Raw genomic sequence first — 230,686 nt, 5'->3', positions numbered from 1 at the left:
CCTATATCGAAAGTTATGCTACAAGCGGTCTAGATCCTGCCCTCATGGGAATGGGACCAGTTACTGCAAGTAAAAAGGCGCTTCAAAAGATTGGCAAAACTGTAGAAGATATTGATTTATTTGAACTAAATGAGGCATTCGCAGCCCAATCCATTCCAGTTGTCGAACAATTAGGAGCTGACCCTTCCAAGGTCAATGTCAACGGCGGTGCCATCGCTTTGGGCCACCCGATTGGAGCTAGCGGCAGTCGAATCTTGGTTAGCCTCATCCATGAACTCAACAAACAAGATAAAAAGCTGGGCCTCTGTGCCCTCTGTATCGGAGGCGGTCAAGGAATAAGCCTCATTATTTCTCATGCATAAAACAAGGAATAGGTTGGAAGGAACACTTATGAACATCGGTATTGATAAAATCGGCTTTGCGGCGCCAGATTTTGTTTTAGATTTGGCTGATTTAGCCCTAGCCCGCAACATTGATCCCAATAAATATAAAATCGGACTTCTCCAGTCAGAGATGGCTGTTGCACCCGTCACGCAAGACATTGTCTCCCTCGGCGCTCAAGCTGCTGCAGCTATCTTGACAGAAGAAGACAAACAGACCATTGACATGGTCATCGTCGGAACTGAGTCAAGCGTAGACCAGAGTAAGGCCGCTGCTGTATCTATTCATGGTTTATTAGGCATCCAGCCCTTTGCTCGCTCCATCGAGATGAAGGAAGCCTGCTACGGAGCTACAGCTGGACTCAGTTTAGCCAAGAGCCACATCGCTCAATTTCCTGATTCAAAAGTCTTGGTGATTGCCAGTGATATCGCCAAGTATGGATTAGAGTCAGGTGGTGAGCCAACTCAAGGTGCTGGCGCAGTTGCCATGTTGGTCACTGCTAACCCACGCATCATGGTCCTCAATAATGACAATGTTTGCCAGACTCGCGACATTTATGACTTCTGGCGACCAAACTATGACAAGTACCCTCGCGTTGATGGTCGCTTCTCTACAATCCAATACACCGACTGCTTGACCACAACCTTTGATTATTACCAGAAAAAAACAGGTCAGTCGCTTGAAGATTTTGCAGCCATGTGCTTGCACATCCCCTTCTCCAAGCAAGGTCTCAAAGGTTTGCAAGCCATCGCTAAAAATGAAGAAACCCTCAACCGCTTGACAGAGCGCTTCCAAGAAGCCATCGTCTATAACAAGGTTGTCGGCAATATCTACACAGGCTCCATCTTCCTCTCTCTCCTTTCCCTTTTGGAAAATAGCAGAGCGCTCGAGGCAGGGGATCAAATCCTCTTTTATAGCTATGGTAGCGGTGCTGTCTGTGAAATCTTCAGCGGTTCCCTTGTTGAAGGATACCAGAAACAATTGGACCAAAATCGCTTAGAAAGCCTCAACCAACGGACCAAAATCAGTATGGAAGAATATGAACAAATCTTCTTCCAAGAAATCAACTTGGACGAGACAGGTACATCAGTTGACCTTCCAGAAGATCCAAAACCCTTTGCCCTCATTCAAGTAGACAAACACAAACGGATTTATCGTAAATAAAAGCCAAAACGGCGCCCTTTGGCTCTCACCAAGGGCGCTTTTCGTTAGAAATTAGAAAGAGGAAACCATGGCACACTTCTCAGGATTCTATAAAAAATCACGCCAAGAGCGCATTGACATCCTCCACCAAAACAAACCTCTGTCAGAAACGAGCTTGGACATTCTTCATCATGACACCAATCTTCCTGAATCCATTGCAGGTAAGATGGCGGAGAACCATCTGGGAACCTTTTCCCTGCCCTTCTCGGTTCTGCCTGAATTACTTGTCGATGACCAGGTTTTCTCTGTTCCTATGGTGACAGAAGAACCTTCTGTGGTTGCCGCTGCTTCTTTCGGCGCCAAAATCATCGCTCGTTCTGGCGGTTTTACCACCACCATCCACAACCGTATCATGATTGGACAGGTGGCACTCTTTGATGTTCCTGACCATAGCCGAGCAAGTCAGGCTATTCTCGACCAGAAAGCTACTATTTTAGAAGCTGCCAATCAAGCCCATCCATCTATTGTGAAACGCGGAGGGGGCGCTCGTGACCTGACTGTGGAAAGTAAGGATGAGTTTTTGATTGTCTATCTTCAGGTGGATGTCCAAGAAGCCATGGGTGCTAATATTCTTAATAACATGCTTGAAGCCATTAAGGATGATTTGGAAGAACTCAGTCAAGGACAAGCCTTGATGGGAATTTTGTCCAACTATGCAACCGAATCTCTAGTCACTGCCCAGTGTCGTCTTGCCATATCCAGTCTGTCTACTAGCTTCTCTATTGCCCAAGAAACGGCTCAAAAAATTGCCCTAGCTAGCAAGCTAGCCCAGGTGGACCCTTATCGGGCTGCCACTCATAACAAGGGGATTTTTAACGGTATCGATGCCGTGGTGCTTGCGACTGGAAATGACTGGCGGGCGGTTGAGGCCGGTGCTCATGCTTATGCCAGCCGTGATGGACAGTACAAGGGACTCTCTACTTGGTCTATTGATGGGGAGCACTTGGTCGGCTCCATCACCCTGCCCCTTCCGATTGCTTCGGTCGGTGGCTCGATTGGGCTCAATCCCAAGGTGGCTGTTGCTTTTGACCTGCTCAACCAGCCCAAGGCTCGCCAACTAGCCTCCATCATCGCTTCTGTCGGTCTCTGTCAAAACTTTGCGGCCCTGCGAGCCTTGGTCACTTCTGGTATTCAGGCAGGTCATATGAAACTCCATGCCAAATCCCTAGCCCTCCTTGCTGGTGCTGAGGAACAAGAAGTGGATCAACTGGCCCAACTCCTGCGCAAAGAAAAACACAGCAACCTAGAAACTGCACAGAAACTATTGGCAACTTTGAGACAACATAAAAAAGAGGGATAGCCTCTTTTTTTAGTCGATTATTTGCTCCATGCGGAACTTTTGCGGCTTCATACCCAAGCGTTCATAAAATCGAACGGCTCCCGAATTGTCAGCCCATACGTCCAATGTTAGGTTGTGACAACCTTGCTCCTTGGCATAGGAAAGGGCAAAGTCATAGAATTGCTCACCGATTTTTTGACCACGCGCAGCACTGGCCACACACAAATCATCTATGAAGAGGGTTTTGACTGGTTCCAAAACATCACCTGTCGCAGTCCTAAGCTCACAAAATAGATGGCCAACCACTTGACCGTCCACTTCATAAACAAAAATCGGCTTAGCTGGATTGTCCAAAAGCGCCTTTAAGTCATCCTCAGAAAATTTTTGCCCTGAGCTTCTAAAAATATCCGGCCGCTCCTGATGATGGACCTGTAAAATATCTTGCAAGAGATTGATTAATACTGGAATATCAGCTTGCCTAGCTAAACGAATCATGCCATTTCCTCCTAGTTGATAGTATAGCATTTTTTTCAAAATAGGTCTAAAGACCGATGAATATTCTGAAAATTCGGTTATACTGTAAGTATATCCTAAAATTTTTCATAAATCTCCTTAAAAATCAGCCCACCAAGGCTGGTTTTTTTGTTGTACGAATAATTCCTGATAAAACAAAAAAATCAATACTTTTTAGAGGATTTTGCATAATATATTATTCCATCTATTGAGTCACAATATTAATTGTACTCAATCATCCAAATCAATCAAAATTTATAAATCAGTTTATCTTTATTTTTCTTCTTGAATATGAAAACAACTAGATATAGTATAGAAATACTTTTGTAACACTATATATAGTGAACTTTGTTATAATATACCTATGACAATCAGGAAAATAAATCCAACTTTAACTACCAAATTAAGTGATTTTCTCCTGTGCGTCAAGTATTAAGGAAAGGAGAAAACGATATGAGTAAAAACCTAATCAAACCAGGAACTGACAATCAACCTGCAGGGACATATCAAGAAGTTGGTCCTCGTGGTGGACAAGTTTCTGGCGGACGTGTGGTACACATCGACAAAGGTGATCGTTTACCACCTACTCAAGAACCTGGTCGAAACTGGGTCAAACAATAGCTACAGAGCGTGTCAAATTTTGATACGCTTTTCTTGACTCTTTCGTGCAAAATGCTTTTGCTCTATTTCACTCCGCAGACTCTGGGAGCCCCAAAACACAGAAAAAAGCCTATTGCATAACGTAGAAACGTTGATGCAATAGGCTTTTTCACGTTATTCCTCGCTCTTTTATTTCTAGGCGAGGGATAAAACAGTCTATCCCCAGACTGTTTTATTTAACCGCATCCTTGAGTGCTTTACCAGCTTTGAATGCTGGAACTTTTGATGCTGCGATTGTGATTTCTTCACCAGATTGTGGGTTACGACCTTTACGAGCTGCGCGTTCGCGAACTTCAAAGTTACCGAAACCGATCAATTGTACTTTTTCACCAGCTGCAAGGTAGTCAGCTACTGCTGCAAATACTGCATCAACTGCTGCTGCTGAGTCTTTTTTAGTCAATGAAGTTGCTTCTGCAACTTTTGCAATCAAATCTTGTTTATTAGCCATTTGCTAAGTCCTCCAATAATTTTCTGAGTTATTACTCACCTTAATATAGTACCTAAAAATCTCGATTTGGTCAAGTTTTTAATGCCATTTCTAGCTTTTTCGATAGAGATCTAGTAGGATTTGATCATTATATAAATCAATGGTATTTACTCGGGCAAATAGCCCTAAATCATTTTCCAACTGATTCAATGCGATAACGAGTTGACTCTGATCCTTATCAATCTGAATAAAGGTTGGTAGCTTGTAATTCTTATCAATGTAGGTCAGAATTTCCTTTGTTGGAAGCGGAAGCGTGCCTGCTGAAATTTCCGAAACTTTTAATAAGATATCACCGTTTTCAAGTTTGGAAGGGATAAAATAAATAGACAGTGGAATGCTAGAGCCAAGGAATTGGTAGCTACCTTCAAAAAGGAGAAATTGAGAATTGAGATAGACTTGATAAGAAAAATCCTCTGTTTGGTATTCTTCCAAATAGCTATTCATCAGTTGATTGAGTTCTTCTTTCGAGGTGCTAAATTGCCCAACCTTTTCACCAGTTTGGCTAGAAACTATCTGGCTAGCTATTTCTTCACGTACAGTTGTTACTCGCTTCCAAATGACCAATGCAAAGGCCAGTTGAAAGGCTAATAAGAGTAAACAGGCCCATTTCCAAACATTAATCTTGCCATTGCTCTTTGCTTGCATCAATTTCCTCCATCATCACTTTTTTTATGACCTCATAGCCTGTATGACTAGGGTGGAAGTAATCTTCAGAGGTCAAAAGGTCTTCTAGACTCAACTCTTCGGTCTGGTCCTGGTCAATCTCGACCATATCCTGATAAATATCTATATAGTAAACAGCTTTCAGACTAGATAGGGTCTCCTGGGTGGCTTGATTCCACTCCCGAATCAACTGGTCCAATTGGTCCAAATCTGGGAAATTAACCAAAAAGGGGTTATAGAGCCCTAAAACATAAATGGGTAGGTCGGGATTGTCTTGACGTGCTGTCTCAATCAACTGCAGCAAGCGTTTCTGATAATCCCGAATCCCTTTTGCTACAACCTGATCACTCAAATCCGTTAAGTGCCCAACTAAGAGCTTCCGCAGGTCATTACCACCGACAGTCAGGGTTAGTAAGTCCGCTGCTGCCAATTGTTTGGCCAGATCCGCTTCTTCCATTCGTTTCAAGATTTGCGAGCTTGTATTGCCTGAAACACCTTGATTGTAGCTGGTGACCTCATAGCCATAGCGATTGGTCAATTCTTGGGCTAAGAGCGGCACAAAGCCCCCCTGTCCAGTTTCATCCCCCACTCCTTCGGTCAGCGAATCCCCCAAAGCCAGGTAGGTCAAACTGGGCGGCGCCAGTTTTTCCTGCCCCTTGGACAAAATCGGAGCCTGGTTCGGAATCATTAAGTTCAATAATAGCAGAAAACCTAGAAGACTAAGGAAAAAGACTACTAGGTTTTCGATTATTTTCCGGCTATTCATAGCGCACTAAAATAGCCCAGGCATCCTCGCCTGTGTGAGTTTGAATGATGGAACCTGTTTCCAAGACCGAAATCGGACTAGAAACTTTATCTGCCAGTTTTTCCTTGATTTCCTGGGCGAATTGAGGTGATCCTGAATAGGAAACACCAATCTCAGCAACTGACTTTTGGGACAGGCTCTGGCTAAATTCATCCAGCCATTTCTTGAAGGTTTTGGCTCCGCGACCTTTGACAACTGGATTCAATTGATGGTCGGTCATCTCCATAATGACACGGATATTGAGCAGGGAGCTGAGTAAACCAGTAACTCGACCGATACGTCCCCCCTTGACTAGGTTTTCCAAGGTTGAAACCCCAATAAACAATTGGGTTTTTTCTTTGATTTCTTCTAGCTTAGCCAAGATTTCTTCCTTGCTCGCTCCAGCCTGTGCCATTTTTGCGGCTGCTACTACCTGGAATTTGGCTGCCTGGTCTGTAAAGCCTGAATCTATAACCGTTACATCTGCACCTGAAAGACTAGCCCCTTGGCGAGCGGCTTCAACAGTTCCAGAAAGGGCGTGAGAAAGATGGATAGCGATGATTTGACTGCCATCCTTCGCTAAGTCTGAAAAAGTCTCTGCAAACAAGCCAACAGGAGGTTGACTTGTTTTTGGTAAATGCTTGCTTTGACGCATCAATTGAAGAAACTGGCCTTCTGACAAATCCGCATCGGAATACACCACACCATCCACCATAACTGATAAAGGAACACGGGTGATGTCCAATTCTGCCAACAGACTTTCTTCCATTGTCGTGCTTGAATCCGTTACAATTTTAACTCGTGACATACATCTTCCTACTTTTCTTTTCAATGAATACCACTATTATATCAAATTTGGGCCAATTTTTGGAAATTTTACAATAATAACCTAAAAGAAAAAGGATAGAGTCCCTACCCTTTTTCGACTAATTCTCTGGCTTGTGCGCGTGCTGCAGCAGATACAGTGTCGCCGGCAAGCATTTTCGCAATTTCTTCGATGCGCTCTTCCATTTCCAACAAGCGGACCCGTGAAATTGTCTTTTCTTGATCTGAAACCTTTTCAATAAAGAACTGGTGATCCGCTATAGCGATTACCTGAGGCAGGTGGGAAATCGCCAAAACTTGGCCAAATTGCCCAATCTTGTAAATCTTTTGAGCGATGGCCTGAGCAACTCGACCGGATACCCCCGTGTCAACTTCGTCGAACACAATTGCGGTCTTGCCTTCCTTGCGAGCCAAAGCGGATTTAATGGCCAACATCAGGCGGGATAATTCTCCTCCAGAAGCTACTTTTACCAAGGGTTTCAAGTCTTCACCAGGGTTGGTTGCGATGTAGAATTCTACTGTTTGGTTACCTTCTCGGTTAAACTTACCCTTGAAAAATTGCACTTGAAAGCGAGCTTTTTCCATATACAGGTCTTTCAACTCTTGTGCAATATCTGCTTCCAATTCCTTAGCCAAGCCTTGTCTAGCTACTAGCAACTGATCTGCCAAGGAAACCAATTGTTTTTCCAAATGTTTTAATTGGCCTTCAAAATCTTGCTCTCCTTGATTTCGACCAGTTAAGAGATTGTATTCTTCTGTAATCTTGTCCAAATAGTCCAAGACATGAGCCAGGTCGCCTCCATATTTCTTGGTCATGGAGTGAATCACATCCAAACGTTGTTCCAGTTGCAGTAAACGATTGCCATCAAAATCCAGATCGTCGATGATGTCTCCCAAACGCTTAGTCACTTCTTCAACGACATAGTAAGACTCTGTCAAATTTGTGGACAGTTCTTTATAGTCTGGGTCAAATTCTTCCAAACTTTGTAAATCATTCATGGCAGATCGAAGATTGGATAGGCTGGAAAAATCTTCATTGTCCAGTAGAACAAAGGCGTTGGTCAATGTATCTGCAATCTGCTTATGATTCAAAAGACGGTCACGTTCTTGTTGGAGCTGGCGATCTTCACCCGCCTTGAGTTCTGCCGCCTCAATCTCAGCAATCTGGTACTCCAGCATCTCGATGCGGGCCTTATGCTCTAATTCATTGCGCTGTTTTTCAAGAACTAGCTTGCGCATGGTACGATAGGACTCAAAGGCCTCTTGGTAAGCTGTTTTCAAGTCCCAAAAAGCTTGGTCGCCAAAACTATCCAATAAACGGATATGGTGCTGGGCTTTCATCAATTCTTCTTGGTCATGTTGGCCATGAATATCTACTAAGAATTGGCCGACTTGTTTGAGGACAGACAAATTAACCAATTGACCGTTGATTCGGCTGACAGATCGGCCATTTTGTAGGATTTCCCGACGGATAATCAGCTCATCGGTCACCTCAATCCCCTGCTCTTCCAATACTTGCTCCAGGGCTCTGCTTTGTTCCAAGGAAAAAAGACCCTCAATCTCAGCTTTGGGACAGCCGTGGCGGATAACATCTGTCGTCGCGCGTGCTCCCAGCATCAGGTTCATGGCGTCGATGATGATCGATTTTCCGGCGCCTGTCTCCCCTGTTAAGACGGTCATACCTTTGTCAAAGGTCAAGGAGACTTCTTCAATAATGGCAAAGTTCTTGATCGAAATATCTAGTAACATCCTACCACATCCTTATTGTCTGCTGGATTTGCGGAAGATAATCTTCATCTTTCACAATCAGCAAAATGCTATCATCATCCGCGATGACGCTGAAGACTTGGTCCCCAAACTGCTCCAAAATTTGGCGCTTAATCACCAAGGCGGAACCTGGAACCAGGTCAATATGGATCATCTTGTCCATGCTTCTCAAGTGTAGGATTGACTTGGTTTCTGGCGATTTCTGCTTGGGCTTTGGCAAACCGTAAATGTAGGTGTTATCGGCCGTTGGAACCTTGATAATCCCCAATTCTTTAATATCACGCGAAACAGTCGCCTGTGTTGCCTGAACCCCAAAGTCTTTCAGGCGCTCTACAATCTCATCTTGGGTATCGATTGGATAGCGGACTACCAGGTCCTGTATTAATTCTAAACGTTCTTTTTTATTCATCCTTCTGAAATTCCTCATGTGCCAATTGAACCAACTGAGAAAGGTTGATTGTGGTCTCAAACTGGGCTGATTCTGATTTTTCAAGCAGGGCTAAAAATTCAATATTACCATGTCCGCCTTGGACTGGAGAAAAGGTCAAGCCCTTGACAGAAAAACCTGTTGCAATAGCCATTGCAGTTACTTGCTCTAAAACTTTGAGATGGACAGCCTTGTCCTTGACAATGCCATTTTTCCCAATCTGTTCCCGTCCGGCTTCAAATTGTGGTTTAACCAAGGCAACCACCTGGCCCTTGTCTGCCAAAATGCCATGTAGAGCTGGCAAAATCAAGCTCAGGGAGATGAAGCTGACATCAATAGAGGCAAAGGTCGGTTGCCCTGCTTCAAAATCAGCTAACTCAGCATAGCGGAAATTATACTGCTCCATGCTGATAACCCGCTCATCCTGACGCAATTTCCACGCCAGCTGATTGGTACCAACATCCACTGCATAGACCTGCTGGGCACCAGCCTGCAACATAACATCCGTAAATCCACCTGTCGAAGCTCCAATATCAATCGTTGTCTGCCCTTCAACTGATAATTCGAAAAACTCCATGGCTTTCTCTAATTTGAGACCACCTCGGCTGACATACTTGAGTTTTTCCCCCTTGAGCTTGAGTTCAATTCCCTCGTCAATTTTCTCGCCGGGTTTATCATAGCGTTCGCCATTGATGACGGAGACAACTAAGCCAGCCATAACTCCACGCTTAGCCTGCTCCCGCGTCTCGAAAAGCCCCTGTTTATAAGCTAATACATCTACTCTTTCCTTAGCCATTGATTCGTAAACTTTCTATCAATTGATACACGTCTTGCCCCTTAAAGCCATTGTGTTCTTCTAATTCCTTAAAAATAGCCACAGCCTTATTCAATGAATCTTGAACAATGAATTTGGACTCCTCCAATCCTAACAAACTTGGATAAGTAGCTTTTTCAGCCGCCAAATCTTTCTGAGGCGTTTTACCCAATTCATCAAAATCTGCCGTTACATCTAAAATGTCATCTCGAACCTGAAAGGCATGACCAATCAACATCCCAGCTTGCCACAAGGAACTGACAACGGAACTAGGCTGTTGCGTAATAATCCCTGCTGCATGAAATGGGAATGTCAATAATCGACCTGTCTTATTGCTATGGATATTTATCAGGTCAAAAATTTCCAATTTTTTTCCTTCACCTAGCATGTCCAGCATTTGACCACCGACCATCCCAAAAGTTCCAGATGCTAATGACATAAGCTGTACCAAATCAAGTAAAACTTGATTTGGCAAATCAGCCAGAGACAAGAGACCAAAAGCGTCTAAAAAGAGGCTATCGCCTGCTAAAATAGCTGTCGCTTCGTCAAATTTCTTATGGTTAGTAAGTCGACCTCTACGATAATCATCATTATCCATAGCTGGCAAATCATCATGAATCAGACTTCCCGTGTGAATCATTTCCAAGGCAGCGGCCACTTGGTAGTGGGCTTGCTGCAGTTCAACCCCAAATCCTTCCACGATTTGAAGTAATAAGATCGGTCTAATCCGCTTTCCACCACCATCAATCGAATACAAAATCGCATCAATCAATTCTTCCGAAACAATGGTTCCACGTTTGTAATAAAAATCGCGAATTTCCTGATCAATCCGTCTCACATCAACCATTAGTTCATCTCCGCTTCACTGCCATCTGCCTGCATGACCTTGACCAAGGTCTTTTCAGCTTCCGCAAGTGTCTTTTGCAGGTCTTTCGATAGGATCATTCCTTTTTGAAACTCGGCAAGTGCCTCTTCCAAGGCCACATCACCCTGTTCCAACTTGGTCACGATTCCTTCTAATTCAGCTAAGTTTTCTTCAAATGTTTTCGTCTTTTTGGACATGATTTACCTCCACTTGTAGGTGACCGTCTCGCATGCGAACTGTCAACCGATCATTCTCTTCAATTACTGTGACACTATCTGCCACTCGTCCTTCTTTTTCCACTAGAGCATAACCACGGGCTACAATGCGACTGGTATCCAGCATGGTCAAGGCTTCCATAAGTTTATCTGCTTTTGCTACCTTATTATCATAGATATTTGCCATATTGCTCTTCAGTAGGCGTTGTTGCTGACCAACTTTTTCAATTAATCCTTCCAATCTTCGTTCAAGCTGGATGCCCTGCAGGCGCTGATCAAGCAAAAGACTAGCCTGTTTTTGTTGCCCATAGACTTCTCTCATTCGTACTTGAAGTTGATGAGTTAGTCTATCTAATTTTTGCACATAGCCATCATAGAGGCGCTCGGGTTGACGAAAGAGGACGGATTGGCTAATTTTTTCAACCTGTCCACGCAAGTATTTCAACCGATTGGTCATGGCCTGAAAAGCTCGGGTTTCCTGCTGGTTCAAATAACCCAACAAATCAGCCTTGGTGACTGGGGTAGCTAGTTCTGCTGCTGCAGTTGGTGTTGCCGCCCGCCTATCTGCTACAAAATCTGCCAAGGTCGTATCAGTTTCATGCCCCACGCTGGAAATGATAGGAATGCGAGATTCAAAAATCGCTCGCACTACTCGCTCTTCATTAAAAGCCCAGAGGTCTTCGATGGACCCGCCACCACGACCGACGATGAGAACATCTAAATCTTCACGCTGGTTGGCACGTTGAATATTGGTCGCAACTTCCTCAGCCGCCCCATCTCCTTGAACCTTTGTCGGATAGAGGACAATTTCCACTCCAGGAAAGCGGCGGCTAACCGTTGTAATAATATCCTGAATAACCGCTCCGCTTGGACTAGTAATCACGCCGATTTTTTTCGTAAAACGTGGCAAGACTTGCTTGAATTCTGGTTTAAACAGTCCTTCGTCTGCCAAAGTTTTCTTCAACTGCTCAAACTTGATTGCCAAGGCACCAATCCCATCCGGCTCTGCTTTTTCAATGACGATGGAATAGGACCCACTTGGTTCATAGAGCTGAACACGGCCGACGGCATTGATCTTCATCCCCTCTTCCAATTCAAAGCCTAGCTGTTTATAGACCCCTGCCCACATGGTCGCCTGAATGACAGCCTTATCGTCTTTCAAGGAAAAATACTGATGACTTGGTCGCTTACGGAAGTTGGACACTTGACCAGTCAGGTAAACACGTTCCAAATAGGGATCTCGATCAAACTTTAATTTTAAATACTTGGTTAGATGGCTAACCGACAAATATTCAACCATGCCCACTCCTTCTCTACTGTATCTCTACTATTATATCAAAAATTCCCTCTAATTTCCTCTTTGAAAAAACGGCTTTTTCTGATTAAAATTACTGTAAATTTTTCCAATTTACTATATAATATTATCAAGAACTTCAAGGAGAAAAATATGAAATTAGATGATCTGAGACAAAGTAAAAACATAGAAGATCGCCGAGGGCAACCCAGTTCTGGTATAAACTATCGACAGGCAAGTGGCGGTAGCAACCTTCTCTTTAGCCTCCTCTTTTCAAGACTGGGTTGGAAGGGTAAATTGGTCTTGATTCTGGTCTTTCTACTTTTTGGCGGAATGTCTGGCTTGGGAAATCTCTTGCCAGGATCGACCTCCTATAACCAATACCAGTCCAGTCAGGTAACGACCTCTGGCACCAATATCTCCGACCAAGATGCCATTTTCATGAGTAAGGTCCTAGGCTCAACAGAAGACTTTTGGACACAAGAATTTGCCAACAATGGCTACACATATGACGCTCCAACCCTGGTCTTCTACTCCGATCAGACCCAAACTGGATGCGGAATCGGATCTTCTCAAGCAGGTCCCTTCTACTGTTCTGCAGATCAAAAAATCTATATTGATACGACCTTCTATCAGGAATTGTCCAACCGCTACAATGCCGCAGGCGACTTTGCTATGGCATACGTTATTGCTCACGAAGTTGGACACCATGTTCAAAACGAATTGGGAATCCTTGGTGCCTATCATCAAAAACGCGCTAAGTTATCTGATAAAGAAGGTAATGCCCTCAACGTTCGTTTGGAGCTACAAGCGGACTACTACGCTGGAGCATGGGCCAAATACGTGGAAGGTCAGGGTCTCCTGGAGGTTGGAGACATCGAAGAGGCCATGAATGCAGCTCATGCTGTTGGTGATGATACCCTCCAACAAGAAGCCTATGGCCGTACCGTTCCTGATAGTTTCACACATGGGACCTCTGCCCAACGTAAAAAATGGTTTGACCTCGGTTATACTCACGGTGACTTAGCGCACGGGGATACTTTCTCTGTTGCCAATCCTTAAAAATGCAATCCCTAGTCAAAAGTGTACTGAGCCCAAAAAGTTAGATAAAAAATATTAGTGAAAGGATTTAGTTCTGTACTGAACAGGACTAAGTCCTTTTAGTTTTGCTTTAATGCGTTTATTGTTGTAGTAAAAAATATAATCAGTGATAGCTTGCTCTAGTTGATCGAGAGACTTGAAAGTCTTCTCAAATCCGTAAAACATTTCTGTTTTCAATATGCCAAAGAAGGACTCCATCATACCATTATCCGTGCTAGTTCCCTTGCGAGACATGGAAGGACGTATAACTTTACTGTCAAGAAAATGATGGTAGGCTTCGTGTTGGTATTGCCAACCTTGGTCACTATGGAGAATGGTATTTGGGTAAGTTTCCTCAGGAAAGGCCTTCTCAAGCATGGACTTAACTTGCATGAGATTAGGTGAGCGGGACAAGGTAAAATCAATAATTTCGCTATTATAGCCATCCAGAACAGGTGACAGATAGAGTTTTTCAGAACAATTTGGCAGAGCGAACTCCGTCACATCTGTATAGCACTTCTCAAAAGGCTTAGTCCCTTCAAAGGCTCTCTCAATGAGATTAGGAGCTTTCTTGCCCACATCCCCCTTGTAAGACTTGTATTTCTTACATCGGCGAATACGAGCTGATAAGCCTAGTTCTTTCATCAGCCGTTGTACTTTCTTATGATTGATAGAAAATCCACGATTTCTTAACTCAAGGTGAATGCGACGGTAACCATAGTTTCTCTTATGTTCATCATAAATAGCTTGAATTTCAGCTTTTAAGTCCTTGTCTTTATCCGGTTTGTCCATTTGTTTGACTTGATAGTAATAGGTAGAAGGAACTAATTGGGAAATAGTCAGAAGGATGTCTAGTCGGAATCCTTCTTCGACCATCTCTCTAATTGTTTGAGTCTTTCTTGCTCTCTGGCTTCGTCCCTTAAACGAAGCTCCCTCAACTTTTTTAGGTAAGCTACCTCAGTGCGTAATCGTTCATTTTCCTCCTGAAGTCTCTCCAACTCCGTCATCTCTTCCCAGGTTTTCTTTGATTTACGCCCCATTTTTGGTGGCCTCCCTCTTGTTTTCTCAACAATAGTATACCCGTTTTTCTTGTATTGTGCTATCCAGTTTGAAAGGGTTCCACGATTTGGCAAGGCATAATCAAGTGAGACGGAGAGAGCTGACTGCTTATTAAGAAGTACTTTGTCAATCATTTCTTGCTTTAATTCTGGGGAATAGTAGTTATTGTTCTCTTTTTTAACAATACTTAAGCCATATCTCTCAATCAATCGAATCATATATTTAATACCAGATTGAGCAATACCGAACTGTTTTGACAAGGAATTGAGGGAGTTACCATTTTGACGTAACTCATAAATTTGGACTTTGTCTTCATAACTTAATTTCATAAAAATAGCACCCCATAAGTTAGATTTTTTCATTCTAACTTTTGGGGTGCGGTTCAAAATACCTATGGGATTTTCTTATATAAAAAACGAGGTCAGCTCTTGCCAACCTCATCTATTTTTTCTATTTCCCACTTCTGACACATGCTTCATAAGTTTGCTCCATAAGCATGGTAATGGTCATAGGCCCAACTCCTCCTGGAACTGGGGTGATGTGGCTGGCTAGATCTGCCACTTCATCATACTTGACATCCCCAATCAGTTTGCCATTTTCATCCCGGTTCATGCCCACATCAATCACGACTGCACCTGGCTTTATGAAATCCTTGGTCACAAAATGTCCACGGCCAATGGCAACAACTAAAATATCCGCTTGACGAGCCAATTCTGGTAAATTTTTAGTCCGAGAATGGGCAATGGTTACTGTCGCATTAGCATCCAGCAGAAGCTGGGCCATGGGTTTTCCCACAATATTGGAACGACCGATGACAAGGGCTGACTTGCCTTCTAGTTCAATCTGGTATTCCTTGAACATCTCTATAATCCCTGCTGGAGTTGATGGAATCATGACAGGATGACCTGACCAGAATTTACCCATATTGGTTGGATGGAAACCGTCCACATCCTTGTCTGGATTAATAGCCAACAAAACTTTTTCTTCGCTGATGTGGGCAGGTAGAGGTAACTGTACCAAAATACCATGCCATTCATCAGCTTGATTGTAGCCTTCGATTAATTCCAACAATTCAGCTTCTGAAATAGTATCCGGTACTCTCACCACCTCGCTCTTAAATCCTGCTGCAAGGGCTGAACGCTCTTTGTTGCGAACATAGACCTGACTAGCAGGATCTTCACCCACCAAAATAACAACAAGACCTGGCACCAGGCCTTTTTCCTCTTTTAATTGAGCTGTTTTTTCTGCCAAGGCAGCCTGCATTTTTGCTGCCAAAGCCTTTCCATCAATCACGACCATCTCTTGAATTCTCCTCACTTTTTTCTTCATTATACCTTATTTTTCAACCTTTTGACTCACTTACTTCCCAAAATCATCAAAAAATATAAAAAACTCCGAACAATGTCGGAGTTAATCTTACAAGACTTTAGATAAGAAATCCTTGGTCCGTTCTTCTTTGGTGTGTTCGAAAACTTCTTCTGGTGTGCCATCTTCAACAATGACACCTCCATCCATGAAGATAACACGGTCAGCCACCTCACGCGCAAATCCCATCTCATGGGTCACGATGACCATGGTCATCCCAGACTTAGCCAGGTCCTGCATAACCGCAAGGACCTCACCGACCATCTCAGGGTCAAGAGCAGAGGTCGGCTCATCAAAGAGCAAGACATCTGGATCCATAGCCAAACCACGTGCAATGGCAATCCGCTGCTGCTGACCACCTGAAAGGCTTTGTGGATAGGCTTGTGCCTTATCTGGCAGACCAACCTTTTCAAGCAACTCCTTGGCCTTGGCTTCAGCTTCTGCCTTTGCAATGCCTTTTGTCTTAATTGGAGACAGGGTAATATTTTCCAAGACGGTCATATTTGGGAAAAGATTAAACTGCTGGAAAACCATCCCCATCTTTTCACGCATCTTGAAAATATCATTTGATTTATCTGTAATATCAACCCCTTCAAAAGTCACCGTTCCCTTGGTCGGAACTTCCAAGAGATTCATGGTCCGCAAGAAAGTTGATTTTCCTGATCCAGAAGGTCCGATAATGACAACCACCTGGCCTTGTTGGATATCCAAGTCAATGCCTTTTAAGACTTCATTTTTTCCGAAATACTTATGCAAATTTCTGATTGAGATAATGGCATTAGTCATGGCCCTGACCTCCCTTGTTTAATTTCTTCTCAAAGCGCGTGATGGCAAACGTCAAAATACTGGTCATCATCAAATAATAAGCGGCTGCTACAAAGTACGGCTCTCTAGTCAGATAAGTCATGGTTGCAACAGAACCTGCACCATTCCACAACTCAATTACACCAATGGTTGCCAACAATGAACTGTCCTTGACAATGGTCACAAATTCATTTCCCAAAGCAGGCAGGATGTTTTTAATAGCCTGGGGCATAATGACATAGCGCATAGCCTGAACCGGACGAATCCCTAGCGAGTAGGCTGCTTCTAGCTGACCTTTTGGAACAGCATTGATTCCTGCACGGATAGTCTCTGAGACATAGGCGCCAGAGTTCATCGAAAGAATGACAATTCCTGGAATCAATCGTGTCAAATCCACTGACAACACTCCCAATTGAAAAGTTGGTGCAGACAGGTGCATCATCGAAAAAGCAATCATAATCTGCACTAACATGGGTGTTCCACGGAAAATCCATACATACAGATTTGCAAACCAAACCAAGACCTTCCACTTACTGCGTTGAGCCAAAGCCAAAAGAAGACCTAAAATACTTCCGAAAAAGACAACAAAGAAGGCGATAATAATGGTTACCAAGGCTCCGTAATTAAAATAGCCTATATATTTTGAAAGAAAAGAAAAATCCATTTACATACTCCTAATCAACGATTTTCATAATTATACCACAATGTGCATAAAAATTCAAATATTACAAAAAAATATTCAGAAGAAAAAGCGCTTCGTCAGCGCCTTCTTCGTCTCTTCTAGTAAAGAAGCTCGTAAATTTCCATTGCAATCAAATCAATGCTGTCAAAAGTATAGGTTTCTCTTGCAGCAACGTCTCTCAATGTAAAGACTGCACCATTGACTTCATCATTACTATAAGCAACCTCTGCCACAACGACACCCTCACGTTCAAAGTTTCGTTTCAAGGTTCCGCCATCACTGGCCATAGCCTGCAAACGGCTAATGATTCTCACCAAATGTGATTCCATAAAATGTCTCCTAATTCTTAGTATAGGTATATTTTACCACACTTTTGATAATTTGTAAGTATTTTAGCTGGATAATCCCCTATTTTCCTTCCTTTTCTATTGGTTAATTTCATGGTAAAATACAAGAAGAAAGGGGTTTCATCTATAAATACTCACAAATTCATCTTTATGCAATCACATCCCTTCAAAAACGGGACAGATTTTGTTCCAAAAACGAAACTACTGAAAACGAGAAAGGAAGATAGCAGATTCTTGCATTTTAATGGAAACTTGATATAATTGACTTATATTTGACCTTTATTGACTAATAGTTTTTGGTCAGAAAATAGAAAAGAGGGAACGATATGCTTTGCCATAACTGTAAAATCAATGACGCAACCATCCATCTCTATACCAACCTAAACGGAAAACAACAACAGGTTGACCTCTGCCACAACTGCTATCAAATCATGAAAACTGATCCTAATAATGCCATTTTGAAAGGGCTCGGTGATTTAGCCAATCCCAACAATATGGATCCCTTCAGCGAATTTTTCAATCATCTAGGTAGCTATCCAGGTCATACACCAGCAGGAAAGGCACGAAACCAAACACCACCTACACAGTCAGGTGGAGGCAGCAATGGCAATGGTGGTCATCAGCAGCCACCACAAAAGCCAAACGGTTTATTAGAAGAGTTTGGTATCAATGTCACAGAAATTGCCCGTCGTGGCGATATTGATCCTGTCATTGGTCGCGATCAAGAAATCCGACGAGTGATTGAAATTCTCAACCGCCGTACTAAGAACAACCCAGTTCTCATTGGCGAGCCAGGTGTTGGTAAAACCGCTGTCGTTGAAGGCCTGGCCCAAAAAATTGTGGATGGCGATGTACCACAAAAATTGCAAGGTAAGGAAGTCATCCGCCTTGATGTTGTTAGCCTTGTTCAAGGAACTGGTATCCGAGGTCAGTTTGAAGAACGCATGCAAAAACTCATGGAAGAAATCCGGAACCGTCGCGAGATTATCCTCTTTATTGACGAAATCCATGAGATAGTTGGTGCAGGTTCAGCAGGCGATGGCAATATGGATGCAGGCAATATCCTCAAACCGGCCCTAGCACGTGGAGAAATGCAACTGGTTGGAGCAACTACGCTAAATGAGTACCGTATTATCGAAAAAGATGCAGCCTTAGAACGCCGGATGCAGCCTGTAAAGGTTGATGAGCCGAGTGTGGAGGAAACTATTACCATTCTCAAGGGTATTCAGAGCAAGTACCAGGACTACCATCATGTCAAATATACGGATGCAGCAATCGCGGCCGCTGCAGTTCTCTCTAACCGTTACATTCAGGATCGCTTCTTACCAGATAAAGCCATTGACCTTTTGGATGAGGCAGGCTCTAAGATGAACTTGACCCTCAACTTTGTAGATCCCAAAGAAATTGATCAACGCTTGATCGAAGCTGAAAATCGTAAAGCACAAGCTACCCGCGACGAAGATTACGAAAAAGCAGCCTACTACCGTGACCAAATCGCCAAATACAAGGAAATGCAAAAGGCAACCTTGAGCGAAGAAGACACACCACTCATTACTGAAAAAGAAATCGAAGCCATTGTCGAACAAAAAACCAATATCCCCGTTGGTGACCTCAAAGAAAAAGAGCAATCTCAACTCATCAACCTAGCCAGCGACCTCAAAGCCCACGTCATTGGACAAGATGACGCAGTGGATAAGATTGCCAAGGCCATTCGCCGCAACCGTGTTGGCCTAGGAGCGCCGAATCGTCCAATCGGCTCCTTCCTCTTTGTCGGACCAACAGGTGTCGGAAAAACCGAACTGTCCAAACAATTAGCCATTGAACTCTTTGGTTCAGCAGACAGTATGATCCGCTTCGATATGTCTGAATATATGGAGAAACATGCTGTAGCCAAGCTAGTTGGTGCTCCTCCAGGATATGTGGGCTATGAAGAAGCCGGTCAACTAACTGAAAAAGTACGCCGTAATCCTTACTCCCTCATCTTGCTCGATGAGGTTGAAAAAGCCCACCCTGATGTTATGCATATGTTCCTTCAGGTTCTAGACGATGGGCGCTTGACAGATGGACAAGGTCGAACTGTCAGCTTTAAGGATACTATCATTATCATGACATCAAATGCTGGTACTGGGAAAGTGGAAGCCAGCGTCGGATTCGGTGCAGCAATGGAAGGCAGAACCCACTCTGTTCTGAACCAACTCGGTAACTTCTTTAGTCCAGAATTTATGAACCGCTTTGACGGTATCATCGAATTTCAGCCACTCAGCAAGGAAAACCTTCTCGAAATTGTCAGCCTCATGTTAGAAGATGTTAACAAGCGCCTTTCTAACAATGGTATCAATCTCCATGTTACTGAAAAGGTCAAGGAAAAACTGGTTGACTTGGGTTACGATCCAAAAATGGGAGCTCGTCCACTCCGCAGAACCATTCAGGATCAGATTGAGGATGCCATTACGGATTTCTATCTGGAGCATCCGCAAGAAAAAGACTTGCGTGCCATCATGAATCCTAAGGGCGACATCATCATCAAAGCCAATCAGAAAAAAGTAAATCACCCCACTGAATAAGCCTAAAAATAGCACCCTGCATCTAGCTGGGTGCTATTTTTGTAAGAGGTTATCCTTTTGAGATACAGTTTTGCAATTTTTTGAAATAGAGAACTCCCTTGTTCAGGGTCATGGACAAATGACCAGATTCAACCAAGTAATCTAAGTGGGCCATAGTTTCCCCACTAGCAAACCATTTCTGTGGTTTCGGAAATTGGTCCCAAGAATCTGCCTTAATGCGCCATTTGATACGAGCCGACACATCCCGTACAGTCACTTTTTCATCAATTCCAATCGCATCCAATATCTCCTGCATCCGTTCAAAATGATGGTCAATTAACTGGTCAATGCGACTGACATGGTCATCAATGACCTTACGGTGACCAGGGAATAAGGTAATCTTCGGCATCTTACGTAAGCGACCTAGAGTCTCCATATAGGTCTTCAGGATATTTGGGTACTCCCAGCCCCAGAAGGTAATATTGGGCGTAATTGGATCCAAAACCGTATCAGCACTAAATAAAATTTGTTTGTCCCTATCATACAAACCAATATGACCCGGAGTATGTCCAATTAAATCCAAAATTTCAAAATCAAAGTTCCCGAATTGGAAATGACTACCAATCTCTAGAACCTGAAATGGAACCGCTCGATCCAAGCAGAAACGATAGCCTGGATTGTCTTCAATTGCCATCTCCTGGTCCGAAATGCCATAAAGAGTTTTAAAACTTTCCAACATCTTCCAGTACTCTCCACTTGCCATAGCATTAAAGAGATCACCATCCACCTTCCCAGCAAAAATTCTTGCCCCACGATCATAAAAATAAGTCGCTAAACCAGAATGATCCGCATGAAGATGAGTAATAACTAAATCCACCGATTGGATTGAAATACCGAGGACAGCTAAGCCAGCTTCCATATCCGCCAAGGATTCAGGATGGTTGTAGCCTGTGTCAATAACCAAGCTCCGCTCTTCCCCTCGGATAATATAGGAGTGGATTTCCCGCAAGGGACTATTGGGCAAACAAATAGGAAAGGTATAGATGCCAGGGTAAACTTCTCTCATGCTTGATTCCTCCTTGACAGGTCTTTCATATTTCTAGTATAACATAGGATTCCAGGCGAAAAAACTTACAATCCCTAATGCTTTCCATAAGGAAAATTCATAAAAACATGGTATAATGACAGAACAAAGTAGGAAAAATTTAGAAAATTGTGACAGATGGAGGAAATAGAGATGGACCACGCAACATTCGGAGTCAAAGAAGAAAATGTAACCTATACCAACCGATATGGAGTGTACGCTGTCATTTCTAACCCTGAAAAGACGCATATTATCCTGGTCCAAGCCCCAAATGGCGCCTGGTTTTTGCCTGGCGGCGAGATTGAAGAAGGGGAAAATCACCTGACCGCATTGGAAAGAGAACTGATAGAAGAGCTTGGCTTCACCGCAACAATCGGCCAGTATTACGGCCAAGCTGACGAATATTTTTATTCTAGTCACCGCGATACCTACTACTACAATCCAGCCTATATCTACCAAGTCTTGGATTACCAAGAAGTCGGCAAGCCCTTAGAAGATTTCAATCATCTTGCTTGGTTTCCAGTGGAAGAAGCCATCCAACTGCTCAAACGCGGCAGTCATAAATGGGGAATCGAGCAATGGAAAATCGACCAATCCGCAAAGAAAGACTAGAAAATTCACATCAAGAATGCTATAATAAAGCAAAAGGATAGGAGGTCATGCATGAAAATTATCAATACGACCAATAGTCACGCCCAACTGGTACAAAGTCAACTCGCCAATACCGATGCCTTCCTAGTTGAAACCTATTCAGCTGGAAATACGGATGTGATTTTTACACAGGCACCCCGCCACTATGAATTGCTGATTAGCAACAAATACCGTGCTGTCCAACAATCTGAGATTGAGAAGATTCGTGATTTCTTCCTCCATCGCAAAATTGACGAACGGACCATCAACAAGGCGGCTATCCGTACGATTCACACCGATAGATTGATTGAAATGTCTATCCCTATTGTCACTGAATAAACAACTAAAAAGGAAGCTAGGCTTCCTTTTTTCATACAGAAAAATCCTAACCTCATTATGAACCGCACCCCAAAAGTTAGAATGAAAAAATCTAACTTATGGGGTGCTATTTTTATGAAATTAAGTTATGAAGACAAAGTCCAAATTTATGAGTTACGTCAAAATGGTAACTCCCTCAATTCCTTGTCAAAACAGTTCGGTATTGCTCAATCTGGTATTAAATATATGATTCGATTGATTGAGAGATATGGCTTAAGTATTGTTAAAAAAGAGAACAATAACTACTATTCCCCAGAATTAAAGCAAGAAATGATTGACAAAGTACTTCTTAATAAGCAGTCAGCTCTCTCCGTCTCACTTGATTATGCCTTGCCAAATCGTGGAACCCTTTCAAACTGGATAGCACAATACAAGAAAAACGGGTATACTATTGTTGAGAAAACAAGAGGGAGGCCACCAAAAATGGGGCGTAAATCAAAGAAAACCTGGGAAGAGATGACGGAGTTGGAGAGACTTCAGGAGGAAAATGAACGCTTACGCACTGAGGTAGCTTACCTAAAAAAGTTGAGGGAGCTTCGTTTAAGGGACGAAGCCAGAGAGCAAGAAAGACTCAAACAGTTAGAGAGATGGTCGAAGAAGGATTCCGACTAGACATCCTTCTGACTATTTCCCAATTAGTTCCTTCTACCTATTACTATCACGTCAAACAAATGGACAAACCGGATAAAGACAAGGACTTAAAAGTTGAAATTCAAGCTATTTATGATGAACATAAGGGAAACTATGGTTACCGTCGCATTCACCTTGAGTTAAGAAATCGTGGATTTTCTATCAATCATAAGAAAGTACAACGGCTGATGAAAGAACTAGGCTTATCAGCTCGTATTCGCCGATGTAAGAAATACAAGTCTTACAAGGGGGATGTGGGCAAGAAAGCTCCTAATCTCATTGAGAGAGCCTTTGAAGGGACTAAGCCTTTTGAGAAGTGCTATACAGATGTGACGGAGTTCGCTCTGCCAAATTGTTCTGAAAAACTCTATCTGTCACCTGTTCTGGATGGCTATAATAGCGAAATTATTGATTTTACCTTGTCCCGCTCACCTAATCTCATGCAAGTTAAGTCCATGCTTGAGAAGGCCTTTCCTGAGGAAACTTACCCAAATACCATTCTCCATAGTGACCAAGGTTGGCAATACCAACACGAAGCCTACCATCATTTTCTTGACAGTAAAGTTATACGTCCTTCCATGTCTCGCAAGGGAACTAGCACGGATAATGGTATGATGGAGTCCTTCTTTGGCATATTGAAAACAGAAATGTTTTACGGATTTGAGAAGACTTTCAAGTCTCTCGATCAACTAGAGCAAGCTATCACTGATTATATTTTTTACTACAACAATAAACGCATTAAAGCAAAACTAAAAGGACTTAGTCCTGTTCAGTACAGAACTAAATCCTTTCACTAATATTTTTTATCTAACTTTTTGGGGTCAGTACATTAAGAAGTTAGGATATTTTTTTACATGTCGTAGAGCGGAGATTCCACACCTTTACTTGGCTTCAAAACCTTGAGCCACTGCTTCTGGGAAGTTCTCTTCCACTACGCTTGCACAGTGGTCACAGATTGTTGCTCCATAACTGCGTTCTACAACACTAGTATCAATACGGCGGCAACGATCACACACTTCACCTGCTGCACGTTCTACTGCAAAGGCAACTTCATCCACCACAAGTGCACTTTCAGGAGCTGCTTCCGTGGTTACTGTCAAGTTTGAAACAATGAGCAACTGAGCAAGATCTGCATTCAAGCTCTCCAAGAAGGACTTGGTTTCAGCTGAGACATAGGCAGTCAAATGAGCTTCAAGTGACTTACCGATGACTTTGGCATTACGCGCTTCTTCCAAGGCTTTTTGTGCCTGAGTTCGGAAGTTCATAAAGTTTTCCCAATCAGCCAAAAGCTGCGCTTCATTGGCAAAGGTTTCCACCTCTGGCATTTCCGCCAATTGTACAAACTCTTCTGCTTCGTGTTCCAAGTATGACCAAATTTCTTCTGCTGTGTGTGGCAAGATTGGGGTCAAGAGCTTGGTAATTTTCACCAAGATGTCATAGAAAACTGTCTGCATCTGACGACGAGAAAGGGATTTTGCACCATCAATGTAGACAACGTCTTTGGCAAAATCGAGGTAAAAGGCTGACAAGTCAAGTGTGACAAAGTTAACCACAGACTTGTAGATAGCCATGAAGTCATAGTTGTCATATGCTTCGCGGATTTGAGCTACCAATTTGTTAAATTTCACCAAGAGGTACTGGTCAACAGAACGAAGCTCTTGGTAAGCCACTGCATCACTTGCAGGATTGAAATCAGAAGTGTTGGCAATCAAGAAGCGAAGGGTATTACGGATTTTACGGTAGGTTTCAGATACCTGTCCAAGAATATCCATAGACACACGTACGTCGTTTGAAGTATCAACGGATGTCACCCACAAACGCAAGATTTCTGCACCAAATTGTTTCTCAACATCACTTGGTAGAATGGTATTTCCAAGAGATTTAGACATCTTCATACCTTTGCCATCTAAGACAAAACCTTGTGACAAGACAGCCTTGTATGGCGCATGACCATTTACGGCTACAGAGGTAATCAAGGATGAGTTAAACCAACCACGGTATTGGTCAGAACCTTCTAGGTAGAGGTCTGCTGGGTAGGCAAGATTTTCACGTGCGTTCATGACACCATTCCAAGATGAACCAGAGTCAAACCATACGTCCATGATGTCTGTTTCTTTGGTAAATTCGCCATTTGGTGAACCTGGATGAGTGAAACCAGCTGGCAAAAGATCTTTTGCTTCTGATTTCCACCAGATGATAGAACCATGCTCTTCAAAGAGAGCTGCAACATGGTCCGTCACTTCCTTAGACATGATTGCTGTACCATCTTCTGCATAGAAGATAGGAAGTGGCACACCCCAAGCCCGCTGACGTGAGATGACCCAATCACCACGGTCACGGATCATGTTGTAAAGACGTGTTTTACCCCAAGCAGGAATAAAGGTCGTTGCTTCGATTTGGTCCAAGATTTCCTGACGGAATTTAGAAACAGAGGCAAACCATTGCGGCACTGCACGCCAGATGATTGGCTTCTTGGTTCTCCAGTCAAATGGGTATGAGTGATTGATCACTTCACTAGCAAGGAGTAAGTCGCCTAATTTTTCCTTAACCGTTGGTACAACCTTATCATAGAATTGCCCTTCAAAATCAGGACCCGCAGCTTCATTCATCAAGCCACGTTCGTTGACAGTTACCGCAACCTCCAAGTCATATTTGACACCGACATTGTAGTCATCCTCACCAAAACCTGGAGCCGTATGGACGATACCAGTACCCGAGTCCGTTGTGACATGGTCACCTAAGATAACCAATTCATCAACTTCTCTATCCCATGGGTGTTCGGTCACGATGTATTCAAACTCAGCACCCTTGTGTTTTGAAATCACTTCGAATGATTCCCAACCGAATTTGGCTGCCAAGCTATCAACCAAGGCTTCTGCCAAGACATACTTACGGTTAGAACCAGCTGGTTGAACTAAGACATAGTCAATGTCTGCTCCCATTGTCAAACCGCGAGAAGCCGTTACTGTAAATGGAGTCGTTGTCCAGACAACGATGTAGCTGTCTGTATCCAAGAGTCCCTTGCCATCTTTGACCTTGTTGGCATAGTAAAGAGATGTGGAGTCGATGTCATGGTATTCGATTTCAGCTTCTGCAAGGGCAGATTCAGATGACCATGACCAGTAGACAGGCTTGGCACCACGGTAAATATAGCCCTTGTTTGCCATAGCACCGAAGACACGGATTTGAGCAGCTTCATAGTCTTTCGTCAAGGTGATGTATGGATTTTCCCAGTCTGCAGAAACACCCAAGCGTTTGAAATCATCACGTTGTTTGTCAACTTGGCTAAGAGCGTAGTCACGGCACATTTCAAGGTATTCTACCAAGTCCATTTCCTTGCGCTTAACCCCTTGTTTTGCCAAGACTTGCTCAATAGGAAGACCATGCGTATCCCAACCCGGTACAAATGGTGCACGGAAGCCAGACATTGACTTTGAGCGAACGATAATATCTTTAGAAATCTTGTTCAAGGCGTGTCCAACGTGGATATTTCCGTTAGCGTATGGAGGGCCATCATGAAGGTGGAAGGCAGGTTTGCCTTCATTGAGTTCTTGGCGACGAGCATACAAGTTTGCTTCATCCCAAGCCTTTTGCCATTCTGGCTCACGTGTTGGTAAGCCTGCACGCATTGGGAAGGCAGTTTGACCTAGGTTAAGGGTTTCTTTTAATTTCATTTTATCTCCTTTTTAGTTGATATTCCATTTTTATTTCATTTCCATCCAAGCCTAGTGAAATAAAGCCTAGACTAGACAAGATAGACCTCATTTTATGATTTCCAACAACATAACTAGCTTGAATCGATTTACAATCAGTATCTGCTATTGCTCGCCTCATAATCTGGCGCAAGGCTTCCTTACCGTAGCCTTTTCCTTGCTGATGGTGATCAATCATTAGACGCCAGATTAGCCAATTCTCTCCCTCTTTTGACAAGAGGAGAAAGCCTACAACCTTATCTGCTGCCCAGATGGCAAGCGCTTCGAGTTGATTCCGCTCCCTGTAGAGCCAGGTTGGCGCCAGAGAATAAAGATTAGGAGCAACCTTGCGTTGATCCTTCTCGTCAAGCGAAAGAGCAATCACCGCTTCAAAACTTTCATGATCTACTAGTTGTAATTTTATCATAAGCATATAAAAAAACTCCCGTCAATAAGGACGAAAGTTCGTGGTACCACCTTAGTTCAGACAGAGTTTCCCCTGTCCCTCAATGCCCGTAACGTGAGCCCACGTTGGTTCTTACTTGATTCAGACCCAATTTTCTCAAGATGATACACTAATTGAAAGGGAATGCAGGGCTTCCACCATCTCCTGCTCGCTTAACTTATTTCAATCAGGCTTGTTCTTGAACTTTTTTAGTTATAATCAATTTCAATTTTATCTGCCGCCGCAGCTTCTTCAGCTTCTAAAGCAGCTGCTTGACGTTTCAACTCAGCTACTTCTTCCGGAGACAATTGACGGGTTACATCTAAACCATCTTCTTCTTGGATTTCTACTTTTTCTTCCAAGGCAGATTCCAATACTTCACGGAAAGCTTCGTCACTTGTTTGCAAGTAAGTTGCAGTTGGACGCAAGATTTCTTCCCAATCAGATGAGTTGATAATAGACAATTGGCTCTCAACTGTAGATTTCAAACGTTGGTGGAAGATCCGAGTTTTGTTTTTCAACTCCTCTGTTTCCACCGCAACTTTTTTGGCATTATCAGTTGCTGTACGCAAGATTTCATTTGCCTTGTCCTTTGCTTCGTTGAGCAAGGCTTGGGCATCGTAATCTGCTTGTTTGATAATATTTGCAGCGCGATCTTCTGCAGCTACTTTTACCTTATCTGCAGTATCTTGTGCCAAAAGAACGGATTGGCTAAGTGACTCCTTCATTTGATCAAAGTAAGCCAAACGCTCTTTCAAAGACTTGATTTCAGATTCTTGTTCATGCTTGGTACGAACCAAATCTTCGTAGTCAACAGTGACCATATCCAAAAATTCATCAACTTCTTCTTGGTTGTAGCCACGGAACTTGGTTCCAAAGGTTTTGTCTTTTAATTCTAATGATGTTAATGCCATAACTTCCCCTATTTCTTGAATAATTCAATTTCTAATTTTATTTTACCTTGTTTTGAATATCCTAAAAGATTCCGAACTTCCATTCTCCCAAATGACCGAACGCTTATTAATTGACCCTCATGAATAGTTCGCGAAGCTTGTTCCATTGGAACATAGTCCACTTTTACCTTTCCGGTATCAATTAGATTGGTAGCGATCTGACGAGACAAGTTAAAACTCGCTGCGACTACCTTATCCAACCGCATACTGCTCACCAAGATTGTCTTGGTTTGGCCCTTTGGTTTCTCCACTCGATCTAAATCTGACCAGGTTAATTCTTTCCAATGTACCTTGGCCCTTGCGATTTTCTGCACTTCTGCCTCAATGGTAGAAACGAAACGTTTATCCACTAGGATAACCGCTCTTCCTTCTTCCACAAAAATATCACCAAGTAACTCCCGCTTGATTCCTAAGCGATTCAAGAGTGTCCCTAGAATCTGTGCATGTGTCAATTGATGAAATTTTTCTGCATAGCTTAACTCCAAGATACTCATCTCAAAGTCTGCTGTCTCCAACTGATAATATTCTGGAGCAACTATGCAACGACCATACTCTGTTCCTAGCATTTCTCTAGAAGAATAGACCGCCAATCCATGATGATTGGCAACATCGCGGATTATTTTTTCTTGTCGTGAATGGACAAATTCTGTCAATCGAAATTGATAAAAATCTTCCACCCACTGAGCAAGGCTACCTATCTTGTCCAAATACGCCCACTCATCTTTGTTGTAATGTTGATAGACTTGATGACGAGCTGAGGTCATAGGACAATCAACCAATAATATAGGAAACGATATGCCAGATTCAATACAATCATCACAATGAATACTGTCCAATCCAAGCCCATAAACTGCAGACGCAGATTTCGAAATGGAAGGAGAATTGGTCGAACCAGCCAAATCACCAATCGGCCAACAAAGGTATCATACAAGCCAGGGATCCAAGACATAAAGGCATAGGCCAATAAAATGTAGGAATAGATTTCCAAAGCCTTTAAGAGGATAATAATGATAAAATCCATGGCTTACCTTCTCATATCAAAATCATATTCCAAATCTGATTGACCAGACTGTTGGTTTGCATTTCGAATTTCTTCTATATTGACGGTCACATTTACTGGAGTCAATAACCACATTGAATTTGATACTTTTTTAAGATTTCCAGCCAAGACAGAACGGGCACCGTCCAAGTAATCTAAACAACGACGAGCCTGTGGATCAGACATGTATTGGAAATCAATTAAGATACTGGCATTCTCCAACAACAAGTTAACAATCTCAGGTGCATCCTCATAGCGTTTTGGATACTTGATGTCAATGGTTGTCTTCACCTCTTCTGAATGACTATTGGATTTTAACTCCATTTGTCGTTCGTTCAAACGTTGAATATTGGTTTCCGCTTTACGAGAAACTGGTTGTTCAACTGGACGTTGTAGTTCTTTTTTTTCTGTCACAGCCGAACGGGATGGTTGACTAGATGGGGCAACACGCATTGTTGGAGCAGGTTTCACTTCTTGTTGAATTCCTTCCTCCTGATATGCATCGCTGTCATCCATTTCAAAATAATTAAAAAAGTTTTTGAAGGTATCTTTTAATGCCACTTTTATCTTCTCCTATCTAAAAAATGCTGAACCGATCCGAACAAAAGTAGCTCCATTTTGAATGGCTTGCTCAAAATCACCGCTCATTCCCATGCTTAATTCTGTAAACGGCATATTGGGAATGTGCTTAGCAGCTAAAGTCTGACATATTTCAGAAGCCTTAGCAAACAAGGCATCCAACTCTTCTGCATTCGCATCAATAGGTGCCATTGTCATGAGCCCAACCAAGCGAATATGTTCAAATGACTGAAGATTTTCAATCACGTCATCCAATTCTTCCGGAGCAAATCCATGTTTGCTTTCTTCCCCTGAAATATTCACCTGCAAAAAACAGTTGATTGTTTTTGTCGCACGTTTTTCAATCTCAGCAGCCAAAGACAGTGAATCCAAGGCATGGAAGTAATCAACATAATTAATGACATCCTTAACCTTGCGTCGCTGTAAACTGCCAATCAAGTGCCAAACCAGTCCATTGTCTTGCAAAGACTTGTATTTATCCAGAAATTTATCCACTCGATTCTCACCGATATGGTGAATTCCAGCATCAACGAGTTCTTTAGCAATAGAGCTGTCCACATATTTTGTGACAGCTATTACATTTACAGAATCTTTTGTGCGATGGGCATGATGGCAAGCCTCTTCAATGCTTGCCATCACTTCATCATAATTTCGTTTAATCGACATCTTAACGGTTACGGAAGAATGGTGGTGTGTCCAATTCATCCTCTACATCGTCTGCTTTGAATTTTTCAACAGACAATTTAGAAGACTCTACTTCCGTTGGGCGAAGAAGATTTTCTCTTCTCAAATCCCATTCACCAAAAGCTGTGCTTGCCGCCGATTCCACACGCTGTGGAGCGGCTTGAGGCGTTGGAGCCTGAGGCGTTGCATAGTCAAAGCGTTGAGTAGGACGGCTCGCTGTCACGACTTCTGGACGGCTTGGTCGAGTTACACGCTCAACTGCATCTTGACGAACACCTGTTGCAACAACTGTCACACGAATTTCGTCTTTCATTGTATCATCAATCGATGTACCCAACCAAATATTCACACCTTGGCCAGCTGCTTGATGCACAATTTCTGAAGCTTCTTCTGCTTCCGTCAAGGTCATATCATAACCACCCGTTACGTTGACAATCACATCGTTTGCACCATCAATTGTTGTTTCCAACAATGGTGAGTAGATGGCCTTGCGAGCCGCTTCGATGACACGATCTTCACCTGTACCGATACCGATACCCATAAGCGCATTGCCTTTGTTCTCCATAACAGTCTTAACGTCTGCAAAGTCCAAGTTAATGAGGCCTGGGTTGGTAATCAAATCAGTGATACCTTGTACACCTTGACGAAGAACGTTATCTGCCTCACTCAAAGCTTCCAAAAGAGGCGTTTTCTTGTCAACAATTTCCAATAAGTTGTTGTTTGAAATGATCAACAATGTGTCAACGTATTCACGCAGAGATTCAATACCTTCAACCGCAAAGGCACCACGTTTGTTTCCTTCAAAACCAAATGGACGAGTAACAACTGCGACTGTCAAGGCACCCAAGTTTTTCGCAATGCGTGCGATAACTGGGGCAGCACCAGTACCTGAGCCACCGCCCATACCAGCAGTGATGAAAACCATATCCGCGCCTGTCAAGACACTAGTCAATGCCTCTTCACTTTCTTCAGCTGCCTTACGACCAACTTCAGGTTGACCTCCAGCACCCAAACCACGCGTCAATTTTGGACCCAACTGGATTACAGTTTCTGCTTTTGAGCTGCTCAAGGCTTGAACATCTGTATTTGCTGCGATAAATTCAACACCAGCAAGACCTTCTTCAATCATGCGGTTGATGGCATTACCGCCACCACCACCAACACCAATTACTTTAATGACAGCTCCGTGACGGGCAGCTGCTTCAAATGATAATGTCATAGTTTATTCACCTTTTCTTTTATTCAAACATGCTTCCAAACAAGCCACGGATACGATCCGAGATTTTTACGCGATTGTCATCTTCCTGATGCTCTTCAACAGCAAAGTCATTGTAGTCATTGTCTGCTGTATCAGAATGCAGTTCAGACACCAAGTCATTTGGTACAGAAACTGGAGTTGGGCGATGTACTGGAAGATCGATTGGAACTTCCACTGGACGCTGACGAAGACTTGCTTCCCCATTTACCGCACGCTGAGCAATCTTCTCAACATCGCTAGCTGCTCCAACGTACTCAACAATGCTAATCACATGAGCAAAGGCTGGATTGCGGATACCAATTTGGTTTGGAATATAGAGTTTGGTATTGGCACCGAGCACCTCTTGAGCCAACTCTGTAATTCCTGGAAGAATCGCACCACCACCAACGAGAACAACGCCTCCTGGTAATTCCAAGGCACGTGTCCGCTCCAAATCTTGTTTCACTTTCGTGAAGATTTGACGAAGACGAGCTGCGATGACTTCTGAAAGGTATCGTTCGGTTACTTCAACTGGAGTGCTTTCACCGATTACTTCAACTGAGAATTTCTCTTTTTCAGTTGCTTCTTGCGGATAAGCGATACCGTAGTTGTACTTCAAGTTTTCTGCAATACTTTGAGAAGTTGTCAAAACTTTTGAAATATCTTTGGTGATGTAGTCTCCACCTTCTTGATAGATATTGGTGTATTGCAACTCTTGCCCACGCATTACAGCGACTGTGGTTTGACCACCACCCAAGTCGATAACTGTTGCACCAAATTCACGTTCCCCTTCGTTCAAGACAGAACGAGTCAAGGCCAATGGTGAAATCACAACATTTTCCACTTGAACTCCTGCACGTTCAACCGTCTTACGAAGATTGTGCAAGATAGTTCGAGGACCTGTATAGAGCAAGCCACGCATTTCCAAACGGATTCCCATCATACCACGAGGATCTTTAATGCCAGTGAAACCATCCACTACAAATTCTTCTGGAACGAAGGAAATCACTTCGCGTTCTGGAGTCATGCTCTTAGTCAAGGCAGATTTCACAACGTTTTCGACATCCGCATCTGTAATCTCTTGGGAATCAGTTGTTACTGGAATCATACCCTGAGTTGGCTCAATCTGCAAAAGATTAGCTGGAAGACCAACATTGACACGGTCAATGCGAATTCCTGCTTTTTCTTCAGCCTGTGCCAAGGCTTTCTTGATAGCGCCTGCCGCCACCTCAATGTTAATAATTATTCCATCCTTAACGCCTGCACTTTTCACATTGCTGACGCCGATGACATTCATTTCATTATCAATATACTCTGCAACCAAGACTTTAACGGAGCTTGTACCGATATCTAATCCCGTAAAAAAGCCATTTCTAGCCATTCGATCAGTCCTCTCTTACTTTCAACTTTAACAAATTTACATTCTAACAAATTTGGTAGAATTATTCATTTTTCATTATACCATATAATATCTGAAAATGGGCATTTTATTAGCTTATTTCTTGATTTCTTCTGATTTTTTTTACTGACTAAGAGCATAGCTAAAGACTCCCACTTCCATATCGACCACACTTGCTACTGACAGTTGCGGTGCGATGGTCAAATAATAAGACAATTTCGTATCAATTTGTGAAAGTGGTATGAGAATTTTGTTGCCATCATACATGGTCAATGTTAGCAAATCCGCTGTGGCAGTCGTCGGAGTCAAATCAACTTGCTGGATATTGGTCAAGATTTTCTGGTCAATCTGATCCAATTGTAAAGCAAGTTCCTTAATCATTTCTTTATCCGTCAAATTCATCAAGGTATAATCTACCCCTAGGTTTTCTTCTGCAGTTTCAATTTCCGCAATTTTTCCGCTTGAAAGGACCGAATAGTAAGCATCGTTTTGCTTGATATAGCCAACTTCCTTGTATTCTTCAATAGCAATCGTGAACTGGTTGGGAAATTGGTAAGAAATGCTTGCCGTTTTGACAAGGTTACTGGATTTTTTCACATTGGCTGCATAAGCATCTTTATGCAAAAGGGTTGTCAAACTATAGTCTTGGTCTGAAATCAAACTATACTGCCTGACCATTTCTGCCGTCAGCAAGTTTTGACCTGTCACTTTTAGCTGCTTTTGCTTACTCCAAGGACTGATAAAATAGGCCGCTAACAATACCACACTAACAGCTACCAAGTAGATCGGAACGGCTTTTGCCCACGCTTTTCTAGGAATACTTACTTGGTCTTCTTTAAGCTTTTTTTCTCTCTTAAAAAACGAAGACCTTTTTTTACTCTGACCTTGGTCAGGATCCTTTTCCACTTCTTCTCTAACTACTTGCAACGATTGAGCCTGGCTGGCCAAATAGGCTTCATGCTTTTCCCGCCACGACTTAAGAAATTGACTAGCTTCCTCCTGGCGCTCGTCCTCATCCTCTATCTTTTCTTCAGCCTCATCAGACCAATCAGCTCCATCATCAGCCTCTGTACTTTCAGAATGTTCAACTGCTTCAGATGCTTGATCAACTGACTCTGTTTGCACCTCTTCTTCAAAAAGCATATGTTCTTGCTCTTCTCTTACCAACTGCTCTTCTCTATCCTTCATTCCTTGACCTTCTTCCGATATCTGATTTCAAGCGCTCATAAAAGGCCTCCAAGGATTGAATGTCGGTTGACTCTTCCATATTTTTCAGGTAGTGATCTTTTTGTTGGAAAATTTCCTCTACCAAGCCTGGAAAACGTTCCATGGTCAAGTCTTCTTCTGACCATTGTTTGGCATAACCTTTTTCTTCAAAATAGGCTGCATTTTCCAACTGGTCACCCCGACTAGCTTGTTTTCCTAGAGGAACAATGGCATGCAGTTTTTGCCCCGCAACCAATTCAAAGAGGGTATTGGAACCACCTCTTGTCACCACCAAATCAGCTTGAGCCAACAAGGGAAAATAGAGGTCTGTCACATAGTCAACCCTATATAGATTATCGGACAGTTCATTCAAGTCCGAATGACCAGTAATGTTGATAATATTATAGAGTTGCGTCAAGGCTTTCTTTTCTGAACTGATAAAGTCATTAAAGACCTTGGCACCACCTGACCCACCGATTAATAGCAGAACAGGTTTTTCTTCATCAAAATGACGCAAGATATCTGGCAACTGGATTGGTGTCACCTTGTTTGACTGAGCAACCTTTGTAACAGCCCCAACATGGACAACCTTTTCAAGACCAGCAGTTTGCTCAAAAGTAGAATACATGGTCGTTGCAAATTTATAGGCAATCTTATTGGCCAAGCCCATGCTCAAATCCGATTCGTGAATAAAAACAGGAATCCCCAATGCACGCGCTGCAATGACAGGTGGAACAGAGACAAAGCCGCCTTTAGAGAAGAGAGCTTGCGGACGAACTTTTGCCATCACAAAGAGAGATTGGAGGATACCCCATCCAACCTTAAAAATATCCAGGGCATTTTGCCATGAAAAATACCGACGGAGCTTCCCGGTTGCAATCGGATGGAACTGGATATCCAAACCCGATTTGATGATTTGCTGGTATTCGATCCCTGCCGCATCACCAATATAATGTACCTGCCAGCCATCTTCTAAAAATTTTGGAATCAGGAGGAGATTAAGGGTCACATGGCCAACTGTTCCTCCTCCTGTAAAGATGATTTTCTTCATATTATCCCTTCAATTCTTCTACTGCCTTGAGGAAGACCTCCCCACGCACCTCAAAGTTATCATACATATCCCAACTTGCATTGGCAGGGCTTAAAAGGACTGTGTCACCTTGACTCGCCAAGGCAAATGCCTTACGAGTTGCATCTGCAACATCATTTGCATCTGTATAGGCTACACCTGCCTTATCTGCCGCCCGTTTCACCCGTTCAGCCGACTGTCCAAGCACTACCATGTGCTTCAAGCCACGAATATCTGGCACCAAGTCATCAAATTCATTGCCACGGTCTAAACCTCCAGCAATCAAGATGACCTGCGCATTATCAAAACCAGACAAGGCCATCTGAGTTGCCAAGATGTTGGTCGATTTACTATCATTATAGAAAGAGACACCAGCGATTTCATCAACAAACTGCAGGCGGTGTTTGACACCACCAAAAGCAGCCAAACTATCACGAATGGCTTGATTGTCAACTCCAAGAGACTTGGCTACCGCAATCGTTGCCAAGGCATTTTCAATATTGTGTGAACCAGGCACACCGATCTGATCGGCATCCATGATCCATTCTCCCTTGAAGTAGAGCTTGCCATCCAAAAGATAGGCACCCTCCACCACTTCTTGGGTCGAAAACGGTAAGACTGTTGCCTTTGTTTCATGTGCCAATGCACGCGCCTCTTCCTGGTTAAAGTTCAACACCAAGGTATCTTCCTCAGTCATCTGACGCTGAATCATCCATTTGGCTGCCACATATTGGTCAAAACTGCCGTGGTAATCCAAGTGGCTTGCGATTAAATTTGTGATGACTGCAATCTTAGGGAGGAATGACTCCGTTCCCATTAATTGGAAAGAAGACAGCTCCATCACCAGACAATCCGTGTCACGCGCCTCTTGAACCACTTCTGAAGCAGGATAGCCAATATTGCCACACAATTTCGCAGATTGACCACCCGCGTTAAGAACTTCTGCAATCATGGTCGTTGTTGTTGTTTTCCCATTTGACCCTGTGATGCCCACAATCGGCGCCTCAGAAACAAGATAAGCCAATTCAACCTCGGTCCAAACAGGTATCCCCTTGTCCAGGGCCTTCACCACCATAGGATTATCATAGCGGATACCAGGATTTTTCACTAACAAGGCAAATTCTTCATCCAATAATTCCAAGGGATGGCTACCACAGATGACCCGAATCCCATCTTCCAATAAGGTCTGAGCCATCGGATTGTCTTCAAAAGGCTTACCGTCATTGACAGTTACGATTGCACCAAGGCGGTCTAACAACCGAGCCGCAGCCTCGCCAGACTTGGCCAAGCCCAATACCAAAACTTTTTTATTCTTAAAATCTTCAATCATTTTCATCAATAGATACCATTCTTTCTAACTTACTATTTTACATGGAAAATCCCCCATTTTCAAGCCAGAGCGGTCACTTTCAAACTTCTTAAACAGTTTTTTTAGAATTATTACAAAATGGAGTCGTCTTCTTTGCTATTCTATTATAAACATGTTAGACTACGAGTGAAAAATATTTAAAGGAGTGTCATTATGACAAGTATTCTTGAAACCCTATTCTTGCCACTTGTTTCTGCCTTGCCAGGATTCGTGAGCATGTTGATTCTCTTGGTGATTGCCTTTGTGCTCGCTAGCTTCTTGCGCAAGCTCACACTCACTGGCCTCAACAAAATCCAGTTTGCTGACAAACTGCACAAATGGGGCATTATCAAACAAGAAGACGACGGTAAAGGAGTCATTAAAAACCTCGGTCAGCTGGTTTACTTCCTGGTCATCCTCTTCTTCCTACCATCCATACTTTCTGGTTTGAATATCAGCTCAACAGTTGATCCAATTGCCAGCATGTTCCAAAAATTCTTTGCCTTCATTCCAAACTTGATTGCAGCAGGCTTGATCCTCTTCGTCGGAACCTTCTTCTGCAACTTTATCAAGAGCCTCCTGGTTGCTTTCTTGGAACGCTTGGATATCGATACTTGGTATGCAAAAGTTACTGGACAAGAGAAACTTCCTATTGATACCAAACAACTAATTTCCGTTTTGGCAACCGTTGTTTATGTCTTGGTCTTCATCCCAATCTTGACCTTGGCTTTGGAAACACTTGGTATTACCAGCATCTCTCAACCAATCGTTACAATTTTAAACCAAGTAATCGGTGCGCTTCCAAGTGTCTTGGTTGCACTTGTCTTGATTGCACTTGGTAGCTTTATCGCTAAATTAATCGGCAACCTCTTGGAAAATCTCCTTGAAACTGCTGGCATCAATACTTACTCTAAATACCTAACAAACAAAGAAGATGCCAACTTCCAACTTTCAGCAGTCATTGCACAAGTAGTACGTGCCATTATCATCATCTTCTTCTTTGTACAAGCGATCCAAGTCTTGAACCTTCAAGTCTTCAACTCAGTTGGTACTGCTATTCTTGCTTACCTTCCATCTCTAATCAGCGCTATCGCTATCGTTGTCTTGGCAGTAATTGGTGGAAACATCTTGTCAAGCTTCCTAAACAAGGTAACAAACAACGCCTTCTTAGCAGGATTGGTCCGTTACGGCATCCTTGTCTTGGCTGTCTTTATGGCACTTGACCAATTGAAATTTGCACAAAATATCGTGCAATCAACCTTTACAATTGTTCTTGGAGCATTTGCAGTAGCCTTCGCCCTTGCATTTGGTCTTGGCGGACGGGACTTCGCTGCAAAACAATTGGAAAAATTGGACAAAAAAATCGATAAAGAATAAATCCAAAGTCGATTCACAAAAGCCCAAACCTAGTAGGGTAAATCCAAAAGAGTCTGGATTCAATCTCCAGACTCTTTTTCTGATTATTCGCCAAATGAAAAAGAGCCAACTGGCTCTTTATTTTTTTTGTAATCGCCGAATGGCTTGGCGCTTTTTAGGTCTATCCAAATGATTGATATCCCGCATAGCAAACAGGCCTAAAATCACCATGGCTATCCCTAACCAGACTTCTAGGGAGACCTCCATAATCTTTAGAAAGCCTAGAAGGAGGGCGGCGAACAAAATGACAATGAGGAAGACCGCTATCACCACATTCATGGTCCCCTTGATATTATTCGGTGCTACAAATAGATAGAAGAGTACCAAGATAATGGCAATAATCAAGTAAAACATGATTCCTCCTTGTGTGCGTCAACTTATTCTTCCGTTGCTAATTTTTTCTTCTTAGCAGCCTTGTCACGCTCTGCCTTGTTCAAGATTTGCTTACGAAGACGGATTGACTCAGGTGTAACTTCCATGTACTCGTCATCGTTCAAGAATTCAAGGGATTCTTCAAGGGTCAAGATACGTGGAGTCTTGATTACAGATGTTTGGTCCTTGGTTGCTGAACGGACGTTGGTCATTTGCTTAGCAGTTGTGATGTTAACTGTCAAGTCGTTATCACGCGAGTTTTCACCGATGATCATACCTTCGTACACCTCAGTACCTGGGTTGACAAAGATTGTTCCACGCTCTTCGATACGCATGATAGAGTAAGTCGTTGCCTTACCTTGGTCAATAGAGACAAGGGCACCACGGTGACGACCTCCGATTTCACCTTGAACAACAGGTAAGTATTGGTCGAAAGTATGGTTCATGATACCGTAACCACGTGTCATTGAAAGGAATTCTGTAGAGTAACCAATCAAACCACGAGCTGGAACGAGGAAGACCAAACGAGTTTGACCGTTACCAGTTGAAATCATATCCAACATATCGCCCTTACGCTCTGAAAGGGACTGGATAACTGAACCTTGGTACTCTTCTGGTGTATCGATTTGCACACGCTCGAACGGCTCCATTTTCACACCGTCGATTTCCTTGATGATAACCTCTGGACGTGATACTTGAAGCTCATAGCCCTCTCGACGCATGGTTTCAATTAAGATAGACAAGTGCAATTCACCACGACCTGAAACAGTCCATTTATCTGGAGAATCCGTCGCATCAACACGAAGAGATACGTCTGTCTGCAATTCTGCCAAAAGACGTTCTTCAATCTTACGAGAAGTTACCCACTTGCCTTCACGACCTGCAAATGGTGAGTTGTTAACCAAGAAGGTCATTTGAAGAGTTGGCTCATCAATACGAAGAACTGGAAGTGGCTCAACCGCATCCGTCGGTGTTACGGTTTCGCCAACGAAGATGTCTTCCATACCTGAAACGGCAATCAAGTCACCAGCTTTTGCTTCTTGGATTTCCTTACGCTCAAGACCGAAGAAACCAAAGAGCTTGGTAACGCGGAAGTTTTTAGTAGTGCCGTCTAGTTTTGAAAGGGTAACTTGGTCACCAACTTTAACAGTACCACGGAAGACACGACCGATACCGATACGACCTACGAAGTCATTGTAGTCCAAAAGGGATACTTGGAACTGCAAAGGCTCATCTGAGTTATCCACTGGTGCAGGGATATGTTCGATGATGGTATCGAAAATTGGTGCCATTGTTTCTTCTTGGTCTGCTGGATTGTCAGACAAAGATGAAGTCCCGTTGATAGCTGATGCGTAAACCACTGGGAATTCCAACTGGTCATCATCTGCACCCAATTCGATGAAGAGTTCAAGTACTTCGTCCACAACTTCTTCTGGACGAGCAGACGGTTTGTCAATCTTGTTGACAACGACGATTGGTGTCAAGTTTTGTTCAAGAGCTTTTTTCAATACGAAACGAGTCTGTGGCATAGTACCCTCGTAGGCATCTACGACAAGCACAACACCGTCCACCATTTTCATGATCCGCTCAACCTCACCACCGAAGTCCGCGTGTCCTGGTGTGTCCATGATGTTGATACGTGTTCCGTTGTAAGCTACGGCAGTGTTTTTGGCAAGAATGGTGATACCACGCTCTTTTTCAATATCGTTTGAGTCCATGGCACGCTCATCCAACTGCGTACGCTCATCAAGGGTTTGTGACTGCTTCAAAAGCTCATCAACGAGGGTTGTTTTTCCGTGGTCAACGTGGGCAATAATGGCTACGTTACGGATGTCATTTCTAAGTTTTGTCATAATATCCTCTATATCATTTAATGTAACTAAAAAAGTATATCATAGATTGACTGAAAAATCACAGATAATCACATTGTAAATGTTTTCAGTTTGTTTGATAAACAAGAAAGAAAAGAGATTGAAAACCAATCTCTTCTTTTTTTACAAAATATTCTCGAAGTTGTCTCGCACTTCTTGTGGCCACACGCTAGACTGCACTTCACCGATATGTTTCTTACGAAGCAAGAACATGGCCAAACGCGATTGCCCAATACCACCACCGATAGACAGCGGAAGCAAACCACTCAAGAGTGCCTTGTGCCAGTCAAATTCCAAGCGCTCTTCATCTCCTGTAATAGCTACTTGGCGACGAAGGGCTGCCTCATCAACCCGAATCCCCATTGAGGATAATTCGAAGGCTGAACCCAAGACCTCGTTCCAAACCAAGATATCCCCATTTAGTCCCTTGTAGCCTGGCTCAGATGGACTGGTCCAGTCATCGTAGTCTGGTGCACGGCCGTCATGTGGCTTACCGTCAGCCAACTCTCCACCAATACCAATCAGAAAGACTGCCCCGTACTCCTTGGCCACCACATTTTCACGCTCTTTTGGCGTCAAATCAGGGAAATTTTTCACCAAGTCTTCCGTATGGATAAAGGTGATTTTCTTCGGCAAAACAGACTCAATGTCATAACGAGCTTCAACGGCCAATTCGGTCAGACGGATAGCTTTGTAAATCTGCTCCACCGTTTCCTTCAAATATGCCAAGTTACGACGACCTGCTGGAATCACCTTTTCCCAGTCCCACTGGTCCACATAGACTGAGTGGATTTCATCTAAGGAATCTTCATCTGGACGAAGGGCCTTCATATGCACAAAGAGACCTTCACCTTCATTAAAACCGAAACGAGCCAAGGTATGACGCTTCCATTTTGCAAGAGAGTGAACCACCTCATAGGTCGCATTGGGAATCAATTTCACATTCACCGATACTGCATTCTCCACGCCGGACAAATTATCTTGGATACCATCCCCGACACGACTCAAAATCGGTCCTTGCACTTCTACGATTTCTAACTTGTCTTTCAAATACTGGGTGAATGTATTTTTGACGAAAGAAATCTCCTCTTGCTGATGAATGAAGCTTTTCTTCATACCTTACCTCCTTAAAATTTATACACCTTATTATACTCTTTTTTACCCACTTGTAAAGTCTTTTTATTAAATATTCTGATAATTTAATGGAGGTTTTTTCACTTCGGCTGACAGCACTTCTATCACGCCCTCTGTCAAGCGTCTAGGACCACGCACCGCCCTGACACCCAAGTCCATCATGCGCGCTCTAGGAAGTACATCATCGGACAGCTGAGCAAGCAGTTCCACCTGCATGACTTTCTTATCTGTAGGAATGTCTGATTGTCCGTGATTTTCTAGATTCGCCCCCAAGACATGACAAACATACCGAATAGCCTGTACTGGTGCCGTCACATAGATGGCTACGATGTCCCCAGCTTGAATGGTTGATTTTTGTGGCCAATAGACTACCTTATTTTCCGCAAACTCGGTATCAATATCATAGACCTTTGGATTGGCTGGAATAACCCAGTAATCAGGCCCTTGCTCCGCCTTGTAGGATTTTGGTCCTACCAGATAACGGCTCTTCTCAAGGAAGGCAAAAACCATCTGGTCCTCCACAGTCTCATCCAGCAAGACCGACACCCAGGTCTTCTTTGACATATGGTAGGCAGGAAAGATGCCCGACTGGCTCAGCAGCTCTGCTATTTCCCGACCGTCAACCTTGAGATTGACAATCTCCACCAGCTCTTGATCAGCGCTCCCATCCAGCTGTCCCCGCTTGACCTGAGTCACCAAAGCGTACCACTTACTATTGGCAGGATGGCGAAAAGCACCTGTCTCGGGCGACTTGGCAAAGGGATAATCAGGTAGGTCACCCCACTTCTCCTTGATGAGCTGGGCTATGCGGTTGCTTTGGTCTTTGGAAAATGGCAGAGCGATACAACAAGCCTCCTCTACCCGAGCCAAAATAGACTGATAGCTTTCTCTCACCTGCCCCACAAAAGCCCCAGCTGGCGCAGTCACCAGATGGGCGGTATAGACCTCCTCCATCTCACAATCCCAGACATAGGACGACAACTGGCCAGCCTCATCCACCTCCACCACCGCCTCAAACTGCCCCTCCATGAAGACTTCACGGTAGGTGTAACGACCATCGGAGAAGATAAAACCGAAAGGGATGAGAGAGGGGAGGTGTGCAATTTGTCTAGACATTTTGAATCCTTTAAAGTAATATATATACAAAGTATAACAAAATCTGTTAAAGAGTTTATTGTGGAGGTCAAATCTTGTCAAAAAAAATTATTAATGTCGTAGCAGCGGTAATCGAAAAAGATGGAAAAATCTTTTGTGCCCAGCGTCCTGAAGGAAAGAGCCTAGGGGGCTATTGGGAATTTCCTGGAGGAAAGCTTGAGCAAGGTGAGACTCCTGAAGAGGCTTTAGTTCGCGAAATCAAAGAAGAATTTGATTCTGAAATAGAAATTATTTCTTTCCTAAATGAAGCATCCTACGAATATGACTTTGGCATTGTTACAATGAAAACCTACCGTTCAAAATTAGTCGCTGGAAATTTAACATTATTAGAACACCAGGATTCTAAATGGCTTCCAATCGAACAATTAGATGACTTAGAATGGGCACCAGTAGATATTCCAGCTGTCAAATGTTTGCAACAAAAATAGAGATTCCAGCGAATCTCTATTTTTTATTTATCAGTCAGGTATTTATACAAGTTTGTCTCCACTGGTGAATTCAACTTAAATAACATTTGAACAACTGAATCTCCATTTTTCATCACTTCACCTGCACTATTTTCAACGTATCTTAGTGGACCAAGATAATAAAATTCTCCACCTTCTGAATCATCTTTTATGACAAAAAGTTCTAACCTCAATTCATTTTCATTAGAGTTGATGATCGTCGATACATCATTAGAATCTAATGTACGTTTGTTCTTTGAAAACCACTTCAAAGTTGACTCATTCAGAAGTTCGTCCTCGTATTTGATGGTATCACTAATATCATCACTTTTATGGTAAGTGATGAAAATCGGACAAGAATTGGTTTCCTTATCAATTTTGTATCCACCAATATTTAAAGGTGGTTCGTCTTTTGCAACATTCATTAATTTAAGCACTTCACGTCGAGTGTATTTCTGACCCAGTGTGAAAATTTCAGGATACTCTTTTGATTTTAATATCCCAGTTTTAATTGTATCAATAAAAAGTTGAGCAAAAATACTGTTATTTTCTAGTGATTGATAGACCGCATTATTCAATCTATACATATCCCCATCAAAATCAACTAACGGATCACTACCATATTTCTTTTGCTCCTGGGCTTTTAGAAATGATAGGTCCAACACTCTTGTTACCGAGTCCAAAACATCTGTTTGAAAATCTAAATCATGCTCAATAATACATTCAAACCATTTATCTGACGAAACTAGTCCTTTATGTTCGACAAGTAATTTCAACAAATACAGTTCATGTTTTCGTTTACCATTCAAGATTTCAAATGTAATAAAATTCAAAAATCGCTTTTCAACTTCTGATAGAAGGATTGTTTCTTCTGAAAACTTATTGATGACATCTCCATAATTTTGAAAACTGGAGTTTTCAAAAAAGACAAGCGGATTGAACTGCACCCCAAAAGTTAGACACAAAATCTAACGATTGGGGTGTTTTTCTTATGAAATTAAGTTATGAAGATAAACTAGAAATATATGAGCTGAGAAAGAGTGGCGTGTCGTGGGTCAACCTTAGCCAGATATACAAGGTCACTATTGCCAATCTCACATACATGATAAAACTCATGGATCGATATGGCGTGGAAAGCGTTGAAAAAGGTAAAAATAGGTATTATTCACCTGAATTAAAGCAAGAAATAATGGATAAGGTCTTGATTCATGGGTGCTCTCAACTCTCAGTTTCCCTTGATTATGCCTTGCCAAATCGAGGAATGCTTCCCAATTGGATAGCACAATACAAGAAAAACGGGTATACTATTCTTGAAAAACCAAGAGGGAGACCGAGCAAGATGGGACGTAAACGCAAGAAAACCTGGGAAGAGATGACGGAATTAGAGCGCCTTCAAGAGGAAAATGAACGTCTTCGAACTGAGGTGGCCTTCCTAAAAAAGTTGAGAGAACTTCGCTTGAGGGACGAAACACTAGTGCGCGAACAGCAGAAACAATTAGAGATATGGTCCAAGGAGGATTCCGACTAGACCTCCTACTTGCGACAGCTAAAATGCCTCGCTCAACTTATTATTATCAAGTCAAGCAACTGGAGAAACCCGACAAGAACAAAGCCATTAAGGCTGAAATTCAAGCCATTTATGATGACCATAAAGGTAATTACGGCTATCGTCGGATTTATTTAGAACTCAGAAATCGAGGTTTCTTCATCAACCACAAAAAGGTGCAGCGCTTGATGACAGTCATGGGCTTAGCGGCTCGTATTCGTCGTAAGCGCAAGTATGCTTCTTACAAAGGTGAGGTGGGTAAGAAGGCTGATAATCTGATTAAACGTCAGTTTGAGGGATCTAAGCCTTATGAAAAATGTTATACCGATGTGACGGAGTTTGCTTTGCCTGAAGGGAAACTCTACTTATCGCCTGTTCTTGACGGCTATAATAGTGAGATTATTGATTTTACCCTGTCTCGGTCACCTGACTTGAAACAGGTTCAAACCATGCTTGCGAAGGCTTTTCCAGCAGATTTATACAGTGGGACTATTCTCCACAGCGATCAAGGTTGGCAATACCAGCACCAGTCTTACCATTACTTTTTGGAAACCAAAGGCATTCGACCATCCATGTCCCGCAAAGGGAATAGCCCAGATAATGGGATGATGGAGTCTTTCTTTGGCATTCTCAAATCTGAAATGTTTTATGGACTCGAGACATCTTATCAATCACTTGATGAGCTTGAAGAAGCTATTACAGATTATATTTTTTACTACAACAACAAACGAATAAAAGCAAAATTAAAAGGACTTAGTCCTGTCCAATACAGAACTAAATCCTTTCAATAATTATTTGTCCAACTTTTTGGGGGCAGTTCAGATCAATGCTGTTTAATTTTACGAAATCTGATAGATACGGAACCCTACCCAACTTATTCTCTAAGTCTTTAAAAGCATCTCGTAAAATTTTAATTGATGAAAGTGTCGTATTTGTGATAGAAGAAAAAATTTGTTCTTTGGCAACCTTCTCAAAGTTAATTGTCGTCAATCCTTTTAAGATGTTGGGCTCTCTGACCTCACGACGATAATTGTCTTTGTTCATAGACTGATCACCAAAGAGTGCTACTGGAATTAGATAGTTGTTTTGATAGTTTCCAATGAAATCAATAATCGTAACATATTCTTTGGAATCGTGCTTTCGCAAGCCTCGTCCTAATTGTTGAATAAAAATGATACTCGATTGGGTATTGCGAAGCATGACAACCTGGTTGACACTCGGAATATCAATTCCCTCATTAAAAATATCAACCGTCAGAATATAGTCTAAGTTTCCATTTTCTAAGTCTTGAACAACTCGCTGTCGCTCTTCTTGACTATGTTCCCCAGAAAGAGCGCGTGTACGGAGTCCTCTTGCATTAAACTGCCCCTCTAGCTCTTTTGCTTCATTTAGTGAAGAACAGAAAATCAACCCTTTTACCGCCTCACCACTTACTCCATAGTAAGCAATTTTTTCTAAAATATGATTGACACGTTGTTCAGAAACTAAATTTGAAAAAGTGGCTTTTTCATCAATTAATTGGCCATCAATCTTAATGTCTGAAACACCGTAGTATATAAATGGACAAAGCATATCATTATCAAGTGCCTCTTGTAAACGGATCTCATAGGCAATATTATAGTCAAAAAGCTCATAAATATTTTGTCCATCTGTTCGCTCCGGTGTCGCTGTCATCCCTAAATAAAAATCTGGCTGAAAATAATTCATCACTTTTTTATAGGTGTCTGCACCAGCTTTATGAACCTCATCAATCAAAATATAGTTAAAGAAAGTTGGATCAAAAGATTGGAGGTTGCCTTCTCTCGATATTGTTTGAATGGTTGCAAAGATATACCTCTTCTGTGATATATCCATCCCACTCTTATAAATGCACCCTTCATCATCTTCAAATCCTAATACCTTTTGAAAATCTTTTAATGATTTTTGTAGGATTTGCTCTCGGTGAACTATAAATAACATTCGATCTGGATTGTATTGTTTGACATCAAAGGCAGAAAGATAGGTTTTACCTGTTCCAGTTGCACTAATGACCAGAGCTTTTTGTGCACCATTTTTCCTAACGGTTGCGAGACCTTCTAGAGCTTGCTCTTGCATCTTGTTGGGACGAATGGTTTCTTGGTAAGATGCTATTGACTCGTCCTGAATCGTCGCTGTTTTTATCACCGTCTTCCTACGAGCTGAATATGCATTGATTGCTTCTAGGTCTAAAACGATTGATTTTTCCCAAATACGCTCAAACTCTTCTTCTGCATTCTGGATAAAATCACCGTTATGTGTAGATGTCAACATCACATTCCACTCATAGTTCACTTTTAAAGCCGTATGCGTTAAATTGGAACTACCTGAAATGATAACTTGTTTATCTTTTTGCTCAAATAGATAGAACTTAGCATGCATTTGCAAATTGACTGGTGTTATCCGAACTTGGACATTTTTCAGTTTAAGCAATTCTTTCATCGCAATAGGATCGTTGAAATCCAGATAGGGAGAAATTAATATTCTCCCTTGAACCCCCTCATCCGCCAAATCTGATAATTGACTTTTAATTAGGGCTAGTCCAGACTGAGTAATGAAAGCCACACTGAAAGCAAAGGATTTAGCCTTGCTTAATTCTTCTTGAATATCATTTAAAACATAACGATGAGTCTCTGTATCATTAATTAAAATTTTAGGCGAATAAACCCCTTCTTGAAAAATCTCTCTATCGATAAAACCATATTGTAAGGAGTGAAGAAGGTGGTCTTGGAATAAGTTGTTGTTGGACATGATATTTTCCTGTGTTCGTTTATTGCAATAAATAACTTGAATCTAATTTGGGATTTCAAAAGTACCAGTATAAAATTCAATTATCAGTAGTCAATCTATCTCTAGAAATTTGAAAATAAATCTTTCTGAAAATACTTTATTACATCATTCCACTTTTACTCCCAACTCCTCGTACATCCTCTCACTTGATAAATCATTCTGACCGTTCAAGAGGAGATTTTCAAAAAAGGCGGTTAAAAAGTCTGAGCGTTTATTTACTAACTTAGCATTGTCAAGTACAAGGGCATCTCGGAAGTATTTGGCATGTTTTTGAAAAGGTTCGTTGTCAGTTTCGAAACCAAGTGAGCGAAGGTATTTGATGAGAAATACGGTGATTGTTCGAGTGTTCCCTTCTCGAAATGGATGGATTTGCCAAACACCTGAAATAAATGATTGGATATGGGCAACAATGGCTTTTTTATCTAAGCCAGCATAAGAAAAATCTCTCTCCTGCTGGAAATCGTAATCTAAAGTTGCGACAATCAATGGAAAATCCGAATAGATTACAGTATCACCCATTAAGACTGGCTCATTTTTTGTAATGTTAACCGTTCGATATTCACCTACTGGAATACCGCTGTCAAAAACACCTTGAAAGAGCTCTTTATGGATATGTAAGAGAGTAGTTGGTCGCAAGCTAAAACCATTTTGAGAGAGCATTTCAACAATTCGGAGAGAGACAAGGTCTGCCTCTTGTGTACTGGCATCAGTTGACTGGTGGTATTTTGTAATTTCCTCATACACCTGTTCATAGGTGTATTCTCCACGAGCTTGCCTATCAGCCAACTCCTCCATATAAACAGATGGAGTCAACCCATCCACTTTTTGAAGACCAAAACCAGTTTCCCAGAGCTCCTGCTTGGCTTCATAGGAAAGATTGGGATTATCGATGTTGTAGGTTGGTTGCATAGACTCCTCCTGTTTGAATTTCTAGCCTTATTATACCACAAAACCCAGCCTTTTTAGGCTGGGCATTTGTTTAATCTAGTATGGCTAAAATCAGAGTTCTACAAGACTGTAGTGGGATAAAACCACTGTGGAGATTATGTAGCCTTTTAGAATGTCAAATAATGACTTCTATGCGTAACTATATAAAAAGTGCTTCATTTATACCATTAAATAAAGTCATATAGGATAAATCCAAAATAAAAATAATTAATCTTGATTCCTAAGAACAGAAATAAGAAAGCGGAGTTCAGATTTCACCCCCCCTGCTGGTGTGAACTTACAGAATTTGTCATGTATGCACCTGTTTTATAAAAAATATAAAACTAAAGATTACTCTAATAGATTTTTATTAATCTTGATTATCTTATCTGGTGAATATAGAGGGTACTCAAAAATCGAAGCGATAATTATCTGATTATCCACAAAATCTTCATTAAGAATTTTAAACATATCTTCAATATTTTTCTGATCCACTTCTCGTCCACTAGGTGAATCTAAGACAATCGGCAACCTAAAGCCTAAGTATTTTTGAAGCTCGACAATATATGCTAACTTAAAGCAAAATACTAGCTTGTGTAAAATAGTCCCGCTATAAGACTTCAAATCAGAAGTTAATATAAAGTCTTTTTCATGCTCTAAATACTCTGCTACATCTAATTTTTTCGCAAAATACATGATGTTCTCGTAAATTTTCTGCATCAATTCACTTGATAAGTAGTTTAAACGTATCGACTCTAATTCTTTTTTTCTATTTTTCAACCGTGATAATTCTGAATCAATTGTCTCTTTGGGTACAACCAAGAGATTTAATCTATTCTCAAATAACTCTATTGTATTCTCAGTATTAAAGAATTTTTCTGAATCCCTAATCTCTATCCTTATTTTTTCCTCTTTTTTTCTTAATTCCTTAATTTTACGTTCTAAATTATAAATTTTTAACTCAATAATTTTCTGATAGGCTCCAAAACCTTTGACAAATTCTTTTTTTAATAGAAATTCCTCCCCTGATTCAGGTGCTTTAATAAATAAATGTAAGTTCTCTAAATACGCTAGATACTCTTCATTTTTTTCAAGAGTTACCCTCAAGGTATCTTTTTCTGATTCTAAGCTACTTATTTTTCCCATTATCATAGACAGATTTTTTTCTAAATCCAATAATTTAGTCGATTCAAAATTTGATTCCTTGATAATTGTAGTATTTTCGTGTTGGTAATCAACTATTTTCTTCAGTTGTTTTAATCTAGAAATCCCTTCAACTACCTCCTCTAATTCGACATTTAAAGCCTGAAGAGGTTCTATATTTAACATACCTTGAATTAGTTGATCAATTTTAAATTTAATTCCTCCAATAACAGTTCCTCGATTTAATAATGTCCATCCTTTATCTTGATCTAAATATATTGCCCCAATAATATTCAGTAAAACATCTGAATTTCTTATATTAAAAATTTTTTGAAGAATAAACTCTAAATCTTTAGGTAACCTTAATTTCCAAGTTTCAGAGTCTATACATTTTAGAACAATATCTTTATCTTTTCTATAAATTTCACAAATTCCTTCTACTGTTTCTAAATATAATATTGTTTCTAATTTATCAAACCTTATTTTTTTCGTAGAGGGAATACTGTAACCTATCGAATAAAATAAGAGACGAAGTAACGTCGACTTCCCTACGCTATTAATGTGGCTATAAATAGCTGTCTTATCTCCGAAATCAAAGTTTTTTGAAAAAAAACCTTCCTTTATTGTTAGATTAATAAATCTCATTTAAAGCCATCCCTTCTGTGATAGTCTCTATGCCAACTCTATTTATTAAAATTCGATATATAGTAACTTTTATAATGCAATCTATAAGTTCCTGATTAACATTAGTTGTTTTTTGTAAAAAATAATCAGAATAATTACTAAAAGTATCATTAACAAAGTGCTGAATCTTTTGAGATGAAGGTATATATGGTGTTGTCATACTATACTTTTTATAATCTCCAACAAGTTGACTAATAAATTGAAAATCAAGCTGTTTTTCTAAGATGTAATTAGAAAATTCTGCTTTAATTCGAGATATAAGTTCTTCTGGAATATCTAAATTATTAAAACTCCAATTTTCTTCATCTTCAAAACTAAATAAAATTATAGTTAATCCAAGATCTTCAATACTATACTCAACACGCTTTGAAGCATTTTGAATAAATTCCTTTTGAAAATAGTAAAATATTCTATTACACTTATATTGTTCTATTCCTAATGAACGTAACTTAGATGTAACTTTTTCTTGAACTACTTTATATCTTGTTTCATTATCCTGGCCATAAAAAGAAATTTTTAAAATTGAAAACCTTTCTTTAAACGACATCAATTCTTCACTTGTTATTTCTGAAACATCAACAATTCCATCTATTTTTGTTTGAAATTGTTCCGGCAACTCTTTATAGTACAACTTTATCCTATTTCCTTCAAAAAGCTTCTGTTTAACTCGAGCTCTTATCGGAATTTCAATATTCGTGCCATATATTAACTCACTATATTCACCTGAAACTTTTGTGACAACTTGCAGGAGAGAAGACAATGCATTACTCAAATGTTTCGAAGTCGTTCCATCAGATATAGGATTTTCCTGTGACTTTGCTTGGATAAACTTTGGTTTTCTCTCCGTTGTATCTCTATAGTAAATTTCAATATCTTCTGTTTCTCCCTCAATCTTAAATTTCTTAATTTGTTTTAAATCTTCATCCATTATTAAATATAGTCCTAGATTTGCTTGAAAATCCCAACCAAATGCTGATGGCGTCGCATTAGAACTAGTCATTTATTTACCTCTCGATTTCCAACTTCTTACCTTATTATACCACAAAACCCAGCCTTTTTAGGCTGGGCATTTATTGTATTCTACCTACTTAACAAGTTTTTTCATCTCTTCAATCCGCGCTACTGTCACATCATATTTTGCTTGGTAGTCGGCTTGTTTTTCTTTTTCTTTTTCAACGACTTCTGGTTTGGCGTTGGCGATGAAGCGTTCGTTGCTGAGTTTTTTGCCGACCATGTCTAGTTCTTTTTGCCACTTGGCAAGCTCTTTGTATAGACGAGCCAACTCTTCTTCGACGTTGAGGAGGTCGGCTAGTGGTAAGAAGATTTCAGCACCGGTGATAACGGCTGACATGGCTAATTCTGGTACAGCAATATTTGAGCTAATTTCCAACTGTTCTGGATTTGTAAAGCGGCGGATGTAGTTTTCATTTGCCTTGAAGAAGGTTTCAAGCTCAGCATCCGCTGTCTTAATCAAGATGGTAATCGGCTTAGAAGGGGCAACGTTCACTTCTGCTCTGCTATTTCGCACCGAACGAATCAAATCCTTAAGGCTTTCAACTCCCTTGTGAGCTTCAGCGTTTTCAAAGGCTGGGTTGGCCACAGGGTAGGCTGCCACTACGATAGATCCCTCTGCATACTGGGCGAAGATTTCTTCCGTCACAAACGGCATGATTGGATGGAGGAGGCGAAGGATTTGGTCCAGTGTGTAGAGAAGGACTGAGCGGGTAATGACTTTCTCGGCCTCGTTGTCGCTGTAAAGCACTTCCTTGGTCAGCTCCACATACCAGTTGGCGAACTCTTCCCAGATGAAGTTGTAGAGGATGTGACCAGCCACACCAAACTCGAACTTGTCGAAGTTTTCAGTGACCTTGGTAATGGTTTCGTTGAGGTTGTGGAGAATCCAGCGGTCCGTCACGTTACCAGCCTCACCAGCTGCAACTTTGGCAACATTCTCACGCGCCGCATCCAAGGTCAACCCTTCATTGTTCATGAGGATATAGCGAGAAATGTTCCAAATCTTGTTGATGAAGTTCCAAGAAGCGTCCATCTTCTCATAAGAGAAGCGAACATCTTGACCAGGAGCAGAGCCATTTGACAGGAACCAACGCAAAGCGTCCGCACCGTATTTCTCAATGACATCCATTGGGTCGATACCGTTTCCGAGCGACTTGGACATCTTGCGACCTTCTTCATCACGGATCAAACCGTGGATCAGCACGTTCTTGAATGGCTGACGGCCTGTGAACTCAAGCGATTGGAAAATCATCCGCGACACCCAGAAGAAGATGATATCGTAGCCCGTTACCAATGTTGAAGTTGGGAAGTAACGCTGGAAGTCCGCTGCGTTTTCGTCAGGCCAGCCCATGGTTGAGAATGGCCAAAGGGCAGAGCTGAACCAGGTGTCTAGGACATCCTCATCCTGTACCCAACCGTCACCTGTTGGAGCCTCTTCTCCGACGTACATTTCGCCAGATTCGTTATACCATGCTGGAATCTGATGCCCCCACCAAAGCTGACGAGAGATAACCCAGTCGTGTACATTTTCCATCCATTGTAGGAAGGTATCGTTGAAACGTGGTGGGTAAAATTCTACCTTGTCAGCGGTGTCTTGGTTGGCAATTGCATTCTTAGCCAGTTGGTCCATTTTGACAAACCACTGTGTTGACAAACGTGGCTCGACCACCACACCTGTACGTTCAGAGTGACCGACAGAATGCACACGGTTTTCGATTTCGACAAGGGCACCCAGTTCTTGCAACTTAGCAACCGTTGCCTTACGAGCTTCAAAGCGGTCCATGCCTGCAAATTCACCCGCCAACTCGTTCATAGTACCATCGTCGTTCATAACATTGACTTGTGGCAGATTGTGGCGTTGACCTACGAGGAAGTCATTTGGATCGTGGGCAGGAGTGATTTTCACAACCCCCGTACCGAATTCTGGGTCTGCGTGTTCATCCGCAACGATTGGGATTGGCTTGTTGACGATTGGCAGGATAACGTTTTTGCCAATCAAGTCCTTGTAACGTGGGTCTTCTGGGTTAACCGCAACCGCAACGTCACCGAACATGGTTTCAGGACGAGTTGTCGCAACTTGAAGGGCACGAGAACCATCTTCCAACATGTAATTCATGTGGTAGAAGGCACCTTCTACGTCCTTGTGGATAACTTCAATATCTGAAAGGGCTGTGCGAGCTGCTGGGTCCCAGTTGATGATAAATTCGCCACGGTAGATCCAGCCTTTTTTGTAGAGTTCTACAAAGACCTTGCGAACAGCTTTTGACAAGCCTTCGTCCAGCGTGAAGCGATCACGTTGGTAGTCCAAAGACAGACCCAACTTGCCCCATTGCTCACGAATGGTCGCTGCGTACTCATCCTTCCATTCCCAAACTTTATCGAGGAATTTTTCACGGCCCAAGTCATAACGGGTCACACCTTGCTCACGCAAGCGCTCCTCAACCTTAGCCTGAGTCGCAATCCCCGCGTGGTCCATACCTGGCAACCAGAGGGTGTCAAAGCCCTGCATACGTTTCTGGCGGATGATAATATCTTGCAAAGTTGTATCCCAAGCGTGTCCCAAGTGCAACTTACCAGTTACGTTTGGCGGCGGAATGACGATAGAATAAGGCTTATCCTCAGCATCGCCTGACGGCTTAAAGACATCTTGGTCCAACCAAGTTTGGTAACGACCAGCCTCAACCTCGGCTGGATTATATTTTGGTGATAATTCTTTTGACATTATTTTTTCTCCTTTAGTATTCTTTAAGAAAATTGGCTTATACTATCCTCAAGCTAGAAATAGCCCAATTCTTTTTCATATAATCTCCTAGAAATAGTCAGTCCCTTGGGCTGGCTATTTCGTTTGCTCTAGCTCAAGCTCTTCCATTTTTTGGATAATCAGTTGAGCAACTTCATTAGCAGTAAGGTGGGTATTATTAATTTTGAGATAATGCTGAATGCCCTCTGGAATGCCTAATGAGGTATATTGACATGTATCAGCTGTAGAAAGAATCTCAGCCTCTGAAACTTCAATGTTTCGTTTCAAAGGTTTATGGGTCAGTCTATTTTCTGTCCGATTACGTCGCAGACGTTCTTCTAAAGCAGTTTCCAATTCAACAAATAAAATTTCCTGACCATGATGATGAAAAATCGTCTGAACTGTTGTAAGAAATTGAACATCTATGAGATTTTTAAAATTAATCAAGGCAGTTCCAATTAGTGGGCGGTTTGACCTAGCAAATACATCATAAACAGCAAATGTAATACGTGTATTGAGGTCAAACATATCCTCAGAAAATTCAGGGATAAATCGTAGGCTAAAATCAATCGAATCGTGATTATGAAAGAGGGTCATCCCTGTCAATTTCGCAACTTCCTGCCCAACGGTCATCTTGCCAGAAGCTTGTGCTCCAATAATAATTAGATTCATCCTTCCTCCCCCACCAACTCTATCTTTATCCCATCTGGGTCTTCTAGATAGAGGGCATAGTGGTTTGGTCCTCCTGCATGGGGATAGCGGTCGTCGTAGAGCAATTTGACTCGTCTGGTCAAAAATTCCTTCCGCCATTGGTCAATCTCATCAGGTGTGCCCGCATGAAAGGCTAGATGATTGAGACCTGTTCGGCACCGGTGATAACCTGCCTCTAAGAAGTCCTTTGGCGTTTGGACAAAGACCAGGTACTGCTCTGCTTTTTTATAAGACAGCCCGTCCTCCCACTCCTGATAGAGCGAGTAGCCCAGCTTGGTCAGGAGAACGTCGTAAAATGCACGTGAGGTTTCCAAGTCTGAAACATATATTTCAACATGATGTAACATATCTTCTCCTTTCCAAATGAAAATCCCTGCCTAGACTTGCTAGACAGGGACGAAGTTATTCCGCGGTACCACCCTTGTTCAGATAAGTTATCTGCACTTTGCTTATTCGATTCACATCATCAGCAACCAGTTTTGACATTTGTGCGGATTTCTCAGTACCACCGCTTCCTGTGACAAATGGGGCTCAAAACACCTCTGAATGGCTTTATTGTAACAAATTGTACCTTGAAAAGCAAGGGATTTAGGCTTTCAAGTCAATCCCTTTTTCTTTCAACTGCTTGATGGTTGCAGGACCGATGCCTTTAAGAGCCAAGAGCTCTTTTTCTGTATGGTTTGCAAAATCAGCCACAGATTGAATGCCTGCTTCGTAGAAGTTTTCCAAACGTGCTGCCGCAATGCCTTCCAACTCAGGAAGTGCCAAAAAGTCTTCCAATGAAGTTGCTGAAGAAGTCACCTCTGCTACAACTTCTTTCACTTGCTCCGCAGCATGCTCTACTGCAGCCTCAGCCTTATGAGCAACTGTCTCTACTACCTCTGCAGCTCTTTCAAGACCTACACGACCTGCACGTTTCAAGTCTGCTAATTGTTTTTTCAAAACTTTTTTACGATTTACTTTCTTTTTTCCCATTTTTCATCTCTCCCGTCTGATTAATAATGCCGCTGACCAAATAAACCATCTGGTAGGTCGTGGAAGTCTTTTCCTGCCGCGTAGTTTTCAAATTTTCCTTTGATGAAGCGATAAGCATCTAATTTACTCTCATAGCGAATATAGGCATCCGCTGCCCGCTCATCCTTGTCTTCTTCAACAGCTCGACGACTCTCAGTCATAGCCATCTCATTGATCACCAACTGGCTATCAACCCAAGCCTCAAATTCTTTTAAAAATTGTTCTTCTCTCGACATCTTCTCACCTTCTCTCATCAAGCATTCTGAAACATTATACCATAAATCAGACCTCTTGCCTATAAGAAAAGTAGAGGAGTAACCCCTCTACCATTTCAAACGATAGCGTGTCTGGGAAGAGAATTCTTCTCCCGCTGCTAAAAAGATAGACCCAAAACCTTCTAAATTACAAGCATTGGGAAATCCTTGGCACTCCATACTAAAGACACCATGATAGGCTGCCAGTTTTTCCTGTGGAAAATTATAGGTATAAATCACCGCAGCTGGTTGATCGGTTGAAACCTCTAATCCAACCTTCTTATCTGGACTCCACACCTCTACAGCTGTCTCTTGACGCGAAAGTTTCCAAGGATGGTCATAGCCCTTGACCAAGTTTGTCTGCTCATGGTCCGATGAAAAGCCTGTTTCAAACAGCGCAAACTCTCTAAAATCAAACGGTGTTCCATCAACCGCTGCAAACTCTCCGAGTGGAAGATTGTCTTCTCCTAAAGGTACATAATAATCCGCAGCAATCTTCAGCTGGTGTTGACCAATACTCTCGAAAAATTGCCCAGACAAGTTGAAATAGACATGGTTAGTTGGATTAAAAATCGTATCCTTGTCTGATCTTGCAAAATAATCAACATGAACATCATTGCTTGCTGATAAACAATAGCGAACTCCAACCTCAATCCGGCCTGGAAAACCATTAAAACCATCTTCTAAAACGGTTGTAAAGAGGACTTCTTCTTTGCCATTACACTCCCATTCCCAGTTTCGCAAGTTTGCCGTATTAACGCCACCATGTAAGGTTCGACCAGGCTCGTTTTCAGTCAAGGCATATTCCTTACCTGAAATCTCAACACGCGCATCTGAAATCCGCCCTGCCACAGGAACAATAGAGGCACCTACATAGGGATCCAATTCCAAGTAGTCCTCGACTGAAGAACAAGCCAATGAAACGTTGCGATAGTCTCCATCTTGCTCGGCTGGAACTTCTATCTTGACGATACGTGCTCCAAAGTTTGTCACAGAAACCCGCAAGCCATTGTCATTTTTCAGAATAAATAATTTGGCTTCTCGACCAAAATCTTCAATTTGCATAGCATACCTCCAAAAAATAAGGGAACCTAGTGACTAGGTCCCCTTAGGATACTTAAAGCCAATTTATACAGCGACTGCCTTAGCATTACTAGGCCGTGCTATAACTCTCCTTAGAAGATCCCGTTCCTCTTTGTTTCAAGGATCGAGCTGAAAAACTCCACTGGAGTTCCCTCCCTTTCCAGTTTTAAGGCTCGGGCTGAAACAGTTCACTGAACTGTTTCACTCATCTTCGTCGTCTGAACTAATCAACAAGTCATTGACATGCTGGATATTGGTTGCACCAAATTCAACATAGTCAACTTCCTCGCCGAGCAGGACACCATTTAGGTAACCGATAATCATTGGCATGTTCATACCAGCATAGAGATGGAATGATTGACCTTCAATGATTTTTCGTGAAACCACATTGGCAGGTGTTCCGCCGAGCAGGTCAGCAAAGACTACGAAGTCATCTAAGTGAGCAATTGTCTCTTCAAATTTTCGTTGAAAATCTTCTGGACCTTCTTCTGGTAAGAGTGCAACTGTATGGATATCCTCTTGAGGCCCCATAATCATCTCAGTTGATTTTTTCAACTCTTCACAGAAGAGACCATGACTAACCAAAATTAAACTTTTTACCATTAAGCCATACCAAATACGAAGTGACCGATTGCAGAAAGTCCAACTGCAAGTGCGATGATAATCAAGATAGCTTTAGTAGAAGTCATGCCTTTACGGCCAAGCAACCAGAATACAAATCCTGTGAAGATTGCTGGAACCAAACGTGGGAAGATTGTGTTCAACAAGTCTTGAACGTCAATCACTTTTTCACCAACAGTTGGAGCCCAAGAAACTTCAAAGTTGATCATTGTTGCAATCAAAGCACCCAACATGAACACACCGAGTACAGAAGCTGCATCAACAAGAGCAGTCAAACGGTCGCGCATTGTTGTGATCAGTTTAGTACCTTCTTTGTAAGCAATTTCCAATTGTTTCCAACGGAAGATGTCATAAACAACTGCCACAGCCACCCAGAGGAAGATACCAACTGGTGAACCTTGGCTAGCCATAGTCGCTGCAACAGTACCCATGATTGCTGGAACCAATGAACCAAAGATTGAGTCACCGATTGGTGCAAATGGACCCATCAAACCAGTCTTGATACCGTTAACCGCATCTTTAGAAGCAACACCGTCGCTTTCTTCCAAAGCCAAGTCAATACCTGTGATGATGGTATGGAAGAATGGTGAAGTATTGAAGAATTGCGTATGCAATTTCATCATTTCTTTCAATTCAGGTGTGCCGTCTCCGTACATTTTACGAAGCTGTGGCAAGATCATGTAAAGGTAACCTGAACCTTGCATGCGCTCATAGTTCCAACCAAGTTGGTAAGTGAACAAGCTACGTTTGTTGATTTGATTAAAATCTTCTTTTGTTAATTTGTAATTAGATTTCGTCATCGTCAATTTCCCCACTTTCTGAATTTGATGGAGCAACTACTGCTACTTTTTGGCCGTTGATATAGTGTAAAACTGAAAGGAAGATACCAACAATTGCGATACCAATCATTGACAAGCCTTTGAAGTTGTTTACAAATGCTACACCAGAATCTTCTGGAAGAGTACCAACGATGCCAGCCACAGCGCCACCCAATGCAGATACGTTACCGTAAAGAACAGTCAACATAGCTGTAAGGGCAAAACCAACTGCCAAGTAGTGAAGGTTGCGTTTAAGTGGAAGGTAGTGAAGAAGGATAGCGAAACCAAGACCTGGAAGCATACGAGCAGCCAATGTCAAACCGTTTGCAACCCATTGATATTGTTGGATAGCTTGTACCATTGCATCTACGAATTCACCACCGAATGCAAGAGCAAGGAATACAGGGAGTGCACGAGAGAGTGCCCATGGGATAGCACCGAGAAGGTAGTTACGTTCGATTGCTGCGTAGTCAAATTTTTCAACCGCTGCATCCACACGGTGTGCGAAGTAAGTAGTTGAGAAACGACCGGCGATATCTGTATAGACAAGGAGTGCAGCTACTGGTACCGCGATTGTTGCTACTGCCAACTCTGGATCAATACCTTGTGATACTGAGAAGGCTGTTGCAAGAACTGCACCAGAAGTTGCGTCGATACGAGATGCACCACCGAAAGTACCCACACCGAGTACCATCAATTGAAGAGACGCTCCGATTGTCAAACCAGTTGCCAAATCACCCATGATCAAACCAGAGATGAAACCTGCAAATACAGGTGAACCAGCTGACGATACAATTGTCAACTCATCACAGATCTGATAAGCAGAGTAGAGCGTTAGAAGTAATATTTGCCACCATTGCATAATAGTGATCCTCCTTTAAAATTTTTCAAAAATATCCGTAAATTATCTTACTTTATCCAACAATGGCATAAAGTCTTTTGGTGTGTCACCTGGCACCATTTGGGCAATCAATTTCACACCTTTTGCAACCAAAGCATCGAAGTCAGCGATGTCTTTATCAACAACGTTGATGGAGCGAGTCACTGAACGAGTTTCAGGGCTTTGAGACATATTTCCAACGTTTAGTTCAGGAAGGTCAACTCCGTACTCAACCAAGCGAAGGAAGTTCTCTGGACGACGTGCCACGATCAAGAGACGTTGGCTGTCATATTTGCCTTCTTTGATATTGTTTGCTGCTTTTTCAATTGGCAAGATTGACAACTTCACTCCTGGTGGAACAGCAAGTTTCAAACCTTGTTTTTCAATATCATTTTGGGCAACTGCATCATCGATAACCATGATGCGTCCAATGTTTAATTTTGTTGTCCAAAGATTGGCAACCTGACCATGTATCAAGCGTCCATCAATACGCGCAGCTACAATTGTCATAAATTTCTCCTTTTCATCATAAATCTTTATAAACGGGTTTCTGTGAAAAACGAATCTTATCGCTATACTTGCCTTCTGTTTCGAAGACGACTATTTCGTTTTCTCCTTTCTTTAAGTATCCTTTTGGTATATAGAGATAAAGGATCGGGCCTTTTTCCCAGAAACGACCAATATTGACATTATTAACGAATACAACGCCCTTACCAAAGCCTGTCATATCCAAATAGGTATCCGCCAGCTCTTCTATCTGACAAGTAAATCGGTAGAAGGCTGGTTGCCCTTCTGTCCAGGTACGGCTGTAATCAAGCTGACTAACATCTTTCAGCGGCAATGGGTAGATGTCCCAATTTCCGATATAGTGAAGATCTGCCATGGCTCCTCGACCTAGCCCCTTGGATTGGGTTGGTGCAGTAAGCTTGTGACCGTAGTTAACACGGCCCATATTTTCTACCAGAATGGTTAACTCCACTTGTTTCTCCGGCATATGGAGTTCAATATCGTCCCCAATCTCTGTTTGGTATTGGGTAGTCACCAACTGACCATCTGCGTAAACCTGAATCCGGTCACGACCATCAATCACCCTAAAGCGTTCTGGTTCTTCCTTATCTCTCTCAATCTCAGTTCGATAAAGGATGTAACCAGTAGATTGTCCAAGAGCCTCCATATTCTTCGGATAAAAGGATTGGTGTTTGCTTGATAGGATATCCAGATTCTCAAAGAGACCAGTTTTTTCAGCCAATGCTACTTCTGGGAAGGCTTTGGCTTCTTTAATCAATGGTTCTGCAATCTCGATGTCTGGATAAGCTGCCTTCAAGCGAGACTGAATTTCATAGAACTTCCGAGTTGGATTACCCGCTTCATCCAAGATGGCATCATAATCATAAGAGGTCACCTGTGGTAGATCAATTTGGCCTCGAGCAGAACATCCGTTCATGAAACCAAAGTTAGTTCCGCCATGGAACATATAGAGGTTAATAGAACCTAGTTCAATACATTCCATCACTGCTTCTGCCAACTCAACAGGGTCTCTACGAATAATTTCGTCACCCCAGCGGTTAAACCAACCATCCCAAAATTCCATACACATGAGCGGCCATTTCTTACCATACTCATCGAAGAAATCTTGCATCTGCTTGAAGTTCTCTTTCGCCCGTGAGCCAAAGTTTCCTGTCACCAGGATATCATCTGCAATGAGCGTCCCTGCTCTCAAGGTTCCACGCCATGGACCATCTGATGTAAAGAATGGAGCAGTCAAACCATGTTTTCTCATCAACCGGCCAACAGCTCTCAGGTATTCCTTCTCTTCACCGTAGGAACCATATTCATTCTCAACCTGGAACATGAGGATTGTGCCTTGGTGGGAGAGTTGGCGCTTGACTAACTTAGGAAGCAGAAAAGCGTAATAATCGTCTAAATGCTTCAAGTAGGTTGCATCGCTGGAACGAACCTGAAGATCTTCCGTCATTAGCCAAGCTGGTAAGCCACCCCACTCCCACTCTGCACAAATATAGGGGGAAGGACGAACAATGCTGTAAAGCCCAAGTTCTTGGGCCAAATCCAAGAAGGCCTCTAAATCAAGAATCCCACTAAAATCAAATTGACCTTTTTGCGGTTCATGTAGATTCCAGGGAACATAGGTTTCAACTGTATTGAAGCCCATAGCCTTTAGATTATACAAAGAATGGTACCAATCGTCTGGATGGACTCTGAAGTAATGAATAGCTCCAGATAAAATTTTAAAAGGTTTTCCATCTAAATAGAAGTCATCTTTTATTTGAAAATCCTTCATTTTCAACCTCCGCTGTAACCGTTTTCTTTTTCTATCAATATATTAACACGAATAACTGGTTATGTCCAGTATTTTTTTGAAAAAAATTATTTATTTTATATTTTTCTTTTTTCAAACTATTTAGTATAATAAGGTAGAAGGGAAAAGATTAGGAATAGAAAGGAAACAAACTATGAAAGTACCTAAGTATCAGCTGGTCCAAAACGACCTGCGCCAACAGATTATTTCTGGAAAATTTGAAAATGGGGACAAATTCTACACCGAATCAGAATTGACCAAAATTTTCAACGTTAGTTCTATTACAGTTATCCGTGCCGTGAATGAACTGGTTAAGGATGGCTATTTGATCCGTCAGCAAGGAAAGGGAACCTTTGTCTCTCGTTCTCGTAAAGGAAAACTCGTAGAGTTTTCTGATATTGAGATTTTCCCACTTGAAACTGAAACCGTTGCAGTGATTTCTTGTGAAAAAGGCAATGACCCACAGATCCTTGAAAAATTGGAGCTTGACAAGTCTGACTTTTACTATAAAATCGTCCGCGTCCGCACTGCTGGAGATACACCGTATATCTACCAACAGTCACACATTCCTGCTCGCTACATCCAGCAACCAAATGCTGACTTGCAACACTTCCAGTCACTCTACCAACGCTTTAAACTCGATTTCAATATCCACATGTCTGAAGAACCCTTTGTTGAAATCAACGAAGTTGTTCCAGTTCCAGCATTTGCAGCTGACCACTTGAAGCTAACTGCTGGCGAACTAGCTGTTTTCCAAACAAAAGTAACTCAAAAGAGTGGCAGCAACGAAGTGCTTGAGTATGTTGAAACATACAAACATTGGAAATACTTCAAGATTGAAATCGCAGCTAACAAACGCTAAAAAAGAATTAGGTTTTTCCTAATTCTTTTTTTATTCACTTCTCACATGGCTGATTTTATAGCGGAACAAGTCTGCCCTAGCAATACTGAAAGTATATTCAATCATCCGATTTTTATTATTAAAGGTCTTTCGAATCAAGTGCAAGACCGGGCTACCATTTTTTATCTCCAGGAGCTTGGCTTCATTTTCAAGGGCAATGCTAGCGTAAAACTCTTCTTCTGCCAGTCGAACCGTTTGTCCGAACTCTTCTGAAAATAACTCATAGAGGGGCTTGCGCTCCAAAGCAGCAACCGTTAGGCTTTCAAACAAATGATGGGGTAAATAGGTCCGCTCCAACATCATGGCAATTCCATCAGCCAAGCGTAAACGCTCCAATTCGATAATAGCTGAACCAATTTCCACCTGCAGTTGATTTGAAAGAAAGTCTGAAGCTTCGATAGTTCGAAAGGACAAAATCTTAGTCTGAGGCTGTTTGCCCATTTTCCGCATCTGATCGGTAAAGCTATAAGCAGTTGACAAATCAACAGCTGGCTCTAAAATCTCAGAAACATAGGTCCCTTTTCCATGCTTTTTATAGACAAAACCTCGTTTTTCTAACTCCTGAAGGGCTAAACGTACCGTTATTCGACTGACACCATATACTTGAGTCAATTCTCTTTCCGAAAAGAGCTTCTCATTGGGCTTCATGGTCTCTCGAATTTTCAACTCTAGCACATCTACCAATTGAAGATAGAGGGGCTTATCACTGGTACTGTCAAACATAGAAGAGCCTCCTTTATTGGTTATAACCACTTTTAGTATATGTTATTCTAAAAAGAAAATCAAGAAAATATATAGGTTTTTACAAAAAAATAAAAAGAGCAGTACACCGAAGCCCCATCAGGCAGCAACGCATTCTAACCCGACAAGTTTCTCAAGCTACTACTCTCTAAAAACATCACACACTATCTCTACGCGTCAGTTTCACAACCGCCTCAGTTCGAGCAGTATGAGGAAACATATCAACAGATTGGATGTATTCAACCTTGTAGGCCCGGCTGAGCGCTACTAAATCTCGTGCCAAGGTCGAAACATTACAGGAAACATAGACCATTTTTTCAGGTCGGAAGTCCAAAATGGTTTCCAATAACTTGTCGTCCAAGCCCGTCCGAGGAGGATCCACTACCAAAGCATCTGCCCGATAGCCTTCCTGGTACCATTTAGGAATAATCTCCTCCGCCTTTCCTGCCTCATAATGGGTATTGGTCAGTCCCATCCTAGCTGCATTCTTCTTCGCATCTTCGATAGCTTCAGGGATTATATCCATTCCCCGCAGTGACTGCACCTTCCTCGCGAAAGCAAAACCGATAGTCCCTACACCACAGTAAGCATCAATCAAGTGCTCATCGCCCCTTAAGTCCAAGGCCTTAACAGCTTCTCCATAAAGAACCTCTGTCTGTTGCGGGTTCAGTTGGTAAAATGCCCGAGGTGACAAGGAAAATTCAAAGTCCAAAACAGCTTCAGAAATGGCTTCTTGTCCCCACAGAATATCCGTTCGCTCCCCATAAATATCACTGGATTTCTGCTTATTCCAATTGAGCGCAACCGTCACGATCTCAGGAAAGGTTTCAACTAAATCTTGGATCAACTTGGACAAATTCACCTGACAGGAGGTCACAAAAATCAATTGGACCTGTCCTGTTTGTCGTGCACGACGCACCATAACCGTCCGAATCCCTTGAATTTTCCGCTCATCATAGATAGGAATTCGATGTTTGGTCAATAAATCTGCTACCACATTAATAATTCGCTGGGTCGTCTGATCCTGGACCAAACAATCTTGAATTGGAATCAAACGATGTGAATTTTCAGCATAGAGACCCGCATGAACCTTACCCTTAAACGAACGAGTCTGAAATTGCAGCTTAGCCCGATAGTGGCTAGGTTGGTCCATCCCAATTGTCTCCAATATCGGATAGTCTTCATAGCCACTCGGTTGAAATTTCTTCAAGGCTTGCTTCAATAAATCCGCTTTAAAATCCAATTGCTTGTCATAACGAAGGTGCATAATCTGGCAGCCACCACAAGCCTGGTAAATCTCACAGGCAGGCTCCACTCGAAACTTTGAAGCCTTGTTCACCTTCAGCAACCTAGCTTCCACAAAATTTCGTTTGACAGCAGTGATTTGACAATAAACCTCTTCACCTTTTAAAGCACCAGGCACAAACACAAGGGTCTTTTGGTAGAAACCAATTCCTTCTCCATTGATGCCCATTCGCTTGATTTTCAGCGGAATCCGCTGTTTGACTTCTAATCTCATACTACTATTTTACCTAAATTTCCTGTATAATGAAAGAATGAGAATCACAAAGTTAGAAAAGAAAAAACGTCTCTACCTCTTGGAGACAGACCAGGACAATCAAGTCTATATTACTGAAGATACCATTGTGCGATTTTTCCTCACCAAAGGAAAAAAAATCAACGAAAATGAATTGAAAGAAGTGATACAGTTCGCACAATTCTCCAATGGAAAAAACATAGCTCTCTACTACCTATCTTTTAAAAAGAGAACGAAAAAAGAAGTCGAAACCTATCTTGAAAAACATAACATCGATCCCCTCACCATCTCTGAAATCTTACACAAACTCCAGGAAGAAAAATGGATAGACGACCAGGACTATGTCCAACAAGTTCTCTTTCAAAATGCACTTTCTGGAGACAAAGGTCCACAAGCACTAAGACAAAAACTGTATCAAAAGGGAATTTCTAAGCATATCATTGATGCTTGTTTTGAATTAGAAGAGTTTGAAGAGATTGCCGAAAAAGTAGCACAAAAACTACACAAGAAATACCTAGGCAAGTATTCTGATCGAGCCTTAAAAGAGAAAGTTAAACAAGGACTTTTATTAAAAGGATTCGACTATAAAGATGCTGATAAGGCGCTCGAAAAATTAGAATGGGTGCAAGATGAGCAAGAACAGGAAACCTTGCTAAACAAGGAATTAGACAAGGCCTACAGAAAATATAGCCGGACGGATACTGATTATTCCTTAGAACAAAAAATCATTCGCTTTCTTCTGAGAAAAGGATTTGATTACGATAAAATAAAAAGAGCATTAAGAGAATATTTGTAAAATCTACCACCGAGGACAAAAATATGATATAATGGTGGAGATTAAATTGAAATTGTAGAAAGTTGGTAGCCAAGTGAAATTACCAAAAGAAGGCGACTTTATTACAATTCAAAGTTATAAACATGATGGCGAACTCCACCGCTCGTGGAGAGACACCATGGTACTAAAAACAACAGAAAATGCTATTATTGGTGTGAACAATCATACATTGGTCACAGAAAATGATGGCAGACGCTGGGTTACCCGAGAACCTGCAATTGTCTATTTTCATAAAAAATACTGGTTCAATATCATTGCAATGATTCGAGACAATGGCGTTTCCTATTATTGCAACTTAGCTAGTCCCTACATCCTGGACAATGAAGCCTTAAAATACATCGATTATGATTTAGATGTGAAAGTCTTCGCTGATGGAGAAAAAAGACTACTTGATGTTGATGAATATGAAAAACATCGAAAACTCATGCAGTACCCTGAGGACATTGATTTTATTCTAAAAGAAAATGTCAAAATCCTCGTTGATTGGATTAATAATCAAAAAGGGCCATTCTCACCAGCTTATGTCAATATTTGGTACAAACGATATTTAGAACTGCGAAGTAGATAAAGTCAAAACCTGTTTAACAGGTTTTTTCTATAGAAAGGAAATTATGGGATTTTCAACAACCAAAGGCCGATATGCTAGTTTTGGCATTGTTACTACATTACCAGGCCAACTCATTGACCAAGTTTGGTATCTGATAGACAACTACTTAAAAGGAGTCTTCCCTTTACCTAACCTCTTAAAAATACAACTCATCAATAAAAACGGAAAGATTCAGTTTTGCTTTAAACACCAGAGTCTACCCATTTCCATTCTAATTGATAGTAAAGAGCGTTTCGATCCCTTCTACCCAACAAAAGTCATTGTAATAGACAAAGATGGAATTCAAACCATTTTGCTCCCAGATGAAGTTCATTTTCACGATTAAATCCCCAAGACTTCTTGGGGATTTTAATGAACACATTTCTACCAAATTTTGGAAAAACAAAAAAGGAGCTAACGCTCCAACTACAGTCCGTACGGGATTCGAACCCGTGTTACCGCCGTGAAAAGGCGGTGTCTTAACCCCTTGACCAACGGACCATGAACTAAAGATTTCTCTTTACTCCGCCAACAGGGCTCGAACCTGTGACATCATGATTAACAGTCATGCGCTCTACCAACTGAGCTATGGCGGAATATGCTAAGCGACTACCGTATCTCACAGGGGGCAACCCCCAACTACTTCAGGCGTTCTAGGGCTTAACTGCTGTGTTCGGCATGGGAACAGGTGTATCTCCTAGGCTATCGTCACTTAACTACTGAGTCTTGTCAACTCAAAATTGAATATCTATATTCTAACAAGTTTTACCAACGCTGTCAATATTGACTCTAGTTTATTTTTTGGATAAGTCCTCGAGCGATTAGTATTGGTCCGCTACATGTGTCGCCACACTTCCACTTCCAACCTATCTACCTGATCATCTCTCAGGGCTCTTACTAACATAAAGTTATGGGAAATCTCATCTTGAGGTGGGTTTCACACTTAGATGCTTTCAGCGTTTATCCCTTCCCTACATAGCTACCCAGCGATGCCTTTGGCAAGACAACTGGTACACCAGCGGTAAGTCCACTCTGGTCCTCTCGTACTAGGAGCAGATCCTCTCAAATTTCCTACGCCCGCGACGGATAGGGACCGAACTGTCTCACGACGTTCTGAACCCAGCTCGCGTGCCGCTTTAATGGGCGAACAGCCCAACCCTTGGGACCGACTACAGCCCCAGGATGCGACGAGCCGACATCGAGGTGCCAAACCTCCCCGTCGATGTGAACTCTTGGGGGAGATAAGCCTGTTATCCCCAGGGTAGCTTTTATCCGTTGAGCGATGGCCCTTCCATACGGAACCACCGGATCACTAAGCCCGACTTTCGTCCCTGCTCGAGTTGTAGCTCTCGCAGTCAAGCTCCCTTATACCTTTACACTCTGCGAATGATTTCCAACCATTCTGAGGGAACCTTTGGGCGCCTCCGTTACCTTTTAGGAGGCGACCGCCCCAGTCAAACTGCCCGTCAGACACTGTCTCCGATAGGGATAACCTATCCGGGTTAGAGTAGCCATAACACAAGGGTAGTATCCCAACAGCGCCTCTGTCGAAACTGGCGTCCCGACTTCATAGGCTCCTACCTATCCTGTACATGTGGTACAGATACTCAATATCAAACTGCAGTAAAGCTCCATGGGGTCTTTCCGTCCTGTCGCGGGTAACCTGCATCTTCACAGGTACTAAAATTTCACCGAGTCTCTCGTTGAGACAGTGCCCAAATCATTACGCCTTTCGTGCGGGTCGGAACTTACCCGACAAGGAATTTCGCTACCTTAGGACCGTTATAGTTACGGCCGCCGTTTACTGGGGCTTCAATTCAGATCTTCGCTTACGCTAAACCCTCCTCTTAACCTTCCAGCACCGGGCAGGCGTCACCCCCTATACATCATCTTACGATTTAGCAGAGAGCTGTGTTTTTGATAAACAGTTGCTTGGGCCTATTCACTGCGGCTCAGTTTAACTGAGCACCCCTTCTCCCGAAGTTACGGGGTCATTTTGCCGAGTTCCTTAACGAGAGTTCTCTCGCTCACCTGAGGCTACTCGCCTCGACTACCTGTGTCGGTTTGCGGTACGGGTAGAGTATGATACAACGCTAGAAGATTTTCTCGGCAGTGTGACGTCACTAACTTCGCTACTAAACTTCGCTCCCCATCACAGCTCAATGTTATAGATACAAGCATTTGACTCATATCACACCTCACTGATTAGACGGGCACTTCCAATCGCCCGCTTTAGTTAGCCTACTGCGTCCCTCCATCACTTCATACTCTAGTACAGGAATATCAACCTGTTGTCCATCGGATACACCCTTCGGTCTCTCCTTAGGTCCCGACTAACCCAGGGCGGACGAGCCTTCCCCTGGAAACCTTAGTCTTACGGTGGATGGGATTCTCACCCATCTTGCGCTACTCATACCGGCATTCTCACTTCTATGCGTTCCAGCACTCCTCACGGTATACCTTCTTCACACATAGAACGCTCTCCTACCATAACACCTAAGTGTTATCCACAGCTTCGGTAAATTGTTTTAGCCCCGGTACATTTTCGGCGCAGGGTCACTCGACTAGTGAGCTATTACGCACTCTTTGAATGAATAGCTGCTTCTAAGCTAACATCCTAGTTGTCTGTGCAACCCCACATCCTTTTCCACTTAACAATTATTTTGGGACCTTAGCTGGTGGTCTGGGCTGTTTCCCTTTCGACTACGGATCTTAGCACTCGCAGTCTGACTGCCGACCATAAATCTTTGGCATTCGGAGTTTATCTGAAATCAGTAAACCGAGATGGCCCCCTCATCCAAACAGTGCTCTACCTCCAAGATTCTTAATGTCGACGCTAGCCCTAAAGCTATTTCGGAGAGAACCAGCTATCTCCAAGTTCGTTTGGAATTTCTCCGCTACCCACAAGTCATCCAAGCACTTTTCAACGTGCCCTGGTTCGGTCCTCCAGTGCGTCTTACCGCACCTTCAACCTGCTCATGGGTAGGTCACATGGTTTCGGGTCTACGACATAATACTAAGGCGCCCTATTCAGACTCGGTTTCCCTACGGCTCCGTCTCTTCAACTTAACCTCGCATCATATCGTAACTCGCCGGTTCATTCTACAAAAGGCACGCTCTCACCCATTAACGGGCTCGAACTTGTTGTAGGCACACGGTTTCAGGTTCTATTTCACTCCCCTTCCGGGGTACTTTTCACCTTTCCCTCACGGTACTGGTTCACTATCGGTCACTAGAGAGTATTTAGGGTTGGGAGATGGTCCTCCCGGATTCCGACGAGATTTCGCGTGTCTCGCCGTACTCAGGATACTGCTAGGTATAAAGACTATTTCGAATACGAGGCTATTACTCTCTTTGGCCTACCTTCCCAGGTAGTTCTTCTATAATCTTTAAGTCCACATTGCAGTCCTACAACCCCGAGGAGTAAACTCCTCGGTTTGCCCTCCTGCCGTTTCGCTCGCCGCTACTAAGGCAATCGCTTTTGCTTTCTCTTCCTGCAGCTACTTAGATGTTTCAGTTCACTGCGTCTTCCTCTACACTACCTTAACAGTAGTGAGTGACAGGCATCAACCTGCCGGGTTCCCCCATTCGGACATCTCTGGATCTTCGCTCACTTACAACTCCCCAAAGCATTTCGTCGTTTGTCACGTCCTTCATCGGCTTCTAGTGCCAAGGCATCCACCGTGCGCCCTTATTAACTTAACCTTATTAACCTAACTTTTTTTCAAAAATTAGAAAACTCATTAAATATTCACAGCGTTTTCGGTTTATTTTCTTGTTACTATTTCTTAATGTATCTTAATCGATACATCAGGAATGTTTGATAGATATTCAATTTTCAATGGACAAAACTTTAACAACTTCCGTTGTTAATGGAGCCTAGCGGGATCGAACCGCTGACCTCCTGCGTGCAAAGCAGGCGCTCTCCCAGCTGAGCTAAGGCCCCACAAGACCTCTCAAAATTAAAGAAGACTAACGTACAGGTTCCATTTCCTTAGAAAGGAGGTGATCCAGCCGCACCTTCCGATACGGCTACCTTGTTACGACTTCACCCCAATCATCTATCCCACCTTAGGCGGCTGGCTCCTAAAAGGTTACCTCACCGACTTCGGGTGTTACAAACTCTCGTGGTGTGACGGGCGGTGTGTACAAGGCCCGGGAACGTATTCACCGCGGCGTGCTGATCCGCGATTACTAGCGATTCCGACTTCATGTAGGCGAGTTGCAGCCTACAATCCGAACTGAGACTGGCTTTAAGAGATTAGCTTGCCGTCACCGACTTGCGACTCGTTGTACCAGCCATTGTAGCACGTGTGTAGCCCAGGTCATAAGGGGCATGATGATTTGACGTCATCCCCACCTTCCTCCGGTTTATTACCGGCAGTCTCGCTAGAGTGCCCAACTGAATGATGGCAACTAACAATAGGGGTTGCGCTCGTTGCGGGACTTAACCCAACATCTCACGACACGAGCTGACGACAACCATGCACCACCTGTCACCAGTGTTCCGAAGAAAAATCCTATCTCTAGGACGGTCACTGGGATGTCAAGACCTGGTAAGGTTCTTCGCGTTGCTTCGAATTAAACCACATGCTCCACCGCTTGTGCGGGCCCCCGTCAATTCCTTTGAGTTTCAACCTTGCGGTCGTACTCCCCAGGCGGAGTGCTTAATGCGTTAGCTGCGGCACTGAGTCCCGGAAAGGACCCAACACCTAGCACTCATCGTTTACGGCGTGGACTACCAGGGTATCTAATCCTGTTCGCTCCCCACGCTTTCGAGCCTCAGCGTCAGTTACAGACCAGAGAGCCGCTTTCGCCACCGGTGTTCCTCCATATATCTACGCATTTCACCGCTACACATGGAATTCCACTCTCCCCTTCTGCACTCAAGTTTGACAGTTTCCAAAGCGTACTATGGTTAAGCCACAGCCTTTTACTTCAGACTTATCAAACCGCCTGCGCTCGCTTTACGCCCAATAAATCCGGACAACGCTCGGGACCTACGTATTACCGCGGCTGCTGGCACGTAGTTAGCCGTCCCTTTCTGGTAAGATACCGTCACAGAGTAGATTTTCCACTCCTACTCCCGTTCTTCTCTTACAACAGAGCTTTACGATCCGAAAACCTTCTTCACTCACGCGGCGTTGCTCGGTCAGGGTTGCCCCCATTGCCGAAGATTCCCTACTGCTGCCTCCCGTAGGAGTCTGGGCCGTGTCTCAGTCCCAGTGTGGCCGATCACCCTCTCAGGTCGGCTATGTATCGAAGCCTTGGTGAGCCGTTACCCCACCAACTAGCTAATACAACGCAGGTCCATCTCATAGTGAAGCAGTTGCTCCTTTCAAGCATCTACCATGCGGTAAATACTGTTATGCGGTATTAGCTATCGTTTCCAATAGTTATCCCCCGCTATGAGGCAGGTTACCTACGCGTTACTCACCCGTTCGCGACTCACTTATCTCGGTGGAGCAAGCTCCGGTGATATAAGTGCGTTCCACTTGCATGTATTAGGCACGCCGCCAGCGTTCGTCCTGAGCCAGGATCAAACTCTCATAAAAAGTTTTGATTCAAACTCAAGCTATCACTAGCTTTCCGTTTTATTGTTTTTTCGTTATTGACGATTTATCCTTAGATAAACCACCCTGCACGTTTGGTTCGTCTTCTTTAATTTTCAAAGGCCTTGTTCGTTATCGCTCTCTCGCGACAACTATCTTAGTTTATCATTTCTTGCGAAACTTGTCAACACTTTTTTGAAACTTTTTTTATTTCGTTTCTTCACTGTTAACTGATCGCTCGAGACAACTCCATTATTCTATCACCTTAACCTACCTTTGTCAATAGCTTTTTGAAACTTTTTTCAAAAAAATTGAGACAGGTATGAAACCTGTCTCATCGGCTTTATTTTACTTCAAGCAATCCTAGGTCACCATCTTCTCTTTTATATAGAAGATTTGTAGTGCCGTCATTTGCATCTGTGTAGATAAAGAAATCATGCCCAAGTAATTCTAACTGTAAAATTGCTTCTTCCAAATCCATTGGCTTCAAGTCAATTTGCTTGGTACGTACTACTTTTACTTCTTCTACTTCTTGGTCTGTAAATTCATCTGAGAAGACTTGGCTTGTTGAAATCTTTTGACGATGTTTGCGCTCAATTTTTGTCTTGTTGCGACGGATTTGGCGTTCAATCTTATCAACAACTAGGTCAATCGAGCCATACATTTCTTGAGATACGTCTTCCGCACGCAATGTAATGCTGCCTAATAGAATAGTAACTTCTACTTTTGCACGCTTGTCACGGTATACTTTCAAGTTGACTTTCGCATCTAGTTCTTGGTCTTCATTGAAATATTTTTCAATTTTTGCGACTTTGTCTTCTACGTAGTCTTTCAAGGCATCTGTAACTTCAAGGTTTTCTCCACGAATACTATATTTAATCATATTGTACCTCTTTCTAGGCTATTGCCTTTCTTCACTATTATTATATCATTTTTTTCTAAAAATGCAAGCGTTTCCTAACGAGCGATTGAAAAACTCTTGACTGTTTTCGCTCCTGCTTTCAAAAGTATTTTCCTAGCGTGTTGAATGGTCTGCCCTGTCGTATAGATATCATCAATTAAAAGAATCTTTTCTGCTGGCACTGTTTCTGAGATTAAGCAAAACGGTTGTTGCGTTTCGAGTCGTTCCTTTCGACTGAGACTGGATTGTTTGACCGTCTCCTTCTTTTCTAATAAGTTGTAATAGGATAAACCGGCTTCCTCTAGCAAGGCCTCGACTTGATTAAATCCCCTTTCTTCAAGACTTTTTTGACTGAGGGGAATGGGGACCAACTGCCAATCCTTCCATTCCTTACCCATTAGTTTAAGTTCTGAAGCAAAAACTTTTCTTAAAGCATAATCACCAAAAAACTTGTAGCGTGAAAAATAGCTGGCCATTGCTTGGTTGTACTGAAAAAGTGCCAAATGATCCGCGGGCAAACCTTGCTTTCGCCAATGTAAACAATCTTCGCATTCTTTATCCTCATCGTATTTGTAACAACTTGGACAATGCTTCTGCCCAATTTTCTCAAATTGCGCCTTGCATACTTGACAAGTTCTTGCCTGGCTCTTGGAAAAACTAAAGATGTTTGAAAAACTTTCTTTTGTCGAAATAGGTTGATCACAGAGAAGGCAGTTGATCATCTTTTGCCTCCTTATTCATTTCTCGAATCTCTTTTATTGCTGATTGCATGGCCTTTGTTTTTCCATTGTGAAAAAAGTACAATAGTCCATCTGCCCTATCCATACTACGCCCAACTCTTCCTGAAATTTGGACGAGACTGGATTTTGTAAACAACTGATGATGGGATTCTAATACGAAAACATCTACCCCTGGAAAGGTGACTCCTCTTTCGAGAATGGTTGTAGAGATAAGAATAGTAATCTTTCCCTCTCGAAAGGCTTGGACTTGGTCTAGCCGGTCACTGGTTTGACTAGAAACACAGCCTACACTCCCTTTTCCAAACTCCTTCTCAAGGATTTCCTGAACCTGTCGGCCTCTTTCAATCTCAGCAACAAACAATAGCAAAGGAAATCCTGTCGCCTGTTGCATCAAGATGGCTTTCATCAGTTTAGTTGGTAGGCAAGTCTTTTTAATAGAAGCTTCAAGGCTACCGAGCCAAATCGGTGTCGGGATAACCAAGGGATTCCCATGAAATCTTCTTGGCAAACTAAGCCGTTCCAGTTGGCCATTTCTGACCATCTTGTCAAGCCGATCTGTTGCAGTTGCCGTCAAAAATACTCTTACCCCATTTTCTTTGAGCGCATTGTCAACCGCCTGGTAAAGAATGGGGTTATCTACATAGGGAAAGGCATCAACTTCATCGATTATCAATAAATCAAAAGCCTGGTAAAATTTTAGCAATTGATGTGTGGTAGCGATGACCAAGGGTGTTCGAAAATAATCTGCTGATTCTCCATGCAAAAGGCTAATCGGACAAGTAAAGTCTTTTTGAAGCCGTTGGTAAAGTTCGATGCAAACATCCACGCGCGGGCTGGCTAAACAAACCGCCCCACCCTGTTTCAGAATAGTGTCGATGGTTTGGTAAATCATCTCTGTCTTTCCTGCTCCTGTAACGGCATGGACAAGACTTGGTCGTCCATTTTCAACTTGTTTTTGAAGGGCGGTTGAAATCTTTTCCTGCCAAGTCGACAATTGTCCTTGCCATTTTAAATAGGATTGTTCAGGAAATCTTTTTTGCGGAAAATAATACAAGGCTTGATCAGAACGTAGCCTTCCCAACAAGATGCATGCTCTACAATAATAGGTCTGATTCGGCAATCTACCTATCTCTTCATAGTCGGCTCCACATCGCAGACATGTCTTTGGACCAGTATTTTGCTCTAGTTTTCTTGCTAGGGCGATTTCTTCTCTTGTTAATTGATCTTGCGTGAACCATTTTCCGTACTTGTTTTCATCTCTCATACTTATTGATTCGTAATCCATCTTGTCAAGAGAGAAAAAAAATCGTACAATTTTTGTATGAAAGAATTTAAAACTATCAAGGACGACGGAATTGTCGACGAGGAAATTAAAAAATCTCGCTTTATTTGTTTTATGAAACGTGTCACTAGTGAAGAAGAGGCGAGAGAGTTTATCAATGCCATAAAAAAGGAACATTACAAGGCTAACCATAACTGCTCTGCTTTTGTCTTAGGGGAAAATATGACCATCAAGCGGACCTCAGATGATGGTGAACCATCCGGTACCGCTGGCGTTCCGATGCTGACGGTTTTAGAAAACCACCAGCTGACCAATGTGGTGGCGGTGGTGACCCGCTATTTTGGTGGTATCAAACTGGGAGCAGGAGGTCTTATTCGTGCATACGCTGGCGCTGTGGCAAAGGCGGTCAAAGAAATCGGGATGGTTGAGGTCAAGGAGCAGGAAGGAATTGCTATTTCTTTAACCTATGCTCAATACCAAGAATTTGCTAACTGGCGAGCGGAATGGCAACTAGAAGAGTTCGATACCCAATTTAATACAGGTGTAGACACCCTCATCTTCGTTGATAAGCAAGCAGTTGAGCCTGTTCTTGCTAGCTTGACCGAATTTTATCATGGTAAAGTTACTGGTCAAGTAGCTGAGTCTAGGGTGGTTGAAATTCCGATTCATTAAAAAAAGCTATCAAAGTGATAGCTTTTTTATATTTTACATGAGCTAAATTTCTTCTTATAATAGAAGCAAATTCAAGCGGAGGTGCTCTATGCCCATTTATCAATCAATTACCCAATTAGTTGGAAACACCCCAATCATCAAACTCAACTCCCTAGTGCCTGAAGGCGCTGCTGAGGTCTATGTAAAGCTGGAAGCATTCAACCCTGGCTCATCAGTTAAAGACCGTATCGCTTTAGCTATGATTGAAGATGCTGAAAAAGCTAGGATCATCAAACCTGGTGACACCATCGTGGAACCTACCAGCGGCAATACTGGTATCGGTTTGGCTTGGGTAGGGGCTGCCAAAGGTTACAAGGTAATCATCGTCATGCCTGAAACCATGAGTGTGGAACGTCGTAAAATCATCCAAGCCTACGGTGCGGAGTTGGTTCTTACACCAGGGAGCGAAGGGATGAAGGGAGCTATTGCGAAAGCAAAAGAGATTGCTGAAGAACAAAATGGCTGGGTGCCCTTCCAATTCGCTAATCCATCCAATCCAAAAGTTCACGAAGATACAACAGGTCAAGAAATTTTGAAGGACTTTGGTCCAACTGGCCTAGATGCTTTCGTTTCTGGTGTTGGTACTGGTGGAACTGTCTCTGGCGTTTCCCATGTTTTGAAGGCAGCAAATCCAGATATTGCAATCTACGCAGTTGAAGCGGATGAATCTGCCGTACTCTCTGGGGAAGCGCCTGGACCACACAAAATCCAAGGAATTTCAGCCGGCTTTATCCCGGATACCTTAGACACAACCGCTTACGATGGCATCATTCGCGTCAAGTCTGACGATGCACTTGCAACAGGACGTGCAATCGGTGGCCAGGAAGGGTTCTTGGTAGGTATTTCTTCAGGTGCAGCCATCCATGCAGCAATTGAAGTCGCAAAAGAATTGGGTGCAGGCAAAAAAGTATTAGCTATTTTGGCTGATAACGGTGAGCGCTATCTTTCAACAGCACTCTATGATTTCGAAGCATAAAAAAAGAAGGTCATGCCTTCTTTTTTTCTTTTAAAAATGCAACTGATTCTTTGACCCAGCCAGGCAGGGCTTGCCCCAAGGGAGCAAAACCTGTCTTATGGCGGTCACTGGTGAACCGATGATGGCGTGGTATTTTCTGTTTTTCCTCTTCCAGTGTTCGGATGGAAAGACTTGCCTTACCCGTGTACTCATCTAAGTCCACTACCTGTACCAATACTTCTTGACCCAAGGAGACTTGTTCATAGATATTATCGACAAACCCAGTCTTAATTTCTGAAATGTGGATCAAACCGCTTGTCCCATCTTCTAATTCGACAAAGGCGCCATAGGGTTGAATGCCTGTCACCTTGCCTGCTATTTTGTCTCCGATTTTCATATTAGTCCTCGATTTCAACTCCAAGAATGACTACATCTTCCACTGGTTTATCCATCGAACCAGTTTCTACACTTGCAATTGCATCCAAAACCTCAAATGATGCTTGGTCAACAAGGTGGCCAAAAACAGTATGGCGTTGGTCCAAATGCGGAGTCCCGCCCTGTTCGGCATAGGCTGCTGCAATTTCCGCAGGCCAACCACCACGTTCTAATTCTTTTTTGGCGTATGGTACTTTGTCAGCTTGTACAATAAAGAATTGGCTGCCGTTTGTATTTGGTCCAGCATTTGCCATGGATAGGGCTCCACGGAGGTTGTAGACTTCCATTGAAAATTCATCTTCAAATGATTCCCCGTAGATAGACTCACCACCCATACCTGTTCCGGTTGGGTCACCTCCTTGAATCATGAAATCTTGGATGATACGGTGGAAGATGACTCCATCATAGTATCCATCCTTGGCAAGGGCTACAAAGTTTGCAACTGTCTTAGGTGCTTGTTCTGGGAAGAGCTGAATTCGCAAGTCACCATGATTGGTATGAATCGTTGCAACCGGTCCTTCTACTGATTCCAAATTTAATTGGGGATATGTTCTTTCTTTCTCAACCATTCCTAATTTCTCCAAGGCATCAAAGATACCATCTTCTTCTACTTTTTTTGTGATATAATCTGCTTTTTTCTGCAACTCAGGATGCGAATGTCCCATTGCAATACTGATACCTGCATAATCAAAGACTTCCAAATCGTTTAGCCCATCACCGAAAACAAGGACATTTTCTGGTTTCAAGCCTAATTTTTCAACAACAGCTGCAACGCCTGCCGCTTTTGAAGCTGACTGCAAGACGATATCAGATGAAATCTCATGCCAACGCACACTACGCAAACGGTCTTGTAAGTTCTCAGGCAATTGAACTTCCTTACCAGTTTGTTCAAAGGTAATCAGTTGATAGACATCCTCTTCCTTGTAAAAATCAGGATCCGTTGGGAGGTTTTCATAAATTGGATCAATGGCAGCGCTAATTCGCTGATCCCGTGTAGAAATGGCAGCTGACTCGCCACCCATCATACCGTAATCGACTCCTTGACTTGCCATCCAATCCAAGGCTTCTTGAATCAGTTCTTTGGACATGACTGCCTTACGAAGAAAATTCCCTTTGGCATCTACAACGTAGGAACCATTGATCATAGCAAAATAATCAGGTTCCAAGGCCTTAATTTCAGGAACCAGCCCGTAAATGGCACGACCAGAAGCAATTCCGGTCAGAATCCCCTTTTTCTTCAAAGAAGCAAACACCTGTCGAATCGACTCAGGCATGTAGCCTGTATCTTTGATGCGCAAGGTATCGTCAATATCGAAGAAAACAATTTTAATCTTTTTTGCTCTGTATTTTAATTTTGCATCCATCTGTTTCCGTCCTTTCAAGGGTCTATATTTGACCAAAAAATGGGAAAATTATCATATTTTCCCATTATACCACTATTCTGCGTCTTGCGCTACTAGGCCATGTTGAAAGGCATAAACTACTGCTTGCGTCCGGTCACTAACTTCCAATTTAGAAAGGATATTGGAAACATGGGTTTTAACGGTTTTGAGGGAGATAAAGGATTCATCGGCTATGCGCTGATTATCGTAACCCTTGGCTAATAAAGAAAGAATTTCCCGTTCACGCGCAGTCAGATCATCATGGAGATTTGGATGGCGTTTTTGATCTTCAACTTTCTTCTCTACTTCCGTTTCAATTGCAAATTGACCGTCTGCTACTTTTTCAATCGCCCGCAATATCTCATCTGCACTCGATGTTTTCAACATGTAGCCTCTTGCCCCAGCTTCTAGGACTGGATAGATCTTGGCGTTGTCTAGGTAAGACGTCAGGATTACAATTTTGGCTTCCTTCCACTGAGAAAGAATCTCAAGTGTCGCTTCCACTCCAGTCATCTTGGGCATGACCAAATCCATCAAAATAACATCTGGACGAAGACTCAGGGCTTTTTCCAGTCCTTCTTGTCCATCTTCAGCTTCTGCAATCACTTCCACATTGGCTTGCAGATTGAGATAACTTTTCAATCCCAGTCTAACCATCTGGTGGTCATCAACTAAGAGCACACTAATCTTCTTCATGTTCTTTTCCTTTCAATAAGGGAATACGGATATCAATGGAGACACCTTTTTGAGGCGCTGTCCGTATTTTGATAGTTCCTGCCATATCTTCTACTCGTTCCTGAATATTTTTCAGCCCGTAGCTGACCTCTTCTTCTTGCTCTACCTGCATTCCGATGCCATCATCTGTAATTTTCAGTTGTAGCTCTGCTTCCTTCTGAATAAGAAACACATCCAAATGCTGGGCCTTGGCATGACGAAGGGCGTTGCTGATAATTTCTTGGGCAATGCGGAAGAGGTGGTCTTCAATCGCCTTAGGTAATTGGTCCACCTGGTGCTGAAAATGGACTTGAATCGAACTCTTATCTTCAACTTCGCGTAATATCAGTTCAAATCCGTCTACCAGATTACGACCGTCCAACTCACTTGGGCGTAAATGGAGAAGTAAAATACGCAAATCTTTCTGAGCTGATTCCAGCATTTCCTTGACCGAGAGTAGCTGGGTCTGCAGGGTTGCTGCATCTATACTGGTCAAATTTCCTGCAATCCCTGATAGTATCATGGAGCTCGCAAATAATTCTTGACTGACTGTATCATGCAATTCTCGGGCAATCCGTTTACGTTCCCCTTCAACAATCTCCTCTCGTTTCACCAAATCCAAATTATCAACTAGCTGTACTTGACGAGTCAACATGCGGACCTTTTTAGACAGGGCTACCAATTCCTCCTCTTCTTCCGCCTGTGAAAAAACGGGTTTGTTTTGCAAAATCAACTTCATTTTTTGGCGCATGGAGCGGGTTGCAAGCAAGACCGACGATTGAACAAAAATCCAAAGAAAGATTGACAGGACGATGATGAGGATGACAATGGTGAAAACAAGTTGATCTGTTTCAACCCAAAAAGTGACATCCATGAGAGGGTGTTCTAGAAGGGGGAAGATAGCTGCCAATACAACAAGAACCAAGAGGATAGCATACCAAACGTAGAGGAGGAGACGACCTGCTTTCATCATACGCTTACCACCTCCACATCACCCAAAATCGAATTGACAACGATTTTTATCCGCTTATGCGATTGCAAATAATTGGGACTGGATAAGGAAACATTTTCATTTCGCAAATCTAGCTGAGGTTGTCCCATAAATCGAACACTGCCATAGATACTGGATGCCGACAGGGAAACTTCCACATCGATTGGTACGATAATCTTGGTTTTTCCAAAAGTTTTTCGAACAACAAAAATATTGTCTCGCCCTGTCAAGATGGTTTCATCCAAATCAATCACATCATTTCCAAAGAGTCGGATCATGTTAATATCTTCGTAACCGAATTGATCATAGTGATGATCTTGGTTTCCAAACCAGTGATTTTTATCCCGTTTGACTGCCAAAGCCGTATCTTCAAATACCAAGTGGGTGTACTGGTTTTGTTTTTGGTAACGGGAGAAAAAATTGAAAAAAATGTAAACAATAAGTAGAATAATCCCAAATATAAAGAAGGGATTGAGCAGAAAGACCAGAAAAATCAAGTAAATACCTGTTAAGAGGAGGAGATTTCCTTGCCGACGCCCCAAAAGATACCACAAGCCCAAGATAACAAATGCTATAAAAAGCAAACTGCGGGCTTGTTGACTAGCCAATACGTCAAAAAAGGCTAGGGTAAAGATGATCGATTCTACCAATAGAAAAAATTGAACTTTGCGCATAGTTTTCCCTTTCCTTCTTATTGTACCAAAAATCGACTGAATGTCATCCATCCTGAGATGGAATTGCTGAATGTTAGAGCTTGGTGTTGCCCATTCGAAAGGACAGCCTATATAAAAAGTGAGGCTGGGTTTGCCCCAACCTCATGTATATTTTATTGGCTACTTGAAGTAGATGTCGAACTCGAACTACTTGTGGTAGTTGTTGTTCCAGTAGAGCTTGTTGATGAACTACTTGACGAAGCAACTGTGACATAGAGCGTTACAGTCCCTGTGATGGACTCTCCTGCTCCCGGAGATTGTCCGACAACCAAATCTCCTGTCGTAGAAGTATAGGCATTGTCAACAAATTTTTCAATAGTTGTAACATCAACTCCCAGGGCTTGTAGTTGCCTTCTGGCCTCTGCATAGCTAACTTGTAAAACCCCAAAGTCTGGCATCACCGCTGCTTGACCTTTCGACACAACCAAGTTAACGGCCGTGCCTTTTTCTAGGGTGGTTGTTGCAACTGGATCCGAGCTGATCACATAGCCTGACTCCACTTGAACACTAAATTCTTCTGTCGTCGTTCCGACAATCAAACCTGCGGATTTGAGCATTTGTGTCGCTTCTGATAGCGATTTTCCTGTTACATCTGGAACTTCGACTGGTTCTACCCCTTTAGAAACAGTCACAGTTACTGTGGTTCCTTTTTGATGAGAGGTATTGGCATTTGGGCTGGTTTTGATAACCTTACCTGCCGAAACAGTATCACTGTAATCTTCTTTCAGGACAACTTCAAAACCTAGGTTCTCTAGTTCGGCCTGGGCAGTCTCTGCATCTTTTCCAACCAAATCCGGAATATTGATCGCCTCTTCAACCGCCACAACAATATCAACTGTCGACCCTTCTCGCTTGGAGCTTTTTGCCGCCGGATTGGTACGAATCACTGAGCCTTCTGGAATTTCCGTCGACGCCTCACTGGTTACATTTCCAACCAAGAGACCTGCAGTTTCAATTTTTTCTTTCGCAACTTCCAAGGTCTGACCTGTAACGTCTGGGACTTGGACTGTTGCCGGTGTGTTGTAGAGGATGGCAACAAATCCTGCTAGCATCAAAAAGATGGAACCAAGTAAGACCTTGTAACGGGTACGCATACCACGACGTTTTTTCTGCGCTTTTGGAAGCGGAGCAGGTTTTGGCTTGTTTTTGGCTGCAACTTTTTCTTTCTTAGCTTCTTGTTTAGCCTGTTTTTTACTCGGCGTTGTTGCTTCTGGATTGACTTGAGCCAGTTTTGGTAGGGTTTTTGTATCAACCTTATTATCATCCAAAATCACTTTGGCTTCATTTCGGCGTTCATAAGAAAGGGCTGAAGCCAAGTCTGCATACATCTCTGCCACAGACTTATAACGAGCGGATAGTTTTTTCGCTGTTGCCTTCATCACAACATTTTCCAAAGCCTGTGGTACAGCTGGATTTTCTTCCCGAACAGATGGCAGCGGCTTTTGGAAATGCTGGAGGGCAATCGTAACCGCACTATCTCCATCATAAGGAATCCGACCAGTCAACATCTCAAAGAGGATAATTCCCATGGCATAGATGTCACTTTGAACGGTTGCTTTCGAACCTCTAGCCTGTTCAGGAGAAAGGTAGTGAACTGAGCCCAACATGGAGTTGGTCTGGGTCAAGCTGGTTTCCGCGAAGGCAACTGCAATCCCAAAATCCGTTACCTTAGCGGTTCCGTCTTCGGTCAACAAGACGTTTTGGGGCTTCAAGTCACGATGGACAATACCCCGGGTATGTGCCATACGCATAGCAAGTAGAATCTGGCCCATAATTCGAACCGCATCATCATTAGACAAAGGAGCAAAATCCTTGATGTACTTTTTCAAATCCAGTCCATTGACATATTCCATTGCTAGGTATTGTTGCCCATCTTCTTCACCAATGTCAGTAATACGGACAATATTGGGATGATCCAGTTCAGCCATAGAACGTGCTTCCCGCTGGAAACGTTGGATAGCAATCTGATCTGTCTGGTAGTTGGTACGAAGAACCTTTACAGCAACTTCTTCCCCATCCAAGATCAAATCTCGTGCCATATAGACATCTGCCATTCCTCCTCGGCCAATCTGCTTGACAATACGATACCGCCCAGCATAGATTTTACCAATTTGAATCATTACCAACTACCCTCCGTAATCTGAAGAAGAGCTACGGTGATATTGTCTAAACCTCCTGCATTATTTGCAAAACGAATCAGTGTCTCCGCCTTGCTCTCTAATGAAACGTCGCTAAGTACAATGTCTCGAATATCTTCTGTTGAAACCATATTGGTCAAGCCGTCACTGTTAATGACAACATAGTCACCAATTTCCAAGGTCTTGAGTCCAATATCTGGCTCAACTGGTTCTTGTTGCCCAATCGATTGGGTCACAAAGTTTTTCTGAGGATGGCGTTGTGCCTCTTCTTCAGTAATTTGACCAGCGCGTACCAAGGCACCTACAAGAGAATGGTCATTTGTCAGGCGTTGGTACTCTTCTCCACGGACAAGTCCAATACGTGAATCGCCAATATGGGCATAAATCATCTGATTTTCAATAACAACTACCGCTTCTAAGGTTGTTCCCATTCCTTTGTACTCTTCTTGCAAGCCTAACTGGTGAATCTTTTGGTTTTCCTCTTCCAAAACTTGGACAAACCATTCTCTCACATCATTTAAGTGATTGATATGGGAATCGACCCAAAGAGTTCCAAGGTCTGTAACCGTCATTTCGCTAGCAATATGCCCAGCGCGGTGACCACCCATCCCATCTGCAAGGAGGATCAAGTCAACTCCAGCTCGGTTAGTATAACGGTTGACGTAATCTTGGTTGTTGGATCTTTTTTGACCAACATCTGTTAACAAACTAATCTTCATATATCTTTTCTGCTGTTGTACAGCAACCTCCTCATATTAGGATATTCTTTTCACTTGACCGATGAAAAAGCCATCTGTCAAAAATTGTTCAGGGGTTATCAAGAGGCATCCGTCCACCATCAATTCCTTTTGAGAATGATGAAGCGGTACCTGCTCAAAATTAGGATGAGTCTCTAAAAATGCTCGAAGCACTTCCTGATTTTCCTTGGCTATAATAGTACAGGTGCTATAGGTCATTATACCACCTTTTTTAAGACTTTGGCAAACGCTATCCAGAATCTGCAACTGAACTGCCTGTAGGGATGCAAAATCTTGCGTTTCTTTATTATAACGGATATCTGGTTTCCGACGAATCAAACCAATACCAGAACAAGGTGCATCAACTAGGATTTTGTCGAAGCGATCTGGACCAAATGTTTCAGCAACTTGCATGGCATCGAGCTTCTGCGTGCGGACACGGTCAGTAAGACCAAGTCGCTGAGCATTTTCTTCAATTAACCTTAATTTATGGTCATACAGGTCCAGGGCTGTCACTTGGCCACTGGTTAGATAAGAAGCCATATGACAGGTTTTTCCACCAGGCGCTGCACAAGCATCTAGGACCTGCTCATCTCCCTGTAAATCAAGTGTCGGTGCAACCAGCTGACTGGATTCATCTTGGATGGTCAGCAATCCTTGTTGAAAATAATCCGTCCCAGCAAAATGTCCATGGTCCTTGACCAGGCCGACTGGTGAAATCGCAGAGGGTTTTGCATCCAAGGAAACTTGTAGGTTTTCAAAATAACTGGAATCCGTCACACGGACGCTGGCCTTATTGCGGACAAGTAAGCTAGCAAATATTGCCTCCGCGCGTTCTTCGCCATACTCTTCAATCAATCTCGTCACCAACCATACAGGCAGGGAATAGAGGACTGAATAGCGCTTGTTCTTACGCTTGATGGTATCAGGATTTGGCAAATCCGTAGCCAGAATTTTTCGCAGGAGCGCATTGACAAACTTATCCGTTCCCTTGCCTCTTTTGGCTAACTCGACGGCTTCGTTGACGACTGCATGGTTAGGAATTTTGTCCAAATAACACATTTGGTAGAGACTCAGCATGAGTAGATAATAAACCCAGCTATCCAACTTTTCTCTGTCTTCGATAAAATGAGCCAAGTACCATTCGAGGGTAATTTTTCGAGACAAACTTCCGTAAACCAGCTCCGTCACCAGGCCCTTGTCCTTGTCTGATAACTCAGCTTGAGACAGAGCTTGCTGAAGGGCAATATTGGAATAGGCTCCCTTATCAAAGACTTCTACCAAAACCGATAAAGCAAGGCTTCTAGCCGATTCTTTCTTACTCACCAAAACGATCTCCTACTGCTAGGTCGCGCCCTGCACCATTGAGAAAATCTGCAACAGTCATCTTAGGCTTGCCTGCGGGTTGAACAGTCAAGAGTGACAGAGCACCCTGACCAGTTGCTACGATTAACTCCTTTTTGTTGCGGCTGATAACCTGACCTGCAGGCCCTTCACCTTCCACAGCGACTGCTTCTTGGATTTTAAAACGCTCACCCTTCCAGTAAGTATGGGCAACCGGCCATGGATACATACCACGAACTTGATTGAAGAGCTGACGAGCTGTCTTGGACCAATCCAAAACCTCTTCTTCCGGCTGGATATTCGGCGAGAAGGTGACTTGACTTGGATCTTGAGCGACTGGTCTCAGGTTCCCTGCAAGATAGGCTGGCAGACTGGAAAGCAATAAATCACGACCAACTACCGCTAGTTTCTCAAAAAGAGTGCCGACATTATCCGTCTCTTCGATGGCGATGCTATCAGCTGCAATCATATCGCCTGCATCCATCTCTTTGACCATTTCCATAATAGTGACACCTGCTCGTTCATCACCATTTATAAGGGCATAATGAATCGGTGCACCACCACGATATTTAGGTAGGAGCGAAGCATGAACGTTGACTGCAAAATCAACTGAATGAAGCAATCTTGTAGGCAAGAATTGTCCAAAAGCAGCTGTAACAATGCCATCCGCTCCTAGACTCATAATCGCTTCCATCTCTGAACTGCCTGATAATTTCTCCGGTTGATAAACTGGTAAATCATAGGCTAATGCAACCTCTTTCACAGGGGTCGTTTGAATTACTTTTTTTCGACCAACTGCACGATCTGGCTGAGTCACCACAGCTAACACCTCATAGTGACTATCAGCTAAAATTCCTTTCAATACGGTCGCAGCAAAGGCTGGCGTTCCCATAAAAATAATTTTTGTCATCCTATTCATTCTCCTCTTACTATCCTTTAATTATACCATTTTTGCTTATTTTTTCCTTAATCCAAGCCCTATTCACGATAAAAAGAGGCTGTTTTTCAGCCTCCTATTAACTTACATCATGTTCTGCGGTTCATTATCAATGACCATCCGCAAATCCTTCATTTCCTTTTCCTGGGTCTTGTCCAGGATATGGTTGAGAACTGCTTCCAGATTTTCTTCCTTGCGGTACTTGAGGATAATTTGATAATGATAGAGGTTATGGGTGCGGGCAATGGGTTTGGGAGTTGGCCCCAAGATGCGAATGCTATCGCTAAGATTTTCCCGTAAGAAGCTGACCACCTCAAAAGCCTTTTGCACCACAAAATCTTCCGACTTGTGCGACAGGGTCAATCCAACCGTGAAATAATAGGGAGGATAACCCAGATTGCGACGAATGTTCATCTCATATTGGTAGAAGCCTTCGTAATCCTGATTCTTGGCAAAGGCAATGGCGTAATGGTTGGGGTTGTAGGTCTGAATCAAAACCTCCCCTTCCTTGTCAGCTCGACCAGCACGACCAGCCACCTGAGTTAAAAGTTGGAAAGTCCGCTCAGAAGAACGGAAATCAGGCAGATTCAGAGCTGTATCCGCATTGAGAACGCCGACCAGGGTTACGTTTGGAAAATCCAGTCCTTTGGCAATCATCTGGGTGCCCAACAAGATATCGGCTTCTCCCCGACCAAAGCGGTCCAACAAGCCCTCGTGAGCTCCCTTTTTCCGTGTGGTATCCACATCCATTCGCAAAATCCGTGCCTCTGGTAGCAGTTCCTGCAATTCATCATAAGCCTTCTGGGTCCCCGTACCGTAGTAGCGAATGGACCGCGACTGGCAATTGGGACAGATCTGGGGAATAGCCTTCTGAAAACCACAATAGTGGCAGTTCATGGACCGACTATCCATGTGCAAGGTCAGGGAAATATCACAGTTGGGACACTGGTCAACCGTCCCACAATCCCGGCACATGACAAAGGAAGAATAGCCCCTGCGGTTGAGCATGAGGACCACCTGCTCCTTTTTCTCTAATTTCTCACGGATTTTATCCAAGAGGATCGGGGTAAAATTGCCAGCTTCCTGCTGACCGATATAATCGCGAAAATCCACTACCTGCACCTCTGGAATTTTGGCCAGCGGATTGGCCCGTTGATTAAGCCTTAGAAGACCGTACAAGCCACGACTGGCACGAGCCCTAGTTTCCAAACTAGGCGTTGCAGAACCGAGCACCAAGACTGCCTGGTTGTAATCTGCTCGCAACTTGGCCACTTCACGTGCATGGTAGCGGGGATTGCTGTCTTGTTTATAGGTGGCCTCGTGCTCCTCATCGATGATAATGACCCCCAGATTTTTCAAGGGAGCAAAGACTGCCGACCGAGCACCGACCACGACCTGAGCCTGCCCCTGCTCAATCTTCCGCCACTCATCATACTTCTCACCGTCCGACAGGCCTGAGTGCAATATAGCCACCTGCTGACCAAACCGAGCGATAAAACGATTGGTCACCTGTGGCGTCAGAGAAATTTCTGGCACCAGCATAATAGCCGTTTTTCCCTGAGCCAAGACCCGCTCAATCACCTGCAGATAGACCTCCGTCTTACCAGACCCCGTCACGCCTTGCAGCAGATAGGTCTGGCTCTCCTGACCAACGGTCGAGACAATCTGCTCCACCGCAATAGCTTGCTCAGGATTTAAGGTCAGGGCCTGGCTAGCCTCCACCTTGTCAAAGTAAGCTTGACTGCGACTGACCTCCTCCTCCCAGACCTCGATTAGTCCTTGTTCCTCAAAAAAGTCGAGGATCTCTTTGGAATAGTTCTTTCGCAGACTTGCTAGGGGCGCAGGCTCTGCCTGCTGCAAGAGCAGATCTTTAAGCTCTTGGCGTTTCTTGGCACGCTTGCTAATGTCAAAGTCTGCTAGCTTGTCCTGATAGACCCGGTACCATTTTTCCCGTTTGATGTGTTTTTTATCCATGGCAACATAATCCACCTCAATCTTGCCAGCCTGGGCCAATCGCATGACACGTGCCTGATGCTCGACATCCAAATCCGAAAATCGAATCTCCTCACGCCCTCCAAACAAGCTTTCCTGCTCTGCTTTTTCCAAAGAAACCTTGGGACGTAAAACCTTATCGTAGCTGGAGTTTAGGAGGTTGGGCAACATAGCTTTGAGGAGGCTGATTTTGTAAGAAAAGACAGTCTTTCGCAATTGTTCCGCCAACCAGAGTTGCTCCGTAGTCAAAACGGGACGGAAATCCAAGATTTCCGCTATGTCCTTGGTATCCTCCGACGCTGGCTCATCCAATAATCCCACAATAATCCCTTGGATCAAACGATTTCCCTTGCCAAAGGGGACATGGACTCTCACACCGATTTGCACCATCCCCTCCCACTGGGATGGGATACGATAAGAATAGGGCTTGTCCGTCTGCATAAGGGGAACATCCACGATAATCTCCGCTAACATAGAACCTCCTTTCTAAAATCAAAAGAAACTCAGCTGGAAGCCAACTGAGTTTAGGTGTCTAGATTTTTTCGCCATCTTCTTTCTCTTTGGCAATTTGAGCCTTGATTTTACGCTCTTCTTCTTCTGCTAAACGTTTCGCCTCTTCTGCACGACGACGAACAGCTTCACGTTTGGCTTCTGGATCTGGGTGAATCACTACGTTGCCAGCCTCGATTTCTTCCAAGGCACGCAAGGTGGATTTAACAGAAGTAAATTCTTGGGTTGGTTTTGCTCCCGCTTCCAATTCATGGGCACGCTTGGCTTCCAAAATCACCAAAGAATACTTTGATGGCACCTTATCCAATAAGGTATCAATCGAAGGTTTTAACATCATAATCGTTTACTCTTTTCTATCTACTTTTCTTATCTATGAGCTGTTTCACTAATCATCTCATCGTAGCGACCAATGACACGATCTACTCGGAAATGCTCCGCTTCAATAATTCGTTTGACACGTTCAGCCGCCAAAGGCACTTGGTCATTGACAACTGCATAATCGTATTCGCGCATGAGGGCAATTTCTTCTTTAGCACGCTCGATCCGTTGCTCAATCACTTCCTGGCTATCTGTTCCACGCCCAACCAAGCGATCCTGCAATTCTTCCAAGTCAGGTGGGGTCAAGAAAATAAAGACTCCATCTGGCACTTTTTGTTTTACCTGCAGCGCTCCTTGAACTTCAATTTCAAGAAAGACATCGATCCCCTTGTCAAGTGTTTCATTGACATATGTCAAGGGCGTCCCGTAGTAGTTTCCAACATATTCTGCGTATTCCAACATCTGACCCTGACGAATCAAATCTTCGAATTCTTCTCTTGAACGGAAGAAGTAATCTACTCCGTCCACTTCACCAGGTCGCTGAGGACGCGTCGTCATGGAAACTGAATATTCAAATTTATTATCAGAACTATCAAAGATTTCCTTTCGAACAGTTCCTTTTCCAACCCCGGAAGGACCAGAAAATACAATTAGCAAGCCACGTTCGGTCATGACATCTCCTTTTCATCTTTCAATCTAGTGTAACAAAAATCTGACTAGATTTCAACACCTTGATGAAGGGATTGAAAAAAGCAACCTGTCGGTTGCTTCTTATTTTGCAATATCTGTTGCTCTAGTTTCTCGAATAACCGTAACCTTGATATTTCCAGGATAATCCAAGTTGTTCTCGATTTTTTCACGCACATCATGTGCCAAGATAGTGATCTGATCGTCCGAAATTTTGTTTGGATGAACGATAATCCGCACTTCACGACCTGCTTGAATCGCATAGGATTGCTTAATACCATCAAAGCTATTCGCAATTTCTTCCAAGTCTTGTAGACGCTTGATATAAGCTTCCATGGATTCACGACGTGAACCTGGGCGAGCTGCACTCAAGGCATCCGCTGCGGCAACAATCACAGCAATAGTGCTGGTTGCTTCAACATCCCCATGGTGACTGGCAATAGCGTTGACAACGATTGGATTTTCTTTGTACTTACGGGCCAATTCTGTACCGATTTCAACGTGACTTCCATCCACTTCACGGTCGATGGCTTTCCCAATATCATGCAAGAAACCTGCACGACGGGCTAGATTGACATTTTCACCCAACTCAGCGGCCAAGACTCCAGCCAATTTTGCCACTTCAATCGAATGACGGAGGACATTTTGACCATAAGATGTACGGAAATGCAAGCGCCCCATAATCTTAATCAAATCAGGGTGAAGATTTGGTGCCCCAATTTCATAAGCTGCAGCTTCACCATATTCGCGGATGCGGTTGTCCATCTCCAAGCGATGCTTGTCAACTAACTCTTCGATGCGAGCTGGATGAATCCGTCCGTCTTGCAACAGGGCTTCCATGGTCATGCGGGCAATTTCACGACGAATAGGATCAAAGCCAGACAAGACAACCACTTCTGGCGTATCATCAATAATAACATCAATCCCCGTCAAGCTTTCGAAGGTACGAATGTTACGGCCTTCACGACCAATGATTCTTCCCTTCATGGCATCGTCTGGCAAGTGAACGGATGTGATGGTCTGCTCTGCCACATACTCACCTGAGATCCGTTGCATAGCTTGTGCCAACAAATCTTTCGCGGTTTTATCCGCACGTTCTTTCACCTCACGCTCAGCATCCTTGATGCGGGTCGCAATTTCATGGGTCAGCTTGTCCCGTGTCTCTGTCAAGATTTGCTCCCGAGCCTGGTCCTGGGTCAGAGAAGCAATTTTCTCCAATTCCAACGCCTTTTCTTCTTCCAATTTTTGGACAGCTTGCTCGCGCTCATCAATGTGTTTAGATTTATCAGTTAGGCTTTGTTCCTTTTGCTCTAAAGCCTTTTCTTTGTTCGTTAAATTATCGTCCTTGCGGTCTAAGCTGCTGGCCCGCTCCGTTAAGCGAAGCTCAGTCTGCTTCAGTTCTTGTCTTTCAGACTTAAACTCTTCTGCAACTTCCTCCCGATATTTTCGTGCCTCTTCTTTCGCTTCCAAGAGCAACTCTTTTTTGAGGGTCTGGCGGTCACGTTCTGCAGTTGCAAGAATTGCTTCTGCTTCGTGCTCTGCCTTACCTCTCATGTTGCTGGCTTCTTGTTCAGCAGATAAAAGTGTCAGTTCTGCAGTTTCTTTTGCAGATTTCATTTTCAAAGAAATGGCTAGATAACCAATGACTAAACCGATGAGAGCAGAAACAAGTGTCACTACAAGTGTAACAAATTCCATTTTTCTACCTCTTTTTTCGATTAGATTTTCACAAAAATCTTCTTTTATTCTATCATAATTGAAACGATTTCACAATTCAAAAAATTAAAATATGATATAATGATTTGGAAGGAATTTTAGAAAGTGAGAAACATATGCCTAAAGACGTCATTGTAGAAAGTTTTGAATTGGACCACACCATTGTAAAAGCACCCTATATCCGACTGATTTCAGAAGAAAAAGGCCCTAAGGGAGATGTGATTACCAACTTTGATATTCGCCTGGTTCAACCCAACGAAAATGCCATGGATACTGCTGGCCTCCATACCATCGAGCACCTCTTAGCAAAATTAATCCGCCAACGCATCGATGGCTTGATTGACTGCTCACCTTTTGGTTGCCGCACTGGCTTCCACATGATTATGTGGGGAAAACAAGATCCTGAAGAAATTGCAAAAGTTATCAAGGCTTCTCTTGAAGAAATCGCTACTGCCATTACTTGGGAAGACGTTCCTGGCACAACCATTGAATCCTGTGGCAATTACAAAGACCATAGCCTCCACTCTGCTAAAGAATGGGCGAAATTGATTTTAGAACAAGGTATTTCATCTGACGCCTTTGACCGTAAACCAATCTAAAAAGAACAGCAGATTATCTGCTGTTCTTTTGTTTAGTAATCCAATGCATCTGAGTGGCCAGAGCCATTTCCAACAAAGTAACCTGTCTTACAGTTGATTGAGAAGAGGTAGGTACCGTCTGGCTTGAACAGGTTGTAATAGCCATTTCCATTAATAATATTGACTTTTTCAAGAATATAGTTGTTTCCAGAAATATAGCCACGTTGTTGTGAGATGGCAATGATGTTTTCAAGGATGCCTGGGTTAAAGTTCCACGCTTCGTTGTTGACATCATCAATCTTAGCCTGATCATATGGCACACGGCTGAGGTTGCGTTGCAAGGTCACTCCTTCTGGTACAGCAATACCGTAAAGGACGCTAACAGAATTGGTTACTGCAGCGCTTGTCGTCGCCTGACTGGTGCTACTTGCCGTTGTACTTGCTGTTGTATTGGCAGCTGCTTGACTGCTTGAACTTGCTACCGTTGCTGCATTTTCTAGTTGTGATTGTCCAAAGTTGATAGCTGCTGTCAAGGTAGCATCTACGCTAGAGATTCCTGTTGCAGTCGCTGTAAATCTTGCGCCAGAATTGGCTGTTGCCGTCGTATCCAACTCACCATCCACAATCAAGGCCTTATCAAACTGGCTGTTGATAGCTTGAGTAGCTGCGATGGCTTTTTCAAGGCTATCGTACTTAGCTTTTGCTTCCTTGTAGGCATCTGAAGAACTATCCATCTTGTCCAAAATCGCCTTCAAATCTGATAGGCTATCAAAAGCGCTATTTTTCAATTTTGACAGGCTTGAGTCAGTAAAGAAACTTGCGTAAAGTTCGTTAACTGCAGTTAAGTTCGCATCTTCTGAACTTGAACTAGTTGCCGAACTAGTTTGGCTTGTCGAGCTTGAAGAAGACGAACTTGTATTTGAAGACGAAGAGCGGTTCAACCAGATAAAAGCAGACACCAAGGTTGCTAGAAAGGCTAGACCCAAGCTCGCCCAAATCCAGAGTTTCTTCTTCTGAGCCGAGGTCCCCTCAACAGGACCGAGAACAAAATCATCTTCCTCTTCTTCCGCTAAACTATCTACTACTGGTAGCGGGTCGATGGTTGCAGCTGATTCCTTAGGAAGATCAAACTGCTTTGTCTCTTGTTCAACCGTTTCTTTCGCTGTCTCTACAGCAGTTGCCACAGGAGCTGCAACTTCTTCTTTTGCCCATGCTTTTTTGGATTCAATTTCTGCACGGTGTTGCTTGATGTAACGGTCCAAAAGACCATCTTCTTCTGTCACCCCCGCAACAATCTCCTTGTGTTTTTTGACGGCCTCACCGACCGTCAAATCCTTGGCTATTTCAAAATCCAGCACCTTTTCTTCTTGACCATCTACGAATTGTTTGTTCTTATCTACCACTTGTCATCCTACCTTTTCTGTATTTCGCTTGACACGTTGACCAAAAAATTGGTAGAGGTCAACCTTCAAAGTTCCGTTATAAAGTTTGCGTTTCTTATCCGCCAGTCGGCCAAAACGTTGTTCAAATAATTCATCGCTTGTCAAAATAAACTGAGACCAGGTTTTTAGGGGAGCAAAGGTCTGTCCCATTTCACGGTATAGGTCAATCAAGTCTTTATCTTCCAGCAAGCGTTCACCATAGGGAGGATTGGAAATAATGACACCGTTGATTTTGTCCGTCCGTAAATCCTGTAATCGCATCTGTTTGAAGACAATATCATCTGCAACTCCAGCGGCCACGGCGTTCTTTTTCGCTATTTCCACCATACGGCCATCGATGTCCGAACCCGCAATATCCAATACTAGGTCTTGTCGGATAGCAGCCTGAGCTTCTTTACGAAGACGCAAAACTAAGTCTCGATCTACCCAATTCCATTCTTCAAAAGCAAAGGAACGCTTCAAACCAGGCGCAATATTTCTAGCCAGCATAGCTGCCTCGATGCAGAAAGTCCCTGAGCCACAGGTTGGATCAATCAAGGGCTTATCTGGATACCAGTTGGACAACTGCAAAATCGCAGCTGCCATATTTTCCTTGATAGGTGCTCCGCCTTTTTCCGCCCGATAACCCCGTTTAAAAAGACTAGATCCTGTTGTATCAATCAGAACCGTCGCATGGTCCTTCAAAATGGAGACCTCAATTTTGAACTCTGCCCCAACTTCTTGCAAAGGAACGCCTTCTGGTCGAGAATAGTGCTTCTGCAATTTTTTTACGACTGCTTTTTTCGAAATAGCTTGTACACTTGGTTCGTTATGCAGTTTGGACTTGACACATTTTGCCTTGGAAATAGGGAACTTACAGCCCAAGGGCAGGTAATTTTCCCAATCCAAGCCAAACACACCTTGAAACAGTTCTTCAAAGGTTCTAGCCGGAAATTGCCCTACTACAATTTTGATACGGTCAGCCGAACGCAACCAAAGATTGCTTTCAATAATTTCTTTGACCCCACCTGTAAACCGAACTCGCCCGTTTTCCACTTGGCAGCTGTAACCCAAATCTTTTAATTCTCTTCCAACAACTGCTTCCAGTCCCGCTGCCGCTGTTGCAATCAGCTCAAATTGTTTTTTCATGTATTTCCTCTATAATAAAAGCTAGCAAAGCTAGCTACCTATTTATGCAATTTTCTATAAGCCATGTTTTGTTCCAGTGGTACTAGGCCTACCACCTTCGATAATCATCTGTCTACTGTTCTAAACAGTCAGGATTTCTGTTCGTTTCCATCCATCCCATGCCCCGACCAAAGTTTGGGTTGCTAGCTTGAGGGGTTTACCGCGTTCCATTTTTTACGTTTCCATAAAAACTTCGTCACTGTGGCACTTTCAGACCTACTTTGGCATATCCGAAGACGTAGCCATTTTAGTCGCCGTAACGTCAAAGACGTCCCTAGGCTTATGCATTCGCCTAGCACAAACACTACCGGCATCACAGCCAGTGCTAGCATGGACTTTCCTCATGGTAGATAGCTACCACGCGATTATCCAAAAATTGCACACACTTCACAAATGCTCTATTCTTGAACGATTTGCTTTCCAAATACTTCTTTTTCCAAGCGATTGAGACGGCGAAGAATATCAAAGTTTGTTGCTGATGTCATTCGTTCCGTACGGATTGTCGTTGTTTCTTCAACTGGTGCAACTGGCTTATTACCATTAGCTGCTTGTGCTTTCAAGCGTGCAATCTCACCCTTCAACTCCTTGATAATCGCTTCATAGGCGTCATAGTCCTTCATGATTTCATCTAAAAAATCATTGACTTCATCCTGATCATACCCACGAAAACCAATCTTAAAATCTTGTTCAAAAATATCTTTAGTTGTAAATTTAATACTTGCCATGTCTCTCTCCCTAATCTAAACGTCACTAATTCTATTATATTAAAAAAAATAGGGAAAAATCAAGTCAAATCACTCAAATTTTTCAAAATTTTCCGCCACCTCATTTAGACGTTCAAAGGTAAGCGTTTTAACAGTATAAGCCTCTTTTGTTAGCAGCAGATTGTAAAGGTATTTCAATTGTGTTTCATTTTCAGGTTCATAAAATACATAGGCCTGATTGGTCTTATCTAGAAGAAATTGATTAAACTCCCGAAATTGGGATGGATTTTCATACCGTTCAAAGGCAATTTTCACAAAATCCTGTTGCCGAAAGAGGGCCAATTTTTCCTGTTGATGTTCCTGCCAATTCTCTCCATGATTAGCAAATAAAAAAATCGTGGCAATCTGGCATTCATACCCCTCTTTTTTCAAGTCCAATAAGGTCTCCAAACACCAGTATTCAAACCCCAGTTGTCCTGTGAAGACAAACCAGTTCGCCCCCTCTTCTAGTAAGGAAATCAGATCCTTACGAATAGCCTCTTTGATAATCGCCAATCGTGGATCTTTCTGACCAAATATCCCCAGCTCATGAGCTCGGTAGCCTTGGATCAATACGGTTTTAGAAGTCATTATTTGTTGAAAATCCCCTCTTTATGGTATAATATGCTGATACTATTTTATCAAGAAGAGGAACTATGGTCAAATACCCTCACCAAATTGGGAGAAAAGTAGTGCCGCGGGGAAAACCGCGACCAGACGAAAAAATTTCCTTTGCCAACCGCGGAATGACCTTCGAAGCGGCCATTAACGACAGCAATCAATACTATCTAAGTAGAAACCTTGCGGTAATCCACAAGAAACCCACTCCTGTTCAGATTGTAAAAGTTGATTATCCTCAGCGGAGTCGGGCCAAGATTGTTGAAGCCTACTTTAGACAAGCCTCAACAACGGATTACTCCGGTGTCTTCAAGGGTCGCTACATAGATTTCGAAGCCAAGGAAACCAGACAAAAGACATCCATGCCGATGAAGAACTTCCACCAGCACCAGCTGGAACATATGCGGATGGTACTCCAACAGGGTGGCATTGCCTTTGTCTTACTCCACTTTTCAACCATTGGAGAGACCTATCTCTTGCCTGCCTCCTCTTTGCTTCATTACTATGACCTTGATAATGGTAGCAAATCTCTGCCACTTTCTTATATCCAAGAAAATGGCTATGAAATCAAAATGGGTGGCTATCCAAGCCTTCCCTATCTAACAATTGTTGAAGAAAAATTTTTAGGTGGTGACTCCATTGAATAATCCAAATACCAAACGCATCTTGATGCTTGGTGCCAATATCCTAATGGGACTCTTTCTTTTTGTCTTTCTTGCAGGAGCCTGCTTAGCAGGTTATTACATCGCTACTGCTCCTGAATTGACTGAGGAAACATTGACAGCAACGGTTTCAAGTAAAATTTATGACAAGGACGGCACGCTCATTGCTGACCTAGGAGCAGAAAAACGCTCAAATGCAGATGCATCTGAAATCCCTACGGATTTGGTCAACGCTATTGTCGCCATTGAAGATCAGCGTTACTTTAATCACCGCGGTGTCGATGTAATTCGTATCGCTGGTTCCTTGCTCAACAACCTGAGCGGTGGAAATCTGCAAGGTGGATCAACCTTGGACCAACAGCTGATTAAATTAACTTACTTCTCGACTTCGACAGAGGACCAAAACATCAAGCGTAAGATCCAAGAAGCTTGGCTTGCCCTCAAACTGGAGCGTATGAAAACCAAACAAGACATCTTGACTTACTATGTAAACAAGGTCTATATGTCCAACGGAAACTACGGGATGAAGACAGCTGCCCAAGCATTTTACGGCAAAGAACTGAAAGACCTGACCCTACCCCAGCTAGCCCTTTTGGCTGGTATGCCACAAGCCCCAAACCAGTACGATCCGTATACTCAGCCTGAAGTTGCCAAGAACCGCCGTGATTTAGTCCTTTCTCAGATGTTGAAGCTGGATTACATCACTATGGAACAATATGAACAAGCGGTCGTGACACCTATTACAGATGGCCTACAACCCTTAACTAGCACTTCAGCCTATCCAGCATATATGGACAACTACCTCAAGGAAGTCATTGCTGAAGTAGAAGAAAAAACAGGTTACAACCTCTTGACGACTGGTATGGATGTGTATACAAACGTCGATACTGCAGCACAACAACAGCTCTGGAATATCTATAACACAGACCTATATATCACCTATCCAGACACTACTTTCCAAGTAGCCTCAACAGTCGTCGATGTCAGCAATGGTAAGGTTGTTGCTCAACTTGGCGGGCGAAATCAATCAAGTAGCGTATCGTTTGGTACCAACCAGGCAGTTGAAACCAATCGCGACTTCGGCTCAACCATGAAACCCATTACCGACTATGCCCCAGCGATTGAAAATGGTATCTATAATTCAACTGCAGATACCATTCTAGACGGCCCTTATTACTACCCTGGAACAACTACTCCAGTTTACAACTGGGATAGAAGTTACTACGGCACAATTTCTGTCAAGACAGCCCTCCAGTATTCACGAAACGTACCCGCTGTAAAAGCACTTGAGGAAACTGGTTTGGACAAGGCCCTCAGCTTCTTGAACAGCGTCGGCATCAATTACCCACAACTCCTCTATTCAAACGCTATCTCAAGTAATACAACTGAGTCTAGTAGTGAATATGGAGCAAGTAGCGAGAAGATGGCAGCTGCCTATGCAGCATTTGCCAACGGCGGTACCTACTACAAACCGCAATATGTCAATAAGGTCGTCTTTACGGACGGAACCAAACAAGAGTTCCAACCAGAAGGCAATCGTGTCATGACAGCTGAAACAGCCTACATGATGACAGATATGCTGAAGAGCGTTATGACATTGGGAACTGGGTTAAATGGTGCTGTAACAGGTGTCCCAATGGCTGGTAAAACCGGTACCTCAAACTACACGGATAGTGAGTACACAGAAATTCTTGCCAACAATGAAGCAGCTAATTACAGCATGATGGTCGTCCCCGATGAAAACTTTGTTGGTTATTCGACCAAATATGCTATGGCTGTCTGGTCAGGTTACACTAATAGAAAGACACCTGTCTTGGATAGCGGTATGAAGATTGCAACAGATGTCTTCCGCAACATGATGGCCTACCTCAACCCAGTTGAGACAGCTGTCGATTGGGAAATGCCTGAGGGACTCTACCAATACGGTAGTAACCTCTACTTGAAAGGCAGCGACAGTTACAACAACATCCTCTACAATAGTTACAACTATCGTAATTCTTATAATAACAATTATAATTCCCAATCTTCAACCACTTCATCTACTGCTGTTGAGACTGAATCCACAACGACTGAATCTAGTCAAACAATTACTGAAACCAGTCAAACAACATCTGAAACGACAACAACAGATACAAATCAAAATCAATCCAATAATAACGACTAATAAAAGAACCCAACCCTTTGAACTGCAAACCAACAAGTGAAAACTTTGGTGGTCGCGACAAGGGGCTGGGTTTTTCTTTTTTTGTGGAATGTGATAAGATAGAGGTATGAAACCAGAAGAATTTTATCTAACACTTGCTCAGAAGGGCATAGTCTTAACAGACAAACAGAAACAGCAATTCCAACGCTACTTCCAACTCTTGGTAGAGTGGAATGAAAAAATCAATCTAACGGCTATCACAGAAGAAGAGGAGGTCTATCTCAAACACTTCTTTGATTCCCTTGCTCCAATTTTACAGGGGTATATTACCAACCAAAATTTCAAGCTATTAGACATCGGGGCTGGAGCTGGCTTTCCAAGCTTACCAATGAAGATTGTATTTCCAGAGCTTGAGGTGACGATTATCGACTCTCTCAACAAGCGCATCACCTTTTTGAACCATTTGGCTGAAGAACTGAAATTGGAAAAAGTACATTTTTACCATGGTCGTGCAGAGGACTTTGCCCATGACAAGAATTTTCGGGCGCAATTTCAGTTGGTCACTGCACGTGCGGTTGCCCGCATGCAGGTCTTATCAGAGCTAACCATTCCTTTTTTAGCTCTCAATGGTCGCTTGATAGCCCTCAAGGCTTCTGATGCTGAAAACGAACTGGAAGCTGCAAAGAACGCCCTCAACCTACTCTTTGCCAAGGTCATTGAAAACCAGGATTACCAATTGCCGAATGGCGACCCCCGTACCCTGACAGTTGTTGAAAAGAAAAAAGAAACCCCAAACAAGTACCCACGTAAGGCGGGTATCCCAGCAAAACGGCCACTTTAAAAGGAGTTCCAACTGGAACTCCTTTTCGTTATTTCCAAGGATTATAAAATCGCCCTTGATTGAGAATAAATAGTGCAATGGCTGTACAAGCAAAGAGGGCAATCACTAGAAAAACAAGGTAGTCCTGCTTTTGCAAAGCTTGGTGAGTAAACCAGGTCCGCTTCGAATTTTTTCCAAAGCGGCGCAATTCCATGGCAGTTGAAATGGTATCAATTCGTCCCAAAGAACTGAAAATCAAGGGAACAACTAAGGAAAGGTTGCCCTTAATACGATCCATCAATTTCCCTTTTTTAGACAACTCTAAACCACGTGCCTCTTGAGACATTCGAATTGTGAAAAATTCTTCCTGGATATCTGGAATGTAGCGCATGGTGAGACTGACTGCATAAGCAATCTTATAGGGAACGCCAATCTGATTCAGACTAGAGGCAAATTGACTGGGATGGGTTGTCATCAGAAAGACTACCGCCAGAGGAACAGTACAAAAATACTTGAGCACCATGTTAAGCATGTAAAACAGTTGCTGACTGGTCACTGTATAAATGCCCAGACCTTCCCATAAAACAGTCTTAGCGCCATAGAGGCTGACTCCGTATTGCGGAGCAAACAGATAGACCATCAAGGCATTGAGAAGGGCAAAAATCGTTGTAAATACAAGGACAAAAGACACGTCCTTGAGTCGAATTTTTGACAAACGAAAGAGACTGAGTGAAAAAACCGCAATGACCAGAATCAATCGTGTATCATAAGTGACCATGGCGATAATGGAGATCAAAAGGAAAAAGAGCATCTTTGTAACTGCTGACAGCTGGTAGATGAATCCTTTGCCAGGTTGATAGCCGATTAAGTGTTGACTCATGTTTCTCTCCTTTCTGTTTTCATGTATAAATTGGTCAAATCCAGAGGATCCAAGCCCATCTTCTCTGCCAGATGAAAAATGCTGGTTTCCTTGAGATTGGCCTGCTCAATCACTGGTCGCTTGACCAAGAGTTCAGCTGGGTGTCCCTGATAGACAATCTGTCCATCTACGACAACCAAGGCCCTGTCACAATAATCCAACATCAGCTGCATGTCATGAGTAATCATCACAATCGTTTGCCCTTGTGCATTTAGTTGATTCAGAAAGTCCATCATTTCACGGTAATGACGTTGGTCCTGTCCGGCTGTTGGCTCATCCAAGAGGATAATATCAGGCTCCAGAACCAAAATAGAAGCGACGGTCACGCGCTTTTTCTGCCCATACGAAAGGGCTGAAATGGGCCACTTCCGAAATGGATAGAGTCCGCACACTTCCAAGACTGACTCGACCTTGCCTTGAATCTGGTCTTCTGCCACTCCTCTGAGGCGCAATCCCAAGGCAACTTCATCAAAAATCATAGTCTGACTGATCATTTGGTTGGGATTTTGTAAAACATAGCCAATCCGCTGGGCTCTTTCTTTGACAGAGTCATCCGCTATGGATTGACCCTGCCACAAAAACTGACCTTGAACAGGCAGAAAACCACAGAGGGCCTTTGCCAAGGTCGATTTTCCTGCACCATTTTTTCCGACGATAGCCAGGCGTTCTCCCTGGTAAATCGTCAGATCCATATCAGGAATCACTTGATGATCTCCGTAAGCGACTTGCAACTGAGAAATCTCTAGCAGGGGGTTGCGATCCTTCTGAGCTCGTTCAATATGCGGTAAATCTGGAATAGCTCGGTCTATCAAATCTATTTTTTCCAATGAAGATGGATGAGAAATATCCGCCAATTGATAACCGAGGGCACGTAAAGTTGCTAGATAGAGCGGCTCTCGAATACCATTTTCTTGCAGCAAATCCGATTGTAAGAGTTGGTCAGGATGACCATTAAAGACCAGACGCCCACCATTGATCAAGACAATTCGGTCCACCTGGCGGTAAAGCACATCTTCCAAGCGGTGCTCGATAATAATGGTCGTTGTTCCTTCTTCATTATGAATCCGGTCAATCAAATCAATGGTATCCTGTCCAGATTTTGGATCCAAATTGGCCAAAGGTTCATCAAACAACAAAATCGGACTTTCATCGATCAAGACTCCTGCTAGGCTAACCCGTTGCTTCTGACCTCCCGAGAGATCCTGGGGACGATGGTCCAACAGTTCTTTTAAGTCTAAGCGTTCTGCCCAGTCATGAACTCGCTCCTTCATAGTCGCCAAGGTTTCCATGTCATTTTCCAAGGCAAAGGCCAAATCTTCTGCTACAGAAAGCCCAATAAACTGACCATCCGTATCTTGCAAAACGGTGCTGACCATAAGAGATTTTTGGTAAATAGACTGGTCAAAGGCAGGGATCCCCATCAGTTCAAAATCCCCTGTATGGGTTCCCTTATGAATGGCAGGGATAATCCCATTCAAGACCTGACCGAGAGTGGACTTGCCTGAACCAGATGGTCCAATAATCAGCACCTTTTCTCCTTCATAAATGGTCAAATCAATACCATGTAAAGTCGCATCCGTCTGCGCATTGTATTTAAAGGAAAAATTCTTGAATTCGATGACTTTTTTCATAATTCCTATTATATCAAAATCCAGCATGAAAAAAAGGAAGAATCCTCAGATTCTCCCAATCCATAAGCTATGACGAACGATTTTCTTATTTAAACTTTAAAAATAAATCGTTATTGAAAAAACAAGAGCATCTTACATAACAATCACGTTGAAATGATGTCCATCCAAATCTGTAAAGCTGGCACCATAAAAGCCATAGGCATCTGTCGGACGACCTGTAATTTGTCCACCATTGACTTCTACACGCTCAATAAGGCTGTCCACTTCTTCTTTAGTTGCTACATTAAGTGAAATCAAGACTTCATTGCCACTAGTTGCTAGCTGAAATGGTACGCGTTGGGCAAAAGTATCTGCCTACATCAAAATCAAGTTACCACCTTCTGGCAAGGTTGCTGACTTGGTATCTCCAAAAGTCGCCACAGAAAAACCAACCGCTTCATAAAACTGACCAGCTTTTTCAAGGTCTGCTACTGCTAAGTTCATCCAAAATGATTTCATCTTCTTCTCTTTTCTAGTTGATAGGTTTAGTATAGTTGATTTTTCTTAGGGAAACAATTATTTTGCCCCCATAACCTCAGAGATTTCTCCCCTAGACTTGGATAGAAGCGACTGTAGAAAGACCTGCTCATTTCTTTCTATTTGCTGGCAAAACTCATCAAAAGATGCTACTCCTTGAGGGATCGCCAAGCCCAGTTTTTCAACCACAACTGGTTCATTTCTTCTTTGGCATTTCCCCTCCAACAATTCATACTGCTTACTCTCTTCAGTTTTCCCAGAATGAGGAAATAAATAAAAGCCATTCCGAGCATCAAATCGGTACATATAGGCTACTATCTGCAAGTAGTCTCTTCCTTTGATATTGTCGATTGGTTTGTACTTGGCATCCGCAACAACCTTTTTCGAAAGGGAAACAAAATCAGGATAAATGCGCCCATTACCACCTTGAAACATGGAAAAACTGTCGCTCTTCGCCTTATTTCGCGGATGGTGAAACTCTTCCCCTAACAGTTGTGCTAGATATTCTTCCCATAGCCAAGCCACATCAAACAGAATACCTTGAATTTTCTGCTGCTGCCTCTCCCCAACACCATGCCTTGTTCCTTTCAGAATCAACAAACAAAGTTTTTGCAAGGTCCCATATTCATGATAATAAGCATGACGAACAGGTGCAACTTGGTTTTGGTAGATGATTTTTGTTCTATCTGCTAATTGGTAGCGAGGAGTCGCTTGAATGATCGTTTCTATATTCTCCCTATCCTTGTCTTGAAATAGCAGGGACGTACGTGAAAGTTGGTGCCCCTTGATATACTCGATAGTATGTCGGACCAGTTGCATCAGATTATTATCAAAAGAAAACTCTCTGGTGCTATAAGCCATCTTCCCTTCAAATGGTGTGCTAGTTTTCAATTGCCGAGCGATATCCAAGGCTCCCTTCAAATTCGCATCATGATGATGAAAACGGCGATATTCTTTGTAGAGTCCCTTTCGCAAAGCAGCCTGAAGAAATGATGGAAAAAGGCAAATAAACAGCTGATAGAATTGCTGCTCGAGTGAAAATGAGGTTTCTAGATTGGTGACATTGAGATGAAGCACCTTCTGTAACATGTAATGCAGAAAATAATCTTCCTTATCACTTTGAGCAAAGCGGGAATGAATCGTCAACTGGTCATTCTGATATCCGATAAAGCCAATGACATTTCCAGTCCGTAAGGAATGATCGACAGTCTCAAACAGCTTTTCTGATTTGTCGAGATCAGGAATTTCTTGCCAGCTCGTCGGAAACAGGAATAAACCCTGTTCTTTGGCCAAAGACTCCAAACTCCTATCAAGCAAGTGATCCGCCAAAAAAGGATACCGCTCTTTAAAAACTGATTTCGAAATCCCTTGCTGATTGTCTCTAATCCACATCGTCCATTTCCTCAAGCTTATCAAATGCAGCCTTCAATTCCTCTAACTGTTCCGCCTCTTGATAGCTACCTCGAAGATATTCTTCCAACAAGGGCTGAATATAATCTTGCCATAGCCGTTCATAATCGTAATCCAGTTGCGGAAGAGCTAAAAAGTAGGATGGTCCGATATGGTAGTTTCGATTGAGATCCGCTATTTTTTCAATTGCCTGATTAAGATGTCTCAGTCGAATGGTCGCTTCTAGAATCTTACTGTCGTCTAGCTGATTCTTCCACATCCCTAAACAATCTTCAGCTTTTATCTCAACAAAACGAAAACGACGTCGCATGGCAAAATCAAAACTATCTACCGAACGGTCAATATCATTCATGGTACCAATGATATAAACATTTTCCGGAATATAGAACTTTTCTTCCCCTTCATGCATATTGGCATACTGAGTCGAAATTGCTCCCTTTTTGCCCCGATAACCAGGATCAATAGCATAGAACAACTCACCAAAAATCTTGGAAATCTCCCCACGGTTGATTTCATCGATGATAAAGACGAATTTTTTGTCAGATTGAATATCTTCAGGAGCATGATAGGGTTTTAGATCGAATTTTTCTGCCATTTCTTTAATAATCGCTTTGCGATAGGTATCAAAGCCACCTTTTGGCGTTCCTGGTAGGCCACGGTAAACATTATAACATTGGTTACGGTTATAGAATCGACTATCCGATTCTTTCTCTGTTACGCCAGTCATATCCCCTTTCTCATAGGCCACTAAATTCATCGGCTTACCTTTAAGTGTTTTCATCTTATAGCCGTCGGGCTCATCAGAAACAGCCTCCCAAAACTTTTCCCAAGCCTCGTCAAAATTGTCCTGCCCTCCTGATTTTGAGGATTTAATAGCTCTTTGACAAAACTCTTTGAAAATTCCGGGCTTGATGTCAAACTTGATTTCTCCAGAATCATCTTTTACAGGTCGCAAGCCTTCCACAAAATCCGTGTAATCATAGGAAGGATGAAATTGAACAAAACCGATTTGTTCTGGATGTCCATCTGTCAATTCCTCTGCAATTTGCTTGGCAAGATAAGTTTTTCCTGTACCAGGTGCCCCACGGAGAATGAGGTTGTAGGAAGTAATTAAGCTAGTTTTTAATGTCGATTTCATTTTGTCCCTTTCTTTGATTACTTGTTCATTTACCTCAGCAAATGGTTTTTCACTAAGTCTAACCCCCTCGTAGGATTTCCGAATGAAAGGCAAGACCCTATCGATATCCTCTTCCGACTGTATATAGCAATTAGCATCAATAGCCCAGCCATGTTGCTTGGGTGCAATGGTAAACAAGGTCTTCTCCTGACTGGATAAGAAACGAGAAAGAATGGCTACCTTTATCCCAACTCTACTCTTGGATATCTCTATAAAATTTCTTTTTTTATCTTTCTTATTTTCTACGCTAAAGGCAGTATAACTATTCGTTTCATGTTGAACAGCATTCGGAAATGCTTCTTTTACCTTTCTCAATACAAGTTCCTTATCCACTTCTGCTATTCCTTTCACCTGATTGACATAAAAAATCCCTACTATGTCATTATATCATAGTAGGGAACTGATTTCCTAATTCAATTTATACCAATGCTGGCAATTCTTCACCAATCGCTTCCAAGCGTTCTGCCCATTCTTGACGGGTCAAGCCGTTTTCAGTGATGTAACGGTTGCGCTCGTGAGCACGGCATTCTGCTGAGCAACCACGAACATACTTGTGCTCGTTTTCTTCTGACATAAGGGTGCGGCGGTTACAGAATGGATTGCCACAGTTGACATAGCGTTCACATGGTGTACCATCGAACCAGTCCTTACCAACAACAACTGGATCTACATGGTTGACATCAACCGCGATACGCTCGTCAAAGACATACATCTTACCATCCCATAGTTCACCACGAACTTCTGGATCTTTACCATAGGTTGCGATACCACCGTGGAGCTGGCCGACATCCTTGTAACCTTCACGAACCATCCAGCCTGAGAATTTCTCACAGCGAACACCACCAGTACAGTAAACAACCACGCGCTTATCCATGAATTTTTCTTTGTTATCACGAACCCATTGTGGCAACTCACGGAAGTTGCGGATGTCTGGGCGGATGGCACCGCGGAAGTGACCAAGGTCGTACTCGTAGTCATTACGGGTATCCAAAACAACTGTATCTTCATCCAAGAGAGCTTCTTTGAACTCTTTTGGTGACAGGTAGGCACCTGTCGTTACAAGTGGGTCAATGTCGCTGTCGAAGTCGTTGTCTTCCAAACCAAGGTGAACAATTTCTTTTTTATAACGAACAAACATCTTCTTGAAAGCTTGCTCATTTTCTTCGTCAATCTTAAACCACAAATCGCTGAACAATGGGTTAGCATGAACATAGTCCATGTATTTTTGGGTTGTTTCGTAGTCACCAGAAACAGTACCATTGATACCTTCATCGGCAATCAAGATACGGCCTTTGAGTCCGATAGACTTACAGAAAGCCAAGTGCTCAGCAGCATATTCTTTGGCATTTTCAATTGGAACATACTTGTAATAGAGTAGAACGCGAATATCTTTTGACATAGTGTCTCCTTTTCAATCTTTGCAATAGATTTTAAAGCTATACGATAGTGCATAGTCCCCTCAATTATACTCTTTTCATTCTGGTTTTCAAAATGATTTGCTTCCAAGTTTGCCTGCTTATTCTGGTAAATTTTGCTTTAAATTTTTTAATTGCTTTAGGGTGCTACTTGGTAAAATTTGCTTCACTTTCGAACAATGGCGCTTCTCTACATGTCCTTTCCAAGCTTCCTTAATCGGGTCTGGTTGGGCATTCTTTCGACAACAACTTGGTTGTTTTTCTACTGGTTGCGGAGCTTGCTCCAATGGTGTCACTTGCTGACAATCTGCGGTCGACTTCTCTTTGGACGATGCTCTACCTGCAAAATACTTTCGCCATAAACCTTGAACAAAACTGGATACCTTCCGCCACCAAGCAAAGAAGCCCTGCTTTTCCCCAAGAGAAACTGGCGTAGCAACTAAGGACTCTTCCTTGACCAAGGTTAAGAGCTGTTTCCGAACCTTCCAGCGTAGAGTTTGTGGGGCTGGCTTTTGATTAAAGGCTTGGACCTCCTTGAGCCGTTCTAGATAGGGCGCAATAAAAGGTGTTGGGTAAAAGCGAAAGCTAGAGGAATTTCCCATCGAAGTAGATATCAATAAGCCGGTCACCAATAACTCTTTGATTAACTTCACCTGTTTTTCTTGAAAGCGATAGAGGTAACGAGTCTCCCCTTCCACCTCTTCAAGATACACTTCTAGCTTTCCTTTGCGCCGTCGCCCATAGACTTTGGCCCCCATCCTCTCTGCCTTTAGCATAAAGCGGAGCAGGAAAAAAGTGCCTTCCTTTAACCGCCTCCAGTCGTGATCTTGGTACAAGAAGCTCCGAATTTTCCCCCGCATATAGAAATCCCCATGATCGACATGAAAAGTTGGTTGTTGGTAATGCGAGCGGCTAGGATGGTTGCTAATCCGAAACACTTTGTAATAGACATGGTCACAGCTGACACAGGAATAGATGGATTGGCTGGTTTTGGATTGGTAGAGATAGATCAATTCTTCTCCAGGGTTTAGGATAGACTCAATCACCGCACCAACCTTTTCAACGGTCCAAGTCATACGACACCTCACTAAATGAATAGTTTCACAAATGTTAATATATTAATTTTACCATAATTACAGCAAAAAAACCACCTAGAAATAGGTGATTCCTGGATTAGTCTTTTGAAAGACTGTTTGAACGTGTTTGTGTTTTAGCATAGATAGACAGTAAAATGGTTCCTGCCACAGCAACTGTCACACTATTGACAATACCAGCAACCAAACCTTGGGCAAAGACCTTATTAGCTGGCTCGCTGTAAATAACAATATCCAAAAGTGGTGCAATCAAGCCCCAGGCTACGATGTTGGCAACCACCTGTGTCACGTTGAAAAAGACGATGTCTTTCTTCTCAAAGATTCCTTCATCAAGACGAAGGCTTCGTTTGGCAACACCCAAGACTAGACCAAAGACTCCTGATGCCAAGACCCACGACCACCATGGTGAGCCATACTGGAGCGAGTCTTTAAAGGCATGGCCGATAAAACCAACTAAAAAGCCAACAATCGGTCCAAAAACGGTCGCCAAAAGAGATTGAACAGCGTACTGAAGCTGGATAGATGTATTGGGAACAACAAGGGTTGGAATACTAATCAGAATCCCGATAACCACAAAGAGGGCAGCACCGATACCGGTTGCGACAACAGTTCTAATCGAATTATTTTTCATAATAGTCTCCTAACTAATTTTTAATTTACAATGCGTTTGATTTCAATATGCCAATTCTGTCCGACACCAACGTTATAAGCCTTGGCAAAGGAACCTTGGTTAATTGCCAACCCGACTCGATAAAGGGAGTTGATATAAAGAAGCGGTTGTCCAATTCGAACATCTGCAAAGGATTTGCCATAGGTCACCTGGTTTTGATAGACCAACATGTCATTATTGTAGATCGTCACTTCAAATCGGTCGTTAAAGGCGGGATTGAGGTTATAAAACTCTTCGCGCGTGATGGAGGTCCAAAGTGAGCCAAATCGAACATCCAGGATATCGATTGCCCCTTTGACAAAGTCTGCCCCCACTTCTGTCGGAACAGTTGGAATCTCAACAATATCTGCAACCTGCAACTCTGGTCCAACTTCTTCAAAGCTGATGTGCCCTGATGCTAGCTTAGCACCTGTGTAGGCGTAAACATCTCGACCGTGGAAGGTATAGGAATGTTCCGTATTGGCACGGCGATTGGCTACTTCTGAGATTTCTCGTACAGCCTTGATACCGACGTGTTGCTTGATAAAAGAAAGGGTTCCGTTATCAGGGGTCACAATATAGTGGTTTTGTTCTGTCAAGGCAACCACACTTTTCCGTTTTGAGCCAACACCTGGATCCACAACAGATACAAATGTCGTTCCTTCTGGCCAATATTCAACCGTTTGGAAAAGACGGTAGGAGCCTTCAAAAATATTATAAGGGGTGATATCGTGTGTTAGATTGTGGACAACCAAGTCTTTCGATTCTTGCAAGGCCACACCGATCATAGCAGATACAGCACCGTCCACAAGTCCAAAGTCTGACTGGAGGACCAAGAGATTATTTGACATACTTTCTCCTTCAAATTGGTTCTCTACCATCATATCAGATTTTCAAAGCACTTTCAAATTGCTTTTGCAAGGGAACTAGTTATAGCGAGAAACTATATTCTCCTTCGATTAGCAAAAGAAAAGACGAGAAAATCTCGTCTTTTCCTTAAGCTACAATCGCTTTTGCTACTTCTTCTGTTGTCATACGTGAGAAGTAGTGAGTGGTGTCAATTTCTTGTAATTTCGCTAGGACATCTGCGTACTCGTAGCGAGTGCCAACCAGCAAATCTTCAATATCCGATACATCACCGATACCGAAGAAGTCTCCGTAAATCTTGATGGATTCGATAACAGATTTTTCAGCCTTGATGTAGGTTGTGATTTTACCTGCTGGGTAACGAACGCTACGCTCCACTGTGTATTCTGGTGTTTGACCGTAGGTCCAATCCCAAGTCGCAAACTGGGTATCACGGATTTCTTGGATACGAGCCAAGTCATCTTCTGACAAGACATACTCGTCCATATCTGGATATTCTTGCTTCATCTGGTTGAGGATAGCATCTTTGAACTCCAAGACGGTCATCTTCTCTGGTAATTCGTTGTTGATGTTGGTCACACGGGCACGGACTGACTTGACACCCTTGGACTCAATCTTGTCCTTGCTGACCTTGAGGGCGCTAGCTAGGACTGACATATCCACATCAAAGAGCAGGCAACCGTGGTGCATCATGCGACCTTTGGCATAGGCTTGGGCATTGCCACAGATTTTCTTGCCATCGATTTCTAGGTCATTACGACCAGTAAAGTTGGCTTCTACACCTAGGGTTGCCAGAGTATCGATAACTGGCTTGGAGAAGGTTTTGAAATCAAAAGCTCCCTCGTCTGCCTTATTTGAAATAATAGTATAGTTGAGGTTGTTGAGGTCATGATAGACAGCGCCACCACCTGACAGACGGCGAACAACATGGATGCCATTTTCGTCTGTGAATTCCTTGTTGATTTCTTCAATAGCATTCTGGTGCTTACCGATAATGATGGCAGGCTCATTGATCCAGAGAATAAAAATTTCGTCAATATCTGTTAATTCCTTGAAAGCGTAGGCTTCAAGGGCAATGTTATAGGCTGGGTCATTGCTGTTGTTTACGATGTATTTCATGCGAAACTCCTTTATTGTTAACTAATTTTTATTATAGTGGAAACGATAACAAAAGGCAAGTATTGAAACTCTTCTTGTCCATTCTTGAATTTTCTGAAAAATGATGGTAGGCTATAAAAGGAGGTTTTCATGAGCAAACACTTAAAATCATTTTTGATCTTTTATCTAGCCGCAAGTATCTTTCTTCCTTTTATGTGGTTTATCAATGCTCCACTTATCTGCTTTGTCCTTCCCCTTTATCTGACCTGGCAAAACATCCGCCATTTTATAGCCCTTTTGAAAAACCAGTTAAAAGAGTATAGTTTTTGGATTAACGATGGTTTGATTTTCTTTTTAGGAACAGGGCTAAGTTGGTTGGCTCTTGAAACGGCTCAAGTTGTTTACGTCGATTGGCCAGAAACCTTGGTTAATAGCCAGATTCACAGTCCCATTCAAACAGAAGCCTGGTCGGGACAGTTCTTCCTGCTTCTTTTTGGGGTTTTAGCTTATTTGGTGCTGAACATCTACCAAACCAAACTCCTCCCCCCTCTCTTAACAGTCCTCCTCATCAGCTGCCTGTATCCAAGTTTTGTATTTGCAATTTTTTGGACTATTCAACTTTCTAGCTTAATCGAAACAGATTTCTTCACCTATTGCTACCTGTGCTTGGTTCCCCTCAACGTCTGTCTCATCTACAGTCGAACCATTTTACAGACCATAAAATTATGGCAGGCAGAACTTGCAAAGCAGAGCAACCCACGCTTTCCTAGACTTTCTGCTCTCCTGCAAAGAAGCCTTTCTCTGCCCATCTGGCTCCTCTTCTTCAGTCTTCCCTATCTGAGCACATTAGCTTCTTACTTGATTCTATTTGGCCAAAAACCTGACCAGCTGCTTCAGATATGGACAGAAACTAGTGACTGGGCCTTATCAGAAAAAATCTCCCCACCAAATGCCTTCTATGATGAACACTATCTTTGTACAGTGGGGGCTGCTGGACACCGCAATTTGGTCAAACCTATTCGCATGGGAGAGCGCCATGGACATCGTGTGGTAGTCAACCGTCAGCTGCAAATTGCCAATGCCTTTGAACAAATTTTAGAAGAAAGATGTCCACGCCTGCATCGCTTCATTCGTTCCAACTACGACCGGTATGGCTACCCCATTTCCAAACATATTCGCACGGCCTGGCAGGCGGATCTAATCTACCTGATCATGAAACCAGCCGAATGGCTCTTCCTCATCGTCATCTATCTGCACGATCGTCAGCCAGAAAATCGAATTGCACGCCAGTATCTGCCACTTTCAAACAATCTATTACCACAAGAAAATACTAGCAATTCGTAACATATCACGAAAAAAGAAAGCCACACGGGCTTTCTTTTTGCTTATCTGATTATTTCCGTTTTGGTGGGTTATGAATCGCAACACCAAGAACATCAAGGAAGGCTTCGTACATCACTTCTGAGAAGGTTGGGTGACCGTGGATGGATGCTGCCACGTCGTCAACTGTCAATTCAGATTCCATGATGGTTGCTGCTTCGTTGATCATTTCAGCTGCAACTGGACCGATGATGTGAACACCAAGGATTTCATGGTATTTCTTCTCAGCGATAACTTTTACAAAACCATGTGCTTCGTTAGAAGCGATGGCACGACCGTTACCAGTGAAGCTGTTGCGACCGATAAGGATGTTTTCTTTACCGTATTTCTCGATAGCTTGGTCTTCTGTCAAACCAACCATAGCGATTTCTGGGTGTGTGTAAACCGCTGCTGGTGTGAAGTCCAATTTAGCTTTGTGGTGGTTGCCGTGGATTGCGTTTTCAGCTGCCACTTCACCCATACGGTAAGCAGCGTGCGCCAACATCTTCGTACCATTAACATCACCTGGTGCGTAGATACCAGGGATAGAAGTTTCTTGGTATTCGTTAACCTTGATACGACCGCGGTCCAATTCAAGGTTAAGATTTTCAAGACCAGCCAATTGTGGTACACGACCGATTGAAAGAAGGGCTTTTTCAGAAACGATTTCTGAACCGTCGTTCAACTTGATAGTCAATTGGTTGTTGGCTTCAACGATTTCAGATACACCAACGGAAGTCAAGAATTTCATACCTTTCTTAGAAAGGACTTTTTGCAATTCTACAGACACTTCGCGGTCCATACCCGGAATGATACGGTCAGCCATTTCAACAACTGTTACTTCTGTACCGTATGATGCGTAAACCAAACCAAGTTCCACACCAACTACGCCACCACCCATAACAGTGAGTGACTTAGGAATTTCACGCAAGTCAAGGATATCGTCAGAAGTCAATACCAACTTAGAATCAATACCTGGGATGTTGATGCGTGATACTTTCGAACCTGTCGCAAGGATGATGCTGCGACCTTTGATGACCTTGTCGCCGATGACAACAGTCTTGTCAGGATTTACTTGACCAAGACCGTTGAAGATTGTTACCTTGTTAGCTTTCAAGAGACCAGCTACACCACCTGTCAAGGTCTTGACAACCTTGTTCTTGAAGTCAACTGTCTTATCCATGTCTACGGTGTAGTTAGTTGAAGCAAGATTAATACCACGCTCAGCCGCAATCTTCAAGCCATCAAGGATTTCAGCGTTTTTAAGGTAGGTCTTAGTTGGGATACATCCCTTGTTCAAGCAGGTACCACCAAATTCTGATTTCTCAACGATAGCGATTTTACCGCCCAATTGAGCACCACGAATAGCAGCGTAGTAACCAGCAGGACCACCACCGACAACAACCATGTCGTACTCGTCAGCTGCCAATTCAGCCTTAGGAGCTTGTGGAGCTGCTGCAGGAGCTGCAGGTACTTCCAAACCAGCTGCTTTCAAGTCAGCAGTTGCTTGAGCAACCTCAGCTGGAGCAGGTGCAGCACCCACTTCAACTGTTTCACCTTCTGCACCAAGGTAAGCAATGACCTCAGTTACAGGAACTGTTGCACCGTTTCCATGAACGATTTTCAAAAGAACACCTGATTCTTCCGCTTCCAATTCCATGCTTGTCTTGTCTGACATCATCTCCAAGATAACATCACCTTCGTTAACAAAATCACCCTCTTGTTTTTTCCACTCGATGATTTCGCCTTCTTGCATATCTACACCAAGTTTCGGCATAATAATTTCAATTGCCATAGTTATGATACAAAGAACGTCAAATGCGATAGAATTTTAGGAGTCCAACGAAGGATGCTTGCATCCAAGGCGGACTATCTAAATTCCGAAGCATTTAGTTCGTGTTCAAATGTCACGAACTCGTTCTACATCCTTTCTTTATTTTCTATTCAGAAATCTATATTCCTTTATTTTCGACCAATAAAAACCTTATCAGATTAATAATTCTAATGGGTTTTCCAGCAAGTTCTTCAAGTCAACCATGAACTTAGCACCATTCATACCGTCAACGATACGGTGGTCAATGGTCAAGCAGAGTGCCATGATTGGACGAATTTTGATTTCGCCGTCGATGACAACTGGTGTTTGAACAGTTGCCGCAACACCAAGGATTGCTGAGTTTGGTTGGTTGATGATTGGGTTAAAGGTTTTAGTACCAAACATACCCAAGTTGGTGATAGAGAAGGTTGAACCTGACATTTCAGCACCCTTCAACTTACCAGATTGAGCCTTCTTGATGACATCTTTCGAAGCCACCACGAAGTCAGACAAGCTCATCTTATCTGCACCGTGAACAACTGGCACCACCAATCCTTCATCCAAACCTACCGCGATACCAAGGTTGACAAACTTGTGCAACTCGATTTCCTGTGCATCGTTAATCAAAGATGCATTGAGGTAGCGGTGCTCTTCTTTCATCAGCGTACGAGTTACCGCAAGACCGATCAAATCTGTAAAGGTTACTTTCAACCCAGTCTTGTTCATGATAGGCTCAAGGACTTGCTTACGAAGTGCAATGAGGTTAGTCATGTCGATATCGTAGTTAAGCGTAAAGGTTGGAGCTGTCAAGTAAGAGTTGACCATACCTTTTGAAATTGCCTTACGCATTGGGCTCATCTTGATGATTTCAACACCTTCTGGCAATTCTTTAGCTGGTTTCTCTTCAGCTTTTGGTGCTGGTGCAACAGCTTCTACAGCTGCAGGAGCAAGTACTGCAAGAACGTCGTCCTTGACAATCTTACCATTGACACCTGAACCTGTAAGGGTTGACAAGTCAACACCTTGGTCTGCTGCGATACGGGCTGCAAGCGGAGTTGCTTTTGGAGCTGCTCCCTTGAAGTCTTCAACGTCAACCTTGTGGACACGGCCGTTAGCACCTGTTCCTGGAACAAGACCCAAGTCAATTCCAAGCTCACGCGCCAATTTACGTGCTGCAGGAGTCGCACGAACCTTGCCACCACCTTGAGGTTTGGCAGCCGCTGCAGGAGCAACGATTACAGGTGTACGACCTGCAGGCACTTCTTCGATTGCTGCAGCAGGAGCAACTGGAGCAGATGAAGCTCCTGCTTCAACTGTCTCACCTTCAGCACCCAAGTAGGCAATAACTTCTGTTACGGGAACAGTAGCACCGTTTCCATGAACAATTTTCAATAGGACGCCTGACTCTTCTGCTTCCAGCTCCATGCTGGTCTTGTCAGACATCATTTCCAAGATGACGTCGCCTTCATTGACGAAATCGCCCTCTTGTTTTTTCCACTCGATGATTTCACCTTCTTGCATGTCCACACCGAGCTTAGGCATAATGATTTCAATAGCCATAATTATGATACAAAGAACGTCCAAATGCGACCGAATTTTAGGAGTCCAACGCAGGATGTTTCACATCCAAGGCGGACTATCTAAATTCCGAGCATTTAGTTCGTGTTCTAATCCTTTCTTTCAGTTTCTTACCTTGTCAAGAACCAAACCAGACTTCGATAAGCGAAGTGGCTCAATTCTTTTCCAAGCATTCTTAGTCATGCTAGAACATTTTATTTCTAGCATAGCAGGGTTAGCGTCTTTCCGATTGCTTTTCTGCCAAGGCGATTTAGTGCAGGCATAACCGATCTTAGGCAAGCCAAATCAACACAGCCAGAAAAGATAAGCGGATGACGATAATATTAGCCCTTGTTTACTTGCTTGTAGATTGCCGCTTTGATTTTCTCTACGTTTGGCAATACTGCGTTTTCAAGAATGTTTGCGTAAGGAACTGGTACATCGTCTGAAGCGATACGGATGATTGGTGCATCCAAGTAGTCAAAGGCTTCGCTTTCTGTGATGATCGATGCGATTTCACCGATGAAACCACCTGTTTTATAAGCATCGTTGACCAAGATAACCTTACCAGTTTTCTTCACAGATTCGATGATCAATTCTTTATCCAATGGGATAAGGGTACGTGGGTCAACCACTTCTACGCTGATACCCTCAGCAGCCACTTCTTCAGCAGCTTTCAAGGCACGTTCCAACATACGACCGTATGAAATAATGGTTACATCAGTACCCTCACGTTTGATTTCACCTTTACCAAGTGGAATGTAGAAATCTGGATCCAAGTTGACTTCTTCTTTTTTACCGTAAAGAGCTTTTGGCTCCAAGAAGATAACTGGGTTGTTATCAAGGATAGATGATTTCAAAAGACCTTTTGCATCGTTAGCTGTACCAGGTGCGACAACCTTGATACCTGGGATGTGAGTCAACCAAGCTTCAAGAGATTGTGAGTGCTGGGCAGCAGAACCGATACCTGAACCTGAAGCCACACGGAAGGTTACAGGTGTTTTCAAACCACCACCAAACATGTAGTTGGTTTTCGCAGCTTGGTTAACAATCGCATCAAGGGCAATTGTTACGAAGTCCATGAAGGTCAAGTCAACAATTGGACGAAGACCAGTTTGAGCCGCACCAACTGCAGAACCAGCGATTGCTGCCTCAGAGATAGGCGTATCGCGAACGCGTTTTGGACCGAATTCGTCCAACATACCAACAGATGTACCGAAGTCACCGCCGTAGATACCGACGTCTTCACCCATCAAGAATACTTTTTCATCCTTACGCATTTCTTCGCTTTGAGCCAAGTTAATCGCTTCACGCAAGGCCATTACTTTTGTTTCAGCCATTTTAAAATTTCTCCTACTAATATCAAAAATTTTCTTCAATCTGGACAGTAGACTAGTCTACGAATACATCTTCGTAAGCTACTGAGATGTCTGGATCTGGGCTTTCTTGTGCGAATTTCACAGATGCTTCTACTTGTTCTGCAACTTGTGCTTCGATTGCATCCAATTCTTCGTCTGTCGCAATCTTGTTTTCTGTCAAGTATTTGCGGTATTTCTTAAGTGGGTCTTTTGCTTTCCACTCGTTGACTTCTTCTTTTGTACGGTAAACACCTGCGTCGGCAGTTGAGTGACCAAACCAGCGGTATGACTCAACCTCAACCATTGCTGGTCCGTTACCTGCACGAACGTACTCGATGACTTCTTGCATTTTCTCATAAACGGCAATGACATCGTTACCATCTTCAACATAGTGACCAGGCATACCGTATGCAGCAGCACGTTGGTAAAGGTGAGGAATCTTAGTCGAATAAGAAATATCTGTTGAGATACCGTAACGGTTGTTTGTAATGAAGAAGATAACTGGCAAGTTCCAAACAGCTGCCAAGTTCATTGACTCGTGGAATGAGCCTTCGTTAGTAGCTGAGTCACCTGAGAATGCAATAACAATGTTATCTGTACCAAGATATTGTTGCGTAAGGGCTGCACCTACTGCAAGGGCATAACCACCACCTACGATACCGTTTGAACCAAAGTTTCCTTTTTCAACGTTGGCCAAGTGCATAGAACCACCACGGCCTTTTGACGTACCAGTTGCCTTACCAGCAAGCTCAGCCATCATACCGTTGATGTCAATACCTTTTGCAATAACGTGACCGTGACCACGGTGGTGTGAGAAGATGATGTCTTGTTCTGTCAAACCAGCGATTGGGCCAACAGCCGCAGCTTCTTCACCAACTGAGAAATGAGTCATACCTTGTACGAAGCCACGACGCACCAATTTATTCAATTTCATGTCAACATCACGGATTTGTTGCATTTTTAGAAACATGTCCAAATGTTGTTCTTTTGAGATAGATACCATAATTTCCTCCAAAGGTTTTCTCTTACCTTTCTATGATAGACTAATCTTTCACAAATGGCAAATTTTTGAACCGTTTTCTTAAAGTGAAAAAAAGTCTAAAAACTCTTGTTTCGTGCAGTTTTTCACAATGTCCGAGTTGTTAACTTGAAATGAAAACAGAGTCACTTTTCACAAACTTTTCATCTTGCTTCCGCTACCCAAATGTGCTACTATGAAAAAGGAGGATTCTATGGATTTTGAGACATTTTTGCTGGTTTCCAACTATGTTGGTACCATTGCCTTTGCCGTCTCTGGGGTGGTCAAAGGCTTTAAGAAAAAACTAGATATTTTTGGCATTACCTTGTTAGCCATTGTGACTGCTGTCGGAGGAGGAATGATTCGAGACAGTTTGGTCGGGCGCATTCCTGCTGCTTTGGTTGAGCCATCACCGATTTACTTATCCATCGCTGTCTCTCTCATTATGTATGTAGTAGTTTCCAATGCCAAAAGTGAGCATCCCTTAGATCGAAAATTCTATCTCTATTTGGCGCGCATCAACTTGCTCTTTGATGCTATTGGACTAGTAATTTTTGCCCTCTTGGGTGCTAGCACTGGGATTGAAGCCAATCTTAATCCAATGGCAACTGGGATTTTGGCCAGTTTGACTGGTGTCGGCGGTGGGATTATTCGTGATTTATTGGTAAATGAAACTCCCTCTGTTCTCAAGGAAGATGTCTATGCCTTACTGGCATTTTTCACCGGATTGTCTTACCACCTTCTCGTTGTCGAACTAGGTTTCTCACGTATACCAACCTTCTCCTGTCTCTTTTTAATCTTCTTCATCCTCCGCCTGCTCATTATCAAATACCAAATCAATCTCCCCAATATGGAATCGTCAAAAAAACCATGAGTCTTCTTTTGAAACTCATGGTTTTTCTATTTTTACCAGCCACCGTGACCACCAGCGCCTGGTCCTGTTGCTGTGATTTGCGTAATCTGTTCTCCGTTGACAGTGACTGTTCCACCGGTCAATTCTGCCGTGCCATCAAAGTCGAAGGCTGATGTTGGTGCGGTTACATCGATGGTACCACCAGAGATGTAGATGTCACCGTTAGCATCGAAGGCATCTGTATCTCCACTTCCTACTGCAACTTTCAAGTCTCCGCCTGTTACCTTGATAAAGATATCCGTAGAAATCGTGCTCGCTGCATTGATGGCATCATCTGCACCATACACATCCAATGTACCACCGTTAATCGTAATATTGGTACCTTCAAGAGCCTCGAGGGATTCTGACACAGTAATATCTCCACCATCGATGGTCAAGGCCATTTCTGCTTTAATCCCGTCATCACCAGCAGCCACTGTAATCGTACCGCCTGTGATAGTTGTATAGCCTTTGGTTGTGTCTGAGTCATTAGTTGACTTGATACCATCACCACCAACTGTTACATCAATCGTTCCACCATTGATTGTCATAGAATCCTTACCACGAATACCGTCATCTGCTGCAGTAACCTTGATATTACCTGCATTGATAACCATGTCATCTGTTGATACGATACCGTCTTGGAAGTTCCCTTCTACAGTCAGGCTACCATTACCTGTAATAGTCAAATCTGCTTCTACATGAATTGCCCCTTCGATATTGGTATCAGAGTGAGTACTTGAATCCTTAACAGTATTTTCTGTACCGTCTTGCAACTCAATCTCAACATTGTCTGCCGAAATAACGTTGATAGCCGCTGTATCTGAACTTGAAATCGTTGCCCCAGCCAAGATGATACGAACATTTGCATCTGTTTCAACCGTCACACCGCCTGTTGTAGAACCTGTCAAGACATAGGTTCCGCCTTCTGTGATAGTTAAACCTTCATCAGTCAAGCTAACTTCTGTCATTGGAAGTGCTGACCAGTCAATACTTGAAGTTGACTCTGAACTAGATGAAGATGCTGAACTTGACGAGCTCGCAGTTGTCACCTGACTAGAAGATGAGCTTGAAGTTGTCGAGCTCGTTGTTGATGAGCAAGCAGCCAATACTCCGACACTCATAATCGTTACAGCAGAGTAAATCCATTTTTTAAGCGATTGTTGTTTCATTATTTCTACCTCTTTTTCTATCAAGTGGACCATACGCCCTCCCTTGTATGCTCTTAGTTTACAGGTCCTTCCTAAAAGAAAGATTAAAGATAACCAAAAGAAACCTTAAAATAAAAAAACTGCCCTCAGACAGTTTTTAGAGATTCGATAGCGATGATTTTATCACAGACCATCGCCAAGAGCTCCTCATCGTGCGAGATAAGAAGGACCAGCTTCTTTTCTTTCTTTAAAAATGCCAGAGCCTTAGCCAGTTCCTTCATTTGAGCCAGATCCAATCCGCTAGAAGGCTCGTCAAAGATGAGGATATCCTTATCCGCCAATAAGCTTGCTACAATCATCAAGCGTTGCTGCTCACCGCCTGACAAGCCTACTGGGTGCCTGTCCAACAAGTCTTCCAAACGAAAACGGCTAATCAGCGCTTTATCAAGCTGCTTGCCTTTTTGCCCCAGGGTGAGTTCTCTACGAACTGTTTCAGCAAAGAGTTGCAAGTGGACATCCTGCATAACAAAGCTGGTTTTTTCTAGACTTTGTCGAGGAGATAAGGCTTTGCCTTGCCAGGTAATCTGACTGGCCTTGTCCACTTCTAAGCCAACTAGGTAACGAGCCAGACTGGTCTTGCCAGACCCATTTGGTCCGACAAGACCGACTACCTGACCAGGTTTCAGACAAAGCTGCTCTATCTTATAAAGAAGCTGGCCAGCTTGGCTGACGGACAAGTTGCCAATGGACAAGCCTTCTTGGTCAGACTTAAACTGGCTGGCCTGCTCTGCTATTGCCCGCCGATAAGGCTCCGCATCGTAGCACCGCAAGCCCATATCCTGACGGCACTTTTCTGTCCGATGCAGGAAGTCACCGGCCGGATAGTCTGCCACCAACTGCCCCTCCTGAAAATAGAGGTAGCGGTCAGCCAGATCCGTCAGGTAGGCCAAGAGATGCTCAGCGATGATAATAGTCTTGCCTTCTTGCTTGAGCTTGCGCAGGACTCCCTGGACCTTGTGAACAGCCTCCTGGTACAGATTGGCTGTCGGCTCATCCAAAAGCAAAATGGGACTGCCCTGCATGGTGGCCGTTGCCAAAGCAATCAACTGCTTCTGCCCACCTGACAGCTGAAAGATTGGCTTGTCATAGAAGGTTTCCAGCTGAAAGAGATGATTGACCTCCTCCAAGCGAACTGCAATCTCCTCCGCTGAAAGCCCCTGATTTTCACAGGGAAAGACCAGCTCATGCAGGACTTGGGTATGGAAAAACTGGGTGGCAGGATTCTGAAAGACCGAAGCCACATGGTAGGATAGGTCTTCTACGCTAGCTTGTCTCAGGTCTAACTGACCTAGAAAAACCTGTCCAGTCACCTGAGCTGGATAGTATTCTGGGATAAGACCATTGAGCAACTTGAGCAGACTTGATTTGCCAGAGCCACTGGGTCCGCAAAGGACCACGCACTGCCCAGCTGGAATAGTCAAATCCTCAATTTGAAGGGCTGGTTTGTCCGCAGCTGCGTAAGTCACCTGAAGATTGTTTATCTTGATAGTCGTGTCAATAGAAGAAAGATTAGACAACATAGGCAAAGACTCCAATCTAGCCAAGTCCAGCCTGACTTGACAAATTCACTAGGACGACCGCTCAGAGCAATCCCCTTGGTCAAGGTCGCCACCGTCAAATCTTGGGCAGTTGCCAAAAGAGAGAGCATGAGGGGGACCAAAAAATATTCCATATAACGTAGCGGTTGGACAAATAGAGCCCACTTGCTGAGAAAGATTCCCCTGACCTTCAGAGAAGCCTGGATATGCCGGGCGTCCGACTTAATGGCTGGCAAAAAGCGAAACATGACACCCAAGGTCAAGAGGAAGGCTTCGGGCAATCGCCATTTCCGCAAGCCATGAATGAGCTCATAACTGCTAGTGGTCATGAGGAGCAAGTGCCCTGCCAAGAGCGGCGGCCAGATGTAGGTCATAAGAACAACCAAGTGGAGCAAGAGGCCAGGTAGAACTGTCCAATAAGAAAGTCCGAGGAAAAGACCATAGCCCAGCAGGCCGACCAAGGCCATTTTAGGCTTGCCAGAAAACCAGAAAAGCAGGCTCAGTCCACAGACCAAGACTGCATTTTCCAGGCCGCTCAGCCGCATTCCGTAGGTCAAACTGGTGAACATGACCAAAAGAATTTTACTGCGTGCATCGAGTTTCATCCGACCAAACCTGAACGATCAAAATAGCGTTTGACCATGTATTGTCCAAAGAGGCCGCTCAGACTAGCTGCCAAGATAATGGTAAAAGATAACCAAAGGACATTTCCCGGTGTAAAGTCCAGTATGACATGGGCTACATATTCAGCCGACTTACCACGGGCCAAAAGATTAGCTTCATAGGCATCCCGCATGAGCCACATGAGAATAATGGGTCCCAGATTGCCAAAAGAGAAGACCGCAAAGCTCAGGAGGTTGCTCCATTTATTCTTATAAGCACCGAGCTTGGCTACCCAATCTCCTAGCAAGCCAAAGGTTAAACTAGGCAGAAAGGCCGCTGTCATATAGCCTGACAGGAAAAAGAAACAGGCCATGACCGCACCGACCAAACTGATAGAGCCAAACTTGCCAACCTTGGCAATCAAGAGCATATAAACCGGACCAGCCAAGAGTGCCGCAAAAGCCGGAGCGTACATCATATTGCCTGACCGGTCAAAAAAGACACCAATCAAGGTCCCCAGACCCACACACAGAAAATACAACCCAGCAAAAGCCCCCGTCACCATGAGGTCCTTCATTTTTAATTGTTTCATTTATTTTTCCTTTACTAATTGTCCGTCTTCCAAGCGGAAAATGGTATCTGCACAAGCCATGGTTGAGCTTCTATGGGAAATCAAGAAGACCATGCCCTGACAGTGTGCCTTGACCAGCTGGATAAAGCGAGCTTCATTGAGCGAATCCAGGTTACTGGTCGGCTCATCAAAGATATAGCAGTCCGCATTTTTGAGCAGGGCCCGCATGAGTTCCAGGCGTTGTCCTTCTCCTGCTGAAAAGTCACTGGCTTCCACAATCGTATCCAAACCCTGCGGTGCTGCCAAAATCCGTTCTTTCATGTGGCATTTTTCTGCCAAGTCCATGATAGTTTCGTCTGACACATCCGTCCGACCCAAGACAAGATTTTCCCGAATGGTCTGGCGGAAGATTTGCGGTACCTGAGGCACATAGGTAAAGGACCTCTGCAAATGAGCCTTGTCCACCTTCCGACTATCCAAGCCAGACAGACGGATTTGACCTTGCTGCCAGTCATACCACCGCATGATCAGTTTCATCAAGGTGGACTTTCCTGCACCAGACTCACCGACCAGACCAATGATGCCACCCTGTTCAAACTGAACAGACAGATTACGATAGAGCCCTGTTTCACGATCATCATAGTCGAAGTCAACTTGCTCAATAGCAATATCTGTCACGCTGACCTCAACCAAGCCACCTGTTCGCTCTGCTTCTTTTTCGTCCAAAAGAGCATAGATGTTCCGACCAGCATTCATAGCCCGCTTGAAACCAAGAGGCAGACGGCTGAGTTCCAAGAAGGGAGCAAAGGAACTGGTAAAGGACACCAGAAGGGCTACTCCCGTCGCTAAGTCCAAGCTCTGACTGCCGACCAAGTCAAAAGTCAGCCAGGCAAAGCCCATGATAGACAGGCCTACCACCAAAAAGGAAACAGCATACTGCATAAAGTTGGTCTGGGCAACCTTTCGCTCCTGACCATTGACCTCTTGACTTTTCTGTGTCAGATTGGCAAACCGAGCATCTGTCTGCTGGAATTGCATGAGATCCTTCATGCTCTTCAGACTTTCGATAAAGTAGGAAACATAGCCCTTGCGACTGGCATTTTGCTCCTTGAGCAAGGGTTGTAACTGCTGGGCAAATCGATTTGGAATCGCAATCGCTAAAAGGGCGTAGGTTACCAAAGCTATAAGGGACAAGCCCCAGCTGGATAGACCAAAATAAACCGTCAAGCCAAGAGCCACCAAAATCCCTGTACAAATCGGGGCAATGGTATGGGCAAAGAAAACCTCCAAGGCCTCGATGTCCTCCCCAATCATCTTGAGCAGGCTACCACTGTCCTGCCGGTCCAATTTCCCAGGAGCCAAGGCCCGCAATTTTGCAAAAATCAGACGGCGGTAGGCCGCCAAGGTATGAAAGGCCACATAATGACCAAAGTAGTGCTCGCCATAGCGGAAGGCACCACGCAGAAGAGCTAGAATGACTAGAGTTCCCAAGGTCCATAGCGGAGCAGGATTGCCAGCAAGGGCATCAAAAGCCAGATAGACCAGGGTTACTGGAATAGCAATGGTCACCACCTGTCCCAAGACCGCAAAGCAAACCGCCACCGCAATCCGTGGCAAGAGATGCTTCATCGAGCCCAAGAGTCTTGGAATCAGCACCCGTGTCGGCATTTCTTTCTTATCCATAAACGGCTTCCTCCAATTCTCTTTGTTGATCGACCAGCTGACGATAGGCCGAGCTAGACTGATAAAGTGTGGTATGACTGCCTGTCACAGCTCCCTCCGAAGACAAGAAGAGAATGTCATCTGCCTGCTCCACCTGCTTCATCTTATGAGTAATAATAATGACAACCGCATCTTTTGCAACCAGGTTAATCAAATCGTAAATCAGACCTTCATTGTCCTGATCGACGCTAGACGTCACCTCGTCAAAGATATAGAGCGAGCGTTTGGCCAAGACCGCACGGGCACAGATGACCTGCTGGCGTTGACCTGGTGACAAGAAAGCACCGTCATCGCCCACAATCGTGTCTAGACCGTCTGGCAGATTCTTAACAAACTGCAAGACCCCATGCTGATCTGCCCAAGCCAAGATGTCCTCCTTGGTCCAATCACCAGCCATGCGTAAATTCTCATAGATTGACTGGTTGAGCAAGGCTGACTGGCCCGACACATAGAGGACTTGTTCATTCAGAGACACCTGACTGACAGTAGAAATTTCCTGCTCACCCAAGTAAATCGCCCCCTTATCCGCCCGCAAGCGTCGCAAGAGCAGCTGGGCCAAGGTCGTTTTCCCCTTCCCTGACTCACCGGCCAAGGCATAGACCTTGCCAGCCGTCATGGTCATGGAAATATCTTCTAGGACTGGCTTTTCTCCGTAGGCAAAGGCCAGATTTTCCAGTTTCAGACTGTCAAAAGCAGGCACATGGGCAGCATCGATTTCCTGCTCCGCTGTCATGCTGTCCAAGAAACCAAAAATGCGATCCGCCATCTTGGTATTCATCATGACCAAGTGCATACCGTAGCCCTGCTCCCGTATTGGTGCAAAAAACTCCGTCGCAATGAGGACAAAGAAAAGCATACTAAAGAGGGAAAGATTGCCTGTCGCTAGGCTATTGACCGCCACAAAACCAGACAGACCAATCCCCAGATACATGACCGCATCCATGTAACCTACCGCTTGCAGTTGGAAACTGAGCAACTCCATGGTCGCATCGCGGAAGTCCTCCGCCTGCTCATTGAAGGTCTTTTCATAAGCTGCGTCTGCCTGATAGGAATAGAGGGTGTTGAGCCCCTTGAGGTCGTCCAAGAAAAGATTGCCCACATCCATGTAGGAGCCCCAGTAGCGATTCATGATCCGCTTGGACCGCTTCTGCATAGCGATAATGGAAATGGGAATCAAAGGCAAGGCCAAGATGAAAATGACCGCACCCAACGGGAAAATCAGAAAGACTAGCAAGAGCACAGTCGCACAGTTGAACTGGGTCCGCAAGGAAGATGCCATGTAGTAGGAATAGTAGGTATCCAGGCTGTCAATCCCTTGCGAAGCGATGTTAAAGACATCTGCTGCTGTCGCTTTTGACTCAAACTGACCGTCCTTGACCAAGAGGGCCTCAAAGAAAGACTGTTTGAGCGAATCCCGAGCAAACTGGGAGCCCAAGCCCTGCAAACGCTTGGCAATCAGGGCTACACCATATCCAAAGGCATTAAGCTCTAGCAAGATGAGGACAAACCCTACTAAATCAACCTGCCCACCCTCATAGTAGGTCACAAAGCCCTTAGCAATCAAATAGAAGGAAATAATCCGCATCAAAAATTGCACCCAGGATAGAAAGGCTGCCAAATAGACCAGCTTCATCTTGGGCTTGATATGTTCTTTGAGCCGCTTCAAGAGGGCTTTTTTCTTTTCTCTGGAGATTTTCTCCTGCTCTTGTGCCATAGTTCACCTCACTCAAACATATTCCCATATAGTATATCATTCTTTGAATTGTCTGTAAATTTTAATTAAAAAGAAAAAGCTGGTTTGTCCAGCTTTTCTATTTTTGTTCTAGGTCACGCAACATTTGGTCAATCTTGTTGCCGTACTCAATTGATTGGTCTTTTTCAAAGACCAAGTCAGGGATTTTATAAAGAGTCAGCTTGCGGCCTAATTCTCTCTTTATGGTTCCCGTTGCTTTTTCCAGACCTGTTTGGGCTTTTTGATTGTCAGAAGCTAGGTTACTCATAATAGTATAGTAAACCTTTGCCAGCGACAAATCCCCAACCATCTGGACATCGGTGATAGTCACACCTTGTACACGAGGATCGCGGACTTTCTTTTGCAAAATCTCATTGACTTCACGCTTAATCTCCATCCCTACACGGTCTGTACGAAAATGGTTTGCCATATTTTTTCCTTTCTTACATGATAGAAAAGCTGAGTTTCCTCAGCTTGAAAAATCCTAGTAAGTTTGAAGGCTATTGCCTCAAACCTACTATCTTCTATAACTAATGGTCAGCTTCTCAAACGATTACTCTATAAGATAGTTCATTCTTGAGAAAAGATTATTTCTTAATTTCTTCCATGATGTAGGCTTCGATGGTATCGTCTACACGGATGTCGTTGTAGTTTTCAATCATCAAACCACCTTCTTGGGCATTACCGACTTCTTTCACATCGTCTTTGTAACGCTTCAAGCTCGCCAATTTACCGTCAAAGATAACAACACCATCACGGATGACACGGACACTTGAATCACGGGTAACCTTACCACGTACAACCATGAAACCACCGATTGTGCCGACTTTAGACACTTTAAAGGTTTCACGGATGATCGCTTCACCGATGATTTTTTCTTCGTACTCAGGATCCAACATACCTTTCATGGCATCTTCCATCTCTTCAATTACCTTGTAGATGATACTGTGGAGACGTACTTCTACATCATCCGCTTCCGCTTGGTTGCGGGCTTCGGCAGTTGGACGAACGTTGAAACCGATAACGAGTGCGTTCGATGCTTCCGCAAGGGTGATGTCTGATTCGTTGATGGCACCAACTGCTGAGTGAACGATATTGACACGCACACCTTCCACTTCGATTTTCTGAAGGGACGAAGCAAGAGCTTCAACAGATCCTTGTACATCGGCCTTGATGATCACATTAACAGACTTAACTTCACCAGCTTTAAGGGTATCAAAGAGGTTTTCAAGACTGACACGTTGCGTTGCTTGACGTTGTTTAAGAAGAGCACGTTTAGCACGTTCTTCACCTGCTGCACGCGCAGATTTTTCATCCTCATAAACCGCGAAATGATCACCAGCCATCGGTGCTTCATTGAGACCTGTAATAGATACTGGTGTAGAAGGTCCTGCAACTTTGACACGACGACCAAGGTCATTTGTCATGGCACGAACACGACCAAAGGTATTTCCGACAACGATTGGATCTTGCACATTGAGCGTACCTTGTTGAACAAGGAGGGTTGCAACGGCACCTTTTCCTTTATCCAAATGCGCTTCGATAACCGTACCGATTGCACGCACAGTAGGATCTGCCTTGAGTTCTTGGATTTCAGCTACAAGAAGAACCGTTTCCAACAATTCATCAATGTTTTGGTTGAATTTAGCAGAAATTTCTACGAATTCAGACTCACCGCCCCAGGCAGTTGAGATAACACCGTGTTCAGCCAATTCACCGATGACACGCTCTGGGTTTGCACCTGGCTTGTCAATCTTGTTGATAGCTACAATGATTGGTACATTAGCTGCTTTTGAGTGGTTGATAGCCTCGATTGTCTGTGGCATAACACCATCATCTGCCGCAACGACCAAGATTGTCAAGTCGGTAACAGATGCACCACGAGCACGCATAGACGTAAAGGCCGCGTGTCCAGGCGTATCCAAGAAGGTAATCTTCTTACCAGCTTCCTCAATTTGGTAGGCACCGATATGCTGTGTGATACCACCAGCTTCTCCAGTAGCAACACGAGAATTACGTAGGGTATCCAACAAGGTTGTTTTACCATGGTCAACGTGTCCCATGATGGTCACAACTGGTGGACGCTCTGTCATCTCTTCTTCATTGAGATAGCCTTCTTCGACGAAGAAACGCTCGATGTCTGCATTGTCCACTTCTACTTTTTCTTTGGCTTCGATGCCGTAATCAACCATAAGGAGTTCAATGGTATCGCCGTCCAGAGATTGGTTCTGTGTTGCCATGACACCCATGAGGAAGAGTTTCTTCACGATTTCGGCAGGTTCGCGTTTGATCCGTTTTGCAATTTCTGCGACGGTCATACCAGCTGTGTATTCAAATTCACTTGGCAATTCGTGGAACTTGCGCTCTGTGACAGGCTTAACAGGTTGGTTGCTCTTGCCTTTTTTGTTTTTCTTGTTGTTATTCCAGTTACTATTTCTTTGATTTCTCACTTGATTTTGACTATTTCGATTTCTTTGTTGTTTCCGTGGACCATCTTCTTCGTCACTATTAAAGTCACGCTTCTTGTCTGGTCGAGCTTGTTTCTTACGACGAGTATCAGCGTTTGCTGTTTCAATTGGAGTAGCCTCTGGTTTGACAAATGGTTTTGTCTCCACAACTGGCTCTTCAAATTTGATTTCTTTTTGTTTCACGACTTTTTTCTTAGCTTCTTGTGCCTGTCTGAAACGTTCTTCGCTGCTGCGAGCATATTCTGCATTTTGCTCAGCTTTTAATGCTGCTGCTCTAGCTTTGAAATCAATTTTCGGTGCTGCCGGTTCAACAGGGCGCTGATTGGTCTGACGACCAAAACCTGGCTTGTCACCTTGTGGACGACGATCGCGTCCCTGATCTTGGCGACGGTCTCTGCCTTGATCTTGACGGCGTTCACGTCCTTGAAACTCACGACGTTCCCCTGTCCCTTGATCTCGACGGTCCTTGCGACCTTGTTGGTCACGACGGTCTTGTCCACCTCGTCTATCCTGCTGTCCTTGATGGGCAGATCGTCCTTGTTGGCGACGTTCAGCCTGTTCTTTTGCCCTTGCCTCCCGTTCAGCCTTAAAGTTACGACTTTTCGGTCTTTGTACAGCTTGTACAGGTGCCGCTTCTTTCGAAACTACGGCAACTTTTTCTTCTGAAACCCTAGGCGCTACAGTAGCGATTGGAGCTGGTTCTGCTGCCTTTTTCTCCGGTGTCGCGCCACTTGCTTTTGTAGCTGAGAAGCTGGCAACAATTTTTTGAGCAATATCAGCTTCAACACTTGAAGAATGACTTTTTACATCCGCCCCAAGTTCCTTAGCCTTGGCGACGATTTCTTTACTTTCTTTGCCAAGTTCTTTGGCAATTTCGTACAATCTCTTCTTAGACAATACCTTGTCCTCCTGTTCTATTCCATAATAGACCTCATCTTCTTAGTAAATCCAGCGTCTGTCACAGCAAGAACTTTACGGCTCTTTCCGACAGCGGCGCTTAATTCCAGCGTTGAAAACGCGGTTACAACTTCTACTTGATAAGTCTGACTTTTGTCAGTAATTTTTTTTCTTAGATTGGGACCAGCATCCTCGGCTAAAAAGACGAGTTTGGCCTGTTTTTTCTGAATGGCTTCCACAACCAATTCTTCGCCTGAAATCAAACGACCTGCTCGCTGGGCTAAGCCCAGTAGGTTGAGGATTTTCTGTGTCTTATTCGAGTCCAAGCTCTCTCCTTTTGACCTTGTGGTCAACGTAGGCAATCAATTCATCGTAAAATTCAGGAGTTACTTCCATGCTAAAAGCACGGTTGAAAACCTGTTTCTTCTTGGCTAGGGCAGCTTCGTCATTATCCAACTTGATGTAGGCTCCGCGACCATTTGCCTTGCCTGTTGGGTCAATAAAGACCTGACCTTCCTTGTTTTTAACGATGCGGAGTAAATCACGTTTGTCAATGATTTCTCCTGATACAACTGATTTTCGTAAAGGTATCTTTCTAGCTTTTGCCATGGCTACCTCCTACTCAGACTATTCTGCTGCGTCAGCTTCTTCAATTTCAGCCGGCTCTGCCTCTTCATACATGGCAGCTTCAAGCGCTTCATACTCAGTCGCTGACTTGATGTCGATACGGAAACCTGTCAAGTGCGCCGCAAGGCGAACGTTTTGTCCACGACGACCAATAGCAAGCGATAGTTTGTCGTCCGGAACTACTACTGTGGCATGTTTGCCATCTTCTGTGTCGAAGATAACCTGATCCACTTCTGCTGGTGCCAAAGCGTTGTAAATGAACTCAGCTTCGTCTGCTACCCACTCGATAACATCGATGTTTTCCTCAGTTGGAACCATACGATCGTTCTTAGCATCGTAGCGAGCTGGATGGAACTTGCTAGTGATTTTCTTGATGTTAGCACCGCCACGGCCGACGATGGTACCGATGGCATCAACGTTTGGATTGTGGCTTCGTACAGCGACCTTGGTGCGGTCACCTGCCTCACGCGAAACACTCATGATTTCAACCGTTCCATCATAGACTTCTGGAATTTCTTGTTCCATGAGACGCTTGATCATCTCTGGATGGCTACGGCTTACGAAGACATTCACACCACGACCATTGTCCTCTACTTTATAAACATAAACTTCGATACGGTCATGAGATTGGAAAACTTCGCCTGGAATTTGATCTTGTTTGGACAATTGTGCTTCGATCGTCCCCAAATTTACGTAAATGAAGCGATTGTCAAAACGTTCTACGGTTCCAGACATGATTTCACTTTCGTGTGCCTTATAAGTATTGTAAGTAATGGCACGTTTTTGCTTGCGCATTTTTTCCATAATGGTCTGTTTGGCAGACTGGGCTGCAACACGACCAAATTCAGCTGGAGATTCCGCAAATTTGATTTTATCTCCCAATTCATAGGCTGATGAAATCGCTAGGGCATCTTTCAAACTGATTTCCAAGCGGCTATCAAATACTTCATCAACAACTTCACGAACTGTATAGACTTGGAAGTCTCCTTTTTTCTCATCAAACTCGATGGCTGCTGATTCAGACTGACCATAACGGCGTTTGTAAGCAGAACGCAAAGACTCCATAACAGCTTCGACAATGTCTGCTTTGTTAATACCCATGTCTTCCTCGAGAACGCGGAAGGCTTCTAGCATTTCTTTACTCATGATGATTTCCTTTTGTAACAAAAGGTCCTTTCTTACTTAAAATTTTACGGCTAAACGAGCCTTAGCAACAGTTGAATACGGGATGGTCACTTGTTTCTTACGAGTCTTATCTAGGTACTCTAACTCTAGCTGCTCGCCATCAAATGACAGGAGTGTTCCTTCAAAAATCTTAACCTTGTCAATAGCCTGATAAAGTTTGACATGAATATACTTCCCAACAGCCTGCTCAAGAGCAGCAGCTGTTTTTAAGGGACGTTCCAAACCTGGACTGGTCACCTCCAACATATACTGATCAGGGAAGGGATCTGGTTGGATGGTATCCAAGAGGGGACTAATCAACTCTGATAAATCCGCCGTGTCCTGCAAACTAATGCCACCTTCCTTGTCTATAAAGATGGATAGCACATAGTCCCCACCCATCTTACCGTACTCAACATCCACTAGTTCATAGGGCGCCTGAATCACTGGCTCGATGGTTTGGGTAACGATTTCTACAATACTGGTCATCTTTACCTCCTTTTTCTTAACACATAAAGGGCTGACTGACGTCAACCCCTTTCCACTTTATTTCTATCCTAAATTTTACCACAAAAGCGACAAACTGTAAAGGAAAACGATAAATCACCAACCTGTAAACGTTTTTGCTTGGAATTTTTATTTGCTTATCTAACCAAACTTCCACCCCAAGATGCCCTGCTTTCATTTCCATTCCAAACAGTCCCTCTTTCCGTTTTCCTCATCCAGCAATAAAAAAAATAAAAGGCTGGGCAAAAAGCCCAGCTCCACTACTCAGAGTTCGTGTCAACATCTCAGCGCAGTGGTTGATTGGCAGATTTGTTCGTGTTTTACACTCCAAATCTGACCTAATCAACTGTGCGGGGGTGGGAAGACGAACTCTTTTTTAGACCAGTCGAGTTCTTTCCCACTCCCTTATTGAAATTGCGCTTCAACGCGGTAGATGACCTGACCTTTTTTCGAGAATTTCTCTTCGTACTCCGTCATGACATTACCTTCAAAATCACTGGCGTGCAAATCCAACCAAACTTGATTGAGGATCATGCCGTATTGTGAGAAACTTGCTAAACTGTATTCAAACAAGCCTCGGTTATCTGTTTTAAAATGAATTTCACCCTTATCAGGCAAGATTTCCTTATAGGTATCCAAGAAAGACTTATAAGTCAAACGACGCTTTTCATGGCGTTTCTTGGGCCATGGATCTGAGAAATTCAGATAAAGACAGTCAATCTCTGCAGGATTAAAGTAATTGGTCAAACTTGATCCATCCACCTGTAAGAGTTTGATATTGGGCAAACCTGCTTCTACGACACGGTCCAAGGCATAGGACAAGACCGTCAACTGAATATCAATCCCAATATAGTTGATATCTGGATTTTGAGCAGCCATCCCCGTAATGAAGCGCCCCTTTCCTGAGCCAACTTCAATATGAATCGGATGATCATTTCCAAAAATGTCAGCCCATTTTCCCTTGCAATCCTCTGGATTTAAAATAACATACTGGGGATACTGGGCCAATAATTCCGGTGCCCCTTTGCGGTTTCTAACTCTCATCTTCTATGACATACCCTTCTTTAAACATACGAAGCGCATAGATTTCCTTGTTGGCCGCTTCCATATTATAACTTTCTACGTGTTTGGTGATTTGATTGAGATAGCCCAACTGACCATACCAATACACCTTTGCCAAAACGGTCTTGTTGTATTTATAACCGTAGGACTTCAACCATTCTTTCCAAGCCTGACGTGGCACATAATGGGTCAAGAGATAGGCCACATCCATCATGCGGTCAGTGACACAGGCTGTCTCCCAGTCTGTCAAATAGACCAAGCCACTCGTGGTCTCAACCCAGTTCTTATGATGGAGATCTCCATGAACAAAGGTTGCCACTTCCTGATGGAAGGCTGGTAGATTTGCCAAGAGTTCACGGCAGATAGACTGCAAGTAGGTGTTCTTAGACAGACGGGCTGGCGCCTCCTTCTGCCATTTTTCCACCAAATCTCTCGGACTTTGGTAGCTGTAATTGAGCTGCAAGGCTTGGTTGAGCAAAATGCGTGAATAATGCAAGCGCACCAAAATCTGCCGAACCTGCTTGCTAGACATATCCTGTCTTTCAAGGGTGCGGCCTGTCAACCATTCTTGCTCCACTCGATTCCCAAATCCAACCTCCCGATTGGTCGAAATAACGGGCGGAGTAATCTGCTCTCTCGCTAAGGCAGTCACAATGGGAGGCATTTCGTATTTTACAAATACAGGCGTTCCGTCTGACCGAAGGCCCTTAAATGCTTTACCACTATTGCCTGCAATAGATTGTAGTTGAAGACCACTCGTATCAAACTGCATGCCATTCCTCCTTCAAAAATTCTTTACTATTTTACTAGTTTTCATGCTGTTAGTCAATCAATTTCTTCGTTTTTATCGTCAGATAGAAATAGTTTAGGAACAATCCCCCCAAGAGTAAGACAGCAAACATGGTCCAATCTCTTTGTACAAGCAGAAAGACCAAACAATTGATCCCCAGCAAGACATTCAAAACCAAACTCACTAATTGTCGAAAAGCACCAGCTTTTTGGCTATGGTCCAAGGGAAAAAGACTGGTTAAGGGGTGGTAATCGTAACTGTGATAAAGGGCTAGCAGTTGGAACAAAAGGAGATAGTGAAAGAGCAAGGCTAGTCCAACCGCCAACCAAGAAGGACTGACAAAGACCAAAGCCAATACCCCTAGCAAGACTAAGCGCAAGCTAATCACCAGAAAATCACCCTGGCGAACAAAAGCTCTCAAAAAGAGAAAGCCCCAACCTGACTGATCTAGACCCGTCCATTTTTTGAGCCAAGTCACCAGTATTTTCCGCGGTTTTACAGAAGATATCAGGCCTTTTACATGGGTAAAGTTTGAGAAAAATGCTAGAACTGCTTGTTTTCTCCCTCTTTCACTGGAGATCGTCGCTGTCCAATCCAAGCCCTGACCTTGCAGCAACCGACTAGCTTGCCAATTGTGATAGCCAACCTTTGCCCCTAAAAAGAAAAGAATCCAAAGCACTACAGCCCAGATTGGCCAAGAAATTTTCAATAACAAGGGAACAAGCAACAACTGACCCAGGACAAATACACTTCCCCAAACCAAACTCGCTCGCCGACTTGCTTCTCTGACTTCTTGAACCAAGGTCTCCTCTTCAACCAAGAGATAGTGTCGGTCTGCCGCTTCAATGTAGCTTGCGATTCTACCTGAAAAGAGCAACAAGAGACTGATTCCCAAAATCCCTAAAAAAATCCACAAAGCTGGAACAGCTTCAGACAGCATCAGGCTACGATACTGAAGAGAGGCAAAACCGAGTAAAAACAGTAGAGCTAATACAAAGTGATCATTGAGCACATAAGGGATGTAAGAAGAAATTTGCTTCCAAAATTTCCTCCGTCTCCCAGCAAAGACTTGCTTCATCCTGTCACCCCACTCGCTGTAATGGTCAAATAAATGTCATTCAAGCTAGCGTCTGGCATGTCAAATTGCTGCCGCAGGCTACCCAAATCCCCATCTGCAATTACTTGCCCACTATGGAGCACAACAAATCGATCACACAATCTCTCAGCAGAGTCAAGGACGTGGGTTGACATTAAAATCGACCGCCCTAGCGCCTTCTCTTTTTCCAACAAGCTGACCAAGTCCGAAATCGCCAACGGATCCAAACCTAAAAACGGCTCATCCACAATTAGGAGAGAAGCTTCTAGCAAGAGCGCACAGATAATCATCACCTTCTGCATCATCCCTTTTGAAAAGGTAGATGGGAACCAGTCCAACTTATCCTGCAATCGAAAGAGTTGCAACAAACCATCCGCTTTTTGCCACATAGCTTCTTTATCTAATTCGTAAGCCAAAGCCAGCAGTTCAATATGCTCCCGCAAGGTCAACTCCTCATACAAAATCGGACTCTCTGGTATATAGGCAATTTGCTTGCGATAGGCTTTTAAATCTGATGACAATTCCAAGTCATTGACCTTGATGGTGCCACCATAGGGTTGCAAGAGGCCTATAATTTCCTTGATCGTCGTTGATTTCCCCGCACCATTTAAGCCAATCAAGCCAACCAATTCACCGTCCCCTACCTGAAAACTAACATCTTTTAAGACTGGAATATTGGCGTAACCGCCCGTGAGATTTTTTACTTCTAACATACATTTCTTCCCGTAATTTGATATAATTATTATACCAAAAATTCCTGAAAGAGGTTTGTTTATGTCAGATTGTATTTTTTGTAAGATTGTTGCTGGAGAGATTCCAGCTGCCAAAGTCTACGAAGACCAAGAGGTACTTGCTTTCTTGGACATCACCCAAGTCACTCCTGGCCATACCCTGGTTATTCCTAAAAAACATTTCCGCAATCTCTTGGACCTGGATGGCCAAACCAGCACAGCCATTTTCAGCAAAATACCTCTCATCGCCAATCAATTGAAGGACAAACTTGGCGCCAATGGCATCAACCTCCTCAATAATAGCGAAGAAGCTGCGGGACAAACCGTCTTCCACACCCATTTCCATCTTCTGCCACGGTTTGATGACCAAGATGGCCTGGCAATCACATTTGCAACCAATCAACCTGATTTCGATGAACTAGGTCGCTTGTCCCAACTCTTACAGATTGGAGAGTAATATGAAACTATCTCACCTTATCGCAGGAATCGGCGCTGCAAGCATCGCCTTCCAAGTTGTGTCCAACCGCAAAAAAATCCAGGCTGAAGCAAAAGAAACCTTGGATTTGGTTACCGAGTTGACACAAGAAAAAGAAGCCATCCAGCAGCACCTAAACACCATTTTATCCTACCGCCAACCCTTGCAAGACATGTCCCAGGACTTAACCTACAAGTTACGGACCTATCAGCAAAGCATTGCCGGAAACCTGGAAGAAATCAAAAAACATCTCCCCGCAACAAGCGAAAACCAAGAAAACCTTGTCCAATGACAAGGTTTTTCTTATTCTGAACTTGATTCTGTCGTCTCTTCGCTACTGCTGGTTTCTGAACCACTTGTCGAGCTAGCTTCCGTCTCAGCAGGAAGTCCGTAGCCCTCCAAGACGATTTCATTGGTATAGGCATCCAGTACAGTTACTGGACTTGGCAACCAATTCATCTCTTCATAGACCTGAATATTGGTCACAACTTCTGTCACCGTTGCAAGCCCCAGTGATTTTTTCAGGATATTTTGCATTTCATAGACATGCTCACTGGTTGGGATTTGGTAAGAAACACCATCGATCATCGCATCTTGCCCCGTCAACTGGTAGGACTCAATGGTTGTCAGCGAATCCCGGTAACCTAAGAGACTTGGGATGGTCGCAGTGGAGATTTCAATATCCGTCCGCATGTTGTTGGAAATCGCATCCAAAATCTTCTTATACTGGGTAAAACCTTCCAGCTTAAGTAATTTTTTTACGATTGCCATGATAACTTCCCGCTGGCGTTTCTGCCGACCATAATCGCCCTCTGGATCATCATAACGCATTCGAGCATAGACTAAGGCCTGGTCACCATTTACTAACTGAACACCAGGTGCAACTGTCGCAGTATAAGCAGGCTCATACTCATCAATTGAGATGGTAAAACCCAGGGTATTGTTAACTGTGATACCACCAACTGCATCGACTAACTCCACCAAGCCGTCCATATTGATTTCCACGTAGCGATTGATGTTGATGTCCATCATTTTTTCGATGGTCGCCACAGCCATCTCTGCCTGACCATAGCTATACGAATGGTTGAGTTTTTCAATCGCTCCGCTTGATGTTCCATCACCATTTGCAATTTCAACCATGATATCGCGTGTCAAACTCATCATAGTCGTTGTTTTGGTCTGGGGATTAACTGTCAAGAGAATCATGGAATCACTACGCCCCTCTTCCCAGTTGCCTCCTCGAGTGGCCTGGTCCATGTCGACCCCCATCAAGAGAATGGTCAATGGTTCAGTCGCTTCAATCACATCATACTCTTCATCTGAGTTATTGAGGGTTTTAAATGTTTTTGAAATGGCATCCGTAGAGTAATTTAACAAGGTGGTCCCATAAAGGGCACCTGCTCCAACTGTCAGGGCAATGATCAAGCCCAACATTCCAGCAATTTTGAATCCAATTTTCTTCATAAAGATTTATATGAGCTTGCCCATGTAATAGAGGTCAAGCCATTCTCCTTCATCAGTTCTGGCACCCCGTTTTTGAGTGCCTTCAATTTCAAAGCCAAATTTTTGATACAAATGGACAGCTGCCTGGTTTCTGACCTGAACGGTCAACTCCAACCGACTCAACAAGCCCACTTCTTTGGCCCAGTGACTAACTTCTTCTAGGAGTATGGAACCAATGCCATGACCCCAATACTCTTTTTTTATCGCAATAAAAATCGTCCCGATATGGCTGATCCGAAACTGACGAAAGGATTTGACAGAAATGGCCCCAATCACTTCTGAGCCAACCTTTGCCAAGAGACATAGCTCTCGAGGATTTTCAATCCCAGCCTCAAAAATAGTCTCCATCTGCTCTTGACTAAAGCCAAAGCCCGTCTCATCCATCACCAAGAAATCTGTTTCAAGAGCCACCTGATTCATAAAGTCAATAAAGGCTGCTGCATCTGACGGTTCCGCCTCGCTAAAATAGATTTCTTTCTTAATCATACTGAACCGCCTCTGCTAGACGCTCACTCTTTGGACCATGTGGTTGGAAGGTTAAACGACGACCGTTCCCTTCTTTCTCGATTCGAATGAAGAGGTAGTCATCCAATAAGCTAGAATCAAGCAAATCCCCCCACTCAATGACCGTCACGCCATTTCCATAGAGAAAGTCATCCAAATCGATTGAATCAGGATCATCACCAATGCGGTAAACATCTAGGTGATAGAGAGGTAGGCGCCCCTCGTACTCCCTCACGATGGTATAGGTTGGACTTTTAATCATCTGTTTGATATCAAGCCCTAGGGCTAACCCCTTGGTAAAGGTTGTTTTTCCAGCCCCCAATTCACCAGATAAAACCAAAACCTGATTAGGCTGAAGGACTCTACCGAGCTTCTCTCCAATTGCCACTAATGTCGCTTCATTTTGACTATACATACCCATCATTATATCATAAGAGGACCTTTTTGTCATTTTCTTCCCAAAAGAAAAACTGGGACAAGCCCAGTTTGTCAAGAATATTGCTTACAAAATTGCAAGGATGATAAAGTTGAGGATAAAGAGACCAGTTGCTCCCCAAAGGATTGGGTGAATTTCTTTAGCTTTACCTGTTGATACTTTCACCAAGCAATAGAAGATAAAGGCTGCTGCAATACCGTATGAGATAGAGAAGCAAAGTGCCATGAAGAAGGCTGCGAAGAAGGCTGGAAGGGCATCTTCAAAGTGGCTCCAGTCAACATCCAAGAAGGATGAAACCATCATCACACCAACGATAATCAAGGCAGGAGAGGTTGCCGCAGCTGGCACAATACCGATAAATGGCAAGATGAGGATAGAAAGCAAGAAGAGCACCGCTGTCGTAACAGCTGTCAAACCAGTACGACCTCCCGCAGAGATACCTGCAGCTGACTCCACATAGGTTGTTGTATTTGATGTACCGAAGAGGGCACCGATTGAAGTACCAATCGCATCTGCAAAGAGCGCCTTGTCCATTTTAGAGTTAAAGCCTGTACCATTTTCAAGGGCTTTCTCATCTTCTTCTGAGAAAATACCAGTCTTACGACCTGTGCCGATAAAGGTACCAAGCGTATCAAAGGTATCTGACAAGCTGAATGCAAAGATAGTCATCAAAACAAGTGGTAGACGACTTGAATCAGCAAAGAGCGAAGATAGACCACCAAAAGCTGCTAAGAAAGTCGTACCAAGCTCCGCAAAGGCTGTACCGATATTGTTATTTGCAAAATCAATGGTAGAAAGGTCTACAACACCCGCTGGAATACCAGCCAAAGTTGTTGCGACGATTCCAATCAAAATTGCACCACGTACGTTCTTAATAACCAAAACAGCTGTCAAGAGGAGACCGAACACTGTCAAGAGAACACTTGGATCTGTAAAGGTCGAAATCCCTGGTACAACACCACCGCCTGCAAATACTGAAAAGACCCCGTTTGAGAAGGTTTCAGCAGTTGCATCCGCAGGAGCAACTCCGTTAACTGTAATAATGTCAGAACCAGATGTCAAGAAGGTAATCAAGTTTGAATTTTTAAAACCAAGATAGGCAACAAATACCCCGATACCACCACCAATTGCATGTTGCAAACTAACTGGAATCGCCTTGATAATGCTCTTACGAACCTTTGTAACAGTAATAAAAACATTAAACAGACCGCAAAGGAAAACCATTGCTAAAGCTTCTTGCCAAGTAAAACCAAGACCAATAACCACTGTATAGGTAAAGAAGGCGTTTAGCCCCATCCCTGGTGCCAATGCATAAGGAACATTAGCGAATAGCCCCATAACTAGTGTAGAAACCGCACTGGCAATAATTGTTGCCAAGAAAACAGCTTGAGATGGCATCCCTGCAACACTTAAGATGCTTGGGTTGACAAACAAGATATATGACATAGCGAAGAAAGTCGTAAGACCCGCCATGATTTCAGTCGAAACGGTCGTACCGTGTTCTTTTAACTTAAAAAATGAATCCATTTTTCAATTTTCTCCTTTAATTTACGAACGATACTTGTATTATAAACAAAAAACGATAGCCTTTCAAGCGGTTTGTTCATGAAAACGTTTGATTTTTATAAAAAATAAGAAAAAAACGTTTTTTGATTAGCAAAAACCGAACGTTGTTCAACAAAACTGAGATTAAACTGCCAACTTTTGCCCCTAATCTTAAATTTTGATATACTGTTAGGAATGATTTAGAAAGGCAAGCCATATGAAACAGAAACTAATTGCCCTCGATTTAGACGGTACCCTTCTTAACAAAGACAGCCAGTTATCCGATTACACCATTTCTACTATTAAAAAGGTAAAAAAAGCAGGACATAAAGTCCTCATCGCCACAGGTCGTCCCTACCGCATGGCAGTTCACTACTACCAGCAATTGGAATTGGACACACCCATGATTAATTTCAATGGTTCCCTGACCCATCTTCCTCAGCAAAAATGGCAGTGGGAAAAAAATATCCTCATCGACAAGTCCTACCTCTTAACCTTTCTGAAAGAAGAGGAACGGTTCCAAGCAGATTTCATCGCTGGTGAATACAAGAATAAATTTTTTATCACTCAAAGCCACTTGGACAAGATTGATCCAGGACTTCTGGGTGTGGACCAAATCACACCTGAGACCCTTATCAAACCTGAACTCGTCACAGAAGACCCTCATTCTATCCTGATGCAGACCCATGCCGAGGATAAATTTGCCCTAGCTGAAGAGATGAAGGCCTTCTTCAACAACGAACTAGAAATCAATACCTGGGGCGGTCCGCTCAATATCCTTGAAACCTGCGCCAAGGGCGTCAGTAAGGCAACTGCTTTGTCCTACCTGCTCGACCTCTATCAAATGGATCCCAAGGATCTAGTTGCATTCGGAGACGAACACAATGATGTTCAAATGCTCCAGCTAGCTGGTAGGGGCTATGCCATGAAAAATTGTAGTCAGACCTTACTTCCTCATGCAGATTATCAAACCAGCTTCACCAACGACCAAGACGGTGTCGCAAGAGAATTGGAAGCTCTATTCCTATAATATAGAAAAAGCAGCTCAGTCACACTCTTGATTCTTTCAAGAATAGGCTGATAGCTGCTTTTTTTATTATTCAGTTGTCAAACCTGCAGTCGCTGTAAGGGATTGATCATCAACAAAAACGGTATAAGTTTGCCCCTCTTCCATATCTGCCAAGCTAACTAAGATACTATCGAAGGCTTGGCTGGCTGTATAAGCCGCCAACTGATTGCCTTCACTATCTAGAACACGAATGTTTGAACCTGCAGTACCGCTCAGCTCTTTCACCAAAAGTGATGCCTGACTAGAATCACTGCCAAACCCTTGTGCCATACCGGACCAGCCGACGATGATCGCATCTCCCCCTGTAATAGCCGCATGGCCTTCATAGTCCAAGGCACCATCACCAGGATTCGGTGCTCCACTTACGAAAATCTGCCCGCCATTTATAAGAAGATTACCATTTGAATCTAAGCCATCTCCTACTGCTTGTACGTTCAACTCCCCTCCATCTATGGTCAAGGAAATTCCTGCTTAGGCTGAGGCGTTGGCTGCGTTGATGGCATCATCACTGGCTACAAGATTCAAGCTACCTTCCATGATATGAATAGTTTTTCCTTCCATAGCTTCGGTTGATTGGGTAATCGTAATTTCTCCGCCGTTCACAATCAGGGCATTGGAAGCATGAATTCCATCATCTCCTACTTGTGCGGTCAACTGAGACTGGTCCACATAGAGATTACCCAAGTTAACATCCTCTGCATTATCCGAATGCAAACCATCATGACCTGCTGCAATCGTTACGGTTGCATCTTTGATGTTTAGTGCATCATTTGCATTGATTCCATCGCCAACCGCCTCTAACTCCAGATGACTTCCATAGATACGGACATCATCATTGCCCTCGATAGCATTATTATAACGACCATTGACAATCAAACTGCCGCTACCATTGATGGTCAAATCACTTTTAGAAAAAATAGCCGCATCCAATTCCGTATTGCTGTTTGTCGCAGCATCCAAAATTGTGTTGGTCGTTCCATCTGCTAAGGTGAGAAGCACCTTATCCGCTTCTTCAACATAGATCGGAGCTGTTTCAGCACTCATCTCGACACCATTTAAGACAAGCTGTACTTGGGCCGCATCGGCTGCTTTAACACTGATCCTAATAGAATCCGAACTCCCTGAAATCAAATAGGTACCTGCTGCCGAAATGGTCAGTTCTTGTCCGTTCAAACTAGCCCCTGTCCCCGAAATCGTCGCTGTTTCCCCTGCCAAGTCAATCTTAGTTGCCTGATCACTATCGTAACTGACATCAAGATCCCTACCTGAAAAATACTGGCTAAGATTGGTCGTCGATGAAGCTATTGAATCGCTTCCGCTTGATGACTCTTGACAGGCAGTTAGTAAAAAACCTGAAACTATCAAACTGATCAAACCATGCATTTTTTTCATTTTCATTCTCTTTCCTCAACATCCAAAAAAATTCCCTCAAATACTACTATTTTCAGCTTAAAACAAGATAAAATTGCACATTTCTAGCGCAACATTTCAGAAAATTTTCCCTCGGATGTCACAAAATTGCTTGACAAATTCATTGAAAACGTTTTATAATGTTACAGTTCGAACATGAAAGCCCCTTCAAGGCTTTTTACATGAACAAGAAAAATTTAGGAGGAACAATAATGAGTATTGGAATCATTATTGCAAGTCATGGCGAATTTGCTGCTGGTATCCATCAGTCAGGTTCAATGATCTTTGGCGAACAAGATAAAGTACAGGTTGTTACTTTCATGCCAAGCGAAGGACCAGATGATTTATACGCTAAGCTCAATGCTGCTGTTGACGCATTCGATGCCGATGATGAAGTTTTGGTGTTAGCTGACCTTTGGAGTGGGTCACCATTTAACCAAGCAAGCCGCGTAGCTGGTGAAAACCCAGACCGTAAATTTGCCATCATCACTGGTCTCAACTTGCCAATGCTAATCCAAGCCTACACAGAGCGTATGATTAACGCTGAAGCTGGCGTGGAAGAAGTTGCGGCAAACATTATTAAAGAAGCCAAGGATGGTGTGAAGGTTCTTCCAGAAGAACTTCAACCCGCAGAAGCTGCTCCAGTAGCTGACGTAGCACCAGTTGCTCCACAAGGCGCAATCCCTCCAGGGACTGTTATCGGAGATGGTAAGTTGAAAATCAACTTGGCTCGTATTGACACTCGCCTCTTGCATGGACAAGTTGCGACTGGTTGGACTCCTGCTTCTAAGGCAGATCGTATCATCGTTGCTTCGGACACAGTTGCGAAAGATGAATTGCGTAAACAACTCATCAAACAAGCTGCACCTGGTAACGTGAAAGCAAACGTTGTCCCAATCAAGAAATTGATTGAGGTTTCTAAAGACCCTCGTTTTGGTAACACACACGCTTTGATTCTCTTCGAAACACCTCAAGAAGCACTTGAAGCAATCGAAGGTGGCGTTGAAATCAAAGAATTGAACGTTGGTTCAATGGCTCACTCAACTGGTAAAACAATGGTCAACAACGTATTGTCAATGGACAAAGATGACGTTGCAACCTTTGAAAAATTGCGTGACCTTGGCGTTGAATTTGATGTACGTAAAGTACCAAACGATTCTAAGAAAGACTTGTTTGAATTAATCAACAAGGCAAACGTTCAATAAAGCGATTTGTTAGTATAGAAAGGATTACAACATGTCAGATATTACACTTATTTCTGCAATTCTCGTTGTCATCGTTGCCTTCTTTGCTGGTCTTGAAGGTATCCTTGACGAATTTCAATTCCATCAACCATTGGTAGCTTGTACCCTTATCGGTCTTGTGACTGGTAACTTGGCTGCAGGCATTATGCTTGGTGGTTCACTACAAATGATTGCTCTTGGATGGGCAAACATCGGTGCGGCTGTTGCACCAGACGCTGCTCTTGCCTCTGTTGCTGCTGCAATCATCATGATTAAAGGTGGCGACTTCTCAACAGAAGGTATTGCCGTTGCTACTACAACTGCTATTCCTCTTGCCATTGCCGGTCTCTTCCTTACAATGATCGTTCGTACAATCTCAGTCGGTCTTGTACACGGTGCTGATAATGCTGCTAAAGATGCTAATTTTGCTGCAGTAGAACGTTATCACTTATTTGCTCTTCTCCTTCAAGGCTTGCGTATTGCAGTTCCTGCTGCACTTCTTCTAGCAATTCCTGCTGAAGCAGTTCAATCAGTTCTTGAATCTATGCCAGCTTGGTTGTCAGGTGGTATGGCCGTTGGTGGTGGTATGGTTGTTGCCGTAGGTTACGCTATGGTTATCAACATGATGGCAACACGTGAAGTATGGCCATTCTTCGCTCTTGGTTTTGCATTTGCTGCCCTTAGCGAATTGACACTTATCGCTCTTGGTGTTATCGGTGTTGCAATTGCTCTTATCTACCTCAACTTGTCTAAACAAGGTGGTTCAGGTAACGGTGGTGCTTCATCAAACGACCCAATCGGCGACATCCTTGAAGACTACTAAGAGAAGGGAGATTTAACCATGTCAGAAAAAATTCAACTTTCCGTAAGCGATCGTAAAAAAGTTTGGTGGCGTTCAACCTTCCTTCAAGGTTCATGGAACTACGAACGTATGCAAAACTTAGGTTGGGCATATGCAGTGATCCCTGCTATCAAAAAACTCTACACGAAAAAAGAAGACCAAGCAGCTGCTCTTGAGCGTCACTTGGAATTCTTCAACACTCACCCATACGTTGCTTCACCAATCCTTGGTGTAACGCTTGCCCTTGAAGAAGAACGCGCAAACGGTGCTGCCATCGATGACACAGCTATCCAAGGTGTGAAAATCGGTATGATGGGACCTCTTGCTGGTATCGGTGATCCAGTTTTCTGGTTTACTGTTCGTCCAATTCTTGGCGCTCTTGGTGCTTCACTTGCTATGAGTGGCAATATCATGGGACCAATCATCTTCTTCTTTGGTTGGAACGCAATCCGTATGGCCTTCCTATGGTACACTCAAGAATTTGGTTACAAAGCTGGTAGTGAGATTACCAAAGATATGTCAGGTGGTATCCTTCAAGACATCACAAAAGGCGCTTCAATCCTTGGTATGTTCATCCTTGCCGTTCTTGTTCAACGTTGGGTATCTATCAACTTCACCGTTGACCTTCCTGCAAAACAGTTATCAGAAGGTGCTTACATCGTCTTCCCAGAAGGCACTGTAACAGGTACTGAACTTCAAGGTATCTTGGGTGACGCCCTCAGCGGACTTAGCCTCTACCCAACTCAAGCACAAACATTGCAAGGCCAGTTGAACAGCTTGATTCCTGGTTTGATGGGACTTCTCCTTACTTTCCTCTGCATGCACTTGCTTAAGAAGAAAGTAACGCCAATCACTATGATTATTGGTCTCTTCATCGTAGGTATTCTCGCTCGTTTCTTCGGAATTATGTAATCTATTGCCCCGCACTTGCGGGGTTTTATGGTATAATAAAGCCTAGAAAAGAGAGAAAACACTATGGCACAATCCTTAAATTCACAAGTAGAAGTTCAAGCAACCGGTGTTTCCTATATGGGATTCGGTGGTAAGGTTGGAAAATTCTTAGTCGGAGACAAGGCAATCGAATTTTATCCCGATAGCAATGTCGAGCGTTACATTCAAATTCCCTGGGATTCGATTCAATCCATCGGAGCCAATGTACACCACAATAAAATCAGTCGACACTTTGAAATTTATACCGAAAAAAGTCGATTCTTGTTTGCTTCATCTGACTCAGGAAAAATTTTAAAAGCTGCCCGTCAGCACATTGGTAATGACCGTGTGATCAAACTACCAACCCTAGTCCAGCTCATCAGACAAAAACTGGCTTCTATTTTCAAAAAATAAAAGAAGAATCAAGTTGATTCTTCTTTTATTTTGTATTATTCTTCTTTCCGATGTCGAAGGGCTACTGCTGCTCCAAGTGTCATCAACCCCATACCTGTCAACAATAGACTCTCTACACCTGCTGTATTTGGCAGTACCTTTGCAGCTGATTTTTCCATGTCAGTTTTCTCTGTCGTTTTCGTACTCGGTACTGGCTTCAGACTAGCAGGATTCATACTTGGAAGGTGATGATTTGGTGCATAATTCGGTACCAATCCGCCATCAAAAGCCGGAACTTGATGTGTCAAGCTTTCATTGAGCGTCAAACCACCCTCAAAGCTTGGAACCTCATGTATCAGGTTTTCGTTTAGACTCACTCCCCCATCGAAGGCTGGAAGTTCATGGGTCAGGTTCTCGTTGAGGGTCAAACCACCGTCAAAGGCTTTCGGACCTTCATTAAGGAGCCCCTTCCCTTTTTCTGTCACTTCAGCTGACTGGTTGCCTTGCTCTGCTTCTGCAAATACACCTCGAAGCAATTCAATCAATTCTTCGCCTTCTGCTAGATGAGATGCCAACTGAGTTGGTGTTCCTGATACCATAACGCGGTTTGCTTGGTCACGGAATTGATTCAGATAGGCAGGCCATTCTTCCCCAGCCAGTCGCGGAATATAGCCCTCTAACTCACTTAAAATGTCACGCAAACGAGCTACTGAGACTGCATCTAGACTTGGTTGTTCAGTTACAGTTCCAGAAGCATTGTCACTCGTTTGATTACCTGTGCCTTCATTTTCACCTGAACCTGTTTGGCTGCCTGTGCCCCCACTTGCACCAGAATCTGTTTGACTGCCTGTGCCTTCATTTTCACCTGAACCTGTTTGGCTGCTTGTCCCCTCACTTGCGCCTGAATCTGCCGGTCCCTCTGAGGTGGTTAAACCTGATAACCATTCTTCAAACAGGGCAACCACTTCATCTACTTGTTCTTGGCTCCCCGCTGTCCGAGTAGCCGCTGCTGTTTCGAGTAATTCAGCCAGTTGTCCAGCTTGTACTTCAGATAGTTTTTCCTCCTCCAAGGCTAGGGCAATTGCTAGAACTTCTTCCAAAGCTGCTAGGTCTAATCCAACACCTTGTCCTTCTTGTTCTGAATTGCTGTCACCTGAGCCAGCGTCACTGCCATCTGTAGGAGTTGGAGTATTGCTGTCACCTGAGCCGGAGTCACCGCCTTCTGCAGGGGCGGGAGTGCTGCTGTCACCTGAGCCAGTGTCACCGCCTTCTGTTGGGGCGGGAGTGCTGCTGTCACCTGAGCCAGTGTCACTGCCTTCTGTTGGAGTTGGAGTATTGCTCTCACCTGAGCCAGTGTCACTGCCTTCTGTTGGAGTTGGAGTATTGCTCTCACCTGAGCCAGTGTCACCGCCTTCTGTTGGAGTTGGAGTGTTGGTGTCGCCTGAGCCAGAGTCACCACCTTCACTTGGCTGATCTGCGGTACCGCTACCCCAATTTCGAAACATCTCTACATTGGCTTTGGCTTCTTTATATTGCTCGAGAATATCTTGGTCATTATCATTTGCAGCTAATAAGTCACGTGAAATACCATTAAAGTCGAGTAAATAATCAATCCAATCTTGACTAGTTTCGTCTAATAATGCCAAATATCCTTCCAGCTCCTCGGTGTATTCTGCCAAGAGCCTTCTAGCTTCCTCAACAGAAATTGCCTCCTCACTAGCATCGCCCACTGGCGCTGGATCTTCTAGCGTTTTTTCCACAATCAAAGCTGACATATCAGCCAAGGCTTGCTTAATAGCAGGTATAGATGGCACCGCTTTAGCTAACTCTGTTTCAAACGCTGTTTGCTTAGAGGCAAAGGCTTCTGCATCACTCACTTTTGTGCTATCAGTAGCAAGTCCCACCAGGCGCTCTTTTTCAATTACAAGATCTCTAAAATACTCATCCTTGGTCAAGACACGCGCATTTTCGCCAAACAATTCAAAAACATCTAAAAAGAGTTGTTTATTCGCATTGGCAGGATCCACCGACAGGGTTAAGGCGTGCTTGCCTGCTCTTAACTGATCTAGGGTAAAAATGCGCTCCTGTCTTTGTCTGGTTTGATCTGCTGGGATAAAGAGACTGAATTTGCCTTCGCGACCAAGACCGAGCTTCTCATTATAGGTGATCACTTCACCATCCAATTCCACCAGAAAATCGGCATGGGCGTTATGGCGCTCCGAATACATATCCACGCCAGTTCCTTCAAAATATAGGGTTACAGATCGATCGTTTGTACCAGAGGTATAACGACCAGTATTTCCAAATTTCCCTTGACCTGTTTCGGAAGTCCAAGAACCTGTAAATACCAGACTTGTATGGTTATCATCCACAGAAACCTTATCCAAACGTGGTAAGACACCTGCTAAATGAACCGTTCCCGCGCTTGAGTTGAAGAGAAGATGCTCTCCCTCCTTCTCTCTTAATCCTGTAATTTTTTGCCCGTAGTCCGCATCCTTGATCTGATAGATCGCTGAGTTGTGGCTGGTCTGTGAAATAAACTTAGCATAGCTACCATTTTCCAAAGCTAAATCTGGCTGACCAATTACAGCAACCGCGCGGTTAAAGAAGACCTCAACAAAATTATCCTTGGATTCACCTGCATGTGCCACTCGAGCAATGGTCAGTGGCTGCACAGCTTGTGTTGGATAATTTTTGAAGTAACGAGTTGAAAGCGGATTATCTGTCACACCAGAATTATCCGACACAACATTTGGATTGTTGTAAACAGCCAGATCACCCAGAGTCACTCGTCCCTTGCTGCTATCCCTAGTTCCGAATAACACGCTAGATTGGTCCGAAACCAAAATCAACTTATCAACATTCTGTTGGATGTTCCGAGTTGTAGAGTTTCGCCCATTGACAAAGAAGCGGGTGCGATTGCCCGTTTTCAAATAAGTCAGCGAGGACCATTCCCCTAACTGAGGTTTCAAAACCGTTGTCATATAGGCTGCATCAAGGTAAGGGCTTCCGTCTTTTTTCCCCTCCATGCCAAAATGCATCTGTTCTCCATTCATGAAGGCAAAGATACGGTAAAAGTTATTATCATCTGTGTAGACCTTAAAAACATCCACTTGCTGACCAGCTTCAATCTGGTCAACCTTGACATCGAAGTGGAGAACACCTTGTCCCAGATTTTTCAGAGTAGCAATCTCTTCAGCAGTAAAATCATAGGCGCCAGACTCTGAATAATCCTGAGCCATTTTATGGATGACCCGACGATCAGCTAGCGCCTGCTCATCTCGGTCCACCAAGTAGACTTCGGGAACTGGTAAAGCTGCAAATTCATCGCTTGTTGCGGCTTCTTTGGGTGTTGCTTCCTCCACTGGACCTTCTGCGCCTTCACTGCCTGCACCCTCTCCTATAGTTCCCTCTCCTTCTTCCGGAGAAACTAGCGCCGCTTCCCCAATTTCAGTATTGGATAGAGGTGGTTGGGTATCCACGATTTGTCTAGTACGAGAAATGACCGTTGGCAGATGATTCAAATAGGCATTGATGACTGCATCCTGCCCCGTTTCTAAGGCGCCTTGGGCATTCGCAATTTCATTTTCAACTGCCGTACGTTCTGCCGTATCGCGAATTTGATCCTTCAAATTTCGTAATTCTGCGATTTTTTCTCTCAGGCTCCGACTTGCTTCACTTTCTGAGACAATACCCGATTCTCCAGTAGCTGCATTAGTTTCAGATGCCAAAACAGCTGGTGCCTGTAGCAAACCGGCCAACAAGACTCCGACAACTACTGAGCCTACGCCAAGCCTTGTCTTCCGTAGAGCATATTGATGATTTCGATTGGTGCGATTCATTTTTTCCTCCTTTTATTTTCTATGAATAGCAATCGACAGGATAACCTCCTTTTGTTTTTACTCGCTCAACAATATATTAACATATGCGCAAGCCCTTTACAAGAAATTATACTCAAATGGATTTGTCTTTTTTATTAAAAACAACACAAAAAAAGGAGCAACACATTGTGCTCCTTTTCTTTGGCAAATTTCTACAAAACTCGCTTATTTTTCTTCTTTTCTACGAAGACGGGCTGCAGCTGCTAGACTAAGAACTCCTAGACTTGGAAGAAGGAATTCTGCCCCTGTACCAGTATTTGGCAAGGTCTTCTCAGCTTTTTTCTCTGCTAAACCACCTAAAGCAGAAAGAGGAGTGAGCGGCTTCTTGGATTCATCAGTAACTTTCATTTCTCCAGCTCTTGCCTCTGCAACTGTTATTGCATCTTTATAGACAATGCCGTATTCACTAAAGTGTTCTGCAACAAATTCAACTTCTCTATTAACAGAACCGTCTTCATTTCTAGTTTCAACTACTGTAAAGTCTAAAACTTCTTCTGATTCTGTATTTGGAAGATAAACCACTCGATCAACTTCTTTACCTTCATCAATCGGTAAGCGAACACGCGTCGGAAGAGTATTGTCAACGACTTCACCTGCTCCATTCACCAACTCGATATCAAATAGATCATAGTCAACCTTAGTAAGAACAACTGGGGTTGTAACAGCATCTGTCTCCTTGTGGCTAATGCGCAATGCTACAATGCCATCTACTTCTCCATCAGCAAGCTGAACGCTTACTTTTGTAGAAGGGTCAACCAAGACAACTGCTCGTGTAATGACATTTGTATCCCCCTTCGGTCCTTGAGCTCCTGTGTCTCCCTTGTCACCTTTTGGTCCCTGTGGGCCGACTGGGCCAGTATCACCTTGTGGACCTTGAGCTCCTGTATCACCTTTGTCACCTTTTGGTCCTTGGGGGCCAACTGGACCGGCCTCACCTTGGGGGCCTTGAGCTCCTGTATCGCCTTTGTCACCTTTTGGGCCTTGGGGGCCGGCTGGACCGACTTCACCTTGGGGGCCTTTGGCACCTGTATCGCCCTTGTCACCTTTTGGACCTTGAGCACCGGTGTCACCTTTGCTTCCTTTCGGTCCTTGTGGACCACGGGGACCTCTTGGACCGGCTGGACCTTGGTCTCCCTTATCGCCTTTCGGACCGGCTTCACCTTGGGGGCCGGTTGGACCGACTTCACCTTGGGGGCCGGCTGGGCCAACTTCACCTTGGGGGCCGGCTGGGCCAACTTCACCTTGGGGGCCGGCTGGGCCAACTTCACCTTGGGGGCCGGCTGGACCGACTTCGCCTTGGGAGCCGGCTGGGCCGACTTCGCCTTGGGGGCCGGCTGGGCCAACTTCACCTTGGGGGCCGGCTGGGCCAACTTCACCTTGTGGACCGGCTGGGCCAACTTCACCTTGTGGACCGGCTGGACCGACTTCGCCTTGTGGGCCGGCTGGACCGACTTCGCCTTGTGGGCCGGCTGGGCCAACCTCACCTTGTGGGCCGGCTGGGCCAACTTCACCTTGTGGGCCGGCCGGGCCGACTTCGCCTTGTGGGCCGGCTGGGCCGGCTGGACCGACTTCACCTTGTGGACCACGCGGACCGACTGGACCTTCATCTCCAGGATCGCCTTTTGGTCCTTGTGGACCAACTTCGCCTCGCTCACCTTGAGCACCTGCTTGACCTGGGTCTCCTTTATCTCCTTTCGGACCTTGCGGGCCAACTTCGCCTCGTTCGCCTTGGACACCTGCTTGACCTGGGTCTCCTTTGTCCCCTTTCGGCCCTTGTGGGCCGGCTTCGCCTCGCTCACCTTGGGCACCCGCTTGACCTGGGTCTCCTTTATCTCCTTTCGGTCCTTGTAGGCCAACCTCACCGCGTTCGCCCTGATCACCTTTTGGTCCTTTCAACCAAGATTGGACATCATTTTCATCAACATCGTCGTCGCTATCTTGGTCACCAATTGTCGTTACGAACCAATCGTAGAATCCACCAGGTATCACGTCGCCATGGACAGTTGTGTAAAGAACTGCGTAATGACTGAAGTGAGTAGCTTCAAATGTGACATAGCTTGTATCAGTTTCTTCTTCATACACCTGTTCGAATTCAACAGCTTCCAGTTCTCCACCCTCAGGTATGAAGACAACACGTGAAACGAGTTTATTAACATCTACTGGCAATTTGACAAGCGCAGAAAATTCACCATCAATGTGTTGTCCGTCCTCATCAATCAACTCAATGTCATAGACAACTGCATCTTTCCCATCCACAGCTTCTGGCAAGTCTTCCATCTGAGAAACCTGAATACCAACAGCTGCATCGGCACCAGTATTTACTGTTACAGAAATATTGGTTGTGTCATCCGTGAAGATTCGAGGGGAATCAGTAACTGGATCTTCAGTGATTGGTTCATCTGTAACCGGATTTTCAGTAACTGGATCTTCGGTGACCGGATCTTCAGTAACTGGGGCTTCGATAACTGGATCCTCTGTAACCGGATCTTCAGTAACTGGGGCTTCGATGACTGGATCTTCAGTAACTGGATTTTCAGTGACTGGTTCCTCTGTAACTGGATCCTCTGTAACCGGATCTTCAGTAACTGGATCCTCTGTAACTGGGTCTTCAGTGACTGGGTCTTCGGTAACCGGATCTTCAGTGACTGGATCCTCTGTAACCGGATCTTCGGTGACTGGTTCCTCAGCGACCGGATTTTCAGTGATCGGATCCTCTGTAACTGGATCTTCGGTGATCGGATCTTCAGTGATTGGTTCCTCTGTAACCGGATCTTCAGTAACTGGATCCTCTGTAACTGGGTCTTCAGTGATTGGTTCCTCTGTAACCGGATCTTCGGTGACTGGATCCTCTGTAACTGGATCTTCGGTGATTGGATCTTCAGTAACCGGATCTTCAGTAACCGGATCTTCAGTAATTGGATCTTCAGTAATTGGATCTTCGGTGACTGGGTCTTCGGTGACTGGATCTTCGGTGATTGGATCTTCAGCAACTGGATCTTCAGTAACCGGATCTTCAGTAACCGGATCTTCAGTAATTGGATCTTCGGTGACTGGGTCCTCAGCAACTGGATCTTCGGTAACAGGTTTTTCTAGTGGCGCCGCTTGATAAAACTTAACTTCTCGAACTGTTAGGAATTGATTCGTTCTATTCCCAGCATTATCTAACGCTTCGATAAATGTCAATTCAACACTATCAACCTGGCTGCCATTTAATTCCAAATTACTCAGAGTTGCTGAACGATGAATCGATGAAACGATTTCTTCTTGTACAACTTGACCCTGGAATTTCGTTACAACTTTATACTCTGCAATTGAGCCTTGACGATCTGGACGAGTATAAACTGTAATTCCACTTAAAGCCTTGGGTTCCGTTAAAGTAAAGGTCACTTTTTGTCCCAATCGTTTTTGATGCGAACCTGGACCCCACTTCAATTCAGTTCCGTTTGAATAGCTTCCATCAATCACTCTCTCAACACCGTAGCCAGACTGGAAAGCTGTTGGATCTTCTGCTTGTACTTGAATGTGAGAACGTTCAACTTGAGTTCCACGAATACCTGAATCTTTCTTGAAGAAACTTATACCTTTTACGGTCAAGTCACCCGGTGTCACTTGACCACTTGCATTGACTGCTTGTTTAAAGGTTACTGTAACTTTTTTAATACCACTGAAGCTTCCTAAAGAATATGATGCAGTTGGAGTTTCTTTCGCAACTGTAACATCTTGCTTTTCTCCAATTACCTGGTCATTCTCACCGTATACAGTAACTGAAAATTGGGTCAAAGTACCGTTGTTATTGAGACGTTTGTAAATTTCCAGTTTTTCAAGATCTTGAAGTTCTGTAAACGTAAAATGAACGGATTGAGGCATCCGTTTACTGCCTCCCCAGAGCATTTCTGTCAAAACCGTATTATCTGCACCAGATGATCCGTCTCCAATATCTCTATTCGTTAAATTCTGAACTCCACGAGGCCAATCATTCGTATTTTGCCATGCAGTTGAATCTCCCGCTGTCACTTGGATAAACTCTTTAGACAATTCAATTAAGGCATGTTCACCTAATACGTACAACGGATCTTCGGTAACTGAGTTTTCAGTAATTGGGGCTTCGGTAACAGGTCCTTCAGTGATTGGATCTTCAGTGACTGGATCCTCTGTAACTGGATCCTCTGTAACTGGAGCTTCGGTGATTGGAGACTCAATCTTAGTACCTGTTAGGTAAACTTCTGCAATCGCTACGATTTTATTATAATTTGCAGTTCCATTCCAATGGTAAGTATTTGTTGCAACAATTCTAAACTTTTGCGCTTCTACAGGTGTAAATGTAACTGTTTTAGTATCATGTGAGCCTCCGAATACAAATTCATTCTGTGGGGTTCCTCCGACAATAGAAACTCTAGTCCAATTCCCTTCTGAATTTAGATACTCAATATACCCACTAATCAAATCTCCCGTATAATGAACTCGGTAATTGTCTCCATCCTGACGTGGTGTAATATCAATACTGTTAACACGCGCCACTTCAGTCAGACCAACTGTTAAAGCTTGAGGAGCAGTTCTATTCCAATACTCAGATGTATCTGCACTTGCCCAAAGCGTTCTTTTATCACCGTCAGTTGCAAATGAAGCATTGCGGCCTCCGCCATCCGTCGCATTATATGATGGCGCCTCTGTCAAAGACGGATCCAAATAAACTACACTTTCCTGAGGAACTTGTTTCTCGGCATATGGCATGAACTCAGCAGCTGAAACTACCTTATTTTCTTGAGCAGGATCCAAATGTTTCGTCTCTAATGCAACTAGTCGCACATAGAGAGCTTCCACGGGTTCAATCTCAATATACTTCGGTAATCTATTCACATCCAACGTGAATGTATGGGCTGCTCCATCAACTCGACCACTCGTCAGGCCATCTCTAATCCGAGTAACACCAGTTGGAATTGCATCCTCCCAGCGCTCTTTGTCTAGGCTATATTGAATTTTTCCTTTTACAACGTTACCAACCGCAGTATCACTTTCAGATCTTGGTGAATATAAGACTTTACTAATCGTTCCAGGTTCAAGCAATTTCACAGTCAACATTTGTCGTGCAGACTCTTGATTAATTTGTGAATGGTTTGAACTCCAAAATGTTGAAGAATTATTATCAATAACATTTGAAGCATTCACTCCAGACTCACTCGTTTGAGTCGAAGTTACCTCAACAAATGATTGATCCACTGCAACCCTTACTCGCACCATCGGTTGAGTTATTTCTGTGAGGTCACTAGCCTCCTCCCCTCTCACTTATCCCCCTACTTGAGGTGTTACTTGTGGTGCAGCTTGCTCTTCTTCGCCCAGGTCAATTTCTGTTTCATGGTGGTCAGCTTGATTGGTTGGAGATGGAGTTGGGGTTAAGGCAGGCACTATCGGTTGTGTTGTTGAAGGAGCTACTGCTAAAGGCTCTTCTTCCCCATCAATAACAATTCCATCTTCTGCAGTTGGCTGCACCTAAACGGTGTTTGGTCCTGCCTCCGCTACTTCTGAGTTTGCCAAAACTGTTGGAGCTTGTAGCATACCTGCTAGGAAGACACCAACAACTACTGAACCAACGCCCCAATTTCGCTTACGTATCGAATAATGATACAGTTTTTGATAATTTTTATCTTGTCTATTCATATGTTCCTCCGTTTTCATTTCAAAGATAAAAGTTATTACCAATTGTTATAGTTGTTTTAACCTCCTCTTCTACGTTATTTACATATCTTTCTATGATAATTTCAACAATATATTAACATATAATGATAGCGCTTGTAAGAGGGATTTTTTATAGTTTTAAAAAATTTTTTACTTTCGTTTACAAGTCAGTACATTTAGGGTATAATCTAAGAAACGGATAAGTAATATCAGGCGTTTTTCAGAAAGTCTGCGGTCGCTGTGAGCAGATAAACAAGGGATATGAAATTCTACCGTTGTATATAAAAATGACATACTTAAAGTGCACAGAATGTGAAGCTGGATGGAACCGCGGTAAATATCGCTCCAGCATCTCTCATTCTGTATTTTTTTATTCTAAAGGAGACATCTATGCTAGATATCAAACGTATTCGTACAGATTTTGACGGAGTGGCTGCCAAATTAGCTACTCGTGGTGTGGCTGCCGAAACATTGGCAAACATCAAGGAATTGGATGCAAAACGCCGTGAAATCTTGGTTACTGTAGAAGAATTAAAAGCAGAGCGCAACACCGTTTCTGCGGAGATTGCCCAAGCAAAACGCAACAAGGAAAATGCGGACGACAAGATTGCTGCCATGCAAAAATTGTCTGCCGATGTAAAAAACTTGGATGCTGAACTCTTGGAAATTGATGAAAAACTAAATGCCATCCTTGCAGTTCTTCCAAATACGCCGCACGATTCTGTCCCTGTTGGTGCAGATGAAGAAGAAAACGTGGAGGTTCGTCGTTGGGGAACACCTCGTGAATTCACTTTCGAGCCAAAAGCTCACTGGGATTTGGGCGAAGACCTCGATATTCTGGACTGGGAACGTGGCGCAAAAGTAACTGGTGCCCGCTTCCTCTTCTACAAGAACTTGGGTGCCCGCTTAGAACGCGCCCTCTACAACTTCATGTTGGACGAGCATATCGCAGAAGGCTACCAAGAAATCATCACACCTTACATGGTCAACCATGACTCTATGTTCGGTACTGGTCAATATCCTAAGTTCAAGGAAGATACTTTTGAGTTGGCAGATACCAACTTCGTCCTCATCCCAACTGCGGAAGTCCCATTGACTAACTACTACCGCAACGAGATTTTGGAAGAAAAAGACCTGCCAATCTACTTCACAGCCATGAGCCCATCTTTCCGTTCTGAAGCTGGTTCTGCTGGTCGTGACACCCGTGGTCTGATCCGCCTTCACCAATTCCACAAGGTTGAAATGGTCAAATTTGCCACACCAGAACAATCTTATGATGAATTGGAAAAAATGACAGCAAACGCAGAGAATATTCTCCAAAAACTAGGCTTGCCTTACCGCGTTTTGGCCCTCTGTACAGGCGATACGGGCTTCTCAGCTGCTAAGACCTATGACTTGGAAGTCTGGATTCCTGCCCAAAATGCCTACCGTGAAATCTCAAGCTGTTCAAACACAGAAGATTTCCAAGCCCGTCGTGCCCAAATCCGCTACCGCGATGCTGCTGACGGCAAGGTTAAATTGCTCCATACCCTCAACGGTTCAGGTCTAGCTGTTGGTCGTACCGTGGCAGCCATTCTTGAAAACTACCAAAATGAAGACGGCTCTGTCACTATCCCAGAAGTTCTCCGTCCATACATGGGTGGGGCGGAAGTTATCAAACCTTAGCATTAGGAGGACAAGAGTATGAAAAAGAAATTGTACAAAGATAAAAGTCGCAAGGAACTTTCTGGTGTCATCGCTGGCCTTTATGATTATTTTGATCTCTATGGAAACTATGGCTGGAAGCTGGAAAATGTTCGATGGGTTATTGTCATCTTAGCAATTGTGACCAATTTACCCTTTTTAACCACCTATATCATCTTAGCCCTACTCTTACCCGACAAATCCGAAATCAGCTAAAACATGCAAAAAGCGACTCCTTCTAGGAGTCGCTTTTTTATAGATAATAGAAAATAGTTGCGATTAGATTGTTTACCAAGTGCACTGCAATCGGGTAAATCAAATAGCCTGTTTTATGATAGAGAGTTGACAAAATAATACCACTCCCCGCATAAATCAACCATGAACCGATATCCGTTGGTCCATGAAGCAATCCAAAAAGAAGGCTTGAGGCGATAATACCAAACACAACATAGGAACCAAATAACTTTTTGAAAAAATATCCCCGCAAGATGACTTCTTCTCCAACTGCCGGTAGTAGAGCAGTGGTCAGGGTTGCTAGCCAAAACGGGACCCCTTTCAAGGATTCCATAATCAAGGTCTCATTGGCAGTTGTTTCTGCTCCTTGTAGCTCCAATAAAAACAAACCAAACATATCCATCAACTGCATAACTGCAAAGGCTAGGATGACGAGGGCAAGTCCATCCCAAGAAAGAATCTTGGAATCCCAGACGGGAAGGCTATTTTTTTCAGCTCGCCACCAGAAAAAGACCACAATTCCCACTGTCGCAAGCCCTGTAAGCAGCAGAAAAACCTGCGATTTGGATTGCTCCAGGATCAAATCTGGGATGACAAAAATCAATAAAAAACCAAAAGCTCTCAAGATAACCCAAATCTTTCTGCCTATCCATTCCATACCTTGACTTATTTTTTTCACTCTTTTCTCCTATTCTTTTTCATATGGTTTAAGCCCCGTCCTCTCCTTCAGGCTTTTTTGTTTTCTTTATGACCAACTCGCCTAATCTCTTACCTATTTCGAGTACCACCTTGCTCCGCTAATTCCGTCTAAAAATAGTAAAATGCCACCACCGACCAGGCATTATTGATAAAATGCACTGCTATAGGATAGATGAGGTAATCTGTCTTGTAGTAGAGATAAGCCATTAAAAATCCTGGGCTGGCATAAATGATCCAAGATCCCAAATCTGTCGGTCCATGTAAGAAGGCAAAAATCAAACCAGATACTACAATTCCTAACATCTTGTGCTTTTCAAATAACTTTTTGAACAGATAGCCTCTGACAATGATCTCCTCGGTAATGGCTGCCTGACAGGCTATTCTGACAAAGGCTAACCAAAAAGGAATCGTTTGTAACAGCTTTTCAATGCCAATCTGATTACCGGTATCTTCAATCCCTTGAAGGTCCATGATAGTATGCCCTAAGGCAGTAGAAAGACTGGTGAACAGTAAGGTCAGTGCAACCAGTCCAAGTCCCTTCCAATTCAGGAATTTTCTATCCCAAATGGCTAGCCCTTTCCTTTCTGCCAACCAACACATAAAGACCATAATAGCAATAGAAAATAGGCCGGCAGTCCATTGAGCGACTGACGAGGTGGATTTTTGCAATATGAAAGTTGGAATGAGTTCAAGAAGCAATAATAGAAAGGCCTGCAATAAAATCCAGATTTTCCTACAAATCCATTCCAATCGTTGACTGAATGTTTCTAACATTTCCAACCTCCTATCCTAGCCACTTCTCCATATAGACCATATCCATGCCTTCTTGTTCAGGTTCGGTTTTGATAGCCTTGTAACCGAGTTTTTCGTAGAAAGCAACTAATCTGGGTTCCTGTAAGACGGTACAGAGTACCAAACGCTTAACCGTTGGATAAAGTTGTTCTAACTCTAACATGGCCTTGTGACCAAAGCCTTTTCCTCTGTGGTCTGGATCAATGCCAATCAGACCCAGCCAGCCCTGGTCTGCATCTTCAGCGACCGTTGTTCGTACCAGTCCGACTGTATGACCCTCTTCGACAATCTTATAGTAGCTGCAATTTGGTCGTACAAAGCGTGATTGGAAATAGTCCATGCTTTCAATGGCAGGGTTGTATTGGTCCTGATAGGTTTCATATAAAGCTGCAAAGGCTCGGTGTTGAATAGGCAATAATTCTTCTGCGTTTGATAGTTCTGCTTTTACTAACATGGAAAAACTCCTGAAAACTATTTTATCCATTGTATCAAATCTAGCGAAAAAATACTAGGTCTTCCTAGTATTTTCTAAAGCGTTGATAGCGGTTTTCGAGTAACTCATCAAGTGGCAAGGCTTGTAATTGAGCCAACTGGCTGACCAGGTTTTCCTTGAGGTCAGCCAAGACTTCCTTAGTCGCTCTGCCATTTTCCAAAACAACCCGATCGACCACTTGGAGCTTCTCCAACTCGTAAGAAGTGATCTTCATGAGTTCTGCCGCTTCCATGGCCCGACTGCCGTCTTTCCAGAGGATAGAGGCGAAACCTTCAGGGCTGAGGACGGCGTACATGGAGTTTTCCAGCATCCAGACCTGATCTGCGACTGCTAGGGCAAGGGCTCCACCAGAACCTCCCTCGCCGATGATAATGGCGATAATAGGCACCTTGAGGTCGCTCATCTCCATGAGGTTGCGGGCAATGGCCTCGCCCTGTCCACGCTCCTCTGCACCGACGCCTGGATAAGCTCCTGCAGTATTAATAAATGTGACAACTGGGCGACCAAACTTCTCCGCCTGCTTCATGAGGCGAAGGGCCTTGCGGTAGCCTTCTGGGTGAGGCTGACCAAAGTTGCGTTTAAGGTTGTCCTGAAGATTCTTCCCTTTTTGGATACCGATAACTGTCACTGGCTGACCTGCTAGAAAGCCGATACCACCCACAACTGCTCCGTCATCGCGGAAATTCCGATCGCCGTGCAATTCGATAAAGTCATCAAAAATCTGTGTGGCATAGTCCAAGGTCGTCAGGCGAGCCTGGTCACGTGCCAAACGGATCATACGTGCTACATCACTGGTCATCTGACACCTCCATGCATTCTCAACAAGCGACTAATGGTCGTTGGCAAGTCCTGGCGTTTGACAATGGCATCGACAAAGCCGTGTTCTTGTAAAAATTCAGCCTTCTGGAAATCGTCTGGCAGATTTTCACGTACAGTTGATTCAATAACCCGTCGGCCTGCAAAGCCAACCAAAGTCTGTGGCTCAGCCAGGATAATATCGCCTTCCATAGCAAAACTAGCCGTCACACCTCCTGTTGTCGGGTCTGTCAAGACCGTCAGGTAAAAGAGGCCAGCATTGGAATGGCGTTTCACAGCTGCCGAAATCTTAGCCATTTGCATCAGGCTCATAATGCCTTCCTGCATCCGAGCACCGCCAGATGCGGTAAAAAGGACGACTGGCAGTTGCTCTTCAGTAGCCAGTTCAAAGAGGCGGGTGATTTTCTCACCGACCACCGTTCCCATTGAAGCCATGATAAAGTGAGAATCCATGATTCCAAGGGCAACTGGTTGTCCTCCGATTGTCGCCTTTCCTGTCAAAACAGCCTCGTCCAAACCTGTCTTTTGACGGGTGGCTGCCAATTTTTCTAGATAATTAGGGAAGTCCAAGGGATTTTTTGTTTCAATCCCTGTAAATAATTCCTCGAACGAGCCTTCATCCACTGTCAATGCCAAGCGTTCCTGGGCTGTAATTCGAAAATTATAGGAACAATGTTGACAGGTTTTCTCTAATCCCAAATCCTTTTTGTAGAGGATTTCCTTACAAGCTGGGCATTTGGAAAAGAGTTCATCTGGCACCTCTGGCTTTGCTTGAGGTGCTGACTCTATCCGCGAACGATTGGGGTTGATGCGGATATATTTGTCCTTTTTGCGAAACAAAGCCATAGCATTCTCCTAGTTTACTTTTTTAATTCTTCCTGATAGCGGGGTAAAAATTCTTCCATGAGGTAGGCGGTGTCGTAATCACCAGCCACCACTCGCTTGTCGGAAATCAAGTCCAGCTGAAAGTCGGTATTGGTCATCACTCCGTCAATTTCCAATTCGTAGAGGGCTCGCTGCATCTTCATCAGGGCTTCAAAGCGATTTTCCCCATGCACGATAACCTTGGCAATCATAGAATCATAGTAAGGCGGAATAGTGTAGCCCGGATAAACTGCCGAATCCACACGCAAACCAACGCCACCGCTTGGCAGATAGAGATTGGAAATCTTACCTGGACTTGGGGCGAAGTTGAAGGCTGGATTTTCAGCATTGATCCGGCATTCAATAGCATGACCTGTAATCTTCACATCTTCTTGACGGACGCTGAGTTCCTGACCAGCCGCGATCTTGATTTGCTCCTTGACAATATCCACACCGGTGACAAACTCGGTAACTGGATGTTCCACCTGCACCCGTGTGTTCATTTCCATGAAGTAAAATTCGCCCTTGGCTTCATCCAATAGGAACTCAATGGTTCCTGCATTTTCATAGCCAACTGACTGGGCAGCCCGCACTGCTGCTTGACCGATACGATCCCGCATGGTCTGGCCGATAGCAATCGACGGAGCTTCTTCCAAGACCTTCTGGTTGTTGCGTTGAAGGGAACAGTCCCGTTCTCCCAGATGGATGACATGACCATTTTGGTCTGCCAAAATCTGTACTTCAATGTGGCGGGCTGGATAGACGACACGCTCCATATACATGGCACCGTTGCCAAAAGCTGCCTTGGCTTCGCTGGAAGCTGATTCAAAGGCAGGCACTAGGTCTTCGGCTTTTTCCACCTTACGAATCCCCTTACCGCCACCACCAGCCGATGCCTTGAGCATGACAGGGTAGCCAATCTTTTCAGCGATTTCAAGGGCTTCTTGGCTTGTTAAGACTTCACCGTCTGATCCTGGAATAACAGGCACTTGAGCCTTAATCATCTCTGCCCGAGCATTGATTTTATCACCCATGGTATCCATGACCGTCCCAGAAGGACCGATGAACTTGATACCAACCTCTTCACAGAGGGTGGCGAATTTGGAGTTTTCACTCAAAAATCCAAAGCCAGGATGAATAGCCTGGGCACCTGTCACAACAGCTGCCGAGATGACCGCCTGCATATTGAGATAGGAATCTGTCGAACGGGCTGGACCGATACAGACAGCCTCATCTGCCAACATAGTGTGGAGGGCTTCCTTGTCAGCCTCTGAATAGACAGCCACCGTCGCAATCCCCAACTCCCTGGCCGCACGAATAATCCGCACCGCAATCTCACCACGATTGGCAATCAAAATCTTCTCAAACATGATGAATCCTATCTCCTTTTTAACATAGAATAATTGTTATAACAATCTCAAGGTGAGAATATTAAATAATGGTTATCAACAGCAGTTCTTCATTTTACTTTTTGTGCTTGCTCCAAAGGTTTGGGAAACCTTTGGAGATTGAAAATGAGACGAATAAAATTCGTATCAATTGTTGTAGACAGTACTTGGGTACGGCAAAACGAGTTCAAATAATGATGAAATTATTTGAAGTTGGAAATAAGGAAACGAAGTTTCCTCGTTCGTCGACGCAATAAAAGATAAAATGGAGAACTGATTTAGTTTCCAATAGCAAAAGTCAACACCCCCGACGCAGCCAGTTTTCCGTCCACCTCTGCCTTTGCCTCAACGACTGCAATGGTTCCACGGCGTTTGACAAATTTAGCAGTCATGATCAACTGGTCACCAGGTACAACTTGCTTCTTAAATTTAACCTTATCCATGCCGGCATAAAAGACCAGCTTGCCCTTATTTTCTTCCTTGGACAACTCCAAGACACCTGCGGTTTGTGCCAAAGCCTCCATGATGAGAACACCTGGCATAACAGGATAATCTGGGAAATGCCCGTTGAAGAAGGGCTCGTTAATGGTCACATTTTTGAGGGCGACAATCTCATCTTCCGATACTTCAAGGACACGATCGACCAAGAGCATAGGGTAGCGATGAGGAAGCGCCTCTTTAATTTTCAAAATATCGATCATTTGATGCGTATCAATCCTTGTCCAAATTCTACAACGTCCTGGTTAGCCACCAAAATCTCTGTGACCACACCGTCACGGTCAGCAGGCACTTCGTTCATGACCTTCATGGCTTCGATAATCATGAGAGTCTGCCCTTTTTTGACCGTATCGCCAACTGCTACAAAGGCTGGCTTGTCAGGGGCTGGTGACAAATAAGCCACGCCGACCAAGGGACTTTCCACTACCGTACCTTCTGCCACAGAGCTTGCACCTGCTTCTACTGGAGCTGGCTCACTGGTTTCAACTGCTGGCACAGGGGATGGGCTTGCAGGAGCTACTGGAACAAGCGGAGCTTCGACCGCTGGACTCGGAACCGCTGTCGCCTGCTGATTTTTACTGAAATGCAAGGTTTCCCCAGCATTGCTATATGAAAATTCTCGCAAACTTGACTGGTCAAACTGACTCATCAAGTCCTTTATTTCTGTAATATTCACTTAAGCCTCCCAACGTTTGAAAGCAATTACCGAGTTGTGACCTCCAAAGCCAAATGTATTTGAAATGGCATGGCGGATTTCCATATCACGCCCCTGTCCATAAATGACATCTGCTTCAATATCTTCAGATAATTCTGTCGTACCAGCTGTCTTTGGTGCGTAAGAATGACGCATAGCCTCAATGACTGCTGCCGCCTCAACTGCACCCGCTGCCCCCAACAAGTGCCCTGTAAAGGACTTGGTGGAAGAAACTGGCGTGTTCTTGCCGAAAACGGATACAATAGCTTGGCTTTCCCCTTTTTCATTAGCCGGTGTCGAAGTACCATGGGCATTGATGTAGTCAATATCAGCTGGCTCTAAACCTGCTTCTGAAATGGCCAACTTCATGGCCTTAATAGCACCCTGACCTTCTGGATGTGGAGAAGTCATGTGGTGGGCATCACAGGTATTCCCATAACCAACGATTTCAGCCAAAATCGTCGCTCCACGCGCCTCTGCGTGTTCCAAACTTTCCAATACTAAAACCGCGGAACCCTCTCCCATGACAAAACCATTGCGGTCCTTGTCAAATGGAATAGACGCACGTTCTGGATCCTCAGTAGTCGACATAGCTGTCAAAGCTTGGAAACCACCGATTGCAAATGGAGTAATGGCTGCTTCTGCTCCACCTGCCAACATGACATCTTGGAAGCCAAACTTGATTTCACGGAAGGCTTCACCCAAGGCATCATTTGACGAAGCACAGGCTGTGATGACACACTTGCAGACACCATTAGCACCGACCTGCATGGCAATATTTCCAGCCGCCATGTTTGGCAAGGCTTTTGGAAGGGCCATAGGACGAATGCGTTTTGGTCCTTTTTCGTTCATGCGAGCAACCTGCTCCTCGATTTCCAAAATTCCACCGATACCCGTTGACAAGATAACACCGAAACGGTCACTGTCAACGGCTTCTGTATCAAGATTAGCATTGGCTACTGCCTCACGAGCTGCATAGAGAGCATAGAGGGAGTAGTTATCATAGCGGTTGGTATCTTTTTTAACGAAGTATTTGTCAAAAGGAAAATCCTTGATTTCCGCAGCATTATGGACTGAGTATTCACTGGTATCAAACTTGGTAATCTTTCCGATCCCAATCTTACCATTGACCAGGCTATCCCAGAATTCCTCTGGCGTATTACCAATTGGCGATGTCAGACCATAGCCTGTTACTACTACACGATTTAATTTTGTCATTTTCAAACCTCTCTTACTGCATGGTCAAGCCGCCGTCAACCGCAATCACCTGACCTGTCAGATATTCTTGCTTGGCAAGGAATACAGCAACATCGGCTACTTCTTCCGTCAAACCGAAGCGTTTCATAGGAATTTGTGCAGTCATAGCTTCTTTAATCTTGTCAGATAAAACATCTGTCATATCAGACTGGATAAAGCCCGGCGCAATCGCATTGACACGGACATTTCGCCCTGCGACTTCACGAGCAATGGATTTTGTAAAACCAATGACACCTGCCTTAGAAGCAGCATAATTAGCCTGACCGGCATTTCCAGTCAAACCGACCACACTGGAAAGGTTGATAATAGCCCCTTCACGCGCCTTGGTCATAGGTTTCAAAACAGCCTGGGTCATGTTAAAGGTACCTGTTAAATTGATACTCAAAACGCTCTCGAAATCCTCTTCCGTCATTCGCAGAGCCATGCCGTCTTTGGTAATTCCTGCATTGTTGACCAAGATATCGACGCTACCAAGAGCCTCAACCGCCTCAGCCACCATCCGTTTGGCATCTGCCGAACTGGAAATATCACCTGAAATGGCCACTACTTTGACACCGTAATCTGCAAAGCTATCCAGTAAGTCCTGCCCCAGCTGACCACGACCATTTAGTACCACATTGGCACCAAGGCTAGCAAACTTATGGGCAATGGCCAAGCCGATTCCACGACTTGAACCCGTCACAAACACATTTTTATTGGTAAGTTCCATAATTTCTCCTTATTGGCTAGTCAACAAGCCTTCTAGACTTGCCACATCTTCTACTGTCACCACCTCGGCTGTCTTATCGATTTTCTTGACAAATCCTGATAAGACTTTGCCTGGACCGATTTCAATAAAGTTAGTCACACCAGCTTCCTGCATGGTTGCGATTGACTCATAGAAACGAACTGGTTCCATCACTTGACGGGGCAAGAGGGACTTGATGTCCTCTTTTTTCATAACCTTGGCTTCCGTATTACCGACCAACTCTACTTGGAAGTCCGCAAATTCCACCTGCTCCAAGGCCTGAGCCAATTGCTCCGACGCTGGTCTCAGGAGAGCCGTGTGGAAAGGACCTGATACATTGAGCGGAATCATCCGTTTGACACCAGCTTCCTTCAGCAATTCAACCGCCTCATCCACTGCAGCCACCTCGCCTCCGATGACGATTTGGGCTGGTGTGTTGTAGTTGGCTGGGGAAACAATCCCAGAGGTAACAGTCGAACAGATTTCTTCAATCAAGTTGACATCTGTGTTGAGAACAGCAACCATCTTACCAGTCCCTGCTGGCGCAGCCGTTTCCATATATTCACCACGCTTAGCAATCAGGGCAATCGCATCTTCAAAGGCCAAAGCTCCCGATGCTACCAGAGCTGAATATTCTCCCAAGGATAGACCAGCTACCATATCAGGTTGTACTCCCTCTTCTTCCAGCAGTCGAAAAATAGCCACAGAAGTGGTCAAAATAGCAGGTTGGGTATAGCGAGTCTGATGTAATTTATCCTCTTGATTGTCAATTAGGTCGCGAATGTTATACCCCAGAATCTGACTAGCCTGGTCAAACGTTTCTCTAACTATCGGGTAATATTCGTAAAGGTCGCGGGCCATCCCCACTGTCTGAGACCCTTGACCTGCAAAAAGAAAAGCTGTTTTTGTCATCTTATTCTCCAACAGATGCCCAGCGATTCGCCTCTTCGCGAATCACCTTGGCAGCACCAAAATATAAATCTTTCAAAATTTCTTCACAGGTTTCTTCCTTAGTCACCAAGCCAGCAATCTGACCTGCCATAACCGAACCATTGACCACATCACCATCTACAACGGCATTGCGGAGGGCACCTGCACCCAGTTCTTCAATGGATTCTGCTGAAATTTTTCCAGCTAGGAAGTCTTTTTCTGCAGCTGCATAGGCTGTCGAAAGCTTGTTCTTAATCGCACGCACCGAGTGACCTACAACGGAGGCAGAAACAGTCGTGTCAATATCCTTGGCCTTGAGGACCTTTTCCTTGTAGGCTGGGTGGGCATTTGACTCCTTGGCAACAACAAAACGCGTCCCCACTTGGATGGCTTCTGCCCCTAGCATAAAGGCTGCGGCAGCACCAGCACCGTCTGCGATACCACCTGCTGCGATCACAGGAATAGATATGGCATCAACAACCTGACGAACCAAGGTCATAGTTGTCAATTTACCGATGTGACCACCGGCTTCCATCCCTTCAGCGATGACGGCATCAACCCCTAATTTTTCCATGCGTTTAGCAAGGGCTACACTCGGTACAACAGGAATAACTGTAATCCCTGCAGCATGGAGACGCTCCATATACTTCCCTGGATTTCCTGCTCCTGTGGTGACAACTTTCACACCTTCTTCGATGACCAAGTCAACAATGTCATCCGCAAAAGGAGACAAAAGCATGATATTAACACCGAAAGGTTTGTCCGTGATAGATTTAACCTTGTCAATATTTGCCTTGACCACCTCTTTGGGAGCATTTCCTCCACCGATAATGCCTAAACCACCAGCATTTGAAACCGCACCAGCCAAGTCACCGTCAGCCACCCAAGCCATACCACCTTGAAAAATTGGATACTTAATATCGAGCAATTCTGTTATTTTCGTCTTCATAATTCCCTCATCTGTTTTTCTTGCTTACCTAATTATTTGAATATCAAATCATTAGGTAAACAAGTGAAGGGTTGCCCCCTCACTCAAAATATACTTTGATATTTCAATGTTTTGAATATCAAAGTATTTTACTTAAGAAAAATGCTAAATAGCACTTTTCTATCGAAATCTTATTTTGTTTTTTCTTCAACGTACGCAACCAAATCGCCTACAGTTGTCAAACCTTCTTCAGTGTCGATTTGGATGTCAAATGCATCTTCGATTTCAGAGATAACTTGGAAAAGATCCAATGAATCTGCATCCAAATCTTCAAAGGTTGTTGTAAGGGTTACTTCTTCAGCATCCTTACCCAATTCTTCAACGATGATTTCTTGTACTTTTTCAAATACTGCCATGATAGTGCTCCTTTTTGATAAAAAAATTTTTAAAATCTTGCCTAAGGCAAGGAATTAACTAAAGTTTCAGTAGTAGCGTTCCCCAAGTCAGGCCGCCACCAAAGCCTGCCAACACAACCGTTTGGCTACCATCCAAGCGCAAGCTGCCTGCTTCCACACATTCTGATAAAAGAATGGGAATGCTGGCTGCGCTGGTATTGCCATAGTGCATCATATTGGCTGGAAATTTCTCAATACCAATACCTAGCTTGCGTGCCATCTTATCCAAAATCCGACTATTTGCCTGATGAAGCAGGAAGTAATCCACCTCATCACCAGTCAGACCCTGACTGTCTAACAGCTCTGCAATGGTCTTGGTCACGTCGCGAACAGCAAACTCAAAAATCGCTCGACCATCCATCTGCAAGTAAGGTTGGTTGCTCCCTTCTTTTGAAAAGGGAGAGTGCAAACCTGTTTGACCAGAGGTCAAACCTAGACCACGACTGCCATCCGTTCGGTTGATTTCTGCTAGAAAGTGTTGCTCAGGACTGGCCTCCAACAAAACCCCACCAGCACCATCTCCAAACAAGACTGCCGTTCCACGATCTGTCCAGTCAAGAGTCTTGGACAAGACCTCTGCTCCAATCACGATTCCCTTTTGGTAGATACCAGAGGAGATCAGTTTGTCGGCGGTGGACAGGGCGAAAACGAAGCCCGAACAAGCTGCCACCAGGTCATAGGCAAAAGCTTTCTTGGCACCGATTGCCGCCTGGACCCGAGCTGCCGTTGACGGCATGGCTGAATCTGGTGTAATAGTTGCGATGATGATAAAATCAATTTCATCAGCAGCCACACCCGACTTGTCTAGCAAGGATTTGGCAACCTGACTAGCTAAATCGCTGGTATTTTCATCTACAACAATCCGTCTTTGACGAATACCCGTCCGCGAAGCAATCCAGTCGTCGCTGGTATCCATGATCTGTGCTAAATCATCATTGCTCACAAGCTGTTCAGGAACATAGTGGGCAACCTGACTGATTTTAGCGAAGGTTCTCATTTCAAATCCTCCAAGAAATTATAGAGTTTGTAGAGCCCTTTTTTCATTACTTGGTATTCTGCCTCGTCCATCCCATCTGTAATCTGCTTGACCATTTCATTATGGAAACGTTGGTGCAAGCGATAGACCAGACGACCCTTCTTGGTCAGATAGAGATGAACCACCCGTCTGTCCTTGGTAGAGCGCACGCGTTCGATATAGCCCTTTCTCTCCAAGTTGTTGAGACTGGTTGTCACCGTTCCAAGTGTCACCATCAAAGCCCGAGCAATATCACTCGGTGTCGCTCCCTTCTTATCACCAATTTCATCAATGGTGTGCATTTCCTTTATGGAAATGTCGTTGAAACGACTCTTTCGGAGGCTATTCTCCTGAATGACCAGGACATTATTAAAAATTGCCGTTAGATATTCATTGATTTTTGGATCTTCCAAAATCAGCCTCCTTTACTTTGATAGCCAAAGTATACTCCAGAATAATTTGATTGTCAAATATTTTTTCAGAACATGCTAATTATTTTCCTTTGAAAACGGGTCTTCTCCGCTCTGCATGTGCACGTACACCTTCTTTGAAGTCTTCTTTGAAGGCCAACCTTTCCTGCAATTGTAACTCCAATCGGCGATAAGATTCCCAGCCCTTGAACTGACTCTCCCAGACCAGTTGCTTAATCGCCATGTAGGAATTGATGGAACCACGCATGAGCTTCTTAAGGATCTGTTGGACCGTTTTTTCCAACTTTTCTGGCTCAACCAGTTTATAAATAATGCCGTATTCTAAAGCTTTCTCCGCAGACAAACCTTCTCCCGTCATGGCCAAGCGACTTGCCCTATTGGCACCAATTGCACGACTGAGCAAGAAAATACCACCCGCATCTGGCGCCAACCCGACGCCAACAAAGGCCTGGATGAATTTTGTTTTAGTCGAAGAAATCACAAAGTCTGCAGCAACTGCCATATTGGCTGCTGCGCCAGCTACTGCTCCATCGGTGACCATAATGACAACCTTTGGTAGTTGCTTGAGAGCGAAGGAGATGTCATTAACCAGCTCTGCTATGCGCACAAGAGAAGGAATATCGTCCTCATCCACCGCTCGCTTCATCTCCACCAAATCTCCTCCGACAGAGAAGATTGAACCCGCTGCTTCAATTTTTAGAAACTGCACCTGATCATTTTGAGCGGTCTCCTCAATAGCAGCCAGCATCTCTTCGCACATGGGAATATTAAAGCCGTTTGCCACATCAGGACGGTTAAGGGTTAGGGTCGCAAGACCTTCTGTCACCTGATAGCGAATCGTTGAATAAGGCATGATTTCCTCCTATACTGATCTCCTAAAAAACTTTGAACATCAAACTATAAAGTTAAATTTATCCTATTCTACCATACTTTTGACAGGTGATTGGCTTTCAAACCAAAAAAACTGTCACATCCGAAAAAAAGAGCCTAAGCTCTTTTCATGTATTCTTTCAATTGACTCAGACTTTCAATCTTTCGATCTGCCTGACTTTGGTCCAATCCAATCTGCTTGTCCTCAATCGCCCAAACTTGTAATCCAGCTGCCTTTCCTGCCTGAATACCCTTTGGACTGTCTTCAACAACCAAAAGTTCAGCTTTTGAAAATCCAAGTGCTGTCGCAGCTTTTTCATAGACCTCTGGATCGGGTTTACCTGCCTTGCAGTCCATCCCTGAAAATACAGCCGTAAAGTAGGACGCCAGACCACTCTCTGACAAGGCTCGGTCAATATCCTGTCGATCCGTGTTTGAGGCAAGCGCCAGTTTGATTCCCTCTTCTGTCAACCAATGCAAGACTGCTTGAGCATCTGAAAACACAAGGCGATCATAAGGAACTGGATGTTGATCCTTGTAAGTCCGATACTCCTTCTCGAGTTCAGCAACATCCCACTGATCAAACTGTTCTCCCAAAATCAGCTGCCAAACTTGATGAACCCGGCCTCCGACAAAAATAGCTGGTTCCAAGTGAGCAACTGACAAGCCCTTGGTTGCCAAAAAATCTACCCGACGTTGGTAGTAATATGGTTCTGTATCAAACAGAACACCGTCCATATCAAAAATAATGCCCTTCATTCCTTCCTCCAATCCAGACTACATTGTACCATATTTTTGTCCCAGACCCGTTAATAGGAAGTTTTCAAAAAGGATTACTGACAAGATACCCTCTTTTTGCTATAATAAAAAAAATAAGATTGAGGAGTAGAGATGAAAGTTACAAAATTTGGGGGGAGCTCCCTCGCTTCTGCAAGCCAATTAGAAAAAGTATTTAACATTGTCCAGGCGGATCCTGAACGACGCTTTGTCGTAGTTTCAGCACCTGGTAAGCGGGATGCTGCTGATACAAAGGTAACAGATGCCCTGATTCAATACTACAAACGTTACATCAAGGGGGACGATGTTACTGCTAGTCAGGACTGGATTATTGACCGTTACCAGGCAATGGTGGACGAATTGGGCTTCACTGCCAAGAGCATGAAAAAGATTGCTCAAAGCATCAAAGACCTTGCAACCCTTCCAATTGAAAACAACGATTTCCTCTATGATAGCTTTCTGGCCGCTGGCGAAGATAACAATGCCAAGTTAATCGCTGAATACTTCACCTACCGTGGCTTACCAGCCCGCTACGTCCATCCTAAAAAAGCCGGTATCATCGTTTCTTCTGAACCTGGAAATGCCCGTATCTTGCCTTCTAGCTATGACAAGATTGAAGAATTGCGAGAAGCAGATGAGGTCTTGGTTATCCCTGGTTTCTTCGGTGTGACCATCGACAATCAAATCTGTACCTTTTCCCGTGGTGGCTCTGACATCACTGGTTCGATTGTTGCTGCTGGTGTTAAGGCAGACCTCTATGAAAACTTCACGGATGTTGACGGCATTTTTGCTGCCCACCCTGGCATCATTAAGAACCCACATTCAATCAAGGAATTGACCTATCGTGAAATGCGGGAATTGGCTTACGCTGGCTTCTCCGTCCTCCATGACGAAGCCTTGCTACCAGCCTATCGCGGCCGTATTCCTCTGGTTATTAAGAATACCAACAACCCAGACCATCCAGGTACACAGATTGTCTTGGAACACAGCAGCGAAACTCTACCAGTCGTCGGAATTGCGGCAGATGATGATTTTGTAAGCATCAACATGTCCAAATATTTGATGAACCGAGAAGTTGGATTTGGCCGCAAGGTCCTTCAAATCTTGGAAGACTTGAACATCCGCTTTGAACACATGCCAACTGGTATCGATGATTTATCCATCGTACTCCGTGAGCGTGAATTGACTCCGATTAAGGAAGAAGAAATCCTCCGTCAATTGAAGACAAAATTGGAAGTGGATAAGGCTGAAATCGAGCACGGTCTATCCATCATCATGATTGTCGGCGAGAACATGAAGAGCCATGTAGGGGTAACAGCTACTGCAACCGCTGCTCTCTCTCAACAAAATGTCAACTTGGCCATGATTTCACAAGGTGCCAGCGAAGTTTCAGTCATGTTCGTTGTCAAAACCGAAGAAAAAGAAAAGGCCCTCAAGGCCCTTTACCAAGCATTCTTTGCAGAATAAAAAGTTTGAGGAAAACTCCTCAAACTTTTTTATTTAACTTCCACTTTTTCTGTCCAAGGACGAGCAGTTGTTGCTAGAACTTCGTTGAGTTCTTCTACGTTGCGACGACCTTGGTCTGCCAACCAAGCTTTAGCTGCTTCTTCACCCTCGCTTGCAAAGATAGCTACTGCATCCTTCCAAGTTGCACGTCCACAAAGAACACCGTTAAAGCTTGAACCTGCTTCTTTAGCAAAGACAAGGGTTTCTTGGAAGAGTTTGGCAGATACACCCGCACTCAAATAGATGAATGGCAAGTGGGTGCTTTCTGTTTGCTCTTTGAAGAAGGCCTTGGCTTCCTCAACTGTATAGACTGGCTCTTCATCTGTGTAGCCTTCTACAAAGTTCATGTTAACTGGTACTTCTACCTTAAGCACATCTGCATTGTAGCGTGGCTTACTGAATTCACGCATGGCACCATTGACCTTGTGTGGTTTGAGGGCTGCGTATTCGCGAGATGTTACATCCATGTCGCTGGCATCGTAGGTCAAGATTTCAACGAAGTACGGAATATCTTCTGCGATACACTCGCTACCAATACGTTCTACCCAAGCATGCTTAATATCATTGATTTCTGGCTTGTCATCTACATCATAGTAAAGCAAGATTTTTACGGCATCTGCACCCAATTCTTTGATGCGTTTTGCTGACCAGTTTGGCAAAAGGTCTGGCAAACGACCTGGTGTGGAAGCATCGTAACCTGTTTTTTCATAAGCAGCGATGAATCCACAGTCTGCATGGCGCAATTCTGAAGCTGGCACACCATACTCAGCATCCAAAAGGATGGAGCTTGCGTAAGGGGTCAAATCGCTTGAAATGACTTTCTTGAAATCAATCAAAATGTCATCTCCAAATTCGCCACCACCTGCTGCCGCAGCCAACAGGCGTTTCAATGCACCACGTTGGTCAATAGCCAAGGCTGCAATGACTTGGTCGCTGTTTGACAAGCGGGTCATGTGGTCAAATTTAGCCTGAGAAAGTTGTAATTTTGTCATTCTTTTCCTCCTAAGGATTTTTTAACCGAATCGTTTCACTCCATCGAGGTAGGTAGCTTGCAAACGTCCTGCATCATCTACGACGATAAAGTCTGCTGCCCGTCCTTCTGCAATCTGACCACAAACATGGTCGATGTTGACAGAACGAGCTGGTGCCAAAGATGCCATTCGAAGGGCATCAGGCAGGGAAACCAACCCCCATTCAACCACATGCTGAACAGCTTGGATCAATTCGAGGATTGATCCTGCCAAGCTTCCATTGTGCTTGAGGCGGGCTGTGCCGTCTTTTACAACGACTTCAAATTCTCCAAGTCGAGAATCACCTTCACCCATTCCCCCAGCTCGCATACAGTCTGTGATCAATACTGTTTCTTCTGCGCCACGCGCTTTAATAACGACTTCTGCTGCTGCTGGATGAACATGGTGACCATCACAAATCATTTCTGCATAAACATTTTTTAAATTCAGGGCTGCGCCAACCATTCCTGGCTCACGATGATGTAGCCCACTCATACCATTGTAAACATGGACAAAAATATTTGCACCAGCCTTTACAGCCGCTTCTGCTTGCGCATAGGTCGCATCACTATGAGCGAGAGCTGTATGAATGGCCTTGCTGTTGGCAAATTCGATAAATTCTGTCACGCCTTCTCTTTCTGGCGCAATGGCAATTTTATTAACCAAGCCCTTGGAGAGCTGGTGCCATTTGTCCAATTTCTCAATAGATGGATCGCTCATATACTTGGGATTTTGAGCTCCCTTGTATTTTTCTGTAAAGAAGGGACCTTCTAAGAAAATTCCCTGAATCTTGGCACCTGTTTCCTGACCTGCATAGGTTCCGATTGTTTTACAGACTGCATCTAAATTTTCTGTGGAATCTGTCAGGGTTGTTGGAAGCCAAGAGGTCACCCCACAAGACAAGAGTCCCTCTGAAATCACCTTAATTCCTTCGAAATCATTGTCCATGACATCGTGAGATGCATAGCCATGAATATGGGTGTCCACCAAACCTGGTGCCAGATGATAGTCGGAATAATCGATGATATCCCCTTCTGGTTTTTCTGTCAGAATCTGTCCAAAGGTACCTGCTTCTGTTAATTCTAGATAGGCATTTTCTACTTCTGAATCTGACAAGATGACTGATTTTGCATGAATATACTGCTCCATGCCATCCCTCCTTTTATCAATATATTATATTGGACAACTGGTTATATCCACCTGTTTCTATTGTAATCTCATTGCTGGATTCTGTCAAGCTATTTCCTTATAAGATGTGAAATCCCTAGACAAGGGCTAGGGATTTCACATTTTCTTTTTTTACTCTAATCCCTTTTCCTTCTCATCCAACTAGCCATTCCTAGACTTGCTAGCCCCATAAACAGGAGGGCACTAGCTTCTTGACCAGTTTTTGGAAGTACGGAATCAACAGGTTTTGTATTTGCCTGATTGGTTGGCCGTATAGACTGATCTTTTTCATGAAGACTAGCAATCGTCAAGACATAATCGCCACCGTAAGCACTAGTTAACCGTATGCCTTCCTCCTCCAACTGGAAGGGCAACTCACGTGGTCCCTCAGCTGTCAGCAACCGAATGCTCTCAACTTCAACTACAACTGGCAAGAACAACTGAACTGGACCATATGGATGTACTTCTTGCCCCGCTTGATCGAGAAAGACAAGTTTGTAATGTAGCGAATCCGATAAGGTCTCTAGACGTCCGAGGACACGCTCAATTCCGTATAAGTACAAGGCTGGCCCCTCTACCTTAACCCCAGACTCCCGATCCATCAAGGTCACTCGAGCTTCCCAATCATAAGCCGGTACTTGATGGCTGGTGGGAGCGACAAATTGACCTTCAGTAACCACTAGGTCTTCCGAATCACTCGGATCAGTAGTCGGTGGTGCTGGAACAACTGGTGTACTTGGCTCGTCAACTGGCGGAGTTGGTACGACCGGTATGCTTGGCTCGTCAACTGGCGGAGTGGGAACAACTGGTGTGCTTGGCTCGTCAACTGCCGGAGTGGGAACGACCGGTGTACTTGGCTCGTCAACTGGCGGAGTGGGAACAACTGGTGTACTTGGCTCAGCAACCGGTGGAGTTGGTACAACCGGTGTACTTGGCTCGTCAACTGGCGGAGTGGGAACAACTGGTGTGCTTGGGTCGTCAACTGGCGGAGTGGGAACAACTGGTGTGCTTGGCTCAGCAACCGGTGGAGTTGGTACGACCGGTGTACTTGGCTCGTCAACTGGCGGAGTTGGTACGACCGGTGTACTTGGCTCGTCAACTGGCGGAGTGGGAACAACTGGTGTGCTTGGCTCAGCTGGTTCGTCTGGCTTATCAGCTAGAGTCGAAACCAGTGAGAGCATTTGTCGGACAGTATTAGCAGAGGCATATTTATTATGTAGGACAGTGTGGACGGTCAACCAATCTTGGTTGTCGTAATCCACTAATTTTTCTGCAAACTGTCTCGCCAGCTCTGCTCTTTCCGCCTGGGCCAAATCCTGATAAACCCGAAGCTCTCTCACGGCAATTTCATTTTTTCCAGCCTGACGCTTCAGGCTTTCAAATTTAACATAGCGCGCCTTAGTTGGTTGAATTACGATAGCTAACTTGGCCTGTGTATTGCCACTGCTGGTATGAATGGCGCGGAATTGCTCCAAATCATCTGAAACAAGGATCTTAAAATCCGTAGCCAGACGGTTCGCATCAAATAGAACCTCAATAGAAGATATGTCCTGCGAACTGCCTAGATCGACGATAAAGAAATCCGTATCCCTATCACTCGAATTCCAGCGGCCTTCACTTGCTTCTGTATCTCCATCTGTAATATTTCCCTTATGGTATGGACGGATATGCTGGTTCCAGAAATTGGAATGGTGACGGTAGTCATAAACGGGCTTGTGCAGGGCAATGTTGACCTTATCCAAAGCTTCTGTTGTCACCTCTTCGGCACTGCTGGTTCGGTTGTAAACCTTGATGTCTTTTATATAGCCCTTAAATCCTTTGGCAATTTCCTTGAACGGCAGGTTAAAACTGGTTCGGAAATTCTTGTCTGTGCCAGTCGGAGCGTTTTCATCATGTGAAAGGGTGACAATTTTTTGACCATCTAGGTACAGGGTCAAAACCTGACGGGTTCCAGCCAGAGTTAGCCTATAATCACGACCTACTTCCAGCCAAGGATGAAGGAACTGACTATAAAAATATCTGTTGAGCATCAGGCCGCTCGCCACGGTGCCATCCTGTTTTCGACCAGTCCCATTGAGATAAATCGCTCCATCTTCACTAAAGAGCAGACTTCCCTGGTCAATCGCGGTTGGTCTAAAGGTCATCTCAATCGTGTATGGAAGAGAAATTGTCTCAATGTCCGTCAAGAGATGGTTGTCACCTGTAAACTTGAACCATTTTTCCCCATCCAATTCTTCCACAGTTAGGTCTCCAACAGACTGAATCTTGCGGTTGTTGTTGCTCAAATCTACGACGGAGCCATCATGAACATGGTCTGCATCAATGTGCACTAAGACTTCCGATTTACTCTCAAGCGGCATGTAATTTTTACGCAACTTTGTCACTTCCATTGACGTCTGATAGTCTAAGTAGGAGCGGTTGGTCTGGTCATTCCAAGTTTTAAATCCAATCATAGCCAAGGATTTTTCCAGACGGTAGTAGAGATCACTCTCTTCAATCCCTTCTGCATGTTCATCACCCCACATGGCTCCCTTAGCCCCCAACAGATTTGGTTCACCTGCTAAGGCATTGGCATAATCAAAGTTGAAAATGGTTGGATTCCAATATTCAAAAACGTACTGCTCATTGATGATGTCTTTGTGATTTCGTCCTGGTGTCACATAGGTGAATGGCTGCGGAACATTGACAACCTTAAAACCTTCATTGATTCGGTCAACAGAAATCGACTCGTACTGGGCCCACTCATCAAAGATGATATCCTTATCTACTGGTGTAGTACCATTGAATTTTGAAAGTGCTCCCCAAGTTCGCAAGGTTTTTCCTTTTGACTTAGCAAGGGCATTGAGTTCGTTTAGATAGGTACGGAAACTCTCTACGTTACCTTCTTTTTGCCAGTATTCATCAACCCCCAGATGAATATGACCGTAATCAAAAATTTCTTCATCCAAATATCCTGTAATCAGATCTGTTATAAAGCGTTTGGCACGCGCCGTCCGTTCTGGCAGGACTTCTTCGTTAATAGCCAAAGCCTCTAAGTCCCTAGGGTGATGGATTGGCTGTCCTAGATAATCAATATTATCAGGATTGTCAAGAGCATAAATACTATAAACGGACGAATGCCCTGGACTGTCAATTTCAGCTAGAATCTGGATACCAGCTGCCTTGTTTTCTGCCTGAAAAGCACGAAATTCATCCAAACTATAGGTTGGGTTGCCATAGGTCGTTCGGTAAAAATCATATTCCCCTTCATAGCGATCATGCTTGAAATCACCTTGATTCAAGGATGGGAATGTTGGAGACTCCAAGCGATGGGCTTTCTCCGTTTTTCTCCAGGCCTCAACATCCGCCCGATTGCCACTTGCCGGCCATTGGGTGTCATTGAAATGGAGGTGCAGTTCATTGAGTTTATACCAGCGGAACAGGCGAGAAACTTCCTTCAGGAAATCCATCCGCATGGGAATCCGCGCCACATCTAGCAACATACCTCGAATGGCATAGTTTGGATAATCTCGATAGACACCCTGGGTCAAGTGCCCATCTTTTTGCAACATTTGAGCCAAGGTCACTGCTGCATAGTTGATGGCCTTTTCACTACCTGCAAAGATTTCTATTTTTTCTCCTACTCGCAAGAGATAGCCTTCATCCTTCAGGTTATACTGGTCGGACAATTGGAAGACAATGGTCGCTTCTTCTCGACTAGACTGGCTGAGCGAGAAGCCCAGAATATCTGATAAGTCCTGGTTAAAGAGGTCAAACTGCTTCTTGAAGGCTGGATCGATATAGACTTTATCCGACTCGCTTAACTGACGAATGCCTTGTCCAGCTAAAAATTCTTGAATCTCTAAAGCTAGACTTGGCTTTTGATTGCTTCCAGTAACCTCTTCCTGATGGCTGGCAGCGATTCGTATGGTCTTATTGGTCTTGCTGGCTGGCAAAATCGACTGGTCGGATTTCCGTCGTGCTGCAACCAGCATAACCACATCTTGGTCATTGAGAATGTAGGAAGAAATACGGCCATCGTTTTCAACGACATACTCCTTGGCTGATCCGATGATGTCATAGCTATATTCATCATCTTCTTGGATATTGGTCAAGACAACCCGTCCATCTGCCACAGCTAAACTGGCATTGGCTAGCTTGGCAATCGGATCGACTGGTGTTTTAACCTCTTCTGTCAACATCCCCTTGATGCGAATATCGGTCACCGAAACAGCCTTGCCTCCCGCAAAGCGATTGACCCGGTCAAAGCGAAAACGTACAAAGCGTTTAGCTTCAAGCGGACTCTCAAATTGAATGCGGTCCGTTTGATTTTCAAGTGTCTGACTGTCCTGCAACTCTCTACGGCGGACTAAACTAGTCCATTGACTGGCAGTTTCTTCATCTGCTGTCAGAATTTCATAATCCGTAGCATACACTTTTTTAAAGAAATCAATTTCGATCGAGCTGATGCGCGATGCTGCGCCAAGGTCGACCTGTAACCATTGGGATGTTTGGTTATAATCAGCCGCCACCTGTCCATTCGGTTTCATATCTTGAGCAGCATAGCGACTGGCTGCATCGGTATCAAAGGCAAACTCTGGTCTAGTTCCTGTCCCAGCTTCCACACCTGAAGAAGTGGCTGGGCGATTGCGTGAAATCAAACTTTCTACAAAAGGCTGATTCTGTCCAGTAGTAGGAGCTGCTTCCTCTCCCAACATGCGCCCCATGACCCTTACTTCTTTGATGGAAACTGAGTTGCCATGCGCATAAGGATTGACCTGGTTAAAAGTAAAACGTAGATACCGCTCAACTACCTTTGCTGTATCGAATTGGATTAAATCAGTCGGATTAACCGTAGAAGGACTGGCTTCCAAGTGCCTAGTAGCAACTTCCTGCCAACTTTCTTTATTGGCAGATGTCACAACCTGATAGTTGCTTGCATAAACCTTTTGGAAGAAATCAATGGCAATCGAGTCCACGCTTGCCTGGTCACCCAAATCAACTTCCAACCATTGGCTTGTTTGAGGAGCAGCTGGATCGACAGGCCCATTTGCCTTCATACGCGCTCCTGAAAAGCGTGTAGCTGAGTCTTGATCCACAACATAGCTAGCCAAGAAGCTAGTCCCTTCTTCAATACCTGAGGAGGTCACTTCTTTTCCAGCTGCAAGGTTGCTTGAGATAGGCTCTAAGACGGCTCCTGCCTCAGCTAGAGCTACCTCACCTGCGGGGTGATGATTCACCTCAACTGGAGGCAGTTCAGAGGGAGTTTCTAACTCTTCGCTTAAGGCACTTTCCTCGTCAATCAGTGTCTCTATCGAATGGACTGGTACTTCTTCTGCCAAGACCTGATACGATTTTGTCCCCATTAAAAAAATGCCGACAACAGCGATTCCTACTCCAAGAGTAGATTTCCGAATCGCATAACGATAGCGACGTTCGAGATGAGTATGATTGGTCCGCCTCATCACTTTTCCTCCTTAGTGAGCATTTACATTTTTGGTTAAAGTTTTTTCTAACTATATATTAACATAGTTTGTTTGCGCTTTCAAGCAAGATTTACACAAATAAAAAAGCCCTTTCGGACTTTTTTAATCGATTTTTCGAGGCAATCTATCGGATAGCATACAAGTGATTTCATAGTTAATCGTTCCCAGATAGTCTGCCCAATCCTGAACAGAGATGGTCGCTTCTTGGTCCCGACCAATCAAGGTCACTCGTGTTCCTAATGGATAGACCTGTGGGAGTTTAACGGTAATTTGATCCATTGAGACACGCCCCACAATCGGGCAAATCTGTCCATCTACCAAGACATGAAAACCTTGCAGCGAACGGCGCAATCCATCCGCATAACCAATTGGAACAGTGGCGATAATCTCTTCTGCCTGACTGGTGTAGGTGTGACCATAGCCAACCGTAGCACCAGCTTCAAGGCGTTTAACATGGACAATTTCAGAATAGAGACTGAGTGCTGGACGAATGGAGAAGGGCAATTCCAAGGCTCGTCCACTTGGGTTCAAACCATAGAGGACATCTCCTAGACGGACCATATTGAAGAGCGCTTGGTCCTGCCAGAGACTTGCTGCAGAATTGCTAGCATGTACAAGAGCTGGCAAGGTTTCCAGCTGGTCCAAAAATTCTTGGAAGCGAGACAATTGAGCATGGAACCGTCGGTCATCTTGCTCGTCTGCACTCGCAAAATGGGTATAGATTCCTTCAAAATACGCACCAGCTTGGTCCAAAATCTCCAGAGCCTCCAGCATTTCTGCAGGTTGTCTAAAGCCCAATCGTCCCATACCAGAATCAATCTTGATGTGAACAGCCACTTGATCAAAGCTCACCTGCCCAGCAAGAGCCAACTGCAACCACTCCAAGCTAGTCACGGTAATGGAGATGCTTAACTGCCCAGCTTGCTCTACCTGATCAATCGGAATGACCCCCAGTACCAAAATACGGGACTCAATTCCTGCCTGTCTCAGCTCCAAGGCTTCGTCAAATGTGGCAACGCAAAATCCATTTACCTGACTAGCCAGTTGCTTGGTAACCGCTAAGGCGCCATGCCCGTAAGCATCTGCTTTGACAACCGCAAAAACCTGTTGACGAACTGGCAAGTGAGCCTTCATTTGCTCTAGATTATAGGAAATATTTTCTAAATCGATTTGGGCCCAACTGGGCCTACTACTGCTTGCTTTCATGGTTTTCCTCCAAAATGACACTAGCTTGGGCAAAATTTCCAGAATGACTGATGGAAACCCACACTTTCCCCTCAAATGGTGAGCGGCTGACATAAGGGGCCCCTAGTCGGTCTGACAAAATCTCAATGTCCAGAAAGCCCAGTGTTCCGATTCCAGTTCCCATGGCCTTGGAAAATGCCTCCTTAGCAGCCCATCGCCCAGCTAAATAAGCCAGCCGCCGCTTTGTTGGCAATTCCCTGTACCGAACCATCTCCTCTTCTGTCAGAATCCGCTGGGGAAATCTGGGGTGCTTGTCCACCGCTGCCTGAACAGCTGAAATCTCCTGCAAATCAATGCCATATCCAATAATCATCTTGCTTCCAAAAAAGGTCTGGAATGGTATCCAAGACCTCTTTTTATCCTTTGTTTCTTATTTGCGACCGTGACAGTTTTTAAACTTCTTACCAGACTGGCAAGGACATGGGTCATTACGATGAACCCCCTCAAATGCCACTTCTGCCACATGAGCAGGCTGGTTTGGAATAATGTTCTTAACAGCTGTCGTATGCGCTTCTTGAGCTGCACGTTCACGTTCAATATTGTCGTGAATTTGCGCTTTCATCATCAAGCGTGTCACATCAAACTCAATAGCCCCAATCATGTCATTAAACATAGTGAAGGCTTCTGATTGGTACTCCACAATCGGGTTGTTTTGTGCATAACCACGCAAGCTAACTGCATTTCGCAATTGATCCATAGAATCAATGTGATCCGTCCACTTGTTATCTACCACACGCAAGATCAAGACTTTTTGGAATTCTTGAATGCGCTCTGCATCCTTCAACTTGTCAACCTGACTTTGGTAAACCTCCATCGAACGGTTGTAGAGTTCCTCAACAATTTCCTCTTCTGAAAGATTCTCCAAGTCCTCGATGTGGATAGAATACTCATCCACCAGGTTCATCTGTGCAAATTTCAAGATGCCTTCGATAGCTTCTTCATGCTCAGATTGGTGGTGGGCAGCAACTTGACGCTCGATGGTCCGCTTGATCATACTCTTGATTTCCGGTGCAAGGTCCCGATCTGCTGTGATGACATCATAACGTTGGCTGTAGATAATCTCACGTTGCTCACGCATGACATCATCGTATTGAAGAACTTGCTTACGAGAATCGTAGTTATTCCCTTCAACACGCTTCTGTGCCGCTTCAACTTGGCGTGTCAACATACCTGATTTGATTACTGACTCTTCTTCTGTCAGGTTCATTCGATCCATAAAGGCCTTAATGCGTTCTGAACCAAAGCGTTTCATCAAGTCATCTTCCAAAGAAAGGTAGAATTGAGACTCACCTGGGTCACCTTGACGACCAGAACGACCGCGAAGCTGGTTATCAATACGACGGCTCTCATGGCGCTCTGTACCGATGACGCAAAGACCACCAAGCTCACGAACACCAGGGCCCAACTTGATATCTGTACCACGCCCTGCCATGTTGGTAGCGATCGTCACAGCACCACGTTGACCTGCATTCATGATGATTTGCGCTTCACGGTAGTGGTTTTTCGCATTCAATACTTCATGAGGAATGCCCGCGGCTACCAAACGTTGTGAAAGGTAGTCAGAAGTTTCAACCGCAACGGTACCAACCAGAACTGGCTGGCCTTTTTCATAACGCGCTTTAACATCTGCCACAACGGCATTGAACTTGTATTCCAAACTTGGATACAGCAAGTCTTCATGGTCAATACGAGCAATCGGACGGTTGGTTGGAATTGGAACAATGCGAATGTTATAGATTTCACGGAATTCTTCTTCTTCCGTCTTACCAGTACCAGTCATACCAGAGAGCTTTTTATACATACGGAAGAGGTTTTGGTAGGTGATCGAAGCACTTGTCTTGGATTCGTTTTGAACTGGGACCCCTTCCTTGGCTTCAATGGCCTGGTGAAGACCATCCGAGTAACGACGTCCTTCCATGGTACGACCTGTAAACGGATCGATAATCATAACTTCTTGTTCGTCATTGACCAAGTAATCCACATCATAGGTCATAATGTAGTTGGCACGAAGGGCATTGTCCAAGAAGTGGGTAATTGCTACGTTTTCAATATCATACAAGTTGTCTAACTTGAAGAACTTCTCTGCCTTGTCAATTCCTGAGTCCGCCAAACCAATTGTCTTAGATGGCACATCGATGATATAGTCATCCTGATCTAGTGATTTGACCAATTTGTCTGCCAAGAAGTAGAGTTGGTTGGTTTCTGAACCTTGCGGACCTGATACAATCAATGGCGTCCGTGCTTCGTCAATCAAGATAGAGTCAACCTCATCGACCAAGGCATAGTTCAAAGGACGCTGTACCATCTCTTCTGCACGAACCACCATGTTATCACGGAGATAGTCGAAACCAATCTCAGCATTGGTTGAATAGGTGATATCGCAGTTATAGGCTTCACGTTTTTCAAACGGTGATTTGGCTGCCAAGTTAATACCGACAGACAAGCCCAACCAAGAGTACAATTCACCCATCTCTGTAGCGTCACGTGTTGACAGGTATTCATTGACCGTTACAACGTGAACCCCTTTGCCAGATAAGGCATTGAGGTATACAGGCATAGTCGCAGTCAGGGTTTTACCTTCACCCGTACGCATCTCTGGCACATCCCCGTTGTGGAGGACAATACCACCCATGACCTGTACCTTATAAGGGTACAAGCCCAAAACTCGTCTTGCAGCTTCACGGACTACCGCAAAGGCTTCAAAGAGCAAATCATCTAAGGACTCGCCATCCATGTGACGCTTTTTAAACTCGACGGTCTTTGCCTTGAGCTCCTCGTCAGAGAGGGCTTCCATCTGTTCTGCATAAGAAAAGACTTTATCAGCCATTTTCTCCAGTTTTCGTAATTCGCCCTTCTCATTTTCGATGAGGGAGCGAAGCATATTTCTTACCATAAATTTTATACCTACTTTTGTTTCAGTTCAATTAATAATTGTATCATAATTATAGCTTGATTTCAAGGTTTTGATCAGACCAATCCAGAATCAATATATCCAATATTTTTAAGGATGGCTAGCTATCAAATGCAATTGGCCATCAAATTTCCAGGATGTTACTGTACTTGGCAAAATGAAATGCTGCCCTTTTTGCAATGGATAGGTTTGCTCCCCCACGGTCACCTGTCCTTGCCCATCAAGTACACTCACCAAGTAATAATCCGCTACTTTTTTCATCTCTACAGGACCCGTTACTTCCCATTGGTAAACCGTAAAGAAGGGATTGCTGACAAAGGTCGTTGTTGCCAAATTGCCGATGATTTGTTTGTCAGGATGACTGTTAGCTGGCTGGCCAATCGTCGTCACATCAATCGATTGCTGAATATGCAGTTCACGCAGATTGCCTTGATCATCCCGACGGTCGAAATCATAGACACGATAGGTTGTGTCGCTAGATTGTTGGGTTTCTAAAATCAAAATTCTCTTGCCAATCGCATGCATGGTGCCGCTTGGAACGAAGAAAAAGTCCCCTGCCTTCACTGGCACTCGAGTCAACAAGTCTTCCCAATTGCCAGCTTGGATTTGTGCTGCCAAGTCTTCTTTGGACTGGGCTTGGTGGCCATAGATAATCTCCGCCCCCTCATCTGCTGCAATCACATACCAGCATTCTGTTTTTCCTAATTCCCCTTCATGAGCTAGACCGTAAGTATCATCTGGATGCACCTGTACACTCAGCCAATCATTGGCATCTAAAATCTTGGTCAACAAAGGAAAAACTGGACTTTCGCTATTTCCAAACAATTCTCTATGCTGAGCATAGAGTTGATCCAAGCCCCAACCAGCAAAAGCTCCGTTAACAACGGTAGATACTCCATTGGGATGGGCTGAAATTGCCCAGCACTCTCCAGTCGTTTCACTGGGAATTACATAGTCAAATTCTTCCCGAAGACGTGTCCCTCCCCAAATTTTTTCCTGCATAACCGGATGTAAAAATAATGGTTCCATGATTACTACCTCATTCATTCTATGTTCCCATCATACCAAATTTTACATGAAAATTCCAAGCAAAGATGAAAACTGTTCAACTGCATGTAAAAACAGCCCAAAAGGGCTGTTCCTTACTTCGCAATCTTTTTGGCCAAGGCAAAGTTACCAAGTGTAGCAGAGCCATTTTCAGCAACAGCTGGTGTTACAATGTAGTCTTTGACATCTGGCGTTGGCAGGTAGTCATTCATGAGGCCAACAAATTTCTCACGAACGCGGTTGAGCATGTGTTCTTGCGCCATGACACCACCGCCAAATACAATAACTTGTGGACGGTAGAGCAGGGTCGCCTGAACAGCCGCTTGGGCGATGTAGTAGGCTTGAACATCCCAGACATCTGAGTTGAGTTCAATCAACTCACCTCGGATACCGGTACGGCCTTCAAGAGAAGGACCTGCTGCCAAACCTTCCAAACATCCATTGTGGAATGGACAGGTTCCGTTGAACTCATGCTTGACATCATAAGGATGTAGGGCAACATAGGTGTGCCCCGCTTCCGTATGACCCAAACCGCCGATGAATTCACCGTTTTGAATAGCACCAGCTCCGATACCTGTACCGATTGTATAGTAAACCAAGCTCTTAACACCCTTTCGAACCAAGGTCTCACCATAAGCAGAGGAATTCACATCCGTAGTGAAATAAAAAGGTACATTAAATTCCTTAGCAATCAAACCGAGCAAGTCGATGTTGGACCAATGTGGTTTTGGTGTTGAAGTAATGTAGCCATAGGTCTGTGAGTTTTGGTCAATATCAATCGGACCAAAGGAACCGATGGCAATACCTGCTAGGCGATCTTCATAGCGTTTGAAAAATTCAACTGTACGCTCAATGGTTTCATAAGGTGTCGTTGTGGGAAACTGTGTTTTTTCAACGATTTGAAAATCCTCATCTCCAATCGCACAAACAAATTTTGTTCCACCAGCTTCCAAGCTACCGTATAATTTCGTCATGTTTGTTTCTCCAATGTTTTATCTTATCTATTGTACCATAGATAGAAACAGAAGAAAAAGGCTAGCGCCTTTTTCTTGGTATTTTCCTAAGTAGTAGCTTGACTTTCAAAAAGATGAAGGGAGGTGCTTGGCAGGTCGATTTTGATCGAGTTGACCAAGCAGGTTATGAAAGCTCTGCTATTCTTAGAATTATTTAGCGACTTTAAGGAAATCAGCTCCGTGAGCAATTGTTCCTGAAGCCAAGGCATCAACTGCTGTAAAGTCAGCTGTGTTGGTAACGATGACCATTGTTGTGTCATCCAATCCAGCTGCAGCAATTTTACCTGAATCGAATTTAGCAATTGGTGTACCTGCGGCAACCTTGTCACCTGCAGCAACCAATTTTTCAAATCCTTCACCGTTCATTGAAACCGTATCAATACCAATGTGGATCAAGATTTCAGCACCTGAAGCTGTTTTCAAACCATATGCATGGCCTGTTTCAAAAGCAATTGTTACTTCCGCATCTGCTGGAGCATAAACAACACCCTCAGATGGCTTAACTGCCAAACCTTTACCCATAGCTCCTGATGAGAAGACTGGGTCATTAACATTTTCAAGGGCAACAACGTCACCTGAAAGTGGAGATACAAGAGTTTCTTCAGCTACAAGTCCTGTCTCTGCTTCTTCAAGCGTTTTTGCTGTTTCTTGTGCTGAAGCGCTAGGCTTTTTTGCGTCTTTCTCCTCATCCTCATAACCGAAGAAGTAAGTCAAAGCGAAACCTGCTGCAAATGAGATTGCAACCATGAGCAAGTATTGTGGCAATTGACCGTTTACATAAAGAAGTGTACCTGGGATGATGGTGATACCAAAACCAGTACCTGCAAGACCAAGAAGAGATGCTACTGCACCACCAAGGGCACCAGCTGCCAATGACAAGAAGAATGGCTTACGGAAACGCAAGTTGACACCGAAGATAGCTGGCTCAGTAATACCGAGGAAGGCTGCAAGAGCTGCTGGGAAAGCAAGAGCTTTCAATTTAGCGTTCTTAGTTTTCACACCAACCGCTACAGTTGCCGCACCTTGTGCTGTCATCGCTGCAGTGATGATCGCGTTGAATGGGTTAGCACCAGTGTTTGCTACCAATTGTGACTCAAGCAAGTTGAAGATATGGTGAACACCTGATACCACGATGATTTGGTGAACACCACCAATAAGGAGACCACCAAGACCAAGTGGTAAGCTCAAGATTGCTTGTGTCGCCAACAAGATGTAGTTTTCAACTACGTGGAAGACTGGACCAATCACGAAGAGACCAAGGATAGACATTACCAAGAGGGTAATGAATGGAGTTACCAAGAGATCAAGTACTTCTGGAACAACCTTACGAACTGCTTTTTCAAACTGGGCACCAACGATACCGATGATGAAGGCTGGCAATACTGAACCTTGCAAACCAACAACTGGAATGAAACCAAAGAAGATTTGTGGTGTTACATCGCCACCTGAAGCAACTGCCCAAGCGTTTGGCAAGGAGCCAGAAATCAACATCATACCAAGAACAAGACCGATTGTTTGGTTACCACCGAATACACGGAAAGTTGACCATACAACCAAGGCTGGCAAGATGATGAAGGCTGTATCTGTTAAGATTTGAGTATAAGTGATGAAGTCAGCGTTCCATTCTGTAACACCAAGAGCTCCCATGATTGCTTCTTGTGTCAAAAGACCACGAAGACCCATGAAAAGACCTGTTGCTACGATAGCAGGAATGATTGGAACGAATACGTCACCGAAGGTACGGATCGCACGTTGGAAAGCATTACCTTGTGCAGCTGCTTCTGCTTTTTGCTCACCAGTTGTTGCTGTTGGCAAACCAAGGGCAACTACTTCATCATAGATTTTGTTAACTGTACCAGTACCAAAGATGATTTGGTATTGACCTGAGTTGAAGAAGGCACCTTGTACTTTTTCGATGTCTTCTACAGTATCCTTATCAATTTTTCCTTCATCAACAACCATGACACGGAGGCGAGTCGCACAGTGGGCAACACTGCGAACGTTCTCACGTCCGCCAAGGGCGTCAATGACTTTTTTTGCAATTTCAGTATTGTTCATCTTGCAAAAATCTCCTTATAAATATTTTTTTGTTTTTTTGAAAGTGTTTTCAAACTTTCTATGGTCCTATTATAACACTTTTGATGAATATGTCAAACGTTTATCACATTTTTTTATTATTTCTCTTAAAAAACCAGTAAAAACTTGATTTTTTGAAAGAAAACGTTTACTATATTAAATGAACTATTAGAAGATTTGGAGTAAACACATGGCTTTTACAACCGAAGAGCGCTACCGAGCTTATGCTGACTGGTCGCCAGAATACATCGAAAAAATCAAGAAAAACACAGAAAGCTCCCCTTGGAGAACCAACTTCCACATCGAAACACCGCACGGTCTTTTAAACGACCCAAATGGTTTTTCCTATTTTAATGGAAAATGGACCTTGTTCTATCAGTACTTCCCATTTGGTGCTGCCCACGGCTTGAAATCTTGGGTTCATACTGAATCAACTGACTTGGTGCACTTTGAAGAGACAGGTACAGTCTTGTATCCCGATACGCCACTCGATAGCCACGGTGCCTACTCTGGCTCTGCCATGGAGTTTGGCGACAAGCTCTTCCTCTTCTATACTGGAAATGTTCGTGATGAAAACTGGGTCCGCCACCCTTACCAAATCGGCGCCCTAATGGACAAGGACGGCAAGATTGAGAAGATTGACAAAATCTTAATTGACCAGCCTGAGGACACAACCGATCACTTCCGCGATCCACAAATCTTTAACTACAAGGGGCAGTATTATGCCATTGTTGGTGGACAGAATCTGGATAAAAAAGGGATTGTCAAACTCTATAAGGCTGAAAACAATGACTACCTAAACTGGACCTTGATCGGTGACTTGGATTTTGCCAATGATATGACAGCCTACATGATGGAATGCCCAAATATTGCTTTCGTCGGCGACCAACCTATCCTTCTCTACTGCCCACAAGGGTTGGATAAAGAAGTCTTGGACTACGGCAACATCTATCCAAATATGTACAAGATTGGCCAGAGCTTTGATCCTGAAAATGCGACTATTGTTGAGCCGGGTGAGTTGATCAATCTGGACTATGGCTTTGAGTGCTATGCGACCCAAGCTTTCAACGCTCCAGATGGTCGTACCTTATCAGTCAGCTGGTTGGCCCTTCCTGATGTAGAATACCCAACCGACGCTTTTGATTACCAAGGTTGCTTGTCCTTGGTCAAAGAGCTGACAATTAAGGACGGCAAACTCTACCAGTACCCTGTCGAAGCCATCACTAGCCTTCGCACAGAAGCTCAGCCATTTTCAAACCAAGAAACAACCAATAATGTTTACGAACTAGACTTAACCATCCCTGCCAACAGCAAGACAGAGCTAGTCCTCTTTGCTAACAAGGAAAACAAAGGGCTGACTTTGACCCTAGATACTGAAAATGGTATAATAACCGTGGACCGCAAGGACTGCGGACAAGCCTTCGCTCTGGATTTTGGAACTAGCCGTTCCTGCTCTATCGACAAGGCTGAAACAAGTGCATCTATCTTCATCGACAAGTCTGTCTTTGAAATTTTCATCAACAAAGGAGAAAAAGTGTTCTCTGGACGGGTCTTCCCAGATGCTGATCAGACTGGCATTGCCATCACAGCCGGAAATCCTACTGGAACCTATTACCACTTAGACTATGGTCGCAAAACTAACTGATGTTGCCCAGCTAGCAGGAGTCAGCCCGACAACGGTTTCTCGTGTTATCAACAAAAAGGGCTACCTTTCTGAAAAAACTGTCAAAAAAGTCCAAGAAGCTATGAAAGAATTGGGGTACAAACCCAACAACCTAGCTCGGAGTTTACAAGGCAAGTCAGCAAAATTAGTCGGCTTGATTTTTCCAAATATCAGCAATGTCTTCTACGCAGAATTAATCAGCCACCTAGAAAGCGAACTCTTCAACCGCGGCTATAAAACCATTATCTGCAACAGCCAGCACGAGTCCGAAAAGGAAAGAGAGTACTTGGAGATGCTGGCTGCCAATCAGGTCGATGGCATTATCTCTGGCAGTCACAATCTTGGCATCAAGGACTATGATCGGGTTTCTGCTCCGATTATTTCCTTTGACCGCAACCTGTCTCCTTCTATCCCAGTCGTTTCATCCGACAACAGAGGAGGGGGCGTCTTAGCTGCCCAAATGCTACAAAAAGCTGGCTGCAAGCGACCAATTATGATCACAGGAAACGACGATTCCAATTCCCCAACGGGTTTGCGACAGGTCGGATTCTCCTCCGTCTTTCCAGCTGCGACAGTTCATCATATTTCAAGTGATTTTTCTCCGATTCGAAAGGAAATGGAAATCAAATCCATCCTCCAATCCGACCGACCAGACGGGGTCTTCGTCTCTGGGGACCTCACAGCTATGCTGGTCTGGAACATCGCCCAACAGCTGGGACTCTCCATTCCACAAGATTTAAAATTGATTGGCTACGATGGAACATTTTTCGTTGAAACCCATTACCCCCAATTAACGACTATCCGACAACCGCTCAAGGAAATCGCTGGTTTATTAGTCGATCTCCTGATTCAAAAAATCGATGGGAAAGAACTCAAACAATCGGATTATTCACTTCCGATTAGTTTCTTGGCAGGCAAGAGCCTGTAAGTTCTTATTCTAAACCACCAAGGTTAGTAATCCTACTAGCCTTGGTTTTTCATTTTTGGCAGACAAAAAGACTTGGCACATAAACCAAGTCTTATTCTTTTTCGTTACCCATCTGAAGTTAGGCTTCTTCTTTGATAAAGGGACTGAGGACACCGTTGACAAATTTTGCAGATGCTTGATCCGAAAATTGCTTAGCAAATTCAACTGCTTCATTGACTGCAACCTTGGCTGGTGTTTCTTCGAAATACAAGATTTCAAACAAGCCCAAACGTAAGATGCTTTTATCAATCAAGGTCAAACGATCCAAGGTCCAACCTGCTTTCAAGCGAGTGGATAATTCCTTGTCCAACTCCTCCTGATGGCTGGCAACACCTGTTACCAAATTGAGCAAGAAGAGAGGAATTTCGACCCCTTCTGTCTCTTCTTCCTCGTCATAAACGTAAGAAAATTGAGCCGCCTGAACAGGGTCCTGCCCAAATTCCACCGAAACAATGGCCTGCAAGGCACACTGGCGTAAGTAATGTCTTGAATTATTCTTCATCCAAAAAATCCTCTCCAAACAAGTCTTTCAAGGCTGGCTTGGGAGTCTTGTCGGGAACAATCCCATCAACGTGAATATTAACCGCTGCCACTGTTACTTCTGCATAGTTACGGATAGCTGTTTTGACTGCACGTTGAATATCCATTGAAACAGCTGGAACATTTACTCCATATTCAAGATAAACGTAAATATCTGCTGTCAAGATACCCTCATCATCTGATTGCAGATAAACACCTCTGTTTAAGGCTGATTTTGAGAGGCTATCTGCCACGCGTTTGTTATGCAGAGAGTGAACCCCTTCCACCTTAGCCGCAGCGATTCCTGTAATAACTTCTAGCACGCGCGGTGCAATAATGATTTCGCCTTGATGTTCTTTTGTCATGGGCTCTCCTTTCTAGTCGCTATTAAGCACGAGAAACGTAAGTTCCTTCTGCTGTGTTAATCACCAATTTTTGACCTGCTTCGATAAAGTCTGGTACGTTAACAACCAAACCAGTCTCCATTGTAGCCGGCTTACCTGAACCTGTTACAGTCGCACCTTTGATAGATGGTTGTGTTTCTGCAACGACCAATTCAACAGTTGTTGGTACAGTAACACCAATCACCTCTGTTCCATAGAACTGGATTTTCACATCTGAGTTTTCCAAGATGTAGAGCAATTCTTCTTTGATAGTTGCAACTGGAATTTCATACTGGTCGTAAGTCTCAGTATTCATGAAATAAGCAGTGTCATCCATTTGGTAAAGGTATTGGGCTGGAACAGTTTCGATGATAGCTTGTTCAAATTTCTCATCTGGACGGTAAGTTGTATCAAAAGTTGAACCTGTACGCACATCACGCAATTTCATACGCATAATCGTGTTACCCTTACCTGGTTTGTGGTGGCTTGCATCCAAAACCTTAATCAATTTTCCTTCGGCTTCGAAGGTCATACCTGCTCTAAGTTTACTAGCTTCAATCATTGTAATGACTACCTCTTAAAATTTTATTTATTCGTTTTATTTTACCACAAACTAACAGATTTCTCAAATGACAATCAACTCTTTTGGTGCCAATGTCAAAACCTTACAGCCCGTTTCCGTAATCAACAAGTCATCTTCGATACGCACACCGTATTTGCCTTCAAGATAAATACCCGGCTCATCGGTCAGGACCATGCCCGCCTGAATCGTATCCGTTGCTGTTCGGCTAAAGTAAGGATATTCGTGAACATCCAAGCCCATGCCATGCCCAATACCGTGGGTAAAGTAAGGGCCAAAGCCAGCCTGCTCGATGACGCGACGTGGTACCCCGTCAAACTCCTTATATTCCATTCCCGCTTTGGCAGTCGCAATCAAGGCCTTGTTGGCCGCTAGAACAGTTTCGTAAATCTCCCGCTCCTCATCGCTCACCGACCCAACATAAATCGTCCGCGTCATATCGCTGACATAATGGTCATACAAACAGCCAAAGTCCAGCGTCAAAGCCTCACCTGCCTCAATCACTTTATTTGAAGCACGTCCGTGAGGCATAGCAGAGCGGTAACCCGATGCAGCAATGGTATCAAAAGACACCCCTTCTGCCCCCATTTCTCGCATACGAAAATCCAAGAAATTAGCCACCTCAATCTCTGTTTTACCCGGTTTGATAAAGTCCAAGGCATCAATAAAAGCCTGGTCTGAAATCTGACAAGCACGCTGAATGGTAGCAATCTCTGCCGCATCCTTGATCATCCGCAGGTCTGCAATCAGATTGGTCGTCGGTCTGAGAGCGATTCCTGCAAAGACAGCTTCCATAGATTTGAAATAGGCTACCGAAATCTCATCCTCAAAGGCCACTTCCTTGATGCCCATATCCTTAACCAAGCCAGCTGCCGTTCCCAAATCATCCCGATTGGAAATGACTTCAAAGTCTTTGACAACAGATTGGGCGTAGGTGATATAACGGTCATCTGTAATCAAGACCTGGCGGTTGGCTGTGATGAGCGCCACTCCTGCCGACCCCCAGAAACCTGTCAAATAATAGACATTTTTCAAATTGGTCACATAGATAGCCTCTATCGACTGTTCTGCCATTTTCCCACGAAGTTTTTCAATTCGCTTTTGCATAACCTACCTCCAAAGATTTTGTACCTATTATAGCATTATAGCAGAAATGCGGACAAATACCAATTCTTTCCAGCAGCACAATAAAAAGCCGTAAGAGCGACTTTTTACTTCAACTTCATTTTCAAATACTGGCCTGTAAAGCTGGCGGGGTTCTCCGCTACTTCTTCTGGCGTTCCTGTCGCGACAACGGTACCGCCACCGACACCGCCTTCAGGCCCCATGTCGATAATATGGTCTGCTGTCTTGATGACATCCAGATTGTGCTCGATGACAAGGACAGTATTGCCGTCATCGACAAAGCGGGCCAAGACCTTGAGCAACTGGGCAATATCCTCAGTATGTAGGCCAGTCGTAGGCTCGTCTAAGATATACAAAGACTTACCAGTTGACCGCTTGTGGAGTTCAGAAGCCAATTTCATCCGCTGAGCCTCACCACCTGACAGGGTTGTTGCAGGTTGTCCAAGAGTAACATAACCCAAGCCCACATCTTGGATGGTGCGGAGCTTGCGTTCGATTTTTGGAATGTGCTTGAAGAACTCGACCGCATCATTGACCGTCATATCAAGGACCTGAGCGATATTTTTCTCCTTGTAGTGTACTTCCAAGGTTTCAGAATTGTAGCGATGTCCATGACAGACTTCACACGGAACAAAGACATCAGGCAGGAAGTGCATTTCAATCTTAATAATCCCGTCACCAGAGCAGGCTTCACAACGACCACCTTTGACGTTAAAGGAGAAACGACCTTTCTTGTAGCCACGGATTTTGGCTTCATTTGTCTGGGCAAAGAGGTCACGAATATCGTCAAAGACACCTGTGTAGGTGGCTGGGTTGGAACGCGGTGTCCGTCCAATCGGGCTTTGGTCAATATCAATCAGACGGTCCAAGTGTTCAATTCCTGAAATGGACTTGAACTTGCCGGGCTTGTCCGAATTGCGATTGAGTTTCTGAGCAATAGCTTTTTTCAAAATGGAGTTGACCAGAGTTGACTTACCAGAGCCAGACACCCCTGTCACCGCAACAAATTTTCCGAGTGGAAAACGGACCGTTACATCTTGCAGATTGTTTTCCTTGGCACCTGTTACCTCCAAGAAACGACCATTTCCGACACGGCGGTCTAGAGGAACAGGAATTTCACGTTTGCCAGATAGATACTGTCCTGTAATGGATTTCTTGTTTTTGGCAACTTGGGCAGGCGTTCCAGAAGCCACGATTTCTCCACCAAAGACACCCGCACCTGGACCGATGTCAATCAACCAGTCCGCCTCACGCATGGTATCCTCATCATGCTCCACCACAATCAAGGTATTTCCCAAATCACGCATTTTCTTAAGACTGGCAATCAGGCGGTCATTGTCCCGCTGGTGCAAACCAATCGATGGCTCATCCAAGATGTAAAGAACACCAGACAGGTTAGAGCCAATCTGAGTCGCCAGACGAATCCGCTGACTCTCACCACCAGAAAGGGTTCCTGCTGCTCGTGAAAGAGTCAGATAGTTGAGACCAACGTTATTAAGGAAGGATAGGCGGTCCTTGATTTCCTTGACAATCGGTGTCGCAATGGTTGCTTCATTTTCAGACAAGGTCAGATTTTCAATGACTTCCAGATGATCTGCTACGGACAAGTCAGACAACTGCCCGATATGAAGTCCTTGCTCGCCACCAACTTTAACAGAAAGAGCTTGGTCATTGAGGCGATAGCCGTGGCAGGTCCCACAGGTCAATTCATTCATATAGGCCTTCATGACCGTCCGCGTGTAATCACTATTGGTTTCACGATAGCGGCGGTTGATGTTGGTAATCAAGCCTTCAAATGGAATGTCAATATCACGCACCCCACCGAACTCATTTTCATAATGGAAATGGAATTCTTTTCCGTCAGAACCATTGAAAATCAGGTTCTTCTCCTCTTCCGTCAATTCCTCGAAAGGCTTGTCCATGTCCACACCAAAATGGTTCATAGCTTGCTCCAGCATCTGAGGATAATAGTTGGAAGAGATTGGATTCCAAGGAGCCAAAGCACCCTCACGCAAGGTCTTGCTGGCATCTGGGACAATCAAATCTGTATCCACTTCCAGCTTCATGCCCAAACCGTCACAGTCGCTACAAGACCCAAAAGGAGCATTGAAAGAGAAGAGGCGAGGCTCCAACTCAGGCACCGTAAAGCCACAAACTGGACAGGCGTAGTACTCAGAGAAAAGCAGTTCCTTCTCATCCATGGTATCGATGATGACATAGCCGTCCGCAATCCGCAGGGCCGCCTCAATGGAGTCAAAAAGTCGCGAACGAATGCCTTTTTTGATGACAATCCGATCGACCACGACTTCAATGTTGTGTGCCTTACTCTTGGACAACTCAGGCACTTCCGACACATCATAGACATCACCATTGACCCGGACCCGAACGTAGCCGTCCTTCTGCACTTTCTCAAAAATGGTCTTGTGCTGCCCCTTTTTCTTCCGCACAATCGGAGCTAGAATCTGCAGCCGCTGGCGTTCTGGCAATTCCAAGACCTCATCGACGATCTGTTCCACCGAAGAAGCTGCAATCGCCCCGTGCCCATTGATACAGTAAGGCACTCCAACACGCGCATAGAGTAAACGGAGATAATCATTGATTTCCGTTGCCGTTCCAACCGTCGAACGCGGGTTACGCGAGGTTGTTTTTTGGTCTATGGAAATAGCAGGGCTGAGACCCTCTATGGAATCCACATCAGGCTTGTCCATGTTGCCCAAGAACTGACGAGCATAGGCAGACAAAGACTCTACGTAACGGCGTTGACCTTCGGCATACAAGGTATCAAAAGCCAAACTCGACTTACCAGACCCCGACAAACCAGTCACCACCACCAACTTCTCACGCGGAATGGTCACATCAATATTTTTTAAATTATGGGCACGCGCCCCATGAATCACAATATTTTCTTGCATAATTTAAGATACAAAGGACGTCAAATGCACAGTCAAAATAGGCGGTAAGTCCGAAATCTGTGATTTCGAAGACGCACCCCCGTCAAGACAACTAGCGCTTTCACAGGTTGAAAACCGAAGAAAGCACAGATGTCTACGACGCAGAAGCCAGTTTCCATGCTGAAACATGAAGAAACTAGCACTTTTTGACACCGCATTTAGCCCGTGTTCAATTCCTTTCTGATATAAGTACGTTCACAAGATAACTGGTGACAGTCGATTAACTCCGCGTCACCAGACGAAACTGCCTATGGGCAATTTCTATATCTTGTATTAGCTCGATTTTCAAAAAATATCGTTTTGAAAATCTCACGTCAAGAAACCGTATAAAACTCGACGATTTTAGCACGCATTCAAATCCTTTCTAAAAATACAAAGCCCGTAAAACGCAAGGCGAAAATAGGCGGTAAGTCCGAAATCTGTGATTTCGAAGACGCACCCCTGTCAAGACAACTAGTGCTTTCACAGATTGAAAACAGAAGAAAGCACAGATGTCTACGACGCAGAAGCCGGTCTCCATGCTGAAACATGAGGCAACTAGTACTTTTTCACACCGCATTTAGCCCGTGTTCAATTCCTTTCTGATATAAGTGCGTTCACAAGATAACTGGTGACGGTCGATTAACTCCGCGTCACCAGACGAAACTGCCTATGGGCAATTCCTATATCTTGTATTAGCTCGATTTTCAAAAAATATCGTTTTGAAAATCTCACGTCAAGAAACCGTATAAAACTCGACGCTTTTAGCACGCATTCAAATCCTTTCTAAAGATACAGAGGACGTTGTAACAGTTTTGGAGACTGTTACAATCGGGAAATAGGGAAAACGCAGTTTTCCTCATTACACCAACATCATTAGCCCGTGTTCAATTCCTTACTTAAGAGGCTCTAAGCTGTAACATGAGAGATTAGAAAAAGACCGTACAACTTACTCACTTCAAAGTCTCCATATTATAACACAAATTTGCAGAAAACCTTTCCGCAACGGCATATTTTTTGGTATAATAAAGGTTGCGTCAACGCAACAAAGCACAAAGGAGGGCATCATATGAAACAGATTTTTCTATCTACTATGACAGAATTAGAAGAAATCCAAACCTTTGAACCAGGAGCTTGGATTAATTTGGTCAACCCCTCCCAGAGCGAGTCTATGGAAGTGGCTGAGCACTATAAAATTGACATCGCCGACCTACGAGCACCTCTCGATGCGGAAGAGTCATCTCGTATCACCGTCGAAGATGATTACACACTGATCCTGGTCGACGTCCCTATTCTTGAAGAGCGAAACAACAAAACTTATTATATTACAATTCCCTTGGGAATCATCTTGACCGCAGATGCCATTATCACCACTTGCTTGGAACCTCTGCCTCTCTTTGATCAATTTATCCATCGGAGACTGCGCAATTTCTATACTTTTATGCGGTCACGTTTTGTTTTCCAAATTTTGTACCGCAATGCCCAACTCTACTTGTCAGCCCTACGGACCATCGACAGAAAGAGTGAAGAAATCGAAAAACAACTCCATGAAGCAACTCGTAACGAAGAATTAATCGTCCTCATGGAATTGGAAAAAACAATCGTCTATTTCAAGGCTTCCCTCAAAACCAATGAACGGTTGGTCAAAAAGTTGGCTAGTTCTTCTCGTCTCCTTCGTAAATACGAAGAGGACGAAGATTTGCTGGAAGACACCTTGGTCGAAACACAACAGGCAATCGAGATGGCAGATATCTATGGTTCCATCCTGAATTCGATGACCCATGCTTTCGCATCCATCATTTCCAACAACCAGAATACCATCATGAAAACCTTGGCTTTGGTGACCATTGTTCTATCAATCCCAACCATGGTCTTCTCCGCCTATGGCATGAACTTCAAGGATAATGTCATCCCTTTCAATGACATCCCATATGCTTTCTGGTGGATTATCTTGTTTGCCTTTGCTATCAGCTTATCACTCACCTTCTACTTCATTCGTAAGAGATGGTTTTAACATAGGAGATTATTATGACACTTTCAAACTTACCTTCATTAACGAAGAAAAACCAAGAGTTCATCCATATTGCCACCAATCAACTGATCAAGGATGGAAAGTCAGACCAAGAAATCAAGGTACTCTTGGAAGAAATTTTACCAACGATTATCGAACACCAAAAATCTGGCACTACTGCCCGCAACTTGTTTGGTCCTCCAAGCGAATGGGCCGCTAGCAAAACCAAACAAGCTCAAGAAGAAGCTGAAAAAGTAGTCTACAACGAAAACCCTTGGTTAATGTGGTTAGATTCTAGCCTTTTGATGTTAGCATTGATCGGTGCAATCAACGGCATTATGAACCTATTGGGGCAAGGAAGCCAATACGGCCTCATCACTCTCTTGGTTATCGGTTTTGGTATCGGTGCAGGTATGTACATGATGTACCACTTTGTCTATCGTGAACAAATCAAAACTGGCCAACGACCAAAACTACTCAAAGCCATCTTGTATCTGGGTTTGGCCACTCTTGCCTGGTCAGTTGTCTTCATCCTGGCTTCACTCATCCCAAGCAGCATCAACCCAACGCTACCACCACTTGCAACCTTGCTTCTTGCAGCAGCCGCTTTCGGTCTCCGTTACTGGCTCAAGCGAAAATACAATATCCGCAATGCCATGCAACCTGTACAAGTACAATAATCCAACACATCCAAAAAGGACTGGTTCTTCCAGTCCTTTTTCTCTTTCTAGATTATCGCCACTTTGGGCAATCGTCCTTCACTCAGTTCATGAACACAAGAAAAAATAGTCCATTCAATCATTGCGATTTTCACGTTTCTAGAACCCAAGCTAAAAAGACTCGTCAGGGTCTTGATTCGCCTTCTAATTTCCGAGCTCATGAAAAAACAGTCCATTCTCCCGTTGCACTTCTCATATTTCTAGAGTGCAAGAAAAAATCGCCACCAACGGGCGATTGCGCCTTTCCAGTTTCTAGAGCCCAAGCTAAAAAGTCTCGTCAGGGTCTTGATTCGCTTTCTTAATTTCTAGCCCATGAAAAAACAGTCCATACTGTTCTTGCGCTTTTCGCGTTTCTAGAGCACAAGAAAAAATGGTCCACTGGACCATTACTCGCTTTCTTAATTTCGAGCTCATGAAAAAACAACCCGTCAGGGTTGTTTTTTTAATCTTCGTTTACGAATGGTAGAAGTGCCATAACGCGAGCACGTTTGATAGCTGTTGTTACTTTACGTTGGTTTTTAGCTGAAGTTCCAGTTACACGACGTGGAAGGATTTTTCCACGTTCTGAGATGAAACGGCTAAGAAGCTCAGTATCTTTGTAATCAACATATTCAATTTTGTTAGCTGCGATATAGTCAACTTTTTTACGGCGTTTGAAACCGCCACGACGTTGTTGAGCCATGTGTTAATTCTCCTTTATAGTTTATTCGTCGACCTAGAATGGTAGGTCATCATCTGAAATATCCATTGGATTACTTGAACCGAATGGACTTTCTTCACGCGCAAAGTTTGGCGTCGATTGTGCAGGCGCTTGGTAGGATGAACCAAAATCACTTCCACCAGCAAACGAGTTGCCTGGGTTTGATTGATAAGCTCCACCTTGTCCTTCACGGGCAGTACGGCTTTCCAAGAGTTGGAAACTTTCTGCAACCACCTCAGTCACATAGACACGTTGCCCTTGTTGGTTATCGTAGCTACGGGTCTGAATTCGACCTGTAACCCCAATCAGAGCACCTTTTTTAGCCCAATTTGCTAAGTTTTCAGCTTGTTGGCGCCAAATGACTACGTTGATAAAATCCGCTTCACGCTCACCGCTTTGATTTTTAAAATTACGGTTAACCGCAAGTGTAAAAGTCGCAACAGCCTGGTTTGACGGAGTGTAACGAAGTTCTGCATCACGGGTCATGCGACCGACCAATACTACATTATTTATCATAAAGTACCTTCTTACGCGTCAAGTTTGACAATCATGTGACGAAGAATGTCGCCGTTGATTTTTGACAAACGGTCAAACTCTTTAAGAGCTTCGTCGTTGCTTGCTTCAACGTTAACGATGTGGTACAAACCTTCGCGGAAATCTTTGATTTCGTATGCAAGGCGACGTTTTTCCCATGCTTTTGATTCAACGATTGTTGCACCGTTGTCTGTCAAGATAGAGTCAAAGCGTGCTACCAAAGCGTTTTTAGCTTCTTCTTCAATGTTTGGACGAATAATGTAAAGAATTTCGTATTTAGCCATTGATATGTTCCTCCTTTTGGTCTAATGACTCATGGTCTAGCCACGAGTAAGTGAGGGTTTCTCACAAGATACTATTATAGCACATTCTTGATTTTTTGCAAGAGATTTCTCTCTTTTTATCCTAATCGTTTGCGGCGCTCTACTAGGCTACCCAAAACACCAATTCCTGCTAGCGTCCATACTAAGCCTAAGTCCGCACCTGTATTTGGAAGTGTCTTGGCTTTTTCTTGAACTACTGGTTTACTTGCTGCTGGTTGAGAAACCTGTTTTTCCCCTGCTACTTGTAGTAGGGATGGATCAAGGATCGGTAAGTGATGGCTGACAAGATCTGCTGGTACCAAACCACCATCAAATACTGGCAAGGCATGAGTCAGATTTTCATTAAGGCTAATGCCACCATCAAAGGCCGGTAACTCATGAAGTAGCTTCTCATTGAGGCTAATGCCACCATCAAACATCGCTAATTCATGGGTCACAGATGCTCCTTTGGCAGTCACGATTTCTTCAGAAACCTCTGAAGAGCTTATCGGATCCGCTGGTTGTTCAACTCCACCGATTACTTCAGGACGTGATTCTGGTCTTGAAAGCGGGTAGACAAGTGCTACTTGGCCCAATTGCTCTGTCAGTACTAAAATTCTCTCCGTTTGCTGACCAGCAATCGTAACTGGTGATTCTGTCAGATCTAGTTCGGTTACTGCATTATTTTCTCGCAAAAGCAGGGCTTGCAATGGTAGCTTGTCTCCTGCTTTTGGCAACAGCAACAAGGCTGGCGCGGTCAGAATGATGGCTTCATCGGAAGCAGAAAGAAGCTGAATAGAATACACCTTGTGTTCCTTGCCTGTTAGGCTCGAATGGCTACTACTGATTTCTTGCACCGACAAATGGTAGTCCGCTGGTACTTCCTCTTCTAGCTGCAACAATACGCCAGTTGTCGAATCGTGGAACTCGCTGCGCATCGCTACCTGCGGTTTTTCCTCAGGAATATCCACCATTTCAAACAACTGAACCTCTCTCACCGTCCACATCCGATTGTCCTTGGTAGTCGCATTGGTATGGGCTTCGAGGGGAATAAATTCTACACGGTCAGCCTGAACACCTTGGTTAAAGCGGAAAGCAATTTCAGCAGTCGCAAATTCAACCGACTGTTCACCACTGTCAAATTGCACCTGCTCTCCCAAGAAGGCTTTTACCCGATATTTGGTCATGGTACCATTACCAGGGGTTCGTTTGGTAATCACCATTGAATGCAGGCGCTTTTCTTCCGGCAAGGTTAGGGTGATGGTCTGTGGCAAACTAACAGACGGCTGTCCAGCCACCAGCCATTTCAACTCGGTCAAGCTTCCTTTGTTCCCATCCATCAGATTGGCCAAACCATTGCCTCGTGCTTCCTCAAAGACATCCTCGCCCGTGATGCGGACCTTTTTACCATTCACTTTTTGGATCAATTTCCTCGGATGTGTATCTAGGAAGGCAAGAACGTTGACAGGGAGTTTAGACACATTGACCAGTTCTCCGCTCGACAGTCCGACAATAACTTCTGACTTATCCGCTGGATCCAAACGATAGAGGAGTTTGTTAGCTTCCAACTGTGACACAAATTCCATATGATGGCCGTTTGAGAGCAGGAGATTTGGACGATTGACCGCCAAGACCGTATTATTAAAGGCCAGAGTGACATAGCCATCCTGATAGTGTTCGACTGCTGTCACACGACTTTCTGGCAAGCCATAATCTTTCTGCATCAAGTAATTCCAGTTGAAGGTTTTATAGTAGAGACTATACCAGTTTTGATCGCCCGTTTTGTGCTCGTACAAAAGACCAAACTCATCGTTACCCAAGTCTTGGATTGAGTTGTAGGCAAATTCTCCGTCTTGGATAATTTGATGTTTGAGCCAGGTCAAACTGCCGTCCGCACCGACCTCTGCCACACGGATATGACCATCCATCCGCTGTGTCCCAGGACCATTAGCATTGGACAACAAGATATATTCTTTATTGTCACGCACAATGCGAATGGCAGAAAGTTGAACATAGGGATCCGGTACTTCATCCAAGACCTCTAAATCGCTCTGCCAGGTCACCCCGCCATCCTTACTGGTTGCCACACGAATCTTTTTCGCCTGTCCCCTCATGAACATCTTGATGTCTCCATTAGACAATTGCACGACGGTGGCTTCTGTGCCAATTTCTCCCCAGTTGTTCATGGTTTCCGAATGGATAACAGTCCCATTCGCTAAAGTACGGTTATCATTAAAGGTTTGACCAGATTTCCAGGTTGCCCCATGGTCATCCGAATACAAGACTAGGGCTGACTGAGAATTAAGAGTTGCTGTATAGTTGATGCCATAGGCAGGCACGATTAAGCGCCCCTTGTGCGGACCTGTATGCAGTACAATGCCTGTACCAGGTCCAATTCCTAGGAACATCATGTATTCTTTCTTCACCGTTGCCGTCAGGTCAACAGGTGTCGACCAAGTAAGGCCATCATCATCACTATAAGACATCCAAATATAGTTGTCCATAGTCACTTTAAATGGCACTGTAGTTTCAGTTTGGTAGTAGATATTACCGATTGGAGTCGGATTATCACCTTCGTATAAGTCACCTAGATTGGCATAGCCTGGACTCTTGTCATTGACATTGACACGGTAATTGGTTGCTTGGCCTTCAGGTGAGTAAACAACTCCATTTTCTCGGACAGTATAAGGGGCAGTTTCTGTGGCACTATACAGATTGAGATAGTATTTGCCATCAATCAAACTGTGCTCTGCTTTTCTACCAGTGAGCTTAGAGCGATCCATCACCGCCTTACCTTCAGGAAACATATCATACAAGGCAAAGATGCGCTTGGTTGTCGGGTCCTGAATCAAGGCCGTATCAATGGTCATAGGAGCACCAAAATTGCGATCTCGAGCCTGAGGATTGTCCTTCAAGTCAACGATCGTTATGGTTTCACTCCAGGTTTGACCATTATCTAGACTGCGCTTCACGACTTGGGCAATGTTACCATAGTCCAAATGGTGGTCATGACGTTGGTCAGTTGCTGCAATCAAGGTTCCCTTATCAGTCTTCAGCAAGGCTGGTATCCGGAAACTCGCCACACCATTGGCAGGGTTTTTCTGATTATTTCGCCCACCTTCAAACACAGTGATTTTCTCAGATAGACGTGATTCTTCATTAAGAACATAAGGATGTTCTCGACGGATGAACAGGGCAGAGCGTCGCTGAATTTCTTCTTCTGTAAAAGCACGGTCGTAGTGCGTAAAATTACGAATATCTAGACTAGTCGCTGCCCAGACAGACCGACTGGCCCTCTTGACTTCACCCAGCTGAGCCATATTCAACTGACTAGCTGCCCGGAAAAGAGCATGCGTGGTTACGCCAGCTTGCGACTCCTTACCGTTGACATAGATTTTCACATCCACGGCATCACTATCCGCCTTCTTTTGATAGGTCAAGGCTACAGCATTCCATTCACCATTAAGGGCACGTTGGCTACCCGTATTGAGATTAATGGAAGTTTGCCCTCCTGAACCAATCCGACTTTCCAAACCGACCACACCATTATTGACAAAGAGAGCTGTATATTCATTGGCATGAGTTTGACTAGAGGTCGCAAACAGGTTGAAAAAGCCATTTGCTTGCGCCTTGTATTCCAAGTAGATGGTTCCACTCTCTGACTCCTTGATGCTATCTCGGACTTCAGGAGCCAACTCCAATCGCTTATTAGAAGCATTTAAACTGGTATTTTCCAGTTTATGAACCTCAGCCTCTTCAAATTCCCGGGCCGTTTCATCAGAAGAGACCTCTTCCAGATTTACATCTAATGAAGGGATTTGATCCGTCTCAGAGGCCTCCTCACTCACTTCAGCAGAAGTAAGATTCGGATCAGCCGAACTTGTGATTGGCTGATTAGCCGTTTCAACAGCATGGTTGGCTGTTGGCTGAACCTCTTCCGTTTCAGGCGCCGCTTCATTGGCATGAATAGTCTGCTGGCCTACCAAAAATGCCGCTAGGACCACAGACGAATAGAGAGCAAGTTGGGAAAACCGTCCAGTTCTCCGTTGTTTTTCAGGCATAGAATCCTCCTTTTATTTTTGTTGATGATTACTTTTTTAAATCGACTATATTTCAACAGTATATTAACATACAAATATATACTGGTCAAGGAATTTTGCGGAACTATTCCTCACACAAAAAAAGAACTTACCTAGACGAAACTAGGTAAGTTCTCAGTTGATTAAAAGAACAGAATTAACGAGTCTGTTTCCGGCGTTTTGCCAAGCCTGCCAAAAGACCAAGACCTGTCAAACTCAACAAAATTGCTTCTTGTGTTCCTGTATTTGGCAAAGTTTTTCCGTCTGTTGCCTTCTTCTCGTCCTTGCTTGCCGCAGGGAGGTTGACGACAACTTCTGATGCCGCTTCCTTGTCTGCAAATAGAAGTTTTGGATCCAAACTTGGTAGGAAGTGTGTCAAGTTTTCATTAAGAACCAAACCTCCCTCAAAGGCAGGTAGCTCAAAATGAGTCGCTTCACCCTTGGCTGTTACCAATTCTTCTGTTTCAACAGGTGTCGTTGGCTGCTCTTCACCACCCTCTGCTGGTGCAGGAGTTTCAACTTCTGTCACAGCTGCTGGATAAATCAAGGCAATCTTACCGAGCTGCTCTGTCAAGATTACAATGCTGTCACGGCTGACACCATCAATTTCAACAGGGGATTCTGTCACATCCAACTCAACCACTTCATTATTGTCCAAGAGGAGGAGAGCTTTGGCAGGAACCTTATCTCCCACTTTTGGAATCACAAGAATAGCTGGAGCCGTCAGGGTAACCGTTTGATCCTCAGCAGATTTGAGTTGAATATCCAAAACAGTATTGTCTGTATCTGCCACCGCTGCATGGTCACTATCAATCAGCGCAACTGCAAGGGTATGACTAGTCGCCAAGGCTTCTTCCAATTGCACCAAAACGCCGCTTCTCTCATCGCGGAATTCCATGCTTGTTTCTACTTCTGCTGGTGTAGTTGGCGTGTCAACTACTTCAAACAATTGAACTTCTCTAACTGTCCACATGCGGTTGTCTTTTGTCGTTGCATTGGTATGAGCTTCAAGCGGAATAAATTCGATGCGATCTGCTCGGACATCTTTTCCAAAACCAACCGCTACTTCAGCCGTTGCAAAATCAACAGAACGTTCACCTGAGTCAAACTGCAACTGATCACCCAAGTAGGCCTTCACTTGGTACTTAGTCATAGTACCATTACCTGGAGTCCGTTTTGAAATCACCATCGAATGAACGGTTTTTTCAGTCGGCAAGGTCAAGGTGATGGTTTGTGGAAGCGAGTAGGAGGGCTGGCCTTCAATCAACCACTTCAACTCTGTTACCGTTGACTTATCACCATCCATCAAGTTTGCCAAGCCATAGCCACGTTCATCTTCAAAGACAGCTTGACCTGTTACACGAACGGTACGGCCGTCCACTTTCTTGATCTTCTGTACAGCAGAACCATCCAGCGATTTAAAGATAGACAGTGGCAATTTTGCAATATTGGAAATGTCACCTGACACCACCGCCACAATTGATTCCTTCCGATCAGCTGGATTGATACGGAACAAGAGACGATCCGTTGCCAATTGAGAAACGAATTCGAGTTGGTTGCCATTTGTCAACAAGAGGCGAGGTTGATTAACCGCCAACACAGGCTTGCTAAAGGTAAGAGCTACATAGCCATCTTTATAGTGGTCAACTGTTGTAATCTCTGTTGTCGGCAAACCATAGTCTTCCTGAGTCAAGTACTCCCAGTTGAATTGACGATAGTAGAGACTGTAAGCATTTTGGTCTCCAGACTTGTGCTCATAAAGTAAGCCAAAGGTACCGTCTTCCAATTCCTGGATAGAGTTGTATGCAAACTCGCCATGTTGCAGAATTTGATGGTGTAACCAATTGAGGCTGCCATCTTCTCCAACTTCTGCTACACGGACATGACCATCAATCCGTTGGCGACCAGGTCCATTAGCATTGGCAAGAAGAACGTATTCTTTGCCATCACGAACCACTCGAATAGCAGACAATTGTACATAGGCATCGTGAACGTCTGTCAAGGTTTCTAAGTCATTTTGCCAAGTCGCTCCACCATCTAAGCTGGTGGCTACACGCACCTTGCCTTTCACACCCCGCATGAACATCTTCAACTGACCATTAGACAATTGAACAATCGTCGCTTCCGTACCAATTTCATTGCCATTGTTCATGGTTGACGCATGTAATACTGTTCCATCTGCAAGTGTACGGTTATCGTTAAAAGTTTCACCTGCAAACCAAGTTTCACCGTGGTCGTCTGAGTAGAAGACCATAGCAGATTGAGAGTTCAAAGCACCAGTATAGTTGATACCATAAGCTGGCACAACCAAACGCCCCTTATGAGGTCCAGCATGAAGTACAATACCAGTACCAGGTCCCAAGCCAAGGAACTTCATGTACTCTTTCTTCACACTTGCAGTAATATCACGTGGACGAGACCATGTCACACCATCGTCATCACTATAAGAGAGCCAGATATAGTTGTCCATAGCCACACGGAACATACCATTGTTTTGCGTTTGGAAATAAATATTGCCAACTGGCTCTGTACCTTCTCCCTGGTAAATATCACCGAGGTTTGCAAAGGCTGGGCTACTGTCATTCACATTTACACGATACTCTGTCGCTTGACCCTGGGCATCGTAAATGCGACCATCTTCACGAACAGTATATGGATCTGTCTCTGTACCTCGATAAAGGTTGAGGTAGGTCTTGCCGTCAATCACACTGTGTTCTGGTTTTCGATCATTTAAGTTACCAAAAAGAGCTTGACCTTCTGGGAACATATCGTAGATAGCAAAAATACGCTTAGTTGTTGGATCCTGCACCAAGGCTGTATCGATGGTTAATGGTGCACCAACATTCCGGTTTTGAGCATTTGGATTGTCCTTCAAATCGACAATCTTGATCGTATCACTCCATTGTTTCCCGTTATCTGTACTGCGTTTGATAACTTGAGCGATATTGCCCCAGTCTCCAGAATGGTCATGTCGCTGGTCACTCGCTGCAATCAAGGTTCCCTTATCTGTCTTGAGCAGGGCTGGGATTCGGAAACTCGCTACATTGTTATCAGGGTTCTTACGATTTCCACGACCGCCCTCAAACACGGTCACCTTGTCAGTCAATTCAGAACCTTCATTAAGGACATAAGGGCTGTCTTCACGAACAAAGAGAGAGGAGCGACGTGCCACTTCCTCAGCAGTCAAGGCACGATTGTAGAGTGTAAAGTTGCGAATATCTAGTTTTGTCGCAGCCCAAGCATTGGTATTTGCCCGTTTGACTTCACCCAATTGAGCATAGCTCAAAGCTGTCGCTGAGCCAAAAAGATCACTTCTAGCCGTTGCTGACTTGGACAGTTGACCATTAACATACATGTTTACATCAACTGTATTGTCCGCTGTATTTTTTTGGTAGGTAAGGGCGATCGCATTCCACTCACCATTTCCTGCCCGCTGCGTACCTGAATCAATTAGGACATTGCGTTGTCCTGCGCTACCAGTTCGACTTTCTAAACCTGCTGTGCCATTATTGACAAAGAGGGCGGTGTATTCGTCTTTATGAGTCTGACTGGAGGTCGCAAACAAGTTAAAGAAGCCGTTGGCTTGAGCATTGTACTCGACGTAGATTGTACCACTTGTCGATTCTTTGACAGAATCACGAACTTCTTCTGACAATTCCAACCGCTTGTTGCTGCTATTGAGTGCGACATTTTCCAGCTTTGTCACCTCAAGGCTAGCAAACTCATTAGCAGATTCATCTGCAGGAAGCGCTTCCAAATTTACATCTAAAGAAGGCAAGGAGGCTTCCGCAGCCTCTTCTGCGGTCGGTTCTGATACTACAGCTTCCTCACTTGGAGTAGGAGCTGGTTCAGAGGTTGGAGTAACTTCTGTCACACGTGGTGTGGTTGTTGTTTCTGCAACAATTTCATTTGCATGAACACCACGTTGACCAACTAAAAAGGTTGCCAATACAACAGATGAGTATAGAGCAACACGTGGAAAAGCATTTTTCCCTTTGAGATTCTCAGGCATATGACCCTCCTTTTTGATAATAATTGAATCACTTTGTGAAAACTACACTTTCAACAATATATTAACATATATCAAAAAGAAGAGCAAGCACTTCTCAAATGAAAATTGAAAACAAGAAAGAAAAATCCCCTCTCTCGAGGGGACCTGTTTATTCTACGCTGAAAAGATATGGGTAGACTGGTTGATTTCCTTGATGGATTTCGACCTCGACATCTTCAAATTGTTCTTCTAGCTGTTCAGCAAGAGTTTGAGCCAATTCTTCATTACCATCTTCACCGATGTATATAGTAACAATCTCGCTATCTTCATCGAGCATTTTCTCAAAGGTAGCAACAAGCGTCTCCATCATATCTGGGTTAGAAACCACAATCTTACCATCAACCATACCAAGGTTGTCATTCTCATGGATTTCAAGACCATCAATGGTTGTGTCACGGACTGCAGTCGTCACGCTACCGCTTTTCACCTCTGCGAGAGATGCCGTCATGGCTTCAAAGTTACTTTCCAAATCACGACTTGGATCAAAGGCAAGCAAACTAGTGAAACCTTGTGGCAGGGTCTTAGTTTCCACAACCTTAACCGCAACTTCCGCAACTTCTGCTGCAGTCTGAGCAGCCATCAAGATGTTCTTGTTGTTTGGCAACAAGATGACATTACGAGCATTGACCAATTCAATAGCGTTGACAAAGTCTTCTGTCGAAGGGTTCATAGTTTGACCACCAGAAATCACATAATCAACGCCTTGTGATTTGAAGATTTCTGTCAATCCCTCACCTGCCGCAACAGCAATAATGCCGTATTCTTTTTGTTCAGCCGGCTTTTGGAAACTTTCTTCCTTCTCAACCTGAGCTTCATGTTGCTCACGCATATTGTCCACTTTTACCTTGACCAAGCTACCGTATTGAAGACCCGCTTGCATGACCAAACCTGGATCTTCTGTATGGACATGGACTTTTACGATTTCATCATCGTTGACAACTAGGAGGGAATCCCCAAGGTCATTAAGATAGTTGCGGAATTCTTCATAATCAAAGTCCTTCACATAAGTAGGGCCTTGGCGAAGAGCTACCATGATTTCTGTACAGTAACCAAAGGTAATATCCTCAGTCGCTACATGACCAGCAACTGACTTGTGGTGTTCGGCATTGATCATCTCAGACATGACAGCTGGTGTCGCTTCAAAATCCTCTGACGCAATGTACTCGCCTGTCAGAGCTGACAGGAAGCCTTCGTAAATATAAACAAGACCTTGACCACCTGAATCGACAACCCCAACCTCTTTCAAGACTGGAAGCATCTCAGGTGTTTTCTTGAGGGCACGGTTGGCACCTTCTAGAGTCGCACGCATAACCTCAACCGCATCATCAGTTTCTTCTGCTTTTTTAAGAGCTGCCGTAGCTGCGCCACGAGAAACCGTCAAGATTGTCCCCTCAACTGGTTTCATTACAGCCTTATAAGCCACTTCGACACCATGTTGGAAGGCTTGCGCCAAGTCCTTACCATCCAATTCAACCTTGCCTTTGACAGACTGACCAAAACCACGGAACAATTGTGACGTAATAACACCAGAGTTTCCGCGAGCACCCATGAGCAAACCTTTTGACAAGATTTGAGCGACTTCACCAACTGTATTTGCCGGCTTATCCGCCACTTCTTTGGCACCATTTGTAATGGTCATGCCCATGTTGGTTCCAGTATCACCATCTGGTACCGGGAAGACGTTTAATGAGTTTACATATTCAGCTTGTTTATTCAATCGAGTAGATGCTGCTTGCACCATTTCTTGGAATAAACTGGTAGTAATTTTAGACACAATTATTCTCCTACGACTTTGATATTTTGGATATAGACGTTGACCGCATCAACTGCAATGCCCAATTGGTTCTCAAGGTTAAATTGAACACGCTCTTGGATATTGCGGGATACTTCACTGATTTTCACTCCATAGCTCATCACAGTGTAAACGTCCACCACGATTTGCCCTTCTTCTGTTGTTTTAATGACAACACCTTTGGAATAATTTTCCTTTCCGAGAAGGGCTTGGAAATTATCTTTAAGGGCAGATTTGCTAGCCATGCCAACGACACCGAAAATCTCAGTCGCCGCACCACCAACAACCGTTGCAATGACTTCATCTGTCAATTCAATTTGGCCATCTTTGGTATTGATCTTAACCGTCATATTTTGTTACCTCAAATAGTTTTATCACTCCATTTTACCACATTTTCAGCTTTCTGTAAAAAACAAGCTTGTGACAACGGAAGAGATAGACCAGAACACGGAAAACTGCAAGAAAAAAATGACCCTCGAGAGTCATTTCCTTCTATTAAACGCGTTCTACTTTGCCTGATTTAAGAGCACGAGCTGAAGCCCAAACTTTTTTAGGTTTACCGTCAATCAAAACAGTAACTTTTTGAAGGTTTGGTTTAACTGCGCGTTTTGTTTGGTTCATAGCGTGTGAACGGTTGTTACCTGATACAGTCTTACGACCAGTGAAATAACATACTTTAGCCATTTGTATCTTCCTCCTCATTTGATCAAATATAACGGATGTGCTAGCACCACATACCATACTATTCTAACAGAAAAGAAAGAACTTGGCAAGAATTATTTTTCTTTTTTCACACATCCAGCCCAATATCTGATTATCATTGGAAGTGTATCACTATTCCCTTCTTCAGACGACCTGCCCTTCATTGGAAATCAGATTGATTTTTCAGAAAAATCATTTCTATTTCAAAAAACAGCAAAAAAAAGGATTTTCAATCGAAAATCCTCTTTTAATTAAACTTTATTTGCTCAAAATCAGAGATTTTTTCGCAGAACAATTAAGCTTTGTTCGCTGAACCAAATACGTCGATACGCTCTTCAACAGATGCTTGGATAGCTTTTACACCGTCAGCCAAGAATTTACGTGGGTCAAAGAGTTTTTTCTTGTCGTATTCTGCTTCGTTTGCTTCATAAGCCGCCGCAAACTTACGAGTTGCGTTTGCAAATGCGATTTGGCACTCAGTGTTAACGTTAACTTTAGCAACACCCAATTTGATTGCTTCTTGGATTTGTGCATCTGGAATACCTGAACCACCGTGCAATACGATTGGGAAACCTGGTACAGCTTCAGTCAATTTACGCAAGTGGTCAAGGTCAAGACCTTCCCAGTTTTCTGGGTATGGACCGTGGATGTTACCGATACCAGCTGCCAAGAAGTCAATACCAGTCGCAACCATTGCTACTGCGTCTTCGATTGGAGCCAATTCACCAGTACCAACGATACCGTCTTCTTCACCACCGATAGTACCAACTTCAGCTTCAACTGAGATACCTTTAGCGTGTGCCAATTCTACAACTTCTTTTGCTTTTGCAAGGTTTTCTTCTACTGGAAGGTGTGAACCGTCAAACATGATAGAAGTGTAACCAACTTCGATACACTCAAGTGCATCTTCGTAGTGACCGTGGTCAAGGTGAATAGCAACTGGAACTGTGATGTTCATTGACTCGATCAAGTTAGCGATCAAGTTGCGAGCTACTTTGTAACCACCCATGTACTTAGCTGCACCCATAGAAGTTTGGATAAGAACTGGAGCTTGTTTTGCTTCTGCTGCACGCAAGATAGCTTGAGTCCACTCAAGGTTGTTTGTGTTAAATCCACCAACTGCATAACCGTTGTCACGAGCTGCTTGGACAAATTTTTCTGCTGAAACTAATGGCATTCTAAGAGCCTCCTAATATTTTTTGGGAGTCATCCCCCATACCCTCCTATTTTAACACGATTCTCAAAAAAATGCTAGCTGAAACTGTATCCATATGAGAAAATTTTCACATATCTTTCAGACACAAAAAAAAAGACTGGTTACACCAGTCTGAAAGTTCTATGCGGAGAGAGGGACTTGAACCCTCACGACCTAAAGCGGTCACAGGATCCTTAATCCTGCGCGTCTGCCAATTCCGCCATCCCCGCTGAACACTAGATAAGTATACCACGGGGTATCACCCTTGTCAACACTTTTTTTGAAAAAAAGTTCATATTTTTTTACTTTCTTCTCTCCAGCACCACCTTCTGGTCATAGTCTGCCTCACAATGCGAGCGGTGACTGATATGAATGACCGTTGTCCCCTCCAAGTCTAGCAGGGCTTGTTCCACCATGGCAAAGGTCCGATCATCTAAACCTGAAAGAGATTCATCTAGGAGCAAGACAGGTTTGTGGAGCAAGAGGGTCCGTACCAAGGCCAGGCGTTGTTGTTGCCCACCTGAAAGAGTTGATTCTGCATCAAAGAGCTCGCTTTCTAACTGCTGACGACTAGCAAATCGTTGTCCCAGTCCTACTAACTGCAACAAGACAAGAACCTCCTGCTCGTCGACCTCCCTTCCCAAACTGATATTCTCCCAGATGCTGGCATGAAAAAGTTTCACTTTTTGTGGCAGAAAGGCAAGATAAGATTGAGCCACCTCTTCTCCCAATTCCTTCAAAGGCTGCCCATTCAGATAGACTCCTTCATCACCCTGCCCCATCTGTCCCATCAGGAGGTAGGCTAAGGTCGATTTACCTACGCCGCTCTCTCCCTGAATCAGATACTTCTTCCCAGGCTCAAAGTTTAGACTCAACTCCGAAAACAGGGGAGTTCCTTCTATAGAAAAAGAAAGATTGCGCACCTGAAGAGAGGTGAAGGGGTGTTTGGTTTTTTGGGAAAAAGGCAGAGCTGGTTCCTGTTTTAAGAGCTGCTCACGTAGATTGCGAACAGAAGCCATATCCGCAATAGACGATGCAATTAAGCTAATCGGCATGGTCAATTCTAAAGAAATACTATAAATTGCCACCAAGGCTCCTACTGTCATTTGCCCTGCCAAAATCCTTTGACCTCCCAAACAGAGAATCAGAACCGTCAATAGATAGAAGAACAAACCAGATAAGACATTCAACAAGGCTGACAGAAAAGCCTTCCGGTCTTCCAGTTGATAGATTCGTTTGTATTGATCATTTGTCTTGTCAGAAAAATACTGGCTACGATCGGCATTTTTGATAATGACTAGACCTGAAAGGAGGTCATTGAGTAGAATCTGATAGGCAGCCTTCTCCTGAGAGATGGCCTCCTGAACCCTTTGCCTACTATTTTGAAAAAGGTAGGGAAGCCCAATCGGCACCAAGGTCAAAAGCAGGATTGCTATGGATACCTGACTATCCAAGCCAAAGAGAGCCAGACAGGCAAACAAGAAGGACACCACTCCTTGATAGAGGGAAAACAGGGTATCATAGTAGAGTTCCTTGACCATCTCGCTATCATTATGAATAGCCGAAACTCGTGCCGCTACTTCTGATTGCTTGAGCAAGCTCGGCCCCTGCAAAAAACGATTGACTAGAGTAGCCTGAATCTTGTAGCCAATCCTATTCAAAAACCGCTGATTGCAGACTTGACGAACAAACTCTGCCACCAGCATCAAGCATAAAATCGCAAGCAACTGCCAAATCTGTACAATAAAACCAGCTCTATCCCCACTAGTTAAACTATCTGTTACTCCTGCTATCTGGTAGTTAAAGAGCACGTTTAATCCTGCTACCAGGCTAATCGCCACTAATGTCACGATAAAATGAAGATTCCTCACCTCTTCTCCCTCCTTTTCCTAGATCACTCATTGCACATATTAAAAAGCTTAACAGAATCCACCAATTAGTCAAGCCTTGCCCATAAAAAATGAGCACCCTAAAAGGATGCTCTACTCAAAAGCGCTGGTCTACACAGTCACTCCTAATTTATTCACTTCCATTCTCAACAGCTGCTGTGACAAAAGCTGTATAGAGTCCTTCCGGACGATTTGGACGAGATTGGAGTTCTGGGTGATACTGACAGGCCACAAAGAACTTGTTCTCAGGAATTTCAACAATCTCAACCAAGCGGTTGTCTGGCGATACACCTGAGAAGACAAAACCAGCTTGTTCAAATTGCTGACGGAAGTCATTGTTAAACTCGTAACGGTGGCGGTGACGACGTTGAACAACTTCTTGATTATCATAGGCTGCAGCAGCCTTTGAACCACGTTTGAGCTTACTTGGATAGAGTCCCAGACGGAGCGTTCCGCCAAGGTCTTCTACTCCAATTTGATCGCGCATGATATCGATAATCGGATATTTGGTTTCTGGATCCAGCTCAAAACTATTGGCTCCTTCTAATCCAAGGACATGGCGAGCAAATTCCACACAGGTCAACTGCATGCCCAAGCAGACCCCTAACATAGGCACATCATTCTCACGCGCATAGCGAATGGCTTGAATTTTTCCTTCTGTACCGCGTTGACCAAAGCCACCAGGTACGATAATCCCTTGGGCTTGTCCAAGTCGATCAGCTACATTTTCTGCTGTCAGATCGTTGGCATTGACCCAATCCAACTCAATCGCAGCATCGTTGGCATAGCCAGAGTGTTTCAAGGCTTCTACAACTGAAATGTAGGCATCTTGTAATTCTACATACTTACCAACTAAAGCGATTTTTACTTTTTTCTGGAGATTAAGAACCTTGTCTACCATCGCTGTCCACTCTGTCATATCTGCTGGAGGTACGTCGAGCTTCAAGTGATCGCAAACAATTTGATCCATGTTCTGCGCCTGCATATTTAATGGGATTTGGTAAAGATGTTCGACATCCAAGGACTCAATGACCGCTTCTGGTGCCACATCACAGAACTGTGCTAGTTTATTTTTAATTCCTTGTCCAGCAGGTTGCTCTGTTCGAATTACCAACATGTTTGGCTGGATTCCGAGTCCACGCAGTTCTTTAACCGAATGCTGGGTCGGCTTGGTCTTCATTTCTCCTGCCGCCTTGAGATAAGGCAAGAGGGTGGTGTGGATATACATAACATTGTCTGAACCGACATCTGCCTTCATCTGACGAAGGGCTTCAAGGAATGGCAAGCTTTCAATATCACCTACTGTACCACCCACTTCCGTGATGATGACATCTGCATCTGTAGTACGAGCTGCACGCTTGATTTTGTCTTTCAAAGCATCTGTAATGTGTGGAATCACCTGAACCGTTGCTCCTAGGTACTCTCCCTTACGTTCTTTGCGAAGGACTTCGCTGTAAATTTTACCAGTTGTGACGTTTGAATACTTGTTGAGGTTGACGTCGATGAATCGCTCATAGTGACCAAGATCCAAGTCTGTTTCTGCACCATCATCTGTCACAAATACTTCCCCGTGTTGGTAAGGGCTCATAGTTCCTGGGTCAATGTTGATGTAGGGATCAAATTTTTGGATGGTAACTTTCAATCCTCTGTTTTTCAAGAGGCGGCCCAAACTTGCTGCCACAATCCCCTTCCCAATCGATGACACAACGCCACCTGTTACAAAAATATATTTTGTCATGCAAACTCCTCCTCTGCTGTCTTCTTAATGACGGGGTGTTTTTTAACAATCTTGAAGAAAAAACAAAAATAGCTCCCTATCGACTAGGGAGCTCCGACCTCAAAAGAGGTGCCCGATATTATCTTATCGTAAAACCAGAGGCTTGTCAATGACAAATCTATACTTCGTCGATGACTTCCTCGTCTTCTGAAAACTCATCGTCTTCTTCGTTCAAATCAACTTCTTCGTCAACCAAATCATCATCTGTAATGATTTCATTGATTTCTGAATCGTATGACTCAACTTCGTCTTTTTCATCGTCTGGATTTTCATCATCATAACTTGAATCAGAACCAGAGTCATAGCCATCTTCATCTTCTGGATCATCATGGCCGTAGTCGATGGCATCTTCATCACCATCCATGAAGGCATTGACACGTTTTTTCTTCCGTTTTGGTGCATCCTCGTCGTCTTCTTCAAGGGTGATGACTTCTTCATCGATTTCATCGATTGCATACCATGAACGAAGGCCCCATTTGTTTTCTCCTAGCGGAATAAAACTGCCATCCACATTCAAATCTGAATAGAAAGTTGGTAGGGCTGCACGAATTTCGCTGTTTGATTTTTCAAGGTAGTTTTGAATTTCATTAACCAAATCATTGAAGTACATTTCATTGTCACGGCCACGTTCTTCCAAAATAGCACGCGCCACTTCAATCATGGAAAGTTCACTTTTTTCTTGTCCTGCAAATACGTTTAATTCCAAGGCTCTTCTCCTTTTTTGTCTTTCCTTTCTATTTTACGCTAAAACTGCTAATTAGTCAAAGATTAGTCCGCTTTTTTCAGAAAAGAAAAGTCCAGTTGGCTCTGCCAAACTAGACCTTCTTGTTGGGATTACCCAACTTCTTTTCTTTTCAAACTGTGGAGACTTACTACCACAAGGAATGCTGCCAGCCAGTATAAAATGCTTTGCTCTTGGCTTGCTGTTTGTGGCAGACTGCTTGCAGAGGCTTTGGCAGCAGCAGACAGAGAATTGCCCCAAACTGTTTGCACCTTTTTCTCACCTACTGGTCGACTCAAAAGTGATGGATTTTCGAGTGATTTTGTTACCAGATTCGCGTTCGCTCTTTCTGCAATGATCGGCAGGGGAGCAAGTGGCAGAACTTGGTAAGCCGCTTGACCTTTAGCCGTTACATCTGGCACAGAGAACGCATCTGCATAGTTTGAGCCTGCTAATAACTCAACTTGGTTGCTAAAGCCATCGCCATCTGTATCTGTCGCCAAATCGAAACTTGGAGGAACAGACGCATAAACTGCTGCTCCTGAAAGACTGAGGTCCCCTAGTGGTAATTCATGGGTTACACTATCACCTTTGGCTGTCACATCTGGTACAGAGGTCACATCTGCATAGTTTGAGCCCGCTAATAGCTCAACTTGGTTGCTAAAGCTATCGCCATCTGTATCTGCCGCCAAATCGAAACTTGGAGGAACAGACGCATAAACTGCTGCCCCTGAAAGACTGAGGTCTCCTGGTGGTAATTCATAGGTTACACTATCACCTTTGGCTGTCACATCTGGTACAGAGGTCATATCTGCATAATTTGAGCCTGCTAATAGCTCAACTTGGTTGCTAAATCCGTCGCCATCCGTATCTGCCGCCAAATCGAAACTTGGTAGTTGACTAGCTGGATTCAACAAGGCCTGACCTAACGATTCCATGCTACCTTTAGCTGCTAAGGTTAAGTCCAGCAAGTTACGCGCGCTTGCTTGAACCGAGTAAGACGCTGGTAAATCCAAGACAAAATAGCCATCTGGCAACTGAACTTCAAGCTTGTATTGCCCCTGGCGAATCAGGCGTTCAAAACTCTCCAGCGCATAGCGGGCACGTGTCAACTCCACTCGCTGTCCCCTGGCATCAACCAAGTAGATCATTGTTCCTTCTGGCGCCACACCTGCAAAGCTTGCCAATACAGGATAGCGGCCAATCGCTTCCACTCGGAAAGACACACCAACCAAGCTGTTTTCTTCTGACACTGTAAAAGATTTGCGTAGAATTTCACCATCAATCAAGCGGGCCACATCCTTGTCCATCAAGAGCAATTCAACAGTATAGTCTCCAAATGGCAAGAGCTGCAAGTTACTAAAAGGGCCTCCTGGTTTGTTTAACTCTGTTAGTTCGACACCTTCATGGTTAAAAATACGATAGTTATAGCCAATCGGCAATTCTTGGTCAGTTGCATCATCAATCACTTGCACTACTACAATACCATGGTTCTGAGGCAAATCTGCAAATTCTACCAAGTTGGCACTGATGACATTTCCTGCTTGATCTTCAACAGCGTAGAAGAAATTGCTGATATCTAAAGGACGGTCCAGAATATCAATTTCTGGCAGGTGATAAAACCCATTTTCATCTGGTTCTACATAAACCCGTTTTGGCTGGGTCAAAACTTCACGTAAGGGTCGTCCGGTTGGCCCAATATTGTCTGGGTTCAAGATTTCAACTGGATTTCCATTTTCATCCTTGGTATGGATAACATAATACACCCGAGCACGATAGATAGGCATGCCATAGGCAAGCGGGTCTCGTGGCTTAAAGGTCAAGTTTTCCAGATCTAAGATTCCTGTTGTAATAGCTGGTCGCACACGATTAAGTTCAATCTGATAAACCATCTCTTGCATCTGGGCACCCGCCGTCTCCGGAAGATAGCGAACAACATATTGGTAGAGCCCGTCTGGCAAATCCTGACCTAGGCTGTCTTTTCCTTCCCAGGCTGAAGTTTCAATCAAGTGTGCACGAGGGTTGGTTGCTCGGCCGGCATAGTAATTTTTCGGACCACTAACTGCCGCACCCTGCCATAAGATTTCCTGACGCTCAGTATCTGCTGCAGCAAAGACCTGAACATGCAGATTGCGGAAGTTACGCAGAAAAACACCCCGGAAAACAACTGCGTCTCTATTGCCATCTCCATTTGGAGAAAGAGCTAGAATTGGTTGTCCGGCTTGGTCTCTTTGGAGCAAGAATTCTCCTTTGGCATTTTCAAACGTTCCAAGAATAATCGGTGATTGGATGCCATGTTCGCCTGTTTCATGGTTAAACTCAGCTTTCCCGGTCAATAAGCCTGTAAAGAAATTTTTCTCATCAACAGCCAAGTGCCCTGACGGTGTAAAGTCTTTTTCTGAATAGAAAGGCTTTTCTCCTTCAGCCATATCGTAAATTGATTTCTCTAGAACCGCAAGGTTTTGGAATTGACCACGGAAACCGACAAAAGGAATGCTAACCAAATCCAGTTTGTCAACGGCATCTTGAAAGCGTACGAACCCTTCTAGATAGTAGCCGTTCGGCATCAGCTTGGCTAATTCTTCAGCAAAAGCTGACGCGTCTAGTCGGATCCGAACAATCTGACTAGATCCAGCCGCCACACGGATTTCCTGTCCTTCCACTCGTGCCAACTCACGTGGTGTCAAGGCAAAACGACCATCTACTACGGCATCCGTATTCAGATGGCTAACGTAGTAAAGTACCTTTTCTTCTTGGCTCGTATTGAAGACGGTAACATCAAACTCAAAAATATCTCCGACATTCCCCAGAGAGATACTTGGGTAAGCATCCTTACCAAGTAAGTAGAGGGAACTATCGAGTGCTGCCGCGACATGGATCAAACCCGCTCCCTGTTGACGAGGAGAAACATAGGCCTGGCTTTTCTCGTCAAAATGAGGGCGAGCCGTCGCCATCAATACTTGCTTGATGCGTTCCTGGAGAGCTTCCCCTTGCAAATCAGGGTACTTCTCCATCAAGCCTTTTTTCAGTAAAGCAATAGCTCCAGCCACATGTGGCGCTGCCATGGAAGTACCGTTCATGCTGGCATACTTGCCGTCGTTGATACTAGAATAGATAGCACCACCAGGAGCTGTCAAATCCGGCTTCAATTCACCATCGGTCGTTAATCCCCAGCTTGTAAATTCAGATAATTGGTCAGCATCTGGGTTTGGGAGGTTGGCACGTTTTTTATCAAAAACCAGCTGATAACGACCTGTTCCTGACTGAGCTGCCAATTCCTGTCCTAATGCTTTTGGAATGAAGATGGATGGAATTGACTTAGACACACGAGTGGTGACAGCCATAGACAAGTCATCACCGGTCTCTACATTATTAAAGATAACTGCACCAACAGCTCCCTTATTCACAGCTTCTGTGATTTTGGCATCAAAAGAAATAATCCCCCGCTCAATCAGAGCAATCTTTCCAGCCACATCCTTGTCTGTAAAATCCTCTGGACGCCCCAAACCGACATAGACATAATCATAGGTTTTTCCAACTTCGAAATCTTTGGCAAGCCCACTCGGTTGTGTATAGGTCCCTTTCCCATTATTGAAGCGAGCATCATTTTCCATCCCTAAAATTTGGAAAACATCCTTGATGACATGGCTATTGTTGAAGGAAGCAACGGCAATGCTATCACGCGCAGCCGCTGGCGAGGCAACCAAGCCATAATCAGGATTTTCCACCAAAGGATTGCCCTGGCCGTCTCCCCAAACCCGGTCATTCCCTGCAGCAATAACCACTGATACTCCACGTTTTTTGGCATCTTCAATAGCTTGGTTCAAAGCTACGCTAGCATCAATCAAAGAGCCAGCTGCCGAACCCAAACTCAGGTTAATCACATCTGCACCAAGTTTGACCGCATCTTCTATAGCTCGAATATAAAGATAGGGCTGGGTCCCACTACCGAATTTGTCCGAGAAGACCCGCATGAACATCAATTGAGCCTCTGGTGCCACGCCAACAATCTTTTGCCCAATACTGTCTTCTTGAGTCGGATTTCCCGCTGCAATCCCTGCAACGTGTCCTCCGTGGGTTGCTTCTTTTTCTTCCTTGACTTCTGTATTCAAATCAAGGTAGTTATAGGCGAAGACAATTTTTTCATTGTACCATTGGCCGTAGCTAATGCCATTTGCAGCCTTAACAGCTTCAATTTCAGCTTCATTTTTATACTTAGCTGTCGAAATATCTATTAAGCTGTAAGCATCGTGAGTGACATCGATTCCAGAATCGACAATGGCAATCACCATGCCTTCTCCCTTATTTCCTGTCTCCCAAACAGTTGGTGCTTCAATCAGCGCATTGCTTTCTTCAGAAAGAACCTCTACCCTTGTCTGACTCGTTCCCGCATTCGGAACAAACCCTTCTTCAGAAGTCACAGGGCTTGGAACAGGGACAGCCTCTACCAAACTAGAATCCTCTGCCGACTCACCTGCCGCAAGTGGCTCGCTAGATAGGAGAGGGGGAGCTTGCTCTGTCTGGTCCGACAACTCCGTTGTTGTTACCGTAACTTCCGCTTCTAGCGAAGACGTGATAGCGGTTACAGAGTTATCTGTAGAAAGGTCAGCATTGCTACTTACCTCCGAAGACAGAAGCGACTCGTCCACGCTTGAGCTAGTTTCAGCTGAAATAGTTGGACCAACAAAAGCAGTTAGCAAGAGAATGATACTCAGACTACCGCCCATCAATCCTTTTCCTATTCGCTTGAATAGATCCATATTTTCATAACCTCCTTTATAAATTTGTATGGATATACAACTATATATTAAAAGATTTTTCTCAACTTTACAAGAGAATTTTCTGATTTTTTAAAAAATATAGATAATTCTGTTTATTCTTCCTTTTATAAAAAATAGCTTCTGCCTCCCTTTCAAAATGGTCGGCAGTGCCTGCTAACCATTTCAGGGAGTGCAAAAGCTGTGTTTTTTTATTCTGAGACAGAGTCTACTGCCTTCTCTGGCTTGCTTTCAGTTGAATCTATCAGGACTGGAACTGGTTCATCAGCTACTGCCGGTTCGCTAGCTGCCTCTTCGCTTGCCGGTTTAGCAACTGGCTCAGTATCCGATGGTGATGTACTTGATGGAGTAGTCTCACTCTTGGATTCTTGCGCTTGATTGCTTGTTGGCGTACCGCTTTCCTCCCTTGTTTCCTCAGGAGTGAAGCGTTGGGCAGGCGTTGCAATAATCGAAGAAGTGCTTGGCTGAGTTGTTGATTCTGTAGGTTTTGCAGACTGGGCAGGTGCTGGTTGAGTTGCCGCTAGCAAGGCTTCTGCTGGTGCCAATTCCGTTTGCGGATTGAGCGCAGCTTTTTCCACCCGGTAGAAACCTGAACCGTCTGGTCTTGGGATGCGGAAGGCCGTTTGAGAAACCTTGGTTTTTGGATCGACAACATCTTGTGGATCAAAAATGTATCCATCCTTGGTCGTAAATTTACCAGCCGCCTTGGCAGCTTCAATTTCCTCATAACTGTGGACAATCTGCCAATTCTTCAATCCTTTCCGTTGCTCTTGCGGTGTTACACGTTTGGCCAACTCATCTCTATCACGCTTGTCTAATAGTGCTTGAACCGCAGCCAATTCCTGACTGGAGAGCTCGCTCTTTTTCACTGAACGCAGGCTGTCATCATCTGCACGTGGCAGACTAAATGCATCACGGAAGACAAAACTTCTAGGATCCAATACATCCTCAGCCGCAAAGATATAGCCATCAGCTGTCGCAAATCGCCCTTGGGCACGAGCTGCCCCCACCTCTTCTGCTGTATGGACAATCTGCCAATTTTTCAAACCAGCCCTCTTATCTGGTGCTGTCGCATTGAGAATCGGTGCCAACTGGTCCGCGGCTTCATCATGACTATGACCGCTGCTGGTCCAAGCTGCAGGGCGAACTTCAGGATGACGCATGAGGTACTTGATGGTCGCAATCTGTTCCTTGTTCAACCAGGTATATGGTAGGACATGGATGTGGTCAATATGCGGAATAACAAAGACTTCCCCGGTATCATAGGTGGCATTTCCACCACGCATTGGAAGCTTATGGATTGGCACAAGTGGAGCTGGTGTCAGATCCCCCTCTTTAGCAGGGCTGACATCAAATAGATAGGATGGATCCTTCTCCATCAGACGCAATTCTGCAAATGAAATCTTCATCAAATCTAATTCCTGACGGGCATAGAAATAAGCCTTGCCATCCACTTCCATCCAATAGCCTACCCGACCTTGATGACTAGCCTTGCGCAAAACTGCCTGGCTATCAAATTCAGGGCGGTTTTCAGGACTCTCTTGTCCCTCAGTCGCTGGAGGGGTTACTGGTTTTGATGGAGCTGTTGTCGAAGGACCGCCAGCATTGACCTGGGATTTTTCAGCCAACCATGCTGCAACTTCCTTCAATTCAAATTCTTCTAATTCACCAAAGCCAACATAATGGAAGTGGTCTCCGTGACTTGCAATCAAACCATGTTCATCAACAGAGGTAATCGAAGCCTTACTGAACTGATAACCATCACTAGTGAAGTAGGCTTTGCCATCCAATCCCTTACCATAAACAGTTATCGGACGTCCCTGCCACATACGAGTCTGTTGCTTGGCAGTTCCTGTCGGCTTGGTTTGACTAGTTGGCAAGATTGGACTTGGTGTTGGATTAGAGTGAACCTGATGACTAGTGGCTTGGTGTCTGGTACCACCATTTGCCTGGCCGACACTTGCACCACTTGTGCCAATCATTCGGGCAATCTTTTCTTCCAAGGCAGACATCTGACTGTAAGGAATAAAGTGGAAATGATCTCCGTGGGGCACAATTACACCGGTGGCTGTTTTTTTACTGATAGCTCTTGGATCAAAGACCAAACCATCAGCTTCGACATGACGCTCAGATAAAGGGGTACGGTCCAATTGGGCCAACAAGGAAGCCAAGTCTTGACCTGCTCCAATAGCAGCTACTTCTTGTCTTCTTGCCGCAGTTGAGCTAGACTGACTCCCTTGTCCAGATTTCCCTGCCCAAACAGCCTGTGCTGCCTTGAGTTCATCTGGCGACAAATCTTTTTTGGGAATAAAGTGGAAGTGACTGCCATGGGGAACAATATAGCCATCTCCCGTATCTTCGATGACGTCATTTGGATTGAAAACATAGCCATCGTCTGTAGTATAGGGACCTGTCTTTCCTTGACTAGCCGCCCGTCCCTGCTCTGCTTTTTTCCCAGTAATTTCCTGCTGACTAGCAATCTCCTCCTTGGTACGAATGTTATCACGCTTGCTTGGATCGGTCAAATAGACATAATACTTGCCATCTACCTTGATAACATAGCCATTTTTCACTTCGTTAACGATGTGGCTTTGGTCCAAAACATAGGTCGGGTCAAGCATCAACAATTCTTCACTAAAAATAGAATCGAAAGGAACCTTACCATTGTAATAATGGAAGTGGTCTCCGTGCGATGTGACATAGCCTTGATCCGTGATTTTTACAATAATCTGTTCCGCATCAATCCCTTCTTCTGCGGAGACCTGATCAGGAGTCTTGGTTTCTGTAACCACTGCACCTTCTTGCGACTCTGACTCAACATAGGCGATTTGATGTTGTGTACTTAAGTTTGCTTGGTATTGGCCTAAAAAATAGCCACACAAACCTGCACCAACCGTTGCTGGAAGTACCAACTGAATCCATTTCTTTTTCATACTTTCTCCAATCTACTTTAATTCTTTCGCTAAGGTGTCAAGCACCACTTTTAAATTATCTAAATAGGTAGCTGCATTTTCTGGGTCTGCCTCTAAGGGGTCCAAGACCTTCAGCTCTACACCTGTTTCTTTAGCAAGGGTTTGCGCCATCTTATCGGACACCCCTTTTTCTACAAAAATGGTCCTCACCTGATAATCTTCCACAAACTCTTTGATTTCTGCTAGCCGTTTGGGGCTCGGCTCTTCTTCAGAAACCCCTGCAATTCCCAGCTGAGTTAAGCCAAAACGATGAGCCAGGTAAGAAAAAGCTGTATGCTGAGTCACAAAGGTCTTGGAAGAAACTTTCTCGAAGATTGGCTTATAGGTCTGATAGAGTTGTTCTGCTTCCTTGGCAAATGCTTCTGCATTCTCATGGTATTCCTGAGCATGGTCTGGATCTTGCTCACCTAGGAGCTTGGCGATTTCTCTAGCTTCGTCAGCAACTAAGAGAGGATCTAGCCAGGTATGGGGGTCATAGAGACTAGCCGGATCCTGGCCTTCTGCCACTTCTACCTCTTCCAAACCAGGAACTCGCATCAACTCTAGCTTGGTCGATGCTTCTAAAACCTCCACTGAAGACCCTTGTAAATTGGGGTCCAAACGCTTAGCCCAGGATTCTAAAACTCCCGAGTGATAAATAAAAACATCTGCATCATAAATCGCACGAACATCGCCAGCAGACGGCTCATAGGAATGAATACCCGACCGCGAACCGATCATTCGCACCTGATTGCGCTGGCCTGAAACAGATTTGACCATTGAATAAATCGGGTAAAAACTTGTGACAATGGTCAATCCCTCCTTCTCTTCCGGCATGGGCTGAAGCTGGCAAGCCGCCAACAAACAGGTCAAAGCCAAACAGAGAAAGCTAAACAATTTCTTTTTCATAGTTCCTCCTTTAAATGATTAACTAGTTAAGTTTATACCATAAAATAATTAACCAGTCAAGTTTATCGTGAAAAAAATAGCAAAAAAGTACAAAAAAGAAACCAGTCGAAACTGGCTTCCTAATTTATTATTTTACAGTTGCAGTGCTTGTGATCACTTCTACGGCTTTCTTCACAGCGATGTCGTGTTTAAGCATTTCTGGTGAAAGCAAGCTACGAACTTGTGCTACTTCCATCTTGTAAGTCGCTGCCAAGTCTTCGATTTCTTTTTCGATTTCAGCGTCAGTTGCTTCGAAACCTTCTGCTTTCGCTACTGCTTCAACAACCAAGTTTGTCTTAGTGCGTTTTTCAGCATCTGCTTCGTATTGTTTATGAAGGTCTTCACGAGTTGTACCAGTGATTTGGAAGTACATATCTGGTGAGATACCTTGTTGTTGCATACCACCCAAGAATTCGTTGATTGCACGGTGAACTTCTTCGTGGATCATTTCTTCTGGCAATTCAACGATTTCAGCGTTTTCTACAGCCAATTCAAGAGCTGCTGATTCAACTGCATCGTCAAAGGCAACTTCTTTTGCTGCTTCCAATTCTTTACGGTACTTAGCTTTCAACTCATCAAGTGTTTCTACTTCTTCGTCGATGTCCTTTGCCAATTCGTCATCCAAAGCTGGAACTTCTTTTGCTTTTACTTCGTGGATTTTTGTCACGAAGAGGGCTGGTTTACCAGCAAGGTCAGCTGCTTGGTAGTCTTCTGGGAAAGTCACTTCAACGTTTACTTCTTCACCAGCTGCGTGGCCTACCAATTGAGCTTCGAAACCTGGGATGAATTGACCTGAACCAAGTCCAAGTGAGAAGTTCTCGCCTTTACCGCCGTCAAATTCAACGCCGTCGATTGAACCTACAAAGTCGATAACAACTGTGTCGCCTTCAGCTGCTGGGCCTTCTTTGATAACCAATTCAGCCAAGTTGTTGCGTGCAGCTTCGATTTTTGCATCTACTTCTTCGTCAGATACTTCTTTAGTCGCTTCTACTGAAACTGCCAAGTTTTTGTAGTCACCCAATTTTACTTCAGGTTTTGTCACAACTTCAGCAGTGATTGTCCAGTCTTGGCCTTTTTCCATAGATACAACGTCGATTTTTGGTTGTGCAACAACTTCAAGACCTGCTTCAGCAACAGCTGCTTCATAAGCTGCTGGCAAGAGAGCATTTACTACATCTTGGTAAAGTGCTTCTTCACCAAATTTTTGGTTGAAAACGGCACGTGGCAAGTGACCTTTACGGAAACCTGGAAGATTGATATCTTTCTTAACTTTGTTGAAAACGCGGTCCAATTCTGGTTTGATTGCATCTTGACCGATTGTGAAAGTCAAAACGCCGCGGTTTGTTTCTTTTGCTTCAAATGATACAGACATTCTGTCATTCTCCTTAAAATTTTATTGCATACTCTTCATTATACCACAAATGACAAGGATTTCAACGATTTTATAATGGACTTTCGGGAAATGGCAGAGCTGGAAGCTAATCTTCTAATCTGGTTGTTGTCCGTCGTGGGCCAGCCACTTGCAGTCAGTCAAGGTCATTTCCGAAAAGACCGCTTCAAACGAAGAATTTTCTGGCGAGCAGGCATAGATTCCAAAATGGATTTTTCCACCGCCTTCATGTAAGTGGCAAATCCGCATCTGCTCAAAATGGACACCATCTTTAGAGTTTTCAATGCAGAAATCACTACCCCGTCGGCTCAAACGGTAATAGATAGAATTGACAGAAGCAGGTATCTCCTGAGTTGCCCAGTCTGAAAAACCGTGATTGGTCACGACACTGCCCAAGTGCTGAAAGTCTTCATTTTCATACTCAATCGAGCCCTTAATCCAGTTTTCCGAATCCTGATAGACCACGACACCACACTGGTCAAAGCGGGTATGACTATTGGAAAAATCTGTCTTAACAGTGAAGGAAAAATACTCTTCCTCCGTATCCATCAAGAGCAGGGGAGCATTGTCATTGACAAAATGGTAATAGGTCTTCTGCCACAAGTCCGTGTGTGCTTGGGTTGTGATTCTGATTTCCTTATCTGAAATCTGGTAGTTTTCTGGCTCTCGCACCCAGTAAAAATCCTTGATATTCATTTGATTTCCTTTCGTTTTAGATTATTATACAGACAAAAGATAAGGAAGACAAGTAACTCAATCAACTCTTTCAAGAGCAGGCTAAGGTGATTTTGGGGACTTTGCAGGCCTTGTATATGCAAGAGTAATAGGGACTATTCCTCCAAAAATGCAATCGAGGCTTTTGAAAACTCTTCTGCGTATTGGAAGATTGACCCGTGACCCGCATTTGGATAGATAATCAGTTGGCTGTTTTTGATTTTCTCATGCATGATATAAGAGTTCTCAGTCGGAACTTGCATATCCTTGTCACCGTTGACGATCAGCGTTGGTTGCATGATAAAAGCCATATCTTCTTGAGGATCTCTCCCCCAACGTTTGATAGCCTTCAGCTGTGTTAAAAATCCTGGGACATTCATCTCCTTGTCTGCATACTCGGCTTTTCTTTCTCCCATACGACCCAAAACTTTTTCAGCTTCCAGTCGACCTGCTTCATCGTGGTTGTAGAAGATGTAGCGTTTTGGATCCACACGCTCCAGACCAGCCTTCAGCATATAGCGGAAGGTTTTTCCTGTCACCTTATCCACTTCTACACCGCCACGAGGACCTGTTCCTGCTAGAATCAAGCGGTTAACCATTTGGCTATCAAGACGAACGATTTCTTGGGCGATAAAACCACCCATAGAAAGACCGAGCAGGTTAATTTTCGTATGCCCCAAGGCCTTGATAATAGCATGAGCCTGCTCTGCCATTCCTGGAATCGAAGGAGCTACCTTGCCTTGACTGGCTCCGACGCCAGGCAAATCAAGGACGATGATGTGCTCTTTTTCAGCCAGTAAGTCTAGCAATTTGGGATCCCAGTTGTCCAAAGTTGCGGCCAAGTGGACCAACATGACCAAGGGTAGCTTAGACTTACCCTTACCTAGTTCACGGTAGGCAATCTGATTGCCAGCGACAGTAATGTATTGATTTTTAGTTGTGATATAAGACATAAGTACTCCTACTATTCAAAACTGAGGACAGTTTTTCCACGCGAGCGACCGTTGGCTACCTTGTCCAAGGCTGCGTTGACTTCTTCAAATGGATAAACGGTGTCGACAGACGGTTTGATTTCTAGTTTGCTGAAAATATCTGCTACTTCTTGTAACTGTTGACCATTGCTTTCTACGAAGATGAAATGGTAGTGTACTCCATAGCTGTCAGCCATTTTATCAAACTTACGACCGACCAAACCAAGCAGGAGTTGTTTCCATTTTGGTAGGTTCATGCGTTTGGCAAATTCACCGTTTGGCATGGCACGGAGGGAAACCAGGTGACCACCTTTTTTCATGATAGACATTTGTTTTTCGGTTTCTGCACCGCCAAGTGTGTCCAGGACATAGTCGATTTGGGAGAGGGTTTTGGTGTAATCTTCTGTCTTGTAGTCGATAAACTGGTCAGCACCCAGCGCCAATACCCGCTCTGCATTTGCCCCATCACCGTTGGTAATGACCGTCAAGCCCTTGGCTTTAGCAATGGGAATGGCCATCCCGCCGACACCACCAGTACCACCTGAGATGAAAATGGTCTTGCCAGCCTCTGCACCCATGAGGTCCAATGCCTGCATAATGGTCAGGGCAGTCAGAGGAACAGCTGCCGCTTCCACATCTGTCAGATAGGCAGGAACTTTGGCAAGGGCTATAGCCTCAACTGCTACATACTCGGCAAAGGCACCGATATTGTCGAGGGGAAGACGACCAAAGACACGGTCACCAACTGCAAAATTAGTCACGCTTGAGCCGACTTCTTCGACCAAGCCAACGAGCTCATTTCCCGCTGTTTGTGGCAATTTGTAAGGGACGATCATCTTGACATCTCCACGAGAAATCATGTTGTCCAGAGGATTGACACCTGCTGCGGTCACTTTGACAAGGACCTGGTCTGCCTTGATGTTCGGTTTAGCAATGTCAGTTAGGTTAAGTACGATATTGTTTTTGTTATAAAATGTATGTTGTGCTGCTTTCATGGTTTACTCCTTTTTAAACAACTTGTATTTGATACAAGTCTAAGTTGGACGAAATAGAAACTGACTTGTGAAAGTCAGTTGGTTTTTTTTGCCTCTTGATACAAGTTGGCAATGACCTGGCCCAAGCTTTCTTGGGATAATCTATCCTGTAAATCCTGCTCAATGGTCGCAAAGATTGGCTGGACAGCTCCTGCAATGTGCCGACCAACTGGGCAGGCTTGATTGGCGTGTTGGTGCTGCTGAAAGAGCTGGATATGCGTGACTTCCTGGGTGGCATAGTAGATGTCCAGGAGACTGATGTCCGCCGGATCCTTGCTCAACTCATAGCCAGCCTTGCCCTGCTGGGACTGGATGATGCCTGCATTCTTCAAGAGAGCGATGACCTTGCGGATATAACTGGCATTGGTACCGACGCTGGTTGCCAAGGCCTGCGACGTCATGACGTCACTACTCTCGCTAATCATGGTCAAGATATGCAATGCTACTGAAAATTTGGTATCCATGGAAATCCTCTCTTTGAACTTGTATCAACCACAAGAACAAGTTTAACATAAAGAAATCTACTTGGCAAGGATTTTGTATTCAAAAAAATCACAACCGCTTGGTTGTGACTAATTTTTCCGTATCTGATCTTCCTGATAGGCCGCACGTGCTCCGCCGATCAGCTTGGGACGGCTGGCAAGGGCGGTGACATGGGCCTGGCCGATCTCACGCAAGCTCGGTCTAATTGGCACTTGGACGTGCTTGATGTGCATACCAATCGCCGTATCACCGATGTCTACACCAGCCTGAGCCGTGATAAATTCCACTTCGACGGGATCCTTCATATACTTGAAGGCTGCCAACTGTCCCGAGCCTCCTGCATGAAGGGTGGGCAGGACATTGACCATTTCCAAATCTTTCTGGATAGCCAATTCCCGCTCCACTACCAAGGCACGATTGAGATGTTCACAGCCTTGGACAGCTAGGTAAATGCCCTTGGGAGTCAAAATATCCAGAATGGTTTCGACAACAGCCTCTCCAACTTCCAGACTGGAATTTTTGCCAATATGCCCACCAATGACCTCACTAGAAGACAAACCTAGCACAAAAATCTGACCCTTTTGAAGATTGCTGAGTTCTAAAATCTCTTCGACAGCTTGCTTAGTTTGGTCTTTAATTTCCTTTAATGACATGATTTACTGCACCAATTCTTTCTATTGCCTGAGCCAAGATATAACCTAGTACCAAACCAACTGTGTTTTGCAAGGTATTGCTTAGAACACTTTCAATGGCTTTCAGGTCATTAAAATAAAGTCGAGAAGCTAGATAATAACCTCCAACCATGCTAATACTCGCTAGAGCAAGCCCAAGATAACGACTTTTCCCTTTCCATCCTGCAAAATAACCCTGAGCACCGTGGAAAAGCAAGCTAAAGAAAGCCCACTGGGGATAGCCCAACAAGAAATCAATCAGAAGACCTGACAGTCCGCCAACAATGGCTCCTTCTTTCTTACCCAAGTAAAAGGCTGTAAAATACACCCCAACATCCAAAAGTGTCACAAAACCCGATAGGGTTGGCAAATGGAAGTGGGCCAAGACCAAGGTCAAGGCTGTTAAAATGGCTAATAATACTAGTTCTTGCGTCTTTTTATTTCTCATACTGAATTACCCCATATTGATCTGATTTTAAGATGGCTGCATGGACAAAGTCCTTGGACAATTTGACTGCCTCCAAAGAGTCCTGACCTAGCAAGAGCTGACTGGCAATGCTGGACGCAAAGGTACAGCCTGCCCCCACATTGTTTTCTGAAAGCAGGGGCGACTTAAGCACCACCACTTCCTGTCCGTCATAGTAAACATCGACAGCCTGTGAACCTCCCAAGCGGTTCCCCCCCTTGATAACCACCGACTTGGCACCCAAGTCATAAAGCGCCACCGCCGCCTGCTCCATCTCTTCTACCCTTTGGATGTCTTTTTGGAGCAATAGCTGAGCTTCTGCCAGATTTGGCGTAATGATGCTGACATAGGGAAGGAATTTCAAGA

The 230,686-nt window shown here is 44.0% G+C and carries 203 protein-coding genes, 4 tRNA genes, 3 rRNA genes, 1 other RNA gene and 3 pseudogenes (2 of these 214 running past the window's edge); 38 read left to right on the top strand and 176 right to left on the bottom strand.

Annotated elements, in window-relative coordinates; all coding sequences use genetic code 11:
• The 3 genes from PXH68_RS02480 to PXH68_RS02470 form a co-directional block, all read left to right on the top strand.
• Positions 1-362, top strand: the final stretch of a protein-coding gene (locus PXH68_RS02480) for an acetyl-CoA C-acetyltransferase (RefSeq protein WP_248028327.1). Its footprint begins 814 nt before the window's first position; 362 of the gene's 1,176 nt are visible here — the last part of the coding sequence; its start codon lies beyond the left edge, outside the window; it ends in the stop codon at positions 360-362.
• Between the two features lie 28 nt (positions 363-390).
• Positions 391-1,545, top strand: a complete 1,155-nt coding sequence (locus PXH68_RS02475) for a hydroxymethylglutaryl-CoA synthase (protein WP_248028328.1) — start codon at positions 391-393, stop codon at positions 1,543-1,545.
• A gap of 67 nt (positions 1,546-1,612) precedes the next feature.
• A complete protein-coding gene (locus PXH68_RS02470) occupies positions 1,613-2,884 on the top strand; it encodes a hydroxymethylglutaryl-CoA reductase, degradative (protein WP_248028329.1) in 1,272 nt (423 codons plus the stop codon).
• A gap of 9 nt (positions 2,885-2,893) precedes the next feature.
• Here the strand turns inward: PXH68_RS02470 and PXH68_RS02465 are convergent, their stop codons facing one another.
• A complete protein-coding gene (locus PXH68_RS02465) occupies positions 2,894-3,358 on the bottom strand; it encodes a GNAT family N-acetyltransferase (RefSeq protein WP_248028330.1) in 465 nt (154 codons plus the stop codon).
• A 471-nt stretch (positions 3,359-3,829) separates the two neighbouring features.
• Between PXH68_RS02465 and PXH68_RS02460 the strand changes: the two genes are divergently transcribed.
• Complete coding sequence (locus PXH68_RS02460) at positions 3,830-3,997, top strand: YjzC family protein (protein WP_105128986.1); 168 nt, start codon at positions 3,830-3,832, stop codon at positions 3,995-3,997.
• 211 nt (positions 3,998-4,208) lie between these two features.
• Here the strand turns inward: PXH68_RS02460 and PXH68_RS02455 are convergent, their stop codons facing one another.
• The 10 genes from PXH68_RS02455 to xseA all read right to left on the bottom strand — a co-directional run bounded on the left by PXH68_RS02455 (position 4,209) and on the right by xseA (position 12,183).
• On the bottom strand, positions 4,209-4,484 hold the full coding sequence (locus tag PXH68_RS02455; protein WP_093650803.1) for an HU family DNA-binding protein: 276 nt from the start codon (positions 4,482-4,484) through the stop codon (positions 4,209-4,211).
• Positions 4,485-4,574: 90 nt separating this feature from the next.
• The gene (locus tag PXH68_RS02450; protein ID WP_248028331.1) at positions 4,575-5,168 is read right to left on the bottom strand and encodes a YpmS family protein; all 594 of its coding nucleotides are present in this window, start codon (positions 5,166-5,168) and stop codon (positions 4,575-4,577) included.
• A complete protein-coding gene (locus PXH68_RS02445) occupies positions 5,140-5,874 on the bottom strand; it encodes an SGNH/GDSL hydrolase family protein (protein ID WP_248028332.1) in 735 nt (244 codons plus the stop codon). Before PXH68_RS02445 ends, PXH68_RS02450 begins: the two co-directional genes overlap by 29 nt.
• Before the next feature lie 70 nt (positions 5,875-5,944).
• Positions 5,945-6,778, bottom strand: a complete 834-nt coding sequence (locus PXH68_RS02440; RefSeq protein ID WP_248028333.1) for a DegV family protein — start codon at positions 6,776-6,778, stop codon at positions 5,945-5,947.
• A 104-nt stretch (positions 6,779-6,882) separates the two neighbouring features.
• Positions 6,883-8,544 carry a DNA repair protein RecN gene (recN, locus tag PXH68_RS02435; RefSeq protein WP_248028334.1) on the bottom strand — a complete coding sequence of 554 codons (1,662 nt, stop codon included), beginning with the start codon at positions 8,542-8,544 and terminating at the stop codon, positions 6,883-6,885.
• Position 8,545: 1 nt separating this feature from the next.
• On the bottom strand, positions 8,546-8,971 hold the full coding sequence (locus tag PXH68_RS02430; protein ID WP_158455471.1) for an arginine repressor: 426 nt from the start codon (positions 8,969-8,971) through the stop codon (positions 8,546-8,548).
• Positions 8,964-9,785, bottom strand: a complete 822-nt coding sequence (locus PXH68_RS02425; protein ID WP_205031701.1) for a TlyA family RNA methyltransferase — start codon at positions 9,783-9,785, stop codon at positions 8,964-8,966. The genes PXH68_RS02430 and PXH68_RS02425 overlap by 8 nt, the downstream gene beginning before the upstream one ends.
• Positions 9,778-10,650 carry a polyprenyl synthetase family protein gene (locus tag PXH68_RS02420; protein ID WP_248028335.1) on the bottom strand — a complete coding sequence of 291 codons (873 nt, stop codon included), beginning with the start codon at positions 10,648-10,650 and terminating at the stop codon, positions 9,778-9,780. Before PXH68_RS02420 ends, PXH68_RS02425 begins: the two co-directional genes overlap by 8 nt.
• Positions 10,650-10,865 (bottom strand): exodeoxyribonuclease VII small subunit, encoded by a 216-nt coding sequence (locus PXH68_RS02415; RefSeq protein ID WP_205031703.1) that lies wholly within the window; start codon positions 10,863-10,865, stop codon positions 10,650-10,652. The genes PXH68_RS02420 and PXH68_RS02415 overlap by 1 nt, the downstream gene beginning before the upstream one ends.
• Positions 10,840-12,183: an exodeoxyribonuclease VII large subunit gene (gene xseA / locus PXH68_RS02410; RefSeq protein ID WP_248028336.1), complete on the bottom strand. Its 1,344-nt coding sequence runs from the start codon at positions 12,181-12,183 to the stop codon at positions 10,840-10,842. Before xseA ends, PXH68_RS02415 begins: the two co-directional genes overlap by 26 nt.
• 147 nt (positions 12,184-12,330) lie before the next feature.
• Here xseA and ypfJ point away from each other — a divergent pair, with 147 nt between their 5' ends.
• Positions 12,331-13,239 carry a KPN_02809 family neutral zinc metallopeptidase gene (gene ypfJ, locus PXH68_RS02405; protein WP_248028337.1) on the top strand — a complete coding sequence of 303 codons (909 nt, stop codon included), beginning with the start codon at positions 12,331-12,333 and terminating at the stop codon, positions 13,237-13,239.
• Between the two features lie 54 nt (positions 13,240-13,293).
• Here ypfJ and PXH68_RS02400 read toward each other — a convergent pair.
• The 5 genes from PXH68_RS02400 to PXH68_RS02380 all read right to left on the bottom strand — a co-directional run bounded on the left by PXH68_RS02400 (position 13,294) and on the right by PXH68_RS02380 (position 17,496).
• A protein-coding gene (locus PXH68_RS02400; RefSeq protein WP_316715801.1) for an IS3 family transposase occupies positions 13,294-14,645 on the bottom strand; the annotation gives its coding sequence in 2 pieces (ribosomal slippage) (positions 13,294-14,189 and positions 14,189-14,645; 1,353 coding nt in all).
• Between the two features lie 121 nt (positions 14,646-14,766).
• Positions 14,767-15,615 (bottom strand): bifunctional methylenetetrahydrofolate dehydrogenase/methenyltetrahydrofolate cyclohydrolase, encoded by an 849-nt coding sequence (locus PXH68_RS02395; RefSeq protein ID WP_248028271.1) that lies wholly within the window; start codon positions 15,613-15,615, stop codon positions 14,767-14,769.
• A gap of 117 nt (positions 15,616-15,732) precedes the next feature.
• Positions 15,733-16,467 (bottom strand): amino acid ABC transporter ATP-binding protein, encoded by a 735-nt coding sequence (locus PXH68_RS02390; protein ID WP_158455483.1) that lies wholly within the window; start codon positions 16,465-16,467, stop codon positions 15,733-15,735.
• Positions 16,460-17,149, bottom strand: a complete 690-nt coding sequence (locus PXH68_RS02385; protein ID WP_172043662.1) for an amino acid ABC transporter permease — start codon at positions 17,147-17,149, stop codon at positions 16,460-16,462. Before PXH68_RS02385 ends, PXH68_RS02390 begins: the two co-directional genes overlap by 8 nt.
• Before the next feature lie 116 nt (positions 17,150-17,265).
• Positions 17,266-17,496 (bottom strand): DUF1797 family protein, encoded by a 231-nt coding sequence (locus PXH68_RS02380; protein ID WP_158455487.1) that lies wholly within the window; start codon positions 17,494-17,496, stop codon positions 17,266-17,268.
• 344 nt (positions 17,497-17,840) lie between these two features.
• On the opposite strand from PXH68_RS02380, the gene PXH68_RS02375 reads away from it, so the two are divergent.
• Entirely contained in the window at positions 17,841-20,078 is a 2,238-nt protein-coding gene (locus PXH68_RS02375; protein ID WP_248028267.1) for an ATP-dependent Clp protease ATP-binding subunit, read from the top strand.
• A 49-nt stretch (positions 20,079-20,127) separates the two neighbouring features.
• Here the strand turns inward: PXH68_RS02375 and PXH68_RS02370 are convergent, their stop codons facing one another.
• Positions 20,128-21,123, bottom strand: a complete 996-nt coding sequence (locus PXH68_RS02370; RefSeq protein ID WP_248028268.1) for an MBL fold metallo-hydrolase — start codon at positions 21,121-21,123, stop codon at positions 20,128-20,130.
• 171 nt (positions 21,124-21,294) lie between these two features.
• On the opposite strand from PXH68_RS02370, the gene PXH68_RS02365 reads away from it, so the two are divergent.
• From PXH68_RS02365 to PXH68_RS02355, 3 genes are all read left to right on the top strand, one after another.
• The gene (locus PXH68_RS02365; RefSeq protein ID WP_248028269.1) at positions 21,295-21,753 is read left to right on the top strand and encodes an NUDIX hydrolase; all 459 of its coding nucleotides are present in this window, start codon (positions 21,295-21,297) and stop codon (positions 21,751-21,753) included.
• A gap of 51 nt (positions 21,754-21,804) precedes the next feature.
• Complete coding sequence (locus PXH68_RS02360; protein ID WP_158455495.1) at positions 21,805-22,110, top strand: DUF1827 family protein; 306 nt, start codon at positions 21,805-21,807, stop codon at positions 22,108-22,110.
• 114 nt (positions 22,111-22,224) lie between these two features.
• Positions 22,225-23,576, top strand: a protein-coding gene (locus tag PXH68_RS02355) for an IS3 family transposase (RefSeq protein ID WP_459559270.1) whose coding sequence is annotated in 2 segments (ribosomal slippage) — positions 22,225-22,675 and positions 22,675-23,576 — 1,353 coding nt in all. Because the reading frame shifts where the segments join, the coding sequence is not laid out codon by codon here.
• Between the two features lie 84 nt (positions 23,577-23,660).
• Here PXH68_RS02355 and ileS read toward each other — a convergent pair.
• The 12 genes from ileS to murD form a co-directional block, all read right to left on the bottom strand.
• Positions 23,661-26,453 carry an isoleucine--tRNA ligase gene (gene ileS, locus PXH68_RS02350; protein WP_248028848.1) on the bottom strand — a complete coding sequence of 931 codons (2,793 nt, stop codon included), beginning with the start codon at positions 26,451-26,453 and terminating at the stop codon, positions 23,661-23,663.
• Between the two features lies 1 nt (position 26,454).
• Positions 26,455-26,898 carry a GNAT family N-acetyltransferase gene (locus PXH68_RS02345; protein ID WP_248028847.1) on the bottom strand — a complete coding sequence of 148 codons (444 nt, stop codon included), beginning with the start codon at positions 26,896-26,898 and terminating at the stop codon, positions 26,455-26,457.
• A gap of 227 nt (positions 26,899-27,125) precedes the next feature.
• The gene (locus PXH68_RS02340) at positions 27,126-27,830 is read right to left on the bottom strand and encodes a DivIVA domain-containing protein (RefSeq protein WP_205031735.1); all 705 of its coding nucleotides are present in this window, start codon (positions 27,828-27,830) and stop codon (positions 27,126-27,128) included.
• An 8-nt stretch (positions 27,831-27,838) separates the two neighbouring features.
• Positions 27,839-28,633 carry a YlmH family RNA-binding protein gene (locus PXH68_RS02335; protein WP_248028845.1) on the bottom strand — a complete coding sequence of 265 codons (795 nt, stop codon included), beginning with the start codon at positions 28,631-28,633 and terminating at the stop codon, positions 27,839-27,841.
• The gene (locus tag PXH68_RS02330) at positions 28,630-28,890 is read right to left on the bottom strand and encodes a YggT family protein (protein ID WP_158455505.1); all 261 of its coding nucleotides are present in this window, start codon (positions 28,888-28,890) and stop codon (positions 28,630-28,632) included. Before PXH68_RS02330 ends, PXH68_RS02335 begins: the two co-directional genes overlap by 4 nt.
• A 3-nt stretch (positions 28,891-28,893) precedes the next feature.
• Positions 28,894-29,469, bottom strand: coding sequence for a cell division protein SepF (locus PXH68_RS02325; protein ID WP_205031737.1), 576 nt, complete (start codon positions 29,467-29,469; stop codon positions 28,894-28,896).
• A gap of 12 nt (positions 29,470-29,481) precedes the next feature.
• The gene (locus PXH68_RS02320; RefSeq protein WP_248028851.1) at positions 29,482-30,153 is read right to left on the bottom strand and encodes a YggS family pyridoxal phosphate-dependent enzyme; all 672 of its coding nucleotides are present in this window, start codon (positions 30,151-30,153) and stop codon (positions 29,482-29,484) included.
• A 1-nt stretch (position 30,154) separates the two neighbouring features.
• A complete protein-coding gene (gene ftsZ / locus PXH68_RS02315; protein ID WP_158455509.1) occupies positions 30,155-31,390 on the bottom strand; it encodes a cell division protein FtsZ in 1,236 nt (411 codons plus the stop codon).
• 19 nt (positions 31,391-31,409) lie between these two features.
• Entirely contained in the window at positions 31,410-32,789 is a 1,380-nt protein-coding gene (ftsA, locus tag PXH68_RS02310) for a cell division protein FtsA (protein WP_158455511.1), read from the bottom strand.
• A gap of 141 nt (positions 32,790-32,930) precedes the next feature.
• Positions 32,931-33,995 (bottom strand): cell division protein FtsQ/DivIB, encoded by a 1,065-nt coding sequence (locus PXH68_RS02305; protein ID WP_248028843.1) that lies wholly within the window; start codon positions 33,993-33,995, stop codon positions 32,931-32,933.
• On the bottom strand, positions 33,985-35,064 hold the full coding sequence (locus PXH68_RS02300; protein WP_248028842.1) for a UDP-N-acetylglucosamine--N-acetylmuramyl-(pentapeptide) pyrophosphoryl-undecaprenol N-acetylglucosamine transferase: 1,080 nt from the start codon (positions 35,062-35,064) through the stop codon (positions 33,985-33,987). The genes PXH68_RS02305 and PXH68_RS02300 overlap by 11 nt, the downstream gene beginning before the upstream one ends.
• Before the next feature lies 1 nt (position 35,065).
• Positions 35,066-36,418 (bottom strand): UDP-N-acetylmuramoyl-L-alanine--D-glutamate ligase, encoded by a 1,353-nt coding sequence (gene murD, locus PXH68_RS02295; protein ID WP_205031741.1) that lies wholly within the window; start codon positions 36,416-36,418, stop codon positions 35,066-35,068.
• A gap of 186 nt (positions 36,419-36,604) precedes the next feature.
• Between murD and PXH68_RS02290 the strand changes: the two genes are divergently transcribed.
• The gene (locus PXH68_RS02290) at positions 36,605-37,807 is read left to right on the top strand and encodes a mechanosensitive ion channel (protein ID WP_248028841.1); all 1,203 of its coding nucleotides are present in this window, start codon (positions 36,605-36,607) and stop codon (positions 37,805-37,807) included.
• A 117-nt stretch (positions 37,808-37,924) separates the two neighbouring features.
• On the opposite strand, the gene PXH68_RS02285 is transcribed toward PXH68_RS02290, so the two are convergent.
• The 4 genes from PXH68_RS02285 to PXH68_RS02270 form a co-directional block, all read right to left on the bottom strand.
• Positions 37,925-38,200, bottom strand: a complete 276-nt coding sequence (locus tag PXH68_RS02285) for a DUF3165 family protein (RefSeq protein WP_205031743.1) — start codon at positions 38,198-38,200, stop codon at positions 37,925-37,927.
• A 23-nt stretch (positions 38,201-38,223) separates the two neighbouring features.
• Complete coding sequence (gene typA, locus PXH68_RS02280; RefSeq protein ID WP_105151132.1) at positions 38,224-40,071, bottom strand: translational GTPase TypA; 1,848 nt, start codon at positions 40,069-40,071, stop codon at positions 38,224-38,226.
• A gap of 141 nt (positions 40,072-40,212) precedes the next feature.
• Positions 40,213-41,205, bottom strand: a complete 993-nt coding sequence (asnA, locus tag PXH68_RS02275) for an aspartate--ammonia ligase (RefSeq protein WP_105151131.1) — start codon at positions 41,203-41,205, stop codon at positions 40,213-40,215.
• 66 nt (positions 41,206-41,271) lie between these two features.
• The gene (locus PXH68_RS02270) at positions 41,272-42,339 is read right to left on the bottom strand and encodes an MmcQ/YjbR family DNA-binding protein (RefSeq protein ID WP_248028839.1); all 1,068 of its coding nucleotides are present in this window, start codon (positions 42,337-42,339) and stop codon (positions 41,272-41,274) included.
• A gap of 74 nt (positions 42,340-42,413) precedes the next feature.
• On the opposite strand from PXH68_RS02270, the gene PXH68_RS02265 reads away from it, so the two are divergent.
• A complete protein-coding gene (locus PXH68_RS02265; RefSeq protein WP_105151129.1) occupies positions 42,414-42,806 on the top strand; it encodes a (deoxy)nucleoside triphosphate pyrophosphohydrolase in 393 nt (130 codons plus the stop codon).
• Positions 42,807-42,829: 23 nt separating this feature from the next.
• On the opposite strand, the gene PXH68_RS02260 is transcribed toward PXH68_RS02265, so the two are convergent.
• On the bottom strand, positions 42,830-43,771 hold the full coding sequence (locus PXH68_RS02260; protein WP_316715787.1) for a DUF3427 domain-containing protein: 942 nt from the start codon (positions 43,769-43,771) through the stop codon (positions 42,830-42,832).
• A gap of 44 nt (positions 43,772-43,815) precedes the next feature.
• Here PXH68_RS02260 and PXH68_RS02255 point away from each other — a divergent pair.
• Positions 43,816-45,161 (top strand): IS3 family transposase gene (locus PXH68_RS02255; protein ID WP_316715577.1). Its coding sequence is split into 2 segments (ribosomal slippage): positions 43,816-44,257 and positions 44,257-45,161, totalling 1,347 coding nucleotides; the frame shifts between segments, so codons are not numbered across the junction.
• A 31-nt stretch (positions 45,162-45,192) separates the two neighbouring features.
• Here PXH68_RS02255 and PXH68_RS02250 read toward each other — a convergent pair.
• The 15 genes and pseudogenes from PXH68_RS02250 to PXH68_RS02180 form a co-directional block, all read right to left on the bottom strand.
• Positions 45,193-47,136: pseudogene (locus PXH68_RS02250) on the bottom strand (DEAD/DEAH box helicase family protein); the annotation flags it as partial.
• 144 nt (positions 47,137-47,280) lie between these two features.
• Positions 47,281-48,084 (bottom strand): Fic family protein, encoded by an 804-nt coding sequence (locus PXH68_RS02245; RefSeq protein WP_024401985.1) that lies wholly within the window; start codon positions 48,082-48,084, stop codon positions 47,281-47,283.
• A 369-nt stretch (positions 48,085-48,453) separates the two neighbouring features.
• On the bottom strand, positions 48,454-49,890 hold the full coding sequence (locus PXH68_RS02240; protein ID WP_024382445.1) for a hypothetical protein: 1,437 nt from the start codon (positions 49,888-49,890) through the stop codon (positions 48,454-48,456).
• On the bottom strand, positions 49,877-50,929 hold the full coding sequence (locus PXH68_RS02235; RefSeq protein ID WP_074414506.1) for a hypothetical protein: 1,053 nt from the start codon (positions 50,927-50,929) through the stop codon (positions 49,877-49,879). Before PXH68_RS02235 ends, PXH68_RS02240 begins: the two co-directional genes overlap by 14 nt.
• 84 nt (positions 50,930-51,013) lie before the next feature.
• The gene (locus tag PXH68_RS02230; RefSeq protein WP_248028824.1) at positions 51,014-53,665 is read right to left on the bottom strand and encodes a valine--tRNA ligase; all 2,652 of its coding nucleotides are present in this window, start codon (positions 53,663-53,665) and stop codon (positions 51,014-51,016) included.
• 114 nt (positions 53,666-53,779) lie between these two features.
• On the bottom strand, positions 53,780-54,355 hold the full coding sequence (locus PXH68_RS02225; RefSeq protein ID WP_248028820.1) for a DEAD/DEAH box helicase family protein: 576 nt from the start codon (positions 54,353-54,355) through the stop codon (positions 53,780-53,782).
• Complete coding sequence (locus PXH68_RS02220) at positions 54,352-54,741, bottom strand: VOC family protein (protein WP_248028819.1); 390 nt, start codon at positions 54,739-54,741, stop codon at positions 54,352-54,354. The genes PXH68_RS02225 and PXH68_RS02220 overlap by 4 nt, the downstream gene beginning before the upstream one ends.
• A gap of 241 nt (positions 54,742-54,982) precedes the next feature.
• Positions 54,983-55,369 (bottom strand): helix-hairpin-helix domain-containing protein, encoded by a 387-nt coding sequence (locus tag PXH68_RS02215; RefSeq protein ID WP_105179886.1) that lies wholly within the window; start codon positions 55,367-55,369, stop codon positions 54,983-54,985.
• A gap of 20 nt (positions 55,370-55,389) precedes the next feature.
• Complete coding sequence (locus PXH68_RS02210) at positions 55,390-55,644, bottom strand: DUF1912 family protein (RefSeq protein WP_105115590.1); 255 nt, start codon at positions 55,642-55,644, stop codon at positions 55,390-55,392.
• 87 nt (positions 55,645-55,731) lie between these two features.
• On the bottom strand, positions 55,732-56,727 hold the full coding sequence (locus PXH68_RS02205) for an aldose epimerase family protein (RefSeq protein ID WP_105179887.1): 996 nt from the start codon (positions 56,725-56,727) through the stop codon (positions 55,732-55,734).
• Between the two features lie 219 nt (positions 56,728-56,946).
• Positions 56,947-57,348 (bottom strand): PTS sugar transporter subunit IIA, encoded by a 402-nt coding sequence (locus tag PXH68_RS02200; protein WP_105179888.1) that lies wholly within the window; start codon positions 57,346-57,348, stop codon positions 56,947-56,949.
• A complete protein-coding gene (locus PXH68_RS02195; RefSeq protein WP_105144994.1) occupies positions 57,348-58,166 on the bottom strand; it encodes a PTS system mannose/fructose/sorbose family transporter subunit IID in 819 nt (272 codons plus the stop codon). The genes PXH68_RS02200 and PXH68_RS02195 overlap by 1 nt, the downstream gene beginning before the upstream one ends.
• Positions 58,153-59,049 (bottom strand): PTS mannose/fructose/sorbose/N-acetylgalactosamine transporter subunit IIC, encoded by an 897-nt coding sequence (locus PXH68_RS02190; protein ID WP_105148553.1) that lies wholly within the window; start codon positions 59,047-59,049, stop codon positions 58,153-58,155. Before PXH68_RS02190 ends, PXH68_RS02195 begins: the two co-directional genes overlap by 14 nt.
• Positions 59,050-59,088: 39 nt before the next feature.
• A complete protein-coding gene (locus PXH68_RS02185; RefSeq protein ID WP_158455548.1) occupies positions 59,089-59,574 on the bottom strand; it encodes a PTS system mannose/fructose/N-acetylgalactosamine-transporter subunit IIB in 486 nt (161 codons plus the stop codon).
• Positions 59,575-59,590: 16 nt separating this feature from the next.
• On the bottom strand, positions 59,591-61,363 hold the full coding sequence (locus tag PXH68_RS02180) for a glycoside hydrolase family 35 protein (protein WP_248028818.1): 1,773 nt from the start codon (positions 61,361-61,363) through the stop codon (positions 59,591-59,593).
• A 172-nt stretch (positions 61,364-61,535) separates the two neighbouring features.
• On the opposite strand from PXH68_RS02180, the gene PXH68_RS02175 reads away from it, so the two are divergent.
• Positions 61,536-62,243, top strand: coding sequence for a GntR family transcriptional regulator (locus tag PXH68_RS02175; RefSeq protein ID WP_248028817.1), 708 nt, complete (start codon positions 61,536-61,538; stop codon positions 62,241-62,243).
• Positions 62,244-62,273: 30 nt separating this feature from the next.
• Here PXH68_RS02175 and PXH68_RS02170 read toward each other — a convergent pair whose 3' ends face one another.
• Together PXH68_RS02170 and rlmD are read right to left on the bottom strand one after the other, a co-directional pair.
• Positions 62,274-63,005, bottom strand: a complete 732-nt coding sequence (locus PXH68_RS02170) for a GntR family transcriptional regulator (RefSeq protein WP_248028815.1) — start codon at positions 63,003-63,005, stop codon at positions 62,274-62,276.
• 175 nt (positions 63,006-63,180) lie between these two features.
• Positions 63,181-64,542: a 23S rRNA (uracil(1939)-C(5))-methyltransferase RlmD gene (rlmD, locus tag PXH68_RS02165; protein ID WP_248028813.1), complete on the bottom strand. Its 1,362-nt coding sequence runs from the start codon at positions 64,540-64,542 to the stop codon at positions 63,181-63,183.
• A 37-nt stretch (positions 64,543-64,579) separates the two neighbouring features.
• Here rlmD and recX point away from each other — a divergent pair, with 37 nt between their 5' ends.
• From recX to PXH68_RS02150, 3 genes are all read left to right on the top strand, one after another.
• The gene (recX, locus tag PXH68_RS02160; protein ID WP_248028812.1) at positions 64,580-65,356 is read left to right on the top strand and encodes a recombination regulator RecX; all 777 of its coding nucleotides are present in this window, start codon (positions 64,580-64,582) and stop codon (positions 65,354-65,356) included.
• A gap of 73 nt (positions 65,357-65,429) precedes the next feature.
• A complete protein-coding gene (gene ntdP, locus PXH68_RS02155; RefSeq protein ID WP_158455568.1) occupies positions 65,430-65,963 on the top strand; it encodes a nucleoside tri-diphosphate phosphatase in 534 nt (177 codons plus the stop codon).
• Between the two features lie 43 nt (positions 65,964-66,006).
• The gene (locus PXH68_RS02150) at positions 66,007-66,327 is read left to right on the top strand and encodes a DUF960 domain-containing protein (RefSeq protein ID WP_248028811.1); all 321 of its coding nucleotides are present in this window, start codon (positions 66,007-66,009) and stop codon (positions 66,325-66,327) included.
• An 83-nt stretch (positions 66,328-66,410) separates the two neighbouring features.
• Here the strand turns inward: PXH68_RS02150 and PXH68_RS02145 are convergent.
• The 9 genes from PXH68_RS02145 to PXH68_RS02105 form a co-directional block, all read right to left on the bottom strand.
• Positions 66,411-66,482, bottom strand: a tRNA-Glu gene (locus tag PXH68_RS02145).
• Positions 66,483-66,504: 22 nt separating this feature from the next.
• Positions 66,505-66,577: transfer RNA gene (locus PXH68_RS02140), tRNA-Asn, on the bottom strand.
• Between the two features lie 4 nt (positions 66,578-66,581).
• Positions 66,582-66,697 (bottom strand): 5S ribosomal RNA (rrf, locus tag PXH68_RS02135).
• An 85-nt stretch (positions 66,698-66,782) separates the two neighbouring features.
• A 23S ribosomal RNA gene (locus PXH68_RS02130) occupies positions 66,783-69,686 on the bottom strand.
• Positions 69,687-69,854: 168 nt separating this feature from the next.
• A tRNA-Ala gene (locus tag PXH68_RS02125) sits at positions 69,855-69,927 on the bottom strand.
• 52 nt (positions 69,928-69,979) lie between these two features.
• Positions 69,980-71,536, bottom strand: a 16S ribosomal RNA gene (locus tag PXH68_RS02120).
• Together the 16S, 23S and 5S rRNA genes with 3 tRNA genes alongside form the textbook arrangement of a ribosomal RNA operon.
• Positions 71,537-71,876: 340 nt before the next feature.
• Positions 71,877-72,416, bottom strand: a complete 540-nt coding sequence (gene hpf / locus PXH68_RS02115) for a ribosome hibernation-promoting factor, HPF/YfiA family (RefSeq protein WP_158455578.1) — start codon at positions 72,414-72,416, stop codon at positions 71,877-71,879.
• Between the two features lie 74 nt (positions 72,417-72,490).
• Entirely contained in the window at positions 72,491-73,153 is a 663-nt protein-coding gene (locus tag PXH68_RS02110) for a ComF family protein (protein ID WP_316716073.1), read from the bottom strand.
• Complete coding sequence (locus PXH68_RS02105; RefSeq protein WP_398582967.1) at positions 73,134-74,459, bottom strand: DEAD/DEAH box helicase; 1,326 nt, start codon at positions 74,457-74,459, stop codon at positions 73,134-73,136. Before PXH68_RS02105 ends, PXH68_RS02110 begins: the two co-directional genes overlap by 20 nt.
• 36 nt (positions 74,460-74,495) lie before the next feature.
• Between PXH68_RS02105 and PXH68_RS02100 the strand changes: the two genes are divergently transcribed.
• Entirely contained in the window at positions 74,496-75,128 is a 633-nt protein-coding gene (locus PXH68_RS02100; RefSeq protein WP_248027108.1) for a YigZ family protein, read from the top strand.
• Positions 75,129-75,216: 88 nt separating this feature from the next.
• Complete coding sequence (gene cysK, locus PXH68_RS02095; protein WP_248027110.1) at positions 75,217-76,143, top strand: cysteine synthase A; 927 nt, start codon at positions 75,217-75,219, stop codon at positions 76,141-76,143.
• A gap of 10 nt (positions 76,144-76,153) precedes the next feature.
• Here the strand turns inward: cysK and PXH68_RS02090 are convergent, their stop codons facing one another.
• The 13 genes from PXH68_RS02090 to PXH68_RS02030 form a co-directional block, all read right to left on the bottom strand.
• On the bottom strand, positions 76,154-76,519 hold the full coding sequence (locus tag PXH68_RS02090) for a S1 RNA-binding domain-containing protein (RefSeq protein ID WP_158455586.1): 366 nt from the start codon (positions 76,517-76,519) through the stop codon (positions 76,154-76,156).
• A gap of 1 nt (position 76,520) precedes the next feature.
• Complete coding sequence (locus PXH68_RS02085; protein WP_248027112.1) at positions 76,521-77,921, bottom strand: bifunctional Cof-type HAD-IIB family hydrolase/peptidylprolyl isomerase; 1,401 nt, start codon at positions 77,919-77,921, stop codon at positions 76,521-76,523.
• Positions 77,922-77,993: 72 nt separating this feature from the next.
• Positions 77,994-78,635: a response regulator transcription factor gene (locus PXH68_RS02080; protein ID WP_158455590.1), complete on the bottom strand. Its 642-nt coding sequence runs from the start codon at positions 78,633-78,635 to the stop codon at positions 77,994-77,996.
• Positions 78,622-79,623 carry a sensor histidine kinase gene (locus tag PXH68_RS02075; RefSeq protein WP_398582973.1) on the bottom strand — a complete coding sequence of 334 codons (1,002 nt, stop codon included), beginning with the start codon at positions 79,621-79,623 and terminating at the stop codon, positions 78,622-78,624. Before PXH68_RS02075 ends, PXH68_RS02080 begins: the two co-directional genes overlap by 14 nt.
• On the bottom strand, positions 79,623-80,318 hold the full coding sequence (gene liaF / locus PXH68_RS02070; RefSeq protein WP_248027116.1) for a cell wall-active antibiotics response protein LiaF: 696 nt from the start codon (positions 80,316-80,318) through the stop codon (positions 79,623-79,625). The genes PXH68_RS02075 and liaF overlap by 1 nt, the downstream gene beginning before the upstream one ends.
• Before the next feature lie 152 nt (positions 80,319-80,470).
• Positions 80,471-82,477: a Stk1 family PASTA domain-containing Ser/Thr kinase gene (gene pknB / locus PXH68_RS02065; protein ID WP_248027297.1), complete on the bottom strand. Its 2,007-nt coding sequence runs from the start codon at positions 82,475-82,477 to the stop codon at positions 80,471-80,473.
• Positions 82,477-83,214: a Stp1/IreP family PP2C-type Ser/Thr phosphatase gene (locus tag PXH68_RS02060; RefSeq protein WP_158455596.1), complete on the bottom strand. Its 738-nt coding sequence runs from the start codon at positions 83,212-83,214 to the stop codon at positions 82,477-82,479. Before PXH68_RS02060 ends, pknB begins: the two co-directional genes overlap by 1 nt.
• 36 nt (positions 83,215-83,250) lie before the next feature.
• A complete protein-coding gene (gene rsmB / locus PXH68_RS02055) occupies positions 83,251-84,558 on the bottom strand; it encodes a 16S rRNA (cytosine(967)-C(5))-methyltransferase RsmB (RefSeq protein ID WP_398582966.1) in 1,308 nt (435 codons plus the stop codon).
• Complete coding sequence (gene fmt, locus PXH68_RS02050) at positions 84,551-85,486, bottom strand: methionyl-tRNA formyltransferase (RefSeq protein WP_205031338.1); 936 nt, start codon at positions 85,484-85,486, stop codon at positions 84,551-84,553. Before fmt ends, rsmB begins: the two co-directional genes overlap by 8 nt.
• Positions 85,487-85,597: 111 nt before the next feature.
• A complete protein-coding gene (locus tag PXH68_RS02045) occupies positions 85,598-87,979 on the bottom strand; it encodes a primosomal protein N' (RefSeq protein ID WP_248027120.1) in 2,382 nt (793 codons plus the stop codon).
• Between the two features lie 58 nt (positions 87,980-88,037).
• A complete protein-coding gene (gene rpoZ / locus PXH68_RS02040; RefSeq protein ID WP_158456068.1) occupies positions 88,038-88,352 on the bottom strand; it encodes a DNA-directed RNA polymerase subunit omega in 315 nt (104 codons plus the stop codon).
• Between the two features lie 29 nt (positions 88,353-88,381).
• Positions 88,382-89,005, bottom strand: a complete 624-nt coding sequence (gene gmk / locus PXH68_RS02035) for a guanylate kinase (RefSeq protein WP_158455604.1) — start codon at positions 89,003-89,005, stop codon at positions 88,382-88,384.
• A gap of 99 nt (positions 89,006-89,104) precedes the next feature.
• A complete protein-coding gene (locus PXH68_RS02030) occupies positions 89,105-90,718 on the bottom strand; it encodes a ribonuclease Y (RefSeq protein WP_158455606.1) in 1,614 nt (537 codons plus the stop codon).
• A 134-nt stretch (positions 90,719-90,852) separates the two neighbouring features.
• Between PXH68_RS02030 and PXH68_RS02025 the strand changes: the two genes are divergently transcribed.
• Complete coding sequence (locus PXH68_RS02025; RefSeq protein ID WP_205031340.1) at positions 90,853-91,335, top strand: S-ribosylhomocysteine lyase; 483 nt, start codon at positions 90,853-90,855, stop codon at positions 91,333-91,335.
• Between the two features lie 32 nt (positions 91,336-91,367).
• On the opposite strand, the gene PXH68_RS02020 is transcribed toward PXH68_RS02025, so the two are convergent.
• The 5 genes from PXH68_RS02020 to PXH68_RS02000 form a co-directional block, all read right to left on the bottom strand.
• Positions 91,368-92,717, bottom strand: a complete 1,350-nt coding sequence (locus tag PXH68_RS02020) for a cell division site-positioning protein MapZ family protein (protein ID WP_248027122.1) — start codon at positions 92,715-92,717, stop codon at positions 91,368-91,370.
• 3 nt (positions 92,718-92,720) lie between these two features.
• Positions 92,721-93,884 carry a THUMP domain-containing class I SAM-dependent RNA methyltransferase gene (locus tag PXH68_RS02015; protein ID WP_248027123.1) on the bottom strand — a complete coding sequence of 388 codons (1,164 nt, stop codon included), beginning with the start codon at positions 93,882-93,884 and terminating at the stop codon, positions 92,721-92,723.
• Between the two features lie 52 nt (positions 93,885-93,936).
• Positions 93,937-94,300, bottom strand: an RNA gene (gene rnpB, locus PXH68_RS02010) — RNase P RNA component class B.
• A gap of 21 nt (positions 94,301-94,321) precedes the next feature.
• Entirely contained in the window at positions 94,322-94,648 is a 327-nt protein-coding gene (gene gpsB, locus PXH68_RS02005; RefSeq protein WP_158455612.1) for a cell division regulator GpsB, read from the bottom strand.
• Between the two features lie 69 nt (positions 94,649-94,717).
• The gene (locus PXH68_RS02000; RefSeq protein ID WP_248027125.1) at positions 94,718-95,257 is read right to left on the bottom strand and encodes an SLOG family protein; all 540 of its coding nucleotides are present in this window, start codon (positions 95,255-95,257) and stop codon (positions 94,718-94,720) included.
• A 65-nt stretch (positions 95,258-95,322) separates the two neighbouring features.
• On the opposite strand from PXH68_RS02000, the gene recU reads away from it, so the two are divergent.
• From recU to rsmG, 3 genes are all read left to right on the top strand, one after another.
• Positions 95,323-95,931 carry a Holliday junction resolvase RecU gene (gene recU / locus PXH68_RS01995; RefSeq protein WP_205031343.1) on the top strand — a complete coding sequence of 203 codons (609 nt, stop codon included), beginning with the start codon at positions 95,323-95,325 and terminating at the stop codon, positions 95,929-95,931.
• A gap of 22 nt (positions 95,932-95,953) precedes the next feature.
• The gene (pbp1a, locus tag PXH68_RS01990; RefSeq protein ID WP_248027298.1) at positions 95,954-98,110 is read left to right on the top strand and encodes a penicillin-binding protein PBP1A; all 2,157 of its coding nucleotides are present in this window, start codon (positions 95,954-95,956) and stop codon (positions 98,108-98,110) included.
• Between the two features lie 106 nt (positions 98,111-98,216).
• A complete protein-coding gene (rsmG, locus tag PXH68_RS01985; protein ID WP_248027127.1) occupies positions 98,217-98,930 on the top strand; it encodes a 16S rRNA (guanine(527)-N(7))-methyltransferase RsmG in 714 nt (237 codons plus the stop codon).
• Between the two features lie 28 nt (positions 98,931-98,958).
• Here the strand turns inward: rsmG and PXH68_RS01980 are convergent, their stop codons facing one another.
• The 11 genes from PXH68_RS01980 to PXH68_RS01930 all read right to left on the bottom strand — a co-directional run bounded on the left by PXH68_RS01980 (position 98,959) and on the right by PXH68_RS01930 (position 109,706).
• Positions 98,959-99,789, bottom strand: a complete 831-nt coding sequence (locus tag PXH68_RS01980) for an energy-coupling factor transporter transmembrane component T family protein (RefSeq protein WP_248027129.1) — start codon at positions 99,787-99,789, stop codon at positions 98,959-98,961.
• Positions 99,786-101,459 (bottom strand): ABC transporter ATP-binding protein, encoded by a 1,674-nt coding sequence (locus PXH68_RS01975; RefSeq protein ID WP_248027131.1) that lies wholly within the window; start codon positions 101,457-101,459, stop codon positions 99,786-99,788. The genes PXH68_RS01980 and PXH68_RS01975 overlap by 4 nt, the downstream gene beginning before the upstream one ends.
• A 132-nt stretch (positions 101,460-101,591) precedes the next feature.
• Positions 101,592-101,756, bottom strand: a complete 165-nt coding sequence (locus tag PXH68_RS01970) for a VOC family protein (protein ID WP_208564564.1) — start codon at positions 101,754-101,756, stop codon at positions 101,592-101,594.
• A gap of 57 nt (positions 101,757-101,813) precedes the next feature.
• Positions 101,814-101,957, bottom strand: a complete 144-nt coding sequence (locus tag PXH68_RS01965) for a hypothetical protein (RefSeq protein WP_248027133.1) — start codon at positions 101,955-101,957, stop codon at positions 101,814-101,816.
• Positions 101,958-102,014: 57 nt separating this feature from the next.
• Positions 102,015-103,367 (bottom strand): McrC family protein, encoded by a 1,353-nt coding sequence (locus PXH68_RS01960; protein ID WP_248027135.1) that lies wholly within the window; start codon positions 103,365-103,367, stop codon positions 102,015-102,017.
• Positions 103,357-104,913, bottom strand: coding sequence for an McrB family protein (locus PXH68_RS01955; protein ID WP_413790278.1), 1,557 nt, complete (start codon positions 104,911-104,913; stop codon positions 103,357-103,359). Before PXH68_RS01955 ends, PXH68_RS01960 begins: the two co-directional genes overlap by 11 nt.
• Before the next feature lie 67 nt (positions 104,914-104,980).
• Positions 104,981-105,961 (bottom strand): oxygen-dependent tRNA uridine(34) hydroxylase TrhO, encoded by a 981-nt coding sequence (gene trhO, locus PXH68_RS01950; RefSeq protein WP_205031347.1) that lies wholly within the window; start codon positions 105,959-105,961, stop codon positions 104,981-104,983.
• 117 nt (positions 105,962-106,078) lie between these two features.
• On the bottom strand, positions 106,079-107,053 hold the full coding sequence (locus PXH68_RS01945) for a hypothetical protein (protein ID WP_248027139.1): 975 nt from the start codon (positions 107,051-107,053) through the stop codon (positions 106,079-106,081).
• 97 nt (positions 107,054-107,150) lie between these two features.
• A complete protein-coding gene (locus tag PXH68_RS01940) occupies positions 107,151-107,702 on the bottom strand; it encodes an ECF-type riboflavin transporter substrate-binding protein (protein ID WP_158455630.1) in 552 nt (183 codons plus the stop codon).
• 20 nt (positions 107,703-107,722) lie between these two features.
• Positions 107,723-108,571 (bottom strand): SAM hydrolase/SAM-dependent halogenase family protein, encoded by an 849-nt coding sequence (locus PXH68_RS01935; protein ID WP_205031349.1) that lies wholly within the window; start codon positions 108,569-108,571, stop codon positions 107,723-107,725.
• A 145-nt stretch (positions 108,572-108,716) separates the two neighbouring features.
• A complete protein-coding gene (locus PXH68_RS01930) occupies positions 108,717-109,706 on the bottom strand; it encodes a lipoate--protein ligase (protein ID WP_205027024.1) in 990 nt (329 codons plus the stop codon).
• Between the two features lie 129 nt (positions 109,707-109,835).
• Between PXH68_RS01930 and PXH68_RS01925 the strand changes: the two genes are divergently transcribed.
• Positions 109,836-111,029, top strand: a complete 1,194-nt coding sequence (locus PXH68_RS01925; RefSeq protein WP_248027141.1) for a DUF6688 domain-containing protein — start codon at positions 109,836-109,838, stop codon at positions 111,027-111,029.
• Between the two features lie 49 nt (positions 111,030-111,078).
• Here PXH68_RS01925 and lpdA read toward each other — a convergent pair whose 3' ends face one another.
• The 4 genes from lpdA to PXH68_RS01905 form a co-directional block, all read right to left on the bottom strand.
• Complete coding sequence (gene lpdA, locus PXH68_RS01920) at positions 111,079-112,839, bottom strand: dihydrolipoyl dehydrogenase (RefSeq protein ID WP_172054368.1); 1,761 nt, start codon at positions 112,837-112,839, stop codon at positions 111,079-111,081.
• 192 nt (positions 112,840-113,031) lie between these two features.
• A complete protein-coding gene (locus PXH68_RS01915; protein WP_248027143.1) occupies positions 113,032-114,417 on the bottom strand; it encodes a dihydrolipoamide acetyltransferase in 1,386 nt (461 codons plus the stop codon).
• Positions 114,418-114,758: 341 nt separating this feature from the next.
• A complete protein-coding gene (locus PXH68_RS01910) occupies positions 114,759-115,754 on the bottom strand; it encodes an alpha-ketoacid dehydrogenase subunit beta (RefSeq protein ID WP_014638601.1) in 996 nt (331 codons plus the stop codon).
• A gap of 52 nt (positions 115,755-115,806) precedes the next feature.
• On the bottom strand, positions 115,807-116,775 hold the full coding sequence (locus PXH68_RS01905) for a thiamine pyrophosphate-dependent dehydrogenase E1 component subunit alpha (protein WP_002942391.1): 969 nt from the start codon (positions 116,773-116,775) through the stop codon (positions 115,807-115,809).
• A 229-nt stretch (positions 116,776-117,004) separates the two neighbouring features.
• Here PXH68_RS01905 and PXH68_RS01900 point away from each other — a divergent pair, with 229 nt between their 5' ends.
• Positions 117,005-117,664, top strand: a complete 660-nt coding sequence (locus tag PXH68_RS01900; RefSeq protein WP_205031353.1) for a trimeric intracellular cation channel family protein — start codon at positions 117,005-117,007, stop codon at positions 117,662-117,664.
• A 32-nt stretch (positions 117,665-117,696) separates the two neighbouring features.
• On the opposite strand, the gene PXH68_RS01895 is transcribed toward PXH68_RS01900, so the two are convergent.
• The 18 genes and pseudogenes from PXH68_RS01895 to PXH68_RS01815 all read right to left on the bottom strand — a co-directional run bounded on the left by PXH68_RS01895 (position 117,697) and on the right by PXH68_RS01815 (position 134,383).
• On the bottom strand, positions 117,697-118,887 hold the full coding sequence (locus PXH68_RS01895) for a carbohydrate-binding domain-containing protein (protein WP_316715758.1): 1,191 nt from the start codon (positions 118,885-118,887) through the stop codon (positions 117,697-117,699).
• A gap of 92 nt (positions 118,888-118,979) precedes the next feature.
• Positions 118,980-120,413 (bottom strand): ABC transporter ATP-binding protein, encoded by a 1,434-nt coding sequence (locus tag PXH68_RS01890; protein ID WP_248027147.1) that lies wholly within the window; start codon positions 120,411-120,413, stop codon positions 118,980-118,982.
• The gene (locus PXH68_RS01885) at positions 120,371-121,036 is read right to left on the bottom strand and encodes an energy-coupling factor transporter transmembrane component T (protein WP_248027149.1); all 666 of its coding nucleotides are present in this window, start codon (positions 121,034-121,036) and stop codon (positions 120,371-120,373) included. Before PXH68_RS01885 ends, PXH68_RS01890 begins: the two co-directional genes overlap by 43 nt.
• On the bottom strand, positions 121,033-121,626 hold the full coding sequence (locus PXH68_RS01880) for an MptD family putative ECF transporter S component (RefSeq protein ID WP_248027150.1): 594 nt from the start codon (positions 121,624-121,626) through the stop codon (positions 121,033-121,035). Before PXH68_RS01880 ends, PXH68_RS01885 begins: the two co-directional genes overlap by 4 nt.
• Positions 121,627-123,288 carry an ABC transporter ATP-binding protein gene (locus PXH68_RS01875; RefSeq protein ID WP_248027152.1) on the bottom strand — a complete coding sequence of 554 codons (1,662 nt, stop codon included), beginning with the start codon at positions 123,286-123,288 and terminating at the stop codon, positions 121,627-121,629.
• Positions 123,281-125,041 carry an ABC transporter ATP-binding protein/permease gene (locus tag PXH68_RS01870; RefSeq protein WP_248027154.1) on the bottom strand — a complete coding sequence of 587 codons (1,761 nt, stop codon included), beginning with the start codon at positions 125,039-125,041 and terminating at the stop codon, positions 123,281-123,283. Before PXH68_RS01870 ends, PXH68_RS01875 begins: the two co-directional genes overlap by 8 nt.
• 97 nt (positions 125,042-125,138) lie before the next feature.
• Complete coding sequence (gene rbfA, locus PXH68_RS01865; protein WP_248027157.1) at positions 125,139-125,489, bottom strand: 30S ribosome-binding factor RbfA; 351 nt, start codon at positions 125,487-125,489, stop codon at positions 125,139-125,141.
• Positions 125,490-125,646: 157 nt separating this feature from the next.
• Positions 125,647-127,923: pseudogene (infB, locus tag PXH68_RS01860) on the bottom strand (translation initiation factor IF-2); the annotation flags it as partial.
• Positions 127,924-128,067: 144 nt separating this feature from the next.
• A pseudogene (locus tag PXH68_RS09870) lies at positions 128,068-128,424 on the bottom strand (translation initiation factor IF-2 N-terminal domain-containing protein); the annotation flags it as partial.
• A gap of 17 nt (positions 128,425-128,441) precedes the next feature.
• Positions 128,442-128,750 carry a YlxQ-related RNA-binding protein gene (locus PXH68_RS01855; RefSeq protein WP_158455660.1) on the bottom strand — a complete coding sequence of 103 codons (309 nt, stop codon included), beginning with the start codon at positions 128,748-128,750 and terminating at the stop codon, positions 128,442-128,444.
• On the bottom strand, positions 128,737-129,033 hold the full coding sequence (rnpM, locus tag PXH68_RS01850) for an RNase P modulator RnpM (protein ID WP_248027160.1): 297 nt from the start codon (positions 129,031-129,033) through the stop codon (positions 128,737-128,739). Before rnpM ends, PXH68_RS01855 begins: the two co-directional genes overlap by 14 nt.
• An 18-nt stretch (positions 129,034-129,051) precedes the next feature.
• On the bottom strand, positions 129,052-130,197 hold the full coding sequence (nusA, locus tag PXH68_RS01845; protein ID WP_248027162.1) for a transcription termination factor NusA: 1,146 nt from the start codon (positions 130,195-130,197) through the stop codon (positions 129,052-129,054).
• Between the two features lie 36 nt (positions 130,198-130,233).
• Entirely contained in the window at positions 130,234-130,704 is a 471-nt protein-coding gene (gene rimP / locus PXH68_RS01840) for a ribosome maturation factor RimP (RefSeq protein ID WP_248027164.1), read from the bottom strand.
• Positions 130,705-130,720: 16 nt separating this feature from the next.
• On the bottom strand, positions 130,721-130,906 hold the full coding sequence (locus tag PXH68_RS01835) for a hypothetical protein (RefSeq protein ID WP_248027166.1): 186 nt from the start codon (positions 130,904-130,906) through the stop codon (positions 130,721-130,723).
• A 221-nt stretch (positions 130,907-131,127) separates the two neighbouring features.
• Positions 131,128-131,766 (bottom strand): tRNA (guanosine(46)-N7)-methyltransferase TrmB, encoded by a 639-nt coding sequence (gene trmB / locus PXH68_RS01830; protein ID WP_248027168.1) that lies wholly within the window; start codon positions 131,764-131,766, stop codon positions 131,128-131,130.
• Entirely contained in the window at positions 131,756-132,556 is an 801-nt protein-coding gene (gene ccrZ / locus PXH68_RS01825) for a cell cycle regulator CcrZ (RefSeq protein WP_172044513.1), read from the bottom strand. Before ccrZ ends, trmB begins: the two co-directional genes overlap by 11 nt.
• Before the next feature lie 49 nt (positions 132,557-132,605).
• On the bottom strand, positions 132,606-133,652 hold the full coding sequence (locus PXH68_RS01820; protein ID WP_248027170.1) for an ABC transporter permease: 1,047 nt from the start codon (positions 133,650-133,652) through the stop codon (positions 132,606-132,608).
• A complete protein-coding gene (locus PXH68_RS01815; protein WP_158455674.1) occupies positions 133,649-134,383 on the bottom strand; it encodes an ABC transporter ATP-binding protein in 735 nt (244 codons plus the stop codon). Before PXH68_RS01815 ends, PXH68_RS01820 begins: the two co-directional genes overlap by 4 nt.
• 61 nt (positions 134,384-134,444) lie before the next feature.
• Between PXH68_RS01815 and PXH68_RS01810 the strand changes: the two genes are divergently transcribed.
• Together PXH68_RS01810 and PXH68_RS01805 are read left to right on the top strand one after the other, a co-directional pair.
• Entirely contained in the window at positions 134,445-134,858 is a 414-nt protein-coding gene (locus tag PXH68_RS01810) for an HIT family protein (RefSeq protein ID WP_248027171.1), read from the top strand.
• A gap of 1 nt (position 134,859) precedes the next feature.
• The gene (locus PXH68_RS01805; protein ID WP_158455678.1) at positions 134,860-135,168 is read left to right on the top strand and encodes a chemotaxis protein; all 309 of its coding nucleotides are present in this window, start codon (positions 134,860-134,862) and stop codon (positions 135,166-135,168) included.
• Between the two features lie 11 nt (positions 135,169-135,179).
• Here PXH68_RS01805 and lytR read toward each other — a convergent pair whose 3' ends face one another.
• From lytR to PXH68_RS01785, 4 genes are all read right to left on the bottom strand, one after another.
• Positions 135,180-136,340, bottom strand: a complete 1,161-nt coding sequence (lytR, locus tag PXH68_RS01800) for a glycopolymer--peptidoglycan transferase LytR (RefSeq protein ID WP_248027173.1) — start codon at positions 136,338-136,340, stop codon at positions 135,180-135,182.
• Between the two features lie 6 nt (positions 136,341-136,346).
• A complete protein-coding gene (locus tag PXH68_RS01795) occupies positions 136,347-136,865 on the bottom strand; it encodes a GNAT family N-acetyltransferase (protein ID WP_248027175.1) in 519 nt (172 codons plus the stop codon).
• The gene (tsaE, locus tag PXH68_RS01790; RefSeq protein WP_205031364.1) at positions 136,858-137,298 is read right to left on the bottom strand and encodes a tRNA (adenosine(37)-N6)-threonylcarbamoyltransferase complex ATPase subunit type 1 TsaE; all 441 of its coding nucleotides are present in this window, start codon (positions 137,296-137,298) and stop codon (positions 136,858-136,860) included. The genes PXH68_RS01795 and tsaE overlap by 8 nt, the downstream gene beginning before the upstream one ends.
• 87 nt (positions 137,299-137,385) lie before the next feature.
• Positions 137,386-138,846: an NCS2 family permease gene (locus PXH68_RS01785; protein ID WP_248027177.1), complete on the bottom strand. Its 1,461-nt coding sequence runs from the start codon at positions 138,844-138,846 to the stop codon at positions 137,386-137,388.
• A 235-nt stretch (positions 138,847-139,081) separates the two neighbouring features.
• Between PXH68_RS01785 and PXH68_RS01780 the strand changes: the two genes are divergently transcribed.
• Positions 139,082-139,894 carry a Cof-type HAD-IIB family hydrolase gene (locus PXH68_RS01780; RefSeq protein ID WP_248027179.1) on the top strand — a complete coding sequence of 271 codons (813 nt, stop codon included), beginning with the start codon at positions 139,082-139,084 and terminating at the stop codon, positions 139,892-139,894.
• A 66-nt stretch (positions 139,895-139,960) separates the two neighbouring features.
• Here PXH68_RS01780 and PXH68_RS01775 read toward each other — a convergent pair whose 3' ends face one another.
• Together PXH68_RS01775 and PXH68_RS01770 are read right to left on the bottom strand one after the other, a co-directional pair.
• Positions 139,961-140,371, bottom strand: coding sequence for a hypothetical protein (locus PXH68_RS01775; RefSeq protein ID WP_248027181.1), 411 nt, complete (start codon positions 140,369-140,371; stop codon positions 139,961-139,963).
• 33 nt (positions 140,372-140,404) lie between these two features.
• Entirely contained in the window at positions 140,405-141,331 is a 927-nt protein-coding gene (locus PXH68_RS01770) for a carbohydrate-binding domain-containing protein (protein ID WP_248027183.1), read from the bottom strand.
• Between the two features lie 224 nt (positions 141,332-141,555).
• On the opposite strand from PXH68_RS01770, the gene PXH68_RS01765 reads away from it, so the two are divergent.
• The 4 genes from PXH68_RS01765 to PXH68_RS01750 all read left to right on the top strand — a co-directional run bounded on the left by PXH68_RS01765 (position 141,556) and on the right by PXH68_RS01750 (position 144,751).
• Positions 141,556-142,548, top strand: a complete 993-nt coding sequence (locus tag PXH68_RS01765) for a PTS sugar transporter subunit IIB (RefSeq protein ID WP_248027185.1) — start codon at positions 141,556-141,558, stop codon at positions 142,546-142,548.
• Positions 142,549-142,579: 31 nt separating this feature from the next.
• The gene (locus PXH68_RS01760) at positions 142,580-143,389 is read left to right on the top strand and encodes a PTS mannose/fructose/sorbose transporter subunit IIC (RefSeq protein ID WP_248027186.1); all 810 of its coding nucleotides are present in this window, start codon (positions 142,580-142,582) and stop codon (positions 143,387-143,389) included.
• Between the two features lie 18 nt (positions 143,390-143,407).
• Entirely contained in the window at positions 143,408-144,319 is a 912-nt protein-coding gene (locus tag PXH68_RS01755) for a PTS system mannose/fructose/sorbose family transporter subunit IID (protein WP_248027188.1), read from the top strand.
• 63 nt (positions 144,320-144,382) lie between these two features.
• Positions 144,383-144,751: a DUF956 family protein gene (locus PXH68_RS01750; protein WP_248027190.1), complete on the top strand. Its 369-nt coding sequence runs from the start codon at positions 144,383-144,385 to the stop codon at positions 144,749-144,751.
• Positions 144,752-144,786: 35 nt separating this feature from the next.
• Here the strand turns inward: PXH68_RS01750 and PXH68_RS01745 are convergent, their stop codons facing one another.
• From PXH68_RS01745 to PXH68_RS01730, 4 genes are all read right to left on the bottom strand, one after another.
• On the bottom strand, positions 144,787-148,572 hold the full coding sequence (locus PXH68_RS01745) for a hypothetical protein (RefSeq protein ID WP_248027192.1): 3,786 nt from the start codon (positions 148,570-148,572) through the stop codon (positions 144,787-144,789).
• Positions 148,573-148,776: 204 nt separating this feature from the next.
• Entirely contained in the window at positions 148,777-153,849 is a 5,073-nt protein-coding gene (locus tag PXH68_RS01740; RefSeq protein ID WP_316715738.1) for a discoidin domain-containing protein, read from the bottom strand.
• A 45-nt stretch (positions 153,850-153,894) separates the two neighbouring features.
• A complete protein-coding gene (locus PXH68_RS01735; RefSeq protein ID WP_248027194.1) occupies positions 153,895-154,098 on the bottom strand; it encodes a hypothetical protein in 204 nt (67 codons plus the stop codon).
• Complete coding sequence (locus PXH68_RS01730; protein ID WP_248027195.1) at positions 154,099-154,266, bottom strand: YSIRK-type signal peptide-containing protein; 168 nt, start codon at positions 154,264-154,266, stop codon at positions 154,099-154,101.
• 408 nt (positions 154,267-154,674) lie between these two features.
• On the opposite strand from PXH68_RS01730, the gene serS reads away from it, so the two are divergent.
• Entirely contained in the window at positions 154,675-155,949 is a 1,275-nt protein-coding gene (serS, locus tag PXH68_RS01725) for a serine--tRNA ligase (RefSeq protein ID WP_248027198.1), read from the top strand.
• A gap of 18 nt (positions 155,950-155,967) precedes the next feature.
• Entirely contained in the window at positions 155,968-156,183 is a 216-nt protein-coding gene (locus PXH68_RS01720) for a PspC domain-containing protein (RefSeq protein ID WP_205031373.1), read from the top strand.
• A 37-nt stretch (positions 156,184-156,220) separates the two neighbouring features.
• Here the strand turns inward: PXH68_RS01720 and PXH68_RS01715 are convergent, their stop codons facing one another.
• The 17 genes from PXH68_RS01715 to PXH68_RS01635 all read right to left on the bottom strand — a co-directional run bounded on the left by PXH68_RS01715 (position 156,221) and on the right by PXH68_RS01635 (position 169,817).
• Positions 156,221-156,880, bottom strand: a complete 660-nt coding sequence (locus PXH68_RS01715) for a CPBP family intramembrane glutamic endopeptidase (protein WP_248027199.1) — start codon at positions 156,878-156,880, stop codon at positions 156,221-156,223.
• A gap of 128 nt (positions 156,881-157,008) precedes the next feature.
• A complete protein-coding gene (locus PXH68_RS01710; RefSeq protein WP_248027201.1) occupies positions 157,009-157,674 on the bottom strand; it encodes a CPBP family intramembrane glutamic endopeptidase in 666 nt (221 codons plus the stop codon).
• Between the two features lie 10 nt (positions 157,675-157,684).
• The gene (locus PXH68_RS01705; RefSeq protein WP_248027203.1) at positions 157,685-158,146 is read right to left on the bottom strand and encodes a GNAT family N-acetyltransferase; all 462 of its coding nucleotides are present in this window, start codon (positions 158,144-158,146) and stop codon (positions 157,685-157,687) included.
• Positions 158,147-158,210: 64 nt separating this feature from the next.
• Positions 158,211-158,984, bottom strand: coding sequence for an acetyl-CoA carboxylase carboxyl transferase subunit alpha (locus PXH68_RS01700; protein ID WP_248027205.1), 774 nt, complete (start codon positions 158,982-158,984; stop codon positions 158,211-158,213).
• A complete protein-coding gene (gene accD, locus PXH68_RS01695; RefSeq protein WP_248027207.1) occupies positions 158,981-159,847 on the bottom strand; it encodes an acetyl-CoA carboxylase, carboxyltransferase subunit beta in 867 nt (288 codons plus the stop codon). The genes PXH68_RS01700 and accD overlap by 4 nt, the downstream gene beginning before the upstream one ends.
• 14 nt (positions 159,848-159,861) lie before the next feature.
• Positions 159,862-161,235: an acetyl-CoA carboxylase biotin carboxylase subunit gene (locus PXH68_RS01690; protein WP_248027209.1), complete on the bottom strand. Its 1,374-nt coding sequence runs from the start codon at positions 161,233-161,235 to the stop codon at positions 159,862-159,864.
• Between the two features lie 296 nt (positions 161,236-161,531).
• Entirely contained in the window at positions 161,532-161,954 is a 423-nt protein-coding gene (fabZ, locus tag PXH68_RS01685; protein WP_014638565.1) for a 3-hydroxyacyl-ACP dehydratase FabZ, read from the bottom strand.
• Positions 161,951-162,427 (bottom strand): acetyl-CoA carboxylase biotin carboxyl carrier protein, encoded by a 477-nt coding sequence (accB, locus tag PXH68_RS01680; RefSeq protein ID WP_248027211.1) that lies wholly within the window; start codon positions 162,425-162,427, stop codon positions 161,951-161,953. Before accB ends, fabZ begins: the two co-directional genes overlap by 4 nt.
• Positions 162,428-163,663, bottom strand: a complete 1,236-nt coding sequence (fabF, locus tag PXH68_RS01675) for a beta-ketoacyl-ACP synthase II (protein WP_248027213.1) — start codon at positions 163,661-163,663, stop codon at positions 162,428-162,430. It abuts the gene before it with no gap.
• A 13-nt stretch (positions 163,664-163,676) separates the two neighbouring features.
• Positions 163,677-164,411: a 3-oxoacyl-[acyl-carrier-protein] reductase gene (gene fabG, locus PXH68_RS01670; protein WP_248027215.1), complete on the bottom strand. Its 735-nt coding sequence runs from the start codon at positions 164,409-164,411 to the stop codon at positions 163,677-163,679.
• Positions 164,412-164,420: 9 nt separating this feature from the next.
• Positions 164,421-165,341: an ACP S-malonyltransferase gene (gene fabD, locus PXH68_RS01665; protein ID WP_248027217.1), complete on the bottom strand. Its 921-nt coding sequence runs from the start codon at positions 165,339-165,341 to the stop codon at positions 164,421-164,423.
• Position 165,342: 1 nt separating this feature from the next.
• On the bottom strand, positions 165,343-166,308 hold the full coding sequence (gene fabK / locus PXH68_RS01660) for an enoyl-[acyl-carrier-protein] reductase FabK (protein WP_172079636.1): 966 nt from the start codon (positions 166,306-166,308) through the stop codon (positions 165,343-165,345).
• A gap of 170 nt (positions 166,309-166,478) precedes the next feature.
• The gene (locus PXH68_RS01655; protein WP_002938891.1) at positions 166,479-166,703 is read right to left on the bottom strand and encodes an acyl carrier protein; all 225 of its coding nucleotides are present in this window, start codon (positions 166,701-166,703) and stop codon (positions 166,479-166,481) included.
• Positions 166,704-166,761: 58 nt separating this feature from the next.
• A complete protein-coding gene (locus tag PXH68_RS01650; protein WP_248027219.1) occupies positions 166,762-167,739 on the bottom strand; it encodes a beta-ketoacyl-ACP synthase III in 978 nt (325 codons plus the stop codon).
• Entirely contained in the window at positions 167,736-168,170 is a 435-nt protein-coding gene (fabT, locus tag PXH68_RS01645) for a fatty acid biosynthesis transcriptional regulator FabT (RefSeq protein WP_158455729.1), read from the bottom strand. Before fabT ends, PXH68_RS01650 begins: the two co-directional genes overlap by 4 nt.
• 79 nt (positions 168,171-168,249) lie before the next feature.
• A complete protein-coding gene (locus PXH68_RS01640) occupies positions 168,250-169,041 on the bottom strand; it encodes an enoyl-CoA hydratase (protein WP_248027221.1) in 792 nt (263 codons plus the stop codon).
• A 134-nt stretch (positions 169,042-169,175) separates the two neighbouring features.
• Positions 169,176-169,817 (bottom strand): HAD family hydrolase, encoded by a 642-nt coding sequence (locus PXH68_RS01635; protein WP_248027223.1) that lies wholly within the window; start codon positions 169,815-169,817, stop codon positions 169,176-169,178.
• Positions 169,818-169,949: 132 nt separating this feature from the next.
• On the opposite strand from PXH68_RS01635, the gene PXH68_RS01630 reads away from it, so the two are divergent.
• Positions 169,950-171,302 carry an aspartate kinase gene (locus PXH68_RS01630; RefSeq protein WP_248027225.1) on the top strand — a complete coding sequence of 451 codons (1,353 nt, stop codon included), beginning with the start codon at positions 169,950-169,952 and terminating at the stop codon, positions 171,300-171,302.
• A 29-nt stretch (positions 171,303-171,331) separates the two neighbouring features.
• Here the strand turns inward: PXH68_RS01630 and lacD are convergent, their stop codons facing one another.
• The 9 genes from lacD to PXH68_RS01585 all read right to left on the bottom strand — a co-directional run bounded on the left by lacD (position 171,332) and on the right by PXH68_RS01585 (position 187,257).
• Positions 171,332-172,333 (bottom strand): tagatose-bisphosphate aldolase, encoded by a 1,002-nt coding sequence (gene lacD, locus PXH68_RS01625; RefSeq protein ID WP_248027226.1) that lies wholly within the window; start codon positions 172,331-172,333, stop codon positions 171,332-171,334.
• A 21-nt stretch (positions 172,334-172,354) separates the two neighbouring features.
• Positions 172,355-173,500 (bottom strand): N-acetylglucosamine-6-phosphate deacetylase, encoded by a 1,146-nt coding sequence (gene nagA, locus PXH68_RS01620; protein WP_248027228.1) that lies wholly within the window; start codon positions 173,498-173,500, stop codon positions 172,355-172,357.
• A gap of 155 nt (positions 173,501-173,655) precedes the next feature.
• Positions 173,656-178,962: a discoidin domain-containing protein gene (locus PXH68_RS01615; RefSeq protein ID WP_248027230.1), complete on the bottom strand. Its 5,307-nt coding sequence runs from the start codon at positions 178,960-178,962 to the stop codon at positions 173,656-173,658.
• 123 nt (positions 178,963-179,085) lie between these two features.
• Entirely contained in the window at positions 179,086-180,189 is a 1,104-nt protein-coding gene (gene alr, locus PXH68_RS01610) for an alanine racemase (RefSeq protein WP_248027232.1), read from the bottom strand.
• Positions 180,173-180,541, bottom strand: a complete 369-nt coding sequence (acpS, locus tag PXH68_RS01605) for a holo-ACP synthase (RefSeq protein WP_158455743.1) — start codon at positions 180,539-180,541, stop codon at positions 180,173-180,175. Before acpS ends, alr begins: the two co-directional genes overlap by 17 nt.
• 57 nt (positions 180,542-180,598) lie before the next feature.
• Positions 180,599-183,121, bottom strand: coding sequence for a preprotein translocase subunit SecA (secA, locus tag PXH68_RS01600; RefSeq protein ID WP_248027234.1), 2,523 nt, complete (start codon positions 183,119-183,121; stop codon positions 180,599-180,601).
• Positions 183,122-183,229: 108 nt separating this feature from the next.
• Positions 183,230-184,171: a mannose-6-phosphate isomerase, class I gene (gene manA, locus PXH68_RS01595; protein ID WP_248027300.1), complete on the bottom strand. Its 942-nt coding sequence runs from the start codon at positions 184,169-184,171 to the stop codon at positions 183,230-183,232.
• A 110-nt stretch (positions 184,172-184,281) separates the two neighbouring features.
• Positions 184,282-185,160: a fructokinase ScrK gene (gene scrK, locus PXH68_RS01590; RefSeq protein ID WP_158455747.1), complete on the bottom strand. Its 879-nt coding sequence runs from the start codon at positions 185,158-185,160 to the stop codon at positions 184,282-184,284.
• A 189-nt stretch (positions 185,161-185,349) separates the two neighbouring features.
• Positions 185,350-187,257: a sucrose-specific PTS transporter subunit IIBC gene (locus PXH68_RS01585; protein WP_248027236.1), complete on the bottom strand. Its 1,908-nt coding sequence runs from the start codon at positions 187,255-187,257 to the stop codon at positions 185,350-185,352.
• Between the two features lie 208 nt (positions 187,258-187,465).
• On the opposite strand from PXH68_RS01585, the gene PXH68_RS01580 reads away from it, so the two are divergent.
• Both PXH68_RS01580 and PXH68_RS01575 read left to right on the top strand, forming a co-directional pair.
• Complete coding sequence (locus tag PXH68_RS01580) at positions 187,466-188,920, top strand: sucrose-6-phosphate hydrolase (RefSeq protein WP_248027238.1); 1,455 nt, start codon at positions 187,466-187,468, stop codon at positions 188,918-188,920.
• A complete protein-coding gene (locus tag PXH68_RS01575; RefSeq protein WP_248027240.1) occupies positions 188,901-189,866 on the top strand; it encodes a LacI family DNA-binding transcriptional regulator in 966 nt (321 codons plus the stop codon). Before PXH68_RS01580 ends, PXH68_RS01575 begins: the two co-directional genes overlap by 20 nt.
• Positions 189,867-189,984: 118 nt before the next feature.
• On the opposite strand, the gene nusB is transcribed toward PXH68_RS01575, so the two are convergent.
• From nusB to uvrA, 5 genes are all read right to left on the bottom strand, one after another.
• Positions 189,985-190,407: a transcription antitermination factor NusB gene (gene nusB / locus PXH68_RS01570; RefSeq protein ID WP_248027242.1), complete on the bottom strand. Its 423-nt coding sequence runs from the start codon at positions 190,405-190,407 to the stop codon at positions 189,985-189,987.
• Positions 190,397-190,789 (bottom strand): Asp23/Gls24 family envelope stress response protein, encoded by a 393-nt coding sequence (locus tag PXH68_RS01565; protein ID WP_158455757.1) that lies wholly within the window; start codon positions 190,787-190,789, stop codon positions 190,397-190,399. Before PXH68_RS01565 ends, nusB begins: the two co-directional genes overlap by 11 nt.
• 22 nt (positions 190,790-190,811) lie before the next feature.
• On the bottom strand, positions 190,812-191,369 hold the full coding sequence (efp, locus tag PXH68_RS01560) for an elongation factor P (RefSeq protein ID WP_002942436.1): 558 nt from the start codon (positions 191,367-191,369) through the stop codon (positions 190,812-190,814).
• Positions 191,370-191,432: 63 nt separating this feature from the next.
• The gene (locus PXH68_RS01555) at positions 191,433-192,494 is read right to left on the bottom strand and encodes a M24 family metallopeptidase (protein ID WP_248027244.1); all 1,062 of its coding nucleotides are present in this window, start codon (positions 192,492-192,494) and stop codon (positions 191,433-191,435) included.
• Between the two features lie 104 nt (positions 192,495-192,598).
• Positions 192,599-195,424, bottom strand: a complete 2,826-nt coding sequence (gene uvrA / locus PXH68_RS01550; protein ID WP_248027246.1) for an excinuclease ABC subunit UvrA — start codon at positions 195,422-195,424, stop codon at positions 192,599-192,601.
• Between the two features lie 1,087 nt (positions 195,425-196,511).
• Here uvrA and PXH68_RS01545 point away from each other — a divergent pair.
• On the top strand, positions 196,512-197,456 hold the full coding sequence (locus PXH68_RS01545) for a magnesium transporter CorA family protein (protein WP_105109663.1): 945 nt from the start codon (positions 196,512-196,514) through the stop codon (positions 197,454-197,456).
• 14 nt (positions 197,457-197,470) lie between these two features.
• The gene (locus PXH68_RS01540) at positions 197,471-198,133 is read left to right on the top strand and encodes a DUF1129 domain-containing protein (protein ID WP_205031398.1); all 663 of its coding nucleotides are present in this window, start codon (positions 197,471-197,473) and stop codon (positions 198,131-198,133) included.
• Between the two features lie 481 nt (positions 198,134-198,614).
• Here the strand turns inward: PXH68_RS01540 and rpsR are convergent, their stop codons facing one another.
• From rpsR to PXH68_RS01420, 24 genes are all read right to left on the bottom strand, one after another.
• Positions 198,615-198,854 (bottom strand): 30S ribosomal protein S18, encoded by a 240-nt coding sequence (gene rpsR, locus PXH68_RS01535; RefSeq protein ID WP_002939250.1) that lies wholly within the window; start codon positions 198,852-198,854, stop codon positions 198,615-198,617.
• A 33-nt stretch (positions 198,855-198,887) separates the two neighbouring features.
• The gene (locus PXH68_RS01530; protein WP_248027248.1) at positions 198,888-199,388 is read right to left on the bottom strand and encodes a single-stranded DNA-binding protein; all 501 of its coding nucleotides are present in this window, start codon (positions 199,386-199,388) and stop codon (positions 198,888-198,890) included.
• Positions 199,389-199,399: 11 nt separating this feature from the next.
• Entirely contained in the window at positions 199,400-199,690 is a 291-nt protein-coding gene (gene rpsF, locus PXH68_RS01525) for a 30S ribosomal protein S6 (RefSeq protein WP_024418487.1), read from the bottom strand.
• A 116-nt stretch (positions 199,691-199,806) separates the two neighbouring features.
• Positions 199,807-203,769: a sialidase domain-containing protein gene (locus PXH68_RS01520; protein WP_248027249.1), complete on the bottom strand. Its 3,963-nt coding sequence runs from the start codon at positions 203,767-203,769 to the stop codon at positions 199,807-199,809.
• Positions 203,770-203,944: 175 nt separating this feature from the next.
• On the bottom strand, positions 203,945-207,799 hold the full coding sequence (locus PXH68_RS01515) for a sialidase domain-containing protein (RefSeq protein ID WP_248027251.1): 3,855 nt from the start codon (positions 207,797-207,799) through the stop codon (positions 203,945-203,947).
• A gap of 148 nt (positions 207,800-207,947) precedes the next feature.
• On the bottom strand, positions 207,948-209,612 hold the full coding sequence (locus tag PXH68_RS01510) for a DAK2 domain-containing protein (protein ID WP_205031023.1): 1,665 nt from the start codon (positions 209,610-209,612) through the stop codon (positions 207,948-207,950).
• Between the two features lie 2 nt (positions 209,613-209,614).
• Positions 209,615-209,980, bottom strand: coding sequence for an Asp23/Gls24 family envelope stress response protein (locus PXH68_RS01505; protein ID WP_158455781.1), 366 nt, complete (start codon positions 209,978-209,980; stop codon positions 209,615-209,617).
• A gap of 145 nt (positions 209,981-210,125) precedes the next feature.
• Positions 210,126-210,314, bottom strand: coding sequence for a 50S ribosomal protein L28 (rpmB, locus tag PXH68_RS01500; protein ID WP_001140948.1), 189 nt, complete (start codon positions 210,312-210,314; stop codon positions 210,126-210,128).
• A 313-nt stretch (positions 210,315-210,627) separates the two neighbouring features.
• A complete protein-coding gene (locus PXH68_RS01495; protein ID WP_105111306.1) occupies positions 210,628-211,509 on the bottom strand; it encodes a class II fructose-bisphosphate aldolase in 882 nt (293 codons plus the stop codon).
• 162 nt (positions 211,510-211,671) lie between these two features.
• A tRNA-Leu gene (locus PXH68_RS01490) sits at positions 211,672-211,757 on the bottom strand.
• Positions 211,758-211,829: 72 nt separating this feature from the next.
• Complete coding sequence (locus PXH68_RS01485; protein WP_248027253.1) at positions 211,830-213,398, bottom strand: ATP-binding cassette domain-containing protein; 1,569 nt, start codon at positions 213,396-213,398, stop codon at positions 211,830-211,832.
• Positions 213,399-213,546: 148 nt separating this feature from the next.
• Positions 213,547-215,154, bottom strand: a complete 1,608-nt coding sequence (locus PXH68_RS01480; RefSeq protein WP_248027254.1) for a CTP synthase — start codon at positions 215,152-215,154, stop codon at positions 213,547-213,549.
• A gap of 157 nt (positions 215,155-215,311) precedes the next feature.
• Positions 215,312-215,899: a DNA-directed RNA polymerase subunit delta gene (gene rpoE / locus PXH68_RS01475; RefSeq protein ID WP_158455787.1), complete on the bottom strand. Its 588-nt coding sequence runs from the start codon at positions 215,897-215,899 to the stop codon at positions 215,312-215,314.
• Between the two features lie 128 nt (positions 215,900-216,027).
• Positions 216,028-220,674, bottom strand: coding sequence for a S8 family serine peptidase (locus PXH68_RS01470; protein ID WP_316715727.1), 4,647 nt, complete (start codon positions 220,672-220,674; stop codon positions 216,028-216,030).
• Positions 220,675-220,883: 209 nt separating this feature from the next.
• Positions 220,884-223,625, bottom strand: coding sequence for a pneumococcal-type histidine triad protein (locus PXH68_RS09915; protein ID WP_248027256.1), 2,742 nt, complete (start codon positions 223,623-223,625; stop codon positions 220,884-220,886).
• Between the two features lie 12 nt (positions 223,626-223,637).
• Positions 223,638-224,552 carry a metal ABC transporter solute-binding protein, Zn/Mn family gene (locus PXH68_RS01460; protein WP_248027258.1) on the bottom strand — a complete coding sequence of 305 codons (915 nt, stop codon included), beginning with the start codon at positions 224,550-224,552 and terminating at the stop codon, positions 223,638-223,640.
• A 127-nt stretch (positions 224,553-224,679) separates the two neighbouring features.
• Positions 224,680-225,963 (bottom strand): trigger factor, encoded by a 1,284-nt coding sequence (tig, locus tag PXH68_RS01455; protein ID WP_248027260.1) that lies wholly within the window; start codon positions 225,961-225,963, stop codon positions 224,680-224,682.
• A gap of 114 nt (positions 225,964-226,077) precedes the next feature.
• On the bottom strand, positions 226,078-226,677 hold the full coding sequence (locus PXH68_RS01450; protein WP_248027262.1) for a DUF1349 domain-containing protein: 600 nt from the start codon (positions 226,675-226,677) through the stop codon (positions 226,078-226,080).
• Between the two features lie 134 nt (positions 226,678-226,811).
• Complete coding sequence (locus PXH68_RS01445) at positions 226,812-227,648, bottom strand: alpha/beta fold hydrolase (RefSeq protein ID WP_248027264.1); 837 nt, start codon at positions 227,646-227,648, stop codon at positions 226,812-226,814.
• An 11-nt stretch (positions 227,649-227,659) separates the two neighbouring features.
• On the bottom strand, positions 227,660-228,661 hold the full coding sequence (locus PXH68_RS01440; RefSeq protein WP_248027266.1) for an NADP-dependent oxidoreductase: 1,002 nt from the start codon (positions 228,659-228,661) through the stop codon (positions 227,660-227,662).
• Between the two features lie 74 nt (positions 228,662-228,735).
• A complete protein-coding gene (locus PXH68_RS01435; protein ID WP_158455805.1) occupies positions 228,736-229,164 on the bottom strand; it encodes an Rrf2 family transcriptional regulator in 429 nt (142 codons plus the stop codon).
• Between the two features lie 108 nt (positions 229,165-229,272).
• Positions 229,273-229,836, bottom strand: a complete 564-nt coding sequence (locus tag PXH68_RS01430) for a TIGR01440 family protein (RefSeq protein ID WP_248027269.1) — start codon at positions 229,834-229,836, stop codon at positions 229,273-229,275.
• The gene (locus PXH68_RS01425; protein WP_105212269.1) at positions 229,817-230,302 is read right to left on the bottom strand and encodes an ECF transporter S component; all 486 of its coding nucleotides are present in this window, start codon (positions 230,300-230,302) and stop codon (positions 229,817-229,819) included. The genes PXH68_RS01430 and PXH68_RS01425 overlap by 20 nt, the downstream gene beginning before the upstream one ends.
• Positions 230,292-230,686, bottom strand: the 3' portion of a protein-coding gene (locus PXH68_RS01420) for a bifunctional hydroxymethylpyrimidine kinase/phosphomethylpyrimidine kinase (RefSeq protein ID WP_248027271.1). It continues 367 nt past the right edge of the window; the window shows 395 of its 762 coding nt (coding positions 368-762); its start codon lies off the right edge, out of view; its stop codon occupies positions 230,292-230,294. The genes PXH68_RS01425 and PXH68_RS01420 overlap by 11 nt, the downstream gene beginning before the upstream one ends.

Source organism: Streptococcus sp. 29896 (assembly GCF_032594915.1).
GTDB lineage: Bacteria > Bacillota > Bacilli > Lactobacillales > Streptococcaceae > Streptococcus > Streptococcus suivaginalis.
Note: the sequence above shows the minus strand (reverse complement) of the source record. Positions and strands in the feature narration are given on the sequence as shown.

What these genes read in the sequence shown, in the direction of transcription:
- PXH68_RS02475 (WP_248028328.1), top strand. Translation starts at nt 391, where the DNA reads ATGAACATCGGTATTGATAAAATCGGCTTTGCGGCGCCAGATTTTGTT.
- PXH68_RS02470 (WP_248028329.1), top strand. Translation starts at nt 1,613, where the DNA reads ATGGCACACTTCTCAGGATTCTATAAAAAATCACGCCAAGAGCGCATT.
- PXH68_RS02465 (WP_248028330.1), bottom strand. Translation starts at nt 3,358, where the DNA reads ATGATTCGTTTAGCTAGGCAAGCTGATATTCCAGTATTAATCAATCTC.
- PXH68_RS02460 (WP_105128986.1), top strand. Translation starts at nt 3,830, where the DNA reads ATGAGTAAAAACCTAATCAAACCAGGAACTGACAATCAACCTGCAGGG.
- PXH68_RS02455 (WP_093650803.1), bottom strand. Translation starts at nt 4,484, where the DNA reads ATGGCTAATAAACAAGATTTGATTGCAAAAGTTGCAGAAGCAACTTCA.
- PXH68_RS02450 (WP_248028331.1), bottom strand. Translation starts at nt 5,168, where the DNA reads ATGCAAGCAAAGAGCAATGGCAAGATTAATGTTTGGAAATGGGCCTGT.
- PXH68_RS02445 (WP_248028332.1), bottom strand. Translation starts at nt 5,874, where the DNA reads ATGATTCCGAACCAGGCTCCGATTTTGTCCAAGGGGCAGGAAAAACTG.
- PXH68_RS02440 (WP_248028333.1), bottom strand. Translation starts at nt 6,778, where the DNA reads ATGTCACGAGTTAAAATTGTAACGGATTCAAGCACGACAATGGAAGAA.
- recN (WP_248028334.1), bottom strand. Translation starts at nt 8,544, where the DNA reads ATGTTACTAGATATTTCGATCAAGAACTTTGCCATTATTGAAGAAGTC.
- PXH68_RS02430 (WP_158455471.1), bottom strand. Translation starts at nt 8,971, where the DNA reads ATGAATAAAAAAGAACGTTTAGAATTAATACAGGACCTGGTAGTCCGC.
- PXH68_RS02425 (WP_205031701.1), bottom strand. Translation starts at nt 9,785, where the DNA reads ATGGCTAAGGAAAGAGTAGATGTATTAGCTTATAAACAGGGGCTTTTC.
- PXH68_RS02420 (WP_248028335.1), bottom strand. Translation starts at nt 10,650, where the DNA reads ATGGTTGATGTGAGACGGATTGATCAGGAAATTCGCGATTTTTATTAC.
- PXH68_RS02415 (WP_205031703.1), bottom strand. Translation starts at nt 10,865, where the DNA reads ATGTCCAAAAAGACGAAAACATTTGAAGAAAACTTAGCTGAATTAGAA.
- xseA (WP_248028336.1), bottom strand. Translation starts at nt 12,183, where the DNA reads ATGGTTGAATATTTGTCGGTTAGCCATCTAACCAAGTATTTAAAATTA.
- ypfJ (WP_248028337.1), top strand. Translation starts at nt 12,331, where the DNA reads ATGAAATTAGATGATCTGAGACAAAGTAAAAACATAGAAGATCGCCGA.
- PXH68_RS02395 (WP_248028271.1), bottom strand. Translation starts at nt 15,615, where the DNA reads ATGGTCGTGATTGATGGAAAGGCTTTGGCAGCAAAAATGCAGGCTGCC.
- PXH68_RS02390 (WP_158455483.1), bottom strand. Translation starts at nt 16,467, where the DNA reads ATGACTAATGCCATTATCTCAATCAGAAATTTGCATAAGTATTTCGGA.
- PXH68_RS02385 (WP_172043662.1), bottom strand. Translation starts at nt 17,149, where the DNA reads ATGGATTTTTCTTTTCTTTCAAAATATATAGGCTATTTTAATTACGGA.
- PXH68_RS02380 (WP_158455487.1), bottom strand. Translation starts at nt 17,496, where the DNA reads ATGGAATCACATTTGGTGAGAATCATTAGCCGTTTGCAGGCTATGGCC.
- PXH68_RS02375 (WP_248028267.1), top strand. Translation starts at nt 17,841, where the DNA reads ATGCTTTGCCATAACTGTAAAATCAATGACGCAACCATCCATCTCTAT.
- PXH68_RS02370 (WP_248028268.1), bottom strand. Translation starts at nt 21,123, where the DNA reads ATGAGAGAAGTTTACCCTGGCATCTATACCTTTCCTATTTGTTTGCCC.
- PXH68_RS02365 (WP_248028269.1), top strand. Translation starts at nt 21,295, where the DNA reads ATGGACCACGCAACATTCGGAGTCAAAGAAGAAAATGTAACCTATACC.
- PXH68_RS02360 (WP_158455495.1), top strand. Translation starts at nt 21,805, where the DNA reads ATGAAAATTATCAATACGACCAATAGTCACGCCCAACTGGTACAAAGT.
- ileS (WP_248028848.1), bottom strand. Translation starts at nt 26,453, where the DNA reads ATGAAATTAAAAGAAACCCTTAACCTAGGTCAAACTGCCTTCCCAATG.
- PXH68_RS02345 (WP_248028847.1), bottom strand. Translation starts at nt 26,898, where the DNA reads ATGATAAAATTACAACTAGTAGATCATGAAAGTTTTGAAGCGGTGATT.
- PXH68_RS02340 (WP_205031735.1), bottom strand. Translation starts at nt 27,830, where the DNA reads ATGGCATTAACATCATTAGAATTAAAAGACAAAACCTTTGGAACCAAG.
- PXH68_RS02335 (WP_248028845.1), bottom strand. Translation starts at nt 28,633, where the DNA reads ATGACCTCAGCTCGTCATCAAGTCTATCAACATTACAACAAAGATGAG.
- PXH68_RS02330 (WP_158455505.1), bottom strand. Translation starts at nt 28,890, where the DNA reads ATGGATTTTATCATTATTATCCTCTTAAAGGCTTTGGAAATCTATTCC.
- PXH68_RS02320 (WP_248028851.1), bottom strand. Translation starts at nt 30,153, where the DNA reads ATGTCGATTAAACGAAATTATGATGAAGTGATGGCAAGCATTGAAGAG.
- ftsZ (WP_158455509.1), bottom strand. Translation starts at nt 31,390, where the DNA reads ATGACATTATCATTTGAAGCAGCTGCCCGTCACGGAGCTGTCATTAAA.
- ftsA (WP_158455511.1), bottom strand. Translation starts at nt 32,789, where the DNA reads ATGGCTAGAAATGGCTTTTTTACGGGATTAGATATCGGTACAAGCTCC.
- PXH68_RS02305 (WP_248028843.1), bottom strand. Translation starts at nt 33,995, where the DNA reads ATGAAGGATAGAGAAGAGCAGTTGGTAAGAGAAGAGCAAGAACATATG.
- PXH68_RS02300 (WP_248028842.1), bottom strand. Translation starts at nt 35,064, where the DNA reads ATGAAGAAAATCATCTTTACAGGAGGAGGAACAGTTGGCCATGTGACC.
- murD (WP_205031741.1), bottom strand. Translation starts at nt 36,418, where the DNA reads ATGAAAATGATTGAAGATTTTAAGAATAAAAAAGTTTTGGTATTGGGC.
- PXH68_RS02290 (WP_248028841.1), top strand. Translation starts at nt 36,605, where the DNA reads ATGACAAGTATTCTTGAAACCCTATTCTTGCCACTTGTTTCTGCCTTG.
- PXH68_RS02285 (WP_205031743.1), bottom strand. Translation starts at nt 38,200, where the DNA reads ATGTTTTACTTGATTATTGCCATTATCTTGGTACTCTTCTATCTATTT.
- typA (WP_105151132.1), bottom strand. Translation starts at nt 40,071, where the DNA reads ATGACAAAACTTAGAAATGACATCCGTAACGTAGCCATTATTGCCCAC.
- asnA (WP_105151131.1), bottom strand. Translation starts at nt 41,205, where the DNA reads ATGAAGAAAAGCTTCATTCATCAGCAAGAGGAGATTTCTTTCGTCAAA.
- PXH68_RS02270 (WP_248028839.1), bottom strand. Translation starts at nt 42,339, where the DNA reads ATGTCTAGACAAATTGCACACCTCCCCTCTCTCATCCCTTTCGGTTTT.
- PXH68_RS02245 (WP_024401985.1), bottom strand. Translation starts at nt 48,084, where the DNA reads ATGCAACCAACCTACAACATCGATAATCCCAATCTTTCCTATGAAGCC.
- PXH68_RS02240 (WP_024382445.1), bottom strand. Translation starts at nt 49,890, where the DNA reads ATGAGATTTATTAATCTAACAATAAAGGAAGGTTTTTTTTCAAAAAAC.
- PXH68_RS02235 (WP_074414506.1), bottom strand. Translation starts at nt 50,929, where the DNA reads ATGACTAGTTCTAATGCGACGCCATCAGCATTTGGTTGGGATTTTCAA.
- PXH68_RS02230 (WP_248028824.1), bottom strand. Translation starts at nt 53,665, where the DNA reads ATGTCAAAAGAATTATCACCAAAATATAATCCAGCCGAGGTTGAGGCT.
- PXH68_RS02225 (WP_248028820.1), bottom strand. Translation starts at nt 54,355, where the DNA reads ATGAATCTAATTATTATTGGAGCACAAGCTTCTGGCAAGATGACCGTT.
- PXH68_RS02220 (WP_248028819.1), bottom strand. Translation starts at nt 54,741, where the DNA reads ATGTTACATCATGTTGAAATATATGTTTCAGACTTGGAAACCTCACGT.
- PXH68_RS02215 (WP_105179886.1), bottom strand. Translation starts at nt 55,369, where the DNA reads ATGGGAAAAAAGAAAGTAAATCGTAAAAAAGTTTTGAAAAAACAATTA.
- PXH68_RS02210 (WP_105115590.1), bottom strand. Translation starts at nt 55,644, where the DNA reads ATGTCGAGAGAAGAACAATTTTTAAAAGAATTTGAGGCTTGGGTTGAT.
- PXH68_RS02205 (WP_105179887.1), bottom strand. Translation starts at nt 56,727, where the DNA reads ATGCAAATTGAAGATTTTGGTCGAGAAGCCAAATTATTTATTCTGAAA.
- PXH68_RS02200 (WP_105179888.1), bottom strand. Translation starts at nt 57,348, where the DNA reads ATGGTAAAAAGTTTAATTTTGGTTAGTCATGGTCTCTTCTGTGAAGAG.
- PXH68_RS02195 (WP_105144994.1), bottom strand. Translation starts at nt 58,166, where the DNA reads ATGACGAAATCTAATTACAAATTAACAAAAGAAGATTTTAATCAAATC.
- PXH68_RS02185 (WP_158455548.1), bottom strand. Translation starts at nt 59,574, where the DNA reads ATGACAATTGTAGCTGCGCGTATTGATGGACGCTTGATACATGGTCAG.
- PXH68_RS02180 (WP_248028818.1), bottom strand. Translation starts at nt 61,363, where the DNA reads ATGAAGGATTTTCAAATAAAAGATGACTTCTATTTAGATGGAAAACCT.
- PXH68_RS02175 (WP_248028817.1), top strand. Translation starts at nt 61,536, where the DNA reads ATGAAAGTACCTAAGTATCAGCTGGTCCAAAACGACCTGCGCCAACAG.
- PXH68_RS02170 (WP_248028815.1), bottom strand. Translation starts at nt 63,005, where the DNA reads ATGTTTGACAGTACCAGTGATAAGCCCCTCTATCTTCAATTGGTAGAT.
- rlmD (WP_248028813.1), bottom strand. Translation starts at nt 64,542, where the DNA reads ATGAGATTAGAAGTCAAACAGCGGATTCCGCTGAAAATCAAGCGAATG.
- recX (WP_248028812.1), top strand. Translation starts at nt 64,580, where the DNA reads ATGAGAATCACAAAGTTAGAAAAGAAAAAACGTCTCTACCTCTTGGAG.
- PXH68_RS02150 (WP_248028811.1), top strand. Translation starts at nt 66,007, where the DNA reads ATGGGATTTTCAACAACCAAAGGCCGATATGCTAGTTTTGGCATTGTT.
- hpf (WP_158455578.1), bottom strand. Translation starts at nt 72,416, where the DNA reads ATGATTAAATATAGTATTCGTGGAGAAAACCTTGAAGTTACAGATGCC.
- PXH68_RS02105 (WP_398582967.1), bottom strand. Translation starts at nt 74,459, where the DNA reads ATGGATTACGAATCAATAAGTATGAGAGATGAAAACAAGTACGGAAAA.
- PXH68_RS02100 (WP_248027108.1), top strand. Translation starts at nt 74,496, where the DNA reads ATGAAAGAATTTAAAACTATCAAGGACGACGGAATTGTCGACGAGGAA.
- cysK (WP_248027110.1), top strand. Translation starts at nt 75,217, where the DNA reads ATGCCCATTTATCAATCAATTACCCAATTAGTTGGAAACACCCCAATC.
- PXH68_RS02090 (WP_158455586.1), bottom strand. Translation starts at nt 76,519, where the DNA reads ATGAAAATCGGAGACAAAATAGCAGGCAAGGTGACAGGCATTCAACCC.
- PXH68_RS02085 (WP_248027112.1), bottom strand. Translation starts at nt 77,921, where the DNA reads ATGGATGCAAAATTAAAATACAGAGCAAAAAAGATTAAAATTGTTTTC.
- PXH68_RS02080 (WP_158455590.1), bottom strand. Translation starts at nt 78,635, where the DNA reads ATGAAGAAGATTAGTGTGCTCTTAGTTGATGACCACCAGATGGTTAGA.
- PXH68_RS02075 (WP_398582973.1), bottom strand. Translation starts at nt 79,623, where the DNA reads ATGAAAGCAGGTCGTCTCCTCCTCTACGTTTGGTATGCTATCCTCTTG.
- liaF (WP_248027116.1), bottom strand. Translation starts at nt 80,318, where the DNA reads ATGCGCAAAGTTCAATTTTTTCTATTGGTAGAATCGATCATCTTTACC.
- pknB (WP_248027297.1), bottom strand. Translation starts at nt 82,477, where the DNA reads ATGATTCAAATTGGTAAAATCTATGCTGGGCGGTATCGTATTGTCAAG.
- PXH68_RS02060 (WP_158455596.1), bottom strand. Translation starts at nt 83,214, where the DNA reads ATGAAGATTAGTTTGTTAACAGATGTTGGTCAAAAAAGATCCAACAAC.
- fmt (WP_205031338.1), bottom strand. Translation starts at nt 85,486, where the DNA reads ATGACAAAAATTATTTTTATGGGAACGCCAGCCTTTGCTGCGACCGTA.
- PXH68_RS02045 (WP_248027120.1), bottom strand. Translation starts at nt 87,979, where the DNA reads ATGTTAGCGGAGATTATCGTGGATGTTCCCCTTATGCAGACGGACAAG.
- rpoZ (WP_158456068.1), bottom strand. Translation starts at nt 88,352, where the DNA reads ATGATGTTAAAACCTTCGATTGATACCTTATTGGATAAGGTGCCATCA.
- gmk (WP_158455604.1), bottom strand. Translation starts at nt 89,005, where the DNA reads ATGACCGAACGTGGCTTGCTAATTGTATTTTCTGGTCCTTCCGGGGTT.
- PXH68_RS02030 (WP_158455606.1), bottom strand. Translation starts at nt 90,718, where the DNA reads ATGGAATTTGTTACACTTGTAGTGACACTTGTTTCTGCTCTCATCGGT.
- PXH68_RS02025 (WP_205031340.1), top strand. Translation starts at nt 90,853, where the DNA reads ATGCCTAAAGACGTCATTGTAGAAAGTTTTGAATTGGACCACACCATT.
- PXH68_RS02015 (WP_248027123.1), bottom strand. Translation starts at nt 93,884, where the DNA reads ATGAAAAAACAATTTGAGCTGATTGCAACAGCGGCAGCGGGACTGGAA.
- gpsB (WP_158455612.1), bottom strand. Translation starts at nt 94,648, where the DNA reads ATGGCAAGTATTAAATTTACAACTAAAGATATTTTTGAACAAGATTTT.
- PXH68_RS02000 (WP_248027125.1), bottom strand. Translation starts at nt 95,257, where the DNA reads ATGACTTCTAAAACCGTATTGATCCAAGGCTACCGAGCTCATGAGCTG.
- recU (WP_205031343.1), top strand. Translation starts at nt 95,323, where the DNA reads ATGGTCAAATACCCTCACCAAATTGGGAGAAAAGTAGTGCCGCGGGGA.
- pbp1a (WP_248027298.1), top strand. Translation starts at nt 95,954, where the DNA reads ATGCTTGGTGCCAATATCCTAATGGGACTCTTTCTTTTTGTCTTTCTT.
- rsmG (WP_248027127.1), top strand. Translation starts at nt 98,217, where the DNA reads ATGAAACCAGAAGAATTTTATCTAACACTTGCTCAGAAGGGCATAGTC.
- PXH68_RS01980 (WP_248027129.1), bottom strand. Translation starts at nt 99,789, where the DNA reads ATGAGTCAACACTTAATCGGCTATCAACCTGGCAAAGGATTCATCTAC.
- PXH68_RS01975 (WP_248027131.1), bottom strand. Translation starts at nt 101,459, where the DNA reads ATGAAAAAAGTCATCGAATTCAAGAATTTTTCCTTTAAATACAATGCG.
- PXH68_RS01965 (WP_248027133.1), bottom strand. Translation starts at nt 101,957, where the DNA reads ATGAAATCATTTTGGATGAACTTAGCAGTAGCAGACCTTGAAAAAGCT.
- PXH68_RS01960 (WP_248027135.1), bottom strand. Translation starts at nt 103,367, where the DNA reads ATGTGGATTAGAGACAATCAGCAAGGGATTTCGAAATCAGTTTTTAAA.
- trhO (WP_205031347.1), bottom strand. Translation starts at nt 105,961, where the DNA reads ATGTCAAAAGATATTCGCGTTCTACTCTATTACAAGTATGTTCCAATT.
- PXH68_RS01945 (WP_248027139.1), bottom strand. Translation starts at nt 107,053, where the DNA reads ATGACTTGGACCGTTGAAAAGGTTGGTGCGGTGATTGAGTCTATCCTA.
- PXH68_RS01940 (WP_158455630.1), bottom strand. Translation starts at nt 107,702, where the DNA reads ATGAAAAATAATTCGATTAGAACTGTTGTCGCAACCGGTATCGGTGCT.
- PXH68_RS01935 (WP_205031349.1), bottom strand. Translation starts at nt 108,571, where the DNA reads ATGTCAAATAATCTCTTGGTCCTCCAGTCAGACTTTGGACTTGTGGAC.
- PXH68_RS01930 (WP_205027024.1), bottom strand. Translation starts at nt 109,706, where the DNA reads ATGAAATACATCGTAAACAACAGCAATGACCCAGCCTATAACATTGCC.
- PXH68_RS01925 (WP_248027141.1), top strand. Translation starts at nt 109,836, where the DNA reads ATGAGCAAACACTTAAAATCATTTTTGATCTTTTATCTAGCCGCAAGT.
- lpdA (WP_172054368.1), bottom strand. Translation starts at nt 112,839, where the DNA reads ATGGCAATTGAAATTATTATGCCGAAACTTGGTGTAGATATGCAAGAA.
- PXH68_RS01915 (WP_248027143.1), bottom strand. Translation starts at nt 114,417, where the DNA reads ATGGCTATTGAAATCATTATGCCTAAGCTCGGTGTGGACATGCAAGAA.
- PXH68_RS01910 (WP_014638601.1), bottom strand. Translation starts at nt 115,754, where the DNA reads ATGGCTGAAACAAAAGTAATGGCCTTGCGTGAAGCGATTAACTTGGCT.
- PXH68_RS01905 (WP_002942391.1), bottom strand. Translation starts at nt 116,775, where the DNA reads ATGGTATCTATCTCAAAAGAACAACATTTGGACATGTTTCTAAAAATG.
- PXH68_RS01900 (WP_205031353.1), top strand. Translation starts at nt 117,005, where the DNA reads ATGGATTTTGAGACATTTTTGCTGGTTTCCAACTATGTTGGTACCATT.
- PXH68_RS01895 (WP_316715758.1), bottom strand. Translation starts at nt 118,887, where the DNA reads ATGGTCCACTTGATAGAAAAAGAGGTAGAAATAATGAAACAACAATCG.
- PXH68_RS01890 (WP_248027147.1), bottom strand. Translation starts at nt 120,413, where the DNA reads ATGTTGTCTAATCTTTCTTCTATTGACACGACTATCAAGATAAACAAT.
- PXH68_RS01885 (WP_248027149.1), bottom strand. Translation starts at nt 121,036, where the DNA reads ATGAAACTCGATGCACGCAGTAAAATTCTTTTGGTCATGTTCACCAGT.
- PXH68_RS01880 (WP_248027150.1), bottom strand. Translation starts at nt 121,626, where the DNA reads ATGAAACAATTAAAAATGAAGGACCTCATGGTGACGGGGGCTTTTGCT.
- PXH68_RS01875 (WP_248027152.1), bottom strand. Translation starts at nt 123,288, where the DNA reads ATGGATAAGAAAGAAATGCCGACACGGGTGCTGATTCCAAGACTCTTG.
- PXH68_RS01870 (WP_248027154.1), bottom strand. Translation starts at nt 125,041, where the DNA reads ATGGCACAAGAGCAGGAGAAAATCTCCAGAGAAAAGAAAAAAGCCCTC.
- rbfA (WP_248027157.1), bottom strand. Translation starts at nt 125,489, where the DNA reads ATGGCAAACCATTTTCGTACAGACCGTGTAGGGATGGAGATTAAGCGT.
- rnpM (WP_248027160.1), bottom strand. Translation starts at nt 129,033, where the DNA reads ATGGCAAAAGCTAGAAAGATACCTTTACGAAAATCAGTTGTATCAGGA.
- nusA (WP_248027162.1), bottom strand. Translation starts at nt 130,197, where the DNA reads ATGAGTAAAGAAATGCTAGAAGCCTTCCGCGTTCTCGAGGAAGACATG.
- rimP (WP_248027164.1), bottom strand. Translation starts at nt 130,704, where the DNA reads ATGACCAGTATTGTAGAAATCGTTACCCAAACCATCGAGCCAGTGATT.
- PXH68_RS01835 (WP_248027166.1), bottom strand. Translation starts at nt 130,906, where the DNA reads ATGGAAATGAAAGCAGGGCATCTTGGGGTGGAAGTTTGGTTAGATAAG.
- trmB (WP_248027168.1), bottom strand. Translation starts at nt 131,766, where the DNA reads ATGAGAGTTAGAAACCGCAAAGGGGCACCGGAATTATTGGCCCAGTAT.
- ccrZ (WP_172044513.1), bottom strand. Translation starts at nt 132,556, where the DNA reads ATGCAGTTTGATACGAGTGGTCTTCAACTACAATCTATTGCAGGCAAT.
- PXH68_RS01820 (WP_248027170.1), bottom strand. Translation starts at nt 133,652, where the DNA reads ATGAAGCAAGTCTTTGCTGGGAGACGGAGGAAATTTTGGAAGCAAATT.
- PXH68_RS01815 (WP_158455674.1), bottom strand. Translation starts at nt 134,383, where the DNA reads ATGTTAGAAGTAAAAAATCTCACGGGCGGTTACGCCAATATTCCAGTC.
- PXH68_RS01810 (WP_248027171.1), top strand. Translation starts at nt 134,445, where the DNA reads ATGTCAGATTGTATTTTTTGTAAGATTGTTGCTGGAGAGATTCCAGCT.
- PXH68_RS01805 (WP_158455678.1), top strand. Translation starts at nt 134,860, where the DNA reads ATGAAACTATCTCACCTTATCGCAGGAATCGGCGCTGCAAGCATCGCC.
- lytR (WP_248027173.1), bottom strand. Translation starts at nt 136,340, where the DNA reads ATGAAGAAAATTGGATTCAAAATTGCTGGAATGTTGGGCTTGATCATT.
- PXH68_RS01795 (WP_248027175.1), bottom strand. Translation starts at nt 136,865, where the DNA reads ATGATTAAGAAAGAAATCTATTTTAGCGAGGCGGAACCGTCAGATGCA.
- tsaE (WP_205031364.1), bottom strand. Translation starts at nt 137,298, where the DNA reads ATGTATAGTCAAAATGAAGCGACATTAGTGGCAATTGGAGAGAAGCTC.
- PXH68_RS01785 (WP_248027177.1), bottom strand. Translation starts at nt 138,846, where the DNA reads ATGGATTCATTTTTTAAGTTAAAAGAACACGGTACGACCGTTTCGACT.
- PXH68_RS01780 (WP_248027179.1), top strand. Translation starts at nt 139,082, where the DNA reads ATGAAACAGAAACTAATTGCCCTCGATTTAGACGGTACCCTTCTTAAC.
- PXH68_RS01770 (WP_248027183.1), bottom strand. Translation starts at nt 141,331, where the DNA reads ATGAAAATGAAAAAAATGCATGGTTTGATCAGTTTGATAGTTTCAGGT.
- PXH68_RS01765 (WP_248027185.1), top strand. Translation starts at nt 141,556, where the DNA reads ATGAGTATTGGAATCATTATTGCAAGTCATGGCGAATTTGCTGCTGGT.
- PXH68_RS01760 (WP_248027186.1), top strand. Translation starts at nt 142,580, where the DNA reads ATGTCAGATATTACACTTATTTCTGCAATTCTCGTTGTCATCGTTGCC.
- PXH68_RS01755 (WP_248027188.1), top strand. Translation starts at nt 143,408, where the DNA reads ATGTCAGAAAAAATTCAACTTTCCGTAAGCGATCGTAAAAAAGTTTGG.
- PXH68_RS01750 (WP_248027190.1), top strand. Translation starts at nt 144,383, where the DNA reads ATGGCACAATCCTTAAATTCACAAGTAGAAGTTCAAGCAACCGGTGTT.
- PXH68_RS01745 (WP_248027192.1), bottom strand. Translation starts at nt 148,572, where the DNA reads ATGAATCGCACCAATCGAAATCATCAATATGCTCTACGGAAGACAAGG.
- PXH68_RS01740 (WP_316715738.1), bottom strand. Translation starts at nt 153,849, where the DNA reads ATGGTGCGAGTAAGGGTTGCAGTGGATCAATCATTTGTTGAGGTAACT.
- PXH68_RS01730 (WP_248027195.1), bottom strand. Translation starts at nt 154,266, where the DNA reads ATGAATAGACAAGATAAAAATTATCAAAAACTGTATCATTATTCGATA.
- serS (WP_248027198.1), top strand. Translation starts at nt 154,675, where the DNA reads ATGCTAGATATCAAACGTATTCGTACAGATTTTGACGGAGTGGCTGCC.
- PXH68_RS01720 (WP_205031373.1), top strand. Translation starts at nt 155,968, where the DNA reads ATGAAAAAGAAATTGTACAAAGATAAAAGTCGCAAGGAACTTTCTGGT.
- PXH68_RS01710 (WP_248027201.1), bottom strand. Translation starts at nt 157,674, where the DNA reads ATGTTAGAAACATTCAGTCAACGATTGGAATGGATTTGTAGGAAAATC.
- PXH68_RS01705 (WP_248027203.1), bottom strand. Translation starts at nt 158,146, where the DNA reads ATGTTAGTAAAAGCAGAACTATCAAACGCAGAAGAATTATTGCCTATT.
- PXH68_RS01700 (WP_248027205.1), bottom strand. Translation starts at nt 158,984, where the DNA reads ATGACCAGTGATGTAGCACGTATGATCCGTTTGGCACGTGACCAGGCT.
- accD (WP_248027207.1), bottom strand. Translation starts at nt 159,847, where the DNA reads ATGGCTTTGTTTCGCAAAAAGGACAAATATATCCGCATCAACCCCAAT.
- PXH68_RS01690 (WP_248027209.1), bottom strand. Translation starts at nt 161,235, where the DNA reads ATGTTTGAGAAGATTTTGATTGCCAATCGTGGTGAGATTGCGGTGCGG.
- fabZ (WP_014638565.1), bottom strand. Translation starts at nt 161,954, where the DNA reads ATGATCGATATTTTGAAAATTAAAGAGGCGCTTCCTCATCGCTACCCT.
- fabF (WP_248027213.1), bottom strand. Translation starts at nt 163,663, where the DNA reads ATGACAAAATTAAATCGTGTAGTAGTAACAGGCTATGGTCTGACATCG.
- fabG (WP_248027215.1), bottom strand. Translation starts at nt 164,411, where the DNA reads ATGGAACTTACCAATAAAAATGTGTTTGTGACGGGTTCAAGTCGTGGA.
- fabD (WP_248027217.1), bottom strand. Translation starts at nt 165,341, where the DNA reads ATGACAAAAACAGCTTTTCTTTTTGCAGGTCAAGGGTCTCAGACAGTG.
- fabK (WP_172079636.1), bottom strand. Translation starts at nt 166,308, where the DNA reads ATGAAGACGAAAATAACAGAATTGCTCGATATTAAGTATCCAATTTTT.
- PXH68_RS01655 (WP_002938891.1), bottom strand. Translation starts at nt 166,703, where the DNA reads ATGGCAGTATTTGAAAAAGTACAAGAAATCATCGTTGAAGAATTGGGT.
- PXH68_RS01650 (WP_248027219.1), bottom strand. Translation starts at nt 167,739, where the DNA reads ATGAGAACCTTCGCTAAAATCAGTCAGGTTGCCCACTATGTTCCTGAA.
- PXH68_RS01640 (WP_248027221.1), bottom strand. Translation starts at nt 169,041, where the DNA reads ATGCCTTATTCAACGATTCGCTATCAGGTGACAGAAGGTCTTGCGACC.
- PXH68_RS01635 (WP_248027223.1), bottom strand. Translation starts at nt 169,817, where the DNA reads ATGAAGGGCATTATTTTTGATATGGACGGTGTTCTGTTTGATACAGAA.
- PXH68_RS01630 (WP_248027225.1), top strand. Translation starts at nt 169,950, where the DNA reads ATGAAAGTTACAAAATTTGGGGGGAGCTCCCTCGCTTCTGCAAGCCAA.
- lacD (WP_248027226.1), bottom strand. Translation starts at nt 172,333, where the DNA reads ATGACAAAATTACAACTTTCTCAGGCTAAATTTGACCACATGACCCGC.
- nagA (WP_248027228.1), bottom strand. Translation starts at nt 173,500, where the DNA reads ATGGAGCAGTATATTCATGCAAAATCAGTCATCTTGTCAGATTCAGAA.
- PXH68_RS01615 (WP_248027230.1), bottom strand. Translation starts at nt 178,962, where the DNA reads ATGAGGCGGACCAATCATACTCATCTCGAACGTCGCTATCGTTATGCG.
- alr (WP_248027232.1), bottom strand. Translation starts at nt 180,189, where the DNA reads ATGAAAGCAAGCAGTAGTAGGCCCAGTTGGGCCCAAATCGATTTAGAA.
- acpS (WP_158455743.1), bottom strand. Translation starts at nt 180,541, where the DNA reads ATGATTATTGGATATGGCATTGATTTGCAGGAGATTTCAGCTGTTCAG.
- secA (WP_248027234.1), bottom strand. Translation starts at nt 183,121, where the DNA reads ATGGTAAGAAATATGCTTCGCTCCCTCATCGAAAATGAGAAGGGCGAA.
- scrK (WP_158455747.1), bottom strand. Translation starts at nt 185,160, where the DNA reads ATGACGAAATTATACGGTAGCTTGGAAGCTGGTGGAACAAAATTTGTT.
- PXH68_RS01585 (WP_248027236.1), bottom strand. Translation starts at nt 187,257, where the DNA reads ATGAACAATACTGAAATTGCAAAAAAAGTCATTGACGCCCTTGGCGGA.
- PXH68_RS01580 (WP_248027238.1), top strand. Translation starts at nt 187,466, where the DNA reads ATGGCTTTTACAACCGAAGAGCGCTACCGAGCTTATGCTGACTGGTCG.
- PXH68_RS01575 (WP_248027240.1), top strand. Translation starts at nt 188,901, where the DNA reads ATGGTCGCAAAACTAACTGATGTTGCCCAGCTAGCAGGAGTCAGCCCG.
- nusB (WP_248027242.1), bottom strand. Translation starts at nt 190,407, where the DNA reads ATGAAGAATAATTCAAGACATTACTTACGCCAGTGTGCCTTGCAGGCC.
- PXH68_RS01565 (WP_158455757.1), bottom strand. Translation starts at nt 190,789, where the DNA reads ATGACAAAAGAACATCAAGGCGAAATCATTATTGCACCGCGCGTGCTA.
- efp (WP_002942436.1), bottom strand. Translation starts at nt 191,369, where the DNA reads ATGATTGAAGCTAGTAAACTTAGAGCAGGTATGACCTTCGAAGCCGAA.
- PXH68_RS01555 (WP_248027244.1), bottom strand. Translation starts at nt 192,494, where the DNA reads ATGCAAAAGCGAATTGAAAAACTTCGTGGGAAAATGGCAGAACAGTCG.
- uvrA (WP_248027246.1), bottom strand. Translation starts at nt 195,424, where the DNA reads ATGCAAGAAAATATTGTGATTCATGGGGCGCGTGCCCATAATTTAAAA.
- PXH68_RS01545 (WP_105109663.1), top strand. Translation starts at nt 196,512, where the DNA reads ATGAAACAGATTTTTCTATCTACTATGACAGAATTAGAAGAAATCCAA.
- PXH68_RS01540 (WP_205031398.1), top strand. Translation starts at nt 197,471, where the DNA reads ATGACACTTTCAAACTTACCTTCATTAACGAAGAAAAACCAAGAGTTC.
- rpsR (WP_002939250.1), bottom strand. Translation starts at nt 198,854, where the DNA reads ATGGCTCAACAACGTCGTGGCGGTTTCAAACGCCGTAAAAAAGTTGAC.
- PXH68_RS01530 (WP_248027248.1), bottom strand. Translation starts at nt 199,388, where the DNA reads ATGATAAATAATGTAGTATTGGTCGGTCGCATGACCCGTGATGCAGAA.
- rpsF (WP_024418487.1), bottom strand. Translation starts at nt 199,690, where the DNA reads ATGGCTAAATACGAAATTCTTTACATTATTCGTCCAAACATTGAAGAA.
- PXH68_RS01520 (WP_248027249.1), bottom strand. Translation starts at nt 203,769, where the DNA reads ATGCCTGAAAAACAACGGAGAACTGGACGGTTTTCCCAACTTGCTCTC.
- PXH68_RS01515 (WP_248027251.1), bottom strand. Translation starts at nt 207,799, where the DNA reads ATGCCTGAGAATCTCAAAGGGAAAAATGCTTTTCCACGTGTTGCTCTA.
- PXH68_RS01505 (WP_158455781.1), bottom strand. Translation starts at nt 209,980, where the DNA reads ATGACGGTTAAGATCAATACCAAAGATGGCCAAATTGAATTGACAGAT.
- rpmB (WP_001140948.1), bottom strand. Translation starts at nt 210,314, where the DNA reads ATGGCTAAAGTATGTTATTTCACTGGTCGTAAGACTGTATCAGGTAAC.
- PXH68_RS01495 (WP_105111306.1), bottom strand. Translation starts at nt 211,509, where the DNA reads ATGCCATTAGTTTCAGCAGAAAAATTTGTCCAAGCAGCTCGTGACAAC.
- PXH68_RS01480 (WP_248027254.1), bottom strand. Translation starts at nt 215,154, where the DNA reads ATGACAAAATATATTTTTGTAACAGGTGGCGTTGTGTCATCGATTGGG.
- PXH68_RS01470 (WP_316715727.1), bottom strand. Translation starts at nt 220,674, where the DNA reads ATGGATCTATTCAAGCGAATAGGAAAAGGATTGATGGGCGGTAGTCTG.
- PXH68_RS09915 (WP_248027256.1), bottom strand. Translation starts at nt 223,625, where the DNA reads ATGAAAAAGAAATGGATTCAGTTGGTACTTCCAGCAACGGTTGGTGCA.
- PXH68_RS01460 (WP_248027258.1), bottom strand. Translation starts at nt 224,552, where the DNA reads ATGAAAAAGAAATTGTTTAGCTTTCTCTGTTTGGCTTTGACCTGTTTG.
- tig (WP_248027260.1), bottom strand. Translation starts at nt 225,963, where the DNA reads ATGTCTGTATCATTTGAAGCAAAAGAAACAAACCGCGGCGTTTTGACT.
- PXH68_RS01450 (WP_248027262.1), bottom strand. Translation starts at nt 226,677, where the DNA reads ATGAATATCAAGGATTTTTACTGGGTGCGAGAGCCAGAAAACTACCAG.
- PXH68_RS01445 (WP_248027264.1), bottom strand. Translation starts at nt 227,648, where the DNA reads ATGTCTTATATCACAACTAAAAATCAATACATTACTGTCGCTGGCAAT.
- PXH68_RS01440 (WP_248027266.1), bottom strand. Translation starts at nt 228,661, where the DNA reads ATGAAAGCAGCACAACATACATTTTATAACAAAAACAATATCGTACTT.
- PXH68_RS01435 (WP_158455805.1), bottom strand. Translation starts at nt 229,164, where the DNA reads ATGGATACCAAATTTTCAGTAGCATTGCATATCTTGACCATGATTAGC.
- PXH68_RS01430 (WP_248027269.1), bottom strand. Translation starts at nt 229,836, where the DNA reads ATGTCATTAAAGGAAATTAAAGACCAAACTAAGCAAGCTGTCGAAGAG.
- PXH68_RS01425 (WP_105212269.1), bottom strand. Translation starts at nt 230,302, where the DNA reads ATGAGAAATAAAAAGACGCAAGAACTAGTATTATTAGCCATTTTAACA.